A 230,686-nucleotide genomic window follows, 5' to 3' on the forward strand; every position below is an offset into this window, starting at 1 on the left:
GCCAAGCGAAATATCCAGCGATAGTGACGGCTAACTATGGTGATAGTAAACCATTAGCCTTGTCATTTGATTTACTCAGAAGCTTGATCATGGATGGTTCAATATCGCCAGCTAAACAGCAAGCTTGGAAGAATTTACTTAAACAAAGCCTCAGCTATCAACAAGTTGATGCAAGCAAACGTCTAAGTTATGCACCGAAAGAACCTGTATATCTAAGCGCTAAACTGAACAGTAACCAAAATGCGCAAACTACAATTGTTGTGCAGTTACCAGCAGGAGCTCAGTGGTTAGGTGCAGGTACAGTCACGAATAATCAGGTGAAGTTTACCGTTTCCCTTCATGCTGCTACGACAGAGAATCTCACATTACCGATTGTATTACCGAGCACTTCTGGAACACATGCAATTAAGGTGAATGTCTATAACGGTACAGATACAAGTGTAACTGCCTTGAATAGTAAGGAATACCGTTTCCTTGTGCGTGGGGCGAATGAACGTTATGCATTACTTGATCAGCAGATCGGAAAATGGCGTGTAGGTTTAGGTGACTTGGTACAAGTGACAGCGATTAAGACCTTACTGGGTGCAGCAAAACTCAATAGTACCTTGGGATTGCATGATTTAGCGATTGCAAGTTATGCCGAGGCAGGCGGAGCAATGGGTCGCTTAAACAACATTGATGCCACGGCTGCGAGAAAAGAGCTGGATGAACTGATTCGTACCTTGCAAATCCAGTGGTATCAAAACAATCAATAACATTTAAAGGGGATAGAGTGGTATGAGGCTATACCCATATCACTCTTGCATAAATTAAAAAGAAAGAAGTTTTAAAACTTGGTGAAATAATGAAATTTAGTAAAACATTGAAACGCTGTATAGCGGGGACAATTGTGCTTTGTCATGCAGGGCTGTTATCTGTACCAGCGATGGCGGCGATCGAACAGGAAGCCTTTGGCCGGGTTAAACCAGGGACTGAGGGTTCAGTCAGCCAATCTGATTTAGAACAGATGCAAGAGTTGGTTAAGAAAATGCAAATGCGTTTGACGGACTTGCGTCCGTCAGCAAAAACGACTGCCTCACAATTGCAAAAGTTAAATCAACAGCAAGAGACTTTAAGGGCAGCAACAGCTAAGCAAATCCTAGAATTACGTAGCAATATTGCTCAAGAAACAGCGAGAGCCGTGGCCGGTATTCGTCAAGAAGCACAACAATTTAAGGTCAAAAAAGTCTCTAGTACGATTATTGCCCGTCAAGAACAAACGGCAAAATTGATCGAACAACGCCAAGCGATGATGGAGGGTTTATTTGATCAGTTGGCAACTGCGAAAGATACAACGAGTCGAAATGCTGCGCTAGATAAAATCTCTAATCAGATGACTCAGTGGGAACCAAAGAAATTACAGCGTAATTTTAAAGAATTACCTTGGGGGCGACCTGATAGTAAAGTACCCGCACCAGTAACTGCACAAGACTTTAAGAAGCTTGCGCCAGCACTGGAACATTATCAGGTTAAGAATGACAAAATAACCATTAACCCTAAATATAAGCCTGTGGTAGATGCTTCAACCTTAAGCCCAGATCAATTATGGCAACAGGCAATTCCAACAGTCTTTACCAGTACTAGTGTTGGGCAGTGGCAGAAAATCGCCTTTAATGGAATGACCCTCAATGACCAGAATAAATGGCCTGTGTTGGCTTCCCTACCTGTAGCAACACAGACAGAAGATCTCATAGCCAATGAAGATGTTCAGATTACTCAGGAAATCAAGGACCTTGCAGCCCAACTGAATCATAACCCAGCCAAAATTTATAAATGGGTATATGACAATATTGAATTTATACCGACTTATGGTTCGATTCAGGGTTCAGCTTATACATTAGAAACTAAACGAGGCAATGCGACAGATATAAGTAGTTTATTGATAGCGTTACTGCGTGCTTCTGGAATTCCTGCTCGTTATGTATCGGGAACGATTGATGTACCTGCCGAGGTTGCCAAAGACTGGGTCGGTGGAGTAAATAACCTAGGTGCTGCTGCTAATCTAATTGGTCAGGGTGGTGTACCGAGTGTGATTATGACCAGTGGTGGCAAGGAAACCCATTTACGCATGGAACATATGTGGGTAGAAGCCAAACTGGACTTTATCCCGAGTAAAGGAGCTGTGCAGACCAGTGGACAAAACAACCCGAATATCGAAGATAGTTGGGTACCACTGGATGCCAGCTATAAACGTTATGAACGAACCAATGGTATGGATCTAACTAAGGCTGTTCCATTTGATGTTGACGATTTCCTAAACAAAGCTCAACAAGGTGCTACAGTTGATGAGGCCAATGGCAGTGTACAAAACCTAAATGCAGCCAATATTGAAACAGCGACTAAAGCTTATCAAAGTAAAGTCGAAGCCTACTTAAAACAACAACATCCAACAGCGACAGTTGGTGATGTATTAGGCACGAGTAAGATCAAGACTTATAAAAGTAAGATGTTAAGTCCTGTACTGCCGTATGAGGTAGTTGCAGTAGTACGTGATTATCACACCTTACCCGATACCATGCGTCATTACTTTCATCTGAATGTGTATGATGCAACTGATCCTTATGCATCTGCAATGGGAAGTTATGCCGTGCAGTTTAAGATTCCAAGCACCCAGTTACGTGGCAAGTCATTGGCTTTATCATTCCGTCCGACTAGTGAAAGCGATGCACAAGCCATTGCCAATGGGCTACCAAAACCTGATGCTGGTGGTAACATTGACCCTAGCAAATTACCAAAATCTTTATCCAGTTCAATTAGAGTCACAGGAGAAATCACGCTTGATGGGCAAGTGTTAAAGACCTTGCCAAGTTATGCTTTAGGCACAGAAATTCAGGCACAAATGGGCTTTAGGAGTCCAAACAACAACTGGAGTTTACCAAACAAACAGTTTAGCGCTGGTGAATATCATGCGATTGGTTATAACATGCAGGGGATTGGTAAGCCACAAATAGAGCGACTTAAAACTAAAATAGAAGGAGCAAGAAGCAAAATACAAAGTAAGGATGAAGAAAAGATTAAAAATTTAACAGGTCATGATGTTACGGGGGCAATGCTTCAAGCAGTAGTACAAAGTTACTATAATATTAATGACATCCAAAATAGTATCCATGGGTTAAAATCCGGAGTAATTAATAATCCATTTATGAGTTTTGGTACATTTTCTACAAATTTACAAGGAGTATATAGCTGGGGTGTTTTAAGAGCAGTTAATTTTTCTGGCATGGTGATGGATATTGATCGTATTGGATCAAATATTGTTGATATAAATAACGATAAAAATAACTTAATGGATTTTATTCAAGAGCAGGGGTTGCGTCAAAGTTTTAATGAAAATAAGTTGCCTGAGCAATTTTTTAATAATACAGGTAGTTTGCAAAAAAATGTAGATGGGGTTAGTGCAACTAAAGTTTTGAAGTTAGCCAATGAGCAAGGACAGAAAATTTATCAAATAGAGCAAAGTAATATTAATATTATTCTTCCACAACTTGATCATAATAGTCAGGTCATTAATGATATTCGTAATGCTGTAGCTTCAGGTAAGATAGTTACTACGAGCCAAACTCAAGTAAATTTTAATGGGTGGAGTGGAAGCGGTTATATCATTACTGATCCGAATAATGGAAGTGGAGCATACATGATTAGTGGTGGGTTAAATGGAGGTGCTTTGTTGCCATTGTTATCTGGAGCTTTCGCTGGAATTGCAGCCGCTGCAATTTTTGGAATGGTTATTCCTATATTTATATCTGCAGGTATGGTATTAGCACTATTAGCTTTTTTTATAGGTATTATAATATTGACTGCTGTTATTTTATACAATTTAAGTGTGTTTAATGATGAGCAAGAGTCATGCTTTTGGCAGTCTTTTGGACTGTCACAAGCTATAGCTAGTTTATTGTTACCTACTTCGGATAAAACAGGAGGTAGATATGGAGTCATGCTTCAAAAATTAGTAGAAAGAATAGCAGCTGTTATAGGGATAACTACGGCAGCAACAATCCCTAATGACACATTACCAGCTTGTATAAAGAAAATATAACTTAAATAGGATCTCAGAGTGTTTTAACTAGACACTCTGAGAAATGGTAATTATATGAGATTTACAGAATATTTTTTAAGAGCAATTACTATTTTTTCTATAATTTTATGGAGTATGAGTGGTAATATTTTATTTTTCTATATAGCATTTTTTATTTTAGTTTTAGATATTATTTTGATAATTCTAAAATTTTTAAGAAAATGATGGTCAGGTTGTCAATGATATCCGTAATGCAGTAGCTGTAGGCAAAGTAGTGACTGTAAGTGAAAATAGTGTTAGTTTTAATGAGGGAGTGGTTATATAATTTGTTGCTATTTTTTTTGATTTTATGCTTTTTTTAATGGAGTGGGGTTAATAATTTTTAATCTATTTTTTTTGAGTTTTTTATTTGCTCGATTTTTTGGAGACTTAATTTTTGTTGTAATTTGAATGAATGTTTTTGATTTTGATGATTTTGTGATTGAGATGTTACTTAATTTTGTAGTGTAGGATGATTTTTATTAAATTAAAATTTAATATGAATCAGTGTAGGTGTTGGTTTTTAGTCTGAGTTATAGTTGTTGTTATTTTTAAATTTTTGTAATCATTAGTTTGATATGTTTCTCTTAATTTTGAATTTATAATACTTCCTTTAGCATTAGTTTTAATGCCCATAATTTGTTTTTGCTCATCATAAATATAAACAAAATCTTGATGAGTCAGTGGATCTTTATACAACTGACGTATGTAACGTTTACAAGGATAAGTCTGTCCATCACATAAAAGTTGTTTAATGTCTTTAGGCAAAATTTGATGATCTTTATAATAATATTCTAATGCTTTGACGTATAATTGAGTAGTATGGATAAAATCTTGTTCTTTCAATCGTTTTGATTGAGTCGATGTAATTTCAATATAGCTGCTCAATAAAATCCCATAAATCAGAATAAACCATAAGAAAAAAATATAGGTCATGCCTGTTTGGGCTTTACCAAGTCTGGTAATTGCTACCATCGATGGATACTCCCTTAGCATTGCTTTTTATGTCATATACAACTTGTTCACCATCCATGTTGATATAGATGGGCTGCCAATTCATTTTTTTTGTAATTGGATCAAGAGGAATATGTCTCAGGTATTTTTCTGCAACAAGCTCATCTAAAGTTTTAGGGTAACGGCCTTTATCAGAATAAAAACGATCAATTGAAATTCGAATCGTTGCTAAGTCACTTTTAAGCGCAGATTCTTCTGCTTTGTCTAAACTTTTAATATATCTGGGTAAAACCACGCTGAGTAGTGATGCTATAATAACCATTACTACTAAAAGTTCAACTAAGGTAAAACCCCGTCGGATTTTAAACTTACCATGTATCATAACGAGTCCCATCCAAAGCGGTTTTTTTACTTTTGGAGCGAATGTCATAGACATCGTCTCCAGCTTCAGGTGCATCAGCAGAGCTGGCATAACTTCTTAATGCCCATGACTCTGCTCCATTGGTTTTGTCAGATACAAATGGATCAGTAGGAATATGTCTTAAAAAAAAGATTTTACGCCCTTTAATATCTTTTAAATCAGGTACACCTTCTACTAAATCAGTTAAAGTTTTGGGATAACCTGAACTATCTGCAGGCATATAAATTCGCCCCTCATCAACCGCTTGTTTATAATTATCTAAGGCTGTACGTATTTGTATTAGTGCATCTTTTAGTTCACGTTCTTGGCGACGTTTTTGATCCAGTTGAATCAGTGGAAAAGCCATAGACGCAATAATAGAAATAAGGGTAAGCGTTACTAACACTTCAACTAAAGTAAAGCCTCGTATCCTCGTTAACATGATTATTTTACTTCCACAGTTTTTCGATCGGAGCGATGACCAAACTGATCATGTGAACTGGCTAAAGTGATTTCCCCTTTACCTTTATAGCCAGGTAAGGGTTGTAAAACTAGCAACGCGAGTGATTGATGTTTTAGTTCATCATTCACCAAAATCTCAATGCCCTCTAAAGTCGTATTGTACGTCACTGACTGACTGGCTTTAGTCATTAACCGGACATCTGATAAATTAAAGGCATGCCGATCAAATTTAACTAATACTTTTGAGCCTTTTGCAACGGATTGGGCTTCTACCAATACATTTAATGGATCAGTACTGATTATCTGTTCAGGTACACTTAGGTTGATAATATTTTCTGAGGCAGTTGGTGATTGAGCCGCTGGTTGAGGTGGTGGTACAGGGATGTAGTTAGATGACGGTGTATTATTCGAAGTTGAGCCTGTCACTTCACCTTTAAATTTTGCTAAAGAGCCTTGGTCGTTATTTAAACTAATATAATTTTGCGTACCAGAGTCAAATGCATCGGTATAGTTTAAACGTTCGGTATTACGTCGAATAATTTTAGGGGTAATAGATAATAAGATTTCCGAGCGACTTTTGTCTTTAGAGCGGCTAGAAAATAAATGCCCCAATACAGGTAACCTCCCTAAGAAAGGGATATTGGTCGCACTTTTACGTTCTTGTTCACGAATCAATCCTGCTAGAACTTCGGTTTCTCCGTCCTTGAGTTGTAGGACAGTATTGGCATTTCGTGTACCAATTTGATAGGTCAATAAACCTGTATTAGTTCGAATTTCTTTGACAATATTACTGACTTCTAAAGAAACTTTAATCCCAACTTCATCATTTACTTGGATTTCCGGCTGGACTTCTAGGGTCAATCCTACGTCTAAATAACTAACAGACTCTGTTACTGAACTAGAGACCTGATTCATCGTTGAAGTAATAACTGGAACTTTATCACCAACCACAATTTTGGCTTTTTCTAAATTCTTTACACGTAACGAGGGACGAGCCAGAAGATTCACTCGACCATTGGTATCTTGCAGATTTAATGTTACAAGAGGGGAAATACCACCTACAGTAATCCTGTCCCTTGAAAGATTCAGTAGATCATTTAAAACAACACTTGATGATTGAGCAGATATACCAAGTGGAGATAAAGAAACTTTACTAGGAATAGCAATACCCAAGTTATTTAAAATTTCATTACTGACTTCAAAAACTTTTACTTCTAAAACCACTTCAGGATCCGGTTGATCATAGACTTGAATTAGCTTTTCTGCGGCTTGTAAAATTTCAGGACGATCACGTAAAGTTATCAGGCGATTCTTATCATCTATATAAATAAACTTCGGATTTAAAATTGTTTTTAAAACATCCTGTGTCTTTTTAGGATCACCCGCTTTTAGGACAAAGGTTTTGATTTGTAGGTCTTCATACTGTTGCGTTTTATCTGCCGTATCATTAAAAATCAAATAAGTATTTTGATTCACAACTTTATAACGAAGCTTATTGGTCTTTAAAATCAGGTCGAGTGTTTCAGAAATTTTGGCATTGCTTGCATAAATTGTGGTTTTGAGATCTGTACCAACATCACTGTCAAAGATAAAATTAATTCCTGCTGTTTGAGACACGACATCCATTACTTGTCTAACATTGGCTTCCCTAAAGTTGAGGGAAATTTTTTTATCCAGTAGCGATTGCGAAAAAGATGCTTCCTCATTTGCAACAGCAAAAGAAGAATAGGTGAATGTTCCCCAGAACAAAGTTGCTAATAAATAATATTTTTTCATCATCATTTAAATATAAAGTACAAAAAATTGTTGGTTAGTCAGATCAAGAATTGTGATCTGGTCATTTTGAATAGCATCAATTTTCCAGCGATTCCCCAATACATCGCCAGTTTTAACCACGTAGGTTTCCTCATCACTAGATAGAAAGATCCTTTTGACTCCACTAGGATCAACCATCTGACCGATGTATTGGAAATTAGGTGGGGTAACTGGTGGTATAGCTTGAGCGATTGGAGAGGAGACAATCGGTTTGATTTTTGGAGTAATTCTAGGCGGAATAGTCTTTTTAGGAGCTTCATTGATCACTAAAAACTGTTGGAATATTTCAGAGCTTATAGCCTCAGTTGACTGCAATTTTAACGAATGAAATTCTAATGGGGCACGATCAGCTTCAGTTTCTGTCGCTCCTATGCTTTGATAGGGTTCAGGAATTAACCATGAGGTTAGTGTCAAAGCCAATGTAATCGTTAATGCAGAAATGAAAATAAATTGCCTGATCATGTCTGTTCCTGCAATTGCCAAACAACATTCAGGTTAGGCTGTTTCTTTAAATCATCTTGTACCAGACTGAGGCTTAATAATTGGATATTTTGATACTGTTTTAAATGATTGGTGGTATCTATCAAATTGCTAATTTCACCTTGTAGCTGTATTTGAACTTGCTGATTCTGCGGATCATATTTGGCATCTAAAACTTGAGCCCCGGCATATTGATAGGATTTTGTAATCTCAATTAGCGCAGTGCCTGTCAATGTTTTATTGGAAACCTGTTGAATGTCTTGCTGCTTAATATTTCTTTTTACTTCATGTTGTAGTTCTATATTCTCAGCTGTGATTGCACCCAGATTTTGCTCATATTGGGGTAGTACCAACACGTAACTAAAGACTGAAAACAGACACAAAAAAGCAATGATAAGATCGATTCTGGTGAGTTGATCAATAGAGTGGTACATGACCCATTTAAGTTTTTGATGACTCATAATGTACCTTTTAAAGAAAACTCAATTTTATAAGTTTTACTTTCAGTCAAGGCTGAGGTGGAAAGTATTTCAATTTTTTGAATCAGTTGCGTATCTAATAAAGATGTTTTCAATGCATCTAAATCCTCAATTGAGCTTGCTTGTCCTAAAATCTCCAATTGATTCAAGCTTTTTTTATATTCCAATTTTTTTAATAAAATTGTTTCTCTGGGATATTGATTGAGTTGCTCAATGATTGGCAAAACGTCTGTCTGACCACCTGAAATTAAAGCTTTAGGTGCTTCTTTCATCTGCTTATTGAGCTTTTCTAATTGAGCTTGCAAAGTTTGTTGGTTTTCTTGCTGAGCATTAAATTGTTGCTGCTTTTGCCATACTGTGAATAGTATGAATACAGTGATCATCAGTAATACAAACAGCAGGCAATATCGGATGGGGTGTCTAAAACGCTTTTGGTCATAAATTTTAAAACTCATTTTATGGCCATCCATGTTTGCAGTGATAATTCAGTAATATCTGATCTAGGTTTACGAATAACCATATCAAGTACATGATTGAAATGAATAAATTGTGTTTCCATTGAAGGTTCTAGACAGAAGAAAATCTGCTCTTGCTTGACATTACATTTCAGAAGGTAAGTAGCGAGTGGTTGAATATCTGTATTGAAAAATTTGCGCTTATCTAGATACTGTTTGAGCGATTGCAACCAGTGTTTTTCAATAGCAATACCTAAATAAGGTTGATTAAACAGGGGATGGTCAAAAAAAAGTTGATAGTTATCGACTTCAAGATGAGGAAAATGCAGCATAAAGTTATTTTGATTTTGTTTTATAAACGCTTCAGCCGAGTAGACTTTTTCAGCTAAATTAATAAAAATTTCATAACAGTCTGCACCCAAAAAAATCAAGCTTGGCTCAGCCAATACCGTATTTGAAAATAGTTCTGCAAGCTGTCCTAGAGGCTCCAATTGAGTTTCTGTAATTAGATAGAGTTGTTGTTGGGTAATATAATATTGTGGCTTGGATTTATTGAAAGGTAACACGGTTGACCTCCTCCAATGAAGTTTCACCATTTTTTACCATTTTCAATGCCTGTTCACGCATGGAACTAATGCCATATTCCATAGCTTTTTGCTTCATTTCTGCTAAAGATGCCCGATGTATAATCATGTCTTTTAGCACATCATCCAAAACCAGAATTTCTGCAATTGCTTTTCGACCTTTATAGCCTGTTTGGTTACATTCTTTACACCCCAAAGCAATATAGCTGCCTTGTTCTTGCTTCTTACAATGAGGGCACAATATACGAATTAAACGCTGAGCAATGATGCCATTGAGGGCACTCACAAAATTGAATTGATCAATTTCCATATGTTGGAATCGACCAACCACATCAAATACATTATTGGCATGGACGGTGGTAAAGACGAGGTGTCCAGTCAATGCAGCTTGAATTGCAATTTCGCCTGTTTCCTTATCTCGAATTTCACCAACAAGAATTTTATCAGGGTCATGACGCAGGATTGAACGTAGACCTTTTGCAAACGTTAAACCCTTTTTTGCATTGATTGGCACTTGCAAGACATTATCCAGCGCATATTCAACAGGGTCTTCAATGGTGATTAACTTTTCATAAGGTTTGAGAGTTTCATTAATCAGTGCATATACAGTGGTGGTTTTACCCGAACCTGTGGGGCCAGTCATCAGCACCATGCCATAGGGCTGACTGGCAATTTGATGTAGTTTTTCCCGATATTGCAGGTCATAACCAAGATCAGATAATAAAAGTTTTTGTCCTTGTTTTAAGATTCCATCCTTATCTAGTATCCGTAGAACAGCATCCTCACCAAAGATTCCAGGAATAATTGAGACACGGAAGTCGAGAAGTTTATGTTCTAGACTAATGGTAAAACGTCCATCTTGAGGAATGCGGCGTTCACCAATATCTAGCTCTGCTAAGACCTTAATTCTTGAAACAATTTGTTGAGCAAGCTCAGTTTGATAGACCTGCTTGACCTTAATCAAAATGCCATCTAGTCGATAGCGAATAATTAAACCACCTGAAATATTTTCAAAATGAATATCACTGGCTTTTTTTATATAAGCATCGTATAGCGCAGCATTGACCGTTTGAATGACTTCATTGGTTGCATTAGCAATACTATTGAGAGAAATTACTTCTATGTGTTCGCTATTTGTAGTATCACTTTGATGGATAGGTTCTTGGTCTGTCTGATTGTTAGAAAAGCTTCGTATTTGCTGTAGATGCTGCTTGATAAACTCAGGACTGGAGAAATAAATCTGAGTAGCTTGAGCTTCAGCTTTTAAAAGTGAGAATAGGTTAAAATGCCAAGGAGAGGGAATAATAAACACATTCTGATTATGATATTTGGCAACAAGTATGTTGTAGCGAAACATCTCTTGATAACTGATTAAATGATCAGAAGGATCCAATTGATTATTAATATTCCAATAAGAAATTCTATATAAATTTTCTAATTGTGAAATCAGTTGATTCATTTGTTCAGATGGAATTTTCTCTAACCAATCTTCATTATTTAAAGCTTTGTTCTTAAGGGTATTTAAAGCTATTTGATTATTCATAATGAGCCAACCATGTCAAAGATTGGGAGATAGAGCAAGATGACAATAAATCCAATGCCACTACCAATCACGATCATTAAAAGTGGTTCGATAACTTTTGAAATTTTTTCAATAAATCTTGAAATCTCGGCATCATGGAAGTCAGCTGTTTTTTCCAGCATTCGGCTGATATTGCCATTACTTTCCCCACTTCTAATCAAACGATTGGCAATTGGAGTCGTAAGCTGATATTTTTCTAACAGATCACTTAATTTTTCGCCCTGCTTTAAACCTTGCTCAATGAAATGAATCTTATTTTTTTGGTTCTGATCTAGAATATCTTTACAGTTTTGTAGAGCATAAATGAGCGGATACCCCCCCTCAAGCATCAGGCTTAAACCACGATAAAATCTGGTGAAAATGACAATATTATAGTAGTAGGAGAAAGCCTTTATTTTGATAAGATTGGTCAGACTAATACGAATAAGATCTTTTCTGTAATAAAAAATACTAAGAAAAATAAAAACAATAAATCCAATAAGATAAACCCTATACTGGGAAATATAGTATCCAGATTGAATCAATAAGTTTGAGAAAAAAGGGAGTTTTAGATCAAGGTCACTATAGATAAGTGAAAACTTAGGAATGAGATAAAGTAAAAGGAATAAGAAAATGATGACCCCAATCACCAAAACAGTGAATGGATAAATTGATGAATTAATGAGCTTAGTCTTAATCTTATCAATATTTTCGGTGTAAGCTAGATAGCGTTCTATTCCAATAACGAGGCTGCCAGTTTTTTCATTAGATTTAATAATTGCAATGCATAAGTCTGGAAAGTAAGCAGATTGATAAGACATACTTTGAGACAGTGTTTTTCCTGCTCTTAGATGGTCATAGATGGGTTGTAGAACATCATGATAAATTTGCCCTCTTTCTAAGAGCACATCTACAGCTTCGACAATACTTAATCCGGACTCTAATAACGTTTTGAACTCATATAGAAAAACAGTGAGATTGAAATGCGGCTTATACGATAGACTTTTAAAGACATCATTGTTTTTCATTTACCAGTTACCAATATCTTTATTGTCGTTCTCACCACCTAATTTCTTATCTTTTCCAAATGAAAAGACATCGTAGTCATCATTATGTTGTCCAGGAGCGGAATATTGGTATTGTGTTCCCCACGGATCAGTTGGAATACTTTTCTTTAAATAAGGGCCATTCCAGCCTTGTAAATTATTTGGAACATTTAATAAAGCAGATAAGCCTTCTTCAGTTGTTGGATACCGTCCTGTATCGATTCTAAAGTTATCTAATGCTTTAATAAAAGTATCAACTTGAGCTTTTGCAGTCGTGACTTCAGATTTATTGATATTTTTAAATAATTTTGGACCAACAATACCTGCCAATAATCCTATGATGACGACAACAATTAACAACTCTAAAAGTGTAAACCCCGAAGTATTCTTTCTCATGTTTTTCATATAGTTAAATTTTATAAAACAAATATTAGCAAAAAGTTACAAAAGAATAAATACTATTATGAAGTATTTAAATTCATCATTAATTGTTTTTTAATAATCAATTAAATTTGATTAGTGAGGCTAAACATGGGTTTGTAAAAACCCCAATTTCCTAAATAGTGACAGCATCTATTTTAATTTATACAAAACTTAGCCCAGCCTTTCATCAATCCCTTGTGCTTTTCAAGGAAAGCTCCACGTAAGTAAGCCACTCTTCATCTGGAAGCTTATAAGCAAGAATATGCTCACAGACTTTAGGATAATCGGTTCTATTTGCCGTCCAACCACGGAATATAGAGTGATAGATTTTTATCACTTAAAGTGGTTGCTAAAAAGATCTATATTTAAGAAATGGAATAATGTAACACCAAAAAAATTACAGAGTTCAGCATGCTTATTGATTGAAAATAGGCTATAGATCATGTGATAGGACCGAGTTATGGTGCATTTTTGAAATAAGAAGTAGACGCAGGATTAGATATTGTTGAGGCGTTTCTTAGGGATGAGTCAAGATCAGAGCCCAATTATAGGATACCCCGACTTACTCCATACTCAGGCTAGTCTGAAAGACAAAGGGTCAAAGTTGGGTAAATTTGATTTTTATGAAAATAAAATTTAAATAAAACAATGTTTTATTGGCCTGGTTCAACTGACGCGATCTCCACCAAAATTCGAAAAACCTCAAATATTTAATATTTGAGGTTTTTTTATTATGAAAAGTTGCAATGTATAATCAATTAAATAGGATCATGTATTTTTTGGGCATTCTTTTTTTTAAGAATATTATACAAATTGGTTTAATAAGTAATGAATGATTTAATAACAAGATTTTTAAATAATTTTAGTCAGTGGCATGAGGTCGGACTGACCATCATAAAAGCTATTGTTTCCATTGGGATATTGTGCTTAGTTGCTTATCTTCTCACAATTGGTTATATCCCTTCAGAAATTAGCTTTGGCGACACACTCATTTTTTTATTGATTTTTGTTGCCTGTTCTATTGTTTATGCTGGATTAAGCATGGTTTTATTTTTCTTTGGCATTTCTTTAATGCCTATGGTCTATCTAATTTTTACTACCATAGATAAGTATTTGCCACAGGATATACGAATAGGAAAAAAACTTCCTTTTCCAAAGATAAGTATTCTTACATTAATTACCTCTTTCTATCTTTTATATACCATTCATGGTTTATTGTTATGGCATTGGAAAATCAGCCTTTATGTAGCTCTTACTTCAGCCTTTATTTCTTTGTTTTATTATGCTTTTTATATCAATCGGCAGAAGATTAAGGAGTTTAGTAACAAGTTTGAAAACTTAAAAGATATTGTTGATGACCCCGATGCAAGTGAAAATGTTAAAACATTTGCAAGAACTAAACTAAAAAGATTAGAAATACATATTAAAGACAGCATACAAATAACATTCTTCCTTATTCTAATTCCTCTTGTACCCATGTTTTTTATTGGAGATATTGGCAAAGTATTCTTAGATTTTACGATGCAAAAAACAGGCGTCAGTATAGAAAAAGCAACCCTATACATTAAAGCACCTTATGCAAATTTAATTGATTTACCTAAAACGATGACTCCTGAGCTAAATCAACATCAAATCTTTGTTTTTAAGGATGTAAAAGTATTATTTCAAGGAATTGGTAAGAATACCTTAATCTCGTACAAGATTAAAAATATAGAGAAGCAAGTCGTAATTCCGAATGAATACATTACGGTAGAGCGAGTTCGGAAGGTTGATGAGTGATTGACAGTTCAGTTATTTATGCTCATTGCTCCATGAGCATTAACATCAATAAATTATATAATCATAGTAGCTAAATAAAGGGTAGCCTCCTATGCATCCCCATCTTCATCCGCCACATAAACTGGCGACATCTGTCTGGCATCAAGAGGCTGCTTGCAACAATCACAAGTTAGGCTTGGGCTGGTCACATGCCCACAGCTTTTGTGCAGATAACGCAGCTCAGGAAATTGCTTATTTTCATTCTGCCAAATATTGCCCCATGTACTCATGGTGACAATAATCGGGTATAGCGCTAAACCCTTTTCAGTCAGCTTATATTCATAACGTTTTGGTGCTTCGTGATACAGCACTTTCTCGAAAATCTTGTGTTCGACCAAGCGGTTAATACGCTCGGTCAATAAATGACGGGTGATGCCCAACTGCTTTTGAAAATCGTCAAAACGACGGGTTTTCATAAAGGCATTACGAATAATCAGCAGAGTCCAGCGGTCGCCAAAAATCGACAAAGTCCGTGCAATTGGACAATTCATTTCACCGAGTTCATGCCATTTCATCGCAATACCATCTATATGTCTTTACAGGAAGCAGGCTGTCATTTTAGGACAACTTGAACGATTAAGATATCCGCTTTATTGACAACTTATCATAGCAGCTATATTTTTCAATTAAGTTCTTTTTTGGAACTTAATATTTTGAGATCTATTCTTGAGGTGAGTTATGTCTGCGTCAGCGTTAAAAGAAAAATCAAAGCAAAAGATACCTGCATCATTTCCAGTCCGCCGTATGGATTATGAATTTCAGGATATGCCCAAATACTGGTGTAATGATGAACCAACGTTTACCCATTATTTCACGGGACTGTCCACCCTATTTCCAGAAGGGGAGTCTTACTTTGTTCGTTCAGTCAGGGCTTTACGAGACCAAGTCAAAAGCAACCCGCAACTGGATCGTGATATCGGTGCGTTTATTGGTCAGGAAGCCATGCATTCCAAAGAGCATCACGCCTTTCATGTCAGTGCACAACAATATGGACTAGACCCTGAATCATTGGAAAAAGTGACAGGTATCATCCTCAAAGCCATTGAACGAACTTTTCCAAAAAAGTGGAATCTCTTAGTTACGGTTGGGCTGGAACATTACACCGCAGTACTGGTGGTGGAGATGATGAAAAACGTCAATGAATTAATGACCGATACTACTATTCGGAATTTATGGTTATGGCACAGTGTGGAAGAAACCGAACACAAAGCGGTTGCCTATGATATGTATGAATATCTCTATGGCAAAGGGCTTGATGCCTATATCCCACGGGTTGCAATTTTTAGCCTGAGTTTGGTTCTTATCACAACCTTCTCGAATGTCTACCAAGTGGTATTGATGTCCAGAGATAAGCAATTACTGAATCTGAAATCGTGGGCTAAATTTGCAGGCTTTACTATGCAGGCCTATCGAAAATTGGTGCCACAATTTTTTTCTTATTATCGTCGTGACTTCCATCCCAATGATACCGATGAGTCTGACATCGTGGCAAAAACCAAAATCAAAATTGGTTTGTCTCCAGAGCAGTCGACTTTCGTGCATTAATAAATTGTAGAGAAAATCATCGGCACAGATGCATCGCCAAAGGGACAAATATCTGTAAGATAAGTTGAGTGAGCGCCAAGCTGCTCACTTATCATCGAGATGAATTCAATAAAAAATGGATAGATAACAATGAGTACAGTGGTTTTACATCAATGGGAAATTTCACCATTCTGCAAAAAAGTCGCACGGATGTTGCAGTTTAAAGGCATTCCATTTGAAACCGTGAATTATAACGGGGTATTGGGGGCCAAAGTCCCAATGTTGAGTAAAGTCGGTAAAGTCCCTGTGCTGGACATCAACGGACAGCGTATTCAGGACAGTACCCGCATTGCCCGTTATCTGGATGAAGCCTATCCAGATTTGCCACGTTTATATCCACTCGACCCATTACAAAAAGCCTATGTTGAATTGTGGGAAGACTGGTCGGACGAGTTGTTATATTTCTATGAAGTGTATTTTCGGGTCAGTGATGCCGATGCCTTGAATCATGCTGTGGCCATTAGTGCGGAAGGTCGTCCTAAGCATGAGGTTGTACTGATGAAACCTTTGCTCAAGGCTGCATTGAATATGCAAGTGAAGATGCAAGGTACAGGGCGTATGGCAAAGGCTGATATCGAAGCAGAATTTACACGTCACTTAGAGCGTATTGAATTGGTGTTAGGTCAAACGGGTTGGCTAGTTGGCGAAGTCAAAACCATTGCCGATATTGCAGTCGGTTCTCAACTGTTAGAGGTAATGCGCACCAGTAAAATCTGGGGACCAAAAATTAACAGTTATCCGCATATTCAGCATTGGATACAACAATTATGAATCAGGTCGATCAAGATCCAACCCAGCCAACAGGTATTGTCGTCGTGATTGGGGTTGGGGCAGAGCAAGGCATTGGTGCGGCAGTCTGTCGTCGTTTTGCCCATGAAAAATTCAAAGTCTATGTGGTGGGGCGAACACTCAATAAAGTTGAAAAGGTTACTGCAGCAATCAATGGTCAAGGTGGGCAGGCTATTGCCTATGCACTGGATGCAGAAAATGAGCAACAGGTACAGACCTTGTTTGAGCATTTAAATGATCAGCCAGAAGCTCTGGCAGCAGTGATCCATAATGTCGGTGGCAATATTCCTTCGATCTTTTTACAGAGCAGTTTAAAGTTTTTTAGCCAAATGTGGCGTTCGACCTTTTTATCTGCGGTATTGGTGGCGCAGCGTAGTTTGCCCATTTTTCAAAAACAACAGCAGGGCACCTTGATATTTACTGGTGCTAGTGCCTCATTGCGCGGGAAACCTTTTTTTGCTGCATTCACTATGGGTAAGTCTGCGTTGAGAAGCTATGCCTTAAATTTGGCAGCACTCTATCGTCCTCAAAATATCCATGTGGCGCATGTGGTGGTGGATGGTATGGTCGATGGTGATCGTGTCAATAAAGCCTTGTGGGGCTTGGGTCGGCTGGCGCGGCTAACCCGCGGTACAGGTGGTTTAAATATTGAGGCAATTGCCGAAAATTACTGGATGCTCTATCAGCAAAATGCTGATTTATGGACGCATGAATTGGATCTACGTCCTTATCAGGAGAAATTCTAAGATGAGTAAGTTGTTACCGCAATGGTTTAAATCCAAACAAAAAACCAAGGGCTGTATGGTGATTGTGGGCAATCATGTCCAGCAACTGAGTCAACTTTTTGTTGAGCAAGCTGATTACGATGTTATGCCTGTTTATCAACTCCAGCATGATGCAACCAAAACCCAGCCACAGTTTGAGGCTCAAGTGGAAAGACTGATTGCTGTCCGACTCAATCTACTTGATTCTGCTGCGCTAAAAAGTGTTATACAGAAGATTCAGAAAGCAGGGCATTTTGTCGATTTATGCATTTTCCAGCCTGACTTTGTGCTGCCCGAAAATAGCCATGCATTGTCGGCTGGACAGCTTGAGAACTATTGGCAAAACACAGGTTTAACGGGAGTGAGTATTGCCCAAGCTGTGATTCGACAGATGCAATCTAGGCAGCAAGGCACCTTTATTTTTCTAGGGACTCAACAGCCAGTCGAATCGGAGCAAGATTTATTCAGTCAAAGCATGTCTGCCAGTATTCGAGCCTTAGCACAGTCCTTAGCCAGAGAGTTCCACCCCAAGGGTATTCATGTGGTCTATTGCGTGATACCACATTGGCAAGCTGCAAACCGCGAATTGATGCAGTCGTTGCAACAGACCTGTTGGCATCTTTATCAACAACCTAGGTCGACATGGAGTCAAGAGTTGCGCTTAGGATTATAAAATGATGCGTGTTCAATCTTTAGGCTGAAATGCCTCATGGAGCAAGCGGATGATGTTTGAAATTTCCGTTTCATTAATGGCGGCATAACCAAAGCGGATATGAAAATGCTCATTGGATTGCTGACTTTGCTCGGCAAAATGCGCTTCGGCATCAATATGCAGTTGATTCAGTAGTTCGGCATATTCAGCGCGATAGGGAAATTTAAATTTGACCCATAAGGCCATTCCCCCCAACGGTGAGTTGATTTCAACTTGATCTTTAAATACGGATTGGAATTGATTCAAGGCAAAGTCACGCCGTTGTTGATAGATCTTACGCATTTTGCGGATATGGCGTTTGATTTCTCCCTGTTGCATCAGTTCCGCCATCGCCAGTTCAGTGATGATATTGCCTTGTTTATCGATCAATAAAATATCCTGATTCATGGCGTGGATGATGTCTCGATTGGCGACCACATAGCCAATTCGTAGACTTGGGGCAAAGACCTTGGACAGTGAACCAATATGAATCACCTTTTCTGCATGTGGTAAGCTGATCAACGGTGGAATTGGACGGCTGTCATAATGAAATTCGTGATCATAGTCATCTTCAATAATATAGAAATCAGATGCTTTCGACAGTTCCAATAGTTTCAGGCGTCGATCCATCGCCATGGTCACAGTGGTGGGATATTGATGATGTGGTGTGGTATAGATTGCAGCCACAGCATGTTTTTCTAGTATTTCTCCAAGATGCTGGATATCAAGACCGTGTTGATCCAACCGAACCCGCACGATGTGATAATGATGTGATAAAAAGGTTTCAATTGCAGGCGGATAAGACCAATGTTCCACCACAATCACTTTGCGTGATGAGCTTTGTTTAGCCAGCACACGAGCCGCTAAAAAAATCCCCATTTGGCTACCACGAACCACACAGATATTGTCAATTGTGGTTTTAATAAACCGTTCCATCGACAGCATTTGCAGCAATGCGTGACGTAACTCAATACTACCTTGTGGATCACCATAACCCATGATTTGCGAACGGGTCACTTGAATCAGAGCATGTCGATAGGCACGGGAAAATAACTCATAAGGGATTAGGCGGGTATCTGGAATGCCATCATTCTTAATTGCTACTGGACTGATTGTATTGGATGAAGGATTGGGTTCTGCTGCTGCATTGATCTTTTTATGTTTTAACTCAGGCAGGTTCTCCGCCACAAAAGTGCCTTGGCGTGGTTTTGAGATCAACCAGCCTTGTGCTTCTAAATCTTCATAAACCGACTGTACAGTTTTACGATTAATTTTTAATTCATCGGCGAGCGAGCGGGAGCCAGACAGGCGCGAACCTGAACTGAGCCGCCCAGACAGAATCTCTTCAATAATCTGATTGGCCAACTTGAGAAAGATGGTTTTTTCTTCTCGGTCTTCAAGATGAAGACGAATCTTCCATGGCTGCTGCATGTTGATCTGGACCATATAAGTTTTAAAAACTGGATATTTTAACTCATCCACTGACTTCGTATTCTGCATTTGTCCCATCAACAAATCAACAGTAGCGAGGTGGTCTCATGCAAACGGCATTACTCAGCAAACAGCAATTGATGCAAACTGCGCAGCAGAATATGAATTTGATCCAAGAGGTCAATTACAGTGATCGACAGAAGTTGGCTTTGACCTGTCGTATTTTATTTGATCATGGTCATGATGCAGGCTTGGCTGGGCAAATTACCTGTCGTGCCGAGCAAGAAAATACCTTTATCACGCAACGTTTTGGTTTAGGTTTTGACGAAATTACTGCAGCCAATTTATTGCTGGTCGATCAGGACCTCAAACCTTTAGATCAGCAAGGTATGGCCAACCCAGCTAATCGTTTTCATACATGGATTTATCAGCAACATCCTGAAGTGAATTGCATTATCCATACCCATCCAACCCATATTGCAGCCTTGTCGATGCTACGTATGCCACTCGCCATTTCGCAAATGGATACCTGTGCCTTGTATGAGGATTGTTCCTTTGTTGGCGAATGGCCGGGAGTGCCTGTCGGTAATGAAGAAGGCATTTTTATTTCCGAAGCTTTAGGAAAAAATCGGGCGGTGTTGCTGTCTCATCACGGTCAATTGGTGGCAGGCAAGACCATTGAAGAAGCTTGTAATTTAGCGCTGTTGATTGAACGCGCCGCACGTTTGCAACTGTTAGCGATGTCGGCAGGACAGATTCAACCGATTCCGCATGAACTGGCAAAAGAAGCGCATGACTGGCTGTCTACTGATAAGCGTAACAAAGTCAATTTTGCCTATTACGCACGCAAGGCTTTGAAAAACCATCAAGAGTGTATCGAGGAGTAAATAACATGAAAATTGAAGGAATTATTGCTTATCCCGTCACACCATTTAAAGCAGATGGCCAACAACTTGATCTTGATGCTTTGAGCATCAGCTTAAATGCGCTGCTTGAATCACAATGTGATGCGATTGCACCTTTGGGCAGTGCGGGTGAAAGTGCTTATCTGTCATGGTAAGAGTGGCAACAGGTGGCGCAAACCACAATTGCAGTGGTGAATCAGCGTGTTCCCGTGATTCTCGGGATTTCTGAATTGACTACCGCAATGGCGATTCAGAAAGCCAAGAAAGCAGAGCAGTTGGGTGCAGATGTGATTATGGTGATTCCTGTCTCTTACTGGAAACTCACCGATCAAGAAATTTATGATTATTATCAGCAGATTGCCGCATCGGTAAAATTGCCGATCATGGTCTATAACAATCCTGCCACCAGCGGTATTGATATGTCACCTGAGTTGATCGTGAAAATGTTTAATGAGATCGACAATATTTGCATGGTAAAAGACAGCACCGGTGATATTCAGCGTATGCATAAATTTCATGCCTTAAGCCAAGGAAAGTTACCATTTTATAATGGTTCTAATCCATTGGCGCTAGAAGCCTTCTGTGCTGGAGCAACAGGGTGGTGTACTGCTGCACCGAATTTGTTGGGCGATCTACCAAAGCAATTGTATGAAGCGATTCAACAAGGTGATCTGTCAAAAGCGCAGGCGATATTTTATCAGCAATTACCTGTGCTGAGTTTTATCGTCAAAGGTGGCTTACCGAAAACAGTAAAATCGGGACTCAACTTACTGGGCTTCTCGGTTGGTGCGCCAAGACCGCCTTTGCAAAGTGCGACAGTGACTGAAATTGAGCAATTAAAAAGCTTGTTACAGGCTGCAGTAAAATAAATATGTTTGAGTCTGGTCGACATCGAGCGACCTGACTTAACTTATATCGTAAGCCGTTTAAATTTGGGTTTGGCGAAACTGGCTAGGTGTAAGGCCACTCCATTTCTTAAAGGCACGGGCAAAGTTAGCAGGCTGTAGATAACCTAGGTACAGTGCAATATCCTGTACCTCCATTTGCGGATTGAGCAAAAGCTGTTTTGCCTCTTGATATCTGACCTCATCTAATAAACCCAGATAGGAATAACCAGCTTCATCTAACTTTCTTCTTAGGGTTCTGCTGGATGTATGTAAACGCTCGGCAACCCTATCTAGGCTGGGATAACCTTTTTGCGGGATGAGCTGTAATTCGGTTTTGACCTTTAACCCAATATCTTGAATGGTTTCGGAAAAACGAATTTGCTCTGCCTCACATTGAGCTAAAGCTTGTTGAAAAGCGGTTGGATCAGCCATTTTGGTGGAGAGGTTGAGGACAGCAGACGGGTAACGAATTTGGTTTTGAGCTTGATTAAAGTGAATCGTAGGCAGTTGTGGTTGAAATTTTTGATGGTAGGACGGCTCGGACCAGTCGACATACAATTCTACATCCGAGAAATCATGCTCAGCTAAGGTCAGTGCCGTTTGAACCACGCCAATCATTAGGCATTCATAAAAAAAGCGTCTTAGCATTTCTGCCTGTTCAAGCTGTTGACTGACTACCGGATGAGTTTGTTGAATTTCAATAATGGATTGTTGTTCTTGTTCAAAAAAATCAATTCGGTAATCTTTGAGCCGCATATTAAAAAATTGACTGGCCAATCCAATGGCCTGTTTGAGCGAAGGACTGCTCATTAGCGCATAGCCCATAGAGCCGTGGGCGGTTAAACGAAGTTTGAGTCCATATTCGTACCCCAGACCACAGTCTTGCGCCAGACTTAAACTCACCCATGCCAATTTTGACCATTGGATTGGAGTAATACGGGCATCCACTTGGTGTAGAAGTGCTGAAGGTATTTTGCTTTGGTATAGCAATTCGGACGCAGAAAACCCTTTTTCGACCATGATCTCTAATAATAAGTGTGCGTAAGAAATCGGAATACTGGCTTTGGATAAGCCATAGGGATCTTTCATTTTTAGTTTTAAGTTGGCCGAAAATGATTAGCAGTATGTCTGAATTACCGCTCACGCTCAAGTTAAGCATCTTCGATACTTGGGACTATTGTAGAGATCTGAGTATGAATGATGAGCTTAGCACCTCCTTTAAAACATTCGCCCGTGGTGATTACTGGCGCATCGTCTGGTATTGGTGAAGAACTCGCAAAACAATTCGCTGCACTTGGCTATTCGCTTGTTTTAGTTGCGCGACGAGTCGATAAGCTCGAGGCTTTGGCGCTGCATTTACGTCAAAAATATCAAGTTGAAGTGATATTACGTCCGTGTGATCTCGCGGATCGTGAGGCAAGGACTCAGTTCCGTCACGAATTGGAACAGCTTGATGTGGCGATTTTATGCAATAACGCGGGCTTTGCTACCTTTGGTCGATTACAAGATCTGAATGCAGATCGTGAACGTGAACAGACCGAGTTAAATGTGGTGGCAATACAGGATCTGACTTTGGCGGTATTGCCAAACATGATTCAGAAAAGACGAGGTGCCATTCTTATTGTTGGCTCTACCTCGGGGCATCAACCCACACCAGCCAATGCCACTTATGCAGCCAGCAAAGCCTTTGCTAACTCTTTTGCAGAGTCGCTGCATAGCGAACTGAGCGGTACTGGGGTGAGTTGTACCTTATTGGCACCTGGTCCAACCATCACAGGCTTTAATGCGGCGGCAGGGATCAGCAAGATTGATGGAGTTGGCGGCAGTTTGGTTTGGGTGACTGCAGAACGGGTCGCCAAAGAAGCCATTCACGGCATGGCGTGCAATCGCCGTATCGTGATTCCAGGTCTAATCGCACAGGCACAAACGTTGGGTGGGCGATATACCCCACGCATTATTTTATTGCCGATCTTAAAGCAAGTCTTTTCGAGATTAAAAGCATGAGACAGTTGATCAAAGATTTACGCACACCGATAGGTCCCGCCAACTTGGGTAATAAGCTCTATCACAATGCCCAATATTTAACTGCAGTAGTTGAAGTAAATGAGAAGGCAATGGCGCGTTGGTTACCTGCTGGAATGAAGCTGGCGAAACCTGCTAGAGCAGATTTGTTTTGCGCTTATTTTCCTGAAAATGTTTATACGGGTGCGTATCACGAAGCTGGCTTATTTGTGCATATTCAGGTGGGTAATAAAACAGGCATCTTTTGTCCATGGATGATACTTGATGATGATCGCGCCATGATTATTGGGCGTGAGTTGCTGGGTTATCCCAAGAAAATCGGGGAAATCAGTTGGGACAATGATGGTTCACGGATTATCAGTCAAGCATCACGCCGCGGTACGGTCCTGGTTGAAATGGAAGCCAAACTGGGTGAGATACTACAGGATGCGCCGCCCATTTTAGGATTACCGCATCGTAATATCACAGGTGGTCTGGGGCTGGGTTTACCTAGAGAAGTCCGATTCACCCCGAAAGAGCATGTTGTTGAAGTACGTCGTGTCGAGATGAAATTACGCTTTACCGGAACAGTGAATGATCCTTTGCATGAAATGGGATTAGGTCATGTGATGGATGCGCGCTTACATCGAGTGGATTTATCAGGTGGGTTGATTCCGCCGATTCAGATTCCTCGATTACGTACCCCGTTGTTTTTGCTGCGTCAATTCAATCCACGGGTTTTATAGAGGATAAATTTAGATTGCAGTAAAGATTTGCTGAGCAATGAAATTAAAAAATGGAATCGATATCTATCGATCAAAGCATCAGGAACAATGAAAATGGCACAATCAACTTTTACCCATTCACCCTTACAGCAACCGCTACGTTTGGCATGTGGCATTAGTATTCCTAACCGAATTGCAAAATCTGCTATGAGTGAACAATTGGCAGATCGACATGGTTCGCCTACCACGGACTTACAGCAGCTCTATGCGGCATGGGCCAGAGGCGGTACGGGTTTGTTAATCACTGGCAATGTCATGGTTGACCATCGTGCCTTTGTTGAGCCAAGAAATGTGGTGCTGGAAGATGAACAATTCTTACAAGCGCATAAACTTTGGGCCCAAGCAGCACAGGCCAATGGCAGCAAGATTATTATGCAAATCAACCATCCAGGTCGGGTTGCGGTATTACCTTTATTTAAACAGCCGATTGCACCTTCAGCAGTAGGCTTAGGTTTACCTGTAATGAATCTGATCCGTGTCCCGCGTGCTATGTCCGAAACCGAAATCCTAGAACAAATCCAGCGTTTTGCCAGCACAGCGGCATTGGCTGTGCAGGCTGGCTTTGACGGGGTACAAGTCCATGCGGCACATGGCTATTTGCTATCTCAATTTTTATCACCTTTGGCCAATACCCGTACCGATCAATGGGGCGGCACAGCAGAAAATCGTCGCCGTATCTTGATTGAAACAGTTCGAGCTGTGCGTCAGGCCATTGGCAAAAATAAAATCCTCAGCGTCAAACTGAATTCTGCCGATTTTCAGAAAGGGGGGCTGAGTCAGGAGGAGTCGCTGCACATTGCTTTGGCATTAGCAGCGGAGGGTATAGATTTATTGGAAGTGTCTGGGGGCAATTATGAATCTCCCGCGCAACTGGGCTATGCCCCTGATCGTCAGGTTCAACGCAATGCTTATTTTCTGGATTATGCCAGCGCATTGCGCCAACAGAGTCAATTGCCACTGATGTTGACCGGTGGATTACGCAATATAGATGTGATGAATCGTTTGGTGAGCAATGGCACGGTGGATGTCGTTGGTTTAGCCCGACCTTTTGCTTTACAGCCTGATTTAGCCAAACAGCTCTTGGCAGGGCAATCAGTTAATGAAGCTGCAAAAATCCCAACTGTTGGCTATAAGCCTATCGATGCTTATCTGCAATTGGCTTGGCATGCAGCTCAATTCCGCCGTATTAGTCGTGGTCAACAACCGAAGGCGATTAAGGGTTTCGTCCGTACTTTACTGGCATTTGGACCACGGATGGGCTTTAACATTTTGACGCAGGATTAATGCCCAAGGTCTTATAGATAAGGAGTTCTTTTATGCGTGGATTCATCAAACAAAACCATCGTATTATTCCTCGACGCCCTGTATTTGATTTTACAGAAACACCGAGCCATTGGATTTATGACGATCCTTTGGCATCACAGATCCTTAATGTCATCAATCCCATTACCCCCGCACCTGAACGCTGGTTCTGTCAAACTTTTCGAGATGCATTGCCATTGATTCAGGATGAACCATTAAAAGCAGCGGTCATGGCTTTTATTAAGCAGGAAGGGGCGCACAGTCATGCACATACCTTGGGCACGCGACATATTAAAGCGTTGGGGATTGATCTGAGTCAATATGGCAAACTGATAAACTGGATATTTCATGACATGTTGGGGCAGAAGCCATTCGGTTTTGAACTGCATCACTCAGGCTTGAAACAGACATGGTTACATACCCGCCTTGCCATGGTTGCCGCTGCGGAACATCTCACGGGGGTATTAGGGCATTGGGTACTCAATGCACAAGGTTTACAACAAGCACCTGTCGATGAGGAAATGCTACGCCTATTGCAGTGGCATGGTGCTGAAGAAGTAGAGCATCGTGAAGTCGCCGATGCCCTATTTCGGCATTTAAGTAATAACATACTGCTACGCACAGCGACGGCTGCTGTTACTTTTCCTTTATTTATTATATTGGCTTATGTCGCTGTGGAAACTTTGGTCGCAAAAGATCCGCAATTACCACAGCGTTTTCGCATTAAAGATTATTTGCGTGCCGCACGACAGGATCGCGTGCCGCGTGTGGGTTATGTCTTGGCTGCTTGCTTACGCTATTTTAATCCCGAACACAGCCCGTTACATGAAGGTTCAACAGCGCAGGCATTGGCTTATTTAAATCAAATGCCAGCATTTAAGTAGGCATACATCACAAGTCTAGGCATGCTGTTAAGCGATGCCTGCCATCATCATTTGAATTGCAGCATCGCTATATCTTTTTAACAGATCAGGGTCCTCAGGTGCAGATAAGAATTTAAATGCGCCCGCGATAATCATGCCGACAATCGCATGTCCTGTCATTTCAGTGTCCAGATCCGCTTTTAGATAACCGCACTTCACCCCATTTTTTAAATAGTCTGCGGTGAGCAGGCCACCGAGGTGCAGCAGATTATGCACTTGGGCCGTCATTTCTTTATCAATCGAGGTCGCTTCAAGCAAAATCAAACGTACCGCACGTGGATTGTCTTTGGCAAATTCCTGAAATTTACTGGAAATCCTTTCGCATTGGATGCGATAAGCCTCCAGTGTGGATACCGCATCTGGCGCATTTTCATCGGCCAATAAGGCGGTTATTTTGAACATAGTATCGACAATGACTTTATCCAGAATGTCTCTTTTATTCTCAAAATGACGATAGAAAGTGCCATGACCAATACCCAGTCTTTTGGCAATGTCAGAGATCGCGGTTTGATGATAACCGCGTTCAGAAAATTCCAAAAAAGCAGCTTCAATAATTTCTGCTTGTAATTGAATACGTTGGCGTTCAGCACGCGAGAGAGTTGTTTGATCATTCATGCCAAAAATTTTATCAGAACTTTATCGGAAATACGATAAAACAAAATTAACTAAAATTGACACACCATTCCGTAAATGACATTATGTTCCAAATTGGTGGTTTTTTGACTAATTAAAGGAGCTGAGCATGGGAAAAAAATACAGTTTTTTAAACAAAGTGGTGTTGATCACAGGTGGTGGGCGAGGGATTGGCTTAGCCACAGCCGTTGCCTTTAGAAAACTCGGTGCCAAAGTAGCGATTGGCGATATTGATCTGGAGTTGGCACAACAAGCCGCCACTAAAGTGCAAGGCTTTGGTGGCTATTTGGATGTACGAGTGCAAAATTCATTTCATGAATTGATTGTGCAAATTGAAAAGCAATTGGGTCCCATCGATATCTTGGTCAACAACGCTGGCATTATGCCAATGGGGGCGATGGTCGAGGAAAGCCAAGCCATCACCGATGCGCAAATTGATATCAACTTGCGTGGGGTGATTCATGGCATGAAAGCTGTATTGCCTAAAATGCTGGCGCGACAAACGGGGCATATCGTCAATGTCGCCTCTCTGGCAGGTAAATATCCGATTCCGGGTGCTAGTATTTATTGCGCGACCAAATTTGCTGTGGTGGGTTTAACTGCATCGATGCAACAAGAGCTCAGAGATACGCCGATTGGCTTATCGGCCATATTACCATCCAAAGTCTTGACTGAATTGTCATCTGGCACGGGGGACAGTTTGCCGATTCCGACGGTAGAACCGCAAGATGTGGCGAATGCGATTATTCAAGCCATCGAACATAATCTTGCTGAAATTGCGGTGCCGAATTATTTAACCCATACCCCGAAAGCTTATGGGTTGGTGCCGCATTGGCTCAATACAGGTTTCCGAAAACTGATCGGGGATGACCGTATTTTAAAAGGCTTGGATCAGAATGATCGCAAAGCATATAGCCAACGTTTAAGCCAATTGGCTCAGACAAAATAAGGATTAAAACTCATGGCGAAGATCGAAAAATTTCATGTGGTGATTATCGGGGCTGGCTTTGCAGGGATTGGAGCAGCCATTAAATTGCAGCAAGCGGGTTTTACAGATTTTGTGGTTTTGGAAAAAGCTGATGAAATTGGCGGTGTCTGGCGTGCCAACACCTATCCAGGTTGTGCTTGTGATGTGCCGTCGGCGTTATATTCTTATTCTTTTGCACCCAATCCACAATGGAGTCGTGTATTTGCGCAGCAGCAAGAAATTAAGACCTATATACAAAATGTTGCGCAGCAATTCGATGTGCAAAAGTATGTGCGCTTTGGCTATGAAATGCTGGAAAGTGCTTGGGATGATCAGGCCAAGCATTGGGTGGTGAAAACTAATCAAGGTCTCATCCATGCCCGTTTTGCGATTATGGCGGGTGGGCCAATGCATCAACCTGTACTCCCTAAAATTAAAGGTTTAGAGACATTTAAAGGGGCTCAGTTCCACTCGGCAGAATGGAATCATGCTTTTGACCTAAACGGTAAAAAGGTTGCGGTTATTGGTGCAGGAGCATCTGCGATTCAATTTGTACCTGAGATTCAAACCCAAGTTGAGAAACTCACTTTGCTACAACGTACCCCACAATGGGTATTGCCAAAAATGGATCAAAGCCTGCCGAAACTTGCTCAGGCACTGTTTAAGGCACTTCCAGTCACTCAGCGTTTGACCCGTTATGGCGTTTATGGCGTATTCGAATCGTTAAATTCTAGTATGCATCATCCAAAATTGGTCAGCCAAATTGAACGCTTAGCTAAATTAAATATTCGTTTGGGGGTGAAAGATCCTGCGCTAAGAGCAAAACTATTGCCTGACTTTACCATTGGTTGCAAACGGGTATTACAGTCGAATCAATGGTATCCCGCATTGGCAAAGCAGAATGTAGAGGTGTTGCGCTGTGGGGTGGAAGAAGTGCGGGGCAATACGCTAATCGCCAGTGATGGATCGGAGCATGAGGTTGATGCAATTATTTTTGGCACAGGCTTTGAAGTCAGTAATCCGCCGATTGCTAAACAGATCCGTAATAAACATGGCAAAAGCATGGATGAAGTATGGCAAGGCAGCGCCAAAGGCTACCTCGGTACAGTGGTTGAAGGTTGCCCAAATGCCTTTGTCATGTTTGGCCCTAATATTGCGGTCAGCTCATCGGCACTGATTATCATTGAAGCACAATTGGCGTATATCTTGGACATGCTGAAAAAAGTACAGGCACAGCAGATTGAAACTGTTGAAATTCGTGCTGAGGTATTGGAACAATACAATGATGAAATCCAAGCGGCATTAAAAAATACGGTCTGGAATACCGGTGGATGCAGTAGCTACTTTATCGATCGGAATGGTCGTAACAGTACCTTATGGCCGTGGACGACTTTTGAGATGCGTGCTCGTTTAGCGCAATGTGATCTGAATGATTATGTACTTGGTTTTACTGAGTCTAAAACTGATAAAAAAGCCAGTTAAATTATGACTCGGTGATGCTATCGACAGGAGCACATAATGCAGCAACAGATAATCGAAACAGGCGTAAAAATGAGTTTGCGACTGAGTTTTAAGCTGGCCAGTGGTTTGGCTTTACCTTTTCCGATCTTGCGTGGTGCAATGGAGCTTGGCTCGCGTATTTTTAAACCCAGAGCTGATGTTGCTATACAACAGATTAAATTGAGAGATGCACGGGATCAACGTATTGTTCCCGTTGAAGTGGCAAGGCCAGATAGTGATGTGCAAGGTGTGTTGTTGCATTGTCATGGCGGCGCCTTTTTTGCAGGTTCATCACGAACCCATCGGGCACTTGCTACCGAATTGGCTGCACGGGCCAAGGTCAACGTGTATATGCTGGATTATCGACGTGCGCCTGAACATCCTTACCCAGCTGCATTGGAGGATATGAGGTCGGTTTATCAACATTTGTTAAGTGATGGCTGGACGCCTGAGCAAATTATTTTGGGTGGAGATTCAGGTGGATGTGCCTTGGTCTTAGCATTCGCGGTGGAATTAAGAGAGGCAGGGCAGATTTTGCCATCTGGAATGGTGATGATATCACCCTATGTCGATATCACCTTAAGCTCGGCTTCAGTATTTAAGAATGCTAAACGAGATCCGATGATTCGCGCCTATGCCTTAAAACGGGGTGGGGATGGATATCGCGGGAAATTACGAACTAATGATCCACGTATTTCACCTATTTTTGCTGATTTAAATAGTCTTCCACCGCTATTGATTCAAGCAGGCAGCGAAGAAATTCTGGTGGATGACGCGATCAATCTGGCTGAGCGTGCCCAACAATCGGGTGTGCAGGTTCATCTACATGTTTATGAAAATATGTGGCATAACTTTCAGATGTTTAATCGCTTTGTGCAAAAATCTGAACAAGCTTTAGATGAGATTGGTGACTTTATTCAAGCGACATTGGTAAATACAACGAAATAAGTATCAGGCACTCAATTTTTAAACGGTTCATTTTAATTTTTTAACATCTATATAAATCGCTGGCTGGTATTAAAAATACATAGTGAAGAATAAGACATAAAATCATCAACTCAATTATCTTATCTACTGCTCTTTTTGTTATTAGCCAAGCTTATTTTTGTTTGGTTGGATGAGGTTTTAAGAACAGCCATAGCTATTCTTAAAACCCCTTGTGATGATTATTGTGTTAAGCCTCCGCCCAATACTTTGTAGAGTTCAATCTGATTGTTGAGTCGTGCTTGTTCTAGCAATAACAGACTTTGCTCAGCAGCATAATGAGAACGTTGTGCATCCAAGACGCTTAAATAACTATCAATCCCTGCACGAAAGCGAGTATTAGACAGTTTATAGTTCCGATTTGTCGCATCGACTAAGCGTTGTTGTGCAGTAATCCGTTCATCCATATAGGCACGTGTGGCAAGGCTATCATTGACTTCTCTAAAGGCAGATTGAATGGATTTTTCATAATTCGACAGCGCGATTTGCTGCTCGATTTTTGAAATTTTGAGATTGGCCTGACGGGTGCCCCAGTCAAAGATCGGTAGATCCAGACTAGGGCCAATCGACCAGATGCCATTGCCTGATTTAAATAGATCACTGAGTTGAGTCGATGCATAGCCCGCTGAGCCTGTCAATCGAATACTCGGAAATAAAGCTGCTTTGGCAACCGCAATATTGGCACCTGCTTCGTGCAATTGATATTCAGCAAGTTTAAGATCAGGACGATTATTTAGTAAATCACTGCTTAAACCTGTACTTAAAACTGCGTTGGTGCTGATGTTTTTAACGGGTTGTTGTGGCAAGAGATCTACCGGAAGCTGTTGACCGACCAACAGATTAAGTAAATTCTGCGCCTGTAGCACCTGCGTTTGGTAGTTGGCTGTATCGTGACGTGCAGTTTCGACCGAGATCTGTGCCTGACGCAAGGGAATTTCACTGTCAGTGCCAGCATCGAAACGTTTTTGATTGAGCTGATAGGCATTCAATTGTGTCGCAAGCGTTTGTTGGGCAAGTTTTAACTGTGCATAGGCAAAGGCATAATCCAACCAAGCTTGGCTGACTTGACTGACCAAACTGATTTGCATGGCATCACGCGCACTTTGGGTCGCCAAATAACGATCTAGTGCTGCATCTTTCAGATTGCGAACCCGTCCCCAAAAATCCAGCTCATAAGCCGTCAAGCCGAGACCAACTTGCAAGCTTGAACGGGGGTTATTGGGATCAAGGGTGGGGGAGACTTGGCGAAGCAGCTCTGCACGACCAGCAATCATCGGAAACTGATCATTTTTCCTGATCTGATAATATTGCTGTGCCCGTTGAATATTCAGGCTTGCACTGCGTAAATCACGATTATGACTGAGGGCTAGCTCAATCACTTGCACTAAACGCGGATCAGCAAGAAACTGCTGATAGCCTTGGCGGGCAATGGAATTGCCTTGAATTGGATGGTCATAACTGTTCGGAATATCGGCACTGTCGATGGGTTGTTGAGGCTTAAGATTTTGGCAACCACTCAGTGACATGGCCAAAGCCGCCATGATGAGCCCAGTGCTTATCATTTGCTTGTATGAATGATGCTGAGATGTTTTGGCTAAGACTTGATTGTTATTCATGCTTGAGACTCCATCGCATCAATTTTCTGTAGTTCCTGTACACGAGCCGAACTTTGGTTATGTTGACGTGCCAGCAGACTATAAATGGTGGGCAATACAAACAGGGTGAAGAATGTGCCAATCAACATACCGCATACAATCACCAGTCCAAGACCAAAACGGCTATGTGCGCCCGCACCTGTCGCAAACAGCAGTGGAATAAGACCAAACACCATCGCCGCCGTGGTCATCAGAATCGGGCGTAAGCGAATTTGTGCCGCTTTAAGAATGGCGGCCTGTTTATTCAGCCCCTCATGCAGTTGCAACTCATTGGCAAATTCAACCATGAGGATGCCATGCTTACTAATCAAACCGATTAAGGTCACCAGACCAATTTGGGTATAGATATTGACCGTGGCATAGCCAAGTGCTAAGGGAATCAAGGCTCCGCAAATCGATAGGGGGACGGTAATTAAGATAATAAATGGGTCGACCAGACTTTCATATTGCGCGGCCAAGACCAGATAAATCACCACCAAGGCAGCCAAAAATGCGAACAACAGGGTATTGCCTTCCTGCATATATTGACGCGCATCGGCTTGCCAGTCATGGCTGAAACCTGTCGGTAACTCAGCCGTGACTTGTTCAAGGAACGCTAAGGCTTGGCCTAAAGAAACACCAGGCGCGGGTATGGCTTGGAAGGTTGCAGCATTCTGCTGATTAAACTGCGTGAGTTTATTTGGCTCGACCTGTTCATTCAGACGGACGACGGTAGACAATGGAATCAATGTTCCCTGATCGGTGCGTACAAATTGCTGGGTCAATGCTTGTGGGGTCAGGCGCTGGCTTTTGATACTTTGTGGAATCACATCATAAGCACGGCCCAGCATACTGAAACGATTGACATAGTTCTCACCCACGAGCGTGGCTAAGGCCTCGCCAATATCCTGCATCCGAATGCCCAAGCTATTGGCTTTGGCACGATCGACTTCAATTTTCAGCATTGGATTGTTGAAATCCAAATCACTGTCTACCACCACAAATAGACCACTCTCACGGGCTTTTTGTTTGATATTTTCCATGGTCTGATAAATGGTGGCGTAGTCTTGCGCACTACGCAGCACCATCTGTACTGGCAAGCCGCCTGTTGAACCAGGCAAAGCTGGATTTTGGAACACAAAAATACTAGTACCTTCTACAGCACCCACCTTGGCTTGCAGTTCCTGTTGCAGATCATCTGCAGAGCGAGTACGTTCAGCCCAAGTGGATAGGGTGGTACCGCCAAAACTGGCTGCTGGGCCATCCGTACCATTAATAATCCATGTGGTGCTGGTTTCAGGCAGCGTCCAGAACACTTTATCCAACTCATAGTTGAAGTGTTCGGCATAGTTTAAGTTGGCATGTTGTGGTGCCTTAATCGCGGTCAGCACACTGGCTTGGTCTTCCAGTGGCGCCAATTCTTTTTGTGGGAGTTGATAGAGAAAAGGTAGGCTGGCAAAAACAGCGACTGCAAAGACCACAGTAATCCAGCGATGCTGCAATGAAAATTGCAATAGGTTATGGTAAACGTGGGTTAAACGTTCAAAAAACCATTCAGCAGCTTTAGCCATTCGACCTTCTTCCTGCTTGGATTGCAGCAGGTAAGAACTCATCACTGGGGAGAGGGTGAGGGCAATAATCCCTGAGACTAAAACTGCGCCCGCCAAGGTGAGTGCAAACTCTTTAAATAATGAACCTGTTAATCCGCCCATTAAACCAATCGGTGCATAGACGGCAGCAAGGGTAATGGTCATGGCAATCACGGGGCCTGCGACTTCACGTGCGCCCACCAGTGCAGCAGCAATAGGTGACAAGCCTTCTTCAATGTGACGGTGTACATTTTCCACCACCACAATGGCATCATCCACCACCAATCCAATTGCCAGTACCATGGCCAGCAAGGTCAGTAAGTTAATGCTAAAGCCAAAAATCAGCATCAAACCTAAAGCGCCCAGCATTGACAGTGGAATCGTTACTACAGGAATCAAGACACTGCGTAATGAACCTAAGCACAGATAGATCACGGCAATCACAATGATCAGGGCTTCGATAAAGGTATGCAGCACTTCATCAATCGAGGCATCAATAAAACGTGCGGTTTCATAGGCCAGATTGGCTTTGACACTCGGTGGTAAAGTTTTCTGTATCTCAGGCAATTTATCTTTGATGCCTTGAACAATCACCAGTGGATTACCTGTTGGAGTCGCCTGTAAACCAATAAAAATTGCGGGTTGCCCATCCATTGAGGCACTGGTTTCGGTGGATGCCGCACCGAGTTCAACAGTGGCTACATCCTGTAAACGAATCAGGTTCTGCCCATCATTGCGAATCACCAGATTTTTAAAGTCCTGAATACTGGTTAGCTCGGTTGAAACGTTGACATTGGAAACCACCAGCTCACCTTTGATTTGACCAGGCGCAGCTTGATAGTTGTTTTGACGAATCGCATTGGCGACATCGGCAGCAGTCACACCCCGACTGGCCAAACGGTCTGCATCTAGCCAGATCCGCATGGCAAGGCGTTGGCTACCATAGGTTTGAACTTTTGCCACGCCTTCAATGGTTGACAGCATCGGTTCAACTACCCGTGACAGATAGTCGGTTAGCTCGGGCATAGACAGCTGTTCACTGGAAAAGCCAATATACGCTACGTCGGTCGATTCGCCTGAAGAGCGTTCAATTACAGGGTCAAATGCCTGTTCAGGCAATTTGTAGCGAACTTGGTTGACCTTGGCCATGACTTCGGTCAGGGCTTGAGTGGAGTCTCGGTTGAGTTGCATGCGCAAGGTAATGACACTGCGGCCTTGCACTGAGGAAGAGCTGAGATAATCAATGCCCTCAACAGAAGAGACCGCTTGTGCAATCGGTTGCGTGACAAAACCTTGCATCAGTTCAGCCGATGCACCTGGGTATTCTGTGCTGATACTGATGGTTGAACTTTCTAATAAGGGGTATTGGCGAATTGGTAATTTATTCAGTGAGAATAAACCTGCTAATAAAATCAGGGTACTGACAACCAGTGCCAATACGGGACGTTTCACAAAAAGATCGGTAAATTTCATCTGCGTTTCTCCCTAAACCTTTGTCTTGGTTTTGGAAGATTGGGCTTGTTCCAAGCTATTCGTCGTTGGCTCGATTTGCATGCCATCACTGAGACGAACTTGACCAGAAACCACCACTTGGTCACCTGCTTTAATACCCGATTGCACTTCAACCCAACCTTGATGACGCTCGCCGAGTTCGACCGCAACACGTTGTACAGTTTGTTTCTGTTGATCATGTTTCACTAGAAAAACAGTATTGCCATAAGCGGTATAAGTAATTGCAGTTTCAGGGATGACTAAGCTGGGGAGGTTGGCTTCCTGTATTTCCAGTTTTGCATACATGCCTGGTTTTAACTGTTGATGCTGATTATTGAGCAGTGCCTGTCCTGTCATGGTTCTAGATTTACTCACCATTGGATCAATTGCATTTACTACGGCAGAGAAACTTTGTTCGGGGAATGCATCTATTTTTAATTGAACGGCTTGGCCTGTTTTTAATCTTGCAGCGAGTTGTTCATCCATTGTGAAATTGGCAAGTAGTTGCTGTGTATCGACCAGATTGGCAATACTGGTGCCTGCTTCAAGATATTGCCCCTGATGAACTTGGCGAATCCCGATCACACCAGAGAAGGGAGCGCGAATGGATTTTTGTTCAATCTGGGCTTGCAGTTGCTGGATTTCAGCACGGGTCATATCCCTGTCGGCCAATGCTGTATCTAGTTCAGCACGTGAAATCGCATTGCTATCAATCAGTTGTTTGGTGCGGTGATAGGTCATTTCTGCCTGTTTCAGCTTGGCTTGTAGCCGCCCTAAATTGCCTTGTTCTACATTGGTTTTCAGTTGAACCAGTAATTGTCCTTTTTTGACGTATTGCCCTGATTGAAAATAAATCTGTTCAATCACACCAGTACTTTCAGCAGAGACTTGAACTTGTCGTATCGCTTCCAACTCACCAATACTGGACAGAATACGGGGCGTGACTTGTTGCTTGACTGTTGTTAGTGCGACCTTGACAGGGGGATAACTATAGCTGGATGAATGATCTGCTGAGCGGGATTTAAAAAAAACATAAGCAGCTACAGCAATAAATATTAAAATACTGATAATCAAAAAAATACGCAGTTTGGTGTTCATGCGATTACTCCGACTTCTTGCAGCTGCTGACGAAAGTGGCTGGCAATTGCAGTACCGATTAAGCCACCAATCACTGAAATGTGTTCAAGTGCAAAATAAAGCGAGATTTGTGCTTGTAGCCCTGACATGTTCCAAAAGGTATGTACCAATACAATCGTAATCACTAAAAATACAGAGAGCAGTGCAGCGCCTAACCAAATGTAGCGATCAAACAAAATACTGTATGCACCCACAAGTAAAATCAGCGCTGAGGCATAGTTAAATAACCATGTAGGCTCTAAACCAGCTGCGTGCATTTCTTGAAATCCTGTTTCCACATCAAGCACTTTGCTGAGACCTGAGCTAAAAAATAACAGTGCTAGACAACACCTGCTAATGATCCATAACCATTGGCTTTCCAAACTTAATTTAATGAAGTACGGCATAGGCGTATTTCCTGAGTAGATGCAGACAGACTGCTGAAAAACATTAAAAATGAATTGCTTATTTGCATTTAATAATGCAGTGGTATGCAGTCTAGAACCTCAAGTTATGTTGAGGTCAATGGGGAAGCTAGAAAATTAAAGATCAGAAAAGCTCATGTTCAGAAGCAGAAAGGGCATAATTTCTGTCGATACTTCTGGGACTTTTTATCAATTTGATGTTGAGTAAATGGCTAATTTTTGAATCATGATGCGAGGCTTTAAATTGACAAGTTGCTTTGCCATCAACTATAAAACCTAAAGTAATCTTGAGATATTGAACGCATGACACTCGAACGAAAAATTGATATCAATCGGATGCTGACGGTTGGGGAAGTGGCTAAACGAAGTGGTGTCGCTGTTTCAACTTTGCATTTTTACGAGTCCAAAGGACTGATTAAAAGTATTCGTACTAATGGCAATCAACGTCGTTATCCTTTGTCTGTGCTGCGCTATATCGGAATTATTAAAGTCGCACAAAAAGTTGGAATTTCATTGGAAGAAATTAAAAAAGCGTTGAGTGTTTACCCAATAGGTAGCAAGTTAACGGCCGAACAGTGGGCTGAACTATCCACTTGTTGGCGCAAAGACTTAGATGAACGTATTCAAAAGCTGACTCGTTTAAGAGATGAAATGGACTGGTGTATTGGCTGCGGGTGTTTGTCTTTGGAACAATGTCGTTTACGTAATCCAGAAGATATCTTGGCAGAGCTGGGCTCAGGCCCCCGTATTTTAGAACGCGAGGATGATTCAATAATAAATTTAAACAATTGAAAAATAATAATTAACATGATTTTAAGTTGGAAGGATACGCTTTATATCGACTACAGAAAGTATAAGTGGAAATTTTTTTAACTGAGCTCCTGTCCTGAATCGACGTACATTGCTGTTTCGACGGGTTTAATTATCATTTTGAGCTATTGATGATTCGTTTTCCTTTTTTGCCCAAAAGATCAAATAAATATTAAGCAATTGTGAATTCTGCATTTATTTTTGTAGTGATATTGATAATAATAATGATTCTTATTTAATTAATTGTAGCATTATGAACAATCAGCTTAGACAATCTGCTTTAAATATTGCGATAAAATCGATTCTTATTTTCGGGGCATTCTCACATCACGCTTTTGCGCAAGAACAGGGCGCAAGCGTACTCCCAACCATTAAGGTTGCAGCCGATGATGAAAAAACGGAAGGTAGTGAAAGCTTCCAAGCAAAATCATCTCGTACGTCCTCCAAGTTAAAACTTTCCTTAAAAGAAACACCACAATCAGTCAGTGTCATTACGCGTGAACAGATTGAGCAACGTAATCTCAATATTATTGATGATGTACTTGCAGCCACCCCAGGTGTTACGGTCACTAAAAACGATAGTGAACGCTCAAATTATTCTGCGCGAGGCTATGCGATTAGCAATCGTCAAATTGATGGCATGCCAATTGGAGAGAATAGCCCACGTGTTGATAGTTTTTTCTTTGACCGTATTGAAGTGGTGAAGGGGGCAACAGGTTTAACAGGATCTACAGGAAACCCGTCTGCAACCATCAATATGATTCGTAAACGACCTGCAAAAGAGTTGACGGGTTCGGTTGCTACGTCATTTAGTCGCTGGAATACCATTCGTAATGAGGCGGATGTTTCAATCCCTTTGACGGCTGATGGCAGTGTACGTAGCCGCGTGATGGCAGCACGACGTGAGGGTGAATCCTATATGGATTATTACTCTCTTGAAACCTTAGCAGCGATGGCGATGGTTGAAGCGGATATTACGGATCAATTAACAGGCAGTATTGGTTTTCAATATCAAGACAACCAACCACGTGGTTCAACATGGGGAACTGTACCATACTGGAATCAAGATGGTTCGCTGGCCAATTTACCGCGCAATTTCAGCTTGGCAAATCGCTGGAATACCATCAGCCAAAGTGATAAAACCGTATTTGCTGATTTGACCTATAAATTTGATAACAACTGGATGATTAAGGCAGCTGCTTCACATTCATTGTCCAAAAGTTTTTGGCTGATGTCTTATGGTGGCTCTGGTTTTCCTAATCAAAATGATGGAACTGGCGTTGGGGTTTGGTCAACAGTGTATCCAACATCTGAATCTAAAAAGACTAGCTTAGAGTTGTTTGCCAGTGGACCGTTTAAATTATTTAATCGTGAGCATGAGTTGGTCATAGGTGGAAATGGCTTTGATCGTTCTACGGACAGCCCGGGTGGATTTATTGATGGTATTGCCAGTAATCAATTGACTTGTACCAAGAAAGTGAACAACGTAACACAACCTTCTAATAATATTGGTGATACTTGTGTGATCAATGATTGGCGGACATGGGATGGTAATACAACGCCTAAACCTGGCTACACCGTTACCCCTTCGACTAAAGATGCAAAACAGCGTAATTATGGTGCATACAGCACCTTAAAGCTAAACCTGACAGATGATCTAAAATTGATTGTAGGGGGGCGTTATAGTGATTATTCAGCCACCAATGGTACGAAGAGTGATGTGAAAACCGATGCTTTTACGCCTTATTTCGGTACCACTTATGCGATCAACGATATTGTAACTGCCTATGCCAGTTATACCGATATGTTTAATCCAAGCAGCCAAAAAGACCGTAATAACAGTTTCTTAGAACCTGAAACAGGTAAAAGCTATGAGGCAGGTCTAAAAGCCAGTTTATTGGATGACCAACTTTTGGCAACTGCTGCTGCGTTCTGGTCGAAAAAAGAGAATGTTGCAATTCGTGATGAAGAGGCGATTGCAGCAGGCATAACTAAAACAGATGATGGTGGAGAGCCAATGAAAGCTTCGGGTGAGGGGTTGAAAATTGAAGGCTTTGAGTTGGAAGCAATTGGACGAATTACACCGACGTGGAATATTACTGCGGGTTATACCTATGTGAACAGCATAAGTTCAGAAACCGTAAAGGCTTCAACAACCCTTCCTCAGAATCAAGTCAAAATCTACACCAACTTCAAACTCCCTGAACAGCTATGGGACGGTGCCAACAAATTCAATATTGGTTTTGGTGTGAATTGGCAAAGTGAGGTGGTGAGTAAATCGAGCAGTGCACCTAAAAACTCAGATGGCTATGTACGACAAGATGCTTACTTCTTGGCAAGTGCCAATATGGGATATACCTTCAATGAATCATTCAGTGCAAACTTACAAGTGAATAATTTATTTGATGAAAAATATTATCAACAGGTCGGTTTCTACAATGGCGTTTATTGGGGCGAGCCACGTAACGTAACTTTATCACTGCGTGCAAGATTCTAAGCAAGACAACAATAGGAATTTGTGCAAATAAAAACCAAGGCATATCGATCAGAATATGCCTTGATTAAAAATAATAAAAATGAATTGAGTAGAATTCTCTTCTTTGTTCAGGTCACATTAACTTGATCGGGAATTCATCATTAGATTAAAACAAGCACTATCATTTTTTTGTTTCAAGCAAGGCTAATGTTCCAATAATTAAAGCCTGCATACTGTCCATAAATTCGGCTTCCATTTCTGCTTCTTCACTGGCTCGGTCTGGTGCTTGAGTGGGTTCTTTCCCTGCCACCGTATAGATCGTATCCGCCACAGCAATACAATGAAAGGCGATGGTGGAATTGAGCCAACGGGCTTGATCAAGCGACAACGAGTAGGCTTGAGCAACGACTTGATGATGCGTGCCAATTTTAGCCACCATTGATGGGGTAGAAGCCATTCTGCGAATTAAGTAAGGCGTCAGACCCGGGTTTGACTTTACTAATTCACGAATAGAGTGCATGAATTCAAGCAGATAATCTTTGAGTGGTACAGCACGGGTTGCAGATGGTAACGGGATTTCCCATCGTGTGAAAATCTCTTCAGCAATCATGTACTTGAGTTCTTCAAGGCTGGAAATGTGTTTGTACAACGCCATATGGCTGATTCCCAAAGCCGCTGCAACGCCAACAAAAGTGATGTTGAGTAAACCGATCTCAATACCTGCATTCATGATGCGCTCATGTGTAATTGTCCGTGGGCGTCCGCGTGCGGGAGATTTGCTGAGAGAGGCCATCTGTATTCCATAAAATTCAATTTTTTCATGTTGCCATGACATTGCTAGGGGGTCAAATCGTTTACTTTATTGAATTAGTTTACTACAATGCAACTAAATCTATTGATATTAATTCTCATTTGTATTTATGGGCGATTGCCGCTTGTTGGTATGAAAGATGAGCAGCAAAGCTTGAATGAAAAAATGAGCAAACACAGGATTGATGCTGTTATGTGTGCAAGTCGTGTAGAACAAGGTCGGCTCCAAGATTCCAATCCTTTAAATTTCATATTAAAGCCAATACGTGGGTATTTAGTTTTAGCCTCATTGACTGCGGTGCTAGGGGCGATGTTAAGTTTGCTTCCTGTGATCGGTGTTGTTTATCTGGTCAAAGCACTTTCAGTCGATATCAGTATTTTAGAGACAGGACAAATCACTGCCGATACCGTCACTTGGGTTGTGCTGGGAATATGCTGTTTGTTAATCGGTATGTTGTTGATCACGCTCAGTGAGTTTATTGCCCATTTGGCTGACCATAAAATTACCGGTTTATTGACCCAAAAAATTACCAAACGGTTGACTCAAGTTCCGCTGGGTTGGTTTACAAGTCGAAACTCTGGCGAAGTAAAACAACTGATGCAGGATGATATTGGTCTACTACATAGTTTAACGGCACATTTTTTCCCAGCATTTGGTCGAGCCATCGGCACGATTTTAATCGCTGCCATTTTTCTATTCATGATGGATTGGCGTATGGCTGTTTTGGCTTTGTTGCCATTTGTGGGCTTTTTCCTTTTTTTACGCAAAGCATTACATGCCAGTGAAAGTAATATTCAGGAGTTTGCAACGCAACTTGGGCATATTAATAGTGCTGCGGTTGAGTTTATTCATGCAATTCCGATTGTAAAAACGTTTGGCCAGACGGGGCAGGCTTCTGCTTCTTATCAACAAGCTGTGTATTCATTTGCTCAGGCATTTAAATCCTTTACTCGCCCACTCGTAAAGTCTATGGCGCATGCGCACGCACTCATTTCACCGATTACCATTTTGGGTGTTGTTTTGATTGGTGCAGCTTTATTCAGTTATTTAGGCTGGTCACATCCGCTTGATGTATTACCTTTTGTATTGGTCGCACCCGCAATTTCTGCGCCTGTGCTATTGCTGCATACCTTGTTGCATGATGTACATGCCAGTCAGGGGGCGGCACAGAGGGTATTAACACTATTAAAAACACCTATATTAGACGTTGTTTCACCGCAGCAATCATTACCAATTCAAGACAGTCAGATTTGTTTTAATCAGGTCAGCTATGCCTATGATGCAAAGCATCCTGTGGTTTCTCAGCTGAGTTTTTCGCTTCAGCCTAACACTGTTACCGCAATTGTTGGGCCTTCTGGGGCTGGGAAATCAACCATTGCCCAATTGCTATTACGATTTTTTGACCCAACTGAAGGGCATATCACATTGGGTGGTATTGATCTTCGGGAAATTGCGCCCTCTGTGCTGTATCAGCATATTGGCTTTGTGTTACAGGACACGCGACTGATCCATGCCAGTATCGCTGAGAATATTGCACTTGGGCGCTCGACTGCGACTCAGGCAGAAATTGAGCAGGCTGCAAAAGCTGCAAATGTGCATCAACGTATTATGGCTGAAGCTAAACAATATGCTGCGATTGTGGGTGACGATATTCAGTTATCGGGTGGTGAACGGCAAAGAATCGCGATTGCTCGGGCAATCTTGTTGAATTCACCAGTACTGGTTTTAGATGAGGCAACAGCGGCAGCAGATGTCGAAAATGAAATTGCCATTCAGGAGGCACTTGCAGTTCTGACACAAGGGCGAACTGTTTTAGTGATTGCACATCGTTTGAATACGATTATGCATGCGGATCAGATTATTGTGCTTGATCAAGGCAAAGTGATTGAACATGGAACACATACCGCACTGTTAAACAACCGAGCCTTGTATGCCCAATTATGGTCACATACTGAAAAACATGCCTCAGGCTTACAAGGAGCAGAGACATGCTAAAAACCTTTACTCGATTATTGGGCGATGACATAGCTGTTTTTTATCGTTACATCAGCATCACCGTGTTCTATGGCCTGATTTGTGGTGTGAGCATTCTGCTATTGGCCTTTATCTTGTCACAATTATTACTCGGACAGTTTGATCAAATTATGCTGTGGCTGAGTGTATTGGTGATCACTGTCATTCTCTGTTGGTTGCTCCGACGGATTGTAGAGCAGATGGGCATACAGGTGGGGATTGCCGTTTTAGAACGTGCGCGTTTAGGTCTTGGCAACCATGTCGCTGGCTTAGCGGTGGGCTGGTTTAATCCGCAAAATACAGCAAGCTTTAATCATCTGGTGACGCAGGGCATGATGTCTGTAGCGCAACTGCCTGCACACGTTTTTACCCCCTTAATTACTGGCATAGTTACGCCACTGATTATTGTCATTGCTTTATTGCTGACTCATAGCCTGCTTGGATTGATCGCACTCATTGCAATTCCGATTATGGTCGTGGTGTTCTGGTTGAGTTCGAAAATTGCGCATCATAGCGATCAGGTTTATCAACAAAGATTTGCTGAAACAAGTCAACGGATGGTGGAGTTTGCTCAGGCTCAATCGGTTTTCCGTGCCTTTAATGGAGAAGGCGATAGCCAGCGTTTTTTAGACGATGCAATCAGGCAGCAACGTCGTTCAGGTCTAAAACTCATCATATTGTCATCCTGTGCAGCCGTTTTAAATATCTGGGTGATTCAAGCTGTGTTCATCTTGATGTTGATGACGGTTGTATTCTGGTTGCCTTTTCAAGCCGTTGATACCACCACCGTGGCTGCATTTGCCAGTCTGGGTGTTTCTTTATTATTGATTTGCCGATTTGTTGATGCCTTGCTTGAGATTGCTGGTTATAGCGAGGTTTTACGTCATGCCAAGAGCCAACTTGCGGCAATACAAGCTATTTTTAACGAACATCCCTTGCACGAATCCCAAGCTTTTCAACCCTTGTGTGATCACTCGATTGAATTTAAAGATGTCTATTTCCGCTATCAAGATGATCAGCCTTATGTATTGCAAGGCGTAGATTTACGAGTTGCATCTGGCAGTATGACCGCACTGATTGGGGCATCAGGTTCAGGTAAAACCAGCTTAACTAAATTGGTTGCTCGTTTCTTTGATGCAAACCGAGGACAGGTTCTGGTTGGTGGTGTTGATGTAAAGCAACTGCCTTATACGCAGTTGATAGGCCAGATCAGTCAGATTTTCCAAGAAAATTATTTGTTTGCAGGCAGTATTGAAGAGAACATTCGGATGGGTAACCCGAATGCAACAGATGATCAAGTCATGCAGGTGGTTGAGCAGGTGGGAATCGCAGAAATGCTTGCCCGTTTGCCTGAGGGGCTTAACACGCTGGTTGGTGAGGGTGGTGTACGCTTATCTGGCGGTGAAAGACAACGGATTGCGATTGCCCGTGCTTTGATTAAGGATGCGCCTATTCTCTTGGTCGATGAAGCGACAGCAGCTTTAGATCCTGAAAATCAGGCCATTATCTGTGAGTTGTTGAATCAGCTACGTGGTCAAAAAACCATTTTGGTGATTGCACATCAGTTGGCAACAATCGCTGCTGCAGATCAGATTATTGTGTTGGATCAGGGGCAAGTCGTTGAGCAAGGAACCCCTCAACAATTACGTTTGATGCAGGGGCATTATTCACGTTATTTGCAACAAAGCCAGATGATTAAAGGGTGGCAGATTGGACAAGCCCCTCAAGTTGCGAGACAACTGCAATGCCCTTGATTTTAGTGATTAGCTTTTGTCTGCTGTGCATCCTTTCACTTTTGATTGGTGCTCAGCAGCTAGAGTGGGCAGCATTGTTTAGCCAGTCTAGTGATGTTTGGCTGACCTTGACTGCGAGTCGAATTCCTCGCTTGCTTGCCATTATTTTGACTGGGGTTGGTCTATCGATCTGTGGTGTAATTTTGCAGCATATTGTGCGTAATCGCTTTGTTGAACCTGGTACAACTGGAGGGTTGGATGCAGCAAAGCTCGGCATTCTGATCTCCTTAACACTAATTCCAACAGCAACGCTCATTACGAAAATGATTTTTGCAATGTTGTTTTGCTTGTTGGCCAGTGTACTTTTTATCGCAATCATCCGTGGTATTCGATTTCGAAACACCGTATTGATTCCAGTTATTGGTTTGATCTATGGCAGTGTTCTGAGTGCATTGGCCGAATTCTATGCTTATCAAAATAATATTCTACAAAGCATGCAAGCTTGGCTACTCGGTGATTTTTCCCGTGTAGTACAAGGCCATTATGAAATCATTTTCATTATCTTTCTTGTAGTCATATTGACCTATGTCTTTGCACATCGTTTGACAGTGCTTGGTATGGGCGAGGAGATGGCGACGAGCCTTGGCCTTGATTATGCAAGCACGGTCACAATCGGTTTGCTTTTGGTGGCAATTACCATTTCCGTCACGGTTATCACCGTCGGTGCCATTCCTTTTGTTGGCTTGGTGATTCCAAATCTGGTGGCATTGAAATATGGAGAGAATCTTGCCAAAACATTGCCTATCGTGGCCCTGAGTGGCGCTTGTTTACTGCTCTTTTGCGACATTATTGGACGCAGCCTTCTCTATCCATTTGAAATCCCAATTGGGCTGACCGCTGGCGGTGTCGGTGGTCTGGTCTTTCTCATATTGATTTTGAGAGGGCTTCGCACATGAACAACAATACAAAATTAGGTTTAATTATTGTCGTGGCGATTGGATTGGCGATTGGATTTGTGTTTATGGGTTCAGGCTTTGATTTTGACCATGTTATTCCTAAACGTCTGTTACGGTTGGCTACGATTATATTGGGCGGCATCTGTGTTGCATTTTCCTCGATTATATTTCAGACCCTCGTCGGTAACCGTATTTTGACGCCCTCCATTATGGGTTATGAAGCAGTTTACTTATTGTGGCAGGTCATGCTGCTGTTTCTGATGGGAACGCAAACACTGTCTTGGTTTGGGGTAGAGGGGCATTTTTTTGTCTCGATCTTGGTCATGCTGCTTTATTCATGGTTGATACATCGATATCTATTGACACGTGAGCAGATGGACGTGTTTCAGCTGTTGCTGATTGGCTTGGTATTGACCATGGTGATGGGCACTGCAACACAGTTTGTTCAGCTCAAAATCAGCCCCGGAGAATTCTCAGTTTTCCAAGCGTTAAGTTACGCCTCATTTAATCGTGTACAGCCCACAACACTGATTTATGCCGCTCTGACGGTACTGGTGATCTTTTTATTATTACGCAAAAGGTTAGCCACTTTAGATGTCTTGGTTTTAGGGCGTGAACAAGCGATTTCTTTAGGAATTGATCATCATCAAGCGATGCAATTTTATCTGGCATTGATTGCTTTATTGCTTGCAATTTCGACCAGTTTAATTGGTCCTACCGCATTTATGGGCGTGTTTATTGCCAACACAGCCTATGCGCTTGTCGGCAATCTCAAGCATAAATTTAGTTTGGCAGTGGGATGTGTCATCGCGATTAGCATTTTTCTTGTAGCTCAGATTTTGGTTGAGCATGTTTTTAATTACAAAACCACGGTCAGTATTTTGGTCAATCTGGTCTGCGGTATTTATTTTCTAACACTGATGCTTCGTGCCAGAGGTTTGACATGATTAAAATTCACAACCTGCATAAATCGTATGGCAATAAGTCTGTCATTACCAACCTCAATCTTGAATTCCCCTCACAACAAATCACCTCACTGATCGGTCCGAATGGTGCAGGTAAATCAACTTTACTGATGATGATGGCTCGTTTATCTAGGGCTGATCATGGCGAGATCCTGTTTAAGAAGAAAAACATTGCAGAGATCAAGATTGCAGAATATGCCAAGCATGTTGCCACGCTGCGTCAATCACCTGATTTTAAGCTGCGAATGACAGTTGAAGAATTAGTGGCATATGGCCGATTTCCATATTGCCACGGCAAGCTGACAGCAACAGACCAAGATCTGGTTGATGAGGCGATTCAATTTTTAAACTTGGAAGCACTTCGCAGCTCTTATCTGGATGAATTGAGTGGTGGACAGCGACAGATGGCTTTTTTAGCCATGACCATCGCACAGCAAACCGATGTACTGCTCTTGGATGAACCTTTAAATAATTTAGATATGAAGCATGCTGTTCAGATCATGCAAGCCTTGCGACGTTTGTGTGACGAGCAGGGGCGTACGATTATTTTAGTCATACATGACATCAATTTTGCAGCCAATTATTCAGATCATATTGTCGCATTAAAACACGGCAATCTTCGTTTTAGCGGTCCAACTCAACAAGTGATGACAGAACAGCGCTTAACTGATTTGTATGAACTTGATTTTGAAATTAGCAACAGCACACGCGGCTATATGTGCAATTACTTCAACTCAGCTGGAGTTTGAAAATATGAAAAGGAATATCAAATTATGGGGGCTGGCAGGTGCAGTGAGTGCTGCAATTCTACTGTCAGCATGTCATCCACCACCGACAGCATCATCTCAGACTGAACAAAAACGGGAAGCCCCGATTCTTGTAAAACATCAATTAGGTACAACACGGATTGAGTATTATCCGCAACGTGTTGCAGTGCTGGATATGAATGAAGCCGATTTTCTCGATCAGCTTGCGGTTCCGATTGCAGGCATGCCTAAAGATTTTATCCCGCACTTTCTGCAAAAGTATCGGGATCAACACAATGTGCAAGATCTAGGGTCAATTGTGCAGCCCAATATGGAGCGGATTTATACGCTTAAACCCGACCTTATACTAATGACGCCATTGCAAGCAGATAAGTATAAAGAACTGAGTGAAATTGCTCCGACACTGCACTATGACATTAATTTTAATAATAGCCAGCAGCATCATATTGAAATGATTAAAGCTCATTTACAGACGTTGGGGCAGATTTTTAATAAACAGGAATTGGCGGCTGAAAAAGTTGCTGAATTAGATGCCAAAGTTGCACAAGTACGCACAATAACCGCGGATCGACCTGAAAAAGCCTTGGTGGTTTTACATAACAATGGCGCATTTAGTAATTTTGGGGTGCAGTCACGTTATGGCTTTGTCTTTAATGCTTTGGGGGTAAAGCCTGCCAGTACAGTGGCTGATACCAGTTTGCATGGACAGCCGATTTCCAGTGAGTTTATTAAACAGGCTGATCCCGACATTCTATTTATTGTAGATCGAACTGCGGTGATGGAACATCGAGCCACGATCAATGCAGACAATGTCAGTAACCCCTTATTACGTCAAACCAAAGCATGGAAAACTGGAAAAGTCATTTTTGTAGATGCCGATGCTTGGTACACCACGGCCGCGAGTCCGACCGCGATGCATATCTTGATCGATGATGTGATCAAAGGATATCAACCATGAGGCAATAATTTAACGCATCCCATTGCGAGGCTTGCTTCAGTCTAAAGCCTAAACCACCGATTGAAATCTTCTTGATGAACATACTTTTTAATCAAAAAAAGTGTGTGGTCTAAAGTCATGCTCAAAAAAAGCCAAAGGAGCTTAAAACCATGAAAAATTCAATGCCTTACCCAAGTATCCGTATATCTAAACAACGTAGAAATGATCATCCTCAATTTAAATTAAAACATTTGGTTATCAGTCAAATCATGCTGGGTTTGGGACTTTTTCCATTGAACTCACTGCATGCTGAGGATTTAGAAAAAATAGCACATACAGATCAAAACATCGCGACATTAGCCACCATTCAGGTTCAGGCCGACAAAGAAAACCAGAACGATTTAGGCGGGCAAATTGCATCGCAAGGTCAGATTGGTTTTTTAGGCGATAAAAGCTTGCGGGACACCCCGTTTAGTGTCATCAGCTATACCGAGAAATATATTGCTGATCGGCAAGCACGGGATATTACCGATGTGATTGTTGCGACTGATCCTTCTGTTTATTCAACAGGTGCCTTTGGGGTTATCGCGGAAAGTTATACCATCCGAGGTTTTAACTCCAGCAGTACGCCCGCAGGTAAAGATACTGCTTTTGGAGGTCTATATGGTATTGCTCCACTTTACCGTGCATCGCCAGAAATGTTTGAACGGATCGATGTATTAAAAGGACCTTCGGCAATGTTAAATGGTATGCCACCTGGCGGGACATTGGGGGGCAATGTTAATCTTGTGCCTAAGCGGGCAACGGATACACCAATTAATCGATTGACCACAAGTTATATGTCTAATGCTCAATTTGGTGGACATTTGGATATTGGCAGACGTTTTGGCCAAAATCAGGCATTTGGTGTTCGATTCAATGGCGTTTATCGAGATGGGGAAGGTGCTATAGATGATCAAGATAAAAAGACACAATTAATGTCTTTGGGGTTGGATTGGCGAGGTGAACAAGCGCGAATTTCAGCAGATCTGTATACCAGTCAAGATCAAAATGATGGGATTAATCGTGGTGTGACGTTGAAAACTGGGGTGAAGGTTCCCAATCCACCCAATCCTAAAACTTTATTGAATCCAACCTGGACTTTTTTTGACACCAAAGACAAGGGGCTCATGTTACGTGGGGAATATGATTTCAACCCTGAATGGATGGGATATGCCACCGCAGGCATGAGTAAGACAGAATACAGTACTTTAGGCGCAGCAAAAGGCGAAATCCAGAATGAAGCAGGAGATATCCTTTTTAATATTGCACACTTAGGTTTTGAATATGAACGCAAATCGGCAGAAGTGGGGCTACGCGGAAAGTTCAATACAGGCAATATTGGGCATGCCATATCCCTCAATGCAACACACTATCGAGAGGTTGATGATGAGTTCGGGATTCGTCAAGGTTTTAAAACTGATCGTTTAACCAATATTTATCAGCCGAATTGGGGCACAAAGCCAGATCGAGCGGCTGTAGCTCCGATTTTTAGCAACAAAGAACGCTTAACCAGTTATGGTCTAGCCGATACCTTATCTTTTGCCCAAGACCAGCTCCAAATGACTTTAGGCATACGTCATCAGAATATCGTTACGGAAAGTTTGAACGCAAACGGAGTACGTAACCTAAATGGTCTATATGATAAAAGTGCATGGACACCCGCCGCAGCGATATTGATCAAAGCCAATCCTCATCTTTCTTTTTATGCCAACTATATTGAAGGTTTAAGTTCAGGTGGAGTTGCGTCCTCAAATTTTGAAAACTATGGTGAAATTTTTTCACCTTATAAAACCAAACAAAAAGAAGTCGGGCTTAAATTTGATGTCGAAAACTTTAGCAGTAGTTTGAGTGTATATGAAATTAAAACACCAAGTGGTTATTCGACCCCGAATCAGGACAGCAGTAAAAAGCCGATCTACTCTATTGATGGTGAGCAGAGAAATCGTGGGATTGAATGGGGATTTTGGGGAGCACCATTACAAGGGCTACGTGTGATGGGCGGTGTAACTTATATTCAACCTAAACTGACCAAAACACAAAACCCCGATGAGCTTGGCAATATGGCAACTGGTGTACCTAAGATGCAAGCAAAATTAGGTTTAGAAGGGGATATTGACTATGTACCGGGTCTGACTTTAACCGCAAATGCAATTGCTGCCTCTAAACAATATATTAATCGGATTAATACGATATCAGTCCCTAGCCGAGAGGTGTATAGCATCGGAGCACGGTATTCGACTCAAATTGCTCAGTTTCCTGTTACCTTCCGTGGGAGTGTAGAAAACCTGACCAATAAAGCCTATTGGTCGATGCCTCAATTTACCAGTTTAATGCTAGGCGCGCCACGGACATACCTATTCTCGGCATCTTTTGATTTTTAGTCGATGACAGCTAAAAACAAGGGTTTTAGCAATTGATCGATTGCAGCATAAACTCAGCTCTTGTCGTGATTTATCTCATCAGCTTTTTAATTTTAGTTAAAAAGCTGATTAATTTTTTAAAACAATGAATTATGCGTACATTGACTGAACTCAGTTATTGAGAAAGGCAGATTGATTAAAATAAACTAAACAAAAATGTGACGTAAATTGTCATAAATAGACGGTTCTGTATGGACATGAAATCGATAATTTGAGTAAAATGCGCTAAATTTAAATAGATACTCTAAAAAAAAGATGTTGAATAATATATTTCAAGCTCTAGAGAGTTTGGGGCTTACAGCACAGAAACGTGCCATTCATGCCCAGTTTTCAAATTCATCTTTGAATAGCCAAGTTTTCTTGCAACGTATTGATGGTCTGCATCAACTGAATCATGGCATTGATCTACAGTTACTTTGCCTTTCGACTAGTGCGGTCATTCCTTTAAAAAGTTTTATTGGCAGTCAAGTCGCAATTGATATTGTGACCGATAAAGCTGAACTTACACGTATTACAGGCATTATTACTCAAGCTGATGTTGGTGCGAGTGATGGTTCACTGACGATTTATCGACTTGGTGTACAAGATCCGACAGCATTATGGAAACATCGTCGTAACAGCCGTGTTTTTATGGCGAAATCAGTGGTTGATATCATCCAAACCATATTTCAAGAATGGCAGAGCAAAAGTCCATTATTTGCTGCCAGTTTAAGCTTGGATTTAACTGGCTTAAGCAAACAATATGATATCCGCCCATTTATCATGCAGAGTAATGAAACGGATTATGATTTTCTGACGCGTTTGCTGCGAAGTGAAGGGATTAACTGGCTGATTGATGAAGCACAACTTAAAGTGTCGAGTTCAAGTGAGAAAATTCAGCCACAGAAACTCCGATTAGTCGATGACAATAATCAATATAAAGCCTTAGACCGCCGTAACATTCGCTTTCATCGTAGTAGTGCCACAGAAACACAGGACAGCATCACGGCATTTGTTGCACAACGCTCACTACAACCGAGTGCAGTGCATGTACAGCGTTGGCAAGCCGATGCCTTGGAGCAAGAAGAAGGCGCAGGCAGTGTTCAGAGTAAACATCAGCATAGTGATCAACATGATAGCCAACAGCTTGCCCTAGAACAGGCATGGCATTTTTCACCTGCATGGATTCAAGATTTAAAGGGTGAAGATGGCACCACCAAAGCAGGTAATGCGCAAATTGAAAAACTGAATCAAACCTTAAGCCAATATTATGATTCACAGGCTAAGCAATTTGTTGCGACATCGACTGTGCGCGATACACATGTCGGCTATTGGTTTGAACTGACTGAACATCCAGAAATTGATCAGCATGATGGTGCAGATAAAGAATTCTTGATCAGCTCAAAAAGCTTTTATAACCAAAATAACTTACCTAAAGATTTAAATGATCAAGTGATGGCTTTGCTACAACAAAGTCATTGGCAAAGTAGCCCTTTCCAGCTTGGGGCATCTGATGAACGTCAAGCCAATCAATTGATATTGCAGCGACGTAATATTGGTCTAGTTCCTGAGTACAACCCGTTACAGCATCGACCTGCAACACATCCACAACGCGCTAAAGTCGTAGGGCCAAGCGGTGAGGAAATTCATGTGGATGAATGGGGACGGATTAAAGTTCGATTCCTGTTTACCCGAGCCGATGATCACAGTCATGATGGCGGTGCAGGCGCCAATGACAATGATACCGATTCTGCATGGGTGGATGTACTGACACCGTGGGCAGGTGAAGGCTATGGTGCACGATTCTTGCCGCGGATTGGTGAAATCGTGGTGATCAACTTCTTTGATGGCAATATTGACCGTCCTTATGTTGTTGGACGTATTCATGAAGCACAACGCAGTCCAACTAAATTCGATCATACAGGTCAGCTGCCTGATACCAAGAAATTGGCAGGGATCAAGTCCAAAGAATATCAAGGTGAAGGCTTTAACCAACTGCGTTTTGATGACACCACGGGTCAAATCAGTGCGCAACTGCAAAGTAGTCATGCCGCCAGCCAACTCAACTTGGGTAAACTGAGTCATCCGAAAGACAAGGCTGAAAGTGAAGATCGTGGTGAAGGCTTTGAACTACGTACTGACCAATGGGGTGCGGTTCGTGCTGGACAAGGCTTACTTGTTAGCACACAAAAGCAGGATCAGGCACAGGGTGAGCATCTGGATGCACAGCCAGCTAAACAGCAACTTGAAGGCAACCAGAACAATGCCAAAGCTTTAAGTGAAGTTGCCAAGAATCAACAAACGGATGAAATTGAATCGTTAGAACAGTTAAAAGACTTTGCTGATCAGATTCAGGACAAGATTGCCAAATTTGAAAAAGCTTTATTGCTGTTAAATTCACCTGCGGGGATTGGTCTGAGTACCAGTGAAGATATCCATCTTTCTGCGGATGGACAGATCAATCAGATTGCGGGCGATAGTATTAATCTGAGTACGCAAAAGAATCTGGTTGCCCATGTTCAGAACAAGATCAGCCTGTTTGCTGCGCAGAATGGGATTAAGCAGGTGGCTGCCAAAGGTAAGTTTGAGGTACATGCCCAATCAGATGGGATGGACTTACTTGCCAAGCAAGGTATTCAGATTATTTCTACTGAAAGTCAGATTCAGATCACCAGTCCTAAAGAAATTGTATTTACTGCACAGAGTTCGCAACTTAAGTTGAATGGTTCAGGGATTTTTCCGACCACGGGTGGCAAGTTTGAGGTTAAGGCAGGGCAGCATTTGTTTATGGGTGGGGCTAAGGTTTCTAGCAATTTACCCCAATTACCTAAACTAGAATTTGCTGAGCCACCTTACTCAGCTCAATATCAGCTATTTAAAGCAGATGGTCGTAACTTTAAAGGTTATAAGTATTCAATACATGATAGTAAGAATAACTTATTAAAAGAGGGGGTTACAGACGAGCAGGGCTTTACGGAGCAAGTGATTACACAAACCAAAGAAAGAGTTATTGGATATAAATCAGTGATGAGAGAAAGCGAACGATTGACTGAAAACTGGGAAGCTAAATTAGAAGAAAAATCAAAAAAACTAGAATCTGAGTTGGATGGAGAGTAACGATGCTTCCAGCTATTATTGTCGTTGTTGAACTGGCAGGATATGCAATAACCGCATATGAAATATACCGTACAGCTTCTAATGCTTATGGTGAGGTGAAAAACTATCAGGACAATATTAAAAAGGCTAAAGAAGAAATCAAAAAGATCATGAAGGATCTTGGGCAGGAAATTTCAGATAAGATTGATAAGCAAAAAGAAAAAGTCCTGTTGACGACATTAACCACTGGTGACAAGCAAACAGAAAGTACCAAAAAGGCAACAGGGAGGCCGCAGCAGAAAAGTGCAGTGATTCAGGGGGCGATTAAACAGAAAATCCCATTTCGGCAGATCATTAGTCAGGTTTGTGAAAAAGCTGAACAGTTGCCTATGATTCAGTTGAGAAAACAGAAGGGGAAAAAGTTAAAAGATGTTATTCCCAAAAACAAGGTGGATGTTGTAGCCAAGTTATTGAAGATGACCGCCGAAGAGCTTGCAGGTGCAAATGTAGACGAATATATCATCGTGAGATTAAAGCAGCTTGCCGTGAACTTTATGTTTGAGTTCATGGATGAGCTTGTCAAATGGAAAAGTCCATTAAAGGCCGAAGTGTGTTTTGGATATGATGCAAAGACTAGAAAATATTTACCCCCACAGCTTGCAGGGGCAACACGGCTAAAGCGTTCTGGTTCTGATATCAATCCATTTTGGCCGATGCCTTATAAAGGGAAAAATACTATCGGTGCAGATATTGTGATTCCAGAATATCGTGGTGAGCCTTTAACCTTGACCAATATCTTTGCACTGGTGGAGATTAAGTTTCAGGGAGATAAAATTGAAAAAGCTCAATTTGATAATTACAAAGATTTAAAAGACCAATGTGCCCAAGCTAAGAAAGCTAGTAAGGTGACAGCAAGTGAAGGTTTTAAGTTGTCTTTGTTTCGTTATCCTGAGGATATATCCCCAACAGAACATAAAGATTCAAAACCAACTACCCCAAGTAGAACACAGAAAACACGTTAGGAATTTCACTCATGAGTACATCTGACATTTTTTTAAGTGATGAAGAGATTTTTGAATTAACCAGAGACATGCGTGAGAATACGTCTATTATTTATGGTGAAGATGACCAAGAATTTGGTATTACCCCTTATATTACTTTTTATGTTTACCATCAAGAAGATGGCGTGGAAGCTATTGCTAATCAGGTGATTGATCTTTATGAAGAGTTTGAAGCTAAGATTATAGATAAGCCATTCAAACTTAAATATAGACATAAGACAAGTACATGGAAAAAGGCTGAGAAATGGCAACGAACCCGACAGGAGTTGCTAGATGAAATGCATGAAAGCTATAAAAAGTACTCTGTCTATTTTATTGCAGCTACAACTGGTGATTCAGATATTCAAAGTGCACGTTGGGCTTTAGAAAGTAATATTAGGGACAACGGTTTAAGATATTCGAGTCTAAAGCTATCATTTGGGGATCAATGGTATAGAGAACATAGACAGCAATGGTATGGTTTTGTTGAAAAATGCCTAGTTAAGCTCAATCCGATTCAAGCCTATAGTGGTTATGAAATAGGTAATACAACTCAATTTCCAATGGTTTCTCCTGAGTTTGAAACAGTAGAGCGAATTTTTAGTGATTACTTTTATGGCTTGGATATTGATCATCCAAGTGAAATGAGTACTTCTCATGACTATCCTGATGGATATATTCATTCATCTGCTTTATCTGCTGGTCTTCGTACCCCTACATGGTGCTTCTTGCTTTCACCTTATTGGATTGAAAAACTAGGACTGACAGAAGAGCAAATTCGTTCAAAACTCAATGACCCACGTATTGAAATTACTAAACTACCAGACCCAACGGATACTCATAAATTCAGTCTATGGATACGTTTAGGTGATTTGTCACTTTACCCTGTTGAAGAGGGTGTACCTGATTTATTGGTCATGGCCAATGAGTTGATAAAACCAATTCGATGTAACGAATTAAAGCTAACCACGTTAGATGCTTGGGATGATGACCCTAATCCTAGGTTTGATATAGAAAGCTCGCCACAGTGGATTGCCCGTTTTGATGAGGACAGTACATGGCCTGAAGGGAAACGCGTAAACCTAGAGAGTCATAGTTCCAATGCGGATACGCAGTTAGCTATTAGGGCTGGTGAAAAATGCCCACAATCGGGTTATTGGTTTACCGTTGCTCAAGTAAACTCACGCAGGCACTTTGAACAAGGTGACCTATTCCCAGATATCAAAAGTGATTGGGGCGAGGTTTACTGGCAATTTGATGGTGATGACTAAAGCTCTGAATGAAACTGAGCCTGTAAATTATTTTGTTTGTTCCCTTATCCTGAAGATATCGCCCTAGAAGAAGGTAAGGGTAAACAGAATGAACAAGCAGGAACCAAGAAGTCTGGTAGAGGTGGGCGATAATGAGTACGGTTGAACCTTTTTTAAGCGAAGCAGACCAAGTTGAATGGATTGAAGAGATTAAAGCAACTGATAAGCTTTGGGTGATTGGTGACGAGGGCGGTGATGTATATGGTATTGGCCCCTATGTTTCTTTTTATATTTATCATCAAGAGATCGAATCTTCAGAGTTGATCACAAAATTCATTGAGATTTTTAATGAGTTTAATCAAATCAATAATGAAGAGTGGACCTATTTTGTGCATCCTGTTAAGGATGTATTTATTAAGGCAGATAAAGCACAAGTACTATTAGCTGATTTAGAGAATGTTTGCCAAAGACATTACCATAGAACGGGTTCAGTCTATTTTACTGCAACTGTTTCAGATGACACTGAAGTTAGTTCGGCGGTTTGGGCTATAGATTTCAAGGTCGATAGCCACCCTTATATGGCTTATAGTGTACTGAAAATGAACTTTAGATATGCTTGGTATATTGAGAATCAGGAAAATAAAGAAAAGTGGCATCAGTTTGTTGAACATTGTATTGATAAGTTAAAGCCTAGACATGCTTATAGTGGTTTTGAGATTGCTCAAGCGGCTTCCTTGCATTTAAGTAGTTATGATATTAACAGTTTAGAAAAGATCGTCACCAAGGCTTTCTATGGTGTCGATATTGATCATCCTAGCTTTAATAGAGGTCATGATCATGAACGAGAAGATGGATATATTGATTATCAAGATTTAGGCTCAGGTATACGAACACCTGTTTGGAGTTTTTTACTTGATCCATATTGGATTGCAAAATTAGATAAAACTGCCGAAGAGATCAAAGCTTACTTTAACCGCTTTAAAGAAGTTGAGATCAAGGAAATCGAGTATCCAGAAAATCAGACAGGTTTATGGATACGACTTGGGGAGCTCTCTATGTATCCTGTTGAAGATGGTGTGCCTGTTTTGCCTGTTTATGCCAATGCTTTAATTAAACCGATACGTTGTGATGAGCTGAAACTAGTTGGCTATGCACAATGGGATGATGATCCTAATGAGCATCTGAGTTATGAAGAAGGGATTGCATGGATGCGTCGTTTTGATGAAGACAGTAGTTGGCCTGAAGGGAAGCGAATCAATAAGGTGAATGGATTATCTTTAGAGGAAGATTCACTCAAAGTGAAGGGCGGAGAGTTATGTCCACGCACTGGTTATTGGCAAACTCCAGCACAACCAGATTCACGACAATATTTTGAGCAAGGTAACATTCTTCCAACTCTTGCCGAGCTAGATTGGGGAGAGGTGTATTGGTATTGGGATGGTGAAAATTAATTTAATCATTTGAGAAAACCATCCTCGTTGGATGGTTTTTTTAATTAAGTAATCTAAGAATATGGTGGAGGAACCAGTTCAATTAGTTAACAAATGAATACTCATAAGCATCTAAGTAAAAGGAATGTAGACATACTGCCATAGCAAAAGAGGCAGACAATAAGGCAAAAGTTTTTGACAAATCACGCGATAAAAGAATTAGATAAAGGTACTTTTTATGAGTTTTTTGACTGAAAGAAGACAACAGTTTTTGACGGAAGCAAATTTTCATGGCACTAGGGATTTAACTTTGCGTGTAATGCAAAGGCAAAAAGATAATTTGAGTAAATCAGAAGGTGCTGATGTTGGATGGCATTTATCAATGTGGTTTGGTATAGCTGAAGGGACATTTAATAATTTTATATTGTCATATACCGCAGGTGAGTCTATTGAAAGTTTACGTTATGCATTAGAAAATGTAGTTGTTGCTTATGAAAATTATTTAAAGGCATTATTACAAAATAGCGGTGATCCAAATGAAATGGCATTTCCAATAAGATCTTTTGATGGGTATTGTCCTTATTTATGGCTAATAAGCTTATGTTATTTATTGCATCGACAGGATTTATTACCAAGAGTTGCTCGTTTAGTTGATGGTGAGGATGAGGAAAATGCAGGTATTGATTTCAATATAGAAGAGCTTCTTAATTACTCTATTACTCTAAAGAGTTAGAGCGGTATGAAACTGATGATTGTGTTTCTGGATGTTACGGTCTTTTTGCTGATGCATTAAGTGAACCTAATAAAGTACAAGCATTAAACTTATTAAATGGTTTTCTAAAAAAATGGTATAAGGATTTATCAGCAGCTCCTTGGCATGATAGTCATTTAAGTGATGACGGATATTTTGGGTATTGGGCTTTCGAAGCGGGTGCAGCAGTCTACTTATTAGAAATTGAAGACGATAGCAGTCTTCATCAATATTTATATTATCCGAAAGATTTAGTTCAATTTGCGAAGACTTTTGTACCATTAGCAAATGATATAAGCAATAAGCAAGGAAATCAGCTTAGATGTGAAGCTGGTGAAAATTGCCCAAAAACAGGCGACTGGTATAGTCCCGCTAATAATATGGAAAAGCGTCATTTTAAGCAAGGCGAAACGATGCCTGAGATTAAAAACAATCCATGGGGCGAAACCATTTGGTATTTGGATTTAAGTCATTGATATGAATTAAAAGGAACTGATAAGGTTCCTTTTTTATAACAAATATTTTCTGGTAGTTGATAAATAAGCTGATCGAGTCTAGATATAAATCATTTAGTTTAGAACAACTAATTATCTTAGGCTGGATACGTATTGATGGAATAACTTTGATGATTACATTACTCAATGAAAGTGATTGGAAAATACAAAAAAGAGAGCCATATCAAAAATATAAAGATTATGGAAATGTTATAACTCAAGCTTTAGAGTCAGTCCAAATAGTTGGTGAAAAAATAAACAATAAAGAGTTTTTAAAAGATAAACCTAAAGGTGCAATTTACTTATCATCTAATCATTTCTTGAAAGCTTCTTTAGAACTTATTATTTATAGCTATTCTGCAGGAGTTAATGTTGTTGAGCTTGCAAAATATTTTCCAAGAGTAGTTGAATCCCTTCAAATTTTAGCTAAACACCATATCAATTTTCATAAAAGTAGTGAATGTGATGGTCATTTAGTACCTCATTTAGAGTTAATAACAGATGAATATTGGGAAGCACTACAATTAGTTTGTTTTTCGATACTATTTGCCCAACCTGAGCATTTGCCAACGATCATGGATATTTTGGCTTATGAAAATGATGAACAAGATGCATTGTTAGATAAGTTAGTTTCTCCTTGGTTACCAGAGCGAGATATTTCGAATATTTATTTAAGACAGTTGCCTTATCGCAAACTAGATAAAATATTTGCAGCCAAAGAAGAAGACAGACCTAAGTTGATGTCACAGTATTTGGATGAATGGTATGGTGCTAGCAAACGCGAGCCGTATCATGATCGACATAAGAGTAGTCAATTCCCAGGCTATTGGTCACTAGAAGCTGCGGCAGTCACAGTAATATTAAGAATAGATGACAGTAGCTATCGAGATAAATCCTATTATCCAAAAGATTTGGTTGATTTTGCTCGGAGTCAATTTTCATTCTAAAAATATCGTGCAATGGATTAGACATATTGAAAAATAACAATTGGATTAAAGCCCCATACATGATGAGGCTTTAATTTATTGCACTAATCTATTTTAAATGTACATTATTGCCGTGCCAACTCCGCTTGTCCTGTATGCCAACCACCACCTAAAGCACGGATGAGGTCTACACTGGCAATCATTCGACTACCATGAAGCTGCGCAGCCAATTGCTCTTGCTGCAAGATACTTCGGTCAGAATCAATTACATCCAGATAACTAATACTGCCTTCACGATAACGTAAATGTGAAAGCTGATTGGCATGTCGGGATGAAGTAAGTGCTTGACCCTGAGCCTGTATTTGCTGATCCAAAATACGCTGATCAGACAAACCATTTTCAACTTCACGGAAAGCATTAAGTACCGTTTGCCGATAATTCGCCACACTTTGTTCATAGTCAGCCCGTGCTTGTGCAACACCTGCCTTACGTTGCCCGCCATCAAATAGCGGTAAAGATAAAATTGTGCCAGCAACCGGACCGAGTAAAAAAGTCCGACTCGACCATTTACCTAAATCTCCTAAACTCGAAGATTCATAACCCAGCGCACCAGTGAGATCCAGTTTGGGGAAAAAGGCAGCACGGGCAATACCGATGCGTGCATTATCGGCTGCCATAGCACGTTCTGCGGCAGCGATATCAGGACGACGTTCAAGCAAGCTCGAAGGTAAACCCGCAGGCAGGCGAATCGCTGTAGCAGACAATGGTTGAGTCGCTAAGCTAAATTCAGCAGGTGGTTTACCGAGTAATACTGCCAATGCATGTTCGGTACTGGCACGATTGCGTGTAATACTGAGTGCAGTGCTTTGGGCAATTGAGAGTTCGGTTTGTGCGCGAGAAACATCCAGATCACTGACGAGGCCATTGCGATAACGTGCTTGAATCAAATTTTGATTCTCTGTCAGTAACTTGATGTTTTGCGCATAAATGGCTTGCTCAGCATCGAATTGACGAATCAGAAAGTATGCCTGTGCCACATCTGCTTGCAAGGCTAACAGTGCCGAATGATAAAGTGCTTCCTGTTGCTGCACATCTGCGGTCGCTGCATTGATACTGCTGGCAACCCGTCCAAATAGATCCAGTTCATAGGAGACATTGGCTTGTGCCCGCCATAAGGTACGTGCAGATGTCGGTGCATCTGCATCGAGTCCTAAAGAAGCGGGTGAGGGCTTTTGACGGGTTGGCCCAAAACCTGCCCCAATACTAGGTAAGCGTTCAGCTTGTGCAGCAGACCTCAAGGCACGAGATGCTTGAATATTGGCTGCTGCCGCTTTTAGACTCTGGTTGCCTGAGATAGCCTGTTGTTCTAGCTCATTCAGTTGTGGATCATTAAAAATACGCCACCACTCACCGCGAGACTGCGCATCGGCAGGTTGCGCGACAGTCCAGTTGGGATCATCTAGTTTGGCATCCGCTTCCTTAAATTGCAGCGGAATGACCACCTTGGCTGGCTGATATTCAGGTGCCAATGAGCAGCCTGCAAGCAGCAGGCTTCCCATTAGAGCTGAGAGTATCCAGTTTGGTTTGAATCCTGTCATATTCTGCTCCTTAGTGATCGTGTGAACTGTGCAGTGGTGCTTCATGCACAGCTGCCGAATGCAGTTTATGTTTGCTGTTCAGGGTACGAATCAATACATAGAAGGCAGGTGTCAGGAACAAACCAAAGAAGGTCACTCCGATCATGCCAAAGAACACCGCAACGCCCATGGCATGACGCATTTCAGCACCTGCACCTGTCGAAGTAACCAATGGAACCACACCCATAATGAAGGCGATTGAGGTCATCAGAATCGGACGTAAACGTAAACGGCTGGCTTCAACCGCAGCATTGAATGCAGTCGCGCCTTGCATTTCCAGTTCTCGGGCAAATTCCACGATCAAGATGGCATTCTTACAGGCCAGCCCGACCAGTACCATCAAGCCGATTTGGGTAAAGATGTTGTTATCACCGCCTGTGAGCCAAACCCCTGTTAGTGCCGCCAAGATACCCATTGGGACAATCAGAATTACAGCCAATGGCAAGGTGAGGCTTTCATATTGAGCAGCTAAGACTAAGAACACTAACAGCACACTGATCGGGAACACCCATAATCCAGCATTACCTGCCAAGATCTTTTGATAGGTCAAGTCGGTCCATTCAAACTTCACCCCACGTGGCAAGGTTTCAGCAGCAATCCGTTCAACCGCAGCTTCGGCTTGGCTTGATGAATAACCTGGTGCAGGTCCACCATTAATATCCGCTGCGGTATAGCCGTTATAGCGCACTACCATTTCTGGACCATAGGTTTGAGTCACATTGACCAAAGAAGACAGTGGTACCATTTGTCCAGCATTGTTACGGGTTTTAAGCTGTAAAATATCTTCAGGATTGGCACGGAAGGGTGCATCGGCTTGGGCACGCACCTGATAGACGCGACCAAAGCGGTTAAAGTCATTCACGTATTGTGAGCCGAGGTAAATCTGCATGGTATTAAATACATCGGTCACGGCAACGCCTTGTTGCTTGGCTTTGACCCGATCCAGATCAACATTCAGTTGCGGCACATTGATTTGATAACTGGAGAACATTGGCCCCAATTCAGGTGCAGATTGTGCCGCCTTCATAAAGGATTGCGCTGCGTTATTCAATTCGGCATAGCCTAAAGCACCGCGATCTTCCAGCTGGAGTTTAAAGCCACCCATAGTTCCGAGACCCATCACCGGTGGTGGTGGGAATACTGCAATATAAGCATCTTGAATTGCGGAATATTTCTGATTCAAAGCACCTGCAATAGCATTGGCAGACAGATCAGCTGCTTTGCGTTCAGCAAAAGGTTTCAAAGTGACAAAGACAATCCCTGCACTGGAACTGTTGGTGAAACCATTAATGGATAAACCAGGGAAAGCCACTGCACTTTCCACGCCAGGTTGTTTTAGTGCAGCATCACTCATTTTACGAATCACGGTTTCAGTTCGATCAAGTGAGGCACCATTTGGTAATTGGGCAAAACTGATTAGGTACTGCTTATCTTGTGCTGGGACAAAGCCGCCCGGAACGATATAAGAAATCCCAATGGTCAGACCGAGTAGTACTGCATAGACACCCATCGCTGAGGTTTTATGCGAAATAACCCGACTGACGCCACGACCATATTGATCCGATGCACGTGAAAATACACGGTTAAATAGGGCAAAGAAACGTCCGAAGATACGGTTCATCACGCGGGTCAGGAAATCAGGTTTGGCATCATGACCTTTCAGCAACATGGCGGCCAACGCAGGTGATAGCGTGAGGGAGTTGAATGCCGAAATTACAGTGGAGATGGCAATGGTCATGGCGAACTGTTTATAGAATTGCCCTGTTAATCCTGTCATAAAGGCCAGAGGGACGAACACGGCAACCAAGGTCAACGCAATGGCAATAATCGGTCCACTGACTTCACGCATGGCACGGTAGGTCGCATCTCTTGGACTGAGCCCCGCTTCAATATTCCGCTCGACATTTTCCACCACCACGATGGCATCATCGACCACAATCCCGATGGCGAGTACCATCCCGAACAGTGACAGTGCATTGATGGAATAACCAAAGGCCAGCATCAAGGCGAAGGTACCAATGATTGAAACAGGTACTGCCAGTAAAGGAATAATCGAAGCCCGCCATGTTTGCAGGAATAAGATCACAACCACAACCACCAGTGCAATTGCTTCAAGCAGGGTATGAATTACCGCTTTGATACTTGAACGTACGAATTGGGTTGGGTCGTAAACAATGTCGTATTTAATCGAGGTTGGAAAATCTTTAGACAGTTCCGCCATGGTGCTGCGTACTTGGTCCGAGACCTGTAAGGCATTGGCACCCGGTGCTTGGAAAATTGGAATCGCAACGGCCTGTTTATTGTCCAGTAATGAACGTAAGCCATATTGTGAAGCGGCCAGTTCAACACGGGCAACATCACCCAATCGTGTTACCGCACCATCCGCAGCCGTTTTTAAAATAATATCGGCAAATTCCTGTTCGGTACTTAAACGACCTTGCGCATTCACCGATAGTTGTAAAGGAGAATTATTGGGTGCTGCACCAATAGTTCCTGCGGCAACCTGAATATTCTGTTCGCGAATCGCATTCACAATTTCAGTCGCGGTGAGGTTACGTTGTGCCACCTTTTGTGGGTCTAACCATACGCGCATGGCGTAATCGCCTGAACCAAACAGACCAACTTCACCCACACCTTGTAGGCGTGCCAGACGGTCTTTGACATTGAGCACTGCATAGTTACGCAAGTAGGTCATGTCATAGCGATTATCTGGTGAGGTCAGATGCACCACCATGGTCAAGGTTGGTGAGCTTTTTAGCGTAGTCACACCGAGACGTTGTACATCTTCAGGCAAACGTGGCAGGGCTTGAGAAACCCGATTCTGGACCAGTTGCTGGGCTTTGTCGGGATCAATCCCGAGTTTGAAATTGACGGTAATGGTCAGGTTGCCATCGCTGTTGGCTTGAGACTGCATATATAGCATGTTCTCTACGCCGTTGATGGATTCCTCTAAAGGAGAAGCAACCGTTTCAGCAATTACTTTTGGGTTGGCACCTGGATATTGGGCACGCACTACCACAGAAGGCGGCACCACTTCTGGATATTCAGAAATGGGTAGTTGGAAAAGGGAGAGTAAGCCCGCCAGTAGAATCAGGACGGACAGCACCCCAGCAAAGATCGGGCGATCAATAAAAAATTTAGAAATATTCATGAGGATTAACCTTTTGCCGAAGTTGGGGTTTTTTCTGTAGGCTGAGGTTGTTGTGCTGTGTTATCGGTAATGATTTGAGGATTCGGCATAGGGACCAGATGTGGGTTCACAGCATCACCCGGACGAATACGTTGCAAACCATTCACCACGATTCGATCACCGACTTGCAGACCACTATTGATGATTTGCAGACCATCATGTTGTGCGCCGAGTTTTACTTCACGGTATGCAGTTTGATTTTTCGCATCGACCACCACCACAAAACGTTTGTCCTGATCGACACCAATCGCAGTCGGGCTAATCAGAATCGCTGCGCGTGGTTGTCCTCCGCCCAAACGAATGCGGGCATACAGCCCAGGGAGCATCACACCTTTGGGATTATCAAAGGTGGCACGTACCCGAATGGTGCCTGAAGTGGTATTTAAATTATTGTCGATCGAACTGATATAACCTTCACGGCTAAAACCAGACTCATTCGCAAGACCTAGATAAACGGGGACTTGAGCTGAATTGCGTTGATTGCTGATGTATTTTAGATAGGTTTGTTCATCGACATCGAAAGAAGCATACAGACGTGACACCGAAACTAAACTGGTGAGGACTTGTGCACCATTGCCTGCTGAAACCACGTTACCCACCGTGACTTCGGCACGTGAAATACGGCCACTAACAGGTGCCGTAATACGGGTATATTCCAGATTTAAACGGGCGGTTTCCACTGCAGCTTTGGCTGCTTGCAGGTTGGCATTGGCCGAGCGAGCTTCATTTTCCGCTTGATCGAGTTCTTGATGGGCAATCGCATTACTTTGGATTAAACGCTGGTTGCGGCCTAAGTTAGCTGAAGAGTACGTCACTTGCGCTTCAGCAGAAGCCAGTTGTGCTTTGGCGCGATTCAGTTCTGCTTCAAAAGGGCGAGGGTCAATGGTGAATAGTAAGTCGCCCTTATTCACTAAACTGCCATCTTTAAAATGCACGGCAATCAGTTTGCCTGAGACTTGTGGACGAACATCAACTTGATCGATGGCTTCGAGACGTCCAGAGTATTCTTGCCAATCGGTAATGGTCTGACTAACGACACTGGCGATATCAACGGTTGCAGCAGGCGGTGCACTTGCTGTGGAAGTGGCTTTCGCATCTGCATTTTCTTGGAAGAGAATAAAACTGCCACCCGTTGCAAAAATAGCAAGAATGACGGCAGACAGCGTTAGCTGTTTGCGAGAAAGTGACATGGGATGCTCCTGGTTATTTGAATCCCTGTTTTCAGACTTTTTGTTGTGGTCTGTATGGGAGAAACAGGTTTATGGAATGAAAGGAGCATAAAAGTTTGTCAATTACGAATAAATATACTAAATTTGATAACACTATTCGTATTTTTATAATAATTGTTGTGTCAAACTGAAAAAATGCAGCAATGAGGAGTGGGCGTGTGGATCTATTTCATGCAATGAGAGTCTTTAATAAAGTGGTTGAAACCAACAGCTTTAGTCTGGCTGCCGATAGTCTTGGGCTACCGCGTGCTTCTGTCACCACGACCATTCAGGGTTTAGAAAAGCATTTACAGGTTCGTTTACTGAATCGAACCACCCGTAAACTGAGCCTAACACCCGATGGTGCAGTGTATTATGACCGTACGCTGAGAATTTTGGCTGATGTTGAAGATATTGAGGCCTCCTTTCACGATGAGCAACGAGGGCCACGAGGCCGTTTACGTATTGATCTACCTGTCTCGATTGGTCGTTTAATTTTAATTCCAAGATTGCGAGAGTTTCATCATCGTTATCCCGATATTGAATTGGTGATTGGCTTGAATGATCGCCCAGTTGATTTGGTGGGAGAGGCGATTGATTGTGCCATTCGGGTTGGAGAATTGCAGGATTCAAGTTTAATTGCACGCCGTATCGGTACGTTCCAGTGTGCTACGGCAGCATCGGCCTGCTATTTAGAAAAATATGGTGAACCGAAGACACTTGAAGATTTACAAAAAAATCATCAAGCCATTCATTTCTTCTCCAGTCGGACAGGACGCAATTTTGATTGGGATTTTGTGGTCGATGACTTAATCCAGAGTGTCAGTGTTAATGGGCAGGTGTCGGTCAATGATGGCGATGCTTATATCGCTTTGGCGCTGCAAGGCTTTGGGCTGATTCAAGGACCTCGTTATATGCTGACCAATCATTTTGAAGCAGGGACTTTAAAAGAAGTCTTGCCGCAGTGGACATGTGCACCGATGCCGATTTCAGTGGTATATCTACAGAGTCGGCATTTATCCCAAAAAGTTCGGGTCTTTGTCGACTGGGTGGCGGAGCTGTTTGCAGGATGTCCACTATTGGGTGGTAGTGCTTTGCCGTTGGATCAGAAATGTGAGTTTGCCTGTGACCAGAAAAGCAATCATGAATATACCATTCGGACTTTGGTGGAGCAGCATAATATTGCTGAGGCGCGTGCTTTAAAGACTTAAAGATCATTAAAGATGGGATAGATTGTTCTTGGGTTTGATCTATCTCATACAGCAAATACCATGCTCATACATCGACGAGATCATCTTGTTTCCATCACAATAATAAAAAGGAGATTAATCATGTTGCCTCAATGGAAATGTGCCCTATTGGGAAGCAGTATTGTTCTCGTACTTGCAGGCTGTAGCGCCGCATCTCAATATCCCATTTCAGCCAGTTATGGCCCTCAACCGGTATTGCCCAAACCGCAAGCGAGTTTAGTGCCTACTGTGAATATTGCCCCTGCTAAAGGCTGGCCGAAGGGTATGATGCCGACGCCAGTAGAAGGTTTAAAAGTTCAGGCATACGCGCAAGGGCTAGACCATCCAAGATGGCTGTATGTATTACCCAATGGTGATGTGTTAGTGGCTGAAACTGATGCACCGCCTAAGCCTGATGATAGCAAAGGGATTCGTGGAAAAATTGCGAAAATGGTGATGCAACGTGCTGGAGCATCTTTTCCTAGTGCCAATCGAATACGTTTATTGCGTGATACCAATGGTGATGGGATTGCCGATAAAAATACGGTTTTTCTGGAAAATTTAAACTCGCCCTTTGGTATGGCTTTGGTTGGCGATATGCTCTATGTGGCCAATACCGATGCCTTGATGCGTTTTCCTTATCAGGATGGTGCGACAAAAATTACGGCGCAGGGAACGAAGGTTTTGGATCTACCTGCAGGAAAACTCAATCATCATTGGACCAAGAATGTGATTGCAAATTCTGAGGGTACCAAACTATATATCTCTGTTGGCTCCAATAGTAATGCGGCTGAAAATGGCTTGGATCAAGAAGTGGGACGAGCACAAATTATAGAGTTTGATCTTGCCTCAGGCAAAGCACGGCCTTTTGCTACAGGACTTAGAAATCCGAATGGGATGGGCTGGCAGCCGCAGGGTGGTCAGCTTTGGACAGTGGTGAATGAGCGTGATGAGTTAGGCAGTGATTTAGTACCTGACTATATGACCTCGGTGAAAGAGGGGGCATTTTATGGATGGCCCTATAGTTATTTTGGGCAGCATCTCGATACACGGGTAAAACCACAACATCCTGAGATGGTGGCTCGTGCACTTAAGCCTGATTATGCTTTGGGAAATCATACCGCATCTTTAGGATTGGCCTTTTATGCCACTGAATTAATGCCGCAATATCGTGGTGGCGCATTTATTGGTCAGCATGGTTCATGGAATCGGAAACCACATAGTGGCTATAAGGTGATTTTTGTACCGTTTAGAAGTGGTCAACCGTATGGAGAACCGCAAGATGTATTGACAGGTTTCCTCAATGATAAAGGGCAAGCCTATGGGCGGCCTGTTGGAGTAGCAATTGATTTTTCAGGTGCATTATTGGTGGCTGATGATGTGGGTGATGTGATTTGGCGAGTCTCACCAATTGCACAAACTACGTATGAAAGTCCGATGAAGGAACTTAGAAACGGTCATTTAAAGTAGTAAATACTTGAGCAATATATTTTGTACTTTAAGTTGAGTAAGCGATAGTCCGACCTTGGATAGACTATTATGTATTGTTTTTGTGATTAAGTATGCATTTTTATGGTTTAGTGTGATATAAAATGCGTATTCGCGATAAGCTTCTCTGTGGAATGTCTATATCGTAATCTCATTCTCTTCCCCAAGAGTTTGAGATTTTTTTTATTTGATAAATACAGATTGACTATATTTAGGTGTGAAATAAACCTGATAAAACTGTTGATAGGTCTTAATGGACAGGGATTTGATCTAGAAGGATTTGAAGAACTGATTTGGAAAATCTGTCCTCCAATTGGTTTGAAATAAAAGAAGCCTTATTTCTTTTGTTTAAAACGATATTTGCACTTTAAGCAACGGTAATCCTGAAAAATATTCTTATCGACCATGATACCTGCTTTTTTCCCAAAAATATTACCAATGACTCCACCTGTAACACCTGCACTGATTGCACCGACAAAAGTGCCTACCGTACCACCGACAATTACACCAAGAGGTCCAGCTACAGTACCAATCGCTGCACCGATGGATGCACCACCTGCAGCACCACCGACTGTCCCTGCAGTCGTACCTGCGGCCGTCAGTAATACACCGCCCGTAGTTCTCAATAATTTGTCATGATTACGTGTTTCAATTTCTGTTGAACCACATTTAGGGCATTCGATAGGTTTTTCCATAAAACGATTTATCCTGTCTTTCTTTATTGAGTCACCCAGTTGACTGTGCTCAAGTGGAACTGCGAGCCAAGGTCATACTTTGGAAGCCGTGATGTTTTCGAGTCGATAAAACAGAGACATCACTTTTTCAGTTTTGATTTTAGCGGAACAAGGGCATAAGTATTTATAGTTCATGTAAATTATCTTTGCGTATATCCGTCTACATTTTGTAGAAGTGAAATATTTTAATAGGTCTAAGTAAGGGAGCGGTAAATGTGCGATACAGAGAAGAGATATTGAATTGAAATTTTCGAGATAAAAAAGAAGGGTCGTTGCTGAATGAGGAGATTCAAATAAATAATAAAGCTCCTGTTACTACAAGAGCTTTAATGTGGCTTACTCAAGCTTTAGGGTAAAAAAGTTTCTTGTAGATAACTCCACAACATTTTGCCATCGATCTCTTCAATCAGCGCACAAGAGCGACGAATCAGCACGCCAGATGCTTTGGTATGTTTTTCCGTATAGGTCAAAACAATCGCATCAGGCTTTTGCATCAAGATTTGCTCATCATAAATTTCAATTTGAATATCTGGCATTTTGCCCTGATTATTGGCAAATAGACCTTTCACTTGTTCGAGTGAAATACGTTTTCCAGCCGCACCAACCATTTCAAAATGATCTGCAAAATAATCAATCAGTAGGGCAAGGTCTTGTTCTGCTTGTTTGCCGCTAAAAATTTTCTCAATCAGGACGTGCATGCTATGGATGCTTTCGATTGCTTGTTCTTTGATAAGTGCCATATCCTTTTCCATTGAAAACTAATTATCTCGCTTTATTTTAAAACAAAAATAAATGTAAAATTCAATATAATTTTAAAATAAATCTATTGTTAGATTATCCATCTTATCGGATATTGGTATAAAAATATTATTTTTATCATATATTTAAATCAATATTTTTATTTTTTAAAATTGCAAAACAGCTAAGATGGTAAAAAAGGTATAACTATATACCTTAAATATTATGGAAAATTCCATGTAAAAATAATAATTATATATAAGGATTATTTTCCTTATTGGAGACAGAGCAGAAAAGGAAATGGATTCTGATCGTGCTGTCTCCAATAAGAAGACGCATTAGAAAAAAGACATGGACAAGGAAGCAAAATGGATACGCAATCTACTGAGCCGAAACAAGCTCAATCAAATCTCTATGCATGGTATGTGGTATTACTGTGCATGTTGGCTTATATCTTCTCATTTATTGATCGGCAAATACTGGCGCTGATGATCGAACCGATTAAAGCAGATCTTGGGCTTTCCGATACGCAGTTTAGTTTATTGCATGGTTTAGCCTTTTCACTGTTTTACGCCTTTATGGGATTACCGCTAGCCTATCTGGCAGATCGTTTTTCACGACCAAAAATTATTGCTATCGGGGTGGTATTTTGGAGTATTGCAACCGCATTTTGTGGGCTAAGTAAAAACTTTCTCCAACTATTCTTGAGCCGAATGGGCGTTGGCGTCGGTGAGGCAGCTCTATCTCCAGCCGCCTATTCAATGTTTAGTGATATGTTTAGTAAAGACAAATTAGGACGTGCAGTCGCGGTTTATTCAATTGGTTCTTTTGTCGGTGGTGGGATCGCTTTTCTGGTCGGTGGCTATGTGATTGGTTTGCTCAAAAATATGGATACCATCATGGTTCCTGTTTTTGGTGCACTTAAGGCATGGCAAGCGGCATTTATTATTGTCGGGCTACCTGGTGTCTTTATTGGTCTATTAGTTTTACTCACCGTGAGAGAACCTCAGCGTAAAGGTCAGCGCCTAAATGCACAGGGGCAAGTAGAAAAAACCAGTATGAAGGATGCATTCAAGTTTATTAAAAAGCATGGTCGTACCTTCAAATGTCACTATTTAGGTTTTACTTTTTATGCGATGGCTTTGTATTGCTTGATCAGTTGGTCGCCTGCATTCTATATGCGCAAGTTTGGTCTGACTCCAACTGAAGCGGGCTATATGCTGGGTAGTGTGTTATTGGTGGCGAATATTCTAGGCGTATTTTGTGCGGGTTGGCTGAATGACTGGTTTATTCAAAAAGGTCGTAAGGATGCGCCGATGATTACTGGGGTGATTGGTATCGTGGGCTTAATTATTCCGATGATGATTTTTACTCAGGTGAATGAGTTATGGTTATCCGTGGTGTTCTTAGTGCCTGCGATGTTCTTTGCTTCATTCCCGATGCCGATTTCAACCACTGCTATGCAAATGCTGGCACCGAACCAGTTACGCGCACAAATCTCAGCGGTGTTTTTATTGATCAGTAATTTGGTTGCGGTCGGGATTGGCACAACATTGGTGGCTTTGATTACCGATAAGGTGTTTGAAAATCCACTGATGGTCGGGATGTCCCTGTCGATTGTGGGTACGATTTCATGTGTATTGGCCTTTATCTTACTGAAAAAAGGCTGTCAGGCATTTAGTGACAGTATGCAGCAGGAACATGGATCTTGATTTGATATTGCACTGAGGATGTCGCAAGCCCATTCTTTGTAATGGGCTTTATGCTTTGCCAGTGAAATCTTTAGCAAGGGAGTGAAGTGATGCAATCATCTTTTAAGCTGGAGCATCTGCGTTATCTGGATGAATTTTTATTATTTAAATCTAATGATTATCAAACCATTAAAGACCAAATCAGTCATTACCTATGTCCGCATCGTTTTGATGTCGAAGTACGAGAACCTCTAAATACGCGTTTGAATGGCTTTAGCTTTGGTAATGGCGCGCTGTACGATCTGAAATATAGTGCACCAGCCATGATTAGTATTGAAGATAGTGCTGACTTTTATTTATTTAGAATCACGCTAGAAGGGCAATGCACAGTGGGGTTGGACGGTCAGCAGATTCTACAGTCAGAAGGAGTCATGTCGGTCACCCATCCGCATACGCGACAACAGATCATTACCAATCAGCATTGCCGCAATATCATTTTAAAATTGGCGCAACAGGATATCGAAACTCAATTATTCAACATGTTAGGCTGTCGTAGTCAGGAACCATTGCGCTTTCATTCCTCATTATCCTGTAGTTTAGAAGGGATCGATGCGATCATTGAAACACTGAATTATCTGTGTCATGCCTATTATAATATTCGCAACTGGAGCTTTATTTCAGCCAGTTTTTGCCAGTATTTGATTGAGCTAATTTTGCTGAAAATCCCGAATAATTATACCGAACGTTTGAATACCCAGCGGCAACAATTGCTGCCAAGCTATATTAAAAGAGCACAACAATATATTCAGGAACATGTACAACAAACAATTTCATTAGCTGATTTAAGCCAGTATTGCGATGTGTCGATACGCACCTTGCAAAAAGGTTTTAGTCAGTATTTACAGCAAAGCCCTGTGGAATATATGCGTGAGCAACGCTTGGAGCGGGTACATTTAGCTTTGCAGCATGCACAGACAGATGAAACCGTCACCGATATTCTACTGGATCATGGCATCCAGAGTTTTGGGCATTTTTCCAGCTTATATAAAAAACGTTATGGCTGCTTGCCTTCGCATACTTTAAAAAAGATGCTGTGTCAGTGAGTCAAATGCGTGCGTAAATGGAATAACGGTTGCGTATTTGGATAAGCCACAGGTCGTGCTCTCTTTTATGCTGAATTGAAAATCAATCAGCAGGAAAGCACATGAAAATTACAGTACTCGGTGGCGGGCACGGATGTTATGCAGCAGCAGCGGAAATGGCAGAAAAAGGCCACGAGGTGGTGTTATGGCGCCGTGATCGAGAAGCCTTACAGCAGCTTGCCGCAACGGGTGAGCTTAAAATCAAAGATTATCGAGGTGATCGCAGTGTCACTGTTGGTTTTTTGGATTCGCAGATCAACCTATCCGATCATTTAGAACAAGCCATTCAGCATGCCCAGTTGATTATTATTCCTTTACCTGCAACGACACATCAGGATTTGGCTCAGCAGGCAGCGCCTTTCTTTCAAGCGGGGCAAGTGGTGTATTTACCGCCTGCGACCTTCGGTAGCTTTGTCTTTGCCAAAGCCATGCGCGAGGTGGGTAACACAGCCCAAGTGGCTTTTGCCGAAACAGGAACCTTACCGTATTTGGTGCGTAAGCATGGAGTGAATCAGATTGTTGTGAGTGGCTATGCGACCCGTCTACCAACTGGTGTATTCCCAAGCAGCTTGTCCGAGCATGCATTCCAAATTTTAAAACAGGCGTATCCAAGTGTTGAGCCGATCGAAGACAGCCTCAGTGGTGCCTTGATGAATGCAGGACCAATTATTCATCCGCCGTTGATCTTGATGAATGCGGGACCACTAGAACATTTCCAAGCATGGGATATCCATAACGAAGGTACACAACCGTCGATTCGCCGTGTCACCAATCAGCTAGATGCTGAACGTATGCAGCTTAGGGAAGCACTTGGCTATGCTGCGCCGCATTTCCCGCTGGCAGACCACTACAATAAAGACGGTGAGGGGGATGAATGGATGTATGGCCGCGGTGCGCATGGCAAATTAACCGATAGTGGTGACTGGCGTGAGGACATCGATCTTCAGTCTCATCGTTACATGTTGGAAGATACGCGTCTGGGGCTGTCCTTTCTGGTGTCGGTAGGGCGTTGGGCAGGTGTCGCGACACCTATAGCGGAAGGATTGCTGAATATTGCTTCTGCGGTGACAGGCAAAGACCTATACCAAGATGGGCGGACTTTTGAGAATCTAGGACTTGCCGATAAAAGCAAGGCTGAGTTGCAAGTGACCTTGCAGCAAGGAGTCTAATATGACAACGATTCAACAGGTTGCGGTACTGGGGGCTGGTCGTATGGGTAAGGCCATCGCAATTGCTTTTGCCTATGCGGGACTCAAAGTGGCCTTAATTGATGCCAGACAACGCACCGAGGCTGAGTTTGAGCAATATCAGGCTCAAATCCAAACTGACTTAAAACAAGAATTGCAGTTGCTGGAAAGTATCCAGTTTATTCAATCTGAACATACCGTATTTATTCTGGATCAGATTAAGATTTTAAGTCGTGCGGCTTCAATATCAGTCTTAGCACACTGTGATCTGGTTATGGAAGGTGTACCCGAGGTCAGGCAAGTCAAAGAAGATATTTTTACTTGGCTGAATCAATATATTACACCGATGTGTATTGTTGCATCGACAACATCGACCTTTTTGGTCACTGATATTGCGCAGATGATTTCTCATCCAGAACGGGTAGTCAATGCGCATTGGTTAAACCCTGCCTATCTGATCCCATTGGTGGAGTTAAGCCGTTCTGAGCAGACTTCAAATGAAACTTTAAATACTCTGAAAAACTTTCTGCATGCAATTGGCAAAGTTCCTGTAGTGTGTCATGCCAAAGCGGGCTATATCGTGCCACGGATTCAGGCCTTGGCAATGAATGAAGCAGCACGGATGGTAGAAGAAGGTGTGGCTTCCGCAGAAGATATTGATATCGCGATTCGGACGGGTTTTGGTTTGCGCTTTTCCGTATTGGGCTTGCTGGAATTTATTGATTGGGGCGGTGGTGATATTCTGTATTATGCTTCCCAATATTTACAAAAAGAGCTAGGTGAACGCTATCGAACACCTGAAATTATTGCTGAGAATATGCGACAGCAACGTAATGGTCTACGTGAGCAGCAGGGTTTTTATGATTATCAGCAGATCGATATTCCAGCTTATAAACAGCAAGTTTTACAGACTTTTTCAGATCGGATTACCGCAAATCAGCTTAAACCGCCATTTAATATTTTAAATCCGTAATCCGAATTTTAGCCCATCTCCTGACAATGATGGGCTTTTGTTATTGCTTTAGCTTGATGGCATGAGGTCAAAGACCTTTTTCAATTGTGCATTGAGCTGATGCAGCTCTTCATCATCAAAGGCATTTAAGATGCCAGATAAAGTGACCTGACTAATTTGATTAATTTGCTCAACCAGCTCTTTGCCTTTGTCTGTGAGTTTAACCATGGAGATACGTTCATCTGACTCCGAAGAGAAGACTTGCACAATATCATCCTCTACCAAGCGATAAACGGCTTTGGTTGCTGTGGTTAGCTTGAGGGTAGAGAGGTTGGCAATTTCGGTAATACTGGCTTGTTCAAGCGCATTGGTACTTAAAATAATTTTACGACGTGTATTGTCGATACCTAATTTTTTAATAGATTTTTCAATGAGCTGTGTGTATTTACCATTCACCTGCGAGATCCAGAAAAAAGGATAGCTCTGTAAGCTGCTCGGTTCATTGTTGGGTAGAAATTGTTCTAAATGAGTAAGCATAGCCAAGTAATAACTTTTATAAAAATGGACATTCTCATTATACAAAAATTGAAAACATTTTCTTGCTTCTTAATCATGAAAAATACTTGACAATTACATTACTTTTTCCGATATTTGTATTAAGTATAAAAATACATGGAAAAGTGAATGAATATTATTGTACAAGAGGTACAAAAAGGAGCAGGTACTTTGAAAGTCATGGTGAAAGATTCCATTGATATTCAAGGTATGCAGACTATGGTGGGTAGCAAAGCTTTAATGCAAAGCCAACCTGCAAGTACAAACGCGGAAGTGGTGAATCGTATTCTCGCTGCTGATTGCCAAATTACGGCAAAGACCAATCTGCATGAACTGGCTTTTGGGATCACAGGGATTAACCACGTTTTTGGTACGGCCATAAATCCAAAATATCCTGAACTGATTCCAGGTGGTTCTTCGAGTGGTTCTGCGGCAGCGGTTGCAGCTGGTCTGGCAGATTTCACATTAGGTACGGATACGGGTGGTTCGATTCGTATGCCAGCAGCGTGTTGTGGTGTTTACGGTTTAAAACCAAGCTTTGGCCGTGTCAGCCGTGCAGGGGTGCATCCAGCAACAAGTTCATTAGATTGCGTTGGCCCCTTTGCAAATTCAGTCGAAATGATTGAAACCGCCATGCAAATTATTGATCCAAGTTTTCATCAACATACTGAATTAGCACAGGCACCGAAACTGGCGTGGCTTAATGTCGCTGCTGATTCAGCCGTGATTGAGACGATCCAGCATTATCTGACCCAAGCCAAACTGACAGTATCCACTGTAAATCTGGAAGGCTTTGAAGCTGCTTTTAATGCAGGTATGCAAATCATCAATTATGAAAACTGGCAAGCTTATGGCGAATTGACTGAAACGGGTTTATTGGGTGCCGATGTCAATGCACGTTTGCTCAAGGCCGCAGACAGCACCTTGACCCAAGTCAAACAGGCTGAACAGGTAAAAGCCGATTTTACTGCTGAGATTAATGCCTTATTAGAACAGTACGATGCCTTGATCTTAGCAACCTTGCCACAGATCCCACCTAAAGTTGCTGAGGCTGAAAATACTGTTGCTTTTTTAAATCTCACTGGATTGGTTCGACCTTTTAATCTTTCTGGACACCCTGCGATTTCAATCCCACTGCAAACCAGTGAAGGATTACCTGTGGGCTTACAAATCGTGGCGAAACACAATGCCGATGAATATTTATGTGCTGTTGCGAAATATATCGTGAGTGCAGCGCAATAACCGAAAAGGAATGAGGGAATGAATAACTTATCGATAAAGGAATTTGTCATGGACACAACTACAACGGAATTAGAGCGCTTGTGTCAAGAAATTCGTGAACGTGCCTGTACGGGAGAGTTCGATGATCAAGCCTATGTCAGTCAGGACATCATAGACAAGCTCAAACAGATCGGCGTTTATCGAGCATTAGTCCCAAAACGTTTTGGCGGCAATGAATGGTCACCGAAACAATTTTGCGAATTGATTGAGCAACTCTCCAAAGCAGATGGCTCAGTCGGTTGGGTGGCAAGTTTCGGCATGAGTCCTGCCTATTTGGGGAGTTTGCCAGAAGCAACGCTTGAGCAGTTGTATAAAGACAGTCCAGACATTGTGTTCGCTGGTGGCATTTTCCCTCCACAACCTGCGGAAATTACAGATGATGGCGTCGTGGTCAGCGGACGTTGGAAATTTTCCAGTGGTTGTATGGGGGCTGATATTGTCGGTGTCGGGATTTCACCACAAAAGGACAATGAAGCCCAAGGTTTACCGCGCATGGCGGTGATGCCAGCCAATAAGGCTCAAATCGATATGACCTGGGACACGGTCGGTCTGAAAGGCACAGGCAGCCATGATTTGGTGGTGAAAGATGTGCTAGTCGCGAAGGAATGGACTTTTGTCCGTGGTGAACCTTCAAAACTGCCTGAACCATTTTTTAAATATCCATCATTGTCTTTAGCCACTCAAGTCTTAACCGTAGTGGGAATTGGGGTTGCTGCCGCAGCGATCGAAGAATTTCAAAAACTGGCGCCAGGGAAATCCTCAATTACTGGTGGGGCTGAAATTGCCAGCCGACCTGTAACTCAATATGAATTTGCCCAAGCCGAAGCTGAGTTTAAAGCTGCACGCGTGTGGTTCTACGACACCATGCAGATCGTCTGGAATGAAGTGGTTGCAGGACGTACCCCAACTGCAGAACAGATCAGTGATATGCGTTTGTCTTGTACCCATGTGGCGCGGGTTTGCGCCCGTGTCACCCGCAAGATCCAGATGTTGGCAGGCATGACCGCGATTTATACCCACAATCCATTTAGCCGCTTTGTCAACGACACCAATGTGGTGACGCAGCATGCCTTTATGGGCGATGCCACTTTACAAAATGCAGGCTTGGTCAGCTTTGGTATGAAGCCAGCACCCGGCTATTTATAAGCTTAATTTTATCAACCCGTGTGGCAACAAGGATGAATGACATGAATGCGCCAATGGATTTAACGGTTTTGTTACAACGCCTACAACAGCTTGAAGCTCAAAATGCGATCCGTAACTGCATTAACCGCTATATGGAAATTTGTGATGCCTTGAATGCCAATACCGATCTGAATGAATTGATGGATTTATTTGATCAGGACAGCATTTGGGAAGGGATTGGCGAGAAATATGCTCAGTCTTTTGGTCGCTATGCGTCTTGGCAAGCCATTTATGACATGTTCAAAAGCTATACCCAAAAGCAGTCGCATTTTGTTATGAATGCGCATTTTGTTAGCTCAGAGCAAATTTATATCGAAGCGGATCAAGCCAATGCCAGTTGGTTGATGTTGCAGACTTCAACTTTTCGTGATGGGCGTAGCCATTTAAATGCCGCCAAACTCACGGTGCAGTTTAAACAGCAACATGATGGACGTTGGAAGATCAAACATTTTCAGACTGAAAATATTTTCAGTCGCCCCGTATCTCACTGGGACAGTGCAGCCACATTGCCAGTACCGTCTCAGCAATAACTGATGATCGAAAAGGATAGTTGATATGAACAGTATTATTCCAATGCACAACATTGAGATGGATTACAACGAATTGGTGCAAAGTGATCGCGCCCATACCTCATTGTATAAGGACGAAAAAATCTTTGAAGATGAGATGGAAAAGATTTATTACAGCACTTGGGTGTGGGTAGCACATGCCAGCGAGATTCCAGATGGTGGTAGCTATAAGACCATCAATATTGGTAAGCAACCTGTGGTTGTGGTTCGGGATCGTAAGAAAAAAGTCCATGTTCTGCTGAATCGTTGCCGTCATCGCGCTGCAACAGTGTGTGAACATAAAAAAGGTAAAACCAATAGTTTTGTTTGTCCATACCATGGTTGGAGCTATGCATTAGATGGTTCATTACGTGGTGTGCCTTCACCTGAAAGCTACGGCGAATGTTTGGAGAAGTCTGAGTTTCCACTGATTAGCCTGCGTGTTGAAGAATATAACGGCATGATTTTCGCCACTTTTAAACAGGACATTGAACCTTTAGAAGATTTCTTGGGTGCTGCGAAAAAATGGATCGACTTGTTTATGAAACAAGGTGCAGGTTATCCAATTAAAGTCTTGGGCGAGCACCGTTTCCGTTTTCCAGGTAACTGGAAAATTCAGTTAGAAAATACGACCGATGCTTACCACTTCCCATTGGTGCACAAGTCATTTTTAAGTTCAGTCGATGAAAAAACCGAAGAACTGTTTAACTTTGAAAATCAGCCGGGTTATGTCGAAGACTTAGGTAATGGGCACAGTGTGATGGTGATGATTCCTGAATTGGTTGATCTGGATGAAGAGTTAATGGAGCGTCCGATTCAGGAACGTTTTGAAGACTTGGCTCAAGCTTTACGTGATGAAGGGCATGAAGAACTGGAAGTGCGTCGTATGGTCCGCGCGGTGGGTGGTTCTGGTTTCAACCTGAATCTGTTCCCGAACATTGCCTGTTCAATGGCGTTCTTCCGAGTGATGCAACCGATTTCAGTCAATGAAACTGAAATTCACCATTCCGTGATTACCATGGATGGCGGTCCGCAAATTGCCAACCAATATCGTTTACGTCTGCATGAACATTTCCAAGGCCCATTTGGCTTCGGTACGCCAGATGATTCGGAAGCGTGGGAACGTGTACAACATGGTGCCAATGCAGGCAATGACCTGTGGATCATGCTGAATCGCGGCCTGCCAGGTGAAGTCAAAACTGAAGATGGCTTAAAGAGCGATGTCAGTGCAGAAACAGGGATGCGCGCTGCCTATCAGCAGTGGAAAAAGATGATGACGGCTTAAGGAGAGCGCCATGAAAATCGATTTAAATTTACTGAATGAAGTGACCGCTTTTATTTGGGCAGAAGCCGATATGCTGGACCATTCTGAGCATGATACTTGGCTGGACCTTTGGAATGAAAAAGGTGTGTATATCATCCCGATCGATCCAAAACTGACCGATTATGAAAATAATTTGAACTATGCCTATGACGACCATCATATGCGTAAGTTACGGGTACAGCGTTTGGAAAATGGTGAAGCGATTTCAACTGCACCAAAAGCCAATACCGTGCGTAGTGTTTCGCGAATCCGCATCGTCAAAGATCAAGATGGTGAAATCATTTTGCGTTGTGCGCAGAACTTGCGTGAATTCCGTAAAGAAAACCTCAAACATTATACCGCTGATGTGACTTTCCATCTGGTTCGTGATACGGAACAAGGTTTTAAGATCAATCGTAAAATTATCAATTTAGTTAACTCAACCGATACCTTGGCGGGTATCAGCTACATTCTCTAGGAGCAAAAAATGAAACAGGTTGTTTTAGTCACAGGTGCCGCTTCGGGTTTAGGGAATGTCATTGCCGAATATTTTGCAGCGCAAGGGCATCAAGTGATCCTGTCTGCCAGTACTTTAGAGAAAGCAGAGCAAGCCAAAGCACGCAGTGCATATGCAGAGAATCTATTTCCACTAAAACTGGATATCTCGGTTGAGGCAGATTTTCATGCCGCAGTACAGTGGATTCAGCAGACATTCTCAAAACTGGATGTGTTAATTAACAATGCCACCATGACCAAAGCAACCCCTGTTCTTGAAATTAGTGCCGCGGATTTTGACATGATCACGCAAGTGAATCAGCGTGGTACGTTCCAGTCTTGCCAGATCATTGGCAAATATATGGCTGATCAAGGCTATGGCCGTATTGTCAATATGGCGTCTCTGGCTGGACAAAATGGCGGTACTGCCACTGGCGCACATTATGCTTCTACCAAAGGCGCAATTATTACCTTGACTAAAATCTTTGCCAAAGAGTTTGCAGCCAAAGGCGTGACAGTGAATGCGATTGCGCCTGGGCCAATGGAATCACCGATTGTACATAGCGTGGTGTCTGACGAAAAAATGGCGCAATTTATTCAAAATATCCCCGTCAAAGCATTAGGCAGCATGGAATTTATTGCTGAAACCTGTGCGCTATTGGCCAGTTCAAGTGCTGCCTTTGTAACTGGGGCAACATGGGATATTAACGGTGGATTATTTATGCGTTAAGCCTTCGGCAAGATGCATATCAGGGAGAGAAATCATGACGATACTTTATAACGTGGTGGTAAAAAACCGTCATGTCGAAGGTGGGAATGTTGCAGTCATGGAATTTGAATCTGCAAATTCGACCGTATTACCCAAAATTGAAGCAGGTGCGCATATTGATGTGCACCTCCCGAATGGCATGGTGCGTCAGTATTCATTATGCCAAAATCCGAATGATGTCGGTCTGTTCCGACTTGGGATTTTACGCGACCCAGAATCACGTGGTGGCTCAGTCTCGGCCTTTGATGATTTAAAGAATGGCATGCAGATTCAGGTTAGCGAACCGAAAAATCTGTTTCCTTTAGTGAAATCCAAACATGCGGTACTGGTGGGTGGTGGGATCGGGATTACCCCACTGATTACGATGGCCTATCAATTGGCACAGGAAGGCACTTCTTTTGAACTGCATTACTGCGGTGCAAGCCCAGAACGCTGTGCTTTTGTCGATGAAATTAAACATGGCATCTTGGCGCCTTTCACGACCTTTCATTTTAAATCGGAAGGAGCAAGCCATCGCGAGTTTTTCCAATCCGCCATTCAAGACATTGATCAAGACAGCCATATCTACACCTGTGGTCCAAATGGATTTATGGATTGGGTGATCAATTTAGCCCGTACACAAAACTTTCCAGAGCAGCAGATTCATAAGGAATACTTTCAGGTTGAAGTTGAAACAGGTGGCGATGCATTTGAAGTTGTGGCGCAGCAAAGCGGCAAGATCATTATGGTCAATGCAGAAGAAACCATTTTGCAGGCCTTGGCGCGAGAAGGCATTGAGATTGAAATGTCATGTGAACAAGGCGTTTGCGGTACCTGTATGTGCGATGTGATTGAAGGTGAGCCAGACCATCGCGACGTGTATTTTACCGATGAAGAGAAGGCCAGTAATGAGCAGATATTGGTGTGCTGTTCACGTTCTAAGTCAGCACGATTGGTACTGGATATTTAAGCGATTTAATCAGGATAAATCGGTATCAAATATCGGCCAGAAACAGGATAAAAGATTCAGGAGAGAATAATGAATTCACTAAAATCAATGGATGAAATCACAATAGATCCAATGCAGTTCAGACGTGCTTTGGGAAATTTTGCCACAGGTGTCACCATTGTGACTGCGCAGAATGCTCAAGGTGAAAAGGTGGGGGTGACTGCCAATAGTTTTAATTCAGTGTCGCTAGATCCACCGCTGATTTTATGGAGTATTGATAAAAACTCATCTAGTTTCCCTGTATTTGAACAGGCTTCACATTTTGCAGTGAATATTTTATCGGGCTCGCAGATCGAATTATCGAATAAGTTTTCACGTCGAAATATCGATAAATATGAAAGCACTAGTTATCAGACAGGTTCGGGTCAAGCACCCATTTTAGACCACTGTTCTGCGGTATTTGAATGTGAACGCCATGAGATTATTGAAGGTGGGGATCACTGGATTATTATTGGTAAAGTGGTACGTTTTCGGGATGAAGGACGTAGTCCGCTGGTCTATCACCAAGGGGCTTATTCGGGTGTGATTCCACATCCGTTATTGCAGTTAAAAGACACCGTTGAAGCTGAAGATATTGGTGAAATGCATCAAGGGCATTTATATAGCAATGTCTGTTATTTGATGAGCCGTGCATTCAAGTTCTATCAAACTGATTATATTCCAAAGCAGCTAGTGACAGGATTCCGTACCAGTGAAGCGCGTTTATTGTTGGTACTGGGGAGTGGTACTGCCTCGAATAAAGCAGATTTGCCGCGTGATATTGCCATGCCGATGCGCGAAGTGGAGCAGGCAGCGACCATTTTGAAAAAAGATGGTTTGCTGATTGAGAGTGATGGCTTTTTTAAACTCACCGAAAAAGGCAAGAAAACTGCGCATTATCTATTTGATATTGCCGATAGCCATCAAAATGAGGTGTTTGAAAAATATTCGGATGAGCAAAAGGAGACCTTTATCACCATGCTGAGAGACTTTGCTGGTGTAGCATAAGCTGGGTGAAGCTGATAAATTGAATTGATTTATCAGCTGCTTTATTGCTCGTTGGTTATAATCAAAAAACAATTCCAAGGATGAGGAATTTTTGGCACGCAACTTGTTTGTTTATCAAACATGATTGCATACAAGCCAAAACAGAGCAGCAGTGCTAAAGAACAAACTTTAGCAATTGTTGCAGCACAGGGGAGCGAAGGAATGAACCAATATGTGAGTGATGCACTGTTAACGTGGACGCATCATATCAAGAATGTGTGCGGCAATTTTGAAACAGACTTTGATGGGACACGGAATTTATTTATTGGCGAAGTGCAATGTTTTTTACTGGGTGATACCGAGATTGCCTTTATTAAAAATAACGCCAATAAAATTGTCCGAAAGGCGGATGAAATTGATCGGGTCAATAATCGCTTCTGTTTTTTGATTTTGCAGTATTCGGGAAAAATGTTGCTGCAATATAAAAATGAAACTTTGACCTTAAATGAGGGTGATATTGTCTTGGTTGATCCTGTCGAAACCATCTCGATGTTTCCACAAGGTTTAGTCAGCCAAATTTCAGTGCATCTATCACGAGAAAAATTGCTGAAAGAGAATATTAGTTCTGAATATTTTGGTAAGTTGATCACTCAAAATATGAGCGGTTTTCTGCTGAAGAATATTTTGAAAAATATGTCGCCTGAAAATATCAAGCTTTGGTATGCATCTGAAGATGGTAATGCCTTTGAAGATGCGTTGATTGCTCTCATCAAACCGACCATTAACTATAAAAATATCAATAATAATCAGAATAATCTTCTGGAAAAAGCCGAGCGCTATATTATTGAAAATCTGACAAAACCTGATCTCTCTCCCAAGTTGATTGCCGCACATATCGGGGTATCGTTACGGCATCTTTATCGATTATTTGTGCAAGAAAATTTATCGATTAATAAGTACATACAGATCAAACGACTCGAGAGGGTCAAAACAGATCTGTTGGATAAAAGAAATAAGCAGAGTTCGATCACTCAAATCGCGCTGAAATGGGGCTTTTGGGATGGTGCTCATTTTTCAAAAATCTTCAAAAAAACCTATGGTATCTCTCCCAAAGAATTTAGAGAGACAATGTTGGCTTAAGCATTTTTGATGTCATTTTTAGACAAGTTCCACGTCATTCTTGGACAAGCTAGACCCATGCAACTGTGTTGAAATTAAATCAATAAGGGAAGATTAAAGCGCTTCAATCGACTTGAAATATGAAGTTGATTTTAGTCGCTGCACACAGAGCAAAGAGCATTTTAACGATCTGATACAGATCGCTCAGGGATAGATGAAAAAGGATCAACGTGATGCATAAACAAAGATTATTGAAAGAGATACAAAAAATACTGGCGTTTAACTTATCCATCGCTGCGAGTTTATGTGCTGTTCATAGCACCGCTTATGCGCATGGTGAGGCTGCCGAATTGGTGCCACTCTATCAAAACATGAGTGAACAGGGTGCCAAAGTGGTCAAAGATGACTTCACTAATAGTTATACCATCACCAAAGGTTCCATGCAGGTCAGAGCCAAACCTAATTCAGATCAGGTCTTGGTGAATGGAAAACCCTTAAAGCTGAGCGTCCCAGTATTAATCAAAGACGGTAAGCCTGTTATTGGGAAAGATTTTTTCAATGAAGTATTTCAGTCGGGTTTAGACCAAACCTTTAAAATTGAAAATACCTTTCATCCGCTCAATAGTTTAAATACGGCAGAAATCAAAAAGACCTTTGATGTGATTAGTCGCTCAAAGTATGCCTATAAAAATATGCGTTTTGCTGAGCTGAAGCTGAAAGAGCCAGAAAAGGCCAAAGTCTGGGATTTCTTTATTAATCATAAAGAGTATAAAGATGACCGTGTGGCGTCATTCATTTTATTGAAAGGCAATCAGGCAATTGAAGGTGAAGTAGACCTGAATACGCAGCAAGTCACAAAATGGAATGTCCTTAAAGATACGCACGGTATGGTGTTGCTGGATAACTTCGAGACGGTTCAGCGTGTGATCGAATCCAGTAAAGAATATCAGGATGCTTTACGTAAACGTGGCATCACTGATGTGAAGAAAGTGATCACCAATCCATTAACTGTCGGATATTTTGGCGGGAAAGATGGTTTAGATAAACAACTGAATGTCTTAAAAGTCGTATCTTATCTGGATACAGGAGATGGTAACTATTGGGCGCATCCGATTGAAAATCTTGTCGCAGTGGTGGATTTAGACAAAGAAAAAATTATTAAAATTGAAGAAGGTGCAATGATTCCTGTACCGATGACAGATCGGCCTTATGCCACCAAGAATACTCAGCCACCGAAAATCAAACCGCTCAATATCAGTGAACCTGAAGGTAAAAATTTTACCATTACAGGACAAACCGTACATTGGGGTAACTGGTGTTTCCATGTGGCACTGGATTCACGTGTCGGTCTCCAGCTTTCTACGGTCACCTATAAGGATAAAGGGGTAAAACGCAAGGTCATGTATGAAGGGAATTTGGGCGGCATGGTGGTTCCTTATGGCGACCCAGATATGGGATGGTACTTCAAATCTTATCTGGATTCAGGTGAGTACGGCATGGGAACCCTGACCTCAAGCATTCAACTGGGTACTGATGCGCCAGAAAATGCGGTGTTACTGGATGCAGTAATTGCCGACTATAAAGGCCAACCACAAGTGATTCCAAATGCAATCGCCATTTTTGAGCGTTATGCAGGGCCTGAGTATAAACACCAAGAGATTTTTGGTGATCAGGATGCCAGCGAAGCACGCCGTGAACTTGTTGTACGTTGGATTAGTACGGTGGGTAACTACGATTACATGTTTGACTGGGTCTTTGCTCAAAATGGTGTGATTGGAATTAATGCAGGTGCGACAGGGATTGAGGCGGTAAAAGGTGTTAAAGCCCGTACCATGCATGACAGCACCGCCAAAGAAGACACCAAATATGGCACCTTGATTGACCACAATATTGTCGGAACCACCCATCAACATATCTATAACTTCCGCTTAGATATGGATGTAGATGGGGAAAACAACAGCTTTATGCATATGGACCCTGTGGTGAAGGCCAATGATCGAGGTGGTGTGCGTACAAGCACGATGCAAATTGACAGTAAAGTGATTAGCAATGAGCAAAATGCGGCTGAAAAGTTTGATCCATCTACTATTCGTTTACTGACCAATTTCAATAAGGAAAATAAATTAGGTAATCCGGTTTCTTATCAATTGATTCCGTTTGCGGGCGGAACTCATCCAGTAGCGAAGGGTGCCAATTTTGCCCCAGATGAATGGCTATTTAAACGCCTTAACTTTATGGATAAACAAATTTGGGTGACACAATACAATCCAGATGAACGTTATCCTGAAGGGAAATATTCGAATCGTTCAACTCATGATACGGGTTTAGGTCAGTTTATTCAGAACAATGAAAATATTGAAAATAAAGACCTTGTGGTGTGGATGACCACAGGAACGACCCATGTGGCACGTGCCGAAGAATGGCCGATCATGCCGACGGAATGGGTCTATACCTTGATCAAACCGTGGAATTTCTTTGACAACACCCCGACCTTGAATTTGGGTGATGAACAGGAACATGTCCAACACGAGCATCACTAACAACGCAGATCAAGTTATATGGGTAATCCACGATTACCCAAAACTGAGCGTTGAGTAGATCGCTGACAAAAAAGGAATTTTGTATGAAAACTTTAGTTTCTCAAGTCGTGAGAGGGACGCTGTTTGTCTCATGTTTTTCAACTGCATATGCAGGTGAGCTTGAAATTAAACCGATTTTTGAAGCAACCTTTGGTGCTTTTAGCAGTGCTAAAGGTTATAACGGTGAAAACATCGATGACCAGCGGATCAATTGGCAAGAAGGCCATCTTAAATATGGGGCCAAAGGGCAGCAAACATTTCAAAACCATCAGCTCTATGCCAGTTTAAGCGGAATTAGTTCGGCAACATTTGGTGATGGCGATGCAGGTCAAAATAGTAATGGAAAAGAACGTAAAACCGATGTGAATGAATGGGTGATTGGCTTTAAAGATGGTACCCATAAAGATGAATTGACGACTTATAATTTCAGTATTGGTCGCCAAAATATCATGATTGGTGATGGTTTTTTCATTGCGGGTGATGCGTTAAACCTAGGTAAAGTACCTGCGGACGGTGCACTCGATCGAGGTGGGGCTTATTATTTGGCGGCACGACGCAGCTTTGATTTTAGCAGTCTGCTTCAATATAAACCGCAACAAGATACGACGCTAAAACTGGCGTATTTAAAGTCGAATAACAAAGCACAATTTTCATCAGAACTGTTTGTGACTGATCTGATCTATCAACTCAAAGATAAAGGCATTGGTTTTACTTATTTAAATGTCTTGGACCTTGATGATGCCGAACACATCTCAGGACGTCAGGATCTTAAGAATTATGCCTTACGCTTGAACTATCAAGCCTTACCTGAACTGCAATTAAAGTCTGAATGGGTGGTTCAGGATAAACAGGACAGCACGGAAAATGCGGGCTATCTGGGACTGAACTATAACTTCTTATCTACAAAATATACACCGTCCCTAGGATATCGTTTCAGCCATTTTTCCGATCAGTACGACCCAATGTTTTACGGCAATACGGTTGGATTTGGAACATGGTTTCAGGGCGAAGTCGCTGGAAATTATGCAGGACCTTTCAATAAAAATGCCGATATTCACCAAGTCTCTTACATGATGAACTTAAAAGAGAATTTTATGTTGGGTGCTTTGGCCTATAAGTTTCAAACCGTAAATAAGTCATTGGCAAATGTCGATGGGCATGAGCTGGATGTGTTTTCAGTTTGGTCAGTCAATAACAATCTCACCGTTATTCCACTGATCGGACTGTATAAGCCAAAGCATGATATCCACAGTGGTGGCACACAAAATTATGATGACAAAACCAATCTATATGCACAATTGATTCTGCAATACATCTATTAGATCAGATTTGGGATGTGTGGATCGATCAGCAGTGCCGTCAGAGAAAGACTTTAGGATGAGATCAGATGGATAAAGAGTATGACTACATCATTATTGGCGCGGGCTCGGCAGGTTGTGTAGTTGCAGCACGTTTATTACAAGCCAATGCAGGACGGGTATTGGTTCTAGAAGCAGGAAGCAAAGACAGTAGTTTGTTCCATACCATTCCTGCAACCGTGATTAAGGTCTTTCAACAAAAATCATGGCCGTATATGACTGTCCCACAAAAACACTGCAATCAGCGAGAGATGATCCTTGCACAAGGCAAAGTCTTGGGAGGTGGCAGTTCAGTCAATGGCATGATTTATTGTCGAGGACAGCGTCAGGACTATGATTTATGGGCATCGGAATGGGGATGCAGCAATTGGTCTTATCAAGATGTACTGCCATTCTTTAAAAAAGCAGAAAAAAATGAAAGCCTTGCTGACGAATATCACGGACAGGATGGCATTTTACCCGTTAGCGAAAACCGTTATCGCCATCCTTTAACCCTTGCTTGCATTCAAGCAGGTCAGCAAATGGGAATGAACTATGTCAATGATATCAATGGTTGGAACCAAGCGGGTGTCGGATTCTATCAAACCACCACACGAAATGGTGCACGTGCCAGCACCTCAAAAACTTATTTAAAATCCGTTGTGGCTCATCCAGATCTCACTGTTATTACTGAAGCACTAGTACATAAAATTGAAACTCAAGGCAATCAAGTAACGGGTGTGACATTTAGTATTGCTGGTAAACCGACGACGACTGTAAATGCAAGAAAAGAAGTCATCCTAAGTGCGGGGGCAATTGGCAGCCCTAAAGTTTTATTGCTTTCGGGAATTGGTCCAAAACAGCATTTAGATGAACTCGGAATTGAATGTATCCAAGACCTACCTGTAGGCGAAAATTTTCACGATCATTTGCATATGTCGGTCAATGCCACGGTAACAAGCAATAATAGCTTGCTTGGAGAAGATCAAGGCTTAAACGCGGTGCGGAACTTTTTACAATGGCAATTTACCCGTTCAGGTGTGTTGACCTCAAATATTCTTGAAGGGGGTGGCTTTATCGATACCAACAACAATGGCCGTCCTGACGTACAGTTTCATTTCCTGCCTGTACTGGATAACTTTGATAATACCCCAGGTGAAAAAGGCACAGCTCAAGCACATGGGCTGACGATTAAAGTCGGACATATACAGCCGAAAGCACGAGGAACTCTACGTTTAAGCAGTCGAGATCCGAAAGCAATGCCGATCATTGATCCAAACTATTTAGGTCATCAGGAGGATATTGAGGCCAATATTCGTGCGGTGCAGGCAGGACTGCGTTTATTACAACAACCTGCCTTAAAAGCCATTGTCCAAGACATTATTGAGCCTGCAAATATTGATCCTGAGAATGTCGCCGCGATTGATACATGGATGCGTCAGAACATTAAAACGGTTTATCACCCTGCGGGTAGTTGCAAAATGGGCAATACACCAAAAGATTCAGTCACAGACCAGACGCTTAAAGTACATGGCTTCCAAAAATTACGCGTCATTGACTGTTCGATTTGCCCACAAGTTCCAAGCGGAAATACCAACGCCATTGCGATCATGATCGGTGAGCGTGGAGCCGATTTTATTTTAAATCAGGTCGCTTAATTGCGGTGATTGCAGTATTTAGACATTCAAGAGGAAAAAATAATGAGTGAAGTACAGATTCTAGCAAGTGTACAGCAATTTATGGCTCGTCAGCATGGTCACTTTATTGATGGTCAAACCATTCCAGCAGAAACATCAGAACGGATTGAGTTGATCAACCCTGCGACAGAGCAGGTGGTTTCAACCATTGCTATTGCGACTCAAAACGAAGTTGAAAAAGCGGTTCAGAGTGCGCATGAGGCCTTTCATCATGCTTGGGCCAATACGTCACCTTATGAACGTGGTTTAAAACTCAATAAATTAGCTGATTTAGTGGAATTACATGCTGAAGAATTGGCTCAACTTGAAACGTTAACAACGGGCAAATTGATTCATCTGGCTCGCCATTTGGAAGTGGCACAAACAGTTGTTTTTTTAAGGTACTTTGCGGGCTGGGCAACCAAAATTCATGGGCAAAGCATGCAGCCCTCAATTCCCTCCATGAATGGAGAAAAATATACAGCCTATACCTTACGCCAACCTGTTGGCGTGGTGGCAGGGATTGTACCGTGGAATTTTTCTCTGATGATTGGATGCTGGAAAATAGGTTCAGCATTAACCACAGGTTGTACCATTGTGCTGAAACCGAGTGAATTCACCACTTTGTCATTATTACGTTTGGCTGAACTTGCAATTGAAGCAGGAATTCCAGCAGGAGTGATTAATGTGGTCACAGGTAAAGGGGAGACTGGACAACATTTAATGAATTCACCTTTGGTGAAAAAAGTCTCTTTTACAGGGTCAGTTCCTACGGGTATTGCGATTGGTCAACAAGCGATGAAGAATGATCTTACTCGGGTCAGTCTGGAACTCGGTGGAAAAAATGCTGCAGCCATTTTAGTTGATGCCAATCTGGATGAAATCCTACCAACCTTGTTACAGGCAACCTTTGTACATCAGGGGCAGGTTTGTGCAGCACCAGAGCGTTTCTTTGTGCATCAGTCCAAATATGATGAATTTGTAGAAAAGGTGACAGGAGCAATTCAACAGATAACAATTGGTTCGCCTTTAGATGAATCCAGTATGTTTGGACCACTGTCTAATAAACCGCATTTTGATAAGGTTAAACATTATCTCGACCTTGCACAGCAAAATGATCAAGTGATTTGTGGTGGTCAAGCCATCCAAGGTATTGGGTATTTTGTAGAACCGACATTACTTAAAGTGCAGGGGATTGATGATCCTTTATTTATTGAAGAAACCTTTGGTCCTGTGGTCGATGTGATTCCTTTTGAAAGTGATGAAGAGTTGATTTCAATGATGAATCACTCGCGTTTTGGTTTGACAGCCAGCCTATGGACCAATGATCTGGCAAAAGCATTGCGCTTGATCCCGCAAATTGAAGCAGGTTCAGTTTGGGTCAATATGCATACCTTCCTAGATCCATCTGTACCATTTGGTGGGGTGAAAGCTTCTGGTCTTGGTCGAGAGTTTTCTGATGCATTCATTGATGATTACACTGAATTAAAATCGGTGATGATTCGATATTAACGATATGTAAGATATTAAAAAATGGCCGTTTTAGACCATTTTTTAATGATTAGCTTTATTCGCTATTCAGTCAGAAAGTCATTTAAAATCTGATTGAAGCTTTCTGCCTGCTCAATATTTGAAATATGTGAGGCATTGATTTCAACCAGTTTCGATTGTGGTATCTGTTGTTGCATAAATTGGCCATCTGCCACTGTAGTGACAGGGTCTTGCGTCCCTGCAATCACCAAAACGGGAATATGGATGTCTTTGAGTTGATCACGGACATCCGCTTTAGCCAAAGCCTCACAACAATTGGCATAACCATTTGCGCTGCCAGCACTTAAGTCGTTACACAGATTATTGACGATTGCAGGGTGACTTTGGATAAAGGGATCTGTAAACCAGCGTGAAGCTGCTGTTGTGGCGATAGGAACTAAACCTTGCTTTCGAACCAGTTGGGCACGATCCAGCCATGCTTGTTCCTGTCCAATCTTCGCAGCGGTATTACTCACAACCACACGCTGAAAACGTTCTGGATGATGGATAGCAAGCCATTGACCTGTTATTCCACCCATGGAAATGCCACAGAAATTGGCTTTTTCAATCTTTAAATGATCGAGTAGGTGAATGACATCTTCACCGAGTTGTTGCAGGGTATAAGGGCCTGTTGGTGTTGAAGATGAACCATGACCGCGTGTGTCATAACAAATCACATAAAAGTGTTCTTTAAAATAATTGAACTGCTTCTGCCACATGCCATAGTTGGTGCCCAAAGAGTTGGAAAATAACAATGTAGGGGAGCTGGGATCGCCAAAAGTTTGATAGTTGATTTGTGCATCGGCGGATTGAAAAACTGACATTTACTATTCCTTAATTTTGTTCGATACGTTCAATAATCAGTGCAATGCCTTGACCAACACCAATACACATCGAACACAAAGCATATTCACCTTTGATCTGTTCAAGCTGGTTTAAGGCGGTGGTGACCAACCGCGCACCTGAAGCACCCAAAGGATGACCCAAGGCAATTGCACCACCATTTGGATTGACACGTGCATCATCATCCGCCAAACCCAAATCACGCGTCACCGCTAAAGCCTGTGCCGCAAAGGCTTCATTCAGTTCAATCACGTCCATCTGAGCTAGAGACAGATTGACCTGTTTCAGTAATTTCTTGATTGCAGGTGCAGGCGCAAAACCCATAATCCGTGGTTCAATCCCAACTGTGGTAGCCGCAATGATTTTGGCACGTGGCTTGAGCTGGTATTTTTCTACCGCTTCATCAGAAGCGATCAGCAACGCTGCTGCACCATCATTAATCCCAGAAGCATTACCTGCGGTCACCGTACCATCCGCTTTGACCACACCTTTGAGTTTGCTCAGTGCATCTAACGTCGTTGATGCACGTGGATGCTCATCGGTATCCACCACAACTGCATCACCCTTACGCTGTGGAATGCTGACAGGCACGATTTCATTTTTAAAGAAGCCATTGGCTTGTGCAGTTGCTGTACGTTGTTGGCTGTTGAGCGCAAACTGATCTTGATCGGCACGATTAATGTTGAATTGTTCCGCCACGTTTTCCGCGGTTTGCGGCATAGTATCTACACCATACAGCTCTTTGAGTTTTGGATTGATAAAACGCCAGCCCATGGTGGTGTCTTCAATCTTTTGGTTACGGCCAAAGGCACTATCCGATTTGCCCATCACATAAGGCGCACGACTCATGCTTTCGACCCCACCTGCAATAATCAAATCAGCTTCATTGGCTTTAATGGCACGAGCAGCCATGGCAATCGCATCCAGTGATGAACCACATAAACGGTTCACTGTGGTAGCAGGCACTTGATAAGGTAAACCTGCCAATAGTGCTGACATGCGTCCGACATTACGATTGTCTTCACCTGCCTGATTGGCACAGCCATAGATCAGATCATCCACTTTTTGCCAATCGATACTTGGGTTACGTTGCATCAAGGCCTGAATCGGAATGGCTCCCAAGTCATCAGCACGTACAGGTGCAAGACCGCCTGCATAGCGACCGAATGGGGTACGGATGGCATCGATGATATAAGCGTTTTTCATGTGTTTTTCCATTATCTAAAATCCCTCCCAACCTCCCTTTAATAAAGGGAGGAGTTCCCCTCTTTTTAAAGAGGGGTTAGGGGAGATTCATTATCCTTGTGTCGCATCAATCAATTGAGCACCCGTCAATGCCTGTAACTCATCAAAGCTCAGACCATCCACTTTCTCAATCACTTTTAAACCTTCTGTGGTCACATCAATCACACATAAGTCGGTATAAATACGATCGACACACTTCAATCCTGTTGCTGGATATGAAAGCGTTTCAACAATCTTGGGTTCACCTTGCTTGGTATTGTGATCAGTGGTGATAAATACTTTCTTGGCACCGACAGCGAGGTCCATCGCACCACCCACCGCAGGAATCGCATCTGCTGCACCGGTATGCCAATTGGCCAGATCACCATTGGCTGCCACTTGGAAAGCACCCAATACCGCGATATCCAAATGCCCACCACGCATCATGGCAAAGGAATCACCATGATGGAAAAAGCTACCACCCGTCAGCATAGTCACATATTCCTTACCTGCATTGATCAACTCAGGATCTTCTTCACCTTTGGCAGGTGGAGGCCCAAAAGCCAGCAAGCCATTTTCAGAATGCAGAAAGACATCTTTATCAGCAGGAAGATAATTGGAAATCTTGGTTGGTAGGCCAATGCCTAAATTGACATATGCACCATCAGGAATGTCTTGCGCCACACGTTCAGCAATTTGGTCACGGCTTAGTTTTTGATAGCTCATTGTTCTGCTCCTATGCCATTGGCTGCATCGACAGCGACTACATGCTGTACAAAAATCCCAGGGGTAATGATGTGTTCAGGATCAAGCTGACCCAGTTCGACCAGTTCAGAGACTTGAGCAATAGTGACATCCGCAGCCATGGCCATGATTGGGCCAAAATTACGTGCAGATTTGTTATAAACCAGATTGCCCCAACGGTCGCCTTGATGAGCTTTGATCAAGGCAAAGTCGGCTTTGATTGGATATTCAAGTACATAGTCTTTACCCTCGATATGACGGGTTTCCTTGCCTTCTGCCAATAAGGTACCAAAGCCAGTTGGGGTAAAGACTGCACCTAAGCCCATACCAGCAGCTTGAATACGACAAGCCAAATTGCCTTGTGGCACCAACTCCAATTCAATCTTGCCAGCACGATACAGTTCATCGAATACCCATGAGTCTGACTGACGTGGGAAAGAACAGATGATCTTACGTACAGCACCTGTTTTAAGCAGTTTGGCCAAGCCATAATCGCCATTGCCTGCATTATTATTGACGATGACCAGATCTTTAATCCCGAGTTCGATCAATCCATCAATCAGTTCAGCGGGTTGTCCTGCGGTGCCAAAGCCACCAATCATGATGGTTGCGCCATCCTTGATCTGTGACAGTGCCTCAGTCAATGTGAGGGTACTTTTATCAATCATAAGGCCAACCTTTTATCCATGTTTTCAAATTTCTATACATACGAATTGCTGTATAAACGGGTATGCATAGAAATTTAAAAACTGTGAGCTAAGGTCTAGCTCACAGTAAATTTGTGGTGTTAAGCACCGACACGACGACGGTCAACTTCGGTAGTTGGCGCACCTGTTTTTTCTGCAACCAATTCAACATTAAAGGTAATGTGTTTGAATGGCTTATTTACACCACGACGAGCTAGTTCAGCTTCATCGGTGATATCTACAGCAGTTGCGACCAAACCTTCACGCGTTGCAAATGCAAAGTCATCCCATAGGTATTGATCACCTTCGATATTGAACTGCGTGGTTAATTTGCGATAACCCGGTGCAGACACAAAATAGTGCACATGAGAAGGGCGGTTACCGTGACGACCGAGTAAGTTCAGCACAGCTTGTGTGGTCCCTTCTGGTGGGCAGCCATAACCCACAGGCATGGTTGTTTGTGCGATATAGTGACCACTGGCATCCGACAAAATGGTACGACGTAAGTTAAAGTCAGATTGAGATTTATCAAAGAACGAATAGTTACCTAGGCTGTTAGCATGCCACACTTCAACTTTAGCGCCTTCGATAATATTGCCTTCAGGATCGGTTACAGTTCCTTCGATGAATAAAGTATCGACTTTGTCCGATTCAGAACCGTCATCCATACGGGCGAAACCGACAGATTCAGGCGCACCAGCCACATACAATGGACCTTCAATAGTACGTGGTGTACCACCCGTAATACCTGCTTTGGCATCTGCTTCATCGGCACGCAAATCTAGATAATGCTCTAGACCTAAGCCTGCTGCCAATAAGCCAAGTTCATTGGCTTGGCCTGCATCGGTAAAGTATTCCAGACCTTTCCATAGTTCACTTTGCGAGATATCTAAATCTTCAATCGCCTGAAAAAGATCACCGAGCAGACGAACCACAATTTGTTGTACACGTGGATTGACTTCACCTGTCGCGGTATCCACATTCATTTTTTTAACCAGTGCATCGATTTCTTGACGGTTCATACATAATCTCCTGAAGTATGATAGTTTTTGGTGGCTTGCGAACTTGCTGTTTTGCTGCTTGCTTGGCTTGCCACATTCCTTGTTCAAATTCTGTTTTTAACTTTATCTGCTATGCGCGTTTAGCTGTCGTCTTCGCGGATGGCTGATGGGTGACGATTCATTGCCATCACTTCAATATTCATGTAGGGATACAACGGTAGCCCCTGTAGAATATTGTGCAGTTCCTCGTTGCTTTCCACATCAAAGATACTGATATTTGAGTATTGTCCTGTGATGCGCCAGATATGACGCCATTTGCCTTGACGCTGTAAATCTTGTGAATAAGCCTTTTCAACAGCTTTAATTTGATTGGCTTGTTCAACTGGCATATCGAGCGGGATATTTACATCCATTCGTACATGAAAAAGCATGGCAACTCCTTGAATTATTGACGACGTAAGTTGTCGATTTTGTCTTCATCCAGTTCAATACCGAGACCAGGGGCAGTTGGAATTTTGAGTTCAAAATTGCCATATTGAAGCGGTGTTTTTAAAATTTCTTCTGTGAGCAACAATGGACCAAACAATTCCGTGCCTGCGGCTAAATTGCTAAAAGTAGAGAAGGCATGTGCGGAAGCAATGGTGCCAACAGGACCTTCCAACATGGTGCCACCGTAAAGATCAATCCCTGCCAGAGTGGCAATTTTCCCGACCTCACAGGCTTCAATCAGACCACCTGATTGGGCAATTTTTACTGCAAATACTGAGGCAGCATTGCTTTTTGCCAGTTGATAAGCACTTTGCGGACCCGTTAAAGATTCATCGGCCATGATGGCAATATCGAACTTGCGCGTCAGACGTTGCATGGCATCAATATTGTGAATTGCACACGGTTGCTCGATAAGATCAACTCCACCGTCCTGAAGCATTTGAATCCCTTTAATCGCATTCAACTCAGACCATGCACGGTTGACATCGACACGAATCGAAACCTCTGCCCCCAAGGCTTGTTTAATCGCCAGTACATGTTCAACATCCTGCTCAACAGGGCGAGAGCCGATCTTGAGCTTGAATACATTGTGGCGTTTTAACGCAACCATTTTTTCTGCTTCAGCAATGTCCTTTTCAGTATTGCCTGAGGCTAAAACCCAAAGTACAGGGACGCTATCACGTAGACGCCCACCTAAGACTTCACTGAGCGGTAAACCTAAACGCTGCGCCTGAATATCCAGTAGTGCTGTTTGGATGGCACATTTAGCAAAACGGTTCCCATTGATGTTATTTTGAATGACCTGTAGTGTTTGAGCCACATTAAAACGGTCCAAGCTTTTTAACAATGGCGAAAAGTAATGTGCGATATTGGTTTTGACACTTTCAGGACTTTCATCTCCATAACCCAAGCCACCAATGGTCGTTGCTTCCCCCCAACCGATAAAACCATCTTCTGTTGTCACTTTAATGAGGACTAAGGTTTGGGTTTGCATGGTTGCAACCGCCATCTTATGTGGACGGATGGTTGGGATCTCGACAAGTAGGGTTTCTATGGATTTATACATCTTTGGTATTTCTTTCGTCCTAAGCTATTTACATACCCTAAATTAATGTAATATCTATAACTAGGCTGAATTTGGTATTTTTAGATACTTAAAAGGTATATTAAATGGAATTAAGACATCTTCGTTATTTCGTGACGGTGGTCGAGGAGCAGAGCATTACCAAAGCCGCAGAAAAGTTATGTATTGCACAACCGCCATTAAGCCGTCAGATCCAAAAACTGGAAGAAGAACTCGGAATTCTGCTATTTGAACGTGGTTCGCGACCTGTAAAAACCACAGAGGCGGGGCAGTTCTTTTATCAACATGCGGTACAGATTTTGACCCATACCGCCCAAGCGGCTTCAATGGCAAAACGCATTAGCACAGTGAATAAGATTGTGCGTATTGGCTATGTCAGTTCATTGCTTTATGCACTATTACCGCAAGTGATTTATTTATTCCGTCAAAACCATCCTGATATTCAGGTGGAGTTGATTGAACACGGCACTAAGGATCAGGTTGAAGCATTAAAGCTGGGGAAAATCGATTTGGGTTTTGGACGTTTAAGAATTAGTGATCCTGCAATTAAACGGATTTTGTTGCGCAAAGAAAAGCTCAAATTAGCCATTCATAAAAACCATCATTTAACTCGCTTTATCGATCAGGGTATTTATCTGTCCCAGATTATTGATGAACCTATTTTTTCTTATCCTGCGACCCAAAAACCGAATTTTTCCACCTTGATTCAGTCGATTTTTACCGACTTGGGGCTGGTACCTAAAGACATCGTTGAAGTACGTGAAATTCATATGGCGCTTGGTTTGGTGTCATCAGGTGAGGGGATTTGTCTTATTCCAGAAAGTGCCAGTGATATCGGCATGAAAAATCTGGTGTATATCCCAATCCTAGATTTAGAGGCTTATACACCAATTTCTTTGGCAGTACGCAATATGGATCAGAGCCCCTATCTACCGCAGATTTTGGAATGTATTAAGCAGGTATTTGAAGAAGAGGGAATTCCGATACAACTTGAAGGTGACTAAGTTGATTGGAATGATTCATGTATTTAGAGGCGGTCAAGAAGACCGCTTTTTTATTTATCTTTGAAAGGGTATTACAGAAGACTTTAAAGGTATAACTATATACTTCATTATCTATGGAAAATTACATTAACAATTCAAATAATAGGGCATGACCATTATTTGCTCAAATATATCTTTCTGAATTTATGTCAGTTTTAAAGGTATCGGTAAGCATGGTCTCAGTTGTGAGGGCGGTCTTAACTCTCAGCGTGAATGAATAAGAATTTCAAATACTCAGGAAAGGATTTCCCATGTTAAAACCAGATACGCTGTATAAAGCACAGCGCGTAGCCTTATATACACTCTTTGGTTGTCTAAACATCAATGCGGCTTATGCAGATTTTTTCGAAGACAGCGAAAAAAGCATTTATCTGCGTAATTTTTACTTGGAACGGGATTTTGAAAATACCAATAAAGATTTAGGCAGTTGGTCTCAGGCGATGACAGGACGCTTTGAGTCTGGTTATACCGATACACCGCTTCAAGTTGGTTTGGATCTGGGATTTCAATATGCTCTGCGTTTAACGGATCGCTATGATGAACGTCTGGATACAGTATTTAAATATGATCAGCACGAAGGTCGGCAGGAACGTGATTATTTAAAATTAGGCGCGACTTTAAAATTTAAATATCACAATACTGAACTGAAAGTTGGTGAGCTTTTTCCAAAAACACCGGTACTGTTTATTGATGATTCTCGGCAATTGGTCACCACCTACGCAGGCGCAATGCTGGAAAGTAAAGACATTAAAAATTTAAAAGTATCGGCAGGGCGTTTTACCCATGTTAATGCTCGAGATGATGATGAATATCGAAAATTCACTTTAGGCAACTCGACAGATCCAAGCAAAAGAAGCGACGGGCTGAATTTCTTGGGGCTTGATTATAATTTTACTCCTCAGTTGACGGGTTCTTATTGGTTTGGACAGCTTGAAGATATTTACCAACAACAATATTTGAGTGCGGCCTATACGGAAACAGTCAACAAAAGCAAGCTCAAAGTAGATGCCCGCTACTTTAATTATAAAGAAGATGGCGATGCCTATTTTGGCGATATTGATGTCCAGTCAATCGGTCTGCAAGCCAGTGTGCAAAATGGCCCACATACCATTTTGACGGGTCTGCAAAAGCACATGGGTGAAGACAATATTCCCTTGTTGAATGGTTATGTACCACAAGCCTATTTACAGAGTTGGTCTGCAATTGCTTTCTACAAAGCCAAAGAGTTCACTTGGCATGTTTTATATAGTTATGACTTTAAAGAGCAGGGTATTCCTGGGCTAAAACTGACTTTACGTTATTTAAATGGTAGTGAAATCTATCGGGAAGGCTTTAAAGATAATAAAGAAACTGAGAAGAATGTGATCGTCAATTACACCGTACCAGAAGGTAAACTAAAAGGTCTCGGTTTTGAATGGCGACATATTCGCGCTGATATTAAATATGGTGCAGGCAATAATCCAGGTACAGATTTTGTCGAAAATCGAATCATGACGACGTATACACATAAGTTTTAGTCGAATTTTAAAAGTGAGTTTCCTTTGTCAATTAACCTGATGTTTTAATTTTATGCTGAGGCTCATTGTTAATGAGTCTTAGTCTTTGTATTGAGGCAATTTATTTTTATTGGTTGTTTTTTATTCGATTTTTTGTTAATTATAATTAAAATTTTACATCGTTGTAGTGGGGACTTTGGTCATGAGTGCGTGTGCGAATTTTTTGATTGAAAATAAATAATGAGTGAGATTGCTGTGAGGGGGGAAATGATAAAGTATATTAATTTTGTTTTTATATTATTTCTTTCAAATTTTTTTATCGCATGTGACTTCAACGATGACAAAGGATTTGACACTCGGGATGCGATATACAGTGAAAGAAAAATTGACGAGTTATTGGCTAAGTCATTAAAAGATGGTGATTGTAATACCTTTCAAAGTGCTGTTGTGAATAGGCATTTGGCAGATGATGGCTATTCTATATTTTACTATACTCAAATTATGGCAAATAAATACGACTGTCCAATTGCTTACTATTATTTGGGGGTTGATATGAATGCTGATGAAGGAACATATATAGGGGGTGTTCCTGTTTGGAGTGATGATAAACGGACAAGAAATATGGCAGTATATAATCTTTTAAAAGCATATGAGTTAGGTTATGAGCCATCAAAGTATGAATTAGAGGTATTTTTTGGTGATGATCCCAAAAAATTTCCAAAATCATCAGATTTTATCGTCTTTAAAAATGAAAAATGAAATGATTGAATCAGAAAATTGGAATATAAGCGAAGTATGGAAAAAATAATAGATATTTAGGTGGTATTGGGTCTGAGCTATGGACGTTCAGCAACTGATACTTATGGTAAATTAGGTCGAGTATAGAGGTGTCCTAGTAATCATATAATTATTCTCTATAATGATGCTACAGCTTATTGGTTTAATAAAAATATTTACTGTAGGGTAATTTTAAATGAAATTAATATTAAGATTTTTCTTGTTAATATCAGTCTTTTTTAGTTTTTGTCATGCTTGGGGATATACTCCTCAAAAAGGCTTTGTTCCAAATGCTGAGATCGCTGCTAAGATCGCAGAAATTATTTTAGAGCCAATTTATGGAGAATCAAATATCCACAGACAAAAACCATTCCATGTAATACTTAAAGATGGAGCTTGGGTTGTTGAGGGAACATTGCCAAAGAGTTATGTTGGCGGATCTTTCCTGATTAAAATAGCCAAAGAAGATGGGAGAGTTTTATATTTGGAGCATACAAAATAATTTGATATAGGATGGCTTGTTTTATAAAAATAAAATTGGAATTAATTCTTATATTTATATTGTCAAAGAGCTGAATGTTTTCTGAATAGAGAGATAAAGGAAATTGATAGAATTTGGTGTCAATGAAAAATATAAGTTTTTATAAGTGAGATTTATCTAAAATGAGTTTTTTTAGTATAGTAAAGAAAACGGTTTTAAATATTTTGATAATGCAGCTAAAAAAGATAGTTGTGCAGACTCAGGTGGAGCATGGGACTATAAGTGAGATATTTGTAATTTTGGACCATAAAATTTCAGAAAAAAAGAGGCATGTGAAAATTAAAAAATATTTTTGTTTTAGAAAATAATGTTTTATAGATAGAAGTATATAAGAAATCAAAAAATATTTTTAGAAATATGCTCTTGTTATGATGTAAGTTGTAATGGCTAGTGATGCACTTTTAATGAGTATGAAGTTTTATAAAACTAGTAATAAATAAATTTGTAGTTTATTGGGAAATTCACCTTTGAATTTATAAGGAGAAGCTAATGTCGAGTTCTTCAAGATTGATTTTAGTGGTTTCTGATATTGTTGTGATGATGATTTTTTTTAAATCTTCATTTGTGTATGAAGATTATGTTAAAAAATGGAAGCGTGAGCTTCAATATCCATACGTAGAAAAAATTAATGATCATGGTGTGGATATTTATGTTACAAAGGAACAAAATAATATTATTAATACTTGTAATTTTATTAGTTTTTTTGTGATAGGTTCGTGGTTGATTCTATTTTATTTCTTAAAAAATAGAAATGAAATTGAGAATAAAAAGAAAATAGAAGAATAAATATTAAATAGATAAGTCGTGAGCGTATGTTCCGAGTAATACCGCAGTAGCTACACTTTTAAGCTTAGCTATTAATTATGCTATTAAATCTGTATACCCACAAAGTGTGAAGTTACTCACAAACTTTAGAGTATTTCTACACATTACTATTGAGAGCACATAGCTCCTAATCTTGTCTAAAGTTGAGCACTTTATCCACTGTTAAGACGAATTGATCACCTGACCCCCTCATGTAAGCTTTTGTTGTTATTGATGACTTGAATATATGGAGGAATAGAGAGAGTTAATGTTATTATTGATAATAATTATCATTATTATTGTCATTTTTGTTGCTTTTGTGTATTATTCACGAAATTTTTAAGAATGAATTAAGGTTCTTACGTGTTAGAACAAAATAAATCTCTCAAATCGTCTCAATTTATTAGAACAACACTCTGCACTTCTGTTTTATTGGTGTTGTCATCTCCACATGTATTTGCGCAAGACAGTACAGATAAAGCTTCGACACTGCCGACTATTGCAGTGACAGCAAGCAAGGCTGATATTGCCTATAAATCGGGCAATATGGATATTCCACGTACTGAAGACGATGTCCAAGCCTATACCATGATCGAGCGGGAAGAGATTGAACGTTCGGGCACCACCACAGTCACCGAATTATTGTCTAAAGTACTGCCGATGGCGACTTCAACCAATAATTCCAGTTACTTCTCAGGTACATCGAGTCAAATCAATTTACGTGGGCTTGGCGCCAGTCAAACTTTAGTATTGATTAATGGTCGTCGTAGTGCAGGAACAGGGAATCGAGGTACTTCAGAATCTACCGATCAACCCAATTTAAATAATATTCCCTTGGCTGCAATTGAACGGATTGAAGTGTTACCAACATCAGCCGCTGCGATTTATGGCAGTGGGGCGATTGGTGGCGTCATCAATGTGATTTTGCGGAAAGACTATGTTGGCACCGAAGTGAACGTGCGCTATAGCGATACCGTGGATAATCAACAACCCGCCAAATCTTTTAATTTGGTTTCAGGTTTTTCTCTGGAAGATGGCCGTACCCATGTGATGTTGACGGCTTCCAAAAAAGATCAAGATAGTTTGCTAGCGAGCGAACGTGACTGGAAAAGTAAATCACGCCAAAATATTTTAAAAAATAATCCAAATAGTCTTATTGGGGACAAGGTCAACCCGCCTGCGGGCAATTTAACTAATATTCGTAGTAAAGATGGTTCTGAATTAGTACCAGGGTGGGGCTCGTCTATGGCGCATCTTCCCAAAGGTTGGAATGGTGATCTGAGCAAACTGGGTCAAGGCTATGCATTGGGTTTGTCGGATGGGGTCAGTGCTTGGTCAGGCAAAGAAGCTTTGCTTTATGATACCAAGACGGAAGCATTTGGTCTTTCTTTAAATCGTGATTTTACTGATCGTCTGAATGTGTTTCTTGAAGCAGGCTATGAAAAAGAAGAGGGGTGGTCATTTAATACTGTACCGCATAACTATGGGGTGATAACGGTTAACAAAGACAGTCCGCATAATCCATTTGGTAAGGATATTTTAGTGAATTATCCATTGCGTTTGGATAGTCTGGGTGCCTTTGCCAAGGACACATTTGAAACCACCCAGAAGAAAGTTGCGACGGGCTTTACCTTTGACCTTACACCAGAATGGATACTCTCGGCAGATTATGCATGGAGTAAATCGGATATTCGTCAACGTTATACACGTCAGGGTAGCAAAAATCCAAAAGCCAGTGCATGGAACAAAGATACCACCAATAATGCAATTGATTTTCTGCAAGATTTCACCACCACACCAACGGACTTAATTTCAAAATATTGGAACTATCCAAAAAATAATACGCAGCAGACGTTAAATGATTTCTCGATTCGTGCCACAGGTCCGATCGCAAAATGGTATGCAGGTGATATTCGATTGGCAACGGGGATTGAACACCGTCGTTATGAAAGTGAAGGCTTTGCAGATCACCAACATGTCGACAATCCTTGGGTGAAGCCGACTGAACGTAAGAGCAATGCATCCAGTGTTTACACGGAATTTAACATTCCAGTGATTTCACCTGAGCTGAATTTACCTTTCGCCAAATTACTGGATGTGCAATTGGCTGCACGCTATGAAGATTTCAATGTCCAAGCAAAAACGCCACAATATGACAGCCAAATTGATCCAGCAACTGGATATCGTTCTAAGTTTTTAAATTATAGCGATTCGGGTAAATCAAAATTTGATGCAATCACACCAACGGTTGGTTTCCGCTTCGCACCAAACGATCAATTGATGTTCCGTGCGTCTTATAGCGAAGGTTTTGTGACGCCATCGGTTTCTCAAATTTCTCAAGCGACGTCGAACCGAGTGACAGGTGCTACATTAAAAGATCCAACCACAGGTCAACCGGTTACAGACTATGAAAGCATTTCTGGCGGTAATCCTGATCTAACCCCAGAAAGTTCAAAAAGTATTAATGCTGGGATTGTGTTAACCCCAGAGGCGATTCCTGATTTACGCCTATCGATTGATTATTACAACATCAAAAAAACCAATAATATTAGTTCGATCAGTGCGCAATATATTCTAGATAATCAAAGTAAATATGGCAGTCGAATTAAACGTAACCAAGCAGGCGATATAGTTTCGATTGATACCACACCATTCAACGCTTTAAATCTAAAAACCAGTGGAATCGATACCAATTTAAATTATCGCTTTGATAGCGTGATTGGAGAAACCACCTTTAATTTGGGCTATACCCATGTTAATGAATATCGCCAAAAACATAATTTGATTGATCCAGAAAAGAATTTTGTCAGTCTTGTTGGCGGTGCGGTATCAGATGCACCGTTAAAACATCGTGCCAATGCATCGATTTATCTACAGGCTAATGACAATTGGGGCTTTGGTTGGGCAAGTCAATATTATGGTTCATATGACATGGTCAACGCGGCTGCGATTTTAAATCAAACGGGTCATGCCGATAAAAAATTAAAAATTGAAGATCAAATCTACCATGACATTTTTGCCAAGGTGAGTTTACCGAGCAGTAAGTTGCTGAAACACAGTAGCAGTGAGCTGAGCTTCGGTATTCAGAATTTATTTAATGATTACACGGTCGATATGTCTGGAACGCAATCATACCTCAGCAAATATAGTGATGTCCGTGGTCGCCAATATTATCTAAACCTTAAGTTTTCTTTCTAATCTTCCTGAAATGGAGGTGGCGATTATTTTGCATAATCGCCACCTGACTGGGTGTCTTTTATGAATATTGAAGCGTCTGTGCCCTTGGCCTCCGCCAAAAGGGTCACAAAAAAGAAGGTTGAACAATCATCATTGATTAAATATCGATTGATGATTTTTTCACGTTTTGTCCTGGCCATTTTTGGTGGCTATTACTTTGCTGCGATTGCTGCAATGTTGATGGGTTTCCTGTTTTCAGCTGAACCTTCCAAAGCCAATGCGGTATTTGGGGCAACCATGTTGGCTTTTGTGATCCATTGTGCCGTGTTCATTTGGGTATTTTTGGTCAACTCAACCGTGAAAGTCTGGTTAGGCGTTATTGTTCCCAGTGTATTGATGACGTTGATTTATTGGTTTTTAAAAGGGTAATCTAATGCGTGTTGATGGTAAAAATGAAGGCCCTCGCCAATCCATGTCATGGTTACATACATGGACAAGCCTGCTCTTGGGATGGCTGCTTTACGCAGTTTTTCTGACGGGCACGCTCAGTTTTTTCCAAAATGAAATTACGGTGTGGATGAAACCCGAATTGCATCAGTCTGTGAATAGCACTTCACAGCAGCAACAATTGAGTTTTGCATTACAGTATTTGCAGCAAAACGGGCAACCTGCCGAAAGCTGGAATATCCGTTTTGCCAATGAACGCCAACCTGCCATTATGCTGAATATCCGTAAGCCAGGTGAAGGCCGCCGTCGGGGTGGTGAAATCTATTTAGACGCACAAACGGGACAAGAGATTAAAGCGCGAGAAACTCGGGGTGGCGGTTTCTTATATCGGTTCCATTTTGAACTCTATGGTATGCCACGTATTTGGGGGCGTTGGATTGTTGGTATCGCAACCTTATTCATGTTTGTCGCGATTATCAGCGGTATTATCACCCATAAAAAGATTTTCAAGGATTTCTTTACCTTCCGTCCAGCCAAAGGTCAGCGTTCTTGGCTCGATGCTCATAATGCAACGGCTGTATTTGCTTTACCTTTTCATATTATGATCACCTTTAGTGGTTTGCTATTGTTAATGTTCATGTTTATGCCATGGGCGATGAACAGCCACTATGGAAATGGGCAAAATTTCTATCAAATGCTGAATGAACCTGTTGCTAAAACACCAGAGCAAGCACGTTTATTGGCAGAGCAAAAACAAAAAGAAGCAGCCGAAGAAGGGCGCGGCAATCGCGGTGGTGGCCGCCGTGGTGAAGCCGAACAAGCAGCGCCCGTGCTTGCAGCAGCACCAATGGTGAATTTGCTGACATTGAGTCAATACGTTCAGCAAGGTTGGGAAGATAATCCGATTGCTTCGATTCGAGTGAATAAGCCGAATACGGTTGAAGCTGATGTTCAATTTAATGCAACCCGTACCACCACATTGCTTGATCGAGAAAGCATTCCTTCAATGAAGTTTAATGCGGTGACAGGGCAATTGCTTGATGAAGCCAAGCCAGTTAACTCAACTTCAAAAGCCATTTATACCTTGGTGACATGGCTACATATGGCACATGGTGTGGACTCGGCGTTGCGTTGGTTGTTATTTTTATCAGGTGTGTTAGGCACGATGATGGTGGCTTCAGGTCTGATCTTATGGGTAGTAAAACGCATTCCAGATGTACAGAAATTGGGTTATAAGCCTTTTGGTCATCGAGTGGTTGAAGTGCTGAATATTACCGCAATTACAGGCCTACCGATTGCCTGTGCTGCCTATTTCATTGCCAATCGTTTTATCCCAGCTCAATTGGCCGAACGTTCTCCGCTAGAGATTAATGTGTTCTTTATCGTATGGCTGCTGTGTTTAATTCATGCGGCTATTCGGGCACATCGTCCTGCATGGTTGGAGCAACTGGCTTTAGCTGCTGTACTGTTCCTGTTTATGCCAATCCTAAACTTCTTAACAGGCGGGCAGGCACTATGGATGAGTATTTATCATGGACAATGGATGATCGCCAGTTTTGATCTGGTGTGCATTATTTTGGGTCTGATTTTTATCTATTCTTATTACAAGTTAAAGCGTTACCAAGGTCTAGCTGTAAAGCAGAAAAAACAGCCTAAGGTTCAAGCTGGACAGGAGCAAGCATAATGGCAGCATTGATGTTGTGGTGTGTTGCTGTGGTGGCGTTATCGGCACTTGCGTGTGGGATGAGTAAGCATCAGCGTGATATTTTTAGTTCTCAGATCTCAGCACAAAATAGTCGACGTTTTGAGATTGTAGGTTGGGTAATTCTTCTTATATCTGCGTTGGTGATGGTTTACTTTAAAGGTGCCTCAGTTGGTTTATCTGAGTGGTTGGGTTGTATCACCTTTGCTGCTTTGGCAGTGGGGTTATTATTAACCTATCAACCTAAAAAACTGTTGCAGGCGAATGCGATTGTGACAGTTTTATTTGGGTTACTGCTTATTGTGACCTTGATTTAAGCTTTCGTTGTATCGCGGTGAAATAAAAAGAGGAAACGAAAGTTTCCTCTTTTTATGCGTTATAGGTTGATTTCGCAGGCTTAGTAACTTGCTTTTAAAGTCAAAAGGACATTACGCGGTTCGCCATAAAAATTACCATAACCAGGGTTGCCGATCGTACTGTAATAGGTTTTGTCAAAAATATTGTTTAGGTTAAGTGCGATATTCCATTGAGGATTAATATCATAAGCGACACGCGCTGACCAAATAGCATAATTGGGTTGAACCAGTTCAATATTTTTCCGAGCACCATCAAACTTTTGTGTGACTGGATTAAATTCTTTGACTGATCCAGTTGCATAGTTTTTACTTTGAGCGATTACACCGCCACCTATTTCTAAGCCATCGGCAATTTGATCAAGCTGATAGGTTGTCCAAATTTTTAACAGATTTTTAGGGGTGTAGGTATTATATGGATTTTCAGTATTATCCTTTTTCTCGTTTTTATTGTAGGTATAACCTACAGATAAATTCCAGTCAGGGCTAATATTGCCATTGAGTTCAACATCAACCCCTTTACTTTCCATAGAACCTGTACCGATGTAACAGCATAGTGAGTTGCTGTTTGGAATGCTGGTATAGGTGTTATACACTTTTTCCTTTTCTTTTTTGATATCGAAGTAGGCAATGGACGCAAGCAAGTTTGCATTAATTTGATGCTTGATACCAAATTCAATATTTCGCCCTGTTAATGGTTCGAGCCCTGGACCATCTGCTGCTGTTAAATAGTTACGCTGATTTTTATAAATTTCTGCAAAGCTTGCATAGGCTGTTGTAGAAGGCAAAATATCATAGGTAATCCCATAATAAGGAACAAACTTTTTGTCTTCTGTGTATGTGTTTTCAATATTGCTATTGTGGTTGTTGATGGTTAACTCATCTTTAAAGGTATAGCGGCCACCAATAATGAGGGCTAAATCATCAACAGGGCGTAATTTTAAAGAACCATAAAGTGCTGATTTATTATTCTTATGGGTCGTATTGGTATCCCAAATGGCAGCTGGATACTCCCATTCTGGTGGTGCAACGCGATTAAATGCATCGCCATTAGCGTAATAAGTCCAGTTTTGACGATAATCTTTTTGGTTGTTACTGTGATCAATACCTAAAATTAGATCATGCTTTTGTTCAAATAAATTAAAGCTGCCTTGTAGGTTTAAATCCATTGTGGTTTCTTTAAAGCGCGTATCATCCTGATAGCGCCACCATTGGCTTTGGTGAGTCTCATAACTAACGGCACCTTCCATTTCAGCACTGTTAATTGCATCATTACCAATGTTGTGACGCACATTCAGTTGTGTTTTCCAGTCATCATTAATTTGGTGTTGGAGATTGGCGAAGAAGGATGTATTTTTACGCTCGATCCAGCCCCAAGGTGCTCCCGTTGTTGTACTGCGTGAAAAATGTAAATCTGCGCCATCTTCCCAGCGAGGTAAACTGGCATTAAAAGCATCCACTTTATCTTTTTGATAACTCACACCTGTAAACAATGTTGTTTCGGGTAATAAGTCAAAGCTTAATGCACCATAGACCATTTCACGGCGGCTTTGTGTTGGTTTGTAGAAGAAGTCTCGATCTTGGAGAACAGTAACCAAACGACCCTTAACACTTTGATCTTGTGTTAAAGAACCTGTCGCATCGAATTCGCCACGATAATTATTCCAGCTACCTGCTGAAATCGATCCATTGATTTCGGTTTCTGCTTTTGGTCGTTTAGAGGTGAGATTAATCACACCGCCAGCTTCACCTGCACCGAATAAACCATCCGCACCACGTAATACCTCAACAGCATCATATTGTGCCATATCGGCACTATTGCTACGGTCTTCTAGACTTGAGGTACTTCCACCGTCATAACGAATATTTTCAATCTTTAGACCACGAGCACTATAGTTATTGTTTAACCAGAGCTGTTCACGTGTTACGCCTGTTGTTTGTACCAACACATCATCAAGTGTTTTTAAACCTTGTTCATCAATACGCTGACGGGACATAACGGTTACAGATTGTGGGACGTCTTTAATATTCTGAGCTTGCTTGCCAACATTTGTCATATTTTGGCTAGCTGCTTTGATCGAAATTGTTGGAAGCTGTGTTGAATTATTTGCCTGCTGAGTGTTGCCATTACGAGTTTGATCTGCTCGTGTGTGAATTGCTTCCAATTTGACCACTTTAGGTTCAACAGCAGCTACAGTTGCTTTGGCTTGAATGCTGTATCCCGCATTTGGAACTTTGATTGCTTCAAATGCATGCGGTTTAAGCAAAGTCTCTAAAGCAGTTTCTACTGAATAATTTCCTTTCAGTGAAGCACTTTTTATTTTAGAGAGTGTGGTTGAGTCATAGCTGATCGTGGTACCTGTTTGAATCGCTAGCTGTTTAAGTGCTTGATCGAGTGTGGTTGAGCTAATCGAAATCTGATAAACATTGGCAGCATAAGCAGAAGTAGTTGCAATGCTGACAACGCTGAGTGGCATGCCCCATAAAATGGCGCGTACAGCCAACGCCAAGGTAGTTTTCGCCTGATAATCCTTCATGTGGTGTTCTCAACTGGGAGTGTATTTCTCTATAAGTCGAACAAGACCAAAAAAAGGATCATCTTTTTATCTTTTTTTTATTTTTAATATATACGGACTGTAATAGCCCAGCTCAAGTTGGTGGGTATAGGCCAGTGTTTCTAAGCTTTGTTGGGGATTTTTTAACGAAAACACGCCTGAAACGCGAAGGTCTTTTAAGGCTGGCTCGATGAAATAAGTGCCTTTTTGATAACGATATAGTTCATCAATGACTTTTTCTAGTGGCCATTGTTCTACCACCAGTAATTGTTGAGTCCAGTAGGGTTGCTCATTGTTCAGTGGCAGGGGTTTAGAGATCTGTTGGCTGTCGAAATATGCGCGTTGGCCCTCCTGCAAAATCTGCTTTTGCTCAGAATCCTGCGGCTGTAAAGCGACAGCATGTTGATAGACTTTGACTCGAGTTTGGTCGTGATGCTCTTGTCGTACCGTAAACTGAGTACCCAAGGCCTCAATCGCACCATTTTTGGTCTTCACCATAAAGGGGCGGTGTTGTGGATCTTTGGCGGTCTGGATATAAATTTCACCTTCGATCAGTTGAATTTGCCGAGTCTGTTCGGAGAAATTTACGTTGATATAGCTATCACTGGCCAAGATCAAGGTTGAACCATCTTGCAGGGCAACAGTTTTAATTTCACCAACCTCGGTATGATCATCAGACTGCCATTTTGCCCAAGGTAATAAATACATTCCGCAGCCGATAACGAGCAACCCTGACAGGCTTAACAGCATATTTCGTTTTGCAGTCAGATTAAATTTTTGCTTGGACTGGACTAAAGAATCTGAGGGAAAGTGGTTGGATAAACCTGTTAAGCCGTGGGTAAATTTATTGATTTGCTGAATGGCTAAGGCATGTTCTTGTTTTTCTGCTTGCCATTGTTGAAATTGTTGCTGCTGTAACTCTGTCATTTCGCCTGAATGTAATAGCACCAGCCAATCTGCGGCTTGGTCCAATACATGATCAGGGATTTTAGGGGCTTGAGACATAGCAGCAAAGCAAATTCAGCAATTAATCGGTCTGATTATAAAGACTTATGCAGGCCAAGAAAGCCTGTTTCATATCTCTTTTGACCGTTGCCTCTGAAACATCCAGTTTTTCACTAATCGCACGATAGGTCAGTCCATCCAATTGCGATAATAAAAACACCTGTGCGGTGCGTTGAGGTAGCTTTTCCAGCATCAAATGCACTTGATAAAGCGTTTCACGAATACAGACTTCGTATTCAGCAGAGGGATAGTATTCTTCTGGTAGCTGTGCAAGTGCATCTAAATATAAGTGTTCAACATGCTGATGTCGCCAATAATCAATAATCACATGCTTGGCGATACCCATCAACCATGCCTGAGGTTCTTTAATCTTTTCAAAGCAATAGTCACTTTTTAAGGCACGGTAGAACACTTCCTGACTCAAGTCTTCAGATTGATGGTGGTGCTGTAGTTTGTGCTTAAACCAAGACAACAGCGAGCTTTGTTGCGATTGATAAACGTGGCTAAACCATAACTGTTTTTCTACATTCAGGTTCATAGCAAGGAGTCCACAAATGAGCAGGGAGATGCACAATTAAAGGCGGATGGAAAAAATATTTTCAAATAGTAATGATAATTGTTCTTAATATCAATAAAATTGTATACATACTTTTACAGAAAAAATTGAGCTGATTTTGATTTTCGTTCGACTAAACCAATGTAGGGGAACATTTTTTGTTTTCGTCATCTTCCATATTTTTAATGAATTTTGTTTGATTAAGTAGAGCATGCCATGAGTGAACAACAGATTGATTTAAAACCACAACAGCATTCTCGATCAAATAAAATCAAATGGTTGATTGCTTTGACGGTACTTTTATTGCTGATGGTATGGGGGTGGAATTATTGGAAGAAATCCCAAGCCGATAAACAAGAGTCGTTTAGCCAATGGAGTAAACCTGTGCCTGTTCGTGTGGTCGGGGTACAACGTGGCGATTTGCAATTACAAATTAAGGCGATTGGTACAGTCGTTCCTGCCAATACTGTGAATGTTCAAAGTCAGGTGTCAGGTGTGCTGCAAAAACTGTATTTCCAAGAGGGTCAATACATCAAGAAAGGGCAATTGCTGGCACAAATTGACCCGACACCATTTCAGGTCGCATTGGCGCAGGCACAAGGTACCCAACAACAAAATTTAGCGCAGTTGCAAAATGCACAAACTGAATTGAGTCGCTACCAGTTGCTATTTAAGCAAGACTCGATTGCCAAGCAACAGGTAGATCAACAGCAAGCTTTGGTCAATCAGCTCAAGGGACAGATGCAAGCCAATCAAGCACAGGTCGATGCGGCAAAGTTACAACTGTCTTATACCAAAATATATGCACCGATAGATGGTCGTGTTGGTTTTCGCTTAAAAGATGCAGGTAATTTAATCCAAGCCAATGAAACAACAGGTTTATTGAGTATTACTCAAATCCATCCTGTGTATATTCAGTTTGCAGTGGCTGAAAATTACTTAGATACAATACGCCAAGCCACAAAAAATAAGCAAAGCATTCAAGTCAGTGCTTGGGATCGTGCAGAACAAAAACAACTGGCAACAGGATCAGTTCAGGCACTGGATAACCAGATTGATTTGAATACTGGCACACTCAAAGTAAAAGCCGTTTTTGCCAATCTTGATGATGCTTTATTCCCCAATCAATTTGTCAATGTTCGATTAAATGCCAAGACCTTGCAAAATGCAGTGCATTTACCGAGTGATGCCATTCAACATGGGGCAAAAGGCACTTATGTTTATATCGTGAATAAAGAACATAAAGCCGAAGTGCGTATGTTAAAGCTGGGTGCGGTTTCACAAGGACAGACCGAGATCATTGAAGGCTTACAAGGCAATGAACGCGTTGTTCTAGAGGGGATTGATCGTCTTTCCGAAGGGCAAGAAGTACAAGTTATTCAAGATGATGTTTCTAAGCCACTACCAGCAAAAACAGTAGCTGGATAAGCGTATGAATATTTCCAGATTCTTTATTTTACGACCCGTCGCCACCACTTTATTGATGTTGGCGCTATTTTTCAGTGGCCTGTTGGTTTGGCGTTTATTACCTGTATCAGCATTACCGCAGGTTGATTATCCGATTATTCAGATATACACCTTTCAGCCAGGTGCAAATCCAGACACGGTACAGCGAACCATCAGCTCACCTTTGGAAAGGGAGATGGGCAAAATTGCAGGTTTGAAGCAAATGTCTTCGAATAGCTCGGTCGGTGCTTCTGTGATCACCCTGCAATTTGAGTTATCTGCCGAGCTGGGCATTGTCGAGCAAGAAGTACAGTCGGCCTTAAGTACCGCAAGCAGTAAATTGCCCAATGATTTACCGACACCACCGATTTATCGCAAAGTGAATCCTGCGGATGTGCCCGTGATTACCCTTGCAATTAGCTCTGACAGTTTGCCACTGACCACGGTCTATGACATGGTCGATACGCGAGTGGCACAAAAACTGTCTCAGCTTTCAGGTGTGGGGATGGTCAGCCTTGCAGGTGGGCAACGTCCTGCAATCCGTGTGCAGATGAATCCAATTGCGCTTGCGGCATTTAAGCTCAGTGCTGAAGATGTACGTATGGCTATTTCTGCTGCCAATGCCAATCAACCAAAAGGAAGTTTTGATGGGCCTTTTCGCTCGACCATGCTGGATGCCAATGATCAGATGCGTTCGATTGCCGATTATGAAAACCTGATTTTACGTTGGAACAATGGTGCACCGATTCGTTTAAAAGATGTTGCACAGGTGCTTGAGGGCAGTGAAGATCGCTATATGGCTGCATGGGCGGACAGCCAGTCTGCTATTTTGGTGAATATCCAGCGTCAGCCCAATGCCAATGTAATTGAAGTGGCTGATCAGATCAAAAAAATCCTACCTGAATTACAACAGAACCTACCCGACAATGTTCGTATTCGCGTCCTGACCGACCGAACGGAAAGTATTCGTAGCTCGATTAAAGATGTACAAAAAGAACTGGTCTTCGCTGTGTGTTTAGTGGTGTTGGTCACCTTCCTGTTTTTGCGTAACTTTGCTGCGACCTTGATTCCGAGTATTGCCGTACCGCTATCGATTATTGGTACGTTCGTACTGATGTATTTCCTTGGCTTCTCGGTGAATAACTTGACTTTAATGGCATTAACCATCGCCACGGGATTTGTGGTGGATGATGCTATTGTCATGCTCGAAAATATTGCGCGACACCGAGAGTCAGGTGAAAGCATGTTGCAAGCGGCATTGAAAGGTTCTAAAGAAATTGGCTTTACCTTAATTTCTTTGACGATTTCCTTGATTGCAGTTTTGATTCCTCTGCTTTTCATGGGTGATGTGGTCGGACGCTTATTCCATGAGTTTGCTGTGACACTGGCTGCTGCAATTGCACTTTCATTGGTCGTTTCGCTGACTTTAACCCCCATGATGTGTGCCTATTTACTGAAAGATGCACCGAAGCATGCAGAGCAACCGAGTAGATGGAGTCTGGATCGTGTGATTCAGCACTATGCGAAGTTGTTGCAATGGGTACTTCGACACCAACTGCTGACATTGATGGTGATGTTGGCCACAGTGTTACTGGCAGGACTGCTGTATTGGTCGATTCCGAAAGGCTTTTTCCCTGTACAGGACAATGGTGTGATTCAAGTGGTGACGGAAGCCCCTGACCAGATTTCATTTCAGGCCATGAGTGAGCGTCAACAGGCCTTGGCCGAAGTGATTTTAAAAGATCCTGCGGTAGCCAGCTTATCTTCTTTTATTGGTGTCGATGCCAATAATCCGAAGTTAAGCAATGGGCGCATTTTGGTGAATTTAAAAGCACATGCCGAACGTGCACCTGCTGCGGAAGTGATGGCACGACTGAATGAAAATTTTGCACAGGTACATGGCATTAAAGGTTGGATGCAACCTGTGCAAGAACTCAGTATAGAAGACAAAATTAGCCGCACCCAATATCAGCTGAGTGTGACAGCACCGAAAAATCAATTGGTTGAGGAATGGACACCTAAACTGGTTCAGGCGTTGCGTCAGCAGGCTGCATTTGCAGCAGTGACCAGTGAAGATGCAGGGCAGGGTTTACAAGCCTATATTGAGGTTAACCGTGATGCAGCAGCACGTTTAGGTTTGAGTGTTGAAGACATTAGCTTGTCTTTGCAGAACCTATTTGCGCAACGCCAAATCGCAACTTTATATACCCAGTCTAATCAGTACCGTATCGTTTTGGAGTTAGATCCTAGACTCACCCAAGGGATTGAGGCCTTAAATCAGACTTATATCCATAACAACCAAGGACAGCCGATTTTATTGAGCTCTGTCGCCACGATTGTCGAAAAACATGCGCCTATTCTTTTACAGCAACAGTCTCAATTTCCTGCGGTTGGGATTTCCTTTAATTTAGCCAAGGATGTCTCTTTAGGCGAAGCTATTGCTGCGATTGAGCAGGTTAAACAAAGCCTTGATCTACCACCAGAGTTACAGGTGCAACTGCAAGGGGCGGCAGCGGCTTTTGAAAATTCACAGCAACATACCTTTTGGTTGGTGATTGCAGCAATCGTGACCATGTATATTGTGCTCGGCATGTTGTATGAGAGTTTTATTCATCCAGTCACCATTCTTTCAACCTTACCTTCTGCCGCGATTGGTGCATTACTGGCTTTGTTTATGGTGGGGCGGCCGTTGGACATGATTGCGCTGATCGGGATTATTTTATTGATTGGTTTGGTCAAGAAAAACGGCATCATGATGGTGGACTTTGCACTTGCTGCACAACGTAATGAGGGGTTATCAGCTGAGCAGGCCATTTATCAGGCTGCTTTATTACGCTTCCGTCCGATTTTGATGACCACATTGGCCGCAGTCGTTGGCGCAATTCCGCTGATGCTGGCTTCTGGTTCTGGGGCTGAACTTCGTCAACCCTTAGGCTTGGTGATGGTCGGTGGGCTATTGGTCAGTCAGGTGCTCACCTTATTTACCACACCTGTGGTGTATCTGTTTTTTGATCGTCTGCAAGCCAAGCAAACTGATGCAAACATGCTTTCAGATCAGGCAGGACTATCGAAATGACGCTGCTGTCTGTATTTGTAAAACGCCCAGTGGCCAGTATGCTGCTAGGTATTGCGATTGTTCTGCTCGGTATATTGGCTTATCTGCGTTTGCCAGTTGCGGCATTGCCACAAGCGGATATTCCGACCATTGTGGTGCGTGCCAATCTACCCGGTGCCAGTCCAGAAAGTATGTCTGCGACTGTCGCTACACCCTTAGAACGTGCCATGATGGGGGTGTCTGGGGTTAAAGCGATTAATTCATCCAGCAATCAAAGTTCCACACAGGTGGTTTTACACTTTGATTTAAATACCGATATCAATGAAGCAGCGCGCGAGGTTCAGGCTGCCATCAATGCTGCTATGTCGCAGCTACCTGCAGGCATGCCGAGTCCGCCTGAGTATTTCAAAATCAACCCGAGTCAAAGCCCGATTTTCTATTTGGCACTCAGCTCAAAACAACTTTCAGCGGCAAAGCTATACGAAATTGCCTCTAATCAATTGCAACCGAATTTGGCACAGATCAGTGGTGTCGGTGAAGTGTCGATTGATGGGGCTTCCATGCCTGCCGTGCGTATCACCATCAATCCAACTGCTCTAATTTCAACGGGTTTATCTCTAGAGCAGGTGCGGCAGGTGGTCGCGAAAAGTAATGTGGTGCAGGCATTGGGCGTGGTAGAGCAACAGCAATTACGTTGGCAAGTGGCACTTTCTACAGAATTAAAGACCGCCGAAGATTTTGCCAATTTGATCATCCGACACACCGATCAAGGGGTGATTCGCTTAAAAGATGTTGCAGAAGTACGTGATTCGGTTGAAAACCGCTATGTCAGTGGTTTCCACAATGGACAGCCTGCGGTGATTTTAAAGATTAGCCGACAGCCCAATGCCAATACCGTGGCGACCATTGACCTGATTAAAGCCAAATTGCCCGTTCTAAGAGAACTGATACCACGTGATGCGCAATTAACTGTGGTGATGGATGGCTCGACTATTGTCCGTAATAGTTTAGAAGAAGCAAGGGATACTCTGTTTTTATCGATGTTATTGGTGGTCATTGTTGTGGTGCTGATGTTAGGGCGATTGCAAAGTGCGGTGATTCCCGCAATGGCATTGCTGGTCACTTTAATTGGCGTATGCAGTCTGATTTATTTGGCTGGATTTTCCCTGAATAATCTGTCGATTATGGCGATCATTGTGGCGATTGGTTTGGTGGTGGATGATGCCATTGTGGTACTCGAAAATATTGAACGCTATATCGAGCAAGGAGACTCTCCCGCACAAGCGGCAGTAAAAGGCATCCAAGAGGTGGGCTTTACCTTGATTGCCATGAATCTGGCATTGATGGTGATTTTCCTTTCAGTGTTGTTTATGGGTGGTGTGATAGAACGCTTATTCAGGGAGTTTTCGCTCACACTGGTTTTTGTGGTGATTTTATCGGTCTTTGTGTCCTTAATCTTAACCCCAAGCTTATCAGCGCGCTGTTTAAAACCCCTATCTCTCAATCAACCTTCACGATTGTATCGTTATAGCCATGACCTGATTCAGGGCTTGACCCAATCTTATATTCGCTCTCTGCATTGGGTACTCAAACATGCTTATCTGATTGTGGTGCTGTGGTTGACGGCAATCATTGCTTCAGTTTATCTCTACAATTTATTGCCTAAACGTGTTTTGCCTGAACAGGACACAGGGCGAGTTGGTGCTTTTATTCGTGGCGATGATGGCTTTTCTTTTCAGATTATGCAGCCAAAAATTGCCGCGTTTAATCAAGCCTTACTCAAAGATCCTGCGGTAAAGGATGTGGTCGGTACTTCTGGTGGCGGTGGCGGCATGACCAACTCATTTTTAATGGTCAGTCTCAAACCAAAAGCTGAACGCGATGGTTTAAGCTCCAAACAAGTGGTCGAGCGTTTAAAGAAAAATGCACCTTGGCAGGCGGGGGCTGTGTTCTCAGCGGATGTTGAACAAGATTTGGAACTGGATGATCCTTTTTCCAGTGGTAATGCACAAGAATATTTGCTGTTACTGCAATCTGACAATGTGAGCTTACTGCGTGAATGGGCGCCCAAAGTTGCAGAGGCCATGCGTAAACTGCCTGAGTTTGAAGAGGTGGAAACACAGGGCGATGAAGGGGCGCAGCATGTCACTTTAGATATTGACCGTGAAGCCGCAAAACGATTGGGCATTGATATTGAAAGCGTTTCCAGTGTTCTCAATAACTCCTTTTCGCAACGGCAGATTTCCACAATTTATGATCGCAATGATCAGTTTTATGTGGTGATGGAAGTTGATCAACGTTTTACCGAACATCCTGAAGCCTTGGCAGATGTCAAAATTCCGAATCAACAAGGAGCCTATGTGCCCTTAAGCAATTTTGCTACGTGGAGTTATGGCATTAGTAATGATCGGGTTCATCGCCGAAATCAATTTGCTGCCATGGGTGTTGGCTACGTGGTGAAGAAAGGCTATAGCTATGAACAGGCAGATGCTGCGATTCGTCAGATCTTGCCAAAGATCATGCTGCCAAAAGAAATCTTTGTGATGACAGATCGTGATGTCGAAACTGAAAGCCTACAGGCAGGTTTGAGTACACCTGCTTTGATTGCGGCTGTGATTGTGCTGATTTTTATCGTCTTAGGAATCACTTATGAAAGTATTGTGCATCCTTTTACCATTTTATCCACTATTCCGACAGCAGCTCTGGGTGCTTTACTTAGCTTATGGTTGTTTCAGATTCCTTTTAGCCTGATTGCCTTGTTAGGCATCTTTTTGCTAATCGGGATTGTGGTGAAAAATGCGATCTTGCTGATTGATTTTACTTTGCAGCAACGGCGTCAAGGTCACACCGATTTAGATAGCATTATCGCTGCGGCAACATTGCGTTTCAGACCGATTTTAATGACCAATACCGCAGCTTTATTGGGTGCGATTCCTTTGGCACTCGGTTGGGGCGAAGGCTCGGAAATGCGGCAACCACTGGGGATTGCCATTGTTGGTGGATTGGCACTGGGGCAATTATTAACCTTATATACCACCCCTGTGATGTATCTCATATTTGAAAAATTGGCTCAATTCCTGAATCGCTTCAAACTGCGATTGAATGTCATGCGTTGGAATAAATAGGAAGTCGCTATGAAAAAAACAGTTTTTACACTTTCTATGGGTCTCGCAGTGACGATGCTGCTCACAGCATGTCAGTCGTCCAGTACCTTTAAGCCCGCAGTCTATCAGCAGCCCGTGATTCAAAGTGCTGCACAGTATAAATATGCAGATTTGCAGTGGATTGAAGCTTCTAAGATAGCAGCGACACCACAGCCATGGTGGGAGATGTATCAAGATCCGACCTTATCCACGCTGATACAGCAATTGGATCAGGACAACTTGAGCATCCAACAGGCCCAAGCCAAGTATCGCCATGCCATGGCACTGTTGGATGGGCAACGGGCCAATGCGCTTCCGAGCATCAGCATGGGCGGCAATGCCAATCAGACTGAAACTAAGAATGCTGGCAAGAGTCGTCAATTCGGTGCCAATGTCGCAGTGAGTTGGATTCCTGATCTTTGGGGGAGAGTTGCAAAAGCGGTGGAAGGGCAACAGGCGAATCTACAAGCATCTGCTGCAGATTTGGCTGCCATTCAACTGAGTCAGCAACTGCTTGCAGCAGAGGCCTATTGGAGCATTCGCTTATTCGACGCCAAACTGGATGTGTTAAATCAGACCCAGCAAAGTGATCAACGATCTGTGCGTATTTTACAGCAGCAATACCAAGCAGGCATGATTGCACGGGCTGATGTGATCCAGGCTGAGACCCAACTTAAACAAGTCGGGTTGCAATTGTTAGAGCTACAACGTAGTCGTGATTTGCAAGAGAATGTGTTGGCGGTCTTAGTTGGACGCAATGTAGCGGACTTTAATTTAAATAAAAATCGCTATCAATTCAGCACCCCTCACATTCTGACCCAAATTCCAAGTCGCCTGTTGGCACAACGTCCCGATGTGATTCGTAGCGAACGCGAATTAGCATTCACACATGCGCAATTAGGCTTAGCACAAACTGCATGGTTACCTGATTTGACCATCAGCTTGGATAGCAGTGCCAATAGTCAGGTCTTTCATACTTTATTGCAGTCACCCAATACTGCATGGTCAATCGGTGCAAAAGCCTTAGGTACATTGTTTGATGGTGGAAAACGACAGGCTGATATTCAACAGGCTCAAGCCAATTACGATGAAAAGCTTGCAGCTTATAAGCATTCTGTTTTAACAGGTTGGAAAGAGGTGGAGGATGGTTTGCTGCAAGCAGGTCATTTCCAGCAGCAGATCGCAGCGCAACAGCAACTGCTTAAGCTGTCGGTTGAAAATGAACGGGTTGCCAAGCAGCGTTATCAAGCTGGTTTGGTCAGCTATTTAGAAGTCGCGACAGCACAGAATCTGCGTTTGAGCGCAGAAGAACGCTTATTGGAATTACAGCAATTGCATCTCAAAAATTCAGCGCAATTGGTGGCTGCATTGGGTGGTGGGATGAATTTTTCATCTTAAATAATAATTGCTAGATATAAAGACAGTTATCCTCCGTCCAATTTAAATCGACATTGGATAACTGCCAGCCATTTACTTAAAATGTTGCCTTGATGATTCTTTGCTGTGTCGTGTTAAAAAGAACAATGATTGATGATTTTATTTTTGGAATTTTGGGTAGAAAGATTCCCGTTTTTTAGAGCTGAATACAACCCTGTCAATAATTTTCATTTTCGGTGTCATCTGAATGGCTTTGTGTAAATTTTAGTAGTTAATCAAGCAAATAGCGCTTCGATATGTAGAATAAAAAATAGCCATTTTGTTTATTGAAGAATGACTTTCATCATAAATTAATTTAGATCTTTCTTATTTCATCTTCATCCCAATCTGAGATAACGGAGCAAATATGATTGTATTATTGATATTGCTTGGCCTATTGATTCAGTTAGTTGTGGTATGGGCTGTTTTTTATTTTGAAGCCAATCGAACTGTTGGCTGTCTTGTTTCCATTGTCGCCGCCATTCTCTGTAGTGTACTGATTACACCGTGGAGTCTGTTACTGGGCGTACCGATTATTCTGGCGAGTGTGATTGTTTTAATTGCACCGTTACGTGATGCTTTGGTGAGTCGGCCTGCATTTAATATTCTTTCAAAAGCAATGCCGAGCATGAGTATCACGGAAAGAGAAGCCTTGGAAGCGGGGACCAGTTGGTGGGAAAAAGAGCTATTTATGGGGGCACCTGATTGGGAAAAGTTTGATCAATATCCTTATCCAACTTTATCAGCAGAAGAACGGGCATTTTTAGATCATGAAGTACAACAGCTCTGTTCCATGTTAGATGAATGGCAGATTCATCATCAAGAAAAAGACCTACCGCCAGAGGTTTGGCAATTTATTAAAGACAACGGCTTTTTAGGTTTGATTATTCCTAAATCATTTGGCGGTAAGCAGTTTACCCCCTTTGCACAAAGTCGCATTATGAGCAAGATCGCTTCTCGTTCCCTTACTGCCGCAGTGAGTTGTATGGTGCCGAACTCGCTTGGGCCAGGTGAGTTGCTGCTGCACTATGGAACAGAAGAACAGAAAAAACGCTATTTGCCCGGATTGGCAAAGGGTACAGAAGTACCTTGTTTTGGTTTGACCAGTCCAGAAGCAGGTTCGGATGCAGGTGCAATTCCTGATACGGGTGTGGTCTGTTATGGGCAGTACCAAGGTCAGGAAGTTCTAGGTCTAAAAATGAATTTCTCCAAGCGCTGGATTACCCTTGCACCGATTGCCACCGTGATTGGTTTGGCGTTTAAGCTCTATGATCCAGATGGTTTACTCGGTGATAAAAATAAAGTGGAATATGGCATTACCTGTGCCTTGATTCCTGCTGACCATGAAGGCATTCAGATCGGCCCTCGACATAATCCTGGTGCACCGTTTATGAATGGTACGGTTGAGGGCAGTGATGTCTTTATTCCATTGGACTGGATTATTGGCGGGCAGCAAAATGCAGGTAAAGGTTGGCGTATGCTGATGGAGTGCCTAGGTGTGGGGCGAGGTATTTCACTGCCTGCTTTGGCAACGGCTGGAGGAGAAATGAGCTACCTGTTGGTCGGTGCATTTGCCAGTGTTCGCCAACAATTCAAAATCTCGGTTGGGCATTTTGAAGGGGTACAAGAGGCGACCAGTGATATCGCCAGTGATGCCTATATGTTGGAATCATTTCGTTATCTGGTGACCTGTGGTTTAAACCAAGGTGGAACGCCTGCGGTGATGACCGCAATGGCAAAATACTATGCTACTGAAACCATGCGTAAAGTGGTGAATCACGGTATGGATGTGGTGGGTGGGCGAGCGATTCAATTAGGTCCACGTAACTTCCTTGCACTGACTTATCAATCTATTCCTGTGGCGATTACGGTAGAAGGGGCCAATATTCTGACCCGCTCATTGATGATTTTTGGTCAGGGGTCAATGCGTTGTCATCCTTATCTATTTGAAGAATTACAGCTATTGCAATCGGAAGATAAGGTATCTGCTTTCAAAACTTTTTCTCCTTTACTGTTTAAACATTTGGCTTATACCTTTAATCGTGCGGCCAGAGCAGCGGCATATTCGATTACCGGTGGTTCAGATCAAGGCTCTCAACAAGCGGATGATTTTTCCAAAGTGTATTACAGCAAAATCAACCGTTTCAGTACCGATTTTGCATTGACGGCAGATATGGCACTTGGAATTTTAGCAGGTGATTTAAAGCGCAAAGAAATGCTGTCTGGTCGGTTGGCTGATATCCATGCGAACTTATTTATTGCTACAGCAATTTTGAAATATTATGAGCATGGTCAAAGAACTGAGGCCGAACGAAAACATGCAGAATTGGCCCTCAATAAAGCTTTATATCAAGTGCAAGAAGCGTTCTTTGGCTTCTATGACAATTTCCCAATGAAACTTGCTGCGTGTATGGTCAAATTACTGTGCTTCCCATTTGGCCGTCCAATTGCAGCACCATCAGATCAATTGAAGCAAGAAGTGGCTCAGTTAATCATGCAAGAACATGCATTCCGTGATCAGTTGAAGCAACATGTTTACTACAACACCGATGCTAACGATGTGATGGGACGTATGGAATCTGCTTTTCAGGCTTTACTACAACTACAACCGTTGTGGAATAAGTTTAAAAAAGCAGAATCGAAAGATCAGTTTAGTGGTTTGACCTTTGAGGAACATATTACTGATGCGATTGAGACAGGTTTCATTACAACTGCTGAAGCAGAGTCACTTGTACAATACAACGCTAAACGTTATGACAGTATGTTGACGGATATTTTTGATGCACATTTAGACAAGGAACTGCCACTGGATAATCCGCATTTGAAAACCTGATCGTTTTAGCATATTGGCATTAAGATCGAACAGTCCTGAATATATTGATGATGGTATTTTCCACGTTTTAATAATATTTGGGACTGTTTTCATAACAGTTCCAATTTTTCTATCCTTATCTGTTATATTTTTTTTAGAAAATTCTGTGTCTTTTTTTTGTCTGTATCTTATTGCACTATAACAACATGAGTTGAGCAAAGCCAAAGGTGCCGATATGAGTTTTTTGAAAAAAAAGAATAATGCCAGTTTTGTGTTCTTCATCATTACACTGTATGCATTCCTCGGATTTGGTCTAGGCTACATTATCTGGGAATATGTTTTATAAGCAGCAATTTCTGTGTCTTGTTGAAGCAGAGTTAAGACAGACAAATAGGGAATACAGTTATTCCCTATTTTGTAGAGCGTTATATTTATTTTGCCAAATATGTAGCAGCTTCAGTAATTAAGGCAGTCACTTCTTTCGGTTGTGAGGCCAATGAAGCATGACTTGCGTTTAAAGAAATTACTTTTTTAGCATTTAAACGATCAGACATCACCGCTTGGTTTTCTGGGCTGATCATGCGGTCTTGGGTTGAGATTTGATACCAAGAGGGTTTAGTTTTCCAAGCAGGGTTGCTAATGTTATCGCCAAAGGTACTGGCTAAAGGTGCTTTTTGGGTAACGCCCATAGCAAAACCTTCATCTTTGCTCAGGTCTTGGCAGAAACTTTCGTGAAATTTATCTACTTTCAGCCAGAGATAACCATCGCTATCAGGCTCTAGATTCGGTGCTGCAACAGGTAAATGTTGTTGGGTAATTGCGCCAGGACTTTCATTGCTGTCTGGTGCAAAGGCAGCAATATAAACCAAACCCACGACATTTGGATGATTGCCAGCTTCGGTAATCACTGCTCCGCCGTAAGAATGACCCACCAAAAGCACATCACCGTCCACTTGGGCAATCATTTTTTTGGTTCGTTCAACGTCATCTGCAAGTGAGGTCAAAGGGAGTTCGACGGCACGTAAGGCACTATACCCCTGATGTGAGAGTTCAGTAATCACTTTAGTCCAATGGGCTGCACCGCCCCAAAAACCGTGTACGAGAATAATTGTAGGTTGAGTACTCATATTTATCTCCTAGCTGAACGCTATTATGTTGAATTTTATAAGCTTAAGAAGGGAAGGTTGACTGTATAAGAATGAGAAAGAGGTTGGTCGATTTTTATACTATCGGAATCTTCTAAAAAAGATTATTGGTGATTTGTTCGGCTTGTACAATAACTGAAACTCCAATGTTTTTGCAGAAACACTTTTGAGGATAGACAAGCAAAATGAGTGATGAGCATGCTTTAACAGATATCTTTTTTGATATTTATCGATTTGCTGAGATATCGGGTGAAATCTATGGTTTAGAAAACTTTTCACAGCAGAAAAAACTAAATTTTCATGCTCAATATCCCTATATCCATATTATTCAAAATGCGAGTTGCAGACTTAAAATTAAACGACTTAATCTTGACCTAATCTTAAAAGCTGGAGACATTGTTGTCTTGCCAACGAAGCTTGAGCATTCGATTGAAATCGTAAGTGAACAGCTAACTGACGCATCTGTGATTAGCTGTATTTTTCAGCTGAAAGGAATCTATGGAGAGGCAATTGCAGAAGGATTACCCACTTATATTCATGTACCTTCGCATCATGAAGCCGAAAAAATTGCAGAATGGGTACCTATGACCGTTGCTGCAATCAAGCTTGAACTTGAACACCCCGCGCTTGGCAGTCGAGTAATGCTGTCTCGAATTATTGATTTATTGTTGGTTTGGTCGATACGGTTTTGGTTAGCTACAGAGACGATTGAACATCAAAGTTGGATTTCTGCATTACGCGATCCAATCATGAGTAAGGCATTGTCTGTGATGCATGCGCAACCTGCTTATGAATGGGATGTTGCATCACTTGCCCAACTGACCAAACAATCTCGCTCTAGTTTTTCCAAGAAGTTTGTTGAGTTGGTGGGTATATCACCGATGTTATATTTGAAAAATTGGCGTATGAAATTGGCCTGTCAGTTGCTTAAAGAGACCGATAAAAATGTTGCACAAGTTGCTGAATTAGTAGGTTATTCATCCCAAGCCGCTTTTAGTCGTGCTTTTGCACAAAGCTTTGGTTGTGCCCCGAAAGTGTTTAGAAATACACCTTTTTAGGCATTTCGATAAAATGAATCATATTCATACTTGAATATTTAAATAAATCATTTTATTCATAGTGCTTTGTTGAGTAGGCTAAAAACACGAACACTGTATTTAGAAATATTAGAGATGCCATGGATGAGCATCATTTCAGATTTTATGTGCTGAGCTTATATCGAGTACAACAATGACAAGATTAGATTTTGCAATCATCGATCCGCATATTCATCAGTGGGATCCTTACCACACACCGCATTCAGCAGCCTTATTGGTCAAAGCTTTAGGGAAATATCCTGCTGTAATGGATCGCGTAGTGCGGTTGGTTAAACCCAAACCATTATTGGAAAGTTTAGGGTCAACAGAATATGCATTGAGCCCCTATTTACCAGAGCATTATCGGATAGATACAGCGCCATTTTCAGTTGAGTGTGTAGTTCATGTCGAAGCCAACTGGCATCACCACAAAGGCTTGGGTGTGGTTGAAGAAACAGATTGGATTCAGCAATTAGATTTTAAAGCACAGGGTCTAAAATTAGGTGCAATTGTTGCGACAGCTGACCCAAGAGATCGAAAATTCAAAGATATTCTTCAAGCACATCAGGATGCAAGCCCGCTCTTTCGTGGTATTCGTAAAATGGCAGCTTGGCATCAAGATAGAGGTGTTTATCGTTGGTGTGATCGAGCACATCTCTATCGTGACAAGAAATTCTTAAAAGGTTTTGATCAACTTGCAAAAATGAAATTGTCTTTTGATGCTTGGGGTTATTCTACCCAATTAAATGAAATTACAACTCTCGCTCAGCAATTTCCAGAAACACCTATTGTGCTTGACCATTTGGCGACGCCTGTTGGTTTATTTGGTGCGGTGGGTAAGCATACAGGGAAAACACCACAGCAACGAGCAGCTATTTTTGAGCAATGGCAACAGGATCTGGCACAACTCGCTGAACAGAACAATGTCTATGCCAAAATCTCAGGTTTGATGATGCCTGTATTGGGACATACCTTCTATAAACAACATCGAACTGCAAGCATTGCAGAGATGGTGAATTTACTTACACCGATGATTCAGCACGCAATCTCAGTATTTGGTACAGAGCGAATTATGTTTGCTTCTAATTTTCCAATGGATAAGCCGAACACCCATTTAAATGATCTAATCCATGCCTATATTCAAATGTTGAGTCCTTATGGTGATCAGGCTTTGCATGCCATGTTTAGACAAAATGTTGCCAATTTTTATCAACTTTCTTTGGAGTCATAATATGAAAAGCTTTAATCAAAAAGTCGCTGCAATTACGGGTGCAGGGTCTGGAATCGGTCAACAGTTGGCTGTTTTATTGGCGCAGCAAGGTACACATTTGGCCCTAAGTGATGTCAACGAACAGGGGCTGACAGAAACACAAGCTTTAGTACAGCAATATCCAGTCAAGGTTACATTGACTAAATTGGATGTATCAGATCAACAAGCCGTTCGTGATTGGGCAGAAGACAGCTTCAAGGCACATGGTAAGATCAATATGATTTTTAATAATGCGGGTGTGGCTTTAGCAAGTACGGTAGAAGGCATGAGCTATGATGAACTGGAGTGGATTTTTAAGATTAATTTTTGGGGCGTGGTCTACGGTACCAAAGAGTTCTTGCCTTATCTCAAGCAAAGTGGAGAAGGGCATATTATTAATATTTCCAGTCTGTTTGGCTTAACCGCACAACCAACCCAAAGTGCTTATAATGCGACTAAATTCGCAGTGCGTGGTTTTACAGAGGCTTTACGACAAGAATTAAAACTCCAGAATGATGGCTTAAGTGCAACTTGTGTGCATCCAGGTGGAATCCGAACCAATATTGCCAACAGTGCTAGAATGAGTGACAGTATTCGAAGTTTAGGGATGAACCCAGCCAAGGCGAGTCAGGCATTTAATAAGGTTTTAAAAACGCCACCTGAACAGGCGGCTAAAATTATTCTGAATGCAGTCAAAGCAGATAAAGCGCGTATTCTGATTGGAAACGATGCCAAGGTGCTTGATCTAATTCAACGTATTACACCGACACATTATTCGCATGCACTCAGCTTTTTCACTAAAAAAAGTAAGAAAAAATAAATACCATCAAATAGACGACAGTTGATTTAGGGTCATGTTCTTTTGAATAAAATGGACATGATTTTAATTTCAGTTCGATCTGCAAAAAGCAAAAATATTTAGATCGCTAAAATTGTCTACTACATCAGGAAGACAGAACCTTGCTTGAGTGATTATTTCTTAACACTAAAAAGTGATTACAACGATATCACTACAATACGAAAGAGATGTTGGTGCAGAAATAATTCAAAATGTTGCAGAAAGCTTAAAAAACGATCCAAAATAGGGGTTACTATTTATTTACTAAATAATGAATCAGTTTGCATACAGTTAGATTATTCGGTTTTGAGCTTCGATTAGTGTAAATTATTGCTCATGCCAGAGTTCTTTTTTGAAAGAATTTCAGCGAATAAATTTTTTGTACATTTGAGAGAGAGTCTAAAGAGTAAAGTATGTCTGTGAACCCTAGTAAAATCAAAAAACCTTTATATATTCACTATGCTGGAAACGCTCTTTTAGAACTACCTCTGTTAAATAAAGGCTCTGCTTTTTCTGAAGAAGAAAGAGAGAATTTTAACTTGCATGGTCTAGTTCCGTACAATATCGAGAATATTGAAGAGCAGACTCAGCGTTCGTATCAGCAGTATCTTTCATTCGACAACGACTTGAATAAGCATATTTATTTGCGAAATATTCAAGACACCAATGAAACCCTGTTCTATAACTTATTGAGTCAGCATTTGGATGAAATGCTGCCGATTATTTATACCCCTACGGTTGGTGAGGCTTGTCAGCGCTTTTCGGATATTTACCGTCGTCACCGCGGTATCTTTATTTCTTATCCAGAACGTCAATACATCGATCAAATTATCCATAACGTTAACAAGAAAAACGTTAAAGTGATTGTGATTACTGACGGTGAACGTATTTTGGGTCTCGGCGATCAGGGTATTGGTGGCATGGGTATCCCAATTGGTAAATTGTCTCTGTATACCGCGTGTGGTGGTATTAGTCCTGCTTATACCTTACCGATCACTATTGATGTTGGAACCAACAACCAAGAATTGCTTGATGATCCAATTTATATGGGTTGGAAACAGCCGCGCATCCGCGGTGAGCAATATTATGAATTTGTTGAGCAAATTATTACGGCAGTGCGTCAGCGTTGGCCAGATGTTCTCATCCAATTTGAAGATTTTGCGCAAACCAATGCCATGCCATTATTGACTCAGTACCGCGACAAAATTTGCTGTTTTAACGATGATATTCAAGGTACAGCAGCGGTCACTGTAGCGACCTTAATTGCTGCATCAAGAGCGCAAGGCAAACAACTGAAAGATCAAACGGTTACTTTTGTTGGTGCAGGTTCAGCAGGATGTGGTATTGCTGAACAGATTGTTAGACAGATGATGGATGAAGGTTTGAGCGATCATGAAGCGCGTTCACGCATCTTCATGGTGGATCGTTTTGGTCTGATGACCGATCAACAGCCGAACTTACTCGATTTCCAGCAAAAACTTGCCACACCAGTCAATGCAATCAGCACTTGGGAATATACAGGTGACAACGTCGCTTTATTAGATGTGGTCAAGAATGCAAAACCAAGTATCTTGATTGGTGTCTCGGGACAGGCGGGCCTGTTTAGTGAAGAGGTCATCAAAACCTTAGCTAAGTATTATAAGCATCCGATCGTATTGCCATTGTCGAATCCAACTTCACAAGTTGAAGCACAACCAAAAGATATTATTGAATGGACTCAAGGTGCTGCAATTGTAGCGACTGGTAGTCCTTTTGCACCCGTTTATTTCCAAGGCAAGGTGTATAGCATTGCACAGTGCAATAATTCCTATATCTTCCCTGGGATTGGCTTAGGTGTGATTGCATGTGGTGCAACCCATATCAGTGATTCGATGTTGATGGCCGCAAGTACTGCTTTGGCAGATTGTTCGCCGCGTTTGAAAAATACCACAGCGGATTTATTGCCAAATATTAATGATATTCAACAAGTGTCTAAATTTATTGCCTTTAAAGTGGCAAAAGCTGCTATGGCGGATGGTTTGGCTATGCCATTGAGTAATGATGTGTTGAAACAAGCGATTGAAGATAATTTCTGGACACCAGAATATCGTAACTATCGCCGTGTTAGTTATTAAGCCATTTCATTTAAAAAGGGACTCTGAATAGAGTCCCTTTTTTTTAGGTCTTATAGGTGGAGAGTAAAATACTGGTTTCACTATTATAAATCCCTGAAATATTTCGGATTCGTTCTAAGGCTTTATCAAAGTTTTCTAAACTGTCAGATTGCAACTCAACCAGAATATCCCATTTACCATTGGTGGTATGCAGTCGCTCTACTGCCGATTCTAAGCGCAGCTCCCGAATTACGGCCTGTGCTCGTGTACCTTCCACCATGATATTCATCCATGCCCGAATGATATTTTTTTCAGCATTGGGACGGAAACGCACGGTATAACCTGTAATGATCCCCGTTGATTCCATATATTCAATTCTTTTCTGTACTGTGGCGCGAGAAACCCGCGTTTTTGCTGCCAAGTCTGTAATCGACATCCGTGCATTGTCTTTGAGTAAGCCTAATATAATATGATCGATATTGTTCATTTTGATTCTTTCTATTAGCAAATTGATAAAAAATAATTCATTTTAATCATTATAACGAATTTTGTGAATCAATTTGATTCTTAATAATAATAACAATACAACACCCCAAGCATTTTCACTTCGGTACGAAAGAAGCTCTATGCACATCAGGGAGGATGGGGGTAGGACGCCCTTAAATAAAGGGAATCTGTGAATAACAGGGACAATTGATTAATTAAGGAATAGATGATGTCTTTATCATATGCGGCTCAAAATGGCAGTGCTTGGCAAACTTTTCTTACTCAAGTAGACCGAGTGGCACCTTATTTGGATGCTGACCTCAGTAACTTTGTCAACACACTGAAAACTCCAAAGCGTACGCTTATCGTTGATGTTCCAATCGTGATGGACGATGGTTCAATTCGCCATTTTGAAGGTTACCGTGTACAGCACAATTTATCACGTGGCCCGGGTAAAGGCGGTATCCGCTATCACCAAGATGTTGAACTGAATGAAGTCATGGCTTTATCTGCATGGATGACCATCAAAACCGCAGTATTGAACCTACCGTTCGGTGGTGCCAAAGGTGGTATTCGTGTCAATCCAAAAGAACTTTCTACACGTGAGCTAGAGCGCTTAACCCGTCGTTTCACCAGTGAAATCAGTCCAATCATTGGTCCTCAAATTGATATTCCTGCGCCAGATGTCGGCACCAATGCCAATATTATGGGCTGGATGATGGATACCTATTCAAGTATCAAAGGTCATACCGTAACAGGTGTGGTCACAGGGAAACCTGTACATTTAGGTGGTTCACTTGGCCGTGTTCGCGCAACAGGTCGCGGTGTATTTGTAACAGGTATGCAGGTTGCGGAACGCATTAAATTACCGATTGAGGGCAGTAAAGTTGCTGTGCAAGGCTTTGGTAACGTAGGGAATGAAGCCGCTTACTTGTTTAGCCATGCAGGCGCAAAAATCGTTGCTGTGCAAGACCATACCGGAACCATTTTCAATGCAGAAGGCTTAGATGTTAAAGCATTGCAAAAGCATGTGGTTGAAACTGGCGGTGTGATGGGCTTTGTTGATTCAAGCGTGATTTCAGATGAAGAATTCTGGACGGTTGATATGGACATTCTCATTCCAGCGGCATTGGAAGGTCAGATTACGGTTGAACGTGCACAAAAGCTGAAAGCCAAGATCGTACTTGAAGGCGCGAACGGCCCAACCTACCCAGAAGCAGATGATGTATTTGTGAGTCGCGATATTACTGTGGTCCCTGACGTGATCTGTAACGCGGGTGGTGTAACTGTCAGTTATTTTGAGTGGGTTCAAGATATGGCGAGTTACTTCTGGACCGAGGATGAAATTAATGAACGTCTTGATAAGTTGATGATCCAAGCGATTGCTGATGTTTGGAACACGGCAGCACAGAAGGAATGCAGCTTACGTACCGCAGCTTATATTTTGGCATGTGAACGTATTCTGAAAGCGCGTAAAGAACGTGGTATTTTCCCAGGTTAAGTCATTTATAAAATTAAAGAGAAGGGCTTGTTGAGCATTTAACAAGCCTGAAGATTAAACAGGAAGTGAGTAAATAAAATGAGCGAAGTCGCAATTACACGTAGCAATTTTAATGATTGGATGGTTCCAGTTTTTGCCCCAGCAAATTTCATTTTAGTGCGCGGCGAAGGGTCACGTCTTTGGGATCAAAACGATAAAGAATATATTGATTTTGCAGGTGGGATCGCGGTAAATGCCTTGGGTCATGCACATCCTGTTGCAGTAAAAGCCTTAACTGAACAAGCACAAAAGCTATGGCACATTGGGAATGGTTATACCAATGAGCCTGTATTACGCCTTGCGAAACAATTGGTGGATAGTACTTTTGCTGACAAAGTGTTTTTCTGTAACTCTGGTGCAGAAGCGAACGAAGCAGCATTAAAACTGGCACGTAAAGTCGGTTTACTCAGTGGTAATCCAAACAAGAACCAGATTGTTGCATTTAAAAATGCCTTCCACGGTCGCACTTTATTCACAGTAACAGCAGGTGGTCAGCCAAAATATTCTCAAGATTTTGCACCATTACCAGGTGGCATTGAACACACTGCATTTAATGACCTTGAAGCAGCAAAAGCAGCAATCACTGAAAATACTTGTGCCGTGATTGTTGAGCCAATTCAGGGTGAAGGTGGCGTTCTGCCAGCAGATATCGAATTCTTAAAAGGTTTACGTGCACTATGTGATGAAAAAGGCGCTGTGCTGATTTTTGATGAAGTACAAACGGGTGTCGGTCGTACAGGTTCATTGTATGCCTATATGAACACTGGAGTAACACCAGACATTCTCACTACGGCAAAAGCATTGGGTGGTGGTTTTCCAATTGGTGCAATGATTACGACAGATCATTATGCAAATATGTATGCGGTCGGTGATCACGGTACCACTTATGGTGGAAATCCATTGGCTTGTGCAGTTGCTGGCGCGGTATTTGAATTTATCAATACACCAGAAGTGTTAGAGGGCGTTAAACAACGTCATCAATATTTCATCGATGCCTTAAACAAAATCAATGCTGAGTACGGATTGTTCAAAGAAATCCGTGGTCAAGGTTTGTTAATCGGTTGTGTATTGAAAGATGAACATGCAGGCAAAGCGAAGAATATCGTGACCTTAGCGGGTGAAGAAGGTCTATTGGCCTTGGTCGCAGGTGCAGATGTGGTGCGTTTTACCCCTTCATTGATCATTCCTCAACACGATATTGATGAAGGTCTAAGTCGTTTTGTTCGTGCCTTAGCGCGCCTCTAAGTCTGCTTTGAGCATCTGCCCATGATGATTGTTCGACATGCAGCGCATCGGGACTTAGATGATATTTATCGTTTAGCGCAACGAGCGGGGGAGTCTGGCATTGGTCTGACTTCCTTACCACAAAATAAAGAAATCTTGGCTGAACGTATTACACGTACCACTCGCACTTTAGACGGCTTATCCGAAAAGTGCGAGGCAAGTTATCTATTTGTATTAGAAGACACCAGCATTCACAAAATTGTGGGTGTGAGTGCAATTGAAGTTGCGGTTGGGTTAAATGAACCGTTCTACAACTTTCGTGTGGCTAAACAGGTGCATGCCTCTAAAGCCTTAAATGTGTATAAGACTTTAGACACCTTGTTTTTGAGTAATGACCATACCGGTTGTAGCGAACTCTGCACTTTGTTTCTTGATCCTGAATATCGCAAAAACCAAAACGGCAAATTTTTATCCAAAGTTCGTTTTATGTTTATTGCCGCATTCCGCTCTTTTTTTGAAGAAAGATTGATTGCTGAAATGCGTGGTTTCTCGGATCAAAACGGACAGTCACCGTTTTGGGATTCCTTGGGCTATTTATTCTTCAATATGGATTTTGCTGCCGCAGATTATCTCAGTGGTGTGGGGCAAAAAGCCTTTATTGCAGAGCTAATGCCGAGATTTCCAGTTTATGTAGACTTGCTGAGTTCAGAGGCACGTGAGGTGATTGCAGAAGTACACCCACATACGCTGCCTGCGGCAAAAGTGTTGATGTCAGAAGGGCTTAAATATCAAGGTTATGTTGATATTTTCGATGCTGGGCCAACACTGGAAGCCAATACTGCCGAGTTACGTGCGGTGAAAGAGAGCCGCTTGCTCAAAGTCAAACTCACTGAGCAAGTTGAAAGTACTGAGACACTTTTTTTGGTTGCCAATGACCAATACCAAGATTACGCCGTGTTGCTGATCAATAACAAAGTTGATGAAAGTGAGACTTTGTATATGACGGCAGCACAAGCACAGGCACTGAATATTGCTGAACACGATCAAGTCCGTGTTTTAGCATTAGAAAAAATGGAGAATAACTAATGTCACAAGGTGCATTATTAATTGATGGGGCTTGGGTTCAAGGACAAGGAAGCGCATTTGAAAAAACCAATCCTGTCAGCAATCAGCAAATTTGGGCGGGGCATGAAGCAAGCCCAGCCGATGTTGCACAGGCTTGCAATGCAGCGCGTCAGGCATTTCCTGCATGGGCTCGTTTACCACTAGAAGACCGCATCGCGATCATTGAACGTTTTGCTGGATTACTAGAGCAGAATAAAACCCAATTGGCTGAAGTGATTAGCCAAGAAACCAGTAAACCACTTTGGGAAACCTTGACCGAAGTACAGTCGATGATTGGCAAAGTGGCGATTTCGATTCGTGCTTATCATCAACGGACAGGTTTTAGCGAAACTGAAATGCCAGATGGCGTGGCTTCACTACGTCATCGTCCACATGGTGTTCTCGCCGTATTTGGCCCGTATAACTTCCCGGGTCATTTGCCAAATGGTCATATTGTTCCTGCATTGATTGCGGGTAATACCGTGGTATTTAAACCAAGTGAACTCACGCCTTGGACGGCTGAAGAAACTGCAAAATTATGGCAGCAAGCAGGTCTACCAAACGGTGTGCTGAATATCGTACAAGGTGGACGCAGCACCGGTGAAGCACTTGCAGCAGCAGAACAAATTGACGGTTTGCTGTTTACGGGTAGTGCCAATACGGGCTATCACTTGCATAAACAAATGGCAGGTGCTCCTGAAAAAATCCTTGCTTTGGAAATGGGTGGCAATAATGCCCTGATCATTGATGAAGCAACAGATATCGATGCCGTAGTGAATCTCGCAATTCAATCCGCTTTCGTTTCTGCGGGGCAACGTTGTACTTGTGCACGCCGAATTATTGTCAAGCAGGGCGCTAATGGTGATGCCTTCATTCAACGTTTTGTTGAAGTCGCTAAAAACCTAGTGGTTGGTGCTTGGAATGCTGAACCGCAACCCTTTATGGGCGGGGTGATTTCTGCACGTGCAGCGGAACAAATGTTGGTAGCACAAAGCAAACTGATCGCTTTAGGCGCAAAACCATTATTAGAAATGACCCGTCCACAAGCAGACAGTTCATTACTCACCGCAGGCATTTTAGATGTCACTCAAGTGACCGATATTCCTGATGATGAATACTTTGGTCCATTGACCACGATTTATCGATACAACAGTTTTGATGAAGCTTTAAACATTGCCAATAACACGCGCTTTGGTTTGGCGGTGGGTCTGGTGTCACCTGAGCGTGATTTATTTGATCGTGTACTGATTGAAGCACGTGCAGGGATTGTGAACTGGAATAAACCATTAACAGGTGCTTCAAGTGCCGCACCATTTGGTGGTGTTGGAGCGTCTGGCAACCATCGTGCCAGTGCGTTCTACGCTGCCGACTATAGTGCATGGCCAATGGCTTCACTGGAAAGTGACAGCGTTACTTTACCTTCAAAATTATCACCGGGCATTGTGCTGTAAGTCGGCTCGTATCGGGACACAGGGAGAATAAAATGTCAGGTTATGAAATTAATTTTGATGGTTTAGTGGGGCCGACCCATCATTATGCGGGCTTATCGTTTGGTAATGTCGCATCAACAAAGAATCGTAATAATGCGTCAAATCCTAAACTTGCAGCAAAGCAAGGCTTAAAGAAAATGAAAGCCCTTGCTGACTTAGGCTTGAAGCAAGGTGTGTTTGCTCCCCAAGAGCGTCCGCATGTACCAACGCTACGCCGTTTGGGTTTTACTGGCAGTGATATTGACGTGATTACCCAAGCGATGCGTACTGCACCAGCCTTATTATCATCGTTGAGCTCTGCTTCTTCGATGTGGACTGCCAACTCTTGTACGGTGTCACCATCTGCTGATAGTGCTGATGGGCGTATGCATTTTACCGCTGCAAACCTGAATAATAAGTTCCATCGATCAATTGAGCATCATACGACCACACGCATTCTTCAAGCGATGTTCAGTAATGATGTATATTTCGCGCATCACGAAGCACTGCCAGAAGCAGCTTTGTTTGGTGATGAAGGGGCAGCTAATCATAACCGCCTTGGTGGTGCATATGATCAAGCGGGTGTACAGGTTTTTGTTTATGGTCAGCAGCAACTGGGTGGAACGGTTGCACCACAGAAATTCCCTGCACGTCAAACCCGTGAGGCGAGTGAAGCAATTGCCCGTTTACATCGTTTAGATGCGAAACGGACGGTGTTCATTCAGCAAAATCCTGATGTGATTGATCAAGGCGTATTCCACAACGATGTAATCGCGGTGAGTAATCAACAGGTGTTATTCCATCATCAACAGGCGTTTTTAAATCAGGCTGCTGCGCTGGATGAAATTCGTCAAAAAATGGCAGGTATTGGTCAAGAATTTGTGTCGATTGAAGTGCCAGACAGTCGTGTCACAGTTGAAGATGCGGTATCGACTTACTTATTCAATAGCCAGATTTTAACCCGTGCAGATGGCGGCATGAGCATTGTGGTGCCAGAGGAATCACGTCACAACAAGGCGGTATGGAGCTACTTGAATGACATGATTCAAATGGGTACGCCAATTGATGACATCAAGGTATTTGATTTGCGTGAAAGTATGCGTAATGGCGGTGGACCTGCATGTTTGAGATTGCGTGTTGCGGTGAATGAAGCGGAACTGAATGCGGTGAATCCAAACTTGTTTATGAATGACGCATTGTTCAAAACACTGAATCAGTGGGTCGATCAGCATTATCGTGATGAGTTAACACAAGACGATTTGGCCGATCCAAGTTTATTGATCGAGAGCCGTACCGCATTAGATGAGTTAACCAAAATTTTAGCTTTAGGTTCGGTTTATCACTTCCAAAGATAAACAGTAAACAACGGCTTTTAAGGATGAAAGTACATGGTTGATCTATTAACGTTGACTTTAGAACAACGAGTTCCTGTGCAAATGCAAGGGGAAACAGCTGGATTTACATGGCAATGGCTAGGTGAAGGGCTATTGCAATGTACTCCAAAAACAGCCTATAGAAAAACCATGCTGCTTTCTGCGGGTATTCATGGCAATGAAACTGCACCCATCGAATTGTTGGCAAATATCATCAATGATTTATTTGCAGAACGTTTAACTTTGGCAGTACGGGTACTTTTTGTGTTCGGTAACCCAGAAGCCATTCGTCACGGTGTTCGTTATCTTGAAAATGATATGAACCGCATGTTCTGTGGCGCGTATCAAAATTTAATTCAAGATCAAGAAACTGAACGGGCGGCACATTTAGAACAAGTTAGCGCACAGTTTTTTGCCGATAGTGAGGTAGACGCACAGCGTTATCACTACGATCTACATACCGCCATTCGTGCATCACGATTACCAGTATTTGCCTTATTCCCTTATCAGACTCAGCCTTATGATGACTTTCTCATCCAAAGCTTAAAGGCTGCTGATTTGGATGCTTTGGTCTATCACAATGCAGTTGGGAAAACCTTTACCCACTTTACTGCTGAAAAGTTTCATGCCGCGAGTAGTACTTTGGAGTTAGGTAAGGCTAAGCCATTTGGTGAAAATGATTTAGCTGAATTTGCCAGTACCGATCAGATGCTGCGTGCCGTCCTTGCAGATCAGGCTTTGCCGATCAGACAGAAATCCGACATTCGACAGTTTAAGGTGGTGGATTCAGTATTAAAACAAAGTGAAGATTTTCAACTCAAATTGAGTGCTGACGCTCCAAACTTTTCTACTTTTCAGAAAGGTGAGTTGATTGCAACACAACAGGCTGGGGATTATGTCGCGCATGATCAACAAGTCTGGATTTTATTTCCAAACCCTATGGTAAAAACAGGGCTTCGGGCTGGACTGATTTTAAAAGAAATTGAATAAAAAGTCGCCGCTTTAACAGTTTAACTGTCGGCAAGGAATAGATGAAATGGAGTTTGAATATGGATGTTCAATAGAACAAAGCGTGTCAAAGAATATCGTTTAGATATTCGTTTTTATGAAAGTGAAACAGCAAGGACAGGTTGTCATAAGAATACAGTTGGAGTGACCGTGTATGAGTAACAATAACGAAAAGACATTTCCCTCAGGCCAAGCCCTGAGTGGACAATATGTGCCGCAGCAGGATGTTGCCAGTTTATCGGAAACTTCGAGCGCAGAGATTGAAGTGGGTAAACCATTGAAACGTGCCATGACCAAACGTCATCTGGTCATGATTTCTTTAGGTGGTGCAATTGGGACAGGGCTGTTTTTAGGCTCTGGCGATGTCATTTCTCAGGCTGGTCCAGTCGGTGCGATTCTCTCTTACCTATTGGGTGGTGTAATTGCATACATGGTGATGTTGTGTTTAGGTGAACTCGCTGTACAAATGCCAGTTTCAGGTTCTTTTGGTGAATATGCTAGAACCTATATTGGCCCAGGAACAGGCTATATGATCACATGGTTGTATTGGCTGACGTGGACTGCAACCTTAGGGACTGAATTTACCGCTGCGGCTTTATTGATGCAGGAATGGTTTCCGTCTATTTCCATGTGGACCTGGACCTTATTATTTGCAGGGCTGGTATTTAGCTTGAATGTCAGTTCGACACGACTGTTTGCTGAGTCAGAATTCTGGCTGTCTTTGGTTAAAGTCCTCACCATTATCTGTTTTATTGGATTGGGTTTAGCCGCTATCTTTGGCATGATTTCTTATCATGGGCATGAGTCGGCACCATTGTTCAGTAAGCTGACGGAACATGGCTGGTTTCCAAATGGTATTTTCCCAATTTTTGCGACCATGTTGATCGTGAACTTTGCATTCTCTGGTACAGAATTGATTGGTGTCGCGGCAGGTGAAGCAGAAGAACCTGCGAAAACAGTACCTAAAGCAATCAATGCCGCGATCTGGCGTTTATTGATTTTCTTTGTGGGTACCATCGTGGTGATCTGTGCATTACTGCCTTATGAAATGGCAGGTATAAATGCCAACAGTGTCAGCAATAGCCCATTTGTTACCGTTTTTAATTATATTGGTATTCCATACGCAGAAGATATTATTCGTTTTGTGATTATTACTGCGCTTTTATCTGCTGCAAACTCAGGTTTATTTGCTGCATCGCGGATGATGTGGTCATTGTCTGCAAAGAATCAGTTGCCGAAGGTGTTTTCAAAATTAACCCGTTCAGGAACACCGATTATTGCGATTATTGTGACCATGTTTGGCGCGATTCCAGGTTTGTTATCAGAACATTTTGCACCTGAAACGATTTTCAAAAATTTATTGGGTGTTGCCGCTTTTACTATGGTAGTGGTATGGATATCGATTTGTGTATCTCAGTTTAACTTCCGTAGACAATGGATTAAATCGGGTAAAACAGTCAAAGACCTGAAATTTGCTGCACCGTTATTCCCACTCACCCCGATTTTAGGTGGGGTATTCTGCGTGATTACCTGTATCAGTATGGTGACCGATCCATCGATGCAAGTCGGTTTTGTCTGTTGTGTCCTGTTTATTATTGCCTGCTATGCGAGCTACAATATTTTTTATAAAAACAAAGCCGTTTAAATAATTTTTTATTTAAAATAAGTATATAGACGAATAGGTTGTAGGCGTGATCTGCAACCTATTCGTCTTTTTTATGCATGATGATAGGGCTGTCGTGTGGTCGGTGATAGACTAATCCGTAGCTGAGCTTTGCTCTTTTTGATAAAGACGAAATAAGCCATCAACTCATAGGATTGAAAATGCTTTTAGATGATGATTTGTTTACATATTGTGTAAGAAATACAGTCCTTGGTTGTGATTGCAAAAATAAAAGGTATAAATGGGTTAAGTCGATTTCTTAAACAATAAACAATCTGTGTGATGAGTTTGACTTTATGGCGAATAAAAATAATCCATCCCTAGTGATTGGTCAGCAAGTCAGACTCACTGAACTGGCGGGTTGTGAAGAATGCGATGCAATATATCGCAGGGTTGAGCTTGCATCAGGTGAACGGGCATATTGCACCTGTTGTGGCGCGGAGTTATATCGTCGAAGTCGATCTTTTTCGTCTTTGCTTGCCTTGGTCATTACTGCTTTGATTGTTTTTGTGATTGCCAATAGTTTTCCCATCGTGATTGTTGAGCTACAGGGCAATACCTCTCAGACCACTTTAATTGGTGCTGCCTGGACCATGTTTCATATTGATCGTGCATTGGTCGGTGTTTTGATTCTGATTACAACTTTTATTGTGCCTTTGGTTGAGCTGTTATTGCTGAGCTATGTGCTTTTCTTTATTAGTGTATTGAAGATTAGGCCTCAATTTTTGACTTTGGCACTGAGAGCCTTATTTCTGTTTCGGACATGGGGAATGGTTGAGGTTTTTTTAATAGGTGTACTTGTAACCTTGGTCAAACTCGTTGGGATGGTCACCGTCATTCCTGGTGTTGCACTCTGGGCATTTACATTATTGAGCGTGCTTTTGGTCTATATTGCTTCGGTCAAGATTAAAGATATCTGGGATGAAGTTGATCGGAGTTTGGGATGAAGCAAAAACATGACCATGACACCGAGATCGGTTCAATTGTAGAACACCTTTCCGATGTTGATTTACAGATCAAAAATTATGTCAGGGCAAAACAGGTTGGGCTCATTCAATGTCATTGCTGTGGATTACTGAATGCTGTAGCGAGTCACGCAGATCAGCAAAATCATGCTCAATGTTCCAGATGTAAAAGTACATTGCACTCACGTAAACCACAAAGTTTAAATCGTACTTTTGCTTTGGTGGTCGCTGCAGCAATTTTATATATTCCAGCCAATGTGCTACCTATGACGGAAACAGATTCTTTGTTGGGGCGTCAGCAAGATACCATTATTAGTGGTGTGATCTATTTTTGGCAAAATAGTGATTATCTGGTGTCTGTGGTTATTTTTATGGCCAGTATTTTTATCCCGATTTTAAAATTATTGATTCTGATTTTTTTATTAATTTCAGTCTACATGCAGTCATCTTCGAGATGGCATTTTACCCCTGAACAATGTGCGCTGATGTATCGTATTGTTGAATTTATTGGGCGGTGGTCAATGATCGATGTTTTTGTGGTTGCATTGCTGACTGCATTGATTCAAATTCAGTCATTGGCCACTATTTTGGCAGGGCCTGGCGCAGTCGCTTTTGGTGCTGTAGTGGTGTTGACCATGTTTGCTTCACTCAGTTTTGATCCAAGAATTATTTGGGACAATTATTTCAAGGCGCGTCACGCGAATGCGCAACAATCAAATCATTTGAAAGGAACGGCGATTCATCAATTAAAGAGTTAAGATTGACGATGAGCCTTATTTTTGACCTATAAAAGAAAGATCACTATGTCAGAAAATACCCCGAATAGCCAAGATTCTGAAGAAAACACCACGGTGTTAACGCAGAACGATGCAATCTTTGACGAACCTGAAAAAAAGAAGGGACGTTGGAGACCTGCGCTCATTTGGCTGGTTCCATTTGTTGCGCTGTTAATCGCACTTTCGCTTGCAGCAAAAGCGGTTTTGGATACAGGCCCAACCATTGAAGTGTCTTTCCGAACAGCAGAAGGCTTGGTTGCAGGAAAAACCACGGTACGCTATAAGCAGGTCGATATTGGTTTGGTTCGACAAATTGATCTTTCGGATGATCGTTCCCATGTCATTGCCAAAATCGAATTACGCAAAGATGCCAGTAATTTTGCTGCCAAAGATTCGCGCTTTTGGGTGGTCAGACCTCGAGTCGGAACTGGCGGTATTTCGGGTATTGATACCTTACTCTCAGGGGCATACATCGAAGTCGATGGAGGAAAAGCTGAACAGAAGCAAGAGAATTTTACTGGGCTTGAAGTTCCACCTGTAGTGTCATCGGATATACCGGGTAAGGTGTTTTTCTTAAAAGCACAGGACTTGGGGTCACTGGATGTTGGCGTGCCGATTTACTATCGCAGAATTAATGTCGGGCAGATTACAGCATATAAATTGGCAGCTGATGGAAAAACGGTTGAACTACAAACTTTTATTCAATCTCCTTACGATAAGTTCGTAACCACAGATGCTCGTTTTTGGCAGGCCAGTGGGGTCGATGTGACCTTAAATGCATCAGGCTTTAATCTGGATACACAATCGCTTGCCAGTATTATTGCGGGTGGTATTGCCTTTGGTTATCCAGAAAATTCTAGTGGCGCTATTGCACCAGACAATAGTTATTTTACGTTATCAGACTCTCGCAAAGAGGCAATGAAAGAGCCTGATGGTAAGCCACGTCCAATTATTATGTACTTTGATCATTCGCTTCGTGGTTTAACTGCGGGTGCACCAATTGACTTTATGGGCATTGAAATTGGTAATGTCAAAGCAATCAACGTCGAATTTGATCAGTCTTATACGCATTTAAGAATGCGCGTGGATGCAGTGATTTATCCATCGCGTTTAGCACATGGCAAAGAACTTGATCCGGATGGCGAAATTTTTAAATACTTTATTGAGAGAGGTTGGCGTGCGCAGATGCGGACAGGTAATTTATTAACAGGCCAGAACTATATTGCCTTTGATAAGTTTCCAAAAGCCAAAGCCGCGTCTTTAATCACGAGACCAGATGGACGTGTTGAAGTACCAACCACGGCAACAGAGTTGAGTGGTTTACAGGCACAAGTTTCACAAATCGCGGATAAAGTGAGTAAGTTCCCACTCGAAGAAATTGGACAAGATGTTCGTAAGACGCTTAATAATATGAACACCACCATTGAATCGACAGACAAATTGGTAAAACAGTTGGATGGTAAAGTCGCACCTGGTTTACAAGCGACGCTGAATGATGTGCGTAAAACCATGCAATCGAGTGAATCCATTTTATCCAGTGATGCACCGATGCAGCAGGATGTGCGTAAAGCATTGCAGCAAATGACTCGAGCTGCGGCATCTTTACAATTAATGGCTGATTATATTGAACAGCATCCTGAATCATTGATTCGGGGTAAAAAAGCAGAGGCAAACAAATGATAAGAACAATCATCGCTAAACATTCATCTGCTGTAGCAGGAGTGCTCAGTAGCGTGAGCATCTTATCTGCTGCGGTGTTACTCACAGCTTGTTCGGGTTCACCCACACCGAATTATTACACTTTGGCAAGCAAAGTTTCTCCATTGCCAAGTTCAAAAGTCAGGGTCATTGAAGTATTGCCTGTTGGATTACCAGATCGTATCAATCGCGCGCCTATCGTGATACAGGATGCAGCAGGTAAATCTAAAATCATGGAAAACGAGCGTTGGACGTCTACGCTTGGGGCTGAATTAAGAGACAACCTATCTGCTGGCCTACAGCAAAAGCTTGGTGCGGTTGATCGTTATAACAGCGGTATGGTGGGTGGCAAGGTGTCTTATCGTGTTGCAACTGATTTTTCACATTTTGATATCATTAATACATCCAATATCGTGAACAAAAATGTTGAAGTTTCTGTTGCGTGGATCATTAAGCGTAATGATCCAAATATTACCTTAGATCAGAACTCAACCCAAAATCAGCAATTGGCTTGCCGTATGACGTTTACTCAGCCAGTATCAGGTAAGAACAATCAGATACAAGACATTGTGAGTGGTGCGAGTAGTTCATTGAGCCGAATTATTGATGCAATTGCACTGTCAATTGTGTCCCTAGATGCAAAAACCTCACCCAACATAAATGGGGTACTTTGTTCATAATTTGAATAAAAAGTGGTCAGATTGATCACTTTTGTTCTGTTCAGGTTTTATTGTTTATCTGCACATCACACTTTAATGTTGTTTTAAGTTGCTCTCTTTAATTTACCAGCGAATACGAACACCTCATTTCGTCTTTAGCCAAATCAGAACATTAAAGAGAGCATAAAAATGAACCAATGTGTGATGAGCGCAAAAAATATTATTCGTGGTAAGCACCACCCAGAATTCTTACAACATGAAGTGCTGGCTGATATTTTTATTCAGACGGCACAGACTTTTCCAGAAAAAATTGCCTTGATCGAGGCAGAACAAAAGCTGAGCTATGGCGAGCTCTATCAACAAGCTTTATTGATGGCACAGCATTTGACCCTTAAAGGGGTCAAAGCTGGCGATATCATTGGCTTATGGCTGCCGCGTGGTATTGAATTATTAAAATCTCAGTTGGCAATTTGTCTGAGCGGAGCAGCTTGGTTACCATTTGATATGGATACGCCTGCAGATCGAATCGCTGTTTGCCTTGAAGATGCTGCGGCTGTGGGTATGATTACCAGTGATGAATGGTATGAACACTTACAAGACGTCCCACAGACCAAATGGACCAATACTGAATTACAGCGACCATTGCATGAAACTGTGGAATTAGCCAAAACCACGCCTGAGCAGCCTGCCTATACTATTTATACCTCAGGTTCAACAGGAAAGCCGAAAGGCATTGTGATTACTCAGAAGAATATTTGTCATTTTCTGCGTAGTGAAAACAGTATTTTAGGGATTCAGGAACAGGACAAGGTCTATCAGGGTTTCTCAGTTGCTTTTGATATGTCCTTTGAAGAAATCTGGTTGTCTTATCTGGTGGGTGCAAGCTTGTGGATTGCACCAAAATCCTTAGTCAGCGATCCAGAGCGACTCTGCCAAACATTGAAACAACAACAGATTACCGTATTACATGCTGTGCCGACTTTACTGGCTTTATTTCCTGAAGACGTTCCGAACTTGCGTATCATCAACCTAGGTGGGGAAATGTGCCCTGATTCATTGGTGGAACGTTGGGCCTTACCACACCATCAAATGTTTAATACCTATGGTCCGACTGAAACCACGGTATCGGCTAGTTTAGAATTATTACAGCAAGGAAAACCCGTCACCATTGGTAAGCCATTACCGAACTACGGCATGTTGGTGATTAATGCAGAGCGAGAGCTATTAGCTCAAGGCGAAACAGGGGAATTGTGTATTTTTGGACCCAGTGTGGCACAAGGTTATTTAGGCCGAGCTGATTTAACTGCAGACAAATTTCTTGAGAATCCTTGGGCAAATAATGAGGATGAAATCAGCTTGTATCGCACAGGAGACCTCGCCAAAATTGATGAGTTTGGTCAAGTGCATTGTTTAGGTCGTGCCGATGATCAAATCAAAATTCGTGGTTTCCGTGTCGAACTCGGTGAAATTGAAGCTGCGTTATGTGATCTTGATGGAATTGGAACGGCAGCAGTTATTTTAAGAGCTGAAGATGGGATTGATCAGCTGATTGCCTTTATTGCACCTGAGTTGGAGGCAAAACAAGCGATTGAAATTAAGCAGCTCAGATACCAGCTTAGTCAGCGTTTACCGCCATATATGGTGCCAAATCGCTTTGAAATTATTGAAGAAGTGCCACGTTTATTGTCTGGGAAAATTGATCGTAAGGCATTGAAGGCTCGCCCATTAACCAGTGTGATTGACCGGAGTGAATCTGATCAGCCACAGAATGAAGCTGAACAGATTTTATTTGAGATTCTAGGTCGTTTATTTCCCAATATCCCCATCAAGTTAGATTCAGATTTCTTTGATGATCTTGGAGGTCATTCTTTACTCGCTGCAGTACTGATCTCGAATTTACGTGAACACCCTCAATATAGCCATCTGACCATTCAAAGCTTATATCAGGCAAGAAAAGTCGGGGTGATTGCAGCTTTAATGTTAGAACAACCTGAACCTTCCTTATTTGATCGCCAGATTGGACAAGACAATCCACGTCATCAAGGTTATAAATGGCTGTGTGGGATTGCACAGGCGGTGACGATTCCAGTGCTGATCTCGATCAATATTCTGCAATGGTTGGCACCATTCTTTACCTATCATTATTTTACTGGGGGAGCACGAGACAGTATCCCTTATGCGATCGCGTTGTCTTTGCTGGTGTATATCAGTGTGATTATTGCCAGTTTTGCAGTTTCAATTACGGTAAAACGTTTACTGATGCTAGGAGTTGGTGCAGGTCGTTATCCACTGTGGGGAATGACCTATTTCCGTTGGTGGTTGGCAGATCGTATCAGCAGTATTTCACCTGTGTATCTACTCTCTGGTTCGACTTTACTAAATTTATATCTCAAAGCACTTGGGGCGAAGATTGGGCATGATGTCAGCATTAGCTCGGTGCATATCCGTATGCCTTCATTGCTAAAGATTGAAGATGGTGTGAGTGTTGGTTCCAATGTAAATCTGGAAAATGCAAAGGTGGAGCACGGGCATTTAGTCTTGGGCTCAATTCAGCTTAAAAAAGACAGTTATGTGGGATCTTATGCAGTATTGGAAGAAAATACCGTGTTAGAACCGCAAGCGCATGTCAATGCTTTAACCTCGATTGAATATGGTACGACGGTACCTGCAGGCGAAATTTGGGATGGAACACCAGCGAAAAAAATAGGCCATATTGATGAGCTTGAATCATTAGCAGCACGTCCGAAATTATCCTTAATGAGAAAATTTGCGGAATATGGTTATTACAGTGTCAGTGCCTTAATCATTGCGTGCTTATTCTTTATTCCGATTTTCCCAAGCTTCCTGTTGGTAGATTGGTTAGATGTCAATGTGTTTAATATCGACCCAAATAATCACGTTCAAACCGCACTGTATTATTTCATCCTTGCGATTCCTGCCAGTGCCATGATGATGATCATCACTGCATTAATTTCATCGGCTATACGTAAAGTGGTGTTGCCAAGTTTAGAGTCAGGCACTTATGCGGTGCATGGTGGTACATATTATCGTAAATGGTTTGCCGCTCAGATTTTAGAAACCAGTTTGCAAACCTTACATGGTTTGTTCGCCACTATATATGCTCCGACATGGTTCCGTATGCTGGGTGCGAAAGTGGGTAGAAATACAGAAATTTCTACCGCTACTGGCGTGATTCCTGAGATGCTGACCCTTGGTGAGGAAAGCTTTATTGCTGATGCGGTGATGCTCGGTGATGAAGAAATTAAAGGCGGTTGGATGTCGTTGAAATCTACTCAAATTGGCAATCGTAGCTTTGTTGGGAACAGTGCATATATCGCGGATGGTACGGTATTACCTGATAATGTTTTGATCGGAGTGCAATCGAAAACGCCAGATAACCGAGAAATGTATTCGGGGCAAACATGGTTCGGTTCACCACCTTTACTATTGCCAGCACGTGAAGCAGCAGCACAATATCCAGATCATTTAACTTTTAAACCAAGCGCGAAACGCCGTTTAATGCGAGGCTTGATTGAAGGTTTACGTATCGTATTACCAACAGCACTTGCCATTGGTGTGGGTTATATGATTGTTTTAGAAGTGATTGATGTCATTAATGATTATAGTATTGCGATAGGATTGCTAGCTTTAACTTTAGCTGGGCTGTTATATGGAGTGGGTTGTTTTGTCATTGTGACCGTATTGAAATGGGCTTTAATTGGACGTTATCAACCACGTTCGGCACCGATGTGGACCATGTTCGTTTGGCTCAGTGAAGGGATTACCAGCCTATATGAATCTGTTGCGATTCCGAACTTCTTGAACTATTTAAGAGGGACGCCAATGTTGCCTTTCTTCTTGCGTCTTTTAGGTGTTGGGATTGGTAAGGATGTATATCTGGATACTGCTGATATCACCGAATTTGATTGTGTGAAGATTGGTGATCGTGCTGAGTTTAATAGCTTTTCTGGACCACAAACGCATCTATTTGAAGACCGTATCATGAAAATTGGCCAAGTCAATATTGGCAGTGATGTAGTAGTAAATTCGCGCAGTATTATTTTATACAATGCCAATGTAGCGGATCATGCGGTATTGGGCCCACTGACATTGGTGATGAAAGGGGAGAACATTCCTGCAAAATCAGCATGGATTGGCTCACCTGCAGTGCCTTGGAAACATTCATAAACTTTGATGTGAAACCTACCAAAGCAGAGGGATAACAGGACAATTATCTTGTTATTCCTCTTATCGCTCAGCAGTTTAAAGAAAAAACAAAGGCGCTTTATAATCAAGCTAAAATTATAAATTTTAATTTTATTTTAAGATTGTTTTTATAATATTTTTTTATATAAAGTCATCATGGAATGATTGACGATGTCAATTGAAACGATCGATATTCGCTTATTTAACTGGATTAACTCAGCTGCAACGCAAAACCTGCTTTTGGATAAAGTGGCTTTATTCGCATCACATAATTTAATCGCAGTATTATTTGTATTTTTAATTGCTTCATTGTTCATTAAGGATAAAAAATACCAAACACAGTTTATCAAGATGCTCATCACGATCGCAGTTTCTCTATTGGTTACTCAGTTCATTCATGTGGTGTATTTCCATCCACGTCCTTTTGATTTAGGCATTGGACATATCCTTACAGGGCATGGTTCTTCCTCCTCTTTTCCAAGTCAACATACTCTGACAGTGGCAACGATTGCATTCTCATATCTTTTGTCTGGTTTCCGAAAAATTGGCAGTGCAGCATTGCTATTAGGTTTGATTGTAGGTTGGTCAAGGATTTATATAGGTGTTCATTTTCCGTTTGATGTGCTCGGTTCATTTATGATTGCCTTTATAATTGGATTGGGTATGAACGAGATTTTCAAAATATTTATTTTAAGAGTGAAAAAGCCGATTTCAGCTTCAGTAGTTGAAGAGGAAATAATTTAAGCCATATTATAATTTTAGATTTAAATAATCTTTGTATTTAGTTTTTAATTCTGTAATCAAACCGATGCCTATTATTTGAATGCATCGGTTTGAGATTTTGCAGAAGAGAACTTATGGTAGGTTTAAGACTCATCAGTTCTTGCTGTTAGTTGTCCTTCAGCGGTGAGTTGTTCAGCCATTTCCTTGGTTTTTCTTAAACCTGGCATACGGTATTCGGTATGCCCATAGTCTTTGATTGATTTCCAGCGACCACCCCAAGTTAATCCAACAGACTCGGCAACTTGACCATATAACTCATAGCCGCGCATTGCCCAAGGATCACGCTCCGTAATCACGACTTTACCATTGCGCTTAAAGGCGACATCTGCTGCTAGACCAAATTGGTGATAACTTTGATAACCTTTGGCGCGAGTTGTATTTGGGTTGCCTGCTAACATATTCTGACGACTTGGGCTGCGGTAGCCTTCAAGTAATACCAGTTCATAACCATGTTGTTCTTTCATGATTTTAAAGACCATAAGCAGACGTTGCTTATAGCGTGGGTTGATTTTATCCCACTTACGATCAACCAAGGATGAATTTAAACTGCCATGTGAATGGGTAATTGGAATCTCGATTTGAGAAGCATCAATGCTCGGATCTGTTGGATGCTGTGCCTGATAAGCTTGCTCTAGACGAGTTGCTTCAACAATTGCATCTTGGATCAATGTATCGTCAACATCAGGTGGTGGACTGAGCATCTCGCCATTGAGTAAGGTATAAATTTGTGGATCGGTTTCTTTTAAATACTCTGCTTCAATTCGTGTGGAATTGATTGGGCGGGTAAACGCAAAAATAATAATACTGGCAAATAAAAAGAAGCCTGCGATTAAAATCCACCATTGCTGTAGGTGCCAATGAGATTGTAATTTTTCTGGTGAAGCAGCTTGATGCATGTTCTCAGCGAACTGCATTGCATTAACGATTTTCTTTTTGCCACTCGGTAATAACGATTGCAACAACTGTTTGCATTTATAGCGTAGCTCATAAGACATGAGCAGCGTTAATCCGATCGCGACAGCGATGAAGCAAAAGAAAATAAGAAAAATCATTTTTTATTGCAATTCATTCACAGCAAAAGGCTTTTGTGTCACTTTTATCTGTACTGTTGCCTCAGGTGCTTCCGCCTCTGGCTCTTTCGTTGGAGCGGCTTTGGCTGGTTGAGGGGCTACTGCTGGCTTCACGGTTTTATTTGTTATCGCGGGAGCTGGTTCACTTTTCCCTTGTTGTGATTTTGCAGGGACTACCTTTTGCTGTGCTTTGGCGTTTGGCTCATTGGCAAATGGGGAAATGTGTTGTCCAGCCGGTGCTGGCGCAGCGGGTGGGGCAGTACGTTGGAAGAATTTATTTAAATCATTACTACCAGGTTGGGTAAAATTATTATCTTCTACCGATTCAGCTGTTTCATGATGACCAGCTGCTGTTTCCTCTGAAACTTGAGCTGTCACTTTGCTATGTGTTTGAACACGATTATTATCTTCTAGCGCTTGTTCTTGTTGCGGAGCAACTGTATCGCTAGGACTTGAGTCCGTAGCAAAGAGAAAGAAAATCAGTGCAGCAAAGATAATCCCTGAAAGAAATCCGATCAGTAAATAAATTACAGGCGATAAGGTTTTTTTCTTATTACTCTGTAATATGCGTATAGAAGTTGCTCTTTCCTGAGTCATACGTTATCAACTAAGGCAAATGGATGGTGATATGTGCTTCTTCAGCAGGCGCTGAAATCACATTTTGATATGGGTTTAAAGCATTCTGGTTTTGCTTTGATAACATAAACTTGAGTCCAGCAAAGGTGAGTGCTGCAAACATAAGTAAGAAGATCAGTATCCAGAAAAAAGGCAGTTCATGGTGAATAATATGTTTAATCTGATCCGGAATTGCTGCAAACGGAGAGAATGCCGCTTTTTTACCTTTGAGATAATCAATTTCGTCACCAACACGGGCGACAAGATGGTTTAAGCTTTCAACAGATTCCAGTCGATATTTGCCTTGAAAACCGAGTAATAAGCAGTAGTGGAAAACTTCAAGCGAAGCTAAACGCTCTTTACCACGACTACGTAATTGTTCCAATATCTCAAAAAAACGATAACCTGCGAGTTGTGAACCAAATAAGCTCAACTGAAGTGGGCTAATCAGCCAAGTATTTTGCAAGTTAAAGTAGGCTGGATCTTGTTGAGTGGCAATGGTTTCATCAATCAGTGCACAAAATGCATATTTCGAATCATGAATATCATCGGCAGAAAATTGCAATCGTTTGGCCTGCTGCTCAAAACGATTTAATAGATCCAGAATTTTTTCACGGAAATCATTTGGATTCGATGGAATGTAACGGTTACGAAGCAAGAAGACTAAATAAAAACCGTCATGTAATAGATCAATCAAGTTGGTCGCTTGCACTTTATTTTGTGGTTGGTCAGACGTTGGGAAGCCTGAACCAATTTTTCCATCATCGAATAAAGAGGGGATGCCTGTGGGTTGAGTCATTGTTATTCTCTTAACTATTCATTACGGCAATGAGTTCAATACTGATATCTTGGAATCCGGCTGGCACATAGACACAGATAGATTCTGATTCAAGCATCCGTTGATACAATTCGTGATGTGGCTCGATTTCAAAATAGCTCACCCCAGAGCGCACAGGAATTGCAGTTGGGACTTGCATTAAATGATGGAGTGGAACTGCTGGAAGTGCGGCAATAACACGTTGTTCTACATCAATTGTGCTACCCACTTTGAAGCGTAACGGTACAATTTGAATAAGTTCATGCGTTTGCATCATGCTGCTTGAAACCGCGATATAGAGACGGGTATCACGGGTAATTTTGTCAGACTCAAGACTACCAACCCAATATGATGGTCGTGTTTCTTTCAAGGCAATACTGAAATAACGACTTGAAATAATGGTATCTAATAAATCTCTTAGAATCAGATCAAGCTGCTGAAAACTATCTTGTAACTGGTGATGTTTATACTGCGGCAAATGGTCCAAATCATACGCGGTCGAGAAGGTCAGTAAAGAACCAGTTAAACGTAATAATTCAGAGAACAAACGCTCAGGGTGAATCAATGGATATTGGAGTAAATGGTTCAGCCCTGCATATGCCGTGTTTAAAGCATTGATCAGCCAAAATGAAACAATATCCCCTGAACGGAACTCAATCAGTTTCTGTTCATTTTCACGGTTATTACTTTGAATCATCTTAATTTTTGCCTTAATCACGTTCAAAGTACGTTTTAGGTTGTTAATTAAAGATTCTGATGCAGCAATATGCAAAATTGGCGGAATAAACTTATTATCTAATTCAAAATGGCCTGAGCTTTGGCGCTTAATTTTAGCAACAGGAACATATAAGAATCCATCTAGATTTTGGCTAGGTTGAATATGTTGTTCAAGCAATTTAAATTCGGCACGACGACGTAACAAATTCAGTTCAGCAGGGCTGGCATCGGTAAACAGATCGTGGGTTTCTGCCAAGTAGTTATGATAACGGCTAGAAACTGAGCGTGTTTCATCGGCAATGTTTTTCTTATTGGCCTGCAAAATTGGTAGCGCAAGATAAACCGTCATTTCACCTTGCAGATTAAGGTCATCTAACAATAATGGTTCAGGCAACAAATCTTGGGCAGGCGCATGATAAATTTCACCATCTTGCCAAATGATTTCAATTTCTTCTAAAGCTAAAATATGAGTGGAAAGTTGGATTTCATCAAATTTTAACTTCTGTACCCCATAGGCGTGTGGAATCATTGCTCGAATGGTGTGATTCAAGCGTTGTTCATGATAAGTATCTTGGATCTGGAAATGTTGAGGACGTAAAAATAAGCCTTCACCCCAAAGAATCTTTTCTGCTTTAAACATATTTCTTTACCAACAATTATTCGTATTCATTCTTTGGCTGAACACCAAGAGTGTCCTGTAGCATTTGTAAAGGATGTTCATCCTTAATCACCTGAGTTAACCACTCATGCAGTGGCATTTGGCTCCACTTGATGGTTTTTTGCAGCATATAGCTGACAGGGCTATGTGGCTCATTTTTTTGAAAATAAGTGGCAATTTCTTGCAGTACACGCATGGCCTGTTCGCGGTTTTCAACATGCGATTGTACTTGCGGTTGGAAAGACAGCTGATTTTGAGGTGCAGAAGATTGTGTCGTCACGGGTTGTACCATCGGCGTTGTCGATGTTTCGATTTCTGTAATAACAGCTTGAGTTGCCTGTTCAAACAGATCGGTTTTATAAATCTTTTTCAGCGTGATATGAATGGTATCTAAACCTGAGTCGATTGCCGCAAAACTAGGGGAATCTAAACCAAGCAGACCATCTAATACTTGCTTCAATGTTGCCCATTGTTGCAGGATTTCATTAAAACTTTGATAATTTTGACGCTGAAAACTCTTATCTGTATTTGATATGGCCTGTTCAAATTGCTCTAATTCCGTTGAACCAGTTGAGCCTTCATAGTCATCGCTTTGTTTACGACGAATGTTCTCGTGATAAAGAAAGTTGTCATAGTCGAGTAAATGATAATAAGGCGCATGCTTGATCAAAGAGACTTTTTTGATCAGTAGTGGCAGTTGGTTAATCAAGCCCTGTAATAAGCCAATACGCTGATCTAAATCATCATCTTCAACTTCAGGGTGTAGGGTTAACCAATATTGTTCTAATAAGCGATGGCTAAGTTCCAGACTTTTGGAAATTCCTTCAAAACCATAAAGGTTTGCCCAAGCTTCTGAGAGCCAAGTGAGTAAACGAATATCTTTACTTTTAGACTGCAGTAAATCCATAGATGTTGTTGCGACAAAATCCCAATCAGCCTGTTTCGGTTCTGTAACCCAATCACCCTGATCAAGCAGTACATCATCTTGGGTTTTTGCTTTTTTAATGGCATGGAACTCATTCGAAAATGAGTAATCTTCACCGCATGGTGACTGCTCATTAATTGGCGTTAGTAAAGATAAAATATCCATATGCATCACAAATTTGGCTCAATCTTAAAATTTACACTTCAGCTTTGGTTTTTTTACTTGAACGTTTCTTGGTAACTTTCTCAACTGGATCTAACTGATAGGTAATTTCATCATCTTTGCTATCAATCACAATCAGTTTTGGTAGTTTATGCTCAGCCAAAGCCACTAAAATTTCAGTTGCTAAAGCTGGAAGGACCGTTGAGTTGAGGATGTTATCCACATTTCGTGCACCACTATCCACTTCAGTACAACGACTTAATAGCAATTCGATTAAATCATCAGAATACTGAACCTTGGTTGCATATTGCTTTTCAATACGAGCTACAATTTTCCCAAGCTTATGTTTAATAATGCGAACCAATAACTCATCATGTAGTGGGAAGTAAGGCACAATGCGCATACGGCCAATAAAGGCTGGTTTAAACTGCTTATATAAACTTGGTTTTAAGTGTTCAATTAAATCTTCGGCATGTGGCCACTCTTCCACAGGTTGATTTAAGCAAGCCTGCATAATTGCGCTCGAGCCTGTATTTGAGGTCAGAATGATCGTGGTATTTTTAAAGTCAATCACACGACCTTCGCCATCTTCAAGCATGCCTTTGTCAAAGACTTGATAGAACAATTCTTGTACATCGCTATGTGCTTTCTCAATTTCATCTAACAGCACAACACTATATGGGTTGCGACGGACAGCTTCAGTTAAAACACCACCTTGACCATAGCCAACATAACCAGGAGGTGCGCCTTTCAATGAAGACACTGTGTGTGCTTCCTGATATTCAGACATATTGATCGTGATCAGATGTTGTTCGCCACCATAGAGTTCATTGGCTAAGGCGAGGGCAGTTTCGGTTTTACCGACACCACTTGGACCAATCAATAGGAACACACCTTGAGGTTTATTTGGATCTTCTAATTTTGCTTTAGAGGTTTTAATGCCTTGTACCAATTGGGTCAGGGCATAATCTTGACCCATCACGCGTTCGCCAAGCTTATCTTCCAGACTAAGAATTTGTTTGATTTCATCATTCACCATTTTCCCAACAGGAATACCGGTCCAATCTGAAATGATCTCATTGATGATTTGTGCATTGACACGCTCGAATACTAAAGGGGTTTGACCTTGTAATTGTGCTAAATCCGCTCTTAGTGAAGCGATTTGTGTCTTATTGTCCTGTTCTGTTTGTGCATTTAGTTGCTGGATTTGTTTGACCAGTGTCAATTCTTGCTGCCATTTAATTTCAGTGTCTTGGATTTCTTTGTCTAAGTTTGCAAGTTGCTGATTGAGATCATCTAAGCGTTCATGATGGATTGGGAACTGTTGATGTTCGTGGCTAATAATTTGATGTTCTAATTTAAGATTATGTTGTTGTGCTTTGAGTTGATCCAGAATCACAGGTTGTGCATTCTGAGTTAAAGCAACACGAGCAGAAGCTGTATCGAGTACACTCACTGCTTTATCTGGGAGTTGGCGACCACTGATATAGCGATGAGAGGCTTGAACTGCGGTAATAATGGCTTGATCTTCAATATGTAAATTGAAGTGGCTTTGCATTACCGGAATCATGGCGCGTAACATATCGATTGCCACTTCTTCAGTTGGTTCTTCAACTTTAACCACCTGAAAGCGACGGCTGAGTGCTGCATCTTTTTCAAAATATTGTTTGTACTCAGCCCAAGTCGTTGCAGCTATAGTTCTTAATTCACCACGTGCTAACGCAGGTTTGAGTAAGTTTGCGGCATCATTTTGTCCAGCTTGTCCACCCGCACCAATCATGGTATGTGCTTCATCAATAAATAGGATGATCGGGTGAGCAGAGGCTTGTACTTCTTGAATCACTTGTTTTAAACGGTTTTCAAACTCACCTTTAACGCTTGCACCAGCTTGTAATAGCCCCATGTCTAAACCATGAAGCTGTACATTTTTGAGTGCTTCAGGCACTAAGCCTTGTGCAATTTTTAAAGCGAGACCTTCTACAACTGCTGTTTTACCTACCCCAGGTTCACCCGTCAAAATCGGATTGTTTTGACGGCGACGCATCAAGATATCGAGCATGAGTCGGATTTCAAACTCGCGACCAATCACAGGGTCGATACCGCCTTGTTTGGCTTTTTCAGTCAAATTGACCGTGTACTGATCAAGGGCAGGTGTTTTTGCTGCAGTAACAGTAGACTCAGTATTTTGTGTTTGTTCAAGGTTAGAAATAGTATTTTCTGTTTGTGGTTGTTCGCTACTTTTTTCACAAATATCGAGAAACTTATGTTTCATCGTGTCGATTGGAAAACGTTCAAATAAGCTTGATGCTCTAAAAGCAATTTGTTGTAAATCGGGCGCAGTTAACAAAGCAATCAATAAATGACTACTACGTATTAAAGGTATTTGTTCTGCAGAAGCGAGTAACCAGGCTTGTTCAAATAATCGAACGATTGATTTTGCAAAGATTGGTGTGCGGGTATTTCCTTTAGGTAAAGATGCAATGGTTTCTTTTAAATCAGTAATTAAGGCATCTGGAGAGATATTATTTTTTTTTAATAAAATATGTAAATCATTGATGATGTTTTGATTTAATAATTCAACAAATAGATGTTCTATCTCAATTTCATAATTCAATTGGTTAATACAGTAGTTTGCAGACTTTTCTAATGCAGTACGAGTAGGAGCTGATAGTTTTGTAATTAAAACCTTTAAGTTACTCATTTATTACTCACAATAATTTTTAAATACCAAGCTCTATTTACTAAGTTCTAACTTGGTATGGTTGTTTTTGCTAGAAATATTTTTTGAATAAAATCAAAAACTTAACATAACTCTGCTCGAGTATACAGATTATTCTACAACAAAAAATGTCACTTTTAAACAAAAAATGCACCTGAATTAAAATTTTTTTTACACGAATGACTGTCATGAAAATTTAATAATGTTAATAAACGTAACTAGTATTGACTTTGTATGTGTTTTTTTTGTTAAATTCGCGGAAATGATGTAAATGTACAAAAATTGACGAGTAAGAGGGTTTTTTAACAATAATTGTCAGCTCTTCAATTATAAGTTAAATAATGACGAGGCATATTTTGAAAAAAGGTATTGTAATATCAATTCTTTGTATAACAGCAGGTTTAATCGGTAATTCAGCGTATGCTGATGATAAAGAAATAAAACCAATTAAATTAAAAAGTAAATGTCTAAAACAGAATCCGTTGGCAGTAAACCAAACGGATCATGCTTTATTAGACATTTATCAACAGGTTTGTGATAAAGATAATGCTTCGCGTGTAAATGATTTATTGGCTCAAGCAGCAATGCGTATGTATGAGTTAAAGCAACCGTTGAATGCTTTAAAACTTGCGACGCAATTACAAGAGCAAAACGTACGTGGTGCCACTTTAACCGATGTTACTTTTTTGGCGAGTGTTGAGATTGCGAACGGAGCATTACAGCAAATGCGCTCAAGTGAAATGCGCTATTTGAGTAATGAGCTCACTTACCCACCAGCAAAACAACTCAGTGACGGTATTCGTGCAGCTGTACCTGCTCCAGATACCTCAACGAGCAAAGCAATCACCGATGAATCGGTAAAAAAAGAGATCCGAAATACGTCGACCAATAACACAACTCGACGTACAACAAACAGAAAGGTACGTACAACACAACCGACTCGTAGTACAGTAAATCAGACAACTGCACCTGTTAAACGTCAAACGACGGTAGCACCGACAGTTACGAAACAACCAAGTACTGTTCAAAAGACAGGTTCGAATCCATTCGATTCGTTGAAATAATAATCAAGGGTGAAAAGTTATGGCAAAAAGAGAAAGCGTACAGAAAAAACTGCAACGCATACGTCCCCCTCGTGTACAACTGACATACGATGTTGAAGTTGGTGATGGTAAAGAGTCAAAAGAACTCCCTTTTGTTGTTGGTGTAATGGGGGATTTCTCTGCTGCATCTGAACTAGAAAAAACTAAATTAAAAGACAAAAAATTCATCAACGTTGACTTAGATAACATTGATGAAGTGATGGAATCTTTGGCTCCACGTGCGGCTTTCCAAGTTGAAAACACTTTGACGGAAGAAGGTGGACGTATGTCGGTTGATTTAACTTTTAACTCGATGGAAGACTTCCGTCCTGAGCAAGTGGTTCAACAAGTTGATCCATTGCGTAAGTTGGTTGCAGCACGTGAGCGTTTGACTGATTTACGCAATAAGATTTCGAACAGTGAACGTTTAGAAGACTTGCTAGATGAAGTATTGAAAAATACCGATCAAGTTCGTCAATTGAGTGCGGAGGCTGAAAATGAGTAATTTACAAGCAGCCGCTGCGGCAAGTGTTGAAGCTGAATCAGCAAATTTGTTGGATTCAATTGTTGAGCAAAGTCGTATAGCGCGTAATGATGATGAGCATGTTCGTGCAAAAAGCTTAATTGGTGAATTGGCGAAAGAAGTCATGGCAGGAACCATTACGGTTTCTGAAAATATGACCTTGTCGATTGATAAGCGTATTGCGGAAATTGATGCACTAATTTCAAATCAATTGAGCGAAATTATGCACCATGAACAATTCCAAACAATCGAATCGACATGGCGCGGTCTTTATTATTTCTGTCAAGAAACGCCATCTAACTCAATGATTAAAATTCGTATGTTGAATACGACTAAAAAAGAGTTGGTAAAAGACTTCCAAGGCGCAACCGATTTTGATCAAAGCACCTTGTTTAAAAAGATTTATGAAGAAGAATATGGCTCATTTGGTGGCGCACCTTATGCAGCGTTGATTGGTGATTTCGAGTTTGATCGTACACCGTCAGATATGTATTTATTGGAACAGATCTCTCATGTTGCTGCAGCAGCACATGCACCATTTGTTTCAGCAGCAAGTCCAAGCATTTTAGGTCTTGAATCTTTTACAGATATTGATCGTCCACGTGATGTTTCAAAGATTTTCGAAACAGCTGAATACGTGCAATGGCGTTCTTTCCGTGACAGCGAAGACTCTCGTTATGTTGCCTTGACTATGCCGCATGTTTTAGGTCGTTTGCCATACCATCCAAAAGAGGGTACTGCGACTGAAGGCTTTAATTTCGTTGAAGATGTTTCTGGTGAAAACCACGATGATTATTTGTGGATGAATGCCGCGTATGCATTTGGAACACGTTTAACCAACGCATTTGATATGCATGGTTGGTGTGCTGCGATTCGTGGGGTTGAGGGCGGTGGTTTAGTTGAAGGCTTACCAGTTCACACCTTTAAAACTTCAGATGGTGAAGTTGTATTTAAGTGCCCAACTGAAATTGCAATTACTGACCGTCGTGAAAAAGAACTCAGCGATCTTGGTTTTATCCCATTAGTTCATTGTAAAAATACTGATTATGCAGCTTTCTTTGGTGCGCAATCTGCACAAAAACCAAAGAAATATGACAGTGATACGGCGAATGCAAACTCTGCACTTTCAAGCCAAATCCAATACATCATGGCGGTATCGCGCATTGCACATTACTTAAAAGCAATGATGCGTGACAAAGTGGGAAGTTTTGCATCTGCAGGTAATGTTGAAGCCTTTTTAAATGAATGGCTCTCTCAATACGTCTTGCTAGATGATGGTGCATCTCAAGAAGCAAAAGCACAATATCCGCTTCGCGAGGCATCTGTAAAAGTTGTAGAAGATCCAGCTCAACCGGGTCACTACAAGTCTGTGGTTTTCTTAAGACCACATTTCCAGCTGGATGAGTTGTCTGTTTCTTTACGACTCGTGACTGAACTACCTCAGTCCTCAAATTAATAATGAGATCAGCTAGATAATAACTTTAAATAAAATAGAGGTAATTTTTAAATGAAAGATATATATGTTGAGTTTCGTGGTAAGTACAAGGTAGACGGAGAATCTCGCGATTCTGAACACAAAGGTTGGCTTGAAGTTAATTCTTGGTCACATAACATTCGTCAACCAAAATCTGCGACTTCAAGTAGCGTTGGTGGTCATACCGCTGAACGTGTTGAACACTCAGACATGATCTTCGTTAAAGATTTGGATGCAACTAGTCCTAAACTTTGGGAAGCTTGTTCTGCGGGTTATACATTTGACGAAGTACAAATCGATTATTACCGTGCAAATGGTGACAAGCGTATCAAGTACTTACAAATCAAATTGAAACACGTTCTTGTTTCTAGCGTAACACCAACTGTAAATGAAGAAGGTGTTCCGACAGAAACATTTGGTTTGAAATACGCTGCTGTTGAGTGGACTTATAACCAACAAGACATTAACGGTACTGCGAAAGGTGCTGTTACTAAGAAATGGTCACTTTCTAACAACACAGCTTCATACGCTGCGTAATAGAAATTGTGATTTTCTAATAGAGGTTAATAGTTGCCTATTAGCCTCTATTTTTCCAAGATTTTGTTCTTATAAAAATGAATTTAGATCATCTATATCCATATGGATTCAGATCAACATTATTTGATCGTTTAGTACCTGAGCAAGAAGATTATTTAAGAGGGATGTCTATTCAACAATTGCGAGAGTCAGTTGCTCGTGATTTGGAAGACTTGCTGAATAGTCGAATTGCACAGTTTGACCGAGATATGGATGAATTTCCATTGGCAAAAAAATCGATTTTGCAGTTTGGGATTATTGATTTTGTCGGCTTATCTACAGCCAACCCACTCGATCGAGACAAGATTTGCCAATCGATTGAACAGTCTATTGCAGCACATGAACCAAGATTAAGACAGATCAAAGTTGAGATGCTCTTGGATGGTCATAATATGGGATCACTTTGTTTAAGTATTCAGGCCTACTTAAATATTCATCCACTCTATGAACCTGTTTTTTTTGACGCTTTACTCAAACCAACAACACAACAATATGTTATTTCTGCCAGAACTTAGTGTGAGCGAACTGTGATAGAGCAACTTTTACCGTATTATGAAAAACAACTACAAGAATTCGGTCAACAATCTCGAGAGTTTGCGCAGAAATACCCGAAGATTGCGCAACGCTTATCTTTAAATCAAGAACAAATTGATGACCCGCATATTGAACGGTTAATTCAAGCCTTTTCACTGATTGCTGCACGTATCGATAAAAAATTAGCAGATAGTTATGATCTGTTTACTCATTCTCTCTTTGAGGTGATGTTTCCTCAATACTTACGTCATTTCCCAGCGTGTACTGTGGTCAGTTTTGAAGATATTAATAAACTCAAACAACTTAGCGCTGCACATATTATTCCTCAGAATACCGCATTGAAATCACGTAGTTTTAAAGGCGTGCAATGTGAGTTTAATACCAGTAATGAAGTTCGATTATTGCCGATTACATTAAGCAATTTAGAGTTTCAAACTTCGCCAAGTACGCATATGCATTTGAATCAGAATGCGACTTTGAGTCTGAAATTTGAAATTTTTAATGATGCTCAACAATGGATTCTGGACGAAAAATTACCGATCTATTTAGATGCAATTTCAAATTTTCCATTGCAAGTTTTGGACAGTATTTTCCGTAAAGAAACGGGGTTTTCGATTCGCGTCGGGCAACGTGTAGTTGAAATTGCCAATCCATTTGCTGTGATGGGGTTTAGTGAGCAGGAAAGCTTATTGCCGATTGACCAACATACCCATCATGCTTACCGTTTGTTGATGGAATACTTTTGTTTTCCGGAGAAGTTCAACTACTTGAACTTTGATCTAAGTGTTCTAAAAGGCTTGTTACAACAACAGAATAATTTTGAAGTCTTGATACATCTCAAACTTAATTTGAATGACCAAGCAATTGTGCGTAATTACTCAGAACTGAATATTGCCAACTTTAAATTATTTACCACACCTGCAATTAATCTGTTTGAAAAGCAGGCAGAGCCACAAAAGATCTCACATACGCAACTGCAATATCCATTAATTACTGATGCGCATCATCCTGAGCTGTATCAAGTTTATTCAATTATTGAAATGAATATGGTGCGGGAGAAAACCAATCAGGAACAAACTCATCTTCCTGTTTTACCTTTTTTCGCAATGAGCCATTATCACAATGATAAGGTCCAATTTTTCTATTCTTTAAATTATTCACCGACACAAACCAAAAACATGCAGATGGGCTATTCAATTGTTTCTAAGCATTTGAAGCCCTATGAAATTAAGTCCGATTTTATTAGTACCAAATTACTTTGCTCAAACGGTGATTTACCACATGAAGCGTTAAGTCAGAGCAACAACATTCTCAATTTGAATGATAGTAGTTTGGCAAGACGTGCTTTGATCTTAAAGCGCCCGACATCGCCTTATCATTTTGATAAAAACAGCAATGAGCAATGGCGCATTATTTCTCATCTTTCACTCAATACCTTGGCACTGATGAAAGGGGATGCACTGAGTCATGTAAAAGAACTGTTGGCTTTATATAACTTGCCACATTCCAAAGAAAATATTTTATTGATTGACGCTTTGAAGCTGCTGAATTTCTCAACCACCAATAAGCTGATGAATGCGAAGCCTTTTCCTATGTTTATTCGTGGAGTTAAAGCGGAATTAACGGTCAATAAGAGTGTATTTAGAGGGCACAGTTTATATATTTTTAGTCAGTTATTAAGTCACATTTTTAATCTGAAAGTTCAAATTAATAGTTTTGTTGATGTGGTTGTAAAAGACAGTCTTAACCAACAGGAGATATACCAATGCGTGCAGAACGTTGGTGGCAAGACTCTTCTGTAGTCGATCAAGTTTTTAAAAAATCAGGCTCGTTTGAGTTTATTCAATCGACACGTTTGTTGCGCCATCAAGCAGAAGTAACGCAGCAACAGGATTGGTCTGACGATTTTAAATTTGGCACGTCCTTTAGTTTAAGTTTCCCCGCGACCGAGATTGAAGAACTGAACTATCAAGATCAGCGGATTCATTTGACCAATTTGGTTGTGGGTTTAACAGGTACACAAGGTGCGCTTCCTTATACCTATACCAATAAATTAAAACAAAGTACACGTCAGCAACGACTTGAGATTAAAGAATTTTTAGGCTTATTTAATCATAAGCTCACAGCTAAATATGTCGACGCCAGTTTGACTTATAACCTCGCTGTGCGTTATGAAATTGAGCAAGACAATCATTACCTAGATATTTTGCATGCCTTAAATGGCTATGTTCGTGCACAGCATCAACAGCATGATCTAGACGAATATTTTGCAGAATTTTCTGGTTTGATGCAGGGACAAAACAACACCGCACATGCGTTAAAAACTGTTTTGTCTTGTGTGTTCAATGAACAGGTACATATTCAGGAATTTATCAAAGAAAAATTTAAACTGGGTGATGAACAAAAAACCAGTTTGGGTGGAAATAACCCGAGTTTACTTGGGGTGAATACCTTTTGTGGGGATACGGTTCAGCAAATTGATGGAAAAATCGAAATTCAAATCGGACCGTTGTGTCGTGAGCAGTATTTAGCTTTTTTACCTGATCAGCCTTTAAATAAAAAGTTAAAGCATTTAATCCAAACCTGGTGCAGTCCAACGCTATTTATTGATGTACGTTTAATTTTAGATAAGAGTGAAGTAGCTCCAATTCGCTTGGACTCAGGACATGAAGTCGGTTTGGGGCAGGGTGCATTTTTAATGCCATCGGCACAACTTCAGCAACATAACAGTGAAACTCGTTATGCACTTTTAGGAGCAGCATAATGATAAAGAAAATTTTAGCGACCTTAATCAGCTGTTTTATTTTGGTTGGATTGATTGTTATCTATTATTGGCGTGATATTCAATATCAGCCAGAATCTGCCGATTTAATTAATTATTTCCTGATCTTGCCCGTCGTAATTACCTTGGTGTTACTGTCACCTTGGCTGATCTATAAAGCGTATCAACATCATAAAGAGAAAAAACAACAAGCATTACTGGCTGAACAAAATCAGGAAGATGGATCGATTGAAGCTCAACCAATTGCTCAGGAGAGTAAATGGTTAAAGTTAAATTTATATGCAGCGAGTGCCTATAGTGCTTTAGGTGAAAATGACTCAATTATAGAGGGCATTAAGCAGTTCAGTAGTCCGAAGTTAGATCAAAATCTAGTTAATTTTCACGGGATACCAATTTTATCTTATCGAATTGCAGAATTAGATCAGCAGCTCAATGACGATGATGGAGAGTTACAGTTCTCGTCGATTCGACAACAGCGCATTATGGCATTAATTCAGCATCAACTTGAGCAGCATACTGAACTTTTAGTTTCGATTTCAGAGCATTTAAAGCGCTCGAGTCTATTTTATGAAAGTCAAAATTTGTACGAATATCGGATGCACCCTGCATGGATTGATCCAACGTTATCAACAACGGGAGATGAAGACGGTGGGACGATTCAGGTTGAGCAAGTTTATCGTTTAGATAAATTAAATCTACATATTTTGCTATCTGAAGATGTGGTGCACACATGGAACGATACGAGTAGTAATGAAGCGCTCCAAAGCATTTTTTATGATTTAGGTATCATCCCGCAAAAGTTCCATATTGAATATCATTATCTCAGTGCTGCATCGACAGAGCAGCATTTGGTTGAGTTATTTGAACGAATTCAAAATCAACCGCATGAAATTTCATTGCTGCTTGCTGGTGACTCGGAAATTGACCAAGACATTATCGATGAAAAGTCTTGGGGAGCTAGTGCTTATATTCCTGCTGAATTTATTAACAGTAGCTGCTTGGCGCATCCTGATGTTCAACTGGAGCAATTGCAGCCTGAAAAGACCTTTAATCTGGTATTAAATCAAAATAATTTAATTCAGATATTCCAAGAATTAAAGATTGCGGACTTACCACAATATCAAGCGGAAGAGCCTTTTGTCTTGGTAGTTGAGGATGGTTCCGACATTAAAGTTGTAAAAAAACTGGAACAGTTTTTCACCAAAAGTCCAGTAGAGCCACACCATTATTTGTATTGCAAACCTGCCTTTGGACACACCCAAAATGTCGCAAAACTTTGTGGATTGATGCTAGGGGCGCATCTCTCAGAGCAGCAAGTTGCCTTTATTTATGGACAAAATTTACAAGCATTTATTCAAGCTTTTCCTGAGATCGAACCAGATCAGGACAGCGTAGCACTTGCTAATTGATTAACTTTATTAAGAATTCGAGAACTCAATGTATATCATTTTAGGTTATCTTTGGCAGTACATTACGAATCCTAAAGCAATTATTGCTTTGTCTTTATTCGTAGCACTGATTTCTTCATATTCGTCCATTCCACGTCATATCTTTTGGGCTCTGGCAGCAACATATGCTTTGGGTTTAATCGTTTATGGCATTTATTGGCTGATTCAAAGAAAGCGCCATGCAGAACAAGGTGAAGAACTTGCCAATGCCATTGAGCAAGACAGCCAAGCTGAGTATGGTCAACACAAAGATAAAGCTGAATTACAGTTAATCCAGCAACAGATGAAAGAATCGATTCAACTGATTCGTAAATCTAAATTGGGAGATAAAAAAGGCAATGCGGCCTTATACGAATTACCTTGGTATATGGTGATTGGTAATCCAGCAGCTGGAAAGAGTTCTGCAATTTATAATTCTGGTTTGAAGTTCCCGTTTGAAGAAACCCATCAAAAGATGGTTTCAGCGGGTTTAAGTGGTACACGTAACTGTGATTGGTTCTTTTCTACAGAAGGGATTTTACTAGATACCGCAGGTCGCTATTCAGTTTATTCTGAAGATCATTCGGAATGGTTGGGTTTTTTAAATATCCTAAAGAAAAACCGTTCTAAAGCACCAGTGAATGGCTTGGTGCTGATTGTCAGTATTGCCGAATTGATTAGCCAGAGTCCTGAGAACTCAATAAAATTAGCCAAAAATCTACGTGCTCGAATTCAAGACTTAACTGAAAAGCTTGAGGTTGTGGTTCCTGTTTATTTGGTCTTTTCTAAAATGGACTTGATTGCAGGTTTTACTGAGTTTTTTGATTGCTATGAGTCGCAAGAATATAATCAGGCGTGGGGTGCAACCTTACCTTATGAGCAGAACTCATCTCAGAATGCAGTGGAATTATTCGAAAAACATTACAGCATTCTTTATGACGGTTTAAAGAGTGTCAGTACCACGCATTTAAGTCGCCGCCATTCGCAAAATATTTCTCCGAGTGTCATGACTTTCCCACTGGAATTTAAAACACTCAAACCAGCATTAAAAAGTTTTGTCGGTACTTTATTTGAAGATAATCCATACCAGTTCCAACCTATTTTCCGTGGTTTCTATTTTACCAGTGCTTTGCAAGAGGGTGTGATTGAAAGCCCAATGACAGAAAACATTGCCCAAGAATTTCAACTCCAGCAAATTCAGGGTAATGGACAAGATGGCACTGCACAATCAGTTGCACCCAATCATGGTTATTTCCTCCAAGGTCTATTCTCCAATGTGATTTTGCGAGATAAAGATCTGGTCAAGCAACATATCAATCCTGCGAAAAAACGTCAGCGTTATATCGCTTTTATTGCCGCTTTGGTTGGCGTTTCTTTGGTACTCGGTGTATGGGTTTGGTCATATCGTAACAACCAACAATTGATTGCGGATGTTCAGGCTGACTTAGATAAAGTGGTGCACTTGGAAAAATCTTCAGGTCAACAATTATCAACTCAACTTGAAGCCTTATTAATTCTGCAAGAACGTTTACAACAGCTGGATGAGTTTGATGAAAATCGTCCATTAAAATTCAGTTTTGGTCTCTACCAAGGCAATCAATTACGTGAAAGCTTAAAAGCAGAATACCTCAAAGGCATTAAGCAGATTGTCTTGACCCCAACACAACAAAATATTGCGCAATATCTACAACGTGTCAAAAATAATGAAGCAACTTTAAAAGCTAATCATGTCAATGTAGAGATCAAGCAAGTTGCCAAGACTCAGCAATATTTAGAACCGTCAGATGCGAATCCACAAGATGCTTATAACGCACTGAAAGCGTACTTGATGATGAGTAATCATGAATATATGGATACCAGTCATTTAAGTGATCAAGTTTCACGCTTCTGGCGTTCTTGGTTAGATGCCAATCGTGGACAAATGCCGCGTGGTGAAATGATTCAGGATGCAGAGAAGATTCTTTCTTATGCCATGACTTTGGCGAATCAAGAAGGTTTCCCTGTATTAGAAACTGATGCACAAGTGGTTGATCAAACCCGCCAAGTTTTACTGTCTGTAATTCGTGGTATGCCTGCGCGTGATCGTGTGTATAACGAAATTAAGATGCGTGCAGCAGTACGCTTCCCTGCGGTAACGGTAGGACAAATTGTGGGTGAACAAAACCGCAGTATTGTTCTTGGTAGTTATGCTTTACCAGGCGTGTTTACACAAAAGGCTTGGGATGAGTATGTAGAGAAAGCGATTGAAGAAGCAGCAAATAAACCAACGGACAGTAAAGATTGGGTGCTGAATAGCCGTCAATCTGATGACCTTACTTTCTCGGGTAGCCCTGAACAGATCCGTAAGCAGTTAGTTGCGCTGTATAAGCAAGAATATGTAGCAGAATGGAAAAAGTTCCTGAATGGTATTTATTATGCCAAAGCGGATCAGTTTGCTCAGCAAGTGAAAAGTATCGATGTTTTGGGCGAGCCGCAAAACTCACCAATTCGTACTTTATTACAACGCATTGCGATCGAAACCAACTGGGATAATCCAATTGTACAGGCTGAACTTGCAGTACCTGAGAAAGGTTTTGTGGCATGGTTTAAACGTAAAGTCTTGAATAATTCAGATGACAAAGCAGCAGCTCAGGCGGTGAATAAGGCACAAGGTGCAATTTCACAAGAATATCAAATGTTCTATCAGTTGGTGCGTAAGCGTGATGATTTACAAGATAAGTCATTATTCGATGAGTACATGAACAATCTTGCGCAAGTGCGTAGTAAGTTCAATGATCTGAAAACAGCGGGTGAGATTGGTCCAAGTGCGATGGCCTTGGTGAAACAAACCATTAATGATCAAACATCTGTGTTTAACCTTACACAGAAATATGTTGATGAAAAAATGATGGTGGGTCTTAAGGATACAGATCAACAGGTATTACAAAAACTGTTGATGACACCATTAACTCAATCTTTTGCAAGCTTGATTGTACCAACCCAAGATGAGTTGAATAAGTTGTGGGGAATCCAAGCTTATCAACCATTTAAAACCAATTTAAGTCAAAAATATCCATTTAATTCGAGTGTGACTTTACAGGCAACTAGTAGTGAAATTGGTCAAATCTTTGGTGAGACCGGTAGCATTGCACGCTTTGTAAAAGAAGCTTTAGATCCATTTGTGATCCGTCGTGGTTATGTCTTGACCTCGAAGACGTGGAAAGACTTAGGTATTAGTTTAAATCCACAATTTGTGATGGCATTCCAGCAATATGTAGCTCCAATCAATGGCATGGCGACAGGCAGCCTAGATCAACCTGCGGCTGCACCTGTATCCAATCAATCGAACTTCCAGTTCTACCCATTACCGAATCCACAATACTTGTCATATACCATTGATATTGATGGTCAACGCATGGTGTTTGAAAACGGCATTCAGCAATGGGTGAACTTCGTATGGCCGAACCAAGGTGCAATTCCGGGCGCGCGTATTACCGCAGTGGATTTAGAAGGTAAAACCCATACGATTTTTGAAGAGCCAGGTGAGTATGGTATCAACCGTTTGATCGATGCAGCACAACGCAAAGAACAAAATGGTAGCTTTGAAATGACATGGACCAGCAAAACTGAACCATCTTTAGCATTGAAAGTGAATTTCAGATTAATCAGTGGTAATAGCTCTGGCAATATTGGTTCAAGCCGTGGTTATTCAGGTTTACAGTTGGTGGATAAAGTGGTGACTGAGAAGGCGGTACGTGTAGTCTCAGCTCAAGCAATGCCTGCGGGTGCGGCAGCTGCTGCACCTCAACCACAGCCAACAGCACCTGCTCAAGGAGCAACACCGTAATGTTTGGGATAATCACGGAACAGCAGGAGGGGCTTGGATGCAGCAAGTAAAAACGACACCTTTGTATTATGGAAAGACACCCGCACGTGGTGACTTTCTAAAATCCAAAGGGCAGTATGCATTAATTCAGGTACTTGATCAGTGGATTACAGAAGCGCTTGAGCATGCCATGCGTGCGCCAGATTTTAAGCAGCGTTATGAATCCTTACCTGCATTGGATTTCTTTATTGCCAACCCTGCTGAGCCGATGTTTTTGGCAGCGAACTTGATTGCCAGTCAAGACAGCTCTGGCCGAGCGTTTCCGATGGTACTCAGTCAATTACTTGAAGTTGAACAACCTTTTCAAAATCTGTTATTGGCGCCGTATTACTACAAGTCGGTTTTGGTTGATTTATTCCAACGCAATCGGGTACTTCGTAGTATTCGTGATACCAATATCATGTTGGAGAAGTTGAATAATCTACCGAATGTTGTGCAACTATTCACTGCAACAGAATGTAATGGCTTCTATGAAGGCCATACCATGCACTCATTTGCACAATTGATGAAAATCAATGTTTATGAACTTGCGCAAAGTATGATTGGTTTAGGCCTGTTACTTCAACCAATCTTAAAAAATGGTACCAGCCGTTTAAATAAAGTGCTGATTCTACCTATCAATAATCACATGTATTGTTATGAAATCGCGGCTTTCTGGGTCGGTATGATCGGTCGTTTTTTAGGTATTAACAATACTGAAATTCTAATTGGTATTTTACATCGTGAAGAACCAATTTTATTTATTGGTTTCCAAGGTGCCGATATTATGGCACTCAGCGATATTTTCACCCAAAACATGCAGAGCGAGCATTGGGTATCATTGATCCAGGCACAATGGATTGATGCTTATCTTGAACAGAATGCGGGTCTTGCCACACTCGAACAATCACTTTGTCAGCGTCAATTGAGCCTAAATCAAGGTTTAAAGCTGTTTAGACAAACTTTTTTAGATGAATGAATATGAGAAATAATCCGAAATCTATATGGGCGAGTTTATTGTTTGGCTTATGCATTTTAGGTCAAAGTCATCTTGCCAGTGCTGCACCGATCGTGGTGGAAGGTGTTGTTCCAAATGATGCGAGTAAGCAGGCAATCTTGGCCAAGATGCAGTCTGTCTATGGTGCAGACCAAGTGGTCGATAAAATTCAGGTTCGCCCAGTTTCAGCTCCGAATGGCTGGAGTGATTCTGTGACTCGTATCATTACTCCAGATCTGAAAAAGATTTCACAAGGTCAGTTAAAGGTGAGAGGAACTCAGGTTGATTTAACTGGGAAAATGACTGATCCAAACCAAATTCAGCCGACTACAACTAGTTTTCAATCTTTAGTGCAACAGCCTTATCGCTTTAACGCACAGCTTTCAGTAAATCAGGCTGAGCAGAAAATTATTGACGATGCTTTGAAGAACCGAATCATTGAGTTTGAATCAGGTAGTGCCATTCTGACTGTGGCAGGACAGCAGATTCTGGATGAAATGGCAGTAGCTTTAAATAAGGTTGGCGGCAAGAAAGTCAAAATTATTGGGCATACCGATAGCTCTGGGGATGCCAATAAGAATACGGTGTTAAGTCAGCAACGTGCTGCAGCGGTACAAAATTACCTAGTCAGTAAAAGTATTGCGGCTGATCGCTTAAGTACCGAAGGTAAAGGTTCCAGTCAACCTGTTGCAGATAATACAACGGCAGATGGACGTAAGAAAAATCGTCGAATTGAGTTTGAAGTGCTTTAATTATTTTGGCACTTTTAGCGGAGGGATTAGATTATGGCAACACCCTATATTGTTGTTGGTTGTCCTACCACAGGCGGTGGTCAGGTGATTACTGGAAATAGTAGCTTTCTAATTGAAGGAATTCCGATTGCTTGTGTAGGAGATAAGGCAACTTGTCCAAAACATAAAACAGTGGCGACGATCGTTGCTGGCGATCCGAATATGCAAGTCATGGGTAAAGCTGCGGCAAGAGTGAATGACTCACTCTCTTGTGGTTGTAAGTTGTTGCCTAAGCAGAATCTAGCAGTTAGAGGTTAAGGCATGATTTAAGCCTTCAAATGTAGTCAAAGCTTAAAAAGCATTTGGCACATCTTTTGCTAAAATCAGGAAAGGGCAGCGATCTAAGCTAGCTTTAGAAATAGACAAAGGCGTCTATTCAGCATCATTCAGTTGGTGTTTGGATAGACGCCTTTTTATTTTGGGCAGCAAAATACGGCTAATCGCTATATTTTTTGGTAAATAACGATTGAGTGAATGTTTGATCTGGATAATGTGATCTATCGCTCATATTGGGATTTATATGGTGATGCACTAAATTGGTGTGAAATTGTTTTTTTGCACCAAAAGGTAATGGTCTTGGTACATATCGTTAGATCATTAAGTTTCTATATAAACAGATGATGGATTAAGGATAACAAGACTGGCGAATTGTTATTTTTAGTGTATCTTTATTAAGCGATATATTTTTAAAAACATATCGAATTTTGAGGAAAAAACAATGCCAACAATGATGAAAAAAACATATCTATGTGTTGTCGCTTTTGGGGCGAGTTTATTGATGCAGACCCATGCCGTAGCCGCGGATGCGATTACGGTTTACGCAGCGGCAAGTTTAACCAATGCAGTCAATGAACTCGATGTGATCTATGAGCAAAAGAATAAAACTGAGGTCAAAACTTCTTATGCGGGTTCTTCAACCTTAGCCAAGCAAATTGAAGCGGGTGCACCTGCTGATGTGTTTATGTCAGCTGATGTACAATGGATGGATTATTTACAGAATAAACAGCTGGTTGCATCAACTGATCGCATCAATTTATTGGGTAATAGATTGGTTGTGATTACACCTAAAGATCGCCCGATTAAATTAAAAATGGATAAAAGTTTTGATCCAACTCAAGTGATACAAGGCAAGCTTTGCACAGGAGATACTAAAAGTGTGCCCGTCGGCAAATATGCTAAGCAGGCATTGACCTCACTCGGTTGGTGGGACAAAGTTGAATCACGACTGGTTGAAACGGAAGATGTACGTGCTGCCTTAAACTTTGTAGCGCGTGGTGAATGTCAGGTGGGGATTGTGTATGCGACCGATGCTGCCATCAGTAAAGACGTCGTGGTGGCAGGTGTTTTCCCAGAAAATACGCATCCACCAATTATTTATCCTGTGGGTTTAACCAAGAAGAATGCGGAATCGGTCAAATTCTATAAATTTCTACAAAGCGGACAGGTAAAAAACGTATTTAAAAAATATGGTTTTAGTGTGTTGCAGTAATTGAATGATGATCCTAAGCCCAGAAGAAATTGAAGTTCTCAAGCTATCCTGCAAAGTGGCAGCAGCCTGTCTGGTGTTTAGCCTCATCCCTGCGACCTTGGTGGCTTGGGTTTTGGCTAGAAAAAAGTTTTGGGGAAAATCCCTATTCGAAACTTTGGTGTTTTTGCCTTTGGTTTTACCACCTGTAGTACCTGGCTACTTATTGCTGCAATTGTTCGGTAATCGAGGCTTGTTGGGGCAGTATCTTGCGCCACTCGGTTTAGAGTTTGCATTTAACTGGAAGGGCGCGGTCTTGGCATCTGCAGTAATGGGCTTTCCTTTATTGGTGCAATCAATCCGACTGGCGATTGAACTGGTCGATCAACGCTTGGAGCTTGCTGCAAAAACCTTAGGTGCATCTTCCTTTGGGGCGTTTATGCAGGTGACATTACCGCTCGCGAGCAGTGGTATTTTAGTTGGTGCTATATTATGTTTTTGCCGAAGTTTAGGTGAATTTGGTGCAACCATTACCTTTGTTGGCAATATTGCTGGCGAAACCCGCACTTTACCGTTAGCAATGTATAGTTTGATGCAACAACCCGATACCGAAGCTGCGGTATGGCGGTTGATTATCCTGTCTCTATCGGTAGCGTTCTTTGCCTTATGGTTTGCGCAGTGGTTCAATCGTTATCAGAAAAATAAGCGTGGGTATACAACATGATTGATTGTCATATTCAGTTGCAACAAGGGCAATTCTGTCTGAATCAACGCTTTCAGTCTGATCAGTCGGTGATTGGTTTATTTGGGGCTTCGGGTTCGGGGAAAACCACCATATTACACAGCATTGCAGGGTTAATCCGACCTCAATCGGGTTGGATTAAAATCCAGAATCAGACTTGGTTCGATCAAGGTCAGAACATTTATCTCAGTACGCAACAGCGCCGTGTCGGTTTGGTCTTTCAGGACGCTCAGCTGTTCCCGCATAAAAACGTCAAGCAGAATTTACTGTTTGGATTTAAGCATATTGCACCGCAGCAACGTCAGTTCGAAGTGGACTATATTGTTGAGTTGCTGAAATTGGAGCATTTGCTGGAACGTATGCCAATTAAGCTCTCTGGGGGAGAAAAACAGCGAGTGGCTTTGGGACGAGCCTTACTGTACTCGCCACGATTGCTGCTTTTAGATGAGCCACTGTCTGCACTGGATACAGCACATAAAGCGGAGATCATTCCTTTTTTTCAACGCGTTAAACAGGAAATCAAGATTCCAATGTTGTACGTGAGTCATGATCATTCCGAACTAGACCAACTGAGTGACGCCATTTGGTATTTATAGATAGCGTTTTGGTATTTATAGATAGCGTTGTAATAAGGTGAAAAACTTTTCGACTTCTTCCTCATCCACATGATCAGCACCTTTTAATACATGTTCTTTTAGGTGTTGTTCGATCAATTGGTTCATTAAACCATTCACCGCACCTTTGACTGCTGCAACCTGCTGTAGAACTTCTATACAAGAACTTTCAGGATTTGTGATTGATTTCTCGACTGCTGCGAACTGTCCTTGAATCCGCTTAAGGCGATTTAAAATTTTCTTATCTTGATGGAGGTGAGACATACTTTTTTTCCTAAAAAAATATATACTAGGGGGAGTATATTGGAAGACTACAATAAATGCAGCATAGTAACCTAGAACGACGCCATTCTCACCAGTTTGATCAAGGAAATCCCTTGGCTCAAAAAAGAATTTTAATTGCCACCATTTTGACCGCAGTGATGATGGTGTTAGAAATTCTAGGCGGCTGGGTTTTTAATTCAATGGCTTTACTTGCCGATGGCTGGCACATGAGTTCGCATATGCTGGCCTTGGGACTGGCTTATTTTGCCTATCGTATGGCACGACATTATGCGCAGGATCAACGCTTCAGTTTCGGTACATGGAAAATTGAAATCTTGGCAGGGTATAGCAGTGCGATTTTGCTGATGGTAGTGGCACTGTTGATGGGGATTCAGTCACTCGAGCGTTTATTTAATCCTGTCACCATTCATTTTAATGAAGCGATTCCGATTGCGATTGTGGGTCTGATCGTCAATCTGATTTGTGCATGGCTGTTACATGATGAGGGGCATGAACATCATCACCATCATTCGCATTGTCACTCTCATGATGAAGTAGATCATCACGGCCATGATCATCATCATGATTTAAACCAAAAAGCCGCATTCTTACATGTGGTTGCAGATGCGGTAACGTCCGTTCTGGCGATTATTGCCTTATTTGCGGCCAAGTATTTTGGCTGGAATTTTTTGGATGCTTTGCTTGGAATTATCGGTGCATTACTGGTTGCAAAATGGTCTTGGGGACTGATGCAGGAAACTGGAAAAACTTTATTGGATGCCGAAATGGGACATCCTGTGGTCGAAGAAATACGTGAGGTGATTGCCCAGTTTTCACAGGTTGAAATTACTGATCTACACGTATGGAAGGTCGGGAAAGGCAAGTTCTCTTGTATTTTAGGATTGGAAACGACCATGACGGATCTAAATCCTGATCAGGTTAAAGCTGAATTGGCGATTCATCAGGAAATTGTGCATGCCTCAGTCGAAATTCATCATATTTAAGGTAGAACTTCATCGAGTGGCATTTTGAGCTACTCGATGCATTCAATTACGCACCAATATATAAGATCAAACCGCAAAAGGCCGATGCAAAAATCACATACAACACATTGAGTTGAAATTTAAATAAAGCAATTAGTGCAGCAACAGTAATAAAGGCCGCTTCATAATTAAAGGCATGATCAAAGCCATTTGGCCAGAGCACATGATAGCTAAAGAATAAGGCCAGATTTAAAATCACCCCGACCACAGCGGCAGTAATCGCAGTGAGTGGTGCAGTAAATTTCAGTTCATTGTGTGTAGATTCAATAATTGGCGCACCAGCCAGAATAAATACAAAGGAGAATAAGAAGGTAAACCAAGTGACAATCACTGCACCCAGTGCACCTGCTAAAAAGAGCTGTTCAGAACCCAGCACAGCATGGTTGTACGCCCCCAAGAAACCAACGAATGCCACCACCATGATCAGCGGCCCTGGGGTACTTTCCCCCAATGCGAGACCATCAATCATTTGGGTTGGACTCAACCATGCATAATGATTGACTGCACCTTGATACACATAAGGTAAAACTGCATAAGCACCGCCAAAGGTCAGCAATGCCGCTTTGGTAAAAAACCACGCCATTTGGGTATAAGCATGCTGCCAACCTAAGCTTAAGGTCAAAACCAGCATGGGAATAAACCAGAGCAATGCAGCAATAATCAGAATTTTGGCGAGATTGGCCCAGCGGAAAACTGCATGGGCAGGCGTTGGTGTATCATCATCAATCAGGGCTATCCCATAATTTTTCTGGCTATTTGGATGGGAAGCCTGAGCCGTAAATAAATCGGGCTTTTTCTTACTCAGCACATAGCCTGAGATGGCAGCAGCGAATACGATCAAGGGAAAAGGGACATTAAACACGAAGATGGCAATAAATGCGGCAGCGGCAATCCCCCACAAAAACGGATTCTTGAGTGAGCGACTGCCAATTCGATACGTCGCATGAAAGACAATCGCCGTGACCGCAGGTTTAATCCCATAAAACAACCCTGCAATAATCGGTACATCACCAAACTGCACATAAATCCATGACAGGGCAATCAGAATAAATAATGAGGGGAGAATAAACAGAATGCCTGCTACAAGCCCACCCGTAGTTCGATGCATCAGCCAACCAATATAGGTGGCGAGCTGTTGTGCCTCAGGACCAGGGAGTAACATGCAATAATTTAGCGCATGTAAAAATCTTTTTTCAGATATCCAACGTTTATTTTCTACCAGTTCCTGATGCATTACTGCAATTTGTCCAGCTGGGCCACCAAAGCTAATAAACCCCAATTTAAGCCAGAACAAAAAGGCTTGCCTGAAAGGGATTGCTGGTGCTGGATTTACTTTATCCGCTGATTGCATGATGCATTCCAAAGTATTTTATTTTTATCGTTGTATGATAAATAAAAGTGAGGATAGAGTTTATAAATTTTAGTGAGCTAATAATTCAGAATAATGAAATTATTGAATTTAGATGGGTCACTCATTATTTTTTATTGGCACGTTCTGTTGAACTAAAACGGGTTCAGCGGCTAATTTTTCCGCCAGATATTGAATAAAGACACTGAGTTTAGGTGGGACATGACGAGTTGGGGGATAAAGTAGCCATGCACCACCACTGTAATGAGTTTTAAAATGCCAATCGGGTAAGACCTGTACCAAAGAACCCTGTTCTAAGGCATGGCGTGCCACGAAGTAGGGCAAACTGGCAATGCCTAAGTGTTGTAAAGCGGCACTCAGGCGCACGCCAGTATGATTCGCTGCATAACGACCACGGACTGCCACCGTAATGGATTTCTGTTCTTGCTGGAACTTCCACTTCGAATCACTGGCTTGTTCACCCAAATAAATACATTGATGCTGCTTTAAATCATGTGGATGTTGTGGTGTGCCATGTTTTTGTAAATATTCAGGTGTAGCACAAATTAAATGATCAATCTCAATCAGTTTTCGTCCCATTAAACCGCCCGGTGGTTGTTCGGTTATACGAATGGCCAGATCTACACCATCATCAATCAAGTCAATGTAACGGTCTTCCAACAGCAGTTGGATATCAATTTTAGGATACAAGGCTAAAAACTCAGGCAAATGTGGATGCAGCATAAAATGCCCAACTGCCTTGGGCACACTAATTCGGATAATGCCTTGAGGTTCAATATGAAACTGTCCTGAGCTTTCCATTACCGCTTGTGCGGCATTGACCATGTCGACACAGCGTTCATAGACCTGTTGACCGCTTTCACTTAAGCGCAGTTTACGTGTGGTGCGATGCAATAAGCGTGTACCTAAAGCCCGTTCTAAACGGGCAATGGCACGGCTCACTGCAGAAGGGGTTGAACCGAGCTGTCGTGCCGTTTCAGAAAAGCTTTCAGTTTCGACAACTTTGACAAAAGTCGCCATTTCATTTAACAGAACTAGACTTTGATTTGTGCTCATGAAGCAAAAGTTATTTGGATTTTGATTGGATTATCGCGCTTTAAAAATCGCAATACAATCTTTTTCCTATAGTCATGATGGAGATAAATCAAATGTGGCAGTTGTATGGGCATGAATTTCTGGCCTTGGCATTGATCCATTTTATGGCAGTTGTTTTACCGGGACCTGATTTTATTATTACAGTACGGCAGAGTGTTCGATATGGCTATTTAATTGGCTGTATCACTGCAATCGGCATTGGTGTAGGCATTTCAGTGCATGTGTTTTATACCTTAGTGGGTGTTGGGGTGTTGATCCAGCAAAGTGTCTGGTTAATGTCGGTATTACGTATAGTTGGGGCGGCTTATTTGATTTACTTAGGTTGGCAATGTTTACGCAGCCAACCGAATGCCAATCTGGACATTTTGGCTGGTGAGGCGATGGGCAAACCGAGCTATATCCAAGCCTTTAATATGGGCTTTTTAACCAATGCACTGAACCCCAAAGCGACCGTTTTCTTTCTGGCGATTTTTACCACCATTGTGAATCCTGCAACACCGTTAAAGGTTCAAATTGGTTATGGCATCTGGATGTGTTTAGTCAATGCTGTGTGGTTTATTCTGGTTAGTATCATGTTTGCTCAGCCTGTTGTACGAAAACGCTTTTTGGAGTTCGGGGTGTATTTTGAACGGGTAATGGGGGTTATTTTGGGTGTAGTTGCAATACGATTGATTTGGAGTGTTGCCTTTACCTGAATATAAAAAAGACTGCGCTGAGGCAGTCTTTTTTATTGAAGAGGGTTTAGGCACTCCGTTTGTTTCTGGTCAGTTGATGCAATACCGACACCAGCAAATCAATTTCTTCTGTGGTGTTATAAAACGCCAAAGAAGGACGCACAGTCTGTTCTACACCAAAACGACGCAGAATTGGTTGAGCGCAATGATGCCCTGAACGAACTGCAATTCCATGTTGATTGAGTGCTTTACCTACTTGCTCAGTCGAATAACCTTCAAGGGTAAAGGACATGACACTGGCTTTATTTCTCGCTGTGCCAATCGGTCTTAAACCTGTGACGCTGCTTAAGGCGTGCTGACCATATTCGAGTAAGTCATGTTCATAGCGGGCAATATTATGAATGCCAAGGCGTTCCACATATTCCAGTGCAGCACCTAAACCCACGGCATCGGCAATATTACCCGTACCTGCTTCGAACTTATTTGGAGCTGGTTGGTAAACCACTTGTTCAAAGGTCACATCCTGAATCATATTGCCGCCACCTTCCCACACAGGCATAGTCTCTAGGATTTCAGGCTTGGCATAGACCGCGCCAATACCTGTAGGTCCAAAAACTTTATGCCCTGAGAATACAAAGAAGTCGGCATCAATTGCTTGGACATCGGTTGGCATATGTGAAACCGATTGAGCACCATCGACCAAGACTCGCACACCTTTAGCATGCGCGATTTTGATTACCTCAGCGACAGGTGTTACCGTACCTAAGGCATTGGATACTTGGGTAATTGAGATCAGTTTGGTACGTTCATTAATCAGTTTTGGCAGTTCTTCCAAAATGATTTGACCCGTATCATCCACAGGAATGACACGGAGTTTGGCGCCGACTTTTTTGCTCAGTTGGAACCATGGTACGATGTTGGCGTGATGCTCAAGATGAGACACGATGATCTCATCACCTTCACCAATATTCTGTTCACCCCACGTCTTGGCAATCAGGTTAATGCCTTCAGTGGTGCCACGAACAAAAATGATTTCCTTGGATGATTTTGCTCCAATAAAACGAGCCACCACATTACGCGCATGTTCATAGGCGTCGGTTGCACGTGCTGCCAGTTCATGTGCGGCACGATGAATATTGGAATTTTCGTGCTGATAAAAATAGGCAATACGATCAATCACGCTTTGCGGCTTCTGTGTGGTCGCTGCATTATCAAACCAGACCAGAGGTCGACCATTGACGCGCTCTTGCAAAATTGGAAAATCACGACGGATTGCTTGAATATCCAAAGGTTGAGCTGCATTAGCTACAAACTGCGGTTGTGAAGGTTGATAATTGCCATAACCCGCGTTGCTTTGTGGCAAATCTAAAAAGTAGAAACCAGTAGAGGCAGGACTTTTGGATTGGGCTGAACTTGGCTGATCTTGCTGTAACAAGCTTTTTAGCGCATCGCCGTGTGGTAATTGAAATGATTGTGCAGTCGCAAAACTGGCAGCATCAAATTCAGAACTTGATATGCTGGGTGCTGCAAAATCATTTAAAAAATAAAATGGCGAAGCCTCACTTGCAGATGGACGAGAAGGTTCAACCAAAGGCACATTCGGTGCGCTGTGAATGGGCTGTGGAAAATTAGGTTCAATGGGTGGGCGAGGTAAATTTGCCCCACCGACCACGGGCGCAGAGGCAATCGCACGACGTTCAGGATAATCGGGATAGTTTGGAATATGCTCAGGATATTCAGGATTCAAACTTTTTTCATAGGCAATATTGGGCGCACGTCCACTTAACGCTGCTAAAGGTTCGGCAGGCTGGGGTTGATGTGGTGGTGTACCGACATTGGGCAAGTCCAAATTCAAGCCAGAAGGGTGGCCACTGCCTGAGCTTGGCAGTGCAGCAAAAAATTCAGAGGCGAGTCTTGAAAGTGTTGCTTCATCAGGGAAGTTGGACGGTGGGCTAACACCGACCACTTCAGAACCCGTTGGACTACCTTGCCCAGTACCTGTAGAAGATAGGTTACTTGTAGTTAACTGGGTAGTCATGATATTTGTCCACCTCCACATCTTCAAGCACAGCCAACGCATCCTCAGTTAATACCGCCAATGAGCAGTACAATGAGATCAGATAAGACGCAATCGCATTGCGGTTGATACCCATGAAGCGTACAGAAAGGCCAGGAGATTGCTCACCTGCCAAGCCAGGTTGGAATAAGCCCACTACACCTTGGCGTTTTTCACCCACACGGAGTAACAAGATTTTGGTTTTACCATCTTCTACCGGAATCTTATTCGAAGGAATCAGTGGGACACCACGCCATGTGATGAACTGAGAACCGAATAAACTGACTGTTGGTGGTGGTACACCACGACGGGTACATTCACGACCGAATGCGGCAATGGCATCTGGATGTGCAAGGAAGAAACCAGGCTCTTTCCAGACTTTACGGAGTAAATCATCAAAGTCATCTGGCGTTGGGGGACCATTTAAAGTTGAGATACGTTGTTCATCTGCAACACTGGCCAATAAACCATATTCAGGGTTATTGATCAGTTCGCTTTCTTGGCGTTCTTTAATCGTTTCAATAGTTAAGCGTAATTGCTCTTTAATTTGATCGTGTGGGCTGCTGTAAAGATCGGCAACACGGGTATGGATATCTAAAACGGTAGAAACACCATTTAAGAAATATTCACGTGGTTGAGCATCATAATCAACAAAGGTTTGGGGTAGCGTTGCTTCATCACGTTGTGTACACGCAACTTGGATGTCATCGGTGTTGCTGACACGGTTGACGCGATAAATACCTGCTTCAACAGGAATCCATTGCAATAAATGTGTGAGCCAACGTGGGGTAATGGTCGAAAGTTGTGGAACGGTCTTGGTGGCATTGGCAAGCTGTCTAGCTGCATGATCTCCAAGCGCAAGTTGGACTTTATCTGTGGTTTTTGCCATGAATCAATTTTCCTGTTGTTTTTTGGCTTTGTTAGTAAAAGGGTTGGTTTTATATCAGTGTTGCTTAATCATTTATTAAGTTAGACTAAAGGGGATTTATTATTTTTAAAAATATTAATATGAGATAAATAATACTGAATTATGATTATATGACTCATAAGAATATATTTATGAAAAATAAATATAAAAGCTGAATAAGGCGATTTAATCTATGAAATTTATAGCAGTCTCACTTAATTAAACTTTACTGTTGTGTAGTGATTCACTTGGTGACTGTAAAATTTGGCTGCCTGCTGCAACACTATGAGTGAGCCATACATTCCCGCCAATAATTGACCCTTTACCAATGGTGATACAGCCTAAAATTGTTGCACCTGCATAAATCACCACATGGTCTTCCACGATTGGATGACGGGCATAATCTTTTTTCAGTGCGCCATCTTCATTCAATTCGAACCGTTTTGCGCCGAGCGTCACTGCCTGATAGATACGGACATATTCACCAATCACTGAGGTTTCACCAATCACTACACCTGTGCCGTGATCGATAAAGAAGCCTTTGCCAATTTGCGCACCTGGATGGATATCGATACCCGTTGCGGAATGGGCCAATTCAGAAATAATCCGTGAGAGCAGCGGTACACTCTGATAGAGCTGATGTGCTACGCGATGATGAATAATCGCTAAAATACCGGGATAGCAGAGTAAGACTTCATCGACGCTATGCGCTGCGGGATCACCTTCATATGCTGCACAGACATCTGCATCCAATAAGCGGCGAATGTCAGGCAAGGTATTGGCAAAGTCCTGTACAATCGTTTGTGCCAAAGCGACTTGCTGTTCATACAGCAGACGTTCATTGCTAGAAACAGGGATCGGTTTGACTCGGCTTTTGGCTTCGTAATTTAAAGCCAACTTGACCTGTGCAAACAGTTCATTCAAGACACGGTCAAGGGTATAGGCAATATAGTAATCCTCGGTTTCTTGGCGTAGATCGCTCGGCCCAAGTCGCATTGGAAATAAGATCCCACACAGATCATCTAAAATTGACTTCAGCACATCCTTAGATGGAAGTTCACGCCCACCAAATTCTTTGATCCGATGTTGACGCTCTCTCCATTCATGTCGTGCTTGTTGTAGGCCTTCAACGACAGGCTGTATTTTCCATTGGCTCACGCGTATTCCTTGCAAAACGAGATCTTAAATAAATCGTAAAATAATTGCTTAAAAAAGCAGCATTAGTCTTGTAACCAAGGTAACTGATATGTACGCCAGCCATTGCTTTGATTACGTTGTTGTCGTTCGTTTAAATCTCCTTCAAAGCCTTCTTGCACATTATAAACTTGAGCAAAACCTGCACTAAAAGCTGCCGCTGCCGCTAAAGCTGAACGTTTACCGCTACGGCAGAGCAGCAGAATGGTTTTGTCTTTACCAACTTTGCTATCCAGTTCTTTCAGAAAGCGTGGATTTCGGTTAAATGATGTGCCCGTTGCCCATGCGACGTGGATACTTTCAGGGACATAGCCGACAAATTTGCGTTCTTCATTAGTACGTACATCGACCAATACCGCAAGACCTTGTTCAACTAAATACCACGCTTCTGATGGGGGGATGCTGCCAGTGAAATCGAGTTCATTTTCTTCAGCATAATGTTGCGCACGCGCTAAGATATCTTGTGGATTTTTTGATAAACCGTGAATCGTAGATGTCGATTCTGCTAGATCAGTAGAATCAAATTGAGCATTCATTTTTATAACCTTTCATACATCAGCGGGATGATGTTTTTATCTTAGGACTGTTTTTATATTCAGGAAAATAAGCAAAATTTATTTATATATCTATTTTTGATAAATAATAGGTTTTTTATTAAATTATTAGGAATATAGCTTGGAACTGTATTTTAAAATTAATACGCTTATTTAATTTAAAGATGAAATTATCAGGATTAAATATTTTACTTTTCATTTAAACAGAGGGATAAATAATTAAAAGGCTTGGTTGGGAAATTAAATGTATCAATACTAAAAAATAAACCACGTGAATATAAAAACAGCAAAAATTGCCTAAGTCTTATTCTTATCTCATAAATGAATAAGCAACTCACTTTTTCTTATTTTTAATCATAAAGCATGCCGCATACCATAAACCTATATTGTTGAAAGATCATCTAATTATGGGCATCAAGAATTCTAAGCCGCTAATTGTTACAGCGATCGTCCTTGTGGCGATTGTTGCTTTTATTGTCTATCAAAATCAAAAAGATGCTGCACCTGTTCAGTCTAAAAACAACAAGGCAGTGGTGATTGCCTATCAAACTGGTGTGGATCCAACCAAGGTTGCACAAGCCAATGGTGATTATGAGCGTGACAGTAATCAAGCAATTCAATGGCGTAAATTTGATGCAGGTTCAGATGTGGTCAATGCATTGGCCTCGGGTGATGTGGTGATCGGCAATATCGGTTCTAGTCCTTTGGCTGCTGCTGCAAGTCGTGATTTACCGATTGAGGTCTTTCTGGTGACGGCTAAATTAGGCGGTTCAGAAGCATTGGTGGTGAGTAACAAATCAGGCATCAAAAACCCGCAAGATTTGATTGGCAAAACCATTGCTGTACCATTCGTTTCAACCACTCACTACAGCTTATTGTCAGCGCTCAAGCATTGGAATATTGCAGATAACCAAGTCAAGATTATTAACTTACGTCCACCAGAAATCACAGCAGCTTGGGAACGTGGTGATATTGATGCGACTTATGTTTGGGAACCTGCATTAAGCAAAGTCAAAGCCAGCGGTCATGTATTAACAGACTCAAAACAGGTCGGCGAGTGGGGTGCACCAACTTATGATTTATGGGTGGTTCGTAAAGATTTCGCTGAAAAAAATCCAGAGTTCTTAAAAGCCTTTGTACAAACCAGTTTGAAACAAGTTGAAGCGTATCAGCAAGATCCAAAAGCATTTGAACAAAATGAGGACAATATCCAGAAAATTGCTCAGCTGACAGGCTCTGATGTGAAAGATATTCCTTTATTGTTGTCAGGCAATATTTATTTGAATGGTCAGCAACAACACGCGACTTTATCAGGTGAGTTCGCCAAAAATATTTTCGATACAGCAACATTCCTAAAAAGCCAAGGCAAGGTGGATCATGTAAAGCCTGATTATCAAGCTAATGTCACCACCCAATTCTTACAGCCATAGGAGATCTAAATGAGCGTATTAGCTGCTGAGCATCTTCATTTAACTTTTCCAAAACAGACAGTGCCTGTATTGCAAGATATCAATCTGAAGATTGAAGAAGGCACTTTGACTGTGATTTTGGGTGAGTCTGGTTGTGGTAAAACAACATTGCTCAACATCTTGGCAGGTTTTCAAAAACCAAGTTCGGGTCAGATTACACTGGATCATGAAGTCGTGACTGCACCCGATGCACGCCGTGCGGTGGTGTTTCAGGATCATGCGCTATTACCTTGGTTAAATGTTTCTGAAAATATCGGTTTTGCTTTGCAGCTCAAAGGTTTAAAAGCGCAAGAAATTCAACAGCAAGTCGATGCAATTCTTAAAATTGTTGGCTTAAGTCATGTGGCTAAAGCCAATATTTGGGAATTGTCAGGTGGTATGAAACAACGGGTTGGGATCGCACGTGCCTTGATCAGCCATGCGGCATTCATTTTATTGGATGAGCCTTTTGCTGCACTTGATGCATTTACCCGTGAAACCATGCAGCAGTTGGTGCTGGATTTATGGATTGAGCAAAATAAATCCTTCTTCCTGATCACACATGACATTGAAGAAGCACTTTTGCTGAGTAATCAATTGGTGTTGATGACGGCTCGTCCAGGTAAGATTGTCGAAACTTTAAAACTGGATTTTGCAGAGCGTTATAAGCAGGGTGAATCCATTCGTGCGATTAAATCTGATCCTAAATTTATTCAATTACGCGAGCAATTGTTTGAACGCCTACGTGTGCAGAAACAAGCTGGGCATGAGGTGGCGGTATGACGGGGCAAGCAAAAAATACAGCCTATGAAGTGAGTAAGGCCGAGGAATTGCAATCGACGGACCAAACACAGTCTGCTTCGGATTTTAGTCCAATAGGGGTTTTCTTTATTCGTCATCGCAGTTTAGCACTCAGTCTTGCCAGTGTCTTAAGCGTATTGGTGATTTGGTATTTGATCACGGCATTAAAAATTGTCCCAAGTCTATTTTTGCCGAGCCCACAAGCGGTATGGCAAAAATTTCTGGAAGTCAGCCAACAAGGTTTTATGAAAGCCACCTTATGGCAGCATTTGGCAGCAAGTATTTCTCGTGTTTTGTTGGCTTTAGTTGCCGCAATTGCGATTGGTGTACCACTTGGCTTATGGATGGGGTTAAACAAATGGGTGCGAGCGGTGCTGGATCCATTGGTTGAGTTATTACGCCCGATTCCACCTTTGGCTTATTTGCCTTTATTGGTGATCTGGTTCGGGATTGGTGAAACCACCAAAGTGCTTTTGATTTTCTTTTCGATCCTTGCACCTGTGATTATCAGTAGTACCCATGGTGTATTGAGCCATCAGCTCAATCGTGAACGTGCTGCTTTATCTTTAGGAGCAAGCCAATCGCAAGTGTTTTGGCACGTGATTTTGCCGACTGCTTTACCGCATATCTTGACGGGTATTCGTATTGGTTTGGGAGTGGGTTGGTCAACCTTAGTGGCTTCGGAATTAGTTGCAGCAGATCGTGGCATTGGTTTTATGGTGCAATCTGCAGCACAGTTCCTAATCACCGATACCGTGGTTCTCGGCATTATTGTCATTGCGATCGTCGCAGTGAGTTTTGAGTTGTTTTTGCGTTGGTTACAGAAGCAATTATCTCCTTGGTATGGCCAACAGTTATAAGTGTGAGTAGTAGAAGATGACGTTAAATATTGAAATTATTAAACCAACGATCGGTGCAATTATTCACGATGTTGATTTAAACACGGCTGATGAAAATACTACGCAACAAATTCAACAGGCTTTGCTGGATCATCATGTGATTTTCTTCCGCAATCAGCAGCTTGCACCTCAGGCACAAGCTGAGCTTGCGCGTGGTTTTGGTTCTTTGCATATCCATCCAATCTACCCATCTATCGATAATGTGCCTGAAATCATTGTACTGGATAGTTGGAAACAAGACTTACGTGATAATGAGCTATGGCACACCGATGTGACTTTCAGTCAGAAACCACCATTGGGTTGTGTATTGCAAGCCATCAAGATTCCACCTGTCGGTGGTGATACCTTATGGTCGAGTGGCGCGGCGGCATTTGCTGCCTTGGATCAAGGCCTACAGCAAAAGTTAAAAGGCTTAACAGCTACACACGACATTCGTCAGTCTTTCCCGATTGAACGTTTCGCGCACAATGATGTTGAGCGTAAAAAGCTGGAAGAAACATTTAAGCGTAACCCACCTGTCGTTCATCCTGTAGTGAGAACCCATCCTGTGACAGGTCAGCCAATTTTGTTCGTGAGCGAAGGTTTTACCACACGTATTAATGAGCTGGATGAGACTGAAAGTACTGAATTGCTACAGTATTTATTTGCGCATGCAACCAATGAGCAGTTCCATTTGCGTTGGCAGTGGCAGGCAGGTGATGTGGCAATTTGGGATAATCGTTGTACACAGCATAAGGCTTTATTTGATTATGGGGATGCGCATCGGATTATGCATCGTGCCACGATTAATGGTGATGTACCGTTTTATCAGGCAGCAAGTTAAAATTTAGTTTTAATTTTTTGCTTCGGTGGAATCTTATAGAGATCTCATCTTATTCTTGGATAAGCCTTCAGCTGGAGTTACTTTTGTTTCGGCAAAAGTAACCAAAACCATTGTCATCCACAAAACCTGTCTTCTTTCGGTATCTCTTTAAATTAATCGCAGAAATAGCATCTGATTAATCTCACGCAGGTTGTGGATGACCTGTAGCACCAGTAATTCCTGAGATATGTTCATTTTATATGAGTGGGCATTACGAACTAATCATTTAAGTAAGGTGAGTCTCTTGTTTATAAATCGAAGGGGCTTGTCCCGTCCAGCGTTTAAAGGCACGCCGGAATTCACGTAATTCGCTAAAACCCAATTGCAGGCTAATCTCACTCATGGATAGATTCTGTTCGAGGAGTTGCTTGGCTTTACGCTCCAGTACATTTTGCCGAATTTGTTGAAAACTCAGCCCTTCTAATAATAATTGCCGTCTTAAATGCCGTTCGCTGATGTGTAATTGTTCTGCGGCTTGCTGCATATCAAATCGTTCGGGTAAATGCTGTTCAATCAAATGATCGAGTAAATGCACATAGCCGACTTGATTGAGTTGATCTATTTCTTTTAAGGCCTGCTCACAGATTTGGATGGCAGTTGCGTAGTTGGCAGGGCTGTAATTTTTTAAGTTGCGCTGCAGTAGGCTGCTGCTAAAGCGCATGATATTTTTATCACGGTTAAATTGGATTGGGCAGCCAAAGATATCATTATATTGCTGTTGAAATTCGTTTGGTAAATAGCTGAGCTCAAGGCTGATCACATCATCATGATCACCCAGCATTGCGTTTAAACAGGTGATGATACTGCTAAATAATTCATCATAGAAAAAGGCTTTGAGTTCATTGCACGGATAGGGTTCAGTGACCTCCAATTCACAAAGATCAGCGTGGATGAAAAAGTCGATATTTAAGACACTGCCAGAAATCCGATGATAGCGCAGCGCAATGTCTAAAGCATCTGCAACGGTTTTACAGGATTGCATGGCAAAGCCCAAAATCCCCATAGAGATCAGACCTTCGCTACTACCAAGCTTTAAACCAAGGTCGGGTTGTTGATAGGTGATCATGGCTTGACGGACAACATCACAGAGTTGGCTAAAACGAACCACACCTTGGGTTTGCTGTATTTGTACAATATCTAAACCTGAATCTTGAAACCAAGCGGCATAGTCCCATTGCTGTTGCTCAGCATAGTGAATCAGGCTGGCCAAAATCGTTGGTGGAATGAATTGCTGTTGATCATTTTTATCGCTGCTACGTATAGGCATAAGTCCGTTTTGCCCCCCAAAGAAAAGTGTCTTTAACCCTGTTGGGTATCGCATAATTTTGATTAACTTTCAACATGCTTTAAGAAAGTAAAAAAAGAATTTAAAAGGAAGTCGTGATGTATCAGGTGGGTTGGGACAAGCAGCAAATCAAAATTACACCGAAAGGCTATGCCATGTTTGGTTATGGGCAATGGTCACATCGGGCCTATGAACAGCGCACAGCTTTATTTGCACGTAGTGTGAGTATTGTCGATCAACAACATAACCGATTACTCATCTGTTGTCTGGATTTAGGGTGCATTACCCATGCCATACGCAGTCAAACAGTAGCGCGACTCACCCAAATTCTAAATTCACCATTTGATGAAAATCAATTGGTCCTCATGGCAACCCATACTCATTCTGGCCCTGGTGGTTGTGGTTATGAAGCTTTATATAATATGCCAACGCCTGGTTTTGTACCTGAACACGTAACTGCCATTGTTGAGGCGATTGTACTGAGTATTCAAAATGCGATTGTGTCTGAACAAGACACCGAGATTTTTTTAAGTACGCAGCATTTTCCAGAACAGACACCTGTCGCATGGAATCGTTCGATCAAAGCCTACAATCGTAATCCAGAAGTTCAGCCACGTACCGAAGCTGAAACGCATTTAGCTTTGAACCGAGAAATGCAGCTGATCGGTTTCTATCGTGAACAAAAACTACAGTCCTTTATTTCCTTATTTGGAGTACATGCAACTTGTTTAGGAAATTCTTTAAACGCCTATGATGGTGATAATAAAGGCTACGCAGCCGCATTCTCTGAGCAGGCTTTAATTGAGCAAGGAATCCAAAATCCAGTCACAATTTTTGCACAAGCAACCGCAGGGGACGTATCACCGCATTTTCATGGCAAAGATCAGCTCAAGATCCGTAATAAGATTAAAGGCGAGCAGGAATATCAATACGCGCAACAAAATGGGTGCTACCAAAGTGAATTGGCTTTGACAGCGCTACAATCAAATATTCCCAAAAATTTGCAAAAAGTCGCAGGCAAGATCGATGCTGTTTTGTCCTATGTAGACCTGAGCAATATTGAAATTCCAGATCAGTTCGCAGCGGGTCAAAAGCATGCAAAGACCAGTCAGCCTTGTCATGGCACCGCATTTTTTGCAGGTACACCTGTTGATGGTCTAGGTGCACCCAAACCCTTAATTATGGGGATGCAATTTTTAGTGGATCAATTTCGTAAACAAAAAATGAAGAATCCTAAAGCAGCAGACTTTGAGGTGTATCAGCAGCTTTATGCATCTCAGGGGGTAAAACAGATTTTACTGGAAGCGGGTGCCAAAAAGATTTTAGGTCAACCAATAGGTTTTCCACCGAGTATTCTTGATCCGTTGATTGCAGAAATGAACCGACAAGTGAAAGCTGGGGCGATTCAGCAGAGTCCTTTAGTCCCGAGCGTGGTTCCCTTACAGATTGTGCGATTAGGTCAATTGGCTTTGATTTGTTGTCCAGGAGAATTTACCACTATTGCAGGGCGACGTGTGGTCGACACCGTTAAACAGACGCTTGCTACACAGGCGTCAATAGAGAGGGTCTGGTTGGCATCCTACTGCAATGATTATATGGGCTATGTCACGACCTATGAAGAATACCAAGCGCAAGCCTATGAAGGTGGGCATACCTTATTCGGTCAATGGACATTGGCAGCCTGCCAGAGCAAGTTCAAAGATCTAACAGAACAATTATTGTTAGAAAAAAATAAACGTCATTACGATGAAATGACACGACCACAACCGATTCCAAAACAGGAACTCGCAAAACGCACCAATCATGGCAATTTAAAAACTGCCGTTAGCCAAGGAGAGGCAGTATGAGTGATTTAACACAAGGCATTTGGTCGAACTGGTCTGGCTTTCAAAAAGCCAAGCCGCAGCAGATTTTACAACCTGCCAATATTCAAGAACTACAGTCTATTGTTAGAGAGCAGCAAAAAATACGGGTGGTGGGTGCAGGGCATTCTTTTACGCCCTTGGTCTGTACCGATGCAACTTTATTGTCTTTGAATCATATTGCAGGAATCGCATCGACGGATCTTGATCGATGTCAGAGCAGTATTTATGCGGGTACACGTTTATACGACTTAGATCAGCATTTACAACAGCAATCGATCAATCAGGCTTTGATGAATCAGGGCGATATTGATCAGCAAAGTCTCGCAGGTGCTGTCTCTACAGGCACACATGGCACAGGAGCAGATTTGCATTGTATTTCGGCCTATGTTGAAGCTTTTGAGTTATTGACGGCGTCAGGTGAAATTCTAAAATGTAATCGTACAGAACATCCTGAAATCTTTGCCGCAGGACGAGTTTCTTTGGGAAGCTTGGGTATCTTAACTAAGATCACCATGCAGAATCGCCCGCGCTATAAACTGAAAGAACATATCGAGCTTTGTCCTGTAGAAGACATGATGCAGCATATTCAGCAATGGAAGCATCAGCATCGACACATCGAATGCTTTGTGTTTTCCCATGAAAAGCAGTTGATGCTGAAAACTTTGGATGAGACCGATGAAGAGGTTTTGCCACGTAAGGAAAATTTCCCATCCGATGATACTTTACTGACCTTATGTTCTGAGCTGACCAAAAATTTTCCCTCATTGAACCCCTATTTACAGAAGCTCTTAGGCATCTTTGTCAAACCGACAACCTATATAGATTGGTCGAGCAAGATATTTCCAACACCGCGTAATACCAAGTTCAATGAAATGGAGTATCAGATTCCTGTTGATCGTGGAATTGAGTGTTTGGATGAAGTGTTGCATGCCTTAAGAAAGTATAAAGTTGCCACCTTTTTTCCACTCGAATTTCGCTTTGTGAAGGGTGATGATATTTGGCTCAGTCCGTTTTATCAGCAGGACTCGATTTCGATTTCAGTGCATCAATATCATAAGCAAGACCCGAAGTTGATTTTTGATGTGGTTGAGCCAATTTTGCAGAAATATCGAGGGCGTCCACATTGGGGTAAAATGCATCAAATGAACAAGACACAGCTTCGGGCTTTATATCCTAAATGGGATGATTTTATGGCTTTACGTCAGCAGCTTGATCCCAAAGCAAAGTTTTTAAATCCCTATCTGGAAAAGTTGTTTTTAGGTTAAATAGAGTTTTTTATAAGTTGAAAGTGCTTAATAGAGCCATGTCGAGTTCTCATCCAATTAAGCGTTAAGCTGGACTTACTTTGGTTTCGCCCTGAGAAGCATTTGAAGCTTGGTAAGGTGTATTTAATGTTTGCGCTTTGCCAAAGCTTTAGTCGCTTTAGCTGGCTCAGGTTGTAGATGACTTTTCACGTATCAAATTGCATGTAAATTTTCATTGATTGAAAAAGGTATAGCCATGTTGGATCATTATTTTAAACAACTCAATCTCGATCTAAAAAAGCAGGGGATTGCGACTCCACAATTGATCATTGATGAAGCAGCGTTAAAACAAAATATTCAGCATGTTCAGATTCGTCTTGCTCACGCCAAACATTTAAAAGCACGCTTGGTAGTAAAATCATTAGCAAGCCTAGATTTACTCAAGTTATTATCTGAGCAGATCAATACGCAACGCTTTATGGTATTTCATCAACCGCATATTGTTTCAATCCTAGAAAATTTTGCCGAAGCGGATATTTTGTTGGGTAAACCAATGCCAGCTCAAGCTGTACGCCATTTCTTTGATCAGCATGATGAGTGGTCGAATGCCAAAATTCAGTGGCTGATTGATACCAAGCAACGCTTACAACAATATCTCGAGATTGCTCAGCTCTATTCTCTCTGTCTGAATGTGAATATTGAAATTGATGTTGGTTTACATCGTGGTGGGGTACAGTCGACACCGCAACTGACCGAAATTTTAAAGCTGATTCAGCAGTATCCACAGTATTTAAAGCTTTCTGGTTTGATGGGCTATGATGCACATGTCACCAAAATCCCAGCCATCATTAAAAAACCTGAACTGGCTTATCAAAGTTCGCAGCAGACTTATGCTCATTATCAACAGTTAATTCAAAAACAGTTTTCATCGCTGTGGAGTGATGAGCTTTGTTTTAATGGCGGTGGCAGTCCAACCTTTAGCTTTCATACCACTGAAAGTGTTTGCAATGATTTGTCTTTTGGTTCAATGCTATTAAAACCAAGTGATTTTGACAGTGATTTTTTAAGCGCACTACAGCCTGCGTTATGGATTGCTGCACCTGTATTAAAAATATTGCCATTTACTCAGCTTCCATCTATGTCTTTATTGGATAAATTGCCACATAAATGTAAGGCACTGTTTATTTATGGTGGCTATTGGCTGGCTGATTATGTCTATCCTCATCAAGCACATACCCATGCATTGTACGGGCGTAGTAGTAATCAGGAATTGGTCAATGTACCGAAGGATTGTGATATTCAAGTCGATGATTTTGTGTTTTTAAGACCAACGCAAAGTGAAGCGATTATTCCTCAGTTTTCTAAGTTGAAGCTGTATCGCACACATGCTTTTGAGACATGGCAAACTTTTAGTGAGTGATTGGGCTTTTTTGCTCATCAATATTCGAGCGAAAAGCTTGCCGTGTATGGTGAGCTTTAAAATAGATCGGCCAAATGGCAGCTTTTCGCTTCGGTCAGATTTTCAATGGAATCGACCAATAGAATATTGATATCTTTTTCACTTTTATACGCTGCGATCACTTCTGCATAAATCGGCTGTTTTAGTTTTGTTGCTTTGGAGAGAAAACTTGATACCACTTTTTCCTTAGACCAATCCGCATCTTTCAACACATATTCATTCTGTGCAATATCGCACCGCTTTAAAATAGCTTTATTATCATGAATGGTTAAGGTACCAATAAACATATCCATGCTTTCTTTAGGATCAGGTGAATTGGCAAAAGCGGTAACAGGAAAAACGAAGCTAGATAGAAATATTGAAAAGACAAGAGCAATTTTTTTCATTGGATTTTTCCTAGAGATGACATTCATTATTAAAATAATGCTTTGAGATTCTAATCTAATCCGTTGATTGAATGCCAGAAACTAGCCAAGTAGGAGCAAGACTTGAAGTAGATCTGCAACTACTTGGCATGATGAGTTTTTGTGACTAAAAGCGATAGCCCATTTTTAGGCCATAAGCGATTGCGCTGTTATCTTTAAAATCGGCTTGTTCAGCAATGGGTTTAATTCCTGGTACAGGAATGTAATAAGTGCCGTCTTCGGCAACCACATCACCTAACCAGAAGTATTTAACTCCAGCGGCAATAAAGTAGTTCGGGGCAGGATTAAACTGAGCACCTAGACCAATCCCCCAAGACCCTTTGGTAGGATTTAATGTAGATGCAGGGTTGCCTGTACCTGAATCCCAACTGACTTCAGTGGATGCACTCCATTTTTCAGTAAACTGATGCCCCAGTCCGACATTGACCGTCCATTGATCTTTTTGATAGCTATCCAGATCAAAACCACCTGTATATGCACCATCACTTATTACGCCAGTGAGATACTCCGTCACTGCGCCAAATTGAGTTGGTCGAATATGAAAATCTTTCCAGTTGACCCAACGTAGATTGGTATAGAGCAGTGTGTCTTTATACACTCCTGTTTGAAAGTCAACATTCACCGATTGTGGTGTCGAAATTTTGGTTTTACTTGGCGTAGTTGCTTCCAAAGGTTGACCGAACTGGGTCTCAGTCACTTGCATATCGTGGTCGATCTTGGAGCGATAGGTCACTGCGGCTTTTAAGGCAATATCTGGGATTTGATAACTCAGACCTGCCAGCCAACCGACCGCATGATCCTGTTTAAATTTTGCATCATAGCCATTAAAGGCTTCACTGTATGAATTACCACGCAGCGCAACATCACCTTTGACCGATTGATAGACAGCACCGCCATAGAGTTGAAAATTGCTAAATGGACTAACACCCAAAATCATGCTAATGCTTTCGGTATCGACATTGACTGATGTGCCTTGCTGGGTAAATTCATTGTCCGAGAAGGTATTATTCGATTGCATCGGATAAGTAATATCAGCACCAAAAGGCTGGTCATAGAGTAGACCAAAGCTGATTCGATCAGTCAGTTGGAGCTTGAGCGCGGCACTATAATATTGAAAGCTATTGCCCATATTGCCTGAGTTAAGATTCTGCGGATCATTGACCAGTCCAGGATGATTACGGATTTTCCCCGAAATGTCAGCATCTACGGCTGTCGCATTGACTTCAACATAGTTACCATTTTCCAGAAAAGGGAGAATGGATTGTCCTGATTGGTCCAGTGCTGCTGCGTGATTCAATGTACTGATACATATCCCACACAGGCCAATCACCATTGGATTGAGTTTCATATTGATCATCCTTGTAAAACCGTGTCTTATTCTTAAACGTGCTGTTTTTATTGACGGTCATTTTTTCTGGCAATAGTAAGCTGATTCAACTCACTATTTTGACTTGAAAATAAATGTCCAACTGCTAGTGAAGCATCTTTTTAAATCGCAGAACAGGGTTGTAAATGATCAATATGGGGGGCGAAACGGTCAGATCTAGGCATTCTAGAAAATAAAAAACCTTGTATCGAGACACAAGGTTTTTTATTAAAGCAAATCGTTATTGCTTCACAATCAGCACGGGAATATGTGATTCTGTTAAAACAGCACGCGCCACACTACCGAGCAATAAACGTTTTACGCCTGTGCGACCATGTGAACCCATAATAATCAGATCAGCACCGACTTCATCGGCAACAAAGATAATTCCTTCACTGGCTACGCCATGATGAATTTTGGTTGTCACCTGAATACCATCACGTACAAAAGATTGGGCAATATCTTGAAGCTGTGTTTTGGCATGTGCTTCGGCCTGCATAAAATGATCAGTGATTGCAGGGGCCACTTGATAAAAATCCACGCCAACAAATGGATCAACTGCAACTACACTGAGAATGGTGACTTGTGCCCCTGATAATTTTGCTAGAGAAAGCGCATGTTCGACTGCGGCATAAGAAATTGGAGAGTCATCAACAGGGACTAAAATATTATGATAAGACATGTTTACTCCTTATAGTTTATCGTTGTAAAAAATATAAAGGATAAGGAGTTGATAACATATTGAGATAGGTCTAGCAAATCAGTAGCAGCACAAAATATATGATAAAGCTGAAAATAATGTAGAAAAACAGCGCATTCCCTAGCAAAATAGAGGTATAAGAAAATCACTGTATTTTTGTAATTCAGCTTAAGATTAACTTTAGAACGAAGCACAAAATTTGAGCTGCATTTAAATTGATAAGGAATATTTGTGTTACTGAGTTTAGAGGCGTTTAAACAACAAAAATTTGATCAAATGGCGGCTAAAATTATGGCCGATCCAGAACATTACCTAACTTTTGATTCGGTTTCAGACTTTTACAAAGCGGTATGGTTAGATGAATTCCCGCAAGGCACAACATGGTCAGCCACAGGTTTGGATGATGGTGCAGAGCAATTTTATGCGGTGATTGAATATGGGGATCATTATCTCTATATCAGCCGTATGGAACGGGTCACGGTCAAATTAGGCATACGGCATCATTACAATAAAAATAACTAATCCGAGCAGTCATCCATTTTTGTCTGATCAGATTTAGAGATACAAATGAGAATGCTATACTTTTGCGCAATGATGAAATCCTAATAAAACGAAATGGACATTTAAAAATGGCACATCAATTTACGGTTAATGAAACAATTCATGGTGTTTCAATTGAGGACTTTTCAAGACTGGTGGCGGATACCTCATTGCATGAAGCAGTGTGTAAACGTATTCCGGGTGAAAATTTGGAAATTATAGAATCGAATATTCAGGGTGATATTTATACGCTGCGCCGTGAATATAATCTGGATGTTAATATTCCAGAGGTGGCGAAAAAATTATTAAAAAATGCGTTCCGCTTAAAACGTGCTGATATTACCCATTTGAAAAACTTAACCTCGACAGTTGAATTGGGTGCAAACCTACCTTTGGAAGCGAAGGGCGAGCGTAGTGTCACGGGCGACAGCGAAAAAGTGAATATTTCTTTAACATGGACAGTTAAAGTTAAAGTGCCATTGATTGGTGGTATGTTAGAAAAGCATGCAGAAGGTGAAATTCGTAAATTCAGTACGCTTGAAATCGAGATCGTGGCTGATGAATTAAAGAAACACCTTTAATTTTTCGTAGAAAAAAAGCTCTCCATTTGGGGAGTTTTTTTATTTAGAAGCGCAGGAAATAGGGAACAATCGAAAGCACCACGCCAATGATACTGATCATGGCCGTGCTATCAATAAAATAGGTAAAGAGCATCAAGATAAGACCACATACCAAAGGCACGGTCATTTTTTGCTTTTTTCCATACATAAAATAGCCTAAGCCAATCGAGCTAAAGATGACGCCTAGAAACAGTTGGGTTGCATTCATGTGCTTTGCCATTCATTATTTTTTTCGCGAATATATTATGACAAGATTCTTAAATGAAAATTATGGAAACGCGATAAAATATCCAATACGATATTATTCACTATTTGGTCAAAACAATTATAAGGGCGTGGGATGAGTGTAATTCTACCTGTAGCACAACGCGGTGAAGAAGTTTTAAAAATTAAAGCGGCTGCTGTCGCGAACGGGGAATTTAATAGTGAATGGTTATTACAACTGGCTTCCGCTATGCATGCGACCATGTTGGAGCGCAATGGGGTTGGGATTGCAGCACCACAGGTCTATATTTCTAAACGCTTAATTATTGTGGCATCTCGCCCGAATCCGCGTTATCCCGATGCACCTGAAATGGATGCGGTGGTGATGGTCAATCCTGAGATTTTGGCATTTTCTCAAGAGTCTTGTTTAGGTGAGGAAGGCTGTTTAAGTGTGCCAGATGAGCGTGGGCAGGTCGAACGGGCACAAGCAATCAAAGTACGTTACTACACCTTACAAGGTGAAGTGATTGAAACCGCTTTTGAAGGTTTCCCCGCGCGCATTGTTCAGCATGAAGTGGATCATCTGGATGGGATATTATTTGTAGAACGTTTGAGTTAGTTGTGTATGTAAGCTCATAAAATCATTACAAAAGCTATAATTTTAATATGACTAGTCCTCTGTACTATAAGCGCTTATCTAAATTAAAACTTGAAACAATTAAAGGCTAGATGACCATGAAAACTCCACTTCCTGATTATTTGGCACATGTGATTGATGCCTGCGATATCGATAACAGTGGGCATCTCGCAGATTATATTCCTGAGTTAGCCAATGCCAATCCCGATCGTTTGGCGCTGGCACTCTCCACCGTCGATGGTGAAATCTATTCCGTTGGTGATGACGAGGTTGAATTTACCATTCAATCGATGTCTAAACCGTTTACTTATGCCTATGTGCTGCAACAGATTGGCATTGACGCAGTATTAGAGAAAGTTGGGGTTGAACCTTCGGGCGAAGCCTTTAATGAAATTTCATTGGGTAAAGATCGCCGTCCTAAAAATCCGATGATTAATTCGGGTGCCATCACCACGCATTCATTGATTCCTGCCAAAGATGACTTATCAGGCGCAGAAATCTTACGTCGATTTATGAGTGAGTTGGCTGGACGTGAACTGCAATTTGATGATGCTGTTTATGAATCTGAGGTGAAAACAGCCTATCGGAACCTCTCGATTGGTTATATGTTGCGAACTGTGGGGATTTTGGAGTCTGATCCTGTCGATATTGTGAATGGTTATATTCGCCAATGCGCGATTTTGGTGACGGTTAAAGATCTGGTGCGGATGGGCAGTGTTTTTGCCAATGGTGGGGTTGATCCTAAAACTGGAAAACGCTTATTGAATCGTGCTGTGGTACGTCAAGTCCTGAGTGTGATGATGAGCTGTGGTATGTATGATGCCGCGGGGGATTGGCTAACGACGGTTGGTATTCCTGCTAAAAGTGGTGTCGCAGGTGGAATTTTGGGTGTGTTACCCGGTCAGGTGAGTATTGCTGCTTTTTCTCCTCGGCTTGATGAGCATGGCAATAGTGTACGCGGCATAGATATCTTGGAGCGACTCTCTCGGGATATGGGTTTGCATTTGATGGAAGGCACACCTTCCGCACAAACCATCGTGCAAAGCCATTATCGAACGGGTAAAGATGCATCTTTGAGTGTGTATGTACTTCGCGGAGTATTGAAATTCACTGAAGCGGAAATGTTGTTGCGGACGTTGCAATGTGAGCCAGACGATAGCAGTAGCATCGTGATTGATTTATCCCAGATTTCCCTAATTCATGATGTCGGAAAACGGATGTTTCTGGAAGGCATCGATCGTTTAATCGATGATGGTCATACATTGTTGTTGGTTGACCCTGAGCAGCGTTTGGATAACGCGCGAACGCATAAAGATCGAGTCTTGCATGTTTATCAGAATCTTGAAGATTTAATTGAGAAGCATAAAGAGCTGTAGGAGTAGAGAGCCTATATTGAAATGATATAGGTTCTAAATAGCATTTATATATTGTGCTAGAGACGCTTAGATCCGGTTGAGCATATTTCTGTTTTAAAAGTAGGTGTTGATGAAGCCTTATAATAAAAATCTAAAGCAAGCATCTCGAAATTTAAGAAGTAATATGACAGATGCTGAGCAGTTGCTATGGCAAAGAATAAGACGTAAACAGGTTTTAGGATTACAGTTTTATCGACAAAAGCCTATTCTAAACTTTATTGTGGATTTCTATTGTCCAGCAGTGAATTTGGTCATTGAATGTGATGGTGGGCAACATTATTCAAAAGAAGGTTTAGAAATAGATAAAAATCGAGATCATACTTTAAGTGAATTAGGGCTGATCACTTTAAGATTTAGTAATCATCAGATTTTGACTGAAATTGATGCTGTGGTAGAGCAGGTTTATGGTGTGATTCGACGAAGGTTAGAATCCTCATAAATCCCTCTTTTTTAAAGAGGGACTTTACTGCAAATTGAATCTATGTCGTGGATTCGCGCTGCTCCCTCCTTTTAAAAGGAGGGCTGGGGAGGATTACAAGTTTCTGAATGCATTTTAGGTACAATAGCCGTATTTAGTTTTCTATGTATTTCCTTAAGTTATTTTTAATCATCAAAGTATCTGGATGGCTTCATTACATGTTGTATAAAATTAATAATATTAAGCTGAGAGTCATGAGTATCACACTCAGAAAATATTTATTTTTTATTTAAATATCCATTTAATCCCTCCCAACCTCCCTTTGAAAAAGGGAGGAGCGGTCACGTAATTTATTAGATACGTGAAAGTCCCCCTTTTATAAAGGGGGATTTAGGGGGATTCAATTAACCAATCGAATCATCTAAATTCGGCGCTAACCAGCGCTTCGCTTCATCCAGTGTCCAGCCTTTACGTTTTGCATAATCCTCAAGCTGATCTTGAGAAATCTTGCCTACGTTAAAGTATTCACTGTCAGGGTGCGAATAATAGAAACCACTGACAGACGAAGGCGGCATCATCGCAAAGTGTTCAGTCAACTTTGTACCGATTTTCGCTTCCGAACCTAACCAGTCAAATAACACTGCTTTTTCAGAATGCTCTGGGCAAGCAGGATAACCTGGTGCAGGACGAATACCGACATACTTCTCTTTGATCAATTCTTCATTGCCCAAAGTCTCATCAGCCTTATAGCCCCAGAACTCTTTACGGATACGCTCATGCAAGTGCTCGGCAAAAGCTTCAGCAAAACGATCGGCCAAAGACTGAACCAAGATCGCTGAATAATCATCACCTTTGGCTTTATATTCATTCGCTAATTCTTCAGCACCAAAGATCGATACAGTGAATCCACCAAGATAATCGGTATTCTCTTTAGAAGTGCTAATAAAGTCTGCTAAAGATAGGTTTGGTTTGCCTGTGACTTTGTCAGATTGCTGACGAATATGCTCAAAGGTATGTGTAACATTTTGACCAGATTCATCAAACACGCTGACGGTATCCGCAGCTGTACGTTGTGCAGGGTATAGACCAAATACAGCACGGGCATCGAAATGGTTATTCTCGATAATGTCTTTCAACATCGCTTGCGCTTGGTTATACAAATCAGTAGCCGCTTCACCGACCACTTCATCTGTCAGGATTTTCGGGAATTTACCTGCCAAGCTCCAAGAGATAAAGAAGGGCGTCCAGTCAAAGTACTCAACCAAGGTCGCCAATGGATAATTGCTAATGACTTGCGTACCTAAACTATTTGGAATCGGTGGGATATAGTTGTCATCCACCTTGAAACCATTTTCAATCGATTCAGCATAGCTGAGTTTGGCTGCTTTTGGTTGCTTGTTGGCTAAACGCTCACGGATCTTGGCATATTCAGCACGATGTTCTGCAATAAAGTTGCCACGCATTTCTTTCGAAAGCAGGGTAGTTGCCACACCCACTGCACGTGATGCATCGGCCACATAGATCACAGCATCATTTTGATACTGAGGATCAATCTTCACCGCAGTATGGGCTTTCGATGTGGTTGCGCCACCAATTAATAAAGGAATATTAAAGCCTTTACGTTGCATTTCTTTGGCAACAAACACCATTTCATCCAAAGATGGGGTAATCAAACCAGACAAACCGATGATGTCACATTTCTCATCAATCGCAGTTTGCAGGATTTTTTCCGCAGGTACCATCACGCCAAGGTCAACGATGTCATAACCATTGCAACCCAAGACCACGCCAACGATATTTTTACCAATATCGTGTACATCGCCCTTAACAGTTGCCATCAACACTTTACCTTTGGATTGGCTACCTGTTTTTTCAGCTTCGATGTACGGATTCAGCCAAGCGACAGCTTGTTTCATTACGCGTGCAGATTTCACTACTTGTGGCAGGAACATTTTACCTGAACCAAACAGGTCACCGACCACGTTCATGCCATCCATCAAAGCACCTTCAATCACATCAAGAGGGCGTTTGGCTTTTAAACGGGCTTCTTCGGTATCTTCATCAATATAGGTAGTGATACCTTTAACTAAGGCATATTCAAGACGTTTTTCTACCGACTCATTGCGCCATTCAAGGTTTTCAGCTTCACGCTGTGCGCCACTATGACCACGGAATTTTTCTGCGACTTCAAGCAGTTTTTCTGTAGCGTTTTGACCTGATTCACCTTGGTTTTGGTTCAGAACAACATCTTCAACCGCATCTTTTAGTTCTTTTGGAATATCATCGTAAATCGCCATTTGACCAGCGTTCACGATCCCCATGGTCATGCCTTGTTTAATGGCATGGTAAAGGAATACTGAGTGAATCGCTTCACGGACAGGCTCATTACCACGGAAGGAGAACGAAACGTTAGAGACACCGCCTGAAATCATGGCATGTGGCAAGTTCTGTTTGATCCAACCTGTGGCTTCAATAAAATCGACGCCATAGTTGTTGTGTTCTTCGATTCCTGTCGCCACGGCAAACACGTTGGGGTCAAAAATGATATCTTCAGCAGGAAAGCCCACTTCATTGACGAGAACATCATAAGAACGTTTACAAATTTCACGCTTACGTGCAGCGGTATCGGCCTGACCTGTTTCATCAAAGGCCATCACAATGATCGCAGCACCGTACTGACGGCATAGGCGAGCTTTTTCGACAAACTCGTCATAACCTTCTTTCAATGAAATTGAGTTAACAACAGGTTTACCTTGGACACATTTTAAACCTGCTTCAATGATTTCCCATTTTGATGAGTCAATCATGATGGGTACACGAGAGATATCTGGCTCAGATGCAACTAAATTGAGGAAATGTACCATCGCATTTTGCGAATCGAGCATGCCTTCATCCATGTTGATGTCGATGATCTGTGCACCGGCTTCAACTTGTTGCTGAGCTACTTCTAAAGCTTCAGCAAACTTTTCTTCACGAATAAGACGCAGGAATTTTTTTGAACCCGTGACGTTGGTACGTTCACCGACGTTAACGAACAGAGAATTTTCATCAATGTTAAATGGTTCTAAACCACTTAAACGGCAGGCTGGTTTGGTTTCTGGAATTTGACGTGGCTGAATGTCTTTGACTGCATTATAGATGGCGCGAATATGATCTGGTGTGGTACCACAGCAACCGCCTGTGATATTAATTAAACCACTTTCAGCAAATTCTTTGATGAATGCAGCTGTTTGTTCAGGTGTTTCATCATATTCACCAAAGGCATTCGGTAAACCTGCGTTTGGATGGGCAGAGACAAAAGTATCAGCAACATCAGCAATGGTTTTTACGTGTGGGCGCATCGCGTCTGCACCCAAGGCACAGTTAAAACCGATTGAGAGTAAATCACCGTGACGTACTGAGTTCCAAAACGCTTCTGCAGTTTGACCTGTTAAGGTACGACCTGATGCATCGGTAATGGTGCCTGAAATCATCAACGGTAGTTCATGACCAATTTGCTTGAATACTTCTTTGACTGCGAAGATCGCGGCTTTACAGTTCAAAGTATCAAACACAGTTTCGATCAAGAGAATGTCTGCACCACCTTCAATCAAGGCATGGGCAGCTTCAATATAATTTTCTTTGAGTTCATCAAAAGTAATATTACGGAATGCTGGATCGTTCACATTCGGTGAAATCGAACAGGTACGTGAGGTAGGGCCGAGTACACCTGCCACAAAACGTGGTTTTTCTGGGGTCGAGTACTTGTCACAGGCTGCACGTGCTAAACGTGCTGCTTCACGGTTGATCTCAGGAACAAGATCTTCCATGTGATAATCCGACATTGAAACACGAGTGCCGTTAAAGCTGTTGGTTTCAATAATGTCAGCACCTGCATCCAAATAAGCTTCATGGATGCCTTGAATAATCTGAGGTTGGGTTAGAACCAATAAATCGTTATTGCCTTTAAGGTCTGATGCCCAATCTGCAAAACGTTCACCACGATAATCTTCTTCTTCTAGTTTATGGCGTTGAATCATGGTTCCCATTGCACCATCAATAATCAGGATGCGTTGGGCAAGAAGTGATTGTAGGGTGGTAAGCGTGGACATTCAGAAACCCCAGTTGATGATCAAGATAAAAAGCAGGGGCATTGTAACAGAAGCTACGTCAAAGCGCGTATTTTCAGCAAGCTTGAACAGTGATTCATCGGGTCACTTAGAAAATGTCATAAAATGTTCATGAAGTTGTCACAATTGAATTGAATAATGCTTAAAAAGAAAACATCCAGTTCGAAATGTGACAGTTTAATGTCATATTTCGTAGCGTTTGTTGCAAAATCAGACAAACAGTTCTATCGCTGTTTTTGGTTTTATAATGCATTGTTTTTTATTAATTAAAATAAAAAATAAGGTGGATTTATTACTGGAAAATACAAAAAAATGTGATGAAAACATGAAATTTTGGCTTTATGTGACAGTCCTTTGTCATATAATTGTCATAATTTAATTAAACAATACAGGGGATTTTATTATCCTCTAACCGTCTACATGAATTCTAATCTTCCTCCTGCTTCGGATTCACCGCTTGCCAGCTCTCAGGCAAAATCGACGAATGTACATGTACCAACACCGAAATTTTTTATGCCGGTGTTCTTAACAGTTATTGTTGCAACACTGATTTATATCGGTTTTCAGCTTAGTGCTGACTTGGCACATGTACCGCCTTTAAGTTTATATTCAGTTATTCTTTTATCGACGGCACTTTTCATTGCTTTAGGCTTTGAATTTGTAAATGGTTTTCACGATACGGCGAACGCTGTAGCGACGGTTATTTATACCAATGCATTACCTGCTCCAGCAGCAGTGATGTGGGCTGGTTTCTGTAACTTCCTTGGGGTTATGGTGGCGAGTGGCGCAGTAGCGTACGGTATTATTGCATTGCTCCCAGTAGAAATGATCATGAATGTCGGCAGTGGTGCTGGCTTTGCGATGGTTTTTGCACTATTAATCGCTGCAATCCTATGGAATTTAGGAACGTGGTTTTTGGGGATTCCTGCATCAAGTTCACATACCTTAATCGGTTCGATTTTGGGTGTGGGCATTATGAACCATATCTTGAATGCTTCAGCTGGTGCGACCAGTAGTGGTATCGATATGGATCAGGTGATTAAAGTAGGTAAGGCTTTACTATTCTCTCCATTGATTGGTTTTGCATTTGCAGCGATTCTCTTCTTATTGGTGAAGAAAGTATTTAAACGCCAAATGGAACTGTTTCAGCCACCAGAAGGCAATAAGCCACCACCACCACTGATTCGTGCAATCTTGATTTTTACCTGTACGGGTGTAAGTTTTGCGCACGGTTCAAACGATGGTCAAAAAGGCATGGGCCTGATCATGTTGATCTTAATCGGCTTGGTTCCATTGGCTTATTCATTGAATAAAAACCTGGATGCACAGCATTTACAGTCTTTTGAACAGCTCTCTGCAAAAACGGCGACGGTTTTAAATGTCAATCAGAACGAGTTGACTGATGAAAAGGCGCGTGAAGTATTAACGAAATATATCCAAACTAAAGAACAAACGGCTGAAGTTGTACCTGCGCTAGCAAGTATGACAGAGCATTTGGGTACACGTGTTGCTGGCTATGGCGATCTTAAGGCGATTCCTGAAGCTGCTGTTAGCGAAATCCGCAACGACATGTATTTAAGTACCACGACGTTCAAACGTTTAGATAAAGCGGAAGCTTTACCAGAAATGGATAAAGACCAAGCTAAAGTTGTTAAAGAATATCGTAGTAGCCTAGATTCGTTCCTTCAATACATTCCAAACTGGGTGAAAGTTGCAGTTGCACTAGCACTTGGCTTAGGTACGATGGTGGGTTGGAAGCGTATTGTGGTGACTGTTGGTGAGCGTATTGGTAAGAACCACATGACTTATGGTCAGGGGATGTCTGCTGAGCTTGTAGCGATGAGTACGATTGCCGCAGCGGACGGTCTGGGTATGCCAGTATCAACCACACACGTGTTAAACAGTGCGGTTGCGGGTACGATGGTTGCCAATAAGTCTGGTTTGAACTTCGCTACAGTGAAGACGATTCTTTCTGCTTGGATCTTTACTTTACCAGCGACAATTACATTATCTGGTGGTTTGTACTGGTTATTCCTACAGTTCGTTTCATAATGCTGAGTTGTTAAATTCAGATATGATTTAAAGGCTTTGCTTCGGCAAAGCCTTTTTTATATAAGTTGATTTTTGCTTCTTAGTCATTCCATGAATGAATTAGTTTGCGAGTGTATAGCTTGGCTGGATGCAAGTACCAAACACATACAATGATGTTTAGGGATGTTTGCATATTGCGGGTAGGGAAATAAGCGGAAGTACAGTAGGGATGGGCTGAGGATTGTTTAAAACAAGCTAAATAAAATAGGTTTTATTCCCCAAAAGAGGAATAGTTTTCCGATGATGTTATCCGTTAGTATCAATAGACAGATCGTGCTAGGTTGTGTTTTTAATTCTAATAATAAGTATAAAGCGTTGTTCTTTTTACACTCCGCCATTCTCCGATATAGAGAGTGGCTTTTTTTATACCTAAAAAACAGAAGCAATAAAAAAGAGCTGTCGAAACAGCTCTTTTTGTCCAATCAAAGCAGTTAAGCTTGTTGGATACCCGCAACAAGCCAATCTTGTTGTGAGCCAGCAGGCTTCACAAAATGCCAGATTTCAGCGAATGGTTGAGGCAAGCTGTTTAAGTCTTCGCTGACAGTACCTGTAAAGCGTACGCTAACAAGGTATTGACCATTTTCAGTCGTGCTTTCAACAACCATTGCATTGAGGTTACTGAATTCCGCAACGTCTTGGTCTTGGTTCGCCATAATGTCACTGTACATTGAATTATAAAGTTCAGGTGTCAAATAACGACGAATTTCTTCAACGTTGCTTGCACTGTTTACCGACTGAATGTGATTAAAACGTTGACGTGCAATACGTAAGAATGCAGCAGGTTCTGTACCATCTGGTAATTGGTTACCACTACTCATTGATGCAGCACCAAAAGGCGCTTGTGCTGGTGCACCGCCACCTACAGATTGACCAAAGATATTGGTGTTATCAGTCGCTTGACGTGCAGCAGGCTGAGGTGGAGTTTGACGACCAAAGTTATTTTGACCGCCATTGTTTGGAGCGTATGGATTATTGGCTGCTAATTTTTTTTTTGCGCCTAATTTGCGGAAAACAAAGAAGGCGATCGCAGCAGCAAGAAGTACCCAAAGCCAGCCAGGAATGCCACCTTTTTCTTCTTGTTGTTGCGCTTGTTGAGTTGCTTGTTGCTCAGTTGCAGTTGGGTTCTGTTGTTTATCATCTGCCAATGCATTTGCTGCAACAGCACCTACTGCAGCACCTGCGACACCCGCAGCAACCATTGTACCAACACCTGGACCAGATCTTTGTGGTGCAGTTTGTTGTTGAGGTGCTGGAGCTGCTTGACGTGATGGTTGGTAAGATTGGCTAGATGAACTAGATCTGCTCATGCCATGGCTTTTACCGCCACCTGCACGTTTTGCTTCCGCAAGTGGTGCAGCAACCAAAGTTGCCATTAAAAGAGCTGCCATCAAGCCACGCTGGTGTACTTGCATCGAAAATTCCTATTTAAATCCAATTTGTAAATGTATTTATGAAGGTATTTCGATGTAATTTCAACTAGAAAAGTATGTTTTTTTATGTCAAACGATTAGCCTAATTCATCACTCAACTGCATAGCCTCTGTCAGAGCCTCATGCAAACGTGCTACCGCAATGATTTGCACGCCTTCAATGGATTTCTGTGGTGCATTGCCTCGCGGTAGAATCACATACTTAAAGCCATGTTTTGCAGCTTCTTTTAGGCGTTCTTGACCATTGGGTACTGGGCGAATTTCACCTGAGAGTCCAACTTCACCGAAAACCGCTAATTGTTGTGGTAAGGCTTTACCTCTCAAACTGGATGCACAAGCAAGTAAAACGGCTAAGTCAGAACCTGTCTCGGTAATTTTTAAGCCGCCCACCACATTGACATATACGTCTTGCCCTGAGGTTTGTACGCCACCATGACGATGCATAACAGCCAGTAGCATATTCAAACGGTTTTGTTCCAAACCGAGGGCTACACGACGGGGTTGACCATGAGCATCATCAACCAGTGCCTGTACTTCGACCAGTAGTGGGCGAGTTCCTTCGCGACTAATCATCACAATAGAACCCGGAATGGCTTCATCATAACGGCTCAGGAAAATTGCCGAAGGATTCGCGACTTCACGTAGACCTTTATCGGTCATGCCAAATACACCGAGTTCATTGACTGCACCAAAACGGTTCTTTACGGCACGAATCATACGATAGCGAGAATCTGATTGACCTTCAAAATACAGTACACAATCAACCATATGTTCCAAAACACGTGGACCTGCCAGTGAGCCTTCTTTGGTGACGTGACCGACAATGAATAAGGCTGTACCACTATTCTTGGCGAAACGAGTCAGTAAAGCTGCGGATTCACGGATCTGTGAAACACCACCAGGCGCAGATTGTAAGGTTTCGGTATATAAGGTTTGGATCGAGTCGAGAATGGCCACCACAGGACGTTCCTGTGCCAGCACTTCACAAATTCGCTCGACACAGGTTTCTGCCATCACTTTGAGCGAATCCGTTGGGAGGTCTAAACGTTGGGCACGTAAAGCCACTTGTGATAAAGATTCTTCACCTGTTACATACAGTGCAGTACTTTTCTTACTGGCCATATGTGTTGCGGTTTGCAGCAAAATAGTCGATTTACCAATACCCGGATCACCGCCAATCAGCACCACTGAACCAATGACTAAACCGCCACCGAGCACACGATCGAATTCGCTAATTCCTGTTGGAACACGGGTTTCATTGGATACTGTGACTTGATTGAGCGTGGTAATACTAGCTGCTTGCCCCGCATAGCCACCTATTTTTGGTTGGCCACGATGGGTTATTGCGGGCTCAATTCGAACCTCAAGCAGACTATTCCATTCGCCACATTCAGTACATTGACCTGTCCATTTGGGATGATCTGCACCACATTGTTCACATCGGTAAACGGTTTTAATTTTTGCCATAAGATAAAATTGAAAACTTTCTTAAAATTAGATAAAAAGAATCAGGACGAAAATTTCTCACAATGCTGATCGTTCTTTAAGGAATAACAAAACGAAGACGGCATGATTTCGTCGTAGATTGGTTAAAGGGAACTGCTCAGAAAAATAACATGATATACAACTTTTACAAGTTATAGACAGTGTGTTTTTAGCAATCACTTTTTTGTTCAATTCACTTTTTCCATGGATGGTGTTGGTGTGTTCGCTTATTTATTGTCATGAGAATTTGATCGAATGGCATAGATATTGCTCATGCTCAGACGAATGGAAATTTAGCAGCGGCTATTTTTTCTAAATTTAGAATAAAGGTTGATGTCTATGAGTGCAGCAGAAATTGTAAATTGGGTCAATGGAATTATCTGGAGTCCAGCGCTGATCTATTTATGTCTAGGTGCTGGTTTATTTTTTTCTATTTTAACTCGGTTTGTACAGGTTCGCCAAATTAAGGAAATGGCGAAACTATTGATTAATGGTTCATCCTCCGCACAAGGAATTTCATCATTCCAAGCTTTATCCGTGTCCTTATCTGGTCGTGTCGGTGTAGGTAATATCGCGGGTGTTGCCGCAGCGATTGGATTTGGTGGTCCTGGTGCTGTTTTTTGGATGTGGTTGGTGGCATTTCTGGGTGCGAGTACCGCTTACGTGGAGTCGACACTGGGTCAAATTTATAAGGTTGAGTATCAAGGGCAGTATCGTGGTGGTCCTGCATTCTATTTTGACCGAGGATTAGGGCAACGCTGGTTAGGAATTCTATTTGCAATTGCCGCAATTATTTCCTGTGGTTTATTTCTCCCAGGTATTCAAGCCAATGCTGTAGGGAATGCGTTTACACAGATCACAGGTCAGGGAGCCATCGTATTTGGTCATGTAGGTACTTATAAGTTATTAGCATTGATTGTGATTGTTTCTTTATTGGCGATCATTATTTTTGGCGGCATTAAACGTATTGCTAGATTTGCAGAGTTTGTTGTGCCATTTATGGCCTTGGGTTACATCTTGATGGCTGTCATCATTGTGTGCATGAATATTCAAGAGTTACCTGGCGTGATTAAACTCATCTTTGAAGATGCATTTTCTCCAATGGCAGGGATTGGTGCCGCCATTGGTTGGGGGGTAAAACGTGGTGTTTACTCTAATGAAGCAGGACAAGGTACAGGACCACATGCCGCAGCTGCCGCAGAAGTGCAACATCCTGCACAGCAAGGTTTTGTCCAAGCCTTTTCGATTTATGTCGATACGCTATTTGTATGTTCCGCTACGGCGTTTATGATTTTGATTACTGGCATGTATAACGTACAGGGTACCTTAGAAGCAGGGCAGTTTATCGTACAAAATGTTGCGCCTGGCACTGAAATAGGCTCACCTGCATTTACTCAAATGGCAGTTAGCACAGTGTTTGGTGGTTTTGGTCAGATCTTTGTTGCGCTAGCCGTATTCTTCTTTGCCTTTACCACGATTGTGGCCTATTACTATATTGCTGAAACCAATATTACCTATCTCAGCTATATCACTAAAACACCATCATTACTGTTCATCACCAAATGTTTCATTATGATTTCTGTGGCCTATGGCGTGCTTAGTGCAACAGGATATATTTGGGGGATCGGTGATATTGGGGTGGGTCTAATGGCATGGATTAATATTATCGGTATTATCGTGACCTATTTTATTTGGAAACCAACCATTAAAGCGCTGAGAGACTATGAAGAACAGCAAAAGGCGGGTGTAAAAGAGTTCATATTTGATCCAATTAAATTGGGTATCCGTAACGCTACTTTTTGGGAGGAGCGTTTGAAAAAGAAACAGCAACAGTCACCTAATGATTGAATTATAAATTAATATTTTTAGGCGGTAGAAAAGAAGTGGTTTGCGTTGATGCTTCTTTTCTACCATTCACTTTTGCTCTTACCTGAGTTGCCCTGATAAGTTCATTGTATTGTTTTGGCCTTGTGCGTATGATCGAATTCAATTGTATTTAACTTGAGAAATACAGGTAAAAATTGCTTAGCTAAGGTAAGCCAAAATAGAGATAGCGAGAAAAGATACCGAAAATGGTACGAAGCTTTATTGAGCGCTGACTTTGGTTAATGGACTAAAAACACTGGAGAGTTTTTGTAAAATGTCGAATCAAAATCTGAGTGAGGCTGCTGAACAAAGCGGACTTCACCGTAGTCTATCTAATCGACATCTACAGTTGATTGCGATTGGCGGTGCAATCGGAACAGGATTGTTCATGGGGTCTGGTAAAACCATTAGTTTAGCTGGACCATCTATTTTATTTATTTATATGACCATTGGTTTGATGGTGTTCTTCGTAATGCGTGCATTAGGAGAGCTCTTACTATCAAACTTAAACTATAAATCTTTTATCGATTTATCGACGGATTTAATAGGCCCTTGGGCTGGTTATTTTGTCGGATGGACCTACTGGCTGTGTTGGGTCACGATTGGTATCGCAGATTTATCCGCCATTATTTACTATCTGGAATTCTTTAATGGAGGCGAGTCATTTACACCATTAGGTGGTTTACTGATCAGTACAGTTGCAATCTTATTCGTACTTGGCTTGAACTTGGTCACTGTTAAATTATTCGGTGAAATGGAGTTCTGGTTTGCGATGGTTAAAATCACAGCGATTATTGTCTTAATCGCTGTTGGTCTATGGATGATCTTTACAGGATTTACCAGCACTACTGGTACAGTGGCAAGTGTATCTAACCTTTGGACACATGGTGGCATGTTCCCTAAAGGTTTAGATGGTTTCTTGGCGGGTTTCCAAATTGCAATTTTCGCCTTTGTGGGTGTGGAATTAGTTGGTACGACTGCGGCTGAAACACAAGATCCGAAACGTAACCTACCGAAAGCAATTAACTCGATTCCAATTCGTATTATTATTTTCTATGTATTGGCATTGTTCGTGGTGATGTGTGTGACACCTTGGGATCAGATTAATCCTAAAGTCAGTCCATTCGTAAATATCTTCTCACAAGCGGGTATTGCTTCTGCGGCAATCATTATGAACTTGGTGGTGTTGTCGTCAGTAATGTCATCAATGAACAGTGGTGTATTCTCAACCAGTCGTATGTTGTTTGGCTTATCAGGAGATCAACAAGCACCAAAACTATTTGCGAAGCTTTCTAAATCTGCTGTACCTGCAAAAGCATTAATCTTCTCTTCTATCTGTATCTTCATTGGTGCATTTGTTCAGTTTGTTTATAAATTACAAACAGGAACCAATGATGAAGTGACGGCATTTACTTTAGCAACAACGCTATCAACGATTTTATTCATCTGTGTATGGATGATTATTATGTGGAGTTATATCAACTACCGTAGAAATCGTCCTGAATTGCATGCGCAATCAACGTTTAAATTGCCTGGTGGTGTGTTTACTTGTTGGGTTGTGATTATCTTCTTCCTTGCAACGATTTACTTCCTTGCATTGGATGAAACCACCTTAGAATCATTGAAGGTGAGTCCAATTTGGTTTGTTATCTTGGCAATTGGCTATTTCTTCTATAAGAAAAAGTAACGATTGCACCAAGATGCTCAGAACGTCGACCTTAAAGTCGGCGTTTTTTTATGGTTATTGTTTGATTCATTCAAGTTTAGACTTTAGCCAATCTGATGATCACGCTATACTGCTCCGAATTGTAAAAGTTAGGTGCACAGATGCTTAAAGTCATTTGTTCTATCAGTGTATTGCTGAGCAGCGTTATTTTAACTGCATGTGGTCAGTCAGGCGCATTGCAATTACCGTCTGATCAAAACCATGACAAACGCGCAAAATATCTGCTTTATAAAAATGAAGCGACACCATCTACAGTCAAAGCTGAAGAAGCTAAAGTAGAAGATAAGGCAATATCATCCTCGACTCAATCACAGACCATCTCACCTTAAGTTTGTAAATAAGGACATCTTCATGAGTTTCACTCGCATTAATGGAGTATTGCACGCTGAGCAATGTTCACTAGATCAGCTCGCACAGCAATATGGCACGCCTTTATATGTTTATTCAAAAGCAACTTTTGAAAAGCATTATTTGGATATGCATCGTGCTTTTGATTTTATTGATCATCAAATCTGTTTTGCCGTGAAATCAAACTCAAACTTAGCTGTTCTTAGTGTATTGGCAAAAGTGGGTGCTGGTTTTGATATCGTGACCGGTGGAGAGCTGGCACGTGTACTTGCAGCAGGTGGTGAACCTTCGAAAATTGTGTTCTCTGGTTTGGGTAAATCTGAAGCAGATATTGAAAAAGCTTTAAATGTAGGGATTGCTTGTTTTAATGTCGAATCACATGCAGAGCTGGATCGCATTCAAAAAGTTGCAGCAAAACTTGGTAAAAAAGCACCAATTTCGTTACGTGTAAACCCAGATGTTGATGCGAAAACCCATCCTTATATCTCAACAGGTTTAAAGGAAAACAAGTTCGGTATTCCAAGTGATACAGTCGATGAAACTTATCAATATGCTGCTTCATTACCAAATCTTGAGATTGTTGGGATTGACTGTCATATTGGTTCGCAGTTGACAGAAACTAAGCCTTTTGTCGATGCACTTGATCGTGTGATTTTGATGATTGAGCAGTTGAAAAGCTTAGGCATCAACCTCAAACATATTGATATTGGCGGTGGTTTAGGTGTTCGTTATAAAGATGAAACACCACCAAGTGTTGAGGAATATGCCAATTCGATGCGTCCAGCTTTAGAAAAATTGGGTCTCAAAGTATATATGGAGCCGGGGCGTAGTATTTCTGCCAATGCAGGCGCATTATTGACCAAGGTGGATTTGTTGAAACCAACAAACCATCGTAACTTTGCCATTATTGATGCGGCAATGAATGACTTAATTCGCCCTGCTTTATATGAAGCTTGGATGGATATTCAGTCTGTTAATCTAAATACTGACGTTGAAGTTAAAACTTGGGATTTGGTCGGTGCCATTTGCGAAACTGGTGATTTCTTGGGTAAAGAACGTGATTTAGCGCTTCAAGAAAATGATGTATTGGCTGTGTTAGGTGCTGGTGCTTATGGTTTTGTAATGAGTTCTAACTACAATACCCGTGGTCGTGCTGCTGAAGTTATGGTCAGTGGTGATAAAGCCTATTTAATTCGTGAACGTGAAACCATAGAATCACTCTGGGAAAAAGAGCGTTTGTTGCCTGAGGAGTAAATTAAGATGTATTTAGAATTTACCAAAATGCATGGTTTGGGCAATGATTTTATGGTCGTTGACCTTGTGACCCAACGAGCTTATTTAGATACGGTCACGATTCAGCGTTTAGCGGATCGTCACTTTGGTGTCGGTTTTGATCAACTATTGATTGTTGAACCACCAGATTTACCAGATGTTGATTTCAAATATCGTATTTTTAATGCTGATGGTTCTGAAGTAGAGCAGTGCGGTAATGGTGTGCGTTGTTTTGCTCGTTTTGTACATGAGCGTCAATTAACCACCAAAACCAAAATCCGTGTGCAAACCAAAGCAGGGATTGTTGAGCCTGAATTGGGTGCCAATGGTTGGGTACGTGTCAATATGGGACCACCGAAATTTCTTCCAGAAGAAATTCCATTTGTGACCCAAGAGCATGAAGATATTGAAGGTTTATACGCATTGGAACTTGCAGATAATCAGAGCATCAATATTGATGTTGTGAATATGGGTAATCCGCATGCTGTGACCATCGTCCCTGATGTATTAACTGCTGATGTTGAGCGTATTGGTCCACAAGTGGAATCACATGCGCGTTTTCCTGCACGTGTGAATGCTGGATTTATGCAAATTCTGGATGAAAAGCATATCCGTTTACGTGTGTTTGAGCGTGGTGTCGGTGAGACTTTAGCATGTGGTACAGGGGCTTGTGCCGCAGCAGTCAGTGGTATGCGCCGTGGTTTACTTGCCAATGAAGTTGAAGTGCAGCTTGCTGGTGGGAAGTTACATATCGCTTGGCGTGAAGGTGATGTGGTCTGGATGACAGGTCCAACCACGCATGTTTATGATGCCCGTTTGGATTTAAGATATTTCCAAGGCTAAAGTTGAGATCAGTAAACACCCCTAAAATAGGGGTGTTTACCTTTAAAAAGAAAATTATAATTCGAAAGGATAAAAATGAATCATTTGGTCTTTCTTGCGGGCGCATCAGGCAATACACAATTTTGGAATCCTCTAATCGAACAGTTTCCTAATGGTTATACAAAGCAAGTGATTGCTTATCCTGGTTTTCATGGGGTGGAAACAAACCCAGACATTCACAGTTTTGCAGATCTAAGCAATTATGTGGTTGAACAAATTCAGCAACCTTCTATTCTTATTGCCCAATCCATGGGTGGGATCTTTGCCATAGCTGCGGCATTGCAAAAATCAGATTTGGTGAAGGGTTTGGTATTGATTGCTACTTCAGGTGGAATTAATTTAGACCAATTTCAAGTTCAAGACTGGCGGCAGTTTTATCAGCAAGAATATATTGCATACCCTGATTGGTTTGTGACAACGAAGGTCGACTATGAGAAATTTTTGGCAAATATTGAAGTAGAAACTTTACTGATTTGGGGCAATCAAGATCCGATTAGTCCGATTGAGGTGGGTCAATATTTAAATCAGATTCTGCAAAAATCCAAACTCTATATTGTTGACGGTGGTGATCATCAGCTGGCAGAACAATGCGCTGATGAGGTTGCTATCCAGATAAATGCTTATTTAAAAAATTTAGAGCATGATTGAAGCTGATATTGAGCGTGCTGTGATCAGCACGCTTTTTGATTCGCTACCTTTTACTCAATGCCAGTTTGAGTGCAAACAGAATAAAAATACTGCCTGTAATACGATCCATATATTTAATGAATTTTGGCTGCTTTAAATACCCTGAAATCGATTGCATCGCTGAGATCAGGAAGATTGACCAAATGAAGCCAATCACCACATGAATCATCACCAGTCCCATGGTCCACACAACTGGAGAAGAAGACTGTGGAATAAACTGGGGCAAGAAAGAAATATAAAAAATACCAACTTTTGGATTCAGTAAATTGCCCCAAAAGCCTTTAATAAACCAGTTTTGAGTCGTGGTAGAATCATTTAAAGCCGCGAGCTGGCTACGCGGTTTTAAAATAAGATTTAAGCCTAACCATGCTAAATAAATTGCACCTATCCATTTCAAGGCATTGAAGGCGAGATCGGAGGTCATTAACAATGCACCTAATCCACAGGCCACTATCACGCCCCATACAATACAGCCGAGATTAATCCCCAATGCTGCTTGGAATGCTTTGGTTTTACCTTCCAAGGTCGCAGTGCGAATAATCAGCGTAGTATCTAGACCGGGAGTAATGGTCAAGAGAGTGATTGCGATGAGATAGGGGATAAGCATTGTTGCCATGATGATAGCGCCACTCAAAACTTGAAATTTATTGTATTACACAAGCATCAATACTTCGATATTGGTTTAACGATAAATCGCAGTTAAAGTTTGTTAGACTGTAGCTGTTGGTATAGGCATAACACTGGAGAGCAACTTGGAAAGCCCTGAAAAACTGCTGTCCATGTGGTTAAAAGAACGAACGATTCAAAATCAATCTGAACATACGATTGCCGCTTATCAACGCGATTTAACCGATTTTTTTAAGTTTTGTGAATATAAACAATTACAACTCCAAGATATTGAAGCATCAGATTTGAGAGAGTATCTGGCTAGTCGAGTTGAACGAGATCAACTGAGCAGTAGTAGCTTGCAGCGTCATTTAACCTCGATTCGCCAATTTATGAAATGGGCGGAACAAGGTCAATATCTGGAGCAGAATCCATCCGAAGATTTTAGATTAAAGCGTCAGCCACGGCCATTACCGGGGATGATTGATATTGAAACAGTGCATCAGATCTTAGATCAAGTAGCGCCAGAAAAGCCGATCGAACAACAATTATGGTTACGTGATAAAGCCATGCTCGAATTGCTCTATTCGAGTGGTTTACGTTTGGCTGAATTACAAGGACTGAGTGTTAAAGATGTAGACTTTAACCGACAACTTTTACGTATTACGGGTAAGGGCAATAAAACGCGTATTGTTCCTTTTGGCTTGAAGGCCAAGGACAGTTTGGTTGAATGGTTGAAAATCTATCGAATTTGGCAAGGTGGCTTTAATGCGGATTCATCAGTTTTTATCTCACAACGTGGTAATGCCTTAACACCGCGTCAAATTGAAAATCGAGTCAAGCTGCAAGCACAGCGTGCAGGTGTAAATGTAGATTTACATCCACATTTATTAAGGCATTGTTTTGCCAGTCATATGTTATCTGCCAGTGGCGATTTGCGTTCCGTGCAGGAGATGTTGGGGCACAGTAATTTGTCGACCACTCAAATTTATACCCATGTTGACTTTGAACAACTGGCTAAAGTGTATGATCAAACTCACCCAAGAGCGCAAAAAAACTAAATTTTGATATATTATGTTGCAAAATTGAGCATTTAATCATCGATGACTTTTCCACTTTATTTATGAGATTTGTTGAATTGATGTTCTTACTTAATTGACGCATTTTTTTGAAAGTGAAAAGACATCTAAATTTATCAGAAACGATCCGTTACAGATCGTACTCATTTAAATCAAAAGGGCTGTTTTAGATCGTTGAATTTTATAAAATATTAAAAAAATCAAAGTTTAATATTCATCGCATTGATTAACTAAATTTGTTGCACCAATAACTATTTTCAATATGTGAACTGAGCGTTTCATCTTTTTTATGGCTGTAGCGGAAATTGTGACTTGACCGAAATGCCAAATACATTGCAAGATAGGGCACCTAAAAAGTTTCAATCGAAGAGTTAGAATGCTCTTCATTACATTTACTTGCTTAGAACAGCCGAGGATTACATGAAGGCTCTTGTCGCTGTAAAACGTGTGGTTGATGCCAACGTTAAAGTTCGTGTTAAGCCGGACAATAGTGGGGTTGACCTTACCAACGTTAAGATGTCAATCAACCCATTCTGTGAAATCGCAGTGGAAGAAGCGGTTCGCTTAAAAGAAAAAGGAACAGTTTCTGAAATCGTTGTTGTTTCAGTGGGTTCTAAAGACGCTCAAGAACAAATTCGTTCTGCAATGGCTTTAGGTGCTGACCGCGGTATTTTAGTTGAAACTGCTGATGAAGTTGGCGCTCTAGAAGTTGCTAAAATCTTGAAAGGCGTTGTTGATGCTGAGAAACCAGAACTTATTCTTCTTGGTAAACAAGCAATTGATGACGACTCTAACCAAGTAGGTCAAATGCTTGGTGCTTTACTTGGTGCTGGTCAAGGTACTTTCGCATCTGAAGTTAAAGTTGATGGTGGTAAAGTTCAAGTAACTCGTGAAGTTGACGGTGGTTTACAAACTGTTGAGCTTGCACTTCCTGCAATTATCACAACTGACTTACGTTTGAATGAGCCACGTTATGCTGCTCTTCCAAACATCATGAAAGCGCGTAAAAAACCGCTTGATACTAAGTCACCTGCTGATTATGGCGTTGCAACTGGTACTAAACTTAAAACAGTTAAAGTTGAAGCTCCTGCTGAACGTAAAGCTGGTGTACAAGTGAAGTCTGTAGACGAACTTGTTGAAAAATTGAAAAACGAAGCGAAAGTGATCTAATACAGAAGGATAAAATCATGAGTATTTTAGTTATCGCTGATCACAACAACCAGACACTTAACGGTGCAACTTTAAACGTTGTTGCGGCAGCTCAAAAAATCGGTAGTGATATTACTGTATTAGTTGCTGGTTCTGGTGCTCAAGCAGTTGCTGACGCTGCTGCTAAAGTTGCTGGTGTAAGCAAAGTATTACTTGCTGACAATGCTGCTTATGCAAACCAATTGGCTGAAAACGTTGCTGGCTTAGTTGCTGACATCGCGAAAGGCGGATACAAATACGTATTAGCTGCATCTACAACTACTGGTAAGAACGTTCTTCCACGTGTTGCTGCGCTTCTTGACGTAAGCATGATCTCAGACATCATCGCTGTTGAATCTGCAAATACTTTCAAACGCCCAATCTATGCGGGTAATGCGATTGCAACTGTACAATCTGACGAAGCAATCATCGTTGGTACAGTTCGTGGTACAGCGTTTGATGCGGTTGCTGCTGAAGGCGGTTCTGCTACAGTTGAAGCTGTTGCTGAAGCGAAAGATGCTGGTATTTCTAAGTTTGTAAGCGAAGAAATCGTGAAACTTGATCGTCCAGAGTTAACTGCTGCACGTATCGTTGTTTCTGGTGGTCGTGGTGTAGGTTCTGGTGAAAACTATCACAAAGTACTTGACCCATTAGCTGACAAGCTAGGCGCTGCTCAAGGTGCTTCACGTGCTGCGGTAGATGCTGGCTTCGTACCAAACGATTTCCAAGTTGGTCAAACAGGTAAAATCGTTGCGCCAGATCTCTATATGGCGATCGGTATCTCTGGTGCGATTCAGCACTTGGCAGGTATGAAAGATTCTAAAGTTATTGTTGCAATCAACAAAGACGAAGAAGCGCCAATCAACAGTGTTGCTGACTACTGGTTAGTTGGTGATTTGAATACTGTAGTACCTGAATTGGTAAGCAAGCTGTAATTTTATAGCCTGATACTTATTCAAACAAACGCCCTTGTGCTATACATAGCTCAAGGGCGTTTTTTTATTTTCATGATTATGAATATTAATTCTTCGGCTTCAATACAAGCTGATCATTTACATCATTCACTGGTTAAATTAGCACGCGCAGATATGGCGCGGGATTATTTGTGTATTCGGGCGAAAAATCAGCATGGCCTGTCAAATATTAAAGTGAATCGGCTGCACATGGGGATTGTTCTACATGGGCAACAGCGATTGAATATTTATAACAAACAGATAGCGCTCAACGCTGGCGATCTTTTTATTATTAAGCCTGATACCGTAGCGGATACGATGAATATCCCAGATCCAGAGACAGGTGAATATTTGACGATTCTGGTGCCGATGTGTGAAGAGGTGATTCATGCTGCACAGATGATTTGGGCCAAGCCGATTACGGATAAAACAGAATCTGTCTTAAGATTTTCAATCACGGATTTTGCGGAGTCTCTGGTTGAGTGGCAAACGGCTTTGTTTCAACAAGATCTGGTTAAAGCTCGCCTATGTATTGCTGCGATACTGGTACAGTTATGTCAACAGCATTGTGCTGATGTACTCATTCTCCCTCCACCAAAACTGGCAATGCAAATTTACCAATGGGTTATAGATGACCCGCAGCATCAATGGCAATCCAGTGAAATTGAAATGCGTTTAGGTTTAAGTAGTGCCACACTGCGTCGTAAACTGAGCCATGAGCAGACTTCCTTGAGAGAAATCATTACTCAGGCACGGCTTGCTTATGCATTGGAGTTGTTATACTCAAATAAGCTACCGATGAAAACGATTGCAGCAAAATCTGGTTATCAATCTACTGCAACGTTTCGTGAACGGTTTATGCAGCGTTATAAAGTCGATCCCACAGTTTTATCATTGCAATAATCTAAATTGAGCGATTCACGTAGATGATTGAGCGATTTCCATCTCTATAAATAGTTAGATTTAAATCAATCAAATATCTAGGTGATGAGTGTGAAATTATTAAAACCTATCCTAATAGCGTTACTCTCTAGTGCCAGCACAATATATGCTGAATCCAAACCACAGGTACAACAGGTTAATGGGTATTTTTTACAGCCTGTCGGTAATCTAAAAGTTACGGCTTTGTTTGATGGGGAGTTGGGATTACCACGCAGTGATTTGTTGGGTATTTCAACAGAGAAAGCCAATCAGCTATTCAAAGAGAATTTTGTACCAGTCGATGAACACAATCATATCGTGACCGACTTTTCTGCTTATCTCGTACAGACACCAACACAAAATATCTTAATTGATGCGGGCACGGCAAAATGTTTTGGCCCGAGCTTGGGCTATGTCCCTGAAAATTTGAAAAAGGCAGGGGTACAACCTGAGCAAATTGATACCATTCTAATTACCCATGCGCACCCTGATCATCTATGTGGAATTACACTGGATGGAACAATGGCTTATCCGAATGCCAAAGTTTATCTGGCCAAAGAGGATGTGAACTATTGGACATCGGCAGAGAATGAAGCAAAAGCCACTGATTTTTTTAAACCTTTGTTTAAAATGACACGTAATGCGTTAAAACCTTACCAGCAGGCTGGGCAGTTGATTGCTTTCACCAAAGACTCGTTTATGGTTCCGAATGTTGAATTAATTACCACACATGGTCATACCGAAGGCCACTCATCTTATTTAGTCGATGGTCAGAATGGGCAAAAGTTTTTGGGTTTGGGAGATGTAGTGCATTATGCTGCGGTACAATTTCCTTATACTGAAGTAAGTTATAAACCTGACACAGATTCTCAGCAGGCAATTGCGGTTCGTAAAAATATCTTTGAGCAAGCCTATCAAAATCAGTGGTGGGTCGGCGCTGCCCATGTTGCTTTCCCAGGGATTGGTCATATCGGAAAAAATAGCAAGGGTTACCAATGGATTCCTGCTCAATATCGACCAGAGCAGTGAATTTTAGATGTTAATGAAGGGAAGGAGCGATAAATTGGATATTTCTCAATATGGGAGTTGCTTTTAAGTTTTATCTTCTAATTGAAGGTTTAAAGTTTTGAAACAGAGCGTTTTGTTTGTAGGATGATCCTTTTTGTATTTAATACATTGATTTATATTATTTTAATTTATTTTTTTGTTTATGGTTAATTTCAATTAAGTCTAAAGTGTACTCATCAGTACACTTTTGCTAAACTTTTATTTTCAATCATATTTATTGAATAATGAAGTTTGATTTCCGTTTAAATAGAGTGGCATTACTCTTATTCTCCCTATTATTGAGTACTGCATTTTTGGCAATAGCGCAAGGACCATTGCTTCTGACTTGGGATGTACATCTCATTGAAGATATTCAAGCAGTTATGCTATTGGCTTGTGTCCCATTTACGTGGTTCTATATGAAACCTAAAACGCTAACAGAGCAAAAGAAATGGTTCTGGATGTGGGCTATTGCATGGTGGTTTATGTTTTTTGGCCGCAGTATTAGTTGGGGGCGTGATTTTTTCCCTGAAGTTCCCCATATTTATTATCGGGTTATTTCTGTTTTTGTCATTGCTCCCGTCGTTGTGATGCTATTTTCTTCTCATTTACGCGCAGAGATTGAGTATAAGTTTCATGAAGTGAAGTTTCCATTTTGGTATTTATTGATTGCAGTCCTATCTTTATTCTTTGCTGATAGTGTTGAGCATCATCGCTTTATTTATAAATGGCTATTCAGTGATGCTATGAATCAGGACATTGTAGAAGAGTTGTATGAAACACCTTTTATTTTTGCTTTATTCTTCATGGCATTTTATTTCATGAAACAAGACCAAGTTGAAGTAACTGAGTCAGAAGCGCTTCCAATTCAAGCCAAGTCAGGTACTTATTCTTAATCATTTGATGTGGCTCATCTCAGTTTTAGAGCTTGAGCCTAATTAAAATTAGTACATTAAATTTATTCCTTTTATCCCCTCATTTGATGATCTTTTGCCCAAAATGGGTAAGAATCTATTTTTATCTGTCTGTCTTGCATTTGATAATTTTAAGTTGTTAATTTATATGTAATTTTTATTGTAAAAAAATGCTATTTTTCAAAGTTTAAACTCACAGTTGGTTTGTCCTTTGTGCTATAATTTTTCGCTGTATTTTTTATTTTTAGTTCAAGCTCTTGAGCTAAAATTTTGCAAGATTGAAGACATAAAAACAGGTACAACTCTCTACCTGTAAACAAGGAGTATGCATGAGCGTATCGGAAATCAGACCGATTGCCATTGAGGACGAACTCAAGCATTCATATCTAGATTACGCGATGAGCGTAATTGTATCTCGTGCATTGCCAGATGTTAGAGACGGTCTAAAACCTGTTCATCGTCGCGTATTATATGCGATGCACGAATTGGGCAATGATTATAACAAAGCGTACAAAAAGTCTGCTCGTGTTGTCGGTGACGTGATCGGTAAATATCACCCTCATGGTGACAGTGCAGTATACGAAACTATTGTTCGTATGGCGCAGGACTTCAGCTTGCGTTACATGTTGGTTGATGGTCAGGGTAACTTCGGTTCGGTCGATGGGGATAGCGCGGCAGCAATGCGTTATACCGAAGTTCGTATGCAGAAACTAACCCATGAAATCTTGGCTGATCTAGAAAAAGATACGGTCGATTGGGAAGATAACTACGACGGTTCTGAACGTATTCCTCAGGTGATGCCAACGCGTATTCCAAATCTTTTGATTAATGGTACGACAGGTATTGCGGTGGGTATGGCGACCAATATGGCGCCACACAACATGACTGAGGTGGTCAATGCATGTTTGGCTTATGCCAATAACCCGAATATTTCTATTGAAGGTTTGATGGAGCATATTACCGGCCCAGATTTCCCTACAGGCGGTATTATTTACGGTAAATCAGGCATTGTTGATGCTTACCGTACAGGTAAAGGCCGTTTACATATTCGTGGTAAGTATCACTTTGAAGAAGACCAAAAAACTGGCCGTACTACGATTGTTTTTACTGAAATTCCTTATCAAGTCAACAAAGCAAAAACCATTGAGCGTATTGCTGAGTTAGTCAAAGAAAAGAAACTTGAAGGCATTTCTGAGCTTCGTGACGAATCTGATAAAGATGGTATGCGTATTGCCATCGATTTGAAGCGTGGTGAAAATGCTGAAGTTGCGGTGAATAATTTATTCTTGCATACGCAATTGCAAAATTCGTTCAGCATCAACATGGTCTGCCTAGACAATGGTCAGCCAAAGTTGATGAACCTAAAAGATATTATTGCGGCATTTATTCGTCACCGCCAAGAAGTAGTGACGCGCCGTACCATGTACGAATTGCGTAAAGCACGCGAGCGTGGTCATATCTTAGAAGGTTTGACGGTTGCATTAGCCAATATTGATGCAATTATTGAAACCATCAAAACTTCTGCTAACCCAGCTGAAGCGCGTGAGCGTTTACAAGCAGGTGAGTGGGCGGGTGGCGGTGTGGTTGCATTGCTTGAAAAAGCAGGTGCGATTTCTGTTCGTCCAGATGAGATCGAAGGCGAAGACCCAGCGCGTCCATTTGGTTTGTCTGGTGATATCTATCGTTTGTCACCAACTCAAGTTGGCGCGATCTTAGAATTACGTCTACACCGTTTAACGGGCTTAGAGCAAGACAAGTTACACGCTGAATATACTGAAATTTTGGGTCAAATTGCTGAATTAACTGCAATTCTAAATGACTTCAATTTGTTGATGAATGTGATTCGTGAAGAACTTGCGTTGATTTTGCAGCAATATGGTGATGGTCGCCGTACTGAAATTGTAGAGTCTGGTGTTGATTTCTGCCGTGAAGATTTGATTCCTGAAGAACAGGTTGTATTGACTGTTTCGCAAACAGGTTATGCAAAAACTCAACCACTTTCTGACTATCAAGCGCAACGTCGTGGTGGTCGTGGTAAGTCTGCAACAGCAATGAAAGATGATGACATCATCCAGCATTTAATTGTGGCATCAAACCATGCAACGGTACTGTGCTTTACCAATGTCGGTAAAGTCTATCGCTTGAGAGTGTTTGAAGTGCCACAAGCTTCACGTGGTGCAAAAGGTCGTCCAATTATCAATTTGCTTCCACTAGATGCGAATGAAACTGTAACTGCAATCTTGCCATTGACGGAATTCCCTGAGAATCACTATGTGTTTATGGCAACGGCATCGGGTACGGTAAAACGTGTTGAACTTGCACAATTTAGTAATGTGCGTTCAAACGGTTTACGTGCGATTGAGCTAAACGAAGAAGATACCTTGATTGGTGTTGCAATTACCGATGGTAATCAGCAGATCATGTTGTTCTCGAACGAAGGTAAGGCAATCCGTTTTGCTGAAACTGATGTTCGTGCGATGGGTCGTACTGCGAAAGGCGTACGCGGTATGCGCGTAAGCTTCGCAAGCAATACCATTGAAGCTGATGATGCTGACGTTGAAAATGATGATTCTGATGATAATGATGATTCGTCGGATTCAAATGTAATCAGCCGTATCGTTTCACTGGTGGTTGTACCTGAAACTGGCGAAGTGCTTTGTGCATGTGCGAATGGTTATGGTAAGCGTACACCGGTTGATGACTTCCCGACCAAGAAACGTGGTGGTAAGGGTGTGATTGCGATCAAGACCAGCGAACGTAATGGTGAGCTTGTGGGTGCCGTATCGATTGATGAAACCAAAGAACTCATGTTGATTTCTGATGGTGGTACATTGGTCCGTACCCGTGCTGCGGAAGTTGCAACTACAGGTCGTAATGCGCAAGGTGTCCGTTTGATTCGTTTAAGTGATGCTGAAACCTTAGTCGGTGTTGTTTCGATTGAAGCTGTAGAAGATGACGAAGAGTTGTTAGATTCGACAGAAGAAGTAGAAAATACTGAAGCCGAAGCAATCACTTCTGAAGAAGTGGCTGTTGAGCAAAAGGATGATAAGCCAGAAGCGTAAATACTCTGATCGTAAAAAAGGAAGCTAATTAGCTTCCTTTTTTATTGGTTTCATCATGACCAAGCGATAATAAGAAATTGCCAATAATATTGCAGCGACTGTCGCAAGATAAATTAGCTTCGGTACAACAATTGATGTTGGTACACCCATCTGATTGAGTTGAACAAACATTTGTACACCATGGGTGGAAGGTAATGTCCATGCAAAGTATTGCATCCAATGCGGCATGGCCTCATGAGGCCATGCGGTACCTGTCAGCAAGAACAAAGGCACAGAAGTCACTACAATCAAATGACCAACTCGCTCTGGCATATCAACCAGTGAACCCACCAACATACCCAAGCCAATCACGCAGCTGACATAGATCGGCACGGCAAGCAGCATGCCCCAAAAATTGCCACCATGGGGATATTCATATAGCCAGAAGGTAAAGCCAAATAGATACAGGCAGCCTAAACAACCTGTGGTAAAGATGGCTGCAAAAGTGGCCCAGAACTCTACGGGTTTTGCCACCCATCCTTGTTCACGGTAACTGGCAATGAGCATCGCCAAGCCGAGCAGAATAGTCTGATGAATAATCAAACTGGCCACAGCAGGGAAGATGTAGCTGCCATAACCAGACATCGTGTTAAACAATGGAATTTGATGGATCGAAAGTTCTGGCTCAAACGCAGAGGCACTGCCAAACTTTTCGAGATGCTCTTTCAGGGTGTATTCAATAGAGCCAGCTAAACCAACCCCCACCTCTTTGGTTCGGATGAAATAGGCGGTGCTCAAATACAGCCCAATGCCGCCCATTTCACCGCGTTTTAAGCTATTGGTCAGGTTTTCAGGAAGTAGCAAAATACCTTCAGCTTGCTGGTTTTTCACCATGCGTTGTGCTTCGAGAAAGTTATCTGTCACGGTGGTGATTTTGATGTGAGGACTATTGGATGCTTGGCTAATGATTTTTGAGGTCAAAATGCTCTGCTCTTCATCCACAATCACAATCGGAATATCTTCAGCGGTTTGTGCTTTATAGGCAGTTGGATAGAAAAAGCTATAGAGCAAGATCGCGGCAATGAGTGTGGTAAACACCGAGCTATTGGCAAAAATGTTTTTAAAGGTCTGTAGGTAATAGCCGAAAAATGCTTTCATGAGCATAGCTCCTGAGTATTTTTCTTTAACAGACGTACGCTCAAAGTAAAGAATAAACCTGCAAAGATCAACAATATCCCAAATGGAACCAGTGAAACATACAGATCACTGCCAATAATCCATTGCTCGGTTTGTAGTTTGGCATAAGGGGTGTAGGGAATAATCATTGACCAGAATTGAGTAAATGCGGGTGCATTATTCAAAGGCAGGGTAATCCCAGAAAAGCTTGGCGATGATCCACCGTAGAGTGCAATAAAACCAAAGGTCTTGGGTAAATTCTGTGTTGCCAAAACCACAGTGCTGCTAATCACGGCATAGGCAAAATACAGCAGAAACTGTGCAACAAGAATCAGTGTAAGTGAACCTGCGATAAAGTAACCACGAATATGTGCCAGCCAGAACATCCAGCACCAAGTCCAGGCGCAGAAAATAAAGACATAGAGCAGGATTTTACCCAACAGGCTGGAAATTATTTGTTTTGATTGGACCCATTCACCGACAGTTTTGCGTTTAAACTCTTGACCGATGGCAAAAGCCACACAGCAACATAGTAATAAATGTAAGACTGCTGGCACCATAAAAGGTTCTAGAAACAGTTCATAACTCATGCTTGGGTTATATAGGGGTGAGATCTTGATATGCGGTGTTGGCATATCTAAATAGGGAATAGTATTGGCTAAATAGCTTTGCCCCATATAATCGGCCATTCCATTTAAGGTGCTAATCAACATCGCAGAAGAAATGGTATTACCAATACTAAAAAAAGACTGGTTATAGGCAATACTGATCTGTGCATCTTGGGCTTTGACCAGGCGTTGCTCAGCCCCCTCAGGGATCATTACGAACCCCCAAGCATCGGTTTTATTGATGAGTCGTTCGGCTTCATCTTGGCTGGCAGTAATAGTTTTTACTTTTAAGGTATGATTGATGCTGAGCGCATGAATCACTTTACGGCTCATCTCACTTTGATCTTGGTCAATCACGACAATGGGTAAATGTTCCGCTTTACCAGCGGAAAACATACTGCCAAATAGCAAAATTACCAACAAAGGGGCAATGACCGCCATAAACAAATCCACTTTATGGCGTTTTAAATAGCGCAATTCCCGCAGCATCACTGCAAACATCGCTTATTTTGCCTCTTCAATTTTAAACAACACACTCATGCCAACTTTTAAATCTGGAATGCTTTGTTCTGGTACAAGGTGAAATTTGAAACTACGAATATCATAACCGCCTGTTTGACGCGTAGTTTTAATTGTCGCAAAGTCACCTTCAGCATCAATATTTTTGACTTTGAAAGTTTCTTTACGGTTCAGTGCAGGGATAAACCCTTCAATCGTTTTCATTTTATAAACAGAGCTATACATGTCTTCGCGGACATTTAAGCTGACCCACAAATCATGGTCTTCGATAATACTGACCACAGGAACAGCTGTTGCAACCAGTTCGGTCGGTTTGCCATAGGTCTTAGATACTGTTCCATCTGTTGGTGAATAGAGTTTAGTTTCTTCAGTTAAGGCATTGGCTTCTTTCACTGCAGCTTGCGCCATCGCAACTTGTGCATCGGCAGTTGATTTTTGCTGTTCAGTACTACCTCGTTTGGCACGCGCATATTGTTGGTACGATGCCTCTGCTGTTTCACGTGCAGAGGTTTGTGCTGCCAGCATTTCATCACGACGTTGGCGAGAAATCACGCCTTGTTGAAATAAGGTTTCACCACGCTTGTAGGTTGTTGCTGCTAATTCAGCTTGGGTTTTCATTGCTTGCCAATTGGCATAGAGCGTATCGATATTTTCTTGTTGTGCACCACGATACACGGTCGAATGAAAAGCGGTTGCACTTTGTAAAGCGGCTTGTGCCTGTTCTTTTTTAGCCTCTAACTCAGGACTGACAAAACGAACTAAGGCCTGACCTTTTTTAACAGGCTGACCTTCAGATACATAAAACTCTTCAATACGGCTCGGTACTTTGGTGCTGATATGTACGGTTTCTGACTCAACCCGACCTTGTAATTCAATGGCTTGCGGCTGATAGGCTTTCCATAAACCAAAGGCAATCAGACCTAAAAGCAAAATTAAAATAATTAAGCCGATGATTTTTGCCTTACCTTTTTTTGCGGGCTCTGTAGGAGGCAATTGTTGATTTGAGGTCTCAGGTCTCGGCTGTTCTACTTTTTCTGTAGGGGTGAATTGCACTTGAGATGATTCAGAAGCTTGGGTCTCAGTCTTATTGTCCACTTGATCTGTACCGCGTTCTGAATTGGATGATGATTGATCTTGGCTCATAAATTTCTCCAATTAACGGATATAGTCTGTACGTGGTTGATTAACATAAAGCTTGAACTCATCAATCGAACCATAGCTTTGTAATAAAGTGGCTAAAGATAAGATGTATTTATATGAATTTATCGCCATCTCACTTCTTAATGCACTGAATGCATTTTGTGCATCAATCACTTGAGTCGCTGTGCCCATACCTTCTTTAAATGAAAGCTGTTGGATGCGTAAGTTTTCTTGTGCGGCTTTGGTGTTTTGGGTCAGTAGTTGGTGGCTGGTCTGAGACGCGTTTAATTCGCTATATGATTTGTACAGCACATTTTCGACTTCTTGCTTGGTGCGTTCGGTCATGAGCTCAGCAGCGTATTTTTTCAGTTCGGCAGCACGGATATTTTTGTTGTTATCAATACCTGAGAATAAATTGTATTTCGCCATCACGCCCACAATCCAATTCTCTTTATTGTCCAACCCATATTCACCAAAGGCAAAAACACTTGGTTTCTTCGCAGATTGTTGAACTTTGACATTTTCATTGGCAAGTTGGGTATCCATTTGCAGCTTTTTAATCAAACTGGAGTTTTGATCATAATTTGCAAGTAGTTTATCCAAAGAATGATTTTGTGCATTATTCACAAATAGTGGGGTGGTGAGGTTTAAGCCTTCTTTAGTCTGTAATAGGTTTTTTAGACTAAACTGGCTCGCTTGCAGATTCGACTGAGCATTTTGATAGGTGCGTTCTGCATTATTGCGCGCCACTTCAAATTGCATCCGTTGGCCTTTATTAATAAAACCTTGCTTCTCTAATTTAAGTGCATTGTTATAGTGTTCTTGCATTGCATTTAAATTAAACAGGCTGGCATTGAGTAACTGTTGTTGTAATTGCACATTAAAATAGGATTGGATCATTTCAAAGCGTTGCGAATCTTGTTGTTGTTTTTCGCTGATATTTGAGCGTTGTGCTTGAATCGTTGCAATCTGTTTGGCACTGTTAATTTTACCGCCAGTATAGAGTGGCATTACCATTGAAATTGAAGTGCGCACATCATGGTCTTTCACCGTGACATCCAGATTATTGGGAACCTGATTTAAACCTTCTTGTACAGTTTGATCAAAACCTTGGCTGACTTGATCAATGACTTCTGGAGGAAGCACATTGCCCCATTGCGACAATTTATCATCAAAGCCCCGCGTGAGGGAGTTTTCGAGTCGACGTTTACTCGATTCCAAAGGTACGCTGGTTTCACTATGAAATGAGTAAGCACGAGCATTTAAGTCAATACGTGGTAAACCTAAATGCTTCACGGCTTCCATTTCAAGCTGTGAGGCTTGCTGTAAAGCTTGTTGTGCTTGTGTCCCGTAAGCATTTTCCACAACATATTGTTCAGCTTGGCTATAACTTAATGTCTGTGCAGATAGTACCGTTGAAAATAGAGCACAGCTAATTAAGCTTATGCTCAAGCTTAACTTTTTAGGAAACCGTTTGACCTGAAAAATCGGTCGATCATGTCGTCTCAACATTAGGGTAGGTCGCAATTTAATAATATCCTGAGTTAGTCTAAATTCTTTTTATAAAATTAAAATAATATGTTTTTAATTAAATAGTTATATCTCTAGGATTGGTGTAGTGAAATTGTAAAAAGTAGAGTTTTTAATCTAATTAAAACTGGTGAAATTCGGGTTGATTAAATCAGAAAATAGACCTTTGCATTGACGCTTAAAATAAATGTAATGACAAAGGCATGATGGAAAAATTAGTACTATTTTCTCAATCAAATTGAAATATTTACTGGATAAGCTGCTGCAAGCTTCGCCAATCTATGGTTAAATTCCCATTCCAATTTGTTCCACTTTAACAAGGGAAAACTCATGCGTGCTTATAATTTCTGCGCTGGTCCTGCTGCATTACCTACTGCCGTTTTAGAAAAAGCTCAACAAGAATTGTTGAATTGGCAAGGCAAAGGTCTGTCGATCATGGAAATGAGTCATCGTAGCAATGACTATGTGGCTGTGGCAGAGAAGGCTGAAGCTGATTTACGTAAGCTCATGAACATTCCTGAGAACTATAAAGTCTTATTTTTACAAGGTGGTGCATCGCTACAATTTTCAGCGATCCCCCTGAATTTATTGGGTAAAAATAACAAGGCCGATTATATCGATACAGGTATTTGGTCTGAGAAAGCGCTAAAAGAAGCAAAGCGCTATGGCGACATTAATGTGGTTAAAGCAGGTACTTTAATTGATGGTAAGCATGGCATCACAGCACAAAGTACTTGGAACCTTTCTAATGATGCTGCTTATGTGCATTATGCTGATAATGAAACTATTGGTGGGTTGCAATTTGCGAGCATTCCAGAAGTGGATGCACCTTTAGTCTGTGATTATTCATCTAGTATCCTGTCTGCACCTTTAGATGTCAGCAAGTTTGGTCTGATCTATGCGGGTGCGCAAAAGAATATTGGCCCAGCAGGTTTAACCATTGTCATTATTCGTGATGATTTGTTGGATCAAGCGAAACCTGAAATTCCAAGCATCTTAAAATATGCAGATCAGGCTAAAAATGGATCAATGGTGAATACTCC

At 41.5% G+C, this 230,686-nt stretch carries 188 protein-coding genes and 4 pseudogenes (2 of these 192 running past the window's edge); 127 read left to right on the forward strand and 65 right to left on the reverse strand.

The genetic code is table 11. The features are described from left to right. On the forward strand, positions 1-755 hold the end of the coding sequence (locus tag F3J02_RS05470; RefSeq protein WP_167248054.1) for a carboxypeptidase regulatory-like domain-containing protein. The gene continues 6,205 nt to the left of window position 1, outside the view; 755 of the gene's 6,960 nt are visible here — the last part of the coding sequence; the start codon falls outside the window, past its left edge; its stop codon occupies positions 753-755. Between the two features lie 89 nt (positions 756-844). After that, the gene (locus F3J02_RS05475; protein WP_167248055.1) at positions 845-4,075 is read left to right on the forward strand and encodes a transglutaminase-like domain-containing protein; all 3,231 of its coding nucleotides are present in this window, start codon (positions 845-847) and stop codon (positions 4,073-4,075) included. 522 nt (positions 4,076-4,597) lie between these two features. Here the strand turns inward: F3J02_RS05475 and F3J02_RS05480 are convergent. The 12 genes and pseudogenes from F3J02_RS05480 to F3J02_RS18565 form a co-directional block, all read right to left on the reverse strand. Continuing rightward, a complete protein-coding gene (locus F3J02_RS05480; RefSeq protein WP_167248056.1) occupies positions 4,598-5,068 on the reverse strand; it encodes a hypothetical protein in 471 nt (156 codons plus the stop codon). Beyond that, entirely contained in the window at positions 5,043-5,477 is a 435-nt protein-coding gene (locus F3J02_RS05485; RefSeq protein WP_228284325.1) for a type II secretion system protein, read from the reverse strand. The genes F3J02_RS05480 and F3J02_RS05485 overlap by 26 nt, the downstream gene beginning before the upstream one ends. Next, complete coding sequence (locus tag F3J02_RS05490) at positions 5,416-5,889, reverse strand: type II secretion system protein (protein WP_167248057.1); 474 nt, start codon at positions 5,887-5,889, stop codon at positions 5,416-5,418. The genes F3J02_RS05485 and F3J02_RS05490 overlap by 62 nt, the downstream gene beginning before the upstream one ends. A 2-nt stretch (positions 5,890-5,891) precedes the next feature. Next, on the reverse strand, positions 5,892-7,685 hold the full coding sequence (locus F3J02_RS05495) for a hypothetical protein (protein WP_167248058.1): 1,794 nt from the start codon (positions 7,683-7,685) through the stop codon (positions 5,892-5,894). 6 nt (positions 7,686-7,691) lie between these two features. Beyond that, positions 7,692-8,186: a hypothetical protein gene (locus F3J02_RS05500; RefSeq protein ID WP_167248059.1), complete on the reverse strand. Its 495-nt coding sequence runs from the start codon at positions 8,184-8,186 to the stop codon at positions 7,692-7,694. Next, on the reverse strand, positions 8,183-8,665 hold the full coding sequence (locus F3J02_RS05505; RefSeq protein WP_167248060.1) for a hypothetical protein: 483 nt from the start codon (positions 8,663-8,665) through the stop codon (positions 8,183-8,185). Before F3J02_RS05505 ends, F3J02_RS05500 begins: the two co-directional genes overlap by 4 nt. Then, positions 8,662-9,138, reverse strand: coding sequence for a hypothetical protein (locus tag F3J02_RS05510; protein WP_167248061.1), 477 nt, complete (start codon positions 9,136-9,138; stop codon positions 8,662-8,664). The genes F3J02_RS05505 and F3J02_RS05510 overlap by 4 nt, the downstream gene beginning before the upstream one ends. Next, positions 9,135-9,704: a hypothetical protein gene (locus tag F3J02_RS05515; RefSeq protein ID WP_167248062.1), complete on the reverse strand. Its 570-nt coding sequence runs from the start codon at positions 9,702-9,704 to the stop codon at positions 9,135-9,137. Before F3J02_RS05515 ends, F3J02_RS05510 begins: the two co-directional genes overlap by 4 nt. Next, positions 9,688-11,265 (reverse strand): GspE/PulE family protein, encoded by a 1,578-nt coding sequence (locus tag F3J02_RS05520; RefSeq protein ID WP_167248063.1) that lies wholly within the window; start codon positions 11,263-11,265, stop codon positions 9,688-9,690. The genes F3J02_RS05515 and F3J02_RS05520 overlap by 17 nt, the downstream gene beginning before the upstream one ends. After that, on the reverse strand, positions 11,262-12,311 hold the full coding sequence (locus F3J02_RS05525; RefSeq protein WP_167248064.1) for a type II secretion system F family protein: 1,050 nt from the start codon (positions 12,309-12,311) through the stop codon (positions 11,262-11,264). The genes F3J02_RS05520 and F3J02_RS05525 overlap by 4 nt, the downstream gene beginning before the upstream one ends. Further along, entirely contained in the window at positions 12,312-12,725 is a 414-nt protein-coding gene (gene gspG, locus F3J02_RS05530; RefSeq protein ID WP_228284326.1) for a type II secretion system major pseudopilin GspG, read from the reverse strand. Positions 12,726-12,907: 182 nt separating this feature from the next. Next, positions 12,908-13,077, reverse strand: a pseudogene (locus tag F3J02_RS18565) (integrase); the annotation flags it as partial. 503 nt (positions 13,078-13,580) lie between these two features. Between F3J02_RS18565 and F3J02_RS05540 the strand changes: the two are divergent. Next, a complete protein-coding gene (locus tag F3J02_RS05540; protein ID WP_167248066.1) occupies positions 13,581-14,531 on the forward strand; it encodes a hypothetical protein in 951 nt (316 codons plus the stop codon). A gap of 89 nt (positions 14,532-14,620) precedes the next feature. Here F3J02_RS05540 and F3J02_RS05545 read toward each other — a convergent pair whose 3' ends face one another. Further along, the gene (locus F3J02_RS05545) at positions 14,621-15,085 is read right to left on the reverse strand and encodes a winged helix-turn-helix transcriptional regulator (protein WP_167248067.1); all 465 of its coding nucleotides are present in this window, start codon (positions 15,083-15,085) and stop codon (positions 14,621-14,623) included. 163 nt (positions 15,086-15,248) lie between these two features. On the opposite strand from F3J02_RS05545, the gene F3J02_RS05550 reads away from it, so the two are divergent. From F3J02_RS05550 to F3J02_RS05565, 4 genes are all read left to right on the forward strand, one after another. Further along, positions 15,249-16,115: a metal-dependent hydrolase gene (locus F3J02_RS05550; RefSeq protein WP_216076267.1), complete on the forward strand. Its 867-nt coding sequence runs from the start codon at positions 15,249-15,251 to the stop codon at positions 16,113-16,115. Positions 16,116-16,244: 129 nt separating this feature from the next. Then, a complete protein-coding gene (locus F3J02_RS05555; RefSeq protein ID WP_167248068.1) occupies positions 16,245-16,925 on the forward strand; it encodes a glutathione S-transferase family protein in 681 nt (226 codons plus the stop codon). Continuing rightward, positions 16,922-17,689, forward strand: a complete 768-nt coding sequence (locus tag F3J02_RS05560) for an SDR family NAD(P)-dependent oxidoreductase (protein ID WP_167248069.1) — start codon at positions 16,922-16,924, stop codon at positions 17,687-17,689. Before F3J02_RS05555 ends, F3J02_RS05560 begins: the two co-directional genes overlap by 4 nt. A 1-nt stretch (position 17,690) precedes the next feature. Next, positions 17,691-18,380, forward strand: coding sequence for an oxidoreductase (locus tag F3J02_RS05565; RefSeq protein ID WP_167248070.1), 690 nt, complete (start codon positions 17,691-17,693; stop codon positions 18,378-18,380). A gap of 12 nt (positions 18,381-18,392) precedes the next feature. Here F3J02_RS05565 and F3J02_RS05570 read toward each other — a convergent pair whose 3' ends face one another. Then, positions 18,393-19,898 carry a PLP-dependent aminotransferase family protein gene (locus F3J02_RS05570; protein ID WP_167248071.1) on the reverse strand — a complete coding sequence of 502 codons (1,506 nt, stop codon included), beginning with the start codon at positions 19,896-19,898 and terminating at the stop codon, positions 18,393-18,395. Between the two features lie 38 nt (positions 19,899-19,936). Here F3J02_RS05570 and F3J02_RS05575 point away from each other — a divergent pair, with 38 nt between their 5' ends. Both F3J02_RS05575 and F3J02_RS05580 read left to right on the forward strand, forming a co-directional pair. Beyond that, complete coding sequence (locus F3J02_RS05575) at positions 19,937-20,716, forward strand: aldolase (protein ID WP_167248072.1); 780 nt, start codon at positions 19,937-19,939, stop codon at positions 20,714-20,716. A 5-nt stretch (positions 20,717-20,721) separates the two neighbouring features. Beyond that, positions 20,722-21,603, forward strand: a pseudogene (locus F3J02_RS05580) (dihydrodipicolinate synthase family protein). A 57-nt stretch (positions 21,604-21,660) separates the two neighbouring features. Here F3J02_RS05580 and F3J02_RS05585 read toward each other — a convergent pair. Beyond that, positions 21,661-22,710, reverse strand: a complete 1,050-nt coding sequence (locus F3J02_RS05585) for a helix-turn-helix transcriptional regulator (RefSeq protein ID WP_167248073.1) — start codon at positions 22,708-22,710, stop codon at positions 21,661-21,663. A gap of 111 nt (positions 22,711-22,821) precedes the next feature. Between F3J02_RS05585 and F3J02_RS05590 the strand changes: the two genes are divergently transcribed. The 4 genes from F3J02_RS05590 to F3J02_RS05605 all read left to right on the forward strand — a co-directional run bounded on the left by F3J02_RS05590 (position 22,822) and on the right by F3J02_RS05605 (position 26,593). Then, a complete protein-coding gene (locus F3J02_RS05590) occupies positions 22,822-23,625 on the forward strand; it encodes an SDR family NAD(P)-dependent oxidoreductase (RefSeq protein ID WP_167248380.1) in 804 nt (267 codons plus the stop codon). Then, on the forward strand, positions 23,622-24,368 hold the full coding sequence (locus F3J02_RS05595) for an acetoacetate decarboxylase family protein (RefSeq protein WP_167248074.1): 747 nt from the start codon (positions 23,622-23,624) through the stop codon (positions 24,366-24,368). The genes F3J02_RS05590 and F3J02_RS05595 overlap by 4 nt, the downstream gene beginning before the upstream one ends. A gap of 93 nt (positions 24,369-24,461) precedes the next feature. Continuing rightward, positions 24,462-25,691, forward strand: a complete 1,230-nt coding sequence (locus F3J02_RS05600) for an NADH:flavin oxidoreductase/NADH oxidase family protein (protein ID WP_167248075.1) — start codon at positions 24,462-24,464, stop codon at positions 25,689-25,691. 32 nt (positions 25,692-25,723) lie between these two features. After that, positions 25,724-26,593 carry a metal-dependent hydrolase gene (locus F3J02_RS05605; protein WP_167248076.1) on the forward strand — a complete coding sequence of 290 codons (870 nt, stop codon included), beginning with the start codon at positions 25,724-25,726 and terminating at the stop codon, positions 26,591-26,593. A 27-nt stretch (positions 26,594-26,620) separates the two neighbouring features. On the opposite strand, the gene F3J02_RS05610 is transcribed toward F3J02_RS05605, so the two are convergent. Beyond that, positions 26,621-27,247 carry a TetR/AcrR family transcriptional regulator gene (locus F3J02_RS05610; RefSeq protein WP_167248077.1) on the reverse strand — a complete coding sequence of 209 codons (627 nt, stop codon included), beginning with the start codon at positions 27,245-27,247 and terminating at the stop codon, positions 26,621-26,623. Positions 27,248-27,374: 127 nt separating this feature from the next. On the opposite strand from F3J02_RS05610, the gene F3J02_RS05615 reads away from it, so the two are divergent. Genes F3J02_RS05615 through F3J02_RS05625 form a run of 3 tightly spaced genes read left to right on the forward strand, consistent with a single transcriptional unit; the run spans position 27,375 to position 30,680 of the window. Next, on the forward strand, positions 27,375-28,214 hold the full coding sequence (locus tag F3J02_RS05615) for an SDR family oxidoreductase (RefSeq protein WP_167248078.1): 840 nt from the start codon (positions 27,375-27,377) through the stop codon (positions 28,212-28,214). A gap of 12 nt (positions 28,215-28,226) precedes the next feature. Continuing rightward, positions 28,227-29,714 carry a flavin-containing monooxygenase gene (locus tag F3J02_RS05620; protein WP_167248079.1) on the forward strand — a complete coding sequence of 496 codons (1,488 nt, stop codon included), beginning with the start codon at positions 28,227-28,229 and terminating at the stop codon, positions 29,712-29,714. A 36-nt stretch (positions 29,715-29,750) separates the two neighbouring features. Then, positions 29,751-30,680: an alpha/beta hydrolase gene (locus F3J02_RS05625; RefSeq protein ID WP_167248080.1), complete on the forward strand. Its 930-nt coding sequence runs from the start codon at positions 29,751-29,753 to the stop codon at positions 30,678-30,680. Between the two features lie 218 nt (positions 30,681-30,898). On the opposite strand, the gene adeC is transcribed toward F3J02_RS05625, so the two are convergent. From adeC to F3J02_RS05645, 4 genes are read right to left on the reverse strand one after another with little or no spacing between them, the layout of a single operon-like run. Beyond that, positions 30,899-32,332, reverse strand: a complete 1,434-nt coding sequence (gene adeC, locus F3J02_RS05630; protein WP_323127316.1) for an AdeC/AdeK/OprM family multidrug efflux complex outer membrane factor — start codon at positions 32,330-32,332, stop codon at positions 30,899-30,901. Continuing rightward, complete coding sequence (locus tag F3J02_RS05635; protein WP_167248081.1) at positions 32,329-35,412, reverse strand: MexW/MexI family multidrug efflux RND transporter permease subunit; 3,084 nt, start codon at positions 35,410-35,412, stop codon at positions 32,329-32,331. Before F3J02_RS05635 ends, adeC begins: the two co-directional genes overlap by 4 nt. Before the next feature lie 12 nt (positions 35,413-35,424). Further along, positions 35,425-36,528 carry an efflux RND transporter periplasmic adaptor subunit gene (locus F3J02_RS05640; protein ID WP_167248082.1) on the reverse strand — a complete coding sequence of 368 codons (1,104 nt, stop codon included), beginning with the start codon at positions 36,526-36,528 and terminating at the stop codon, positions 35,425-35,427. Then, a complete protein-coding gene (locus F3J02_RS05645) occupies positions 36,525-36,953 on the reverse strand; it encodes a DoxX family protein (protein WP_167248083.1) in 429 nt (142 codons plus the stop codon). The genes F3J02_RS05640 and F3J02_RS05645 overlap by 4 nt, the downstream gene beginning before the upstream one ends. Positions 36,954-37,274: 321 nt before the next feature. Between F3J02_RS05645 and soxR the strand changes: the two genes are divergently transcribed. Both soxR and F3J02_RS05655 read left to right on the forward strand, forming a co-directional pair. Then, positions 37,275-37,763 carry a redox-sensitive transcriptional activator SoxR gene (soxR, locus tag F3J02_RS05650; RefSeq protein WP_167248084.1) on the forward strand — a complete coding sequence of 163 codons (489 nt, stop codon included), beginning with the start codon at positions 37,275-37,277 and terminating at the stop codon, positions 37,761-37,763. A gap of 271 nt (positions 37,764-38,034) precedes the next feature. Next, on the forward strand, positions 38,035-40,278 hold the full coding sequence (locus tag F3J02_RS05655) for a TonB-dependent siderophore receptor (RefSeq protein WP_167248085.1): 2,244 nt from the start codon (positions 38,035-38,037) through the stop codon (positions 40,276-40,278). A gap of 160 nt (positions 40,279-40,438) precedes the next feature. On the opposite strand, the gene F3J02_RS05660 is transcribed toward F3J02_RS05655, so the two are convergent. After that, the gene (locus tag F3J02_RS05660) at positions 40,439-40,987 is read right to left on the reverse strand and encodes a TetR/AcrR family transcriptional regulator (protein ID WP_228284327.1); all 549 of its coding nucleotides are present in this window, start codon (positions 40,985-40,987) and stop codon (positions 40,439-40,441) included. A 150-nt stretch (positions 40,988-41,137) separates the two neighbouring features. Here F3J02_RS05660 and F3J02_RS05665 point away from each other — a divergent pair, with 150 nt between their 5' ends. The 14 genes and pseudogenes from F3J02_RS05665 to F3J02_RS05725 all read left to right on the forward strand — a co-directional run bounded on the left by F3J02_RS05665 (position 41,138) and on the right by F3J02_RS05725 (position 59,888). Next, positions 41,138-43,063 carry an ABC transporter ATP-binding protein gene (locus F3J02_RS05665; protein WP_228284328.1) on the forward strand — a complete coding sequence of 642 codons (1,926 nt, stop codon included), beginning with the start codon at positions 41,138-41,140 and terminating at the stop codon, positions 43,061-43,063. Beyond that, positions 43,057-44,835 carry an ABC transporter ATP-binding protein gene (locus tag F3J02_RS05670; RefSeq protein ID WP_167248086.1) on the forward strand — a complete coding sequence of 593 codons (1,779 nt, stop codon included), beginning with the start codon at positions 43,057-43,059 and terminating at the stop codon, positions 44,833-44,835. The genes F3J02_RS05665 and F3J02_RS05670 overlap by 7 nt, the downstream gene beginning before the upstream one ends. Then, positions 44,826-45,770, forward strand: coding sequence for an ABC transporter permease (locus F3J02_RS05675; protein ID WP_167248087.1), 945 nt, complete (start codon positions 44,826-44,828; stop codon positions 45,768-45,770). Before F3J02_RS05670 ends, F3J02_RS05675 begins: the two co-directional genes overlap by 10 nt. Continuing rightward, positions 45,767-46,717: an iron chelate uptake ABC transporter family permease subunit gene (locus tag F3J02_RS05680; RefSeq protein WP_167248088.1), complete on the forward strand. Its 951-nt coding sequence runs from the start codon at positions 45,767-45,769 to the stop codon at positions 46,715-46,717. Before F3J02_RS05675 ends, F3J02_RS05680 begins: the two co-directional genes overlap by 4 nt. Continuing rightward, positions 46,714-47,484 (forward strand): ABC transporter ATP-binding protein, encoded by a 771-nt coding sequence (locus F3J02_RS05685; protein ID WP_167248089.1) that lies wholly within the window; start codon positions 46,714-46,716, stop codon positions 47,482-47,484. Before F3J02_RS05680 ends, F3J02_RS05685 begins: the two co-directional genes overlap by 4 nt. A gap of 4 nt (positions 47,485-47,488) precedes the next feature. After that, positions 47,489-48,460 (forward strand): siderophore ABC transporter substrate-binding protein, encoded by a 972-nt coding sequence (locus F3J02_RS05690; RefSeq protein ID WP_167248090.1) that lies wholly within the window; start codon positions 47,489-47,491, stop codon positions 48,458-48,460. Positions 48,461-48,609: 149 nt separating this feature from the next. Beyond that, positions 48,610-50,862, forward strand: a complete 2,253-nt coding sequence (locus F3J02_RS05695) for a TonB-dependent receptor (RefSeq protein ID WP_167248091.1) — start codon at positions 48,610-48,612, stop codon at positions 50,860-50,862. 294 nt (positions 50,863-51,156) lie between these two features. After that, entirely contained in the window at positions 51,157-53,997 is a 2,841-nt protein-coding gene (locus tag F3J02_RS05700) for a type VI secretion system Vgr family protein (protein WP_167248092.1), read from the forward strand. Positions 53,998-53,999: 2 nt separating this feature from the next. Further along, on the forward strand, positions 54,000-54,998 hold the full coding sequence (locus F3J02_RS05705) for a hypothetical protein (protein ID WP_167248093.1): 999 nt from the start codon (positions 54,000-54,002) through the stop codon (positions 54,996-54,998). Positions 54,999-55,009: 11 nt separating this feature from the next. Continuing rightward, positions 55,010-56,287: a type VI immunity family protein gene (locus F3J02_RS05710; RefSeq protein WP_167248094.1), complete on the forward strand. Its 1,278-nt coding sequence runs from the start codon at positions 55,010-55,012 to the stop codon at positions 56,285-56,287. A 131-nt stretch (positions 56,288-56,418) separates the two neighbouring features. Beyond that, a complete protein-coding gene (locus F3J02_RS05715; RefSeq protein ID WP_167248095.1) occupies positions 56,419-57,717 on the forward strand; it encodes a type VI immunity family protein in 1,299 nt (432 codons plus the stop codon). A gap of 217 nt (positions 57,718-57,934) precedes the next feature. Further along, entirely contained in the window at positions 57,935-58,429 is a 495-nt protein-coding gene (locus F3J02_RS18570; protein ID WP_228284329.1) for a PoNe immunity protein domain-containing protein, read from the forward strand. A 59-nt stretch (positions 58,430-58,488) separates the two neighbouring features. Beyond that, positions 58,489-58,923, forward strand: a pseudogene (locus F3J02_RS18730) (PoNe immunity protein domain-containing protein); the annotation flags it as partial. A 149-nt stretch (positions 58,924-59,072) separates the two neighbouring features. Further along, the gene (locus F3J02_RS05725) at positions 59,073-59,888 is read left to right on the forward strand and encodes a PoNe immunity protein domain-containing protein (protein WP_167248096.1); all 816 of its coding nucleotides are present in this window, start codon (positions 59,073-59,075) and stop codon (positions 59,886-59,888) included. A gap of 104 nt (positions 59,889-59,992) precedes the next feature. Here F3J02_RS05725 and F3J02_RS05730 read toward each other — a convergent pair whose 3' ends face one another. The 3 genes from F3J02_RS05730 to F3J02_RS05740 are packed head-to-tail and all read right to left on the reverse strand — an operon-like array spanning position 59,993 to position 65,884. Next, complete coding sequence (locus tag F3J02_RS05730) at positions 59,993-61,465, reverse strand: efflux transporter outer membrane subunit (protein ID WP_167248097.1); 1,473 nt, start codon at positions 61,463-61,465, stop codon at positions 59,993-59,995. Positions 61,466-61,475: 10 nt separating this feature from the next. Then, the gene (gene adeG / locus F3J02_RS05735) at positions 61,476-64,655 is read right to left on the reverse strand and encodes a multidrug efflux RND transporter permease subunit AdeG (RefSeq protein WP_167248098.1); all 3,180 of its coding nucleotides are present in this window, start codon (positions 64,653-64,655) and stop codon (positions 61,476-61,478) included. Positions 64,656-64,660: 5 nt separating this feature from the next. Then, on the reverse strand, positions 64,661-65,884 hold the full coding sequence (locus F3J02_RS05740; protein ID WP_167248099.1) for an efflux RND transporter periplasmic adaptor subunit: 1,224 nt from the start codon (positions 65,882-65,884) through the stop codon (positions 64,661-64,663). A gap of 197 nt (positions 65,885-66,081) precedes the next feature. Here F3J02_RS05740 and F3J02_RS05745 point away from each other — a divergent pair, with 197 nt between their 5' ends. Together F3J02_RS05745 and F3J02_RS05750 are read left to right on the forward strand one after the other, a co-directional pair. After that, positions 66,082-67,113, forward strand: coding sequence for a LysR substrate-binding domain-containing protein (locus F3J02_RS05745; protein WP_167248100.1), 1,032 nt, complete (start codon positions 66,082-66,084; stop codon positions 67,111-67,113). A gap of 120 nt (positions 67,114-67,233) precedes the next feature. Then, positions 67,234-68,601: a PQQ-dependent sugar dehydrogenase gene (locus F3J02_RS05750; RefSeq protein WP_167248101.1), complete on the forward strand. Its 1,368-nt coding sequence runs from the start codon at positions 67,234-67,236 to the stop codon at positions 68,599-68,601. Positions 68,602-68,954: 353 nt separating this feature from the next. On the opposite strand, the gene F3J02_RS05755 is transcribed toward F3J02_RS05750, so the two are convergent. Both F3J02_RS05755 and F3J02_RS05760 read right to left on the reverse strand, forming a co-directional pair. Beyond that, the gene (locus F3J02_RS05755; RefSeq protein ID WP_167248102.1) at positions 68,955-69,314 is read right to left on the reverse strand and encodes a hypothetical protein; all 360 of its coding nucleotides are present in this window, start codon (positions 69,312-69,314) and stop codon (positions 68,955-68,957) included. Positions 69,315-69,700: 386 nt separating this feature from the next. Beyond that, complete coding sequence (locus F3J02_RS05760; RefSeq protein ID WP_167248103.1) at positions 69,701-70,093, reverse strand: DUF4440 domain-containing protein; 393 nt, start codon at positions 70,091-70,093, stop codon at positions 69,701-69,703. 366 nt (positions 70,094-70,459) lie between these two features. On the opposite strand from F3J02_RS05760, the gene F3J02_RS05765 reads away from it, so the two are divergent. The 4 genes and pseudogenes from F3J02_RS05765 (at position 70,460) to F3J02_RS05780 (ending at position 75,084) form a co-directional block, all read left to right on the forward strand. Beyond that, positions 70,460-71,803, forward strand: a complete 1,344-nt coding sequence (locus F3J02_RS05765; protein WP_167248104.1) for a spinster family MFS transporter — start codon at positions 70,460-70,462, stop codon at positions 71,801-71,803. Between the two features lie 89 nt (positions 71,804-71,892). Then, positions 71,893-72,902, forward strand: a pseudogene (locus F3J02_RS05770) (helix-turn-helix domain-containing protein). Between the two features lie 84 nt (positions 72,903-72,986). Then, positions 72,987-74,093 (forward strand): NAD/NADP-dependent octopine/nopaline dehydrogenase family protein, encoded by a 1,107-nt coding sequence (locus F3J02_RS05775; RefSeq protein ID WP_167248106.1) that lies wholly within the window; start codon positions 72,987-72,989, stop codon positions 74,091-74,093. A gap of 1 nt (position 74,094) precedes the next feature. Continuing rightward, positions 74,095-75,084 carry a 3-hydroxybutyryl-CoA dehydrogenase gene (locus F3J02_RS05780; RefSeq protein ID WP_167248107.1) on the forward strand — a complete coding sequence of 330 codons (990 nt, stop codon included), beginning with the start codon at positions 74,095-74,097 and terminating at the stop codon, positions 75,082-75,084. 48 nt (positions 75,085-75,132) lie between these two features. Here the strand turns inward: F3J02_RS05780 and F3J02_RS05785 are convergent, their stop codons facing one another. Beyond that, positions 75,133-75,600 carry a MarR family winged helix-turn-helix transcriptional regulator gene (locus F3J02_RS05785; RefSeq protein WP_167248384.1) on the reverse strand — a complete coding sequence of 156 codons (468 nt, stop codon included), beginning with the start codon at positions 75,598-75,600 and terminating at the stop codon, positions 75,133-75,135. A 147-nt stretch (positions 75,601-75,747) separates the two neighbouring features. On the opposite strand from F3J02_RS05785, the gene F3J02_RS05790 reads away from it, so the two are divergent. The 13 genes from F3J02_RS05790 to F3J02_RS05850 all read left to right on the forward strand — a co-directional run bounded on the left by F3J02_RS05790 (position 75,748) and on the right by F3J02_RS05850 (position 91,376). Next, entirely contained in the window at positions 75,748-76,860 is a 1,113-nt protein-coding gene (locus tag F3J02_RS05790; RefSeq protein ID WP_167248108.1) for an amidase, read from the forward strand. An 18-nt stretch (positions 76,861-76,878) separates the two neighbouring features. Continuing rightward, positions 76,879-78,045, forward strand: coding sequence for an acyl-CoA dehydrogenase family protein (locus F3J02_RS05795; RefSeq protein WP_167248109.1), 1,167 nt, complete (start codon positions 76,879-76,881; stop codon positions 78,043-78,045). A gap of 41 nt (positions 78,046-78,086) precedes the next feature. Further along, on the forward strand, positions 78,087-78,614 hold the full coding sequence (locus F3J02_RS05800) for a nuclear transport factor 2 family protein (RefSeq protein WP_167248110.1): 528 nt from the start codon (positions 78,087-78,089) through the stop codon (positions 78,612-78,614). Between the two features lie 25 nt (positions 78,615-78,639). Next, complete coding sequence (locus F3J02_RS05805) at positions 78,640-79,917, forward strand: aromatic ring-hydroxylating oxygenase subunit alpha (protein WP_167248111.1); 1,278 nt, start codon at positions 78,640-78,642, stop codon at positions 79,915-79,917. A 10-nt stretch (positions 79,918-79,927) separates the two neighbouring features. Further along, complete coding sequence (locus F3J02_RS05810) at positions 79,928-80,413, forward strand: aromatic-ring-hydroxylating dioxygenase subunit beta (protein ID WP_167248112.1); 486 nt, start codon at positions 79,928-79,930, stop codon at positions 80,411-80,413. Positions 80,414-80,422: 9 nt separating this feature from the next. After that, positions 80,423-81,160: an SDR family NAD(P)-dependent oxidoreductase gene (locus tag F3J02_RS05815; RefSeq protein WP_167248113.1), complete on the forward strand. Its 738-nt coding sequence runs from the start codon at positions 80,423-80,425 to the stop codon at positions 81,158-81,160. A gap of 34 nt (positions 81,161-81,194) precedes the next feature. Further along, complete coding sequence (locus F3J02_RS05820; protein ID WP_167248114.1) at positions 81,195-82,148, forward strand: PDR/VanB family oxidoreductase; 954 nt, start codon at positions 81,195-81,197, stop codon at positions 82,146-82,148. 66 nt (positions 82,149-82,214) lie between these two features. Next, positions 82,215-83,174, forward strand: coding sequence for a p-hydroxyphenylacetate 3-hydroxylase reductase component (locus F3J02_RS05825; protein ID WP_167248385.1), 960 nt, complete (start codon positions 82,215-82,217; stop codon positions 83,172-83,174). Positions 83,175-83,375: 201 nt separating this feature from the next. After that, positions 83,376-84,293 (forward strand): transcriptional regulator FeaR, encoded by a 918-nt coding sequence (gene feaR, locus F3J02_RS05830; RefSeq protein ID WP_167248386.1) that lies wholly within the window; start codon positions 83,376-83,378, stop codon positions 84,291-84,293. A 203-nt stretch (positions 84,294-84,496) separates the two neighbouring features. Then, positions 84,497-86,812 (forward strand): primary-amine oxidase, encoded by a 2,316-nt coding sequence (tynA, locus tag F3J02_RS05835; RefSeq protein ID WP_167248387.1) that lies wholly within the window; start codon positions 84,497-84,499, stop codon positions 86,810-86,812. Between the two features lie 83 nt (positions 86,813-86,895). After that, positions 86,896-88,173 (forward strand): hypothetical protein, encoded by a 1,278-nt coding sequence (locus F3J02_RS05840; RefSeq protein ID WP_228284330.1) that lies wholly within the window; start codon positions 86,896-86,898, stop codon positions 88,171-88,173. 65 nt (positions 88,174-88,238) lie between these two features. Further along, positions 88,239-89,846: a GMC family oxidoreductase gene (locus tag F3J02_RS05845; RefSeq protein WP_167248115.1), complete on the forward strand. Its 1,608-nt coding sequence runs from the start codon at positions 88,239-88,241 to the stop codon at positions 89,844-89,846. 42 nt (positions 89,847-89,888) lie between these two features. Then, on the forward strand, positions 89,889-91,376 hold the full coding sequence (locus F3J02_RS05850; RefSeq protein WP_167248116.1) for an aldehyde dehydrogenase family protein: 1,488 nt from the start codon (positions 89,889-89,891) through the stop codon (positions 91,374-91,376). A 62-nt stretch (positions 91,377-91,438) separates the two neighbouring features. Here the strand turns inward: F3J02_RS05850 and pcaD are convergent, their stop codons facing one another. The 7 genes from pcaD to F3J02_RS05885 all read right to left on the reverse strand — a co-directional run bounded on the left by pcaD (position 91,439) and on the right by F3J02_RS05885 (position 97,447). Continuing rightward, entirely contained in the window at positions 91,439-92,218 is a 780-nt protein-coding gene (gene pcaD / locus F3J02_RS05855; RefSeq protein WP_167248117.1) for a 3-oxoadipate enol-lactonase, read from the reverse strand. A gap of 10 nt (positions 92,219-92,228) precedes the next feature. Next, positions 92,229-93,443, reverse strand: coding sequence for a 3-oxoadipyl-CoA thiolase (pcaF, locus tag F3J02_RS05860; RefSeq protein WP_167248118.1), 1,215 nt, complete (start codon positions 93,441-93,443; stop codon positions 92,229-92,231). Between the two features lie 90 nt (positions 93,444-93,533). Then, positions 93,534-94,187, reverse strand: a complete 654-nt coding sequence (locus F3J02_RS05865; RefSeq protein WP_167248119.1) for a 3-oxoacid CoA-transferase subunit B — start codon at positions 94,185-94,187, stop codon at positions 93,534-93,536. Beyond that, the gene (locus F3J02_RS05870) at positions 94,184-94,873 is read right to left on the reverse strand and encodes a 3-oxoacid CoA-transferase subunit A (RefSeq protein WP_167248120.1); all 690 of its coding nucleotides are present in this window, start codon (positions 94,871-94,873) and stop codon (positions 94,184-94,186) included. The genes F3J02_RS05865 and F3J02_RS05870 overlap by 4 nt, the downstream gene beginning before the upstream one ends. A 119-nt stretch (positions 94,874-94,992) precedes the next feature. Continuing rightward, the gene (catA, locus tag F3J02_RS05875; protein ID WP_167248121.1) at positions 94,993-95,913 is read right to left on the reverse strand and encodes a catechol 1,2-dioxygenase; all 921 of its coding nucleotides are present in this window, start codon (positions 95,911-95,913) and stop codon (positions 94,993-94,995) included. A gap of 119 nt (positions 95,914-96,032) precedes the next feature. Further along, positions 96,033-96,323 (reverse strand): muconolactone Delta-isomerase, encoded by a 291-nt coding sequence (gene catC, locus F3J02_RS05880; protein WP_005190515.1) that lies wholly within the window; start codon positions 96,321-96,323, stop codon positions 96,033-96,035. A gap of 14 nt (positions 96,324-96,337) precedes the next feature. Further along, positions 96,338-97,447 (reverse strand): muconate/chloromuconate family cycloisomerase, encoded by a 1,110-nt coding sequence (locus F3J02_RS05885; protein WP_167248122.1) that lies wholly within the window; start codon positions 97,445-97,447, stop codon positions 96,338-96,340. A 104-nt stretch (positions 97,448-97,551) separates the two neighbouring features. Here F3J02_RS05885 and catM point away from each other — a divergent pair, with 104 nt between their 5' ends. From catM to F3J02_RS05930, 9 genes are all read left to right on the forward strand, one after another. Beyond that, positions 97,552-98,469: a cis,cis-muconate-binding transcription regulator CatM gene (gene catM / locus F3J02_RS05890; RefSeq protein ID WP_167248123.1), complete on the forward strand. Its 918-nt coding sequence runs from the start codon at positions 97,552-97,554 to the stop codon at positions 98,467-98,469. A gap of 290 nt (positions 98,470-98,759) precedes the next feature. Further along, positions 98,760-100,025 (forward strand): OprD family outer membrane porin, encoded by a 1,266-nt coding sequence (locus F3J02_RS05895; protein ID WP_167248124.1) that lies wholly within the window; start codon positions 98,760-98,762, stop codon positions 100,023-100,025. A gap of 219 nt (positions 100,026-100,244) precedes the next feature. Beyond that, positions 100,245-100,763 carry a hypothetical protein gene (locus F3J02_RS05900; protein WP_167248125.1) on the forward strand — a complete coding sequence of 173 codons (519 nt, stop codon included), beginning with the start codon at positions 100,245-100,247 and terminating at the stop codon, positions 100,761-100,763. A 214-nt stretch (positions 100,764-100,977) separates the two neighbouring features. After that, positions 100,978-101,283 (forward strand): NTF2 fold immunity protein, encoded by a 306-nt coding sequence (locus F3J02_RS05905; RefSeq protein ID WP_167248126.1) that lies wholly within the window; start codon positions 100,978-100,980, stop codon positions 101,281-101,283. A 528-nt stretch (positions 101,284-101,811) separates the two neighbouring features. After that, complete coding sequence (locus tag F3J02_RS05910; RefSeq protein ID WP_167248127.1) at positions 101,812-102,108, forward strand: hypothetical protein; 297 nt, start codon at positions 101,812-101,814, stop codon at positions 102,106-102,108. A 381-nt stretch (positions 102,109-102,489) separates the two neighbouring features. After that, a complete protein-coding gene (locus F3J02_RS05915; RefSeq protein ID WP_167248128.1) occupies positions 102,490-105,324 on the forward strand; it encodes a TonB-dependent receptor domain-containing protein in 2,835 nt (944 codons plus the stop codon). Positions 105,325-105,384: 60 nt separating this feature from the next. Next, positions 105,385-105,732 (forward strand): DUF3649 domain-containing protein, encoded by a 348-nt coding sequence (locus F3J02_RS05920; protein ID WP_167248129.1) that lies wholly within the window; start codon positions 105,385-105,387, stop codon positions 105,730-105,732. A 4-nt stretch (positions 105,733-105,736) separates the two neighbouring features. Further along, complete coding sequence (locus F3J02_RS05925; RefSeq protein WP_167248130.1) at positions 105,737-107,434, forward strand: PepSY-associated TM helix domain-containing protein; 1,698 nt, start codon at positions 105,737-105,739, stop codon at positions 107,432-107,434. Further along, positions 107,434-107,769, forward strand: a complete 336-nt coding sequence (locus F3J02_RS05930; RefSeq protein WP_167248131.1) for a DUF3325 domain-containing protein — start codon at positions 107,434-107,436, stop codon at positions 107,767-107,769. The genes F3J02_RS05925 and F3J02_RS05930 overlap by 1 nt, the downstream gene beginning before the upstream one ends. Before the next feature lie 80 nt (positions 107,770-107,849). Here the strand turns inward: F3J02_RS05930 and F3J02_RS05935 are convergent, their stop codons facing one another. The 3 genes from F3J02_RS05935 to F3J02_RS05945 form a co-directional block, all read right to left on the reverse strand. Beyond that, positions 107,850-110,342, reverse strand: coding sequence for a TonB-dependent siderophore receptor (locus F3J02_RS05935; RefSeq protein WP_167248132.1), 2,493 nt, complete (start codon positions 110,340-110,342; stop codon positions 107,850-107,852). Positions 110,343-110,408: 66 nt separating this feature from the next. Further along, positions 110,409-111,365 carry a FecR family protein gene (locus F3J02_RS05940; protein ID WP_167248133.1) on the reverse strand — a complete coding sequence of 319 codons (957 nt, stop codon included), beginning with the start codon at positions 111,363-111,365 and terminating at the stop codon, positions 110,409-110,411. A 22-nt stretch (positions 111,366-111,387) separates the two neighbouring features. Beyond that, positions 111,388-111,903 carry a sigma-70 family RNA polymerase sigma factor gene (locus F3J02_RS05945; RefSeq protein ID WP_167248134.1) on the reverse strand — a complete coding sequence of 172 codons (516 nt, stop codon included), beginning with the start codon at positions 111,901-111,903 and terminating at the stop codon, positions 111,388-111,390. 234 nt (positions 111,904-112,137) lie between these two features. Between F3J02_RS05945 and F3J02_RS05950 the strand changes: the two genes are divergently transcribed. From F3J02_RS05950 to F3J02_RS05975, 6 genes are all read left to right on the forward strand, one after another. After that, entirely contained in the window at positions 112,138-113,349 is a 1,212-nt protein-coding gene (locus F3J02_RS05950) for an efflux RND transporter periplasmic adaptor subunit (protein ID WP_167248135.1), read from the forward strand. Between the two features lie 4 nt (positions 113,350-113,353). Beyond that, positions 113,354-116,443 carry a multidrug efflux RND transporter permease subunit gene (locus tag F3J02_RS05955; protein WP_167248136.1) on the forward strand — a complete coding sequence of 1,030 codons (3,090 nt, stop codon included), beginning with the start codon at positions 113,354-113,356 and terminating at the stop codon, positions 116,441-116,443. Then, positions 116,440-119,547, forward strand: a complete 3,108-nt coding sequence (locus F3J02_RS05960) for an efflux RND transporter permease subunit (protein ID WP_167248137.1) — start codon at positions 116,440-116,442, stop codon at positions 119,545-119,547. Before F3J02_RS05955 ends, F3J02_RS05960 begins: the two co-directional genes overlap by 4 nt. Positions 119,548-119,556: 9 nt before the next feature. Further along, positions 119,557-120,963 (forward strand): efflux transporter outer membrane subunit, encoded by a 1,407-nt coding sequence (locus tag F3J02_RS05965; protein ID WP_167248138.1) that lies wholly within the window; start codon positions 119,557-119,559, stop codon positions 120,961-120,963. Positions 120,964-121,348: 385 nt separating this feature from the next. Then, a complete protein-coding gene (locus tag F3J02_RS05970) occupies positions 121,349-123,814 on the forward strand; it encodes an acyl-CoA dehydrogenase (protein WP_167248139.1) in 2,466 nt (821 codons plus the stop codon). Between the two features lie 214 nt (positions 123,815-124,028). After that, positions 124,029-124,139, forward strand: a complete 111-nt coding sequence (locus tag F3J02_RS05975; RefSeq protein WP_085942822.1) for a hypothetical protein — start codon at positions 124,029-124,031, stop codon at positions 124,137-124,139. Between the two features lie 85 nt (positions 124,140-124,224). On the opposite strand, the gene F3J02_RS05980 is transcribed toward F3J02_RS05975, so the two are convergent. Continuing rightward, positions 124,225-124,920: an alpha/beta hydrolase gene (locus tag F3J02_RS05980; protein WP_167248140.1), complete on the reverse strand. Its 696-nt coding sequence runs from the start codon at positions 124,918-124,920 to the stop codon at positions 124,225-124,227. Positions 124,921-125,123: 203 nt separating this feature from the next. On the opposite strand from F3J02_RS05980, the gene F3J02_RS05985 reads away from it, so the two are divergent. The 4 genes from F3J02_RS05985 (at position 125,124) to F3J02_RS06000 (ending at position 130,215) form a co-directional block, all read left to right on the forward strand. Further along, on the forward strand, positions 125,124-125,996 hold the full coding sequence (locus F3J02_RS05985) for a helix-turn-helix transcriptional regulator (protein WP_167248141.1): 873 nt from the start codon (positions 125,124-125,126) through the stop codon (positions 125,994-125,996). 172 nt (positions 125,997-126,168) lie between these two features. Continuing rightward, on the forward strand, positions 126,169-127,245 hold the full coding sequence (locus tag F3J02_RS05990; protein ID WP_167248142.1) for an amidohydrolase family protein: 1,077 nt from the start codon (positions 126,169-126,171) through the stop codon (positions 127,243-127,245). A 1-nt stretch (position 127,246) separates the two neighbouring features. Continuing rightward, positions 127,247-128,083, forward strand: coding sequence for an SDR family NAD(P)-dependent oxidoreductase (locus F3J02_RS05995; protein ID WP_167248143.1), 837 nt, complete (start codon positions 127,247-127,249; stop codon positions 128,081-128,083). Between the two features lie 431 nt (positions 128,084-128,514). Beyond that, positions 128,515-130,215, forward strand: coding sequence for an NAD-dependent malic enzyme (locus F3J02_RS06000; protein WP_167248144.1), 1,701 nt, complete (start codon positions 128,515-128,517; stop codon positions 130,213-130,215). Between the two features lie 43 nt (positions 130,216-130,258). Here the strand turns inward: F3J02_RS06000 and F3J02_RS06005 are convergent, their stop codons facing one another. After that, on the reverse strand, positions 130,259-130,681 hold the full coding sequence (locus tag F3J02_RS06005) for an Lrp/AsnC family transcriptional regulator (RefSeq protein WP_004654809.1): 423 nt from the start codon (positions 130,679-130,681) through the stop codon (positions 130,259-130,261). Between the two features lie 225 nt (positions 130,682-130,906). On the opposite strand from F3J02_RS06005, the gene F3J02_RS06010 reads away from it, so the two are divergent. From F3J02_RS06010 to F3J02_RS06070, 13 genes are all read left to right on the forward strand, one after another. Then, positions 130,907-132,181 (forward strand): Glu/Leu/Phe/Val family dehydrogenase, encoded by a 1,275-nt coding sequence (locus tag F3J02_RS06010; RefSeq protein ID WP_167248145.1) that lies wholly within the window; start codon positions 130,907-130,909, stop codon positions 132,179-132,181. A 78-nt stretch (positions 132,182-132,259) separates the two neighbouring features. Then, entirely contained in the window at positions 132,260-133,465 is a 1,206-nt protein-coding gene (locus F3J02_RS06015) for an aspartate aminotransferase family protein (RefSeq protein ID WP_167248146.1), read from the forward strand. A gap of 21 nt (positions 133,466-133,486) precedes the next feature. Next, positions 133,487-134,530 carry an arginine N-succinyltransferase gene (gene astA / locus F3J02_RS06020; RefSeq protein ID WP_167248147.1) on the forward strand — a complete coding sequence of 348 codons (1,044 nt, stop codon included), beginning with the start codon at positions 133,487-133,489 and terminating at the stop codon, positions 134,528-134,530. Continuing rightward, the gene (gene astD / locus F3J02_RS06025; protein ID WP_167248148.1) at positions 134,530-135,999 is read left to right on the forward strand and encodes a succinylglutamate-semialdehyde dehydrogenase; all 1,470 of its coding nucleotides are present in this window, start codon (positions 134,530-134,532) and stop codon (positions 135,997-135,999) included. Before astA ends, astD begins: the two co-directional genes overlap by 1 nt. A 32-nt stretch (positions 136,000-136,031) precedes the next feature. Further along, on the forward strand, positions 136,032-137,372 hold the full coding sequence (astB, locus tag F3J02_RS06030) for an N-succinylarginine dihydrolase (RefSeq protein ID WP_167248149.1): 1,341 nt from the start codon (positions 136,032-136,034) through the stop codon (positions 137,370-137,372). 33 nt (positions 137,373-137,405) lie between these two features. Then, positions 137,406-138,380 carry a succinylglutamate desuccinylase gene (astE, locus tag F3J02_RS06035; RefSeq protein WP_167248150.1) on the forward strand — a complete coding sequence of 325 codons (975 nt, stop codon included), beginning with the start codon at positions 137,406-137,408 and terminating at the stop codon, positions 138,378-138,380. A 172-nt stretch (positions 138,381-138,552) separates the two neighbouring features. Continuing rightward, a complete protein-coding gene (locus F3J02_RS06040; protein ID WP_228284331.1) occupies positions 138,553-140,043 on the forward strand; it encodes an amino acid permease in 1,491 nt (496 codons plus the stop codon). A 314-nt stretch (positions 140,044-140,357) separates the two neighbouring features. Next, entirely contained in the window at positions 140,358-141,008 is a 651-nt protein-coding gene (locus F3J02_RS06045) for a paraquat-inducible protein A (protein ID WP_167248151.1), read from the forward strand. Then, complete coding sequence (locus F3J02_RS06050; protein WP_167248152.1) at positions 141,005-141,784, forward strand: paraquat-inducible protein A; 780 nt, start codon at positions 141,005-141,007, stop codon at positions 141,782-141,784. The genes F3J02_RS06045 and F3J02_RS06050 overlap by 4 nt, the downstream gene beginning before the upstream one ends. Before the next feature lie 45 nt (positions 141,785-141,829). After that, positions 141,830-143,482, forward strand: a complete 1,653-nt coding sequence (locus tag F3J02_RS06055; protein WP_171526035.1) for an intermembrane transport protein PqiB — start codon at positions 141,830-141,832, stop codon at positions 143,480-143,482. Further along, entirely contained in the window at positions 143,479-144,180 is a 702-nt protein-coding gene (locus F3J02_RS06060) for a PqiC family protein (RefSeq protein ID WP_167248153.1), read from the forward strand. The genes F3J02_RS06055 and F3J02_RS06060 overlap by 4 nt, the downstream gene beginning before the upstream one ends. Positions 144,181-144,348: 168 nt before the next feature. Then, positions 144,349-148,347 carry a delta-poly-L-ornithine synthetase PosA gene (posA, locus tag F3J02_RS06065; RefSeq protein ID WP_167248154.1) on the forward strand — a complete coding sequence of 1,333 codons (3,999 nt, stop codon included), beginning with the start codon at positions 144,349-144,351 and terminating at the stop codon, positions 148,345-148,347. A 189-nt stretch (positions 148,348-148,536) separates the two neighbouring features. Continuing rightward, complete coding sequence (locus tag F3J02_RS06070; protein ID WP_167248155.1) at positions 148,537-149,109, forward strand: undecaprenyl-diphosphatase; 573 nt, start codon at positions 148,537-148,539, stop codon at positions 149,107-149,109. A 122-nt stretch (positions 149,110-149,231) separates the two neighbouring features. On the opposite strand, the gene F3J02_RS06075 is transcribed toward F3J02_RS06070, so the two are convergent. The 6 genes from F3J02_RS06075 to tssH are packed head-to-tail and all read right to left on the reverse strand — an operon-like array spanning position 149,232 to position 156,813. Next, a complete protein-coding gene (locus F3J02_RS06075; protein WP_167248156.1) occupies positions 149,232-150,200 on the reverse strand; it encodes a M15 family metallopeptidase in 969 nt (322 codons plus the stop codon). A gap of 3 nt (positions 150,201-150,203) precedes the next feature. Then, positions 150,204-150,815: a hypothetical protein gene (locus F3J02_RS06080; RefSeq protein ID WP_167248157.1), complete on the reverse strand. Its 612-nt coding sequence runs from the start codon at positions 150,813-150,815 to the stop codon at positions 150,204-150,206. A 10-nt stretch (positions 150,816-150,825) separates the two neighbouring features. Then, complete coding sequence (gene icmH, locus F3J02_RS06085; protein WP_167248158.1) at positions 150,826-151,632, reverse strand: type IVB secretion system protein IcmH/DotU; 807 nt, start codon at positions 151,630-151,632, stop codon at positions 150,826-150,828. A gap of 10 nt (positions 151,633-151,642) precedes the next feature. Then, complete coding sequence (gene tssK, locus F3J02_RS06090) at positions 151,643-153,007, reverse strand: type VI secretion system baseplate subunit TssK (RefSeq protein WP_167248159.1); 1,365 nt, start codon at positions 153,005-153,007, stop codon at positions 151,643-151,645. A gap of 16 nt (positions 153,008-153,023) precedes the next feature. Beyond that, positions 153,024-154,121: a type VI secretion system protein TssA gene (gene tssA / locus F3J02_RS06095; RefSeq protein ID WP_167248160.1), complete on the reverse strand. Its 1,098-nt coding sequence runs from the start codon at positions 154,119-154,121 to the stop codon at positions 153,024-153,026. A gap of 25 nt (positions 154,122-154,146) precedes the next feature. Beyond that, positions 154,147-156,813, reverse strand: coding sequence for a type VI secretion system ATPase TssH (gene tssH, locus F3J02_RS06100; protein ID WP_167248161.1), 2,667 nt, complete (start codon positions 156,811-156,813; stop codon positions 154,147-154,149). A 374-nt stretch (positions 156,814-157,187) separates the two neighbouring features. Between tssH and F3J02_RS06105 the strand changes: the two genes are divergently transcribed. The 15 genes from F3J02_RS06105 (at position 157,188) to F3J02_RS06175 (ending at position 173,664) form a co-directional block, all read left to right on the forward strand. Beyond that, a complete protein-coding gene (locus F3J02_RS06105) occupies positions 157,188-157,895 on the forward strand; it encodes a hypothetical protein (RefSeq protein WP_167248162.1) in 708 nt (235 codons plus the stop codon). A 19-nt stretch (positions 157,896-157,914) separates the two neighbouring features. Then, positions 157,915-158,418, forward strand: a complete 504-nt coding sequence (tssB, locus tag F3J02_RS06110; RefSeq protein WP_004805522.1) for a type VI secretion system contractile sheath small subunit — start codon at positions 157,915-157,917, stop codon at positions 158,416-158,418. Then, positions 158,411-159,892, forward strand: coding sequence for a type VI secretion system contractile sheath large subunit (gene tssC / locus F3J02_RS06115; RefSeq protein ID WP_004805523.1), 1,482 nt, complete (start codon positions 158,411-158,413; stop codon positions 159,890-159,892). The genes tssB and tssC overlap by 8 nt, the downstream gene beginning before the upstream one ends. Before the next feature lie 51 nt (positions 159,893-159,943). Then, positions 159,944-160,447, forward strand: coding sequence for an Hcp family type VI secretion system effector (locus F3J02_RS06120; RefSeq protein WP_004654761.1), 504 nt, complete (start codon positions 159,944-159,946; stop codon positions 160,445-160,447). Between the two features lie 77 nt (positions 160,448-160,524). Further along, positions 160,525-161,001 carry a type VI secretion system baseplate subunit TssE gene (gene tssE, locus F3J02_RS06125; protein WP_004654759.1) on the forward strand — a complete coding sequence of 159 codons (477 nt, stop codon included), beginning with the start codon at positions 160,525-160,527 and terminating at the stop codon, positions 160,999-161,001. Between the two features lie 12 nt (positions 161,002-161,013). Beyond that, complete coding sequence (tssF, locus tag F3J02_RS06130; RefSeq protein WP_167248163.1) at positions 161,014-162,822, forward strand: type VI secretion system baseplate subunit TssF; 1,809 nt, start codon at positions 161,014-161,016, stop codon at positions 162,820-162,822. Beyond that, positions 162,786-163,784: a type VI secretion system baseplate subunit TssG gene (gene tssG, locus F3J02_RS06135; RefSeq protein WP_167248164.1), complete on the forward strand. Its 999-nt coding sequence runs from the start codon at positions 162,786-162,788 to the stop codon at positions 163,782-163,784. Before tssF ends, tssG begins: the two co-directional genes overlap by 37 nt. Next, the gene (locus F3J02_RS06140; protein ID WP_167248165.1) at positions 163,784-165,211 is read left to right on the forward strand and encodes a hypothetical protein; all 1,428 of its coding nucleotides are present in this window, start codon (positions 163,784-163,786) and stop codon (positions 165,209-165,211) included. The genes tssG and F3J02_RS06140 overlap by 1 nt, the downstream gene beginning before the upstream one ends. 28 nt (positions 165,212-165,239) lie before the next feature. Then, positions 165,240-169,055, forward strand: coding sequence for a type VI secretion system membrane subunit TssM (gene tssM, locus F3J02_RS06145; protein WP_167248166.1), 3,816 nt, complete (start codon positions 165,240-165,242; stop codon positions 169,053-169,055). A 37-nt stretch (positions 169,056-169,092) separates the two neighbouring features. Beyond that, positions 169,093-170,052 (forward strand): type VI secretion system-associated protein TagF, encoded by a 960-nt coding sequence (gene tagF, locus F3J02_RS06150; protein ID WP_167248167.1) that lies wholly within the window; start codon positions 169,093-169,095, stop codon positions 170,050-170,052. Next, positions 170,049-170,822, forward strand: coding sequence for an OmpA family protein (locus tag F3J02_RS06155; RefSeq protein ID WP_167248168.1), 774 nt, complete (start codon positions 170,049-170,051; stop codon positions 170,820-170,822). Before tagF ends, F3J02_RS06155 begins: the two co-directional genes overlap by 4 nt. Before the next feature lie 33 nt (positions 170,823-170,855). Further along, positions 170,856-171,119, forward strand: coding sequence for a PAAR domain-containing protein (locus F3J02_RS06160; protein WP_167248169.1), 264 nt, complete (start codon positions 170,856-170,858; stop codon positions 171,117-171,119). Positions 171,120-171,579: 460 nt separating this feature from the next. Continuing rightward, positions 171,580-172,350, forward strand: a complete 771-nt coding sequence (gene modA, locus F3J02_RS06165) for a molybdate ABC transporter substrate-binding protein (RefSeq protein WP_167248170.1) — start codon at positions 171,580-171,582, stop codon at positions 172,348-172,350. A gap of 4 nt (positions 172,351-172,354) precedes the next feature. Then, positions 172,355-173,050, forward strand: coding sequence for a molybdate ABC transporter permease subunit (gene modB, locus F3J02_RS06170; protein WP_167248171.1), 696 nt, complete (start codon positions 172,355-172,357; stop codon positions 173,048-173,050). Further along, entirely contained in the window at positions 173,047-173,664 is a 618-nt protein-coding gene (locus F3J02_RS06175; RefSeq protein ID WP_167248172.1) for an ATP-binding cassette domain-containing protein, read from the forward strand. Before modB ends, F3J02_RS06175 begins: the two co-directional genes overlap by 4 nt. A gap of 15 nt (positions 173,665-173,679) precedes the next feature. On the opposite strand, the gene F3J02_RS06180 is transcribed toward F3J02_RS06175, so the two are convergent. Further along, the gene (locus tag F3J02_RS06180) at positions 173,680-173,946 is read right to left on the reverse strand and encodes a metal/formaldehyde-sensitive transcriptional repressor (RefSeq protein WP_004654733.1); all 267 of its coding nucleotides are present in this window, start codon (positions 173,944-173,946) and stop codon (positions 173,680-173,682) included. Between the two features lie 56 nt (positions 173,947-174,002). Here F3J02_RS06180 and dmeF point away from each other — a divergent pair, with 56 nt between their 5' ends. Further along, a complete protein-coding gene (gene dmeF, locus F3J02_RS06185; protein ID WP_167248173.1) occupies positions 174,003-174,950 on the forward strand; it encodes a CDF family Co(II)/Ni(II) efflux transporter DmeF in 948 nt (315 codons plus the stop codon). A gap of 46 nt (positions 174,951-174,996) precedes the next feature. Here dmeF and chrA read toward each other — a convergent pair whose 3' ends face one another. Further along, positions 174,997-176,340 (reverse strand): chromate efflux transporter, encoded by a 1,344-nt coding sequence (gene chrA / locus F3J02_RS06190; RefSeq protein WP_167248174.1) that lies wholly within the window; start codon positions 176,338-176,340, stop codon positions 174,997-174,999. A 117-nt stretch (positions 176,341-176,457) separates the two neighbouring features. After that, positions 176,458-177,414 carry a LysR family transcriptional regulator gene (locus tag F3J02_RS06195; protein ID WP_167248175.1) on the reverse strand — a complete coding sequence of 319 codons (957 nt, stop codon included), beginning with the start codon at positions 177,412-177,414 and terminating at the stop codon, positions 176,458-176,460. 92 nt (positions 177,415-177,506) lie between these two features. Here F3J02_RS06195 and F3J02_RS06200 point away from each other — a divergent pair, with 92 nt between their 5' ends. Continuing rightward, positions 177,507-178,148, forward strand: coding sequence for a LysE family translocator (locus tag F3J02_RS06200; RefSeq protein ID WP_167248176.1), 642 nt, complete (start codon positions 177,507-177,509; stop codon positions 178,146-178,148). Positions 178,149-178,194: 46 nt separating this feature from the next. Here F3J02_RS06200 and F3J02_RS06205 read toward each other — a convergent pair whose 3' ends face one another. The 4 genes from F3J02_RS06205 to F3J02_RS06220 all read right to left on the reverse strand — a co-directional run bounded on the left by F3J02_RS06205 (position 178,195) and on the right by F3J02_RS06220 (position 182,820). Next, positions 178,195-180,165 carry a family 2A encapsulin nanocompartment cargo protein cysteine desulfurase gene (locus F3J02_RS06205; RefSeq protein WP_167248177.1) on the reverse strand — a complete coding sequence of 657 codons (1,971 nt, stop codon included), beginning with the start codon at positions 180,163-180,165 and terminating at the stop codon, positions 178,195-178,197. Beyond that, positions 180,140-181,072 (reverse strand): family 2A encapsulin nanocompartment shell protein, encoded by a 933-nt coding sequence (locus tag F3J02_RS06210; RefSeq protein ID WP_004654714.1) that lies wholly within the window; start codon positions 181,070-181,072, stop codon positions 180,140-180,142. Before F3J02_RS06210 ends, F3J02_RS06205 begins: the two co-directional genes overlap by 26 nt. Before the next feature lie 237 nt (positions 181,073-181,309). Further along, positions 181,310-182,248: a serine O-acetyltransferase EpsC gene (gene epsC / locus F3J02_RS06215; protein ID WP_167248178.1), complete on the reverse strand. Its 939-nt coding sequence runs from the start codon at positions 182,246-182,248 to the stop codon at positions 181,310-181,312. A gap of 62 nt (positions 182,249-182,310) precedes the next feature. Then, on the reverse strand, positions 182,311-182,820 hold the full coding sequence (locus F3J02_RS06220; protein ID WP_167248179.1) for a rhodanese-like domain-containing protein: 510 nt from the start codon (positions 182,818-182,820) through the stop codon (positions 182,311-182,313). Between the two features lie 407 nt (positions 182,821-183,227). Here F3J02_RS06220 and tauA point away from each other — a divergent pair, with 407 nt between their 5' ends. From tauA to tauD, 4 genes are read left to right on the forward strand one after another with little or no spacing between them, the layout of a single operon-like run. After that, a complete protein-coding gene (gene tauA / locus F3J02_RS06225) occupies positions 183,228-184,268 on the forward strand; it encodes a taurine ABC transporter substrate-binding protein (RefSeq protein ID WP_171526037.1) in 1,041 nt (346 codons plus the stop codon). 9 nt (positions 184,269-184,277) lie between these two features. Further along, positions 184,278-185,069 carry a taurine ABC transporter ATP-binding protein gene (locus F3J02_RS06230; RefSeq protein WP_005211394.1) on the forward strand — a complete coding sequence of 264 codons (792 nt, stop codon included), beginning with the start codon at positions 184,278-184,280 and terminating at the stop codon, positions 185,067-185,069. Next, a complete protein-coding gene (gene tauC / locus F3J02_RS06235) occupies positions 185,066-185,947 on the forward strand; it encodes a taurine ABC transporter permease TauC (protein ID WP_167248181.1) in 882 nt (293 codons plus the stop codon). Before F3J02_RS06230 ends, tauC begins: the two co-directional genes overlap by 4 nt. A 16-nt stretch (positions 185,948-185,963) precedes the next feature. After that, positions 185,964-186,809 (forward strand): taurine dioxygenase, encoded by an 846-nt coding sequence (gene tauD, locus F3J02_RS06240; RefSeq protein ID WP_167248182.1) that lies wholly within the window; start codon positions 185,964-185,966, stop codon positions 186,807-186,809. 265 nt (positions 186,810-187,074) lie between these two features. Here the strand turns inward: tauD and F3J02_RS06245 are convergent, their stop codons facing one another. Then, positions 187,075-188,169 (reverse strand): AraC family transcriptional regulator, encoded by a 1,095-nt coding sequence (locus F3J02_RS06245; RefSeq protein ID WP_167248183.1) that lies wholly within the window; start codon positions 188,167-188,169, stop codon positions 187,075-187,077. Positions 188,170-188,231: 62 nt separating this feature from the next. Here F3J02_RS06245 and F3J02_RS06250 point away from each other — a divergent pair, with 62 nt between their 5' ends. The 3 genes from F3J02_RS06250 to F3J02_RS06260 all read left to right on the forward strand — a co-directional run bounded on the left by F3J02_RS06250 (position 188,232) and on the right by F3J02_RS06260 (position 192,662). Beyond that, the gene (locus tag F3J02_RS06250) at positions 188,232-189,980 is read left to right on the forward strand and encodes a neutral/alkaline non-lysosomal ceramidase N-terminal domain-containing protein (RefSeq protein ID WP_167248184.1); all 1,749 of its coding nucleotides are present in this window, start codon (positions 188,232-188,234) and stop codon (positions 189,978-189,980) included. Further along, complete coding sequence (locus tag F3J02_RS06255) at positions 189,977-191,263, forward strand: D-arabinono-1,4-lactone oxidase (RefSeq protein WP_167248185.1); 1,287 nt, start codon at positions 189,977-189,979, stop codon at positions 191,261-191,263. The genes F3J02_RS06250 and F3J02_RS06255 overlap by 4 nt, the downstream gene beginning before the upstream one ends. 235 nt (positions 191,264-191,498) lie before the next feature. Continuing rightward, positions 191,499-192,662, forward strand: coding sequence for an alanine racemase (locus F3J02_RS06260; RefSeq protein WP_167248186.1), 1,164 nt, complete (start codon positions 191,499-191,501; stop codon positions 192,660-192,662). A gap of 56 nt (positions 192,663-192,718) precedes the next feature. On the opposite strand, the gene F3J02_RS06265 is transcribed toward F3J02_RS06260, so the two are convergent. The 3 genes from F3J02_RS06265 to F3J02_RS06275 form a co-directional block, all read right to left on the reverse strand. Then, entirely contained in the window at positions 192,719-193,087 is a 369-nt protein-coding gene (locus tag F3J02_RS06265) for a hypothetical protein (protein ID WP_167248187.1), read from the reverse strand. A gap of 145 nt (positions 193,088-193,232) precedes the next feature. Next, on the reverse strand, positions 193,233-194,474 hold the full coding sequence (locus F3J02_RS06270) for an OmpP1/FadL family transporter (RefSeq protein ID WP_167248188.1): 1,242 nt from the start codon (positions 194,472-194,474) through the stop codon (positions 193,233-193,235). A 259-nt stretch (positions 194,475-194,733) separates the two neighbouring features. Beyond that, entirely contained in the window at positions 194,734-195,174 is a 441-nt protein-coding gene (locus F3J02_RS06275) for a universal stress protein (RefSeq protein WP_167248189.1), read from the reverse strand. A 249-nt stretch (positions 195,175-195,423) separates the two neighbouring features. Between F3J02_RS06275 and F3J02_RS06280 the strand changes: the two genes are divergently transcribed. Beyond that, the gene (locus F3J02_RS06280) at positions 195,424-195,714 is read left to right on the forward strand and encodes a hypothetical protein (RefSeq protein WP_167248190.1); all 291 of its coding nucleotides are present in this window, start codon (positions 195,424-195,426) and stop codon (positions 195,712-195,714) included. 107 nt (positions 195,715-195,821) lie between these two features. After that, entirely contained in the window at positions 195,822-196,313 is a 492-nt protein-coding gene (locus tag F3J02_RS06285; RefSeq protein ID WP_004654699.1) for a DUF2505 family protein, read from the forward strand. A gap of 43 nt (positions 196,314-196,356) precedes the next feature. Here F3J02_RS06285 and F3J02_RS06290 read toward each other — a convergent pair whose 3' ends face one another. Then, a complete protein-coding gene (locus tag F3J02_RS06290; protein WP_167248191.1) occupies positions 196,357-196,560 on the reverse strand; it encodes an amino acid transport protein in 204 nt (67 codons plus the stop codon). Positions 196,561-196,692: 132 nt separating this feature from the next. Here F3J02_RS06290 and def point away from each other — a divergent pair, with 132 nt between their 5' ends. From def to F3J02_RS06305, 3 genes are all read left to right on the forward strand, one after another. After that, positions 196,693-197,175 carry a peptide deformylase gene (def, locus tag F3J02_RS06295; RefSeq protein WP_004805557.1) on the forward strand — a complete coding sequence of 161 codons (483 nt, stop codon included), beginning with the start codon at positions 196,693-196,695 and terminating at the stop codon, positions 197,173-197,175. Positions 197,176-197,291: 116 nt separating this feature from the next. Beyond that, complete coding sequence (locus tag F3J02_RS06300) at positions 197,292-198,569, forward strand: glutaminase (RefSeq protein WP_167248192.1); 1,278 nt, start codon at positions 197,292-197,294, stop codon at positions 198,567-198,569. 109 nt (positions 198,570-198,678) lie between these two features. Next, on the forward strand, positions 198,679-199,047 hold the full coding sequence (locus F3J02_RS06305; protein WP_167248193.1) for an endonuclease domain-containing protein: 369 nt from the start codon (positions 198,679-198,681) through the stop codon (positions 199,045-199,047). Positions 199,048-199,430: 383 nt separating this feature from the next. Here the strand turns inward: F3J02_RS06305 and metH are convergent, their stop codons facing one another. Further along, positions 199,431-203,117 carry a methionine synthase gene (metH, locus tag F3J02_RS06310; protein WP_167248194.1) on the reverse strand — a complete coding sequence of 1,229 codons (3,687 nt, stop codon included), beginning with the start codon at positions 203,115-203,117 and terminating at the stop codon, positions 199,431-199,433. Positions 203,118-203,555: 438 nt separating this feature from the next. Here metH and F3J02_RS06315 point away from each other — a divergent pair, with 438 nt between their 5' ends. Beyond that, positions 203,556-205,187: an inorganic phosphate transporter gene (locus F3J02_RS06315; protein WP_167248195.1), complete on the forward strand. Its 1,632-nt coding sequence runs from the start codon at positions 203,556-203,558 to the stop codon at positions 205,185-205,187. 470 nt (positions 205,188-205,657) lie between these two features. On the opposite strand, the gene F3J02_RS06320 is transcribed toward F3J02_RS06315, so the two are convergent. After that, the gene (locus tag F3J02_RS06320; RefSeq protein ID WP_167248196.1) at positions 205,658-206,638 is read right to left on the reverse strand and encodes a Tim44 domain-containing protein; all 981 of its coding nucleotides are present in this window, start codon (positions 206,636-206,638) and stop codon (positions 205,658-205,660) included. Between the two features lie 95 nt (positions 206,639-206,733). Further along, positions 206,734-208,122, reverse strand: a complete 1,389-nt coding sequence (gene radA / locus F3J02_RS06325; protein WP_167248197.1) for a DNA repair protein RadA — start codon at positions 208,120-208,122, stop codon at positions 206,734-206,736. A gap of 357 nt (positions 208,123-208,479) precedes the next feature. Here radA and F3J02_RS06330 point away from each other — a divergent pair, with 357 nt between their 5' ends. The 6 genes from F3J02_RS06330 (at position 208,480) to F3J02_RS06355 (ending at position 214,882) form a co-directional block, all read left to right on the forward strand. Continuing rightward, positions 208,480-209,988 (forward strand): alanine/glycine:cation symporter family protein, encoded by a 1,509-nt coding sequence (locus F3J02_RS06330; protein ID WP_167248198.1) that lies wholly within the window; start codon positions 208,480-208,482, stop codon positions 209,986-209,988. Positions 209,989-210,280: 292 nt separating this feature from the next. Further along, positions 210,281-211,693, forward strand: a complete 1,413-nt coding sequence (locus tag F3J02_RS06335) for an amino acid permease (protein ID WP_167248199.1) — start codon at positions 210,281-210,283, stop codon at positions 211,691-211,693. A 140-nt stretch (positions 211,694-211,833) separates the two neighbouring features. Next, positions 211,834-212,061, forward strand: coding sequence for an LPS translocon maturation chaperone LptM (gene lptM, locus F3J02_RS06340; protein WP_167248200.1), 228 nt, complete (start codon positions 211,834-211,836; stop codon positions 212,059-212,061). Positions 212,062-212,083: 22 nt separating this feature from the next. Beyond that, on the forward strand, positions 212,084-213,334 hold the full coding sequence (gene lysA, locus F3J02_RS06345; RefSeq protein WP_167248201.1) for a diaminopimelate decarboxylase: 1,251 nt from the start codon (positions 212,084-212,086) through the stop codon (positions 213,332-213,334). Between the two features lie 6 nt (positions 213,335-213,340). Continuing rightward, positions 213,341-214,195 (forward strand): diaminopimelate epimerase, encoded by an 855-nt coding sequence (gene dapF / locus F3J02_RS06350; protein ID WP_004805579.1) that lies wholly within the window; start codon positions 213,341-213,343, stop codon positions 214,193-214,195. Positions 214,196-214,270: 75 nt separating this feature from the next. Then, the gene (locus tag F3J02_RS06355) at positions 214,271-214,882 is read left to right on the forward strand and encodes an alpha/beta fold hydrolase (protein ID WP_167248202.1); all 612 of its coding nucleotides are present in this window, start codon (positions 214,271-214,273) and stop codon (positions 214,880-214,882) included. A 43-nt stretch (positions 214,883-214,925) separates the two neighbouring features. Here F3J02_RS06355 and F3J02_RS06360 read toward each other — a convergent pair whose 3' ends face one another. Then, positions 214,926-215,537 (reverse strand): LysE family translocator, encoded by a 612-nt coding sequence (locus F3J02_RS06360; RefSeq protein ID WP_167248203.1) that lies wholly within the window; start codon positions 215,535-215,537, stop codon positions 214,926-214,928. A gap of 163 nt (positions 215,538-215,700) precedes the next feature. Between F3J02_RS06360 and xerA the strand changes: the two genes are divergently transcribed. The 7 genes from xerA to gyrA all read left to right on the forward strand — a co-directional run bounded on the left by xerA (position 215,701) and on the right by gyrA (position 224,691). Then, positions 215,701-216,588: a site-specific tyrosine recombinase/integron integrase gene (xerA, locus tag F3J02_RS06365; protein WP_167248391.1), complete on the forward strand. Its 888-nt coding sequence runs from the start codon at positions 215,701-215,703 to the stop codon at positions 216,586-216,588. 438 nt (positions 216,589-217,026) lie between these two features. Continuing rightward, positions 217,027-217,776: an electron transfer flavoprotein subunit beta/FixA family protein gene (locus F3J02_RS06370; RefSeq protein WP_167248204.1), complete on the forward strand. Its 750-nt coding sequence runs from the start codon at positions 217,027-217,029 to the stop codon at positions 217,774-217,776. A gap of 17 nt (positions 217,777-217,793) precedes the next feature. Continuing rightward, positions 217,794-218,729 (forward strand): FAD-binding protein, encoded by a 936-nt coding sequence (locus F3J02_RS06375; RefSeq protein WP_167248205.1) that lies wholly within the window; start codon positions 217,794-217,796, stop codon positions 218,727-218,729. 78 nt (positions 218,730-218,807) lie between these two features. Continuing rightward, positions 218,808-219,650 (forward strand): helix-turn-helix domain-containing protein, encoded by an 843-nt coding sequence (locus F3J02_RS06380; RefSeq protein ID WP_167248392.1) that lies wholly within the window; start codon positions 218,808-218,810, stop codon positions 219,648-219,650. 84 nt (positions 219,651-219,734) lie between these two features. After that, the gene (locus F3J02_RS06385; protein ID WP_171526038.1) at positions 219,735-220,697 is read left to right on the forward strand and encodes an MBL fold metallo-hydrolase; all 963 of its coding nucleotides are present in this window, start codon (positions 219,735-219,737) and stop codon (positions 220,695-220,697) included. Positions 220,698-220,960: 263 nt separating this feature from the next. Beyond that, positions 220,961-221,611 (forward strand): hypothetical protein, encoded by a 651-nt coding sequence (locus F3J02_RS06390; protein WP_167248207.1) that lies wholly within the window; start codon positions 220,961-220,963, stop codon positions 221,609-221,611. A gap of 347 nt (positions 221,612-221,958) precedes the next feature. Continuing rightward, entirely contained in the window at positions 221,959-224,691 is a 2,733-nt protein-coding gene (gene gyrA, locus F3J02_RS06395) for a DNA gyrase subunit A (protein WP_167248208.1), read from the forward strand. A 24-nt stretch (positions 224,692-224,715) separates the two neighbouring features. On the opposite strand, the gene F3J02_RS06400 is transcribed toward gyrA, so the two are convergent. The 4 genes from F3J02_RS06400 to F3J02_RS06415 are packed head-to-tail and all read right to left on the reverse strand — an operon-like array spanning position 224,716 to position 229,625. Further along, positions 224,716-225,828, reverse strand: coding sequence for an ABC transporter permease (locus tag F3J02_RS06400; protein ID WP_167248209.1), 1,113 nt, complete (start codon positions 225,826-225,828; stop codon positions 224,716-224,718). Then, complete coding sequence (locus F3J02_RS06405; protein WP_167248210.1) at positions 225,825-226,955, reverse strand: ABC transporter permease; 1,131 nt, start codon at positions 226,953-226,955, stop codon at positions 225,825-225,827. Before F3J02_RS06405 ends, F3J02_RS06400 begins: the two co-directional genes overlap by 4 nt. A 3-nt stretch (positions 226,956-226,958) precedes the next feature. Next, complete coding sequence (locus tag F3J02_RS06410) at positions 226,959-228,116, reverse strand: HlyD family secretion protein (RefSeq protein ID WP_167248211.1); 1,158 nt, start codon at positions 228,114-228,116, stop codon at positions 226,959-226,961. A 12-nt stretch (positions 228,117-228,128) separates the two neighbouring features. Then, on the reverse strand, positions 228,129-229,625 hold the full coding sequence (locus F3J02_RS06415; protein WP_167248212.1) for a TolC family protein: 1,497 nt from the start codon (positions 229,623-229,625) through the stop codon (positions 228,129-228,131). Positions 229,626-229,973: 348 nt separating this feature from the next. Between F3J02_RS06415 and serC the strand changes: the two genes are divergently transcribed. After that, positions 229,974-230,686, forward strand: the 5' portion of a protein-coding gene (gene serC, locus F3J02_RS06420; protein ID WP_167248213.1) for a 3-phosphoserine/phosphohydroxythreonine transaminase. Its footprint extends 367 nt past the window's final position; only the first 713 of its 1,080 coding nucleotides appear in the window; its start codon is at positions 229,974-229,976; its stop codon lies beyond the right edge, outside the window.

The sequence above is a fragment of the Acinetobacter sp. Tr-809 genome, from assembly GCF_011753255.1.
Classification (GTDB): Bacteria; Pseudomonadota; Gammaproteobacteria; order Pseudomonadales; family Moraxellaceae; genus Acinetobacter.

What these genes read in the sequence shown, in the direction of transcription:
- F3J02_RS05475 (WP_167248055.1), top strand. Translation starts at nt 845, where the DNA reads ATGAAATTTAGTAAAACATTGAAACGCTGTATAGCGGGGACAATTGTG.
- F3J02_RS05480 (WP_167248056.1), bottom strand. Translation starts at nt 5,068, where the DNA reads ATGGTAGCAATTACCAGACTTGGTAAAGCCCAAACAGGCATGACCTAT.
- F3J02_RS05485 (WP_228284325.1), bottom strand. Translation starts at nt 5,477, where the DNA reads ATGACATTCGCTCCAAAAGTAAAAAAACCGCTTTGGATGGGACTCGTT.
- F3J02_RS05490 (WP_167248057.1), bottom strand. Translation starts at nt 5,889, where the DNA reads ATGTTAACGAGGATACGAGGCTTTACTTTAGTTGAAGTGTTAGTAACG.
- F3J02_RS05495 (WP_167248058.1), bottom strand. Translation starts at nt 7,685, where the DNA reads ATGAAAAAATATTATTTATTAGCAACTTTGTTCTGGGGAACATTCACC.
- F3J02_RS05500 (WP_167248059.1), bottom strand. Translation starts at nt 8,186, where the DNA reads ATGATCAGGCAATTTATTTTCATTTCTGCATTAACGATTACATTGGCT.
- F3J02_RS05505 (WP_167248060.1), bottom strand. Translation starts at nt 8,665, where the DNA reads ATGAGTCATCAAAAACTTAAATGGGTCATGTACCACTCTATTGATCAA.
- F3J02_RS05510 (WP_167248061.1), bottom strand. Translation starts at nt 9,138, where the DNA reads ATGAGTTTTAAAATTTATGACCAAAAGCGTTTTAGACACCCCATCCGA.
- F3J02_RS05520 (WP_167248063.1), bottom strand. Translation starts at nt 11,265, where the DNA reads ATGAATAATCAAATAGCTTTAAATACCCTTAAGAACAAAGCTTTAAAT.
- F3J02_RS05525 (WP_167248064.1), bottom strand. Translation starts at nt 12,311, where the DNA reads ATGAAAAACAATGATGTCTTTAAAAGTCTATCGTATAAGCCGCATTTC.
- gspG (WP_228284326.1), bottom strand. Translation starts at nt 12,725, where the DNA reads ATGAGAAAGAATACTTCGGGGTTTACACTTTTAGAGTTGTTAATTGTT.
- F3J02_RS05540 (WP_167248066.1), top strand. Translation starts at nt 13,581, where the DNA reads ATGAATGATTTAATAACAAGATTTTTAAATAATTTTAGTCAGTGGCAT.
- F3J02_RS05545 (WP_167248067.1), bottom strand. Translation starts at nt 15,085, where the DNA reads ATGAAATGGCATGAACTCGGTGAAATGAATTGTCCAATTGCACGGACT.
- F3J02_RS05550 (WP_216076267.1), top strand. Translation starts at nt 15,249, where the DNA reads ATGTCTGCGTCAGCGTTAAAAGAAAAATCAAAGCAAAAGATACCTGCA.
- F3J02_RS05555 (WP_167248068.1), top strand. Translation starts at nt 16,245, where the DNA reads ATGAGTACAGTGGTTTTACATCAATGGGAAATTTCACCATTCTGCAAA.
- F3J02_RS05560 (WP_167248069.1), top strand. Translation starts at nt 16,922, where the DNA reads ATGAATCAGGTCGATCAAGATCCAACCCAGCCAACAGGTATTGTCGTC.
- F3J02_RS05565 (WP_167248070.1), top strand. Translation starts at nt 17,691, where the DNA reads ATGAGTAAGTTGTTACCGCAATGGTTTAAATCCAAACAAAAAACCAAG.
- F3J02_RS05570 (WP_167248071.1), bottom strand. Translation starts at nt 19,898, where the DNA reads ATGCAGAATACGAAGTCAGTGGATGAGTTAAAATATCCAGTTTTTAAA.
- F3J02_RS05575 (WP_167248072.1), top strand. Translation starts at nt 19,937, where the DNA reads ATGCAAACGGCATTACTCAGCAAACAGCAATTGATGCAAACTGCGCAG.
- F3J02_RS05585 (WP_167248073.1), bottom strand. Translation starts at nt 22,710, where the DNA reads ATGAAAGATCCCTATGGCTTATCCAAAGCCAGTATTCCGATTTCTTAC.
- F3J02_RS05590 (WP_167248380.1), top strand. Translation starts at nt 22,822, where the DNA reads ATGAGCTTAGCACCTCCTTTAAAACATTCGCCCGTGGTGATTACTGGC.
- F3J02_RS05595 (WP_167248074.1), top strand. Translation starts at nt 23,622, where the DNA reads ATGAGACAGTTGATCAAAGATTTACGCACACCGATAGGTCCCGCCAAC.
- F3J02_RS05600 (WP_167248075.1), top strand. Translation starts at nt 24,462, where the DNA reads ATGGCACAATCAACTTTTACCCATTCACCCTTACAGCAACCGCTACGT.
- F3J02_RS05605 (WP_167248076.1), top strand. Translation starts at nt 25,724, where the DNA reads ATGCGTGGATTCATCAAACAAAACCATCGTATTATTCCTCGACGCCCT.
- F3J02_RS05610 (WP_167248077.1), bottom strand. Translation starts at nt 27,247, where the DNA reads ATGAATGATCAAACAACTCTCTCGCGTGCTGAACGCCAACGTATTCAA.
- F3J02_RS05615 (WP_167248078.1), top strand. Translation starts at nt 27,375, where the DNA reads ATGGGAAAAAAATACAGTTTTTTAAACAAAGTGGTGTTGATCACAGGT.
- F3J02_RS05620 (WP_167248079.1), top strand. Translation starts at nt 28,227, where the DNA reads ATGGCGAAGATCGAAAAATTTCATGTGGTGATTATCGGGGCTGGCTTT.
- F3J02_RS05625 (WP_167248080.1), top strand. Translation starts at nt 29,751, where the DNA reads ATGCAGCAACAGATAATCGAAACAGGCGTAAAAATGAGTTTGCGACTG.
- adeC (WP_323127316.1), bottom strand. Translation starts at nt 32,332, where the DNA reads ATGAATAACAATCAAGTCTTAGCCAAAACATCTCAGCATCATTCATAC.
- F3J02_RS05635 (WP_167248081.1), bottom strand. Translation starts at nt 35,412, where the DNA reads ATGAAATTTACCGATCTTTTTGTGAAACGTCCCGTATTGGCACTGGTT.
- F3J02_RS05640 (WP_167248082.1), bottom strand. Translation starts at nt 36,528, where the DNA reads ATGAACACCAAACTGCGTATTTTTTTGATTATCAGTATTTTAATATTT.
- F3J02_RS05645 (WP_167248083.1), bottom strand. Translation starts at nt 36,953, where the DNA reads ATGCCGTACTTCATTAAATTAAGTTTGGAAAGCCAATGGTTATGGATC.
- soxR (WP_167248084.1), top strand. Translation starts at nt 37,275, where the DNA reads ATGACACTCGAACGAAAAATTGATATCAATCGGATGCTGACGGTTGGG.
- F3J02_RS05655 (WP_167248085.1), top strand. Translation starts at nt 38,035, where the DNA reads ATGAACAATCAGCTTAGACAATCTGCTTTAAATATTGCGATAAAATCG.
- F3J02_RS05660 (WP_228284327.1), bottom strand. Translation starts at nt 40,987, where the DNA reads ATGAATGCAGGTATTGAGATCGGTTTACTCAACATCACTTTTGTTGGC.
- F3J02_RS05665 (WP_228284328.1), top strand. Translation starts at nt 41,138, where the DNA reads ATGCAACTAAATCTATTGATATTAATTCTCATTTGTATTTATGGGCGA.
- F3J02_RS05670 (WP_167248086.1), top strand. Translation starts at nt 43,057, where the DNA reads ATGCTAAAAACCTTTACTCGATTATTGGGCGATGACATAGCTGTTTTT.
- F3J02_RS05675 (WP_167248087.1), top strand. Translation starts at nt 44,826, where the DNA reads ATGCCCTTGATTTTAGTGATTAGCTTTTGTCTGCTGTGCATCCTTTCA.
- F3J02_RS05680 (WP_167248088.1), top strand. Translation starts at nt 45,767, where the DNA reads ATGAACAACAATACAAAATTAGGTTTAATTATTGTCGTGGCGATTGGA.
- F3J02_RS05685 (WP_167248089.1), top strand. Translation starts at nt 46,714, where the DNA reads ATGATTAAAATTCACAACCTGCATAAATCGTATGGCAATAAGTCTGTC.
- F3J02_RS05690 (WP_167248090.1), top strand. Translation starts at nt 47,489, where the DNA reads ATGAAAAGGAATATCAAATTATGGGGGCTGGCAGGTGCAGTGAGTGCT.
- F3J02_RS05695 (WP_167248091.1), top strand. Translation starts at nt 48,610, where the DNA reads ATGAAAAATTCAATGCCTTACCCAAGTATCCGTATATCTAAACAACGT.
- F3J02_RS05700 (WP_167248092.1), top strand. Translation starts at nt 51,157, where the DNA reads ATGTTGAATAATATATTTCAAGCTCTAGAGAGTTTGGGGCTTACAGCA.
- F3J02_RS05705 (WP_167248093.1), top strand. Translation starts at nt 54,000, where the DNA reads ATGCTTCCAGCTATTATTGTCGTTGTTGAACTGGCAGGATATGCAATA.
- F3J02_RS05710 (WP_167248094.1), top strand. Translation starts at nt 55,010, where the DNA reads ATGAGTACATCTGACATTTTTTTAAGTGATGAAGAGATTTTTGAATTA.
- F3J02_RS05715 (WP_167248095.1), top strand. Translation starts at nt 56,419, where the DNA reads ATGAGTACGGTTGAACCTTTTTTAAGCGAAGCAGACCAAGTTGAATGG.
- F3J02_RS18570 (WP_228284329.1), top strand. Translation starts at nt 57,935, where the DNA reads ATGAGTTTTTTGACTGAAAGAAGACAACAGTTTTTGACGGAAGCAAAT.
- F3J02_RS05725 (WP_167248096.1), top strand. Translation starts at nt 59,073, where the DNA reads ATGATTACATTACTCAATGAAAGTGATTGGAAAATACAAAAAAGAGAG.
- F3J02_RS05730 (WP_167248097.1), bottom strand. Translation starts at nt 61,465, where the DNA reads ATGACAGGATTCAAACCAAACTGGATACTCTCAGCTCTAATGGGAAGC.
- adeG (WP_167248098.1), bottom strand. Translation starts at nt 64,655, where the DNA reads ATGAATATTTCTAAATTTTTTATTGATCGCCCGATCTTTGCTGGGGTG.
- F3J02_RS05740 (WP_167248099.1), bottom strand. Translation starts at nt 65,884, where the DNA reads ATGTCACTTTCTCGCAAACAGCTAACGCTGTCTGCCGTCATTCTTGCT.
- F3J02_RS05750 (WP_167248101.1), top strand. Translation starts at nt 67,234, where the DNA reads ATGTTGCCTCAATGGAAATGTGCCCTATTGGGAAGCAGTATTGTTCTC.
- F3J02_RS05755 (WP_167248102.1), bottom strand. Translation starts at nt 69,314, where the DNA reads ATGGAAAAACCTATCGAATGCCCTAAATGTGGTTCAACAGAAATTGAA.
- F3J02_RS05760 (WP_167248103.1), bottom strand. Translation starts at nt 70,093, where the DNA reads ATGGCACTTATCAAAGAACAAGCAATCGAAAGCATCCATAGCATGCAC.
- F3J02_RS05765 (WP_167248104.1), top strand. Translation starts at nt 70,460, where the DNA reads ATGGATACGCAATCTACTGAGCCGAAACAAGCTCAATCAAATCTCTAT.
- F3J02_RS05775 (WP_167248106.1), top strand. Translation starts at nt 72,987, where the DNA reads ATGAAAATTACAGTACTCGGTGGCGGGCACGGATGTTATGCAGCAGCA.
- F3J02_RS05780 (WP_167248107.1), top strand. Translation starts at nt 74,095, where the DNA reads ATGACAACGATTCAACAGGTTGCGGTACTGGGGGCTGGTCGTATGGGT.
- F3J02_RS05785 (WP_167248384.1), bottom strand. Translation starts at nt 75,600, where the DNA reads ATGCTTACTCATTTAGAACAATTTCTACCCAACAATGAACCGAGCAGC.
- F3J02_RS05790 (WP_167248108.1), top strand. Translation starts at nt 75,748, where the DNA reads ATGAATATTATTGTACAAGAGGTACAAAAAGGAGCAGGTACTTTGAAA.
- F3J02_RS05795 (WP_167248109.1), top strand. Translation starts at nt 76,879, where the DNA reads ATGAATAACTTATCGATAAAGGAATTTGTCATGGACACAACTACAACG.
- F3J02_RS05800 (WP_167248110.1), top strand. Translation starts at nt 78,087, where the DNA reads ATGAATGCGCCAATGGATTTAACGGTTTTGTTACAACGCCTACAACAG.
- F3J02_RS05805 (WP_167248111.1), top strand. Translation starts at nt 78,640, where the DNA reads ATGAACAGTATTATTCCAATGCACAACATTGAGATGGATTACAACGAA.
- F3J02_RS05810 (WP_167248112.1), top strand. Translation starts at nt 79,928, where the DNA reads ATGAAAATCGATTTAAATTTACTGAATGAAGTGACCGCTTTTATTTGG.
- F3J02_RS05815 (WP_167248113.1), top strand. Translation starts at nt 80,423, where the DNA reads ATGAAACAGGTTGTTTTAGTCACAGGTGCCGCTTCGGGTTTAGGGAAT.
- F3J02_RS05820 (WP_167248114.1), top strand. Translation starts at nt 81,195, where the DNA reads ATGACGATACTTTATAACGTGGTGGTAAAAAACCGTCATGTCGAAGGT.
- feaR (WP_167248386.1), top strand. Translation starts at nt 83,376, where the DNA reads ATGAACCAATATGTGAGTGATGCACTGTTAACGTGGACGCATCATATC.
- F3J02_RS05840 (WP_228284330.1), top strand. Translation starts at nt 86,896, where the DNA reads ATGAAAACTTTAGTTTCTCAAGTCGTGAGAGGGACGCTGTTTGTCTCA.
- F3J02_RS05845 (WP_167248115.1), top strand. Translation starts at nt 88,239, where the DNA reads ATGGATAAAGAGTATGACTACATCATTATTGGCGCGGGCTCGGCAGGT.
- F3J02_RS05850 (WP_167248116.1), top strand. Translation starts at nt 89,889, where the DNA reads ATGAGTGAAGTACAGATTCTAGCAAGTGTACAGCAATTTATGGCTCGT.
- pcaD (WP_167248117.1), bottom strand. Translation starts at nt 92,218, where the DNA reads ATGTCAGTTTTTCAATCCGCCGATGCACAAATCAACTATCAAACTTTT.
- pcaF (WP_167248118.1), bottom strand. Translation starts at nt 93,443, where the DNA reads ATGAAAAACGCTTATATCATCGATGCCATCCGTACCCCATTCGGTCGC.
- F3J02_RS05865 (WP_167248119.1), bottom strand. Translation starts at nt 94,187, where the DNA reads ATGAGCTATCAAAAACTAAGCCGTGACCAAATTGCTGAACGTGTGGCG.
- F3J02_RS05870 (WP_167248120.1), bottom strand. Translation starts at nt 94,873, where the DNA reads ATGATTGATAAAAGTACCCTCACATTGACTGAGGCACTGTCACAGATC.
- catA (WP_167248121.1), bottom strand. Translation starts at nt 95,913, where the DNA reads ATGAACCGTCAAGAAATCGATGCACTGGTTAAAAAAATGAATGTGGAT.
- catC (WP_005190515.1), bottom strand. Translation starts at nt 96,323, where the DNA reads ATGCTTTTTCATGTACGAATGGATGTAAATATCCCGCTCGATATGCCA.
- F3J02_RS05885 (WP_167248122.1), bottom strand. Translation starts at nt 97,447, where the DNA reads ATGTATAAATCCATAGAAACCCTACTTGTCGAGATCCCAACCATCCGT.
- catM (WP_167248123.1), top strand. Translation starts at nt 97,552, where the DNA reads ATGGAATTAAGACATCTTCGTTATTTCGTGACGGTGGTCGAGGAGCAG.
- F3J02_RS05895 (WP_167248124.1), top strand. Translation starts at nt 98,760, where the DNA reads ATGTTAAAACCAGATACGCTGTATAAAGCACAGCGCGTAGCCTTATAT.
- F3J02_RS05900 (WP_167248125.1), top strand. Translation starts at nt 100,245, where the DNA reads ATGAGTGAGATTGCTGTGAGGGGGGAAATGATAAAGTATATTAATTTT.
- F3J02_RS05905 (WP_167248126.1), top strand. Translation starts at nt 100,978, where the DNA reads ATGAAATTAATATTAAGATTTTTCTTGTTAATATCAGTCTTTTTTAGT.
- F3J02_RS05910 (WP_167248127.1), top strand. Translation starts at nt 101,812, where the DNA reads ATGTCGAGTTCTTCAAGATTGATTTTAGTGGTTTCTGATATTGTTGTG.
- F3J02_RS05920 (WP_167248129.1), top strand. Translation starts at nt 105,385, where the DNA reads ATGAATATTGAAGCGTCTGTGCCCTTGGCCTCCGCCAAAAGGGTCACA.
- F3J02_RS05925 (WP_167248130.1), top strand. Translation starts at nt 105,737, where the DNA reads ATGCGTGTTGATGGTAAAAATGAAGGCCCTCGCCAATCCATGTCATGG.
- F3J02_RS05930 (WP_167248131.1), top strand. Translation starts at nt 107,434, where the DNA reads ATGGCAGCATTGATGTTGTGGTGTGTTGCTGTGGTGGCGTTATCGGCA.
- F3J02_RS05935 (WP_167248132.1), bottom strand. Translation starts at nt 110,342, where the DNA reads ATGAAGGATTATCAGGCGAAAACTACCTTGGCGTTGGCTGTACGCGCC.
- F3J02_RS05940 (WP_167248133.1), bottom strand. Translation starts at nt 111,365, where the DNA reads ATGTCTCAAGCCCCTAAAATCCCTGATCATGTATTGGACCAAGCCGCA.
- F3J02_RS05945 (WP_167248134.1), bottom strand. Translation starts at nt 111,903, where the DNA reads ATGAACCTGAATGTAGAAAAACAGTTATGGTTTAGCCACGTTTATCAA.
- F3J02_RS05950 (WP_167248135.1), top strand. Translation starts at nt 112,138, where the DNA reads ATGAGTGAACAACAGATTGATTTAAAACCACAACAGCATTCTCGATCA.
- F3J02_RS05955 (WP_167248136.1), top strand. Translation starts at nt 113,354, where the DNA reads ATGAATATTTCCAGATTCTTTATTTTACGACCCGTCGCCACCACTTTA.
- F3J02_RS05960 (WP_167248137.1), top strand. Translation starts at nt 116,440, where the DNA reads ATGACGCTGCTGTCTGTATTTGTAAAACGCCCAGTGGCCAGTATGCTG.
- F3J02_RS05965 (WP_167248138.1), top strand. Translation starts at nt 119,557, where the DNA reads ATGAAAAAAACAGTTTTTACACTTTCTATGGGTCTCGCAGTGACGATG.
- F3J02_RS05970 (WP_167248139.1), top strand. Translation starts at nt 121,349, where the DNA reads ATGATTGTATTATTGATATTGCTTGGCCTATTGATTCAGTTAGTTGTG.
- F3J02_RS05975 (WP_085942822.1), top strand. Translation starts at nt 124,029, where the DNA reads ATGAGTTTTTTGAAAAAAAAGAATAATGCCAGTTTTGTGTTCTTCATC.
- F3J02_RS05980 (WP_167248140.1), bottom strand. Translation starts at nt 124,920, where the DNA reads ATGAGTACTCAACCTACAATTATTCTCGTACACGGTTTTTGGGGCGGT.
- F3J02_RS05985 (WP_167248141.1), top strand. Translation starts at nt 125,124, where the DNA reads ATGAGTGATGAGCATGCTTTAACAGATATCTTTTTTGATATTTATCGA.
- F3J02_RS05990 (WP_167248142.1), top strand. Translation starts at nt 126,169, where the DNA reads ATGACAAGATTAGATTTTGCAATCATCGATCCGCATATTCATCAGTGG.
- F3J02_RS05995 (WP_167248143.1), top strand. Translation starts at nt 127,247, where the DNA reads ATGAAAAGCTTTAATCAAAAAGTCGCTGCAATTACGGGTGCAGGGTCT.
- F3J02_RS06000 (WP_167248144.1), top strand. Translation starts at nt 128,515, where the DNA reads ATGTCTGTGAACCCTAGTAAAATCAAAAAACCTTTATATATTCACTAT.
- F3J02_RS06005 (WP_004654809.1), bottom strand. Translation starts at nt 130,681, where the DNA reads ATGAACAATATCGATCATATTATATTAGGCTTACTCAAAGACAATGCA.
- F3J02_RS06010 (WP_167248145.1), top strand. Translation starts at nt 130,907, where the DNA reads ATGATGTCTTTATCATATGCGGCTCAAAATGGCAGTGCTTGGCAAACT.
- F3J02_RS06015 (WP_167248146.1), top strand. Translation starts at nt 132,260, where the DNA reads ATGAGCGAAGTCGCAATTACACGTAGCAATTTTAATGATTGGATGGTT.
- astA (WP_167248147.1), top strand. Translation starts at nt 133,487, where the DNA reads ATGATGATTGTTCGACATGCAGCGCATCGGGACTTAGATGATATTTAT.
- astD (WP_167248148.1), top strand. Translation starts at nt 134,530, where the DNA reads ATGTCACAAGGTGCATTATTAATTGATGGGGCTTGGGTTCAAGGACAA.
- astB (WP_167248149.1), top strand. Translation starts at nt 136,032, where the DNA reads ATGTCAGGTTATGAAATTAATTTTGATGGTTTAGTGGGGCCGACCCAT.
- astE (WP_167248150.1), top strand. Translation starts at nt 137,406, where the DNA reads ATGGTTGATCTATTAACGTTGACTTTAGAACAACGAGTTCCTGTGCAA.
- F3J02_RS06040 (WP_228284331.1), top strand. Translation starts at nt 138,553, where the DNA reads ATGAGTAACAATAACGAAAAGACATTTCCCTCAGGCCAAGCCCTGAGT.
- F3J02_RS06045 (WP_167248151.1), top strand. Translation starts at nt 140,358, where the DNA reads ATGGCGAATAAAAATAATCCATCCCTAGTGATTGGTCAGCAAGTCAGA.
- F3J02_RS06050 (WP_167248152.1), top strand. Translation starts at nt 141,005, where the DNA reads ATGAAGCAAAAACATGACCATGACACCGAGATCGGTTCAATTGTAGAA.
- F3J02_RS06055 (WP_171526035.1), top strand. Translation starts at nt 141,830, where the DNA reads ATGTCAGAAAATACCCCGAATAGCCAAGATTCTGAAGAAAACACCACG.
- F3J02_RS06060 (WP_167248153.1), top strand. Translation starts at nt 143,479, where the DNA reads ATGATAAGAACAATCATCGCTAAACATTCATCTGCTGTAGCAGGAGTG.
- posA (WP_167248154.1), top strand. Translation starts at nt 144,349, where the DNA reads ATGAACCAATGTGTGATGAGCGCAAAAAATATTATTCGTGGTAAGCAC.
- F3J02_RS06070 (WP_167248155.1), top strand. Translation starts at nt 148,537, where the DNA reads ATGTCAATTGAAACGATCGATATTCGCTTATTTAACTGGATTAACTCA.
- F3J02_RS06075 (WP_167248156.1), bottom strand. Translation starts at nt 150,200, where the DNA reads ATGATTTTTCTTATTTTCTTTTGCTTCATCGCTGTCGCGATCGGATTA.
- F3J02_RS06080 (WP_167248157.1), bottom strand. Translation starts at nt 150,815, where the DNA reads ATGACTCAGGAAAGAGCAACTTCTATACGCATATTACAGAGTAATAAG.
- icmH (WP_167248158.1), bottom strand. Translation starts at nt 151,632, where the DNA reads ATGACTCAACCCACAGGCATCCCCTCTTTATTCGATGATGGAAAAATT.
- tssK (WP_167248159.1), bottom strand. Translation starts at nt 153,007, where the DNA reads ATGTTTAAAGCAGAAAAGATTCTTTGGGGTGAAGGCTTATTTTTACGT.
- tssA (WP_167248160.1), bottom strand. Translation starts at nt 154,121, where the DNA reads ATGCATATGGATATTTTATCTTTACTAACGCCAATTAATGAGCAGTCA.
- tssH (WP_167248161.1), bottom strand. Translation starts at nt 156,813, where the DNA reads ATGAGTAACTTAAAGGTTTTAATTACAAAACTATCAGCTCCTACTCGT.
- tssB (WP_004805522.1), top strand. Translation starts at nt 157,915, where the DNA reads ATGGCAAAAAGAGAAAGCGTACAGAAAAAACTGCAACGCATACGTCCC.
- tssC (WP_004805523.1), top strand. Translation starts at nt 158,411, where the DNA reads ATGAGTAATTTACAAGCAGCCGCTGCGGCAAGTGTTGAAGCTGAATCA.
- F3J02_RS06120 (WP_004654761.1), top strand. Translation starts at nt 159,944, where the DNA reads ATGAAAGATATATATGTTGAGTTTCGTGGTAAGTACAAGGTAGACGGA.
- tssE (WP_004654759.1), top strand. Translation starts at nt 160,525, where the DNA reads ATGAATTTAGATCATCTATATCCATATGGATTCAGATCAACATTATTT.
- tssG (WP_167248164.1), top strand. Translation starts at nt 162,786, where the DNA reads ATGCGTGCAGAACGTTGGTGGCAAGACTCTTCTGTAGTCGATCAAGTT.
- F3J02_RS06140 (WP_167248165.1), top strand. Translation starts at nt 163,784, where the DNA reads ATGATAAAGAAAATTTTAGCGACCTTAATCAGCTGTTTTATTTTGGTT.
- tssM (WP_167248166.1), top strand. Translation starts at nt 165,240, where the DNA reads ATGTATATCATTTTAGGTTATCTTTGGCAGTACATTACGAATCCTAAA.
- tagF (WP_167248167.1), top strand. Translation starts at nt 169,093, where the DNA reads ATGCAGCAAGTAAAAACGACACCTTTGTATTATGGAAAGACACCCGCA.
- F3J02_RS06155 (WP_167248168.1), top strand. Translation starts at nt 170,049, where the DNA reads ATGAATATGAGAAATAATCCGAAATCTATATGGGCGAGTTTATTGTTT.
- F3J02_RS06160 (WP_167248169.1), top strand. Translation starts at nt 170,856, where the DNA reads ATGGCAACACCCTATATTGTTGTTGGTTGTCCTACCACAGGCGGTGGT.
- modA (WP_167248170.1), top strand. Translation starts at nt 171,580, where the DNA reads ATGCCAACAATGATGAAAAAAACATATCTATGTGTTGTCGCTTTTGGG.
- modB (WP_167248171.1), top strand. Translation starts at nt 172,355, where the DNA reads ATGATGATCCTAAGCCCAGAAGAAATTGAAGTTCTCAAGCTATCCTGC.
- F3J02_RS06175 (WP_167248172.1), top strand. Translation starts at nt 173,047, where the DNA reads ATGATTGATTGTCATATTCAGTTGCAACAAGGGCAATTCTGTCTGAAT.
- F3J02_RS06180 (WP_004654733.1), bottom strand. Translation starts at nt 173,946, where the DNA reads ATGTCTCACCTCCATCAAGATAAGAAAATTTTAAATCGCCTTAAGCGG.
- dmeF (WP_167248173.1), top strand. Translation starts at nt 174,003, where the DNA reads ATGCAGCATAGTAACCTAGAACGACGCCATTCTCACCAGTTTGATCAA.
- chrA (WP_167248174.1), bottom strand. Translation starts at nt 176,340, where the DNA reads ATGCAATCAGCGGATAAAGTAAATCCAGCACCAGCAATCCCTTTCAGG.
- F3J02_RS06195 (WP_167248175.1), bottom strand. Translation starts at nt 177,414, where the DNA reads ATGAGCACAAATCAAAGTCTAGTTCTGTTAAATGAAATGGCGACTTTT.
- F3J02_RS06200 (WP_167248176.1), top strand. Translation starts at nt 177,507, where the DNA reads ATGTGGCAGTTGTATGGGCATGAATTTCTGGCCTTGGCATTGATCCAT.
- F3J02_RS06205 (WP_167248177.1), bottom strand. Translation starts at nt 180,165, where the DNA reads ATGACTACCCAGTTAACTACAAGTAACCTATCTTCTACAGGTACTGGG.
- F3J02_RS06210 (WP_004654714.1), bottom strand. Translation starts at nt 181,072, where the DNA reads ATGGCAAAAACCACAGATAAAGTCCAACTTGCGCTTGGAGATCATGCA.
- F3J02_RS06220 (WP_167248179.1), bottom strand. Translation starts at nt 182,820, where the DNA reads ATGAATGCTCAATTTGATTCTACTGATCTAGCAGAATCGACATCTACG.
- F3J02_RS06230 (WP_005211394.1), top strand. Translation starts at nt 184,278, where the DNA reads ATGAGCGTATTAGCTGCTGAGCATCTTCATTTAACTTTTCCAAAACAG.
- tauC (WP_167248181.1), top strand. Translation starts at nt 185,066, where the DNA reads ATGACGGGGCAAGCAAAAAATACAGCCTATGAAGTGAGTAAGGCCGAG.
- tauD (WP_167248182.1), top strand. Translation starts at nt 185,964, where the DNA reads ATGACGTTAAATATTGAAATTATTAAACCAACGATCGGTGCAATTATT.
- F3J02_RS06245 (WP_167248183.1), bottom strand. Translation starts at nt 188,169, where the DNA reads ATGCGATACCCAACAGGGTTAAAGACACTTTTCTTTGGGGGGCAAAAC.
- F3J02_RS06250 (WP_167248184.1), top strand. Translation starts at nt 188,232, where the DNA reads ATGTATCAGGTGGGTTGGGACAAGCAGCAAATCAAAATTACACCGAAA.
- F3J02_RS06255 (WP_167248185.1), top strand. Translation starts at nt 189,977, where the DNA reads ATGAGTGATTTAACACAAGGCATTTGGTCGAACTGGTCTGGCTTTCAA.
- F3J02_RS06260 (WP_167248186.1), top strand. Translation starts at nt 191,499, where the DNA reads ATGTTGGATCATTATTTTAAACAACTCAATCTCGATCTAAAAAAGCAG.
- F3J02_RS06265 (WP_167248187.1), bottom strand. Translation starts at nt 193,087, where the DNA reads ATGAAAAAAATTGCTCTTGTCTTTTCAATATTTCTATCTAGCTTCGTT.
- F3J02_RS06270 (WP_167248188.1), bottom strand. Translation starts at nt 194,474, where the DNA reads ATGAAACTCAATCCAATGGTGATTGGCCTGTGTGGGATATGTATCAGT.
- F3J02_RS06275 (WP_167248189.1), bottom strand. Translation starts at nt 195,174, where the DNA reads ATGTCTTATCATAATATTTTAGTCCCTGTTGATGACTCTCCAATTTCT.
- F3J02_RS06285 (WP_004654699.1), top strand. Translation starts at nt 195,822, where the DNA reads ATGGCACATCAATTTACGGTTAATGAAACAATTCATGGTGTTTCAATT.
- F3J02_RS06290 (WP_167248191.1), bottom strand. Translation starts at nt 196,560, where the DNA reads ATGAATGCAACCCAACTGTTTCTAGGCGTCATCTTTAGCTCGATTGGC.
- def (WP_004805557.1), top strand. Translation starts at nt 196,693, where the DNA reads ATGAGTGTAATTCTACCTGTAGCACAACGCGGTGAAGAAGTTTTAAAA.
- F3J02_RS06300 (WP_167248192.1), top strand. Translation starts at nt 197,292, where the DNA reads ATGAAAACTCCACTTCCTGATTATTTGGCACATGTGATTGATGCCTGC.
- F3J02_RS06305 (WP_167248193.1), top strand. Translation starts at nt 198,679, where the DNA reads ATGAAGCCTTATAATAAAAATCTAAAGCAAGCATCTCGAAATTTAAGA.
- metH (WP_167248194.1), bottom strand. Translation starts at nt 203,117, where the DNA reads ATGTCCACGCTTACCACCCTACAATCACTTCTTGCCCAACGCATCCTG.
- F3J02_RS06315 (WP_167248195.1), top strand. Translation starts at nt 203,556, where the DNA reads ATGAATTCTAATCTTCCTCCTGCTTCGGATTCACCGCTTGCCAGCTCT.
- F3J02_RS06320 (WP_167248196.1), bottom strand. Translation starts at nt 206,638, where the DNA reads ATGCAAGTACACCAGCGTGGCTTGATGGCAGCTCTTTTAATGGCAACT.
- radA (WP_167248197.1), bottom strand. Translation starts at nt 208,122, where the DNA reads ATGGCAAAAATTAAAACCGTTTACCGATGTGAACAATGTGGTGCAGAT.
- F3J02_RS06330 (WP_167248198.1), top strand. Translation starts at nt 208,480, where the DNA reads ATGAGTGCAGCAGAAATTGTAAATTGGGTCAATGGAATTATCTGGAGT.
- F3J02_RS06335 (WP_167248199.1), top strand. Translation starts at nt 210,281, where the DNA reads ATGTCGAATCAAAATCTGAGTGAGGCTGCTGAACAAAGCGGACTTCAC.
- lptM (WP_167248200.1), top strand. Translation starts at nt 211,834, where the DNA reads ATGCTTAAAGTCATTTGTTCTATCAGTGTATTGCTGAGCAGCGTTATT.
- lysA (WP_167248201.1), top strand. Translation starts at nt 212,084, where the DNA reads ATGAGTTTCACTCGCATTAATGGAGTATTGCACGCTGAGCAATGTTCA.
- dapF (WP_004805579.1), top strand. Translation starts at nt 213,341, where the DNA reads ATGTATTTAGAATTTACCAAAATGCATGGTTTGGGCAATGATTTTATG.
- F3J02_RS06355 (WP_167248202.1), top strand. Translation starts at nt 214,271, where the DNA reads ATGAATCATTTGGTCTTTCTTGCGGGCGCATCAGGCAATACACAATTT.
- F3J02_RS06360 (WP_167248203.1), bottom strand. Translation starts at nt 215,537, where the DNA reads ATGGCAACAATGCTTATCCCCTATCTCATCGCAATCACTCTCTTGACC.
- xerA (WP_167248391.1), top strand. Translation starts at nt 215,701, where the DNA reads ATGTGGTTAAAAGAACGAACGATTCAAAATCAATCTGAACATACGATT.
- F3J02_RS06370 (WP_167248204.1), top strand. Translation starts at nt 217,027, where the DNA reads ATGAAGGCTCTTGTCGCTGTAAAACGTGTGGTTGATGCCAACGTTAAA.
- F3J02_RS06375 (WP_167248205.1), top strand. Translation starts at nt 217,794, where the DNA reads ATGAGTATTTTAGTTATCGCTGATCACAACAACCAGACACTTAACGGT.
- F3J02_RS06380 (WP_167248392.1), top strand. Translation starts at nt 218,808, where the DNA reads ATGAATATTAATTCTTCGGCTTCAATACAAGCTGATCATTTACATCAT.
- F3J02_RS06385 (WP_171526038.1), top strand. Translation starts at nt 219,735, where the DNA reads ATGAGTGTGAAATTATTAAAACCTATCCTAATAGCGTTACTCTCTAGT.
- F3J02_RS06390 (WP_167248207.1), top strand. Translation starts at nt 220,961, where the DNA reads ATGAAGTTTGATTTCCGTTTAAATAGAGTGGCATTACTCTTATTCTCC.
- gyrA (WP_167248208.1), top strand. Translation starts at nt 221,959, where the DNA reads ATGAGCGTATCGGAAATCAGACCGATTGCCATTGAGGACGAACTCAAG.
- F3J02_RS06400 (WP_167248209.1), bottom strand. Translation starts at nt 225,828, where the DNA reads ATGAAAGCATTTTTCGGCTATTACCTACAGACCTTTAAAAACATTTTT.
- F3J02_RS06405 (WP_167248210.1), bottom strand. Translation starts at nt 226,955, where the DNA reads ATGTTTGCAGTGATGCTGCGGGAATTGCGCTATTTAAAACGCCATAAA.
- F3J02_RS06410 (WP_167248211.1), bottom strand. Translation starts at nt 228,116, where the DNA reads ATGAGCCAAGATCAATCATCATCCAATTCAGAACGCGGTACAGATCAA.
- F3J02_RS06415 (WP_167248212.1), bottom strand. Translation starts at nt 229,625, where the DNA reads ATGTTGAGACGACATGATCGACCGATTTTTCAGGTCAAACGGTTTCCT.